Annotated in this window: 200 protein-coding genes, 2 tRNA genes, 2 pseudogenes and 2 riboswitches (2 of these 206 only partly in view); of the genes and pseudogenes, 96 read left to right on the top strand and 108 right to left on the bottom strand. The window is 62.6% G+C overall.

All coding sequences use genetic code 11. The features are described from left to right. The 6 genes from livG to tsaA all read left to right on the top strand — a co-directional run. Positions 1–129 carry the 3' end of a high-affinity branched-chain amino acid ABC transporter ATP-binding protein LivG gene (gene livG, locus FHR27_RS01750; protein WP_042556483.1) on the top strand. It extends 639 nt beyond the left edge of the window, so the window shows 129 of its 768 coding nt (coding positions 640–768); its start codon lies off the left edge, out of view; the stop codon is at positions 127–129. Then, a complete protein-coding gene (locus FHR27_RS01745; RefSeq protein WP_042556484.1) occupies positions 130–831 on the top strand; it encodes an ABC transporter ATP-binding protein in 702 nt (233 codons plus the stop codon). It abuts the gene before it with no gap. Positions 832–894: 63 nt separating this feature from the next. Continuing rightward, positions 895–1065 (top strand): hypothetical protein, encoded by a 171-nt coding sequence (locus tag FHR27_RS01740; protein WP_179537604.1) that lies wholly within the window; start codon positions 895–897, stop codon positions 1063–1065. 107 nt (positions 1066–1172) lie between these two features. Beyond that, positions 1173–1883: an rRNA pseudouridine synthase gene (locus tag FHR27_RS01735; RefSeq protein WP_179537603.1), complete on the top strand. Its 711-nt coding sequence runs from the start codon at positions 1173–1175 to the stop codon at positions 1881–1883. Positions 1884–1982: 99 nt separating this feature from the next. After that, a complete protein-coding gene (locus FHR27_RS01730; RefSeq protein WP_179537602.1) occupies positions 1983–2444 on the top strand; it encodes a YehS family protein in 462 nt (153 codons plus the stop codon). Between the two features lie 6 nt (positions 2445–2450). Further along, entirely contained in the window at positions 2451–3143 is a 693-nt protein-coding gene (gene tsaA, locus FHR27_RS01725; RefSeq protein WP_179537601.1) for a tRNA (N6-threonylcarbamoyladenosine(37)-N6)-methyltransferase TrmO, read from the top strand. Between the two features lie 751 nt (positions 3144–3894). On the opposite strand, the gene grxD is transcribed toward tsaA, so the two are convergent. Together grxD and FHR27_RS01715 are read right to left on the bottom strand one after the other, a co-directional pair. Then, entirely contained in the window at positions 3895–4221 is a 327-nt protein-coding gene (gene grxD / locus FHR27_RS01720; protein WP_042555014.1) for a Grx4 family monothiol glutaredoxin, read from the bottom strand. 112 nt (positions 4222–4333) lie between these two features. Then, entirely contained in the window at positions 4334–6442 is a 2109-nt protein-coding gene (locus FHR27_RS01715; RefSeq protein ID WP_179537600.1) for a molybdopterin-dependent oxidoreductase, read from the bottom strand. 290 nt (positions 6443–6732) lie between these two features. Here FHR27_RS01715 and argF point away from each other — a divergent pair, with 290 nt between their 5' ends. Beyond that, positions 6733–7653 carry an ornithine carbamoyltransferase gene (gene argF / locus FHR27_RS01710; RefSeq protein WP_042555016.1) on the top strand — a complete coding sequence of 307 codons (921 nt, stop codon included), beginning with the start codon at positions 6733–6735 and terminating at the stop codon, positions 7651–7653. After that, complete coding sequence (locus tag FHR27_RS01705) at positions 7650–8726, top strand: ABC transporter ATP-binding protein (RefSeq protein WP_179537599.1); 1077 nt, start codon at positions 7650–7652, stop codon at positions 8724–8726. Before argF ends, FHR27_RS01705 begins: the two co-directional genes overlap by 4 nt. Here the strand turns inward: FHR27_RS01705 and FHR27_RS01700 are convergent. The 3 genes from FHR27_RS01700 to ybaK form a co-directional block, all read right to left on the bottom strand. Continuing rightward, positions 8723–9508, bottom strand: a complete 786-nt coding sequence (locus tag FHR27_RS01700) for a PhzF family phenazine biosynthesis protein (RefSeq protein WP_179537598.1) — start codon at positions 9506–9508, stop codon at positions 8723–8725. The genes FHR27_RS01705 and FHR27_RS01700 overlap by 4 nt on opposite strands. Before the next feature lie 99 nt (positions 9509–9607). Beyond that, entirely contained in the window at positions 9608–10384 is a 777-nt protein-coding gene (locus FHR27_RS01695) for a substrate-binding periplasmic protein (protein WP_179537597.1), read from the bottom strand. A gap of 169 nt (positions 10385–10553) precedes the next feature. Then, positions 10554–11021, bottom strand: a complete 468-nt coding sequence (gene ybaK, locus FHR27_RS01690; RefSeq protein ID WP_042555020.1) for a Cys-tRNA(Pro) deacylase — start codon at positions 11019–11021, stop codon at positions 10554–10556. Between the two features lie 367 nt (positions 11022–11388). Between ybaK and FHR27_RS01685 the strand changes: the two genes are divergently transcribed. From FHR27_RS01685 to glpD, 4 genes are all read left to right on the top strand, one after another. Then, entirely contained in the window at positions 11389–12234 is an 846-nt protein-coding gene (locus FHR27_RS01685; RefSeq protein WP_179537596.1) for an MIP/aquaporin family protein, read from the top strand. 76 nt (positions 12235–12310) lie between these two features. After that, the gene (gene glpK / locus FHR27_RS01680; protein WP_042555022.1) at positions 12311–13813 is read left to right on the top strand and encodes a glycerol kinase GlpK; all 1503 of its coding nucleotides are present in this window, start codon (positions 12311–12313) and stop codon (positions 13811–13813) included. A gap of 95 nt (positions 13814–13908) precedes the next feature. Further along, positions 13909–14664, top strand: a complete 756-nt coding sequence (locus FHR27_RS01675) for a DeoR/GlpR family transcriptional regulator (protein ID WP_042555023.1) — start codon at positions 13909–13911, stop codon at positions 14662–14664. 282 nt (positions 14665–14946) lie between these two features. Beyond that, positions 14947–16548: a glycerol-3-phosphate dehydrogenase gene (glpD, locus tag FHR27_RS01670; RefSeq protein ID WP_179537595.1), complete on the top strand. Its 1602-nt coding sequence runs from the start codon at positions 14947–14949 to the stop codon at positions 16546–16548. On the opposite strand, the gene FHR27_RS01665 is transcribed toward glpD, so the two are convergent. Next, entirely contained in the window at positions 16472–17461 is a 990-nt protein-coding gene (locus FHR27_RS01665; RefSeq protein ID WP_179537594.1) for an alpha/beta fold hydrolase, read from the bottom strand. The two genes, glpD and FHR27_RS01665, sit on opposite strands and share 77 nt — an antisense overlap. A gap of 210 nt (positions 17462–17671) precedes the next feature. Here FHR27_RS01665 and metR point away from each other — a divergent pair, with 210 nt between their 5' ends. Further along, a complete protein-coding gene (gene metR / locus FHR27_RS01660; protein ID WP_042555026.1) occupies positions 17672–18592 on the top strand; it encodes a transcriptional regulator MetR in 921 nt (306 codons plus the stop codon). 4 nt (positions 18593–18596) lie between these two features. Here metR and FHR27_RS01655 read toward each other — a convergent pair whose 3' ends face one another. Further along, a complete protein-coding gene (locus tag FHR27_RS01655) occupies positions 18597–19919 on the bottom strand; it encodes an APC family permease (RefSeq protein WP_042555027.1) in 1323 nt (440 codons plus the stop codon). A gap of 107 nt (positions 19920–20026) precedes the next feature. Next, complete coding sequence (locus tag FHR27_RS01650) at positions 20027–20845, bottom strand: carbon-nitrogen hydrolase family protein (RefSeq protein WP_179537593.1); 819 nt, start codon at positions 20843–20845, stop codon at positions 20027–20029. 164 nt (positions 20846–21009) lie between these two features. On the opposite strand from FHR27_RS01650, the gene FHR27_RS01645 reads away from it, so the two are divergent. From FHR27_RS01645 to cmoB, 5 genes are all read left to right on the top strand, one after another. Then, positions 21010–21795, top strand: a complete 786-nt coding sequence (locus tag FHR27_RS01645) for a helix-turn-helix transcriptional regulator (RefSeq protein ID WP_179537592.1) — start codon at positions 21010–21012, stop codon at positions 21793–21795. Positions 21796–21847: 52 nt separating this feature from the next. Next, positions 21848–22177 (top strand): DHCW motif cupin fold protein, encoded by a 330-nt coding sequence (locus tag FHR27_RS01640; RefSeq protein WP_042555030.1) that lies wholly within the window; start codon positions 21848–21850, stop codon positions 22175–22177. Between the two features lie 82 nt (positions 22178–22259). Continuing rightward, positions 22260–22652 carry a protease inhibitor I42 family protein gene (locus FHR27_RS01635; protein WP_179537591.1) on the top strand — a complete coding sequence of 131 codons (393 nt, stop codon included), beginning with the start codon at positions 22260–22262 and terminating at the stop codon, positions 22650–22652. 150 nt (positions 22653–22802) lie between these two features. After that, positions 22803–23579: a carboxy-S-adenosyl-L-methionine synthase CmoA gene (cmoA, locus tag FHR27_RS01630; protein WP_179537590.1), complete on the top strand. Its 777-nt coding sequence runs from the start codon at positions 22803–22805 to the stop codon at positions 23577–23579. After that, the gene (gene cmoB / locus FHR27_RS01625) at positions 23576–24544 is read left to right on the top strand and encodes a tRNA 5-methoxyuridine(34)/uridine 5-oxyacetic acid(34) synthase CmoB (RefSeq protein ID WP_042555032.1); all 969 of its coding nucleotides are present in this window, start codon (positions 23576–23578) and stop codon (positions 24542–24544) included. The genes cmoA and cmoB overlap by 4 nt, the downstream gene beginning before the upstream one ends. Positions 24545–24552: 8 nt before the next feature. Here cmoB and FHR27_RS01620 read toward each other — a convergent pair whose 3' ends face one another. Continuing rightward, a complete protein-coding gene (locus FHR27_RS01620; RefSeq protein WP_179537589.1) occupies positions 24553–24828 on the bottom strand; it encodes a hypothetical protein in 276 nt (91 codons plus the stop codon). A 127-nt stretch (positions 24829–24955) separates the two neighbouring features. Between FHR27_RS01620 and FHR27_RS01615 the strand changes: the two genes are divergently transcribed. After that, complete coding sequence (locus FHR27_RS01615) at positions 24956–25858, top strand: LysR substrate-binding domain-containing protein (protein ID WP_179537588.1); 903 nt, start codon at positions 24956–24958, stop codon at positions 25856–25858. A gap of 7 nt (positions 25859–25865) precedes the next feature. On the opposite strand, the gene pdxJ is transcribed toward FHR27_RS01615, so the two are convergent. From pdxJ to rpoE, 11 genes are all read right to left on the bottom strand, one after another. Beyond that, positions 25866–26609, bottom strand: a complete 744-nt coding sequence (gene pdxJ, locus FHR27_RS01610) for a pyridoxine 5'-phosphate synthase (protein WP_042555034.1) — start codon at positions 26607–26609, stop codon at positions 25866–25868. After that, positions 26602–27300, bottom strand: coding sequence for a DNA repair protein RecO (gene recO, locus FHR27_RS01605; RefSeq protein ID WP_042555035.1), 699 nt, complete (start codon positions 27298–27300; stop codon positions 26602–26604). The genes pdxJ and recO overlap by 8 nt, the downstream gene beginning before the upstream one ends. 49 nt (positions 27301–27349) lie before the next feature. Beyond that, positions 27350–28252, bottom strand: a complete 903-nt coding sequence (gene era / locus FHR27_RS01600) for a GTPase Era (protein WP_042555036.1) — start codon at positions 28250–28252, stop codon at positions 27350–27352. Next, positions 28245–28934, bottom strand: coding sequence for a ribonuclease III (gene rnc, locus FHR27_RS01595; protein ID WP_042555037.1), 690 nt, complete (start codon positions 28932–28934; stop codon positions 28245–28247). Before rnc ends, era begins: the two co-directional genes overlap by 8 nt. Then, on the bottom strand, positions 28931–29308 hold the full coding sequence (locus FHR27_RS01590) for a DUF4845 domain-containing protein (protein WP_042555038.1): 378 nt from the start codon (positions 29306–29308) through the stop codon (positions 28931–28933). The genes rnc and FHR27_RS01590 overlap by 4 nt, the downstream gene beginning before the upstream one ends. A 107-nt stretch (positions 29309–29415) precedes the next feature. Next, positions 29416–30270: a signal peptidase I gene (gene lepB, locus FHR27_RS01585; protein ID WP_042555039.1), complete on the bottom strand. Its 855-nt coding sequence runs from the start codon at positions 30268–30270 to the stop codon at positions 29416–29418. A 5-nt stretch (positions 30271–30275) separates the two neighbouring features. After that, on the bottom strand, positions 30276–32075 hold the full coding sequence (gene lepA / locus FHR27_RS01580; RefSeq protein ID WP_042555040.1) for a translation elongation factor 4: 1800 nt from the start codon (positions 32073–32075) through the stop codon (positions 30276–30278). Positions 32076–32297: 222 nt separating this feature from the next. After that, positions 32298–33737, bottom strand: coding sequence for a DegQ family serine endoprotease (locus FHR27_RS01575; protein ID WP_444964372.1), 1440 nt, complete (start codon positions 33735–33737; stop codon positions 32298–32300). A gap of 108 nt (positions 33738–33845) precedes the next feature. Next, positions 33846–34799, bottom strand: coding sequence for a MucB/RseB C-terminal domain-containing protein (locus tag FHR27_RS01570; protein WP_042555042.1), 954 nt, complete (start codon positions 34797–34799; stop codon positions 33846–33848). A gap of 11 nt (positions 34800–34810) precedes the next feature. After that, on the bottom strand, positions 34811–35407 hold the full coding sequence (locus FHR27_RS01565) for a sigma-E factor negative regulatory protein (RefSeq protein ID WP_042555043.1): 597 nt from the start codon (positions 35405–35407) through the stop codon (positions 34811–34813). Positions 35408–35438: 31 nt separating this feature from the next. After that, positions 35439–36020, bottom strand: a complete 582-nt coding sequence (gene rpoE, locus FHR27_RS01560; RefSeq protein WP_013792331.1) for an RNA polymerase sigma factor RpoE — start codon at positions 36018–36020, stop codon at positions 35439–35441. 472 nt (positions 36021–36492) lie between these two features. Between rpoE and nadB the strand changes: the two genes are divergently transcribed. Continuing rightward, a complete protein-coding gene (gene nadB / locus FHR27_RS01555) occupies positions 36493–38109 on the top strand; it encodes an L-aspartate oxidase (protein WP_179537587.1) in 1617 nt (538 codons plus the stop codon). On the opposite strand, the gene FHR27_RS01550 is transcribed toward nadB, so the two are convergent. Further along, positions 38078–38530, bottom strand: coding sequence for a protein YgfX (locus FHR27_RS01550; RefSeq protein WP_042555045.1), 453 nt, complete (start codon positions 38528–38530; stop codon positions 38078–38080). The genes nadB and FHR27_RS01550 overlap by 32 nt on opposite strands. After that, entirely contained in the window at positions 38514–38768 is a 255-nt protein-coding gene (locus FHR27_RS01545; protein WP_042555046.1) for an FAD assembly factor SdhE, read from the bottom strand. Before FHR27_RS01545 ends, FHR27_RS01550 begins: the two co-directional genes overlap by 17 nt. Before the next feature lie 197 nt (positions 38769–38965). On the opposite strand from FHR27_RS01545, the gene ygfZ reads away from it, so the two are divergent. Then, positions 38966–39907, top strand: coding sequence for a CAF17-like 4Fe-4S cluster assembly/insertion protein YgfZ (gene ygfZ / locus FHR27_RS01540; RefSeq protein ID WP_042555047.1), 942 nt, complete (start codon positions 38966–38968; stop codon positions 39905–39907). A gap of 48 nt (positions 39908–39955) precedes the next feature. Beyond that, the gene (locus FHR27_RS01535) at positions 39956–40792 is read left to right on the top strand and encodes an HDOD domain-containing protein (protein WP_042555048.1); all 837 of its coding nucleotides are present in this window, start codon (positions 39956–39958) and stop codon (positions 40790–40792) included. 49 nt (positions 40793–40841) lie between these two features. Here the strand turns inward: FHR27_RS01535 and FHR27_RS01530 are convergent, their stop codons facing one another. Both FHR27_RS01530 and FHR27_RS01525 read right to left on the bottom strand, forming a co-directional pair. After that, positions 40842–42233: a sensor histidine kinase gene (locus tag FHR27_RS01530; protein WP_042555049.1), complete on the bottom strand. Its 1392-nt coding sequence runs from the start codon at positions 42231–42233 to the stop codon at positions 40842–40844. After that, the gene (locus FHR27_RS01525; protein WP_179537586.1) at positions 42226–42897 is read right to left on the bottom strand and encodes a response regulator; all 672 of its coding nucleotides are present in this window, start codon (positions 42895–42897) and stop codon (positions 42226–42228) included. Before FHR27_RS01525 ends, FHR27_RS01530 begins: the two co-directional genes overlap by 8 nt. A 235-nt stretch (positions 42898–43132) precedes the next feature. Between FHR27_RS01525 and FHR27_RS01520 the strand changes: the two genes are divergently transcribed. The 6 genes from FHR27_RS01520 (at position 43133) to FHR27_RS01495 (ending at position 49497) form a co-directional block, all read left to right on the top strand. Further along, entirely contained in the window at positions 43133–44398 is a 1266-nt protein-coding gene (locus FHR27_RS01520) for an OprD family porin (protein WP_042555051.1), read from the top strand. Between the two features lie 28 nt (positions 44399–44426). After that, positions 44427–45410 carry a Bug family tripartite tricarboxylate transporter substrate binding protein gene (locus FHR27_RS01515; protein ID WP_042555052.1) on the top strand — a complete coding sequence of 328 codons (984 nt, stop codon included), beginning with the start codon at positions 44427–44429 and terminating at the stop codon, positions 45408–45410. 90 nt (positions 45411–45500) lie between these two features. Continuing rightward, positions 45501–45959, top strand: coding sequence for a tripartite tricarboxylate transporter TctB family protein (locus tag FHR27_RS01510; protein ID WP_042555053.1), 459 nt, complete (start codon positions 45501–45503; stop codon positions 45957–45959). A 3-nt stretch (positions 45960–45962) separates the two neighbouring features. Beyond that, complete coding sequence (locus FHR27_RS01505; protein WP_179537585.1) at positions 45963–47477, top strand: tripartite tricarboxylate transporter permease; 1515 nt, start codon at positions 45963–45965, stop codon at positions 47475–47477. Further along, on the top strand, positions 47470–48525 hold the full coding sequence (locus FHR27_RS01500) for an AbrB family transcriptional regulator (RefSeq protein WP_042555055.1): 1056 nt from the start codon (positions 47470–47472) through the stop codon (positions 48523–48525). Before FHR27_RS01505 ends, FHR27_RS01500 begins: the two co-directional genes overlap by 8 nt. A 117-nt stretch (positions 48526–48642) precedes the next feature. Further along, the gene (locus FHR27_RS01495) at positions 48643–49497 is read left to right on the top strand and encodes a DUF6279 family lipoprotein (RefSeq protein ID WP_179537584.1); all 855 of its coding nucleotides are present in this window, start codon (positions 48643–48645) and stop codon (positions 49495–49497) included. A gap of 58 nt (positions 49498–49555) precedes the next feature. On the opposite strand, the gene ung is transcribed toward FHR27_RS01495, so the two are convergent. Beyond that, entirely contained in the window at positions 49556–50248 is a 693-nt protein-coding gene (ung, locus tag FHR27_RS01490) for a uracil-DNA glycosylase (RefSeq protein WP_042555057.1), read from the bottom strand. A 194-nt stretch (positions 50249–50442) separates the two neighbouring features. Between ung and FHR27_RS01485 the strand changes: the two genes are divergently transcribed. From FHR27_RS01485 to FHR27_RS01475, 3 genes are read left to right on the top strand one after another with little or no spacing between them, the layout of a single operon-like run. Beyond that, complete coding sequence (locus FHR27_RS01485; protein WP_042555058.1) at positions 50443–51690, top strand: ABC transporter substrate-binding protein; 1248 nt, start codon at positions 50443–50445, stop codon at positions 51688–51690. Positions 51691–51715: 25 nt separating this feature from the next. After that, entirely contained in the window at positions 51716–52534 is an 819-nt protein-coding gene (locus FHR27_RS01480) for an enoyl-CoA hydratase (RefSeq protein WP_042555059.1), read from the top strand. Between the two features lie 31 nt (positions 52535–52565). Next, positions 52566–53669 carry an enoyl-CoA hydratase/isomerase family protein gene (locus FHR27_RS01475; protein WP_179537583.1) on the top strand — a complete coding sequence of 368 codons (1104 nt, stop codon included), beginning with the start codon at positions 52566–52568 and terminating at the stop codon, positions 53667–53669. 26 nt (positions 53670–53695) lie between these two features. Here FHR27_RS01475 and FHR27_RS01470 read toward each other — a convergent pair whose 3' ends face one another. Genes FHR27_RS01470 through FHR27_RS01460 form a run of 3 tightly spaced genes read right to left on the bottom strand, consistent with a single transcriptional unit; the run spans position 53696 to position 58595 of the window. Beyond that, entirely contained in the window at positions 53696–55000 is a 1305-nt protein-coding gene (locus tag FHR27_RS01470; protein WP_156152746.1) for an HlyD family type I secretion periplasmic adaptor subunit, read from the bottom strand. A 58-nt stretch (positions 55001–55058) separates the two neighbouring features. Further along, positions 55059–57215: a type I secretion system permease/ATPase gene (locus tag FHR27_RS01465; protein WP_042555062.1), complete on the bottom strand. Its 2157-nt coding sequence runs from the start codon at positions 57213–57215 to the stop codon at positions 55059–55061. Positions 57216–57248: 33 nt separating this feature from the next. After that, positions 57249–58595, bottom strand: a complete 1347-nt coding sequence (locus FHR27_RS01460; protein WP_179537582.1) for a TolC family outer membrane protein — start codon at positions 58593–58595, stop codon at positions 57249–57251. A gap of 311 nt (positions 58596–58906) precedes the next feature. On the opposite strand from FHR27_RS01460, the gene FHR27_RS01455 reads away from it, so the two are divergent. Then, on the top strand, positions 58907–78028 hold the full coding sequence (locus FHR27_RS01455) for an Ig-like domain-containing protein (protein ID WP_179537581.1): 19122 nt from the start codon (positions 58907–58909) through the stop codon (positions 78026–78028). Positions 78029–78101: 73 nt separating this feature from the next. Continuing rightward, positions 78102–78440, top strand: coding sequence for a hypothetical protein (locus FHR27_RS01450; RefSeq protein ID WP_042555337.1), 339 nt, complete (start codon positions 78102–78104; stop codon positions 78438–78440). Here FHR27_RS01450 and lapD read toward each other — a convergent pair whose 3' ends face one another. The 3 genes from lapD to FHR27_RS01435 all read right to left on the bottom strand — a co-directional run bounded on the left by lapD (position 78441) and on the right by FHR27_RS01435 (position 81674). Continuing rightward, a complete protein-coding gene (lapD, locus tag FHR27_RS01445) occupies positions 78441–80372 on the bottom strand; it encodes a cyclic di-GMP receptor LapD (RefSeq protein WP_179537580.1) in 1932 nt (643 codons plus the stop codon). It lies immediately after the preceding gene. Between the two features lie 21 nt (positions 80373–80393). After that, positions 80394–81053, bottom strand: coding sequence for a cysteine protease LapG (gene lapG, locus FHR27_RS01440; protein ID WP_319802003.1), 660 nt, complete (start codon positions 81051–81053; stop codon positions 80394–80396). Positions 81054–81218: 165 nt separating this feature from the next. Then, entirely contained in the window at positions 81219–81674 is a 456-nt protein-coding gene (locus FHR27_RS01435) for a hypothetical protein (protein ID WP_052493835.1), read from the bottom strand. A gap of 334 nt (positions 81675–82008) precedes the next feature. Then, positions 82009–82115, top strand: a riboswitch (guanidine-I (ykkC/yxkD leader). 65 nt (positions 82116–82180) lie between these two features. On the opposite strand from FHR27_RS01435, the gene FHR27_RS01430 reads away from it, so the two are divergent. From FHR27_RS01430 to FHR27_RS01365, 14 genes are all read left to right on the top strand, one after another. Beyond that, positions 82181–83248 carry a putative urea ABC transporter substrate-binding protein gene (locus tag FHR27_RS01430; RefSeq protein WP_042555335.1) on the top strand — a complete coding sequence of 356 codons (1068 nt, stop codon included), beginning with the start codon at positions 82181–82183 and terminating at the stop codon, positions 83246–83248. Between the two features lie 85 nt (positions 83249–83333). Then, positions 83334–84149 (top strand): ABC transporter permease, encoded by an 816-nt coding sequence (locus FHR27_RS01425; protein WP_042555334.1) that lies wholly within the window; start codon positions 83334–83336, stop codon positions 84147–84149. Continuing rightward, positions 84146–84916, top strand: a complete 771-nt coding sequence (locus tag FHR27_RS01420) for an ABC transporter ATP-binding protein (protein ID WP_179537579.1) — start codon at positions 84146–84148, stop codon at positions 84914–84916. The genes FHR27_RS01425 and FHR27_RS01420 overlap by 4 nt, the downstream gene beginning before the upstream one ends. Before the next feature lie 10 nt (positions 84917–84926). After that, complete coding sequence (locus FHR27_RS01415; RefSeq protein ID WP_179537578.1) at positions 84927–85655, top strand: urea amidolyase associated protein UAAP1; 729 nt, start codon at positions 84927–84929, stop codon at positions 85653–85655. A gap of 10 nt (positions 85656–85665) precedes the next feature. Continuing rightward, on the top strand, positions 85666–86301 hold the full coding sequence (locus FHR27_RS01410) for an urea amidolyase associated protein UAAP2 (protein ID WP_042555331.1): 636 nt from the start codon (positions 85666–85668) through the stop codon (positions 86299–86301). A gap of 339 nt (positions 86302–86640) precedes the next feature. Next, entirely contained in the window at positions 86641–90279 is a 3639-nt protein-coding gene (gene uca / locus FHR27_RS01405) for an urea carboxylase (protein ID WP_179537577.1), read from the top strand. Positions 90280–90384: 105 nt separating this feature from the next. Next, positions 90385–91860 carry a sensor domain-containing diguanylate cyclase gene (locus tag FHR27_RS01400; protein ID WP_179537576.1) on the top strand — a complete coding sequence of 492 codons (1476 nt, stop codon included), beginning with the start codon at positions 90385–90387 and terminating at the stop codon, positions 91858–91860. Continuing rightward, positions 91857–92054, top strand: a complete 198-nt coding sequence (locus FHR27_RS01395) for a cysteine-rich CWC family protein (RefSeq protein WP_285400852.1) — start codon at positions 91857–91859, stop codon at positions 92052–92054. Before FHR27_RS01400 ends, FHR27_RS01395 begins: the two co-directional genes overlap by 4 nt. A gap of 7 nt (positions 92055–92061) precedes the next feature. After that, a complete protein-coding gene (locus FHR27_RS01390) occupies positions 92062–92754 on the top strand; it encodes a pseudouridine synthase (protein ID WP_179537575.1) in 693 nt (230 codons plus the stop codon). 344 nt (positions 92755–93098) lie between these two features. After that, complete coding sequence (locus tag FHR27_RS01385; protein WP_179537574.1) at positions 93099–93977, top strand: alpha/beta fold hydrolase; 879 nt, start codon at positions 93099–93101, stop codon at positions 93975–93977. A 98-nt stretch (positions 93978–94075) separates the two neighbouring features. Continuing rightward, positions 94076–94149 (top strand) — tRNA-Gly (locus FHR27_RS01380). 279 nt (positions 94150–94428) lie between these two features. Next, positions 94429–95451 carry an ABC transporter substrate-binding protein gene (locus FHR27_RS01375; protein ID WP_264650087.1) on the top strand — a complete coding sequence of 341 codons (1023 nt, stop codon included), beginning with the start codon at positions 94429–94431 and terminating at the stop codon, positions 95449–95451. Between the two features lie 12 nt (positions 95452–95463). After that, on the top strand, positions 95464–96516 hold the full coding sequence (locus FHR27_RS01370; protein ID WP_179537572.1) for a FecCD family ABC transporter permease: 1053 nt from the start codon (positions 95464–95466) through the stop codon (positions 96514–96516). Continuing rightward, positions 96513–97310 carry an ABC transporter ATP-binding protein gene (locus FHR27_RS01365; protein WP_179537571.1) on the top strand — a complete coding sequence of 266 codons (798 nt, stop codon included), beginning with the start codon at positions 96513–96515 and terminating at the stop codon, positions 97308–97310. Before FHR27_RS01370 ends, FHR27_RS01365 begins: the two co-directional genes overlap by 4 nt. A gap of 12 nt (positions 97311–97322) precedes the next feature. Here the strand turns inward: FHR27_RS01365 and FHR27_RS01360 are convergent, their stop codons facing one another. Continuing rightward, entirely contained in the window at positions 97323–99437 is a 2115-nt protein-coding gene (locus FHR27_RS01360) for a TonB-dependent siderophore receptor (protein WP_179537570.1), read from the bottom strand. A gap of 341 nt (positions 99438–99778) precedes the next feature. Here FHR27_RS01360 and FHR27_RS26790 point away from each other — a divergent pair. Beyond that, a pseudogene (locus FHR27_RS26790) lies at positions 99779–99877 on the top strand (DNA-binding protein); the annotation flags it as partial. 142 nt (positions 99878–100019) lie between these two features. Here the strand turns inward: FHR27_RS26790 and FHR27_RS01355 are convergent. The 6 genes from FHR27_RS01355 to FHR27_RS01330 all read right to left on the bottom strand — a co-directional run bounded on the left by FHR27_RS01355 (position 100020) and on the right by FHR27_RS01330 (position 109149). Continuing rightward, the gene (locus FHR27_RS01355; protein WP_179537569.1) at positions 100020–100832 is read right to left on the bottom strand and encodes a hypothetical protein; all 813 of its coding nucleotides are present in this window, start codon (positions 100830–100832) and stop codon (positions 100020–100022) included. 873 nt (positions 100833–101705) lie between these two features. Continuing rightward, the gene (locus FHR27_RS01350; protein WP_179537568.1) at positions 101706–102944 is read right to left on the bottom strand and encodes a multidrug effflux MFS transporter; all 1239 of its coding nucleotides are present in this window, start codon (positions 102942–102944) and stop codon (positions 101706–101708) included. Further along, positions 102941–104233 carry a beta-ketoacyl-ACP synthase II gene (gene fabF, locus FHR27_RS01345; protein ID WP_179537567.1) on the bottom strand — a complete coding sequence of 431 codons (1293 nt, stop codon included), beginning with the start codon at positions 104231–104233 and terminating at the stop codon, positions 102941–102943. Before fabF ends, FHR27_RS01350 begins: the two co-directional genes overlap by 4 nt. After that, on the bottom strand, positions 104230–107352 hold the full coding sequence (locus tag FHR27_RS01340; protein WP_179537566.1) for an efflux RND transporter permease subunit: 3123 nt from the start codon (positions 107350–107352) through the stop codon (positions 104230–104232). The genes fabF and FHR27_RS01340 overlap by 4 nt, the downstream gene beginning before the upstream one ends. Beyond that, positions 107349–108455: an efflux RND transporter periplasmic adaptor subunit gene (locus FHR27_RS01335; RefSeq protein ID WP_179537565.1), complete on the bottom strand. Its 1107-nt coding sequence runs from the start codon at positions 108453–108455 to the stop codon at positions 107349–107351. Before FHR27_RS01335 ends, FHR27_RS01340 begins: the two co-directional genes overlap by 4 nt. A 79-nt stretch (positions 108456–108534) precedes the next feature. Next, on the bottom strand, positions 108535–109149 hold the full coding sequence (locus FHR27_RS01330) for a TetR/AcrR family transcriptional regulator (protein WP_179537564.1): 615 nt from the start codon (positions 109147–109149) through the stop codon (positions 108535–108537). 91 nt (positions 109150–109240) lie between these two features. Between FHR27_RS01330 and FHR27_RS01325 the strand changes: the two genes are divergently transcribed. Continuing rightward, positions 109241–110710: an efflux transporter outer membrane subunit gene (locus FHR27_RS01325; RefSeq protein WP_179537563.1), complete on the top strand. Its 1470-nt coding sequence runs from the start codon at positions 109241–109243 to the stop codon at positions 110708–110710. A gap of 4 nt (positions 110711–110714) precedes the next feature. Here the strand turns inward: FHR27_RS01325 and FHR27_RS01320 are convergent, their stop codons facing one another. The 3 genes from FHR27_RS01320 to FHR27_RS01310 form a co-directional block, all read right to left on the bottom strand. Next, positions 110715–111341 (bottom strand): glutathione S-transferase family protein, encoded by a 627-nt coding sequence (locus tag FHR27_RS01320; protein WP_179537562.1) that lies wholly within the window; start codon positions 111339–111341, stop codon positions 110715–110717. Positions 111342–111429: 88 nt separating this feature from the next. Further along, positions 111430–112107 carry a type 1 glutamine amidotransferase domain-containing protein gene (locus tag FHR27_RS01315; protein ID WP_042555308.1) on the bottom strand — a complete coding sequence of 226 codons (678 nt, stop codon included), beginning with the start codon at positions 112105–112107 and terminating at the stop codon, positions 111430–111432. Positions 112108–112141: 34 nt separating this feature from the next. Next, positions 112142–113632: a coniferyl aldehyde dehydrogenase gene (locus FHR27_RS01310; protein WP_257027013.1), complete on the bottom strand. Its 1491-nt coding sequence runs from the start codon at positions 113630–113632 to the stop codon at positions 112142–112144. A gap of 40 nt (positions 113633–113672) precedes the next feature. Between FHR27_RS01310 and FHR27_RS01305 the strand changes: the two genes are divergently transcribed. Further along, complete coding sequence (locus FHR27_RS01305) at positions 113673–114572, top strand: LysR family transcriptional regulator (RefSeq protein ID WP_179537560.1); 900 nt, start codon at positions 113673–113675, stop codon at positions 114570–114572. 131 nt (positions 114573–114703) lie between these two features. Here FHR27_RS01305 and der read toward each other — a convergent pair whose 3' ends face one another. The 19 genes from der to trmJ form a co-directional block, all read right to left on the bottom strand. Next, positions 114704–116176, bottom strand: coding sequence for a ribosome biogenesis GTPase Der (gene der, locus FHR27_RS01300; RefSeq protein ID WP_042555305.1), 1473 nt, complete (start codon positions 116174–116176; stop codon positions 114704–114706). A 117-nt stretch (positions 116177–116293) separates the two neighbouring features. Continuing rightward, positions 116294–117445 (bottom strand): outer membrane protein assembly factor BamB, encoded by a 1152-nt coding sequence (bamB, locus tag FHR27_RS01295; RefSeq protein ID WP_042555304.1) that lies wholly within the window; start codon positions 117443–117445, stop codon positions 116294–116296. Continuing rightward, positions 117438–118076, bottom strand: coding sequence for a tetratricopeptide repeat protein (locus FHR27_RS01290; RefSeq protein WP_042555360.1), 639 nt, complete (start codon positions 118074–118076; stop codon positions 117438–117440). Before FHR27_RS01290 ends, bamB begins: the two co-directional genes overlap by 8 nt. 34 nt (positions 118077–118110) lie before the next feature. After that, a complete protein-coding gene (gene hisS / locus FHR27_RS01285) occupies positions 118111–119400 on the bottom strand; it encodes a histidine--tRNA ligase (protein ID WP_179537559.1) in 1290 nt (429 codons plus the stop codon). A 20-nt stretch (positions 119401–119420) separates the two neighbouring features. Continuing rightward, the gene (ispG, locus tag FHR27_RS01280; RefSeq protein ID WP_042555302.1) at positions 119421–120533 is read right to left on the bottom strand and encodes a flavodoxin-dependent (E)-4-hydroxy-3-methylbut-2-enyl-diphosphate synthase; all 1113 of its coding nucleotides are present in this window, start codon (positions 120531–120533) and stop codon (positions 119421–119423) included. A gap of 1 nt (position 120534) precedes the next feature. Next, positions 120535–121572 carry a RodZ domain-containing protein gene (locus FHR27_RS01275; protein ID WP_179537558.1) on the bottom strand — a complete coding sequence of 346 codons (1038 nt, stop codon included), beginning with the start codon at positions 121570–121572 and terminating at the stop codon, positions 120535–120537. Further along, on the bottom strand, positions 121569–122333 hold the full coding sequence (pilW, locus tag FHR27_RS01270; protein WP_042555300.1) for a type IV pilus biogenesis/stability protein PilW: 765 nt from the start codon (positions 122331–122333) through the stop codon (positions 121569–121571). The genes FHR27_RS01275 and pilW overlap by 4 nt, the downstream gene beginning before the upstream one ends. A gap of 10 nt (positions 122334–122343) precedes the next feature. After that, complete coding sequence (gene rlmN, locus FHR27_RS01265) at positions 122344–123492, bottom strand: 23S rRNA (adenine(2503)-C(2))-methyltransferase RlmN (RefSeq protein WP_042555299.1); 1149 nt, start codon at positions 123490–123492, stop codon at positions 122344–122346. A 24-nt stretch (positions 123493–123516) separates the two neighbouring features. Next, complete coding sequence (ndk, locus tag FHR27_RS01260; RefSeq protein WP_042555298.1) at positions 123517–123948, bottom strand: nucleoside-diphosphate kinase; 432 nt, start codon at positions 123946–123948, stop codon at positions 123517–123519. Positions 123949–124088: 140 nt separating this feature from the next. After that, positions 124089–124289, bottom strand: a complete 201-nt coding sequence (gene iscX, locus FHR27_RS01255) for a Fe-S cluster assembly protein IscX (RefSeq protein ID WP_042555297.1) — start codon at positions 124287–124289, stop codon at positions 124089–124091. A gap of 15 nt (positions 124290–124304) precedes the next feature. After that, positions 124305–124646 carry an ISC system 2Fe-2S type ferredoxin gene (fdx, locus tag FHR27_RS01250; protein WP_042555296.1) on the bottom strand — a complete coding sequence of 114 codons (342 nt, stop codon included), beginning with the start codon at positions 124644–124646 and terminating at the stop codon, positions 124305–124307. Positions 124647–124649: 3 nt separating this feature from the next. Further along, entirely contained in the window at positions 124650–126515 is a 1866-nt protein-coding gene (gene hscA / locus FHR27_RS01245) for a Fe-S protein assembly chaperone HscA (protein ID WP_042555295.1), read from the bottom strand. Positions 126516–126569: 54 nt separating this feature from the next. Continuing rightward, a complete protein-coding gene (gene hscB / locus FHR27_RS01240; RefSeq protein WP_042555294.1) occupies positions 126570–127097 on the bottom strand; it encodes a co-chaperone HscB in 528 nt (175 codons plus the stop codon). Then, positions 127097–127420, bottom strand: a complete 324-nt coding sequence (gene iscA, locus FHR27_RS01235) for an iron-sulfur cluster assembly protein IscA (RefSeq protein ID WP_042555293.1) — start codon at positions 127418–127420, stop codon at positions 127097–127099. The genes hscB and iscA overlap by 1 nt, the downstream gene beginning before the upstream one ends. 12 nt (positions 127421–127432) lie before the next feature. Beyond that, positions 127433–127819: a Fe-S cluster assembly scaffold IscU gene (gene iscU, locus FHR27_RS01230; protein WP_002552476.1), complete on the bottom strand. Its 387-nt coding sequence runs from the start codon at positions 127817–127819 to the stop codon at positions 127433–127435. A 42-nt stretch (positions 127820–127861) separates the two neighbouring features. Further along, the gene (locus tag FHR27_RS01225) at positions 127862–129076 is read right to left on the bottom strand and encodes an IscS subfamily cysteine desulfurase (RefSeq protein ID WP_042555292.1); all 1215 of its coding nucleotides are present in this window, start codon (positions 129074–129076) and stop codon (positions 127862–127864) included. Between the two features lie 43 nt (positions 129077–129119). Next, positions 129120–129617 (bottom strand): Fe-S cluster assembly transcriptional regulator IscR, encoded by a 498-nt coding sequence (gene iscR, locus FHR27_RS01220; RefSeq protein ID WP_042555291.1) that lies wholly within the window; start codon positions 129615–129617, stop codon positions 129120–129122. A 148-nt stretch (positions 129618–129765) separates the two neighbouring features. Then, entirely contained in the window at positions 129766–130545 is a 780-nt protein-coding gene (gene cysE / locus FHR27_RS01215) for a serine O-acetyltransferase (protein ID WP_179537557.1), read from the bottom strand. Beyond that, entirely contained in the window at positions 130538–131332 is a 795-nt protein-coding gene (gene trmJ / locus FHR27_RS01210) for a tRNA (cytosine(32)/uridine(32)-2'-O)-methyltransferase TrmJ (protein ID WP_179537556.1), read from the bottom strand. The genes cysE and trmJ overlap by 8 nt, the downstream gene beginning before the upstream one ends. A 128-nt stretch (positions 131333–131460) precedes the next feature. Between trmJ and suhB the strand changes: the two genes are divergently transcribed. Beyond that, positions 131461–132276 carry a type III secretion system regulator SuhB gene (gene suhB, locus FHR27_RS01205; protein WP_042555288.1) on the top strand — a complete coding sequence of 272 codons (816 nt, stop codon included), beginning with the start codon at positions 131461–131463 and terminating at the stop codon, positions 132274–132276. Between the two features lie 97 nt (positions 132277–132373). Here the strand turns inward: suhB and FHR27_RS01200 are convergent, their stop codons facing one another. The 6 genes from FHR27_RS01200 to queA all read right to left on the bottom strand — a co-directional run bounded on the left by FHR27_RS01200 (position 132374) and on the right by queA (position 138611). Continuing rightward, positions 132374–132919: a glycine zipper 2TM domain-containing protein gene (locus FHR27_RS01200; RefSeq protein WP_042555287.1), complete on the bottom strand. Its 546-nt coding sequence runs from the start codon at positions 132917–132919 to the stop codon at positions 132374–132376. A gap of 125 nt (positions 132920–133044) precedes the next feature. Further along, positions 133045–133965 carry a protein translocase subunit SecF gene (gene secF / locus FHR27_RS01195; RefSeq protein WP_042555286.1) on the bottom strand — a complete coding sequence of 307 codons (921 nt, stop codon included), beginning with the start codon at positions 133963–133965 and terminating at the stop codon, positions 133045–133047. A 9-nt stretch (positions 133966–133974) separates the two neighbouring features. After that, entirely contained in the window at positions 133975–135843 is a 1869-nt protein-coding gene (secD, locus tag FHR27_RS01190) for a protein translocase subunit SecD (RefSeq protein ID WP_042555285.1), read from the bottom strand. 213 nt (positions 135844–136056) lie between these two features. Continuing rightward, positions 136057–136392, bottom strand: a complete 336-nt coding sequence (gene yajC, locus FHR27_RS01185) for a preprotein translocase subunit YajC (protein ID WP_042555284.1) — start codon at positions 136390–136392, stop codon at positions 136057–136059. Between the two features lie 39 nt (positions 136393–136431). Beyond that, complete coding sequence (tgt, locus tag FHR27_RS01180) at positions 136432–137547, bottom strand: tRNA guanosine(34) transglycosylase Tgt (protein WP_179540005.1); 1116 nt, start codon at positions 137545–137547, stop codon at positions 136432–136434. Between the two features lie 14 nt (positions 137548–137561). Continuing rightward, a complete protein-coding gene (queA, locus tag FHR27_RS01175) occupies positions 137562–138611 on the bottom strand; it encodes a tRNA preQ1(34) S-adenosylmethionine ribosyltransferase-isomerase QueA (RefSeq protein WP_042555359.1) in 1050 nt (349 codons plus the stop codon). Between the two features lie 113 nt (positions 138612–138724). On the opposite strand from queA, the gene FHR27_RS01170 reads away from it, so the two are divergent. From FHR27_RS01170 to FHR27_RS01160, 3 genes are all read left to right on the top strand, one after another. Next, a tRNA-Leu gene (locus FHR27_RS01170) sits at positions 138725–138809 on the top strand. A gap of 346 nt (positions 138810–139155) precedes the next feature. Beyond that, positions 139156–139368, top strand: a complete 213-nt coding sequence (locus FHR27_RS01165; RefSeq protein ID WP_010486675.1) for a cold-shock protein — start codon at positions 139156–139158, stop codon at positions 139366–139368. Positions 139369–139459: 91 nt separating this feature from the next. Beyond that, the gene (locus tag FHR27_RS01160) at positions 139460–139954 is read left to right on the top strand and encodes an RDD family protein (protein ID WP_042555282.1); all 495 of its coding nucleotides are present in this window, start codon (positions 139460–139462) and stop codon (positions 139952–139954) included. A gap of 111 nt (positions 139955–140065) precedes the next feature. On the opposite strand, the gene lptG is transcribed toward FHR27_RS01160, so the two are convergent. The 3 genes from lptG to FHR27_RS01145 form a co-directional block, all read right to left on the bottom strand. Further along, the gene (lptG, locus tag FHR27_RS01155; protein WP_042555281.1) at positions 140066–141127 is read right to left on the bottom strand and encodes an LPS export ABC transporter permease LptG; all 1062 of its coding nucleotides are present in this window, start codon (positions 141125–141127) and stop codon (positions 140066–140068) included. Beyond that, positions 141120–142232 carry an LPS export ABC transporter permease LptF gene (lptF, locus tag FHR27_RS01150; protein ID WP_042555280.1) on the bottom strand — a complete coding sequence of 371 codons (1113 nt, stop codon included), beginning with the start codon at positions 142230–142232 and terminating at the stop codon, positions 141120–141122. The genes lptG and lptF overlap by 8 nt, the downstream gene beginning before the upstream one ends. 319 nt (positions 142233–142551) lie before the next feature. Continuing rightward, a complete protein-coding gene (locus tag FHR27_RS01145) occupies positions 142552–142986 on the bottom strand; it encodes a GNAT family N-acetyltransferase (RefSeq protein WP_082045842.1) in 435 nt (144 codons plus the stop codon). Between FHR27_RS01145 and FHR27_RS01140 the strand changes: the two genes are divergently transcribed. From FHR27_RS01140 to FHR27_RS01110, 7 genes are all read left to right on the top strand, one after another. Next, a complete protein-coding gene (locus FHR27_RS01140; RefSeq protein ID WP_156152757.1) occupies positions 142985–143149 on the top strand; it encodes a hypothetical protein in 165 nt (54 codons plus the stop codon). The genes FHR27_RS01145 and FHR27_RS01140 overlap by 2 nt on opposite strands. A 280-nt stretch (positions 143150–143429) precedes the next feature. Beyond that, positions 143430–144929 (top strand): leucyl aminopeptidase, encoded by a 1500-nt coding sequence (locus FHR27_RS01135; protein WP_042555277.1) that lies wholly within the window; start codon positions 143430–143432, stop codon positions 144927–144929. A 67-nt stretch (positions 144930–144996) separates the two neighbouring features. After that, positions 144997–145416 carry a DNA polymerase III subunit chi gene (locus FHR27_RS01130; RefSeq protein WP_042555276.1) on the top strand — a complete coding sequence of 140 codons (420 nt, stop codon included), beginning with the start codon at positions 144997–144999 and terminating at the stop codon, positions 145414–145416. A gap of 8 nt (positions 145417–145424) precedes the next feature. Beyond that, on the top strand, positions 145425–145841 hold the full coding sequence (locus FHR27_RS01125) for a hypothetical protein (protein ID WP_042555275.1): 417 nt from the start codon (positions 145425–145427) through the stop codon (positions 145839–145841). A 144-nt stretch (positions 145842–145985) separates the two neighbouring features. Next, positions 145986–148817, top strand: coding sequence for a valine--tRNA ligase (locus FHR27_RS01120; RefSeq protein WP_179537555.1), 2832 nt, complete (start codon positions 145986–145988; stop codon positions 148815–148817). Positions 148818–149093: 276 nt separating this feature from the next. Next, positions 149094–149390, top strand: a complete 297-nt coding sequence (locus FHR27_RS01115) for a winged helix-turn-helix domain-containing protein (protein WP_042555358.1) — start codon at positions 149094–149096, stop codon at positions 149388–149390. Between the two features lie 78 nt (positions 149391–149468). Beyond that, positions 149469–151298, top strand: coding sequence for an SLC13 family permease (locus FHR27_RS01110; RefSeq protein WP_042555273.1), 1830 nt, complete (start codon positions 149469–149471; stop codon positions 151296–151298). A gap of 148 nt (positions 151299–151446) precedes the next feature. Here the strand turns inward: FHR27_RS01110 and FHR27_RS01105 are convergent, their stop codons facing one another. Beyond that, positions 151447–151914 (bottom strand): bacteriohemerythrin, encoded by a 468-nt coding sequence (locus FHR27_RS01105; protein ID WP_042555272.1) that lies wholly within the window; start codon positions 151912–151914, stop codon positions 151447–151449. 196 nt (positions 151915–152110) lie between these two features. Between FHR27_RS01105 and rlmF the strand changes: the two genes are divergently transcribed. Continuing rightward, the gene (gene rlmF / locus FHR27_RS01100) at positions 152111–153088 is read left to right on the top strand and encodes a 23S rRNA (adenine(1618)-N(6))-methyltransferase RlmF (protein ID WP_042555271.1); all 978 of its coding nucleotides are present in this window, start codon (positions 152111–152113) and stop codon (positions 153086–153088) included. Here rlmF and FHR27_RS01095 read toward each other — a convergent pair whose 3' ends face one another. Both FHR27_RS01095 and FHR27_RS01090 read right to left on the bottom strand, forming a co-directional pair. Beyond that, positions 153089–153979, bottom strand: coding sequence for a universal stress protein (locus FHR27_RS01095; protein WP_179537554.1), 891 nt, complete (start codon positions 153977–153979; stop codon positions 153089–153091). It lies immediately after the preceding gene. Between the two features lie 91 nt (positions 153980–154070). Continuing rightward, the gene (locus tag FHR27_RS01090) at positions 154071–154700 is read right to left on the bottom strand and encodes a DUF998 domain-containing protein (protein WP_179537553.1); all 630 of its coding nucleotides are present in this window, start codon (positions 154698–154700) and stop codon (positions 154071–154073) included. Positions 154701–154896: 196 nt separating this feature from the next. Here FHR27_RS01090 and FHR27_RS01085 point away from each other — a divergent pair, with 196 nt between their 5' ends. Beyond that, complete coding sequence (locus FHR27_RS01085) at positions 154897–156507, top strand: NAD(P)/FAD-dependent oxidoreductase (RefSeq protein ID WP_179537552.1); 1611 nt, start codon at positions 154897–154899, stop codon at positions 156505–156507. On the opposite strand, the gene FHR27_RS01080 is transcribed toward FHR27_RS01085, so the two are convergent. From FHR27_RS01080 to dinG, 16 genes and pseudogenes are all read right to left on the bottom strand, one after another. Next, positions 156504–157010 (bottom strand): GNAT family N-acetyltransferase, encoded by a 507-nt coding sequence (locus FHR27_RS01080; protein ID WP_042555268.1) that lies wholly within the window; start codon positions 157008–157010, stop codon positions 156504–156506. The two genes, FHR27_RS01085 and FHR27_RS01080, sit on opposite strands and share 4 nt — an antisense overlap. A 94-nt stretch (positions 157011–157104) precedes the next feature. Next, positions 157105–157437 (bottom strand): Na+/H+ antiporter subunit G, encoded by a 333-nt coding sequence (locus tag FHR27_RS01075; RefSeq protein WP_042555267.1) that lies wholly within the window; start codon positions 157435–157437, stop codon positions 157105–157107. Positions 157438–157450: 13 nt separating this feature from the next. Further along, positions 157451–157720: a K+/H+ antiporter subunit F gene (locus FHR27_RS01070; protein ID WP_042555266.1), complete on the bottom strand. Its 270-nt coding sequence runs from the start codon at positions 157718–157720 to the stop codon at positions 157451–157453. After that, positions 157705–158208: a Na+/H+ antiporter subunit E gene (locus FHR27_RS01065; RefSeq protein WP_179537551.1), complete on the bottom strand. Its 504-nt coding sequence runs from the start codon at positions 158206–158208 to the stop codon at positions 157705–157707. The genes FHR27_RS01070 and FHR27_RS01065 overlap by 16 nt, the downstream gene beginning before the upstream one ends. Continuing rightward, positions 158205–159707 (bottom strand): monovalent cation/H+ antiporter subunit D, encoded by a 1503-nt coding sequence (locus FHR27_RS01060; RefSeq protein ID WP_042555264.1) that lies wholly within the window; start codon positions 159705–159707, stop codon positions 158205–158207. The genes FHR27_RS01065 and FHR27_RS01060 overlap by 4 nt, the downstream gene beginning before the upstream one ends. Beyond that, positions 159707–160033: a Na+/H+ antiporter subunit C gene (locus FHR27_RS01055; protein WP_042555263.1), complete on the bottom strand. Its 327-nt coding sequence runs from the start codon at positions 160031–160033 to the stop codon at positions 159707–159709. The genes FHR27_RS01060 and FHR27_RS01055 overlap by 1 nt, the downstream gene beginning before the upstream one ends. Continuing rightward, on the bottom strand, positions 160033–162825 hold the full coding sequence (locus tag FHR27_RS01050) for a monovalent cation/H+ antiporter subunit A (protein ID WP_179537550.1): 2793 nt from the start codon (positions 162823–162825) through the stop codon (positions 160033–160035). The genes FHR27_RS01055 and FHR27_RS01050 overlap by 1 nt, the downstream gene beginning before the upstream one ends. A 497-nt stretch (positions 162826–163322) precedes the next feature. Beyond that, the gene (locus FHR27_RS01045; RefSeq protein ID WP_042555261.1) at positions 163323–163787 is read right to left on the bottom strand and encodes an outer membrane lipoprotein; all 465 of its coding nucleotides are present in this window, start codon (positions 163785–163787) and stop codon (positions 163323–163325) included. A 197-nt stretch (positions 163788–163984) separates the two neighbouring features. Next, the gene (locus tag FHR27_RS01040) at positions 163985–165127 is read right to left on the bottom strand and encodes a glycerate kinase (RefSeq protein WP_042555260.1); all 1143 of its coding nucleotides are present in this window, start codon (positions 165125–165127) and stop codon (positions 163985–163987) included. A 137-nt stretch (positions 165128–165264) separates the two neighbouring features. After that, on the bottom strand, positions 165265–166623 hold the full coding sequence (locus FHR27_RS01035) for a GntP family permease (RefSeq protein ID WP_042555259.1): 1359 nt from the start codon (positions 166621–166623) through the stop codon (positions 165265–165267). Between the two features lie 147 nt (positions 166624–166770). Beyond that, positions 166771–167877: a sugar diacid recognition domain-containing protein gene (locus FHR27_RS01030; RefSeq protein WP_042555258.1), complete on the bottom strand. Its 1107-nt coding sequence runs from the start codon at positions 167875–167877 to the stop codon at positions 166771–166773. A gap of 95 nt (positions 167878–167972) precedes the next feature. Beyond that, positions 167973–168620: a pyridoxamine 5'-phosphate oxidase gene (pdxH, locus tag FHR27_RS01025; RefSeq protein WP_042555257.1), complete on the bottom strand. Its 648-nt coding sequence runs from the start codon at positions 168618–168620 to the stop codon at positions 167973–167975. A gap of 48 nt (positions 168621–168668) precedes the next feature. Continuing rightward, positions 168669–169433 (bottom strand): annotated as a pseudogene (locus FHR27_RS01020) (OmpA family protein); the annotation flags it as partial. A 171-nt stretch (positions 169434–169604) separates the two neighbouring features. Beyond that, positions 169605–170750: an EstA family serine hydrolase gene (locus tag FHR27_RS01015; RefSeq protein ID WP_042555255.1), complete on the bottom strand. Its 1146-nt coding sequence runs from the start codon at positions 170748–170750 to the stop codon at positions 169605–169607. A 48-nt stretch (positions 170751–170798) separates the two neighbouring features. Next, the gene (locus FHR27_RS01010; RefSeq protein ID WP_179540004.1) at positions 170799–173042 is read right to left on the bottom strand and encodes a beta-agarase; all 2244 of its coding nucleotides are present in this window, start codon (positions 173040–173042) and stop codon (positions 170799–170801) included. Positions 173043–173354: 312 nt separating this feature from the next. After that, on the bottom strand, positions 173355–175499 hold the full coding sequence (gene dinG, locus FHR27_RS01005) for an ATP-dependent DNA helicase DinG (RefSeq protein WP_042555254.1): 2145 nt from the start codon (positions 175497–175499) through the stop codon (positions 173355–173357). 274 nt (positions 175500–175773) lie between these two features. On the opposite strand from dinG, the gene FHR27_RS01000 reads away from it, so the two are divergent. Then, positions 175774–176238: a CopD family protein gene (locus FHR27_RS01000; RefSeq protein ID WP_179537548.1), complete on the top strand. Its 465-nt coding sequence runs from the start codon at positions 175774–175776 to the stop codon at positions 176236–176238. 7 nt (positions 176239–176245) lie between these two features. Here FHR27_RS01000 and FHR27_RS00995 read toward each other — a convergent pair whose 3' ends face one another. The 3 genes from FHR27_RS00995 to FHR27_RS27385 form a co-directional block, all read right to left on the bottom strand. Then, positions 176246–177010 carry a collagen-like protein gene (locus tag FHR27_RS00995; protein WP_179537547.1) on the bottom strand — a complete coding sequence of 255 codons (765 nt, stop codon included), beginning with the start codon at positions 177008–177010 and terminating at the stop codon, positions 176246–176248. After that, entirely contained in the window at positions 177003–177302 is a 300-nt protein-coding gene (locus FHR27_RS00990) for a DUF1145 domain-containing protein (RefSeq protein ID WP_179537546.1), read from the bottom strand. Before FHR27_RS00990 ends, FHR27_RS00995 begins: the two co-directional genes overlap by 8 nt. A 152-nt stretch (positions 177303–177454) precedes the next feature. Then, positions 177455–178090, bottom strand: a complete 636-nt coding sequence (locus tag FHR27_RS27385) for an OmpA family protein (RefSeq protein ID WP_042555250.1) — start codon at positions 178088–178090, stop codon at positions 177455–177457. A gap of 163 nt (positions 178091–178253) precedes the next feature. Here FHR27_RS27385 and FHR27_RS00980 point away from each other — a divergent pair, with 163 nt between their 5' ends. The 3 genes from FHR27_RS00980 (at position 178254) to FHR27_RS26780 (ending at position 179925) form a co-directional block, all read left to right on the top strand. Then, entirely contained in the window at positions 178254–178751 is a 498-nt protein-coding gene (locus FHR27_RS00980) for a DUF6231 family protein (RefSeq protein ID WP_042555249.1), read from the top strand. A 2-nt stretch (positions 178752–178753) separates the two neighbouring features. After that, positions 178754–179239, top strand: a complete 486-nt coding sequence (locus tag FHR27_RS00975; RefSeq protein ID WP_179537545.1) for a YchJ family protein — start codon at positions 178754–178756, stop codon at positions 179237–179239. Positions 179240–179376: 137 nt separating this feature from the next. Then, positions 179377–179925, top strand: coding sequence for a recombinase family protein (locus FHR27_RS26780; RefSeq protein WP_257026778.1), 549 nt, complete (start codon positions 179377–179379; stop codon positions 179923–179925). 7 nt (positions 179926–179932) lie between these two features. Here the strand turns inward: FHR27_RS26780 and FHR27_RS00965 are convergent, their stop codons facing one another. After that, positions 179933–180178 (bottom strand): hypothetical protein, encoded by a 246-nt coding sequence (locus tag FHR27_RS00965; protein WP_179537544.1) that lies wholly within the window; start codon positions 180176–180178, stop codon positions 179933–179935. A gap of 607 nt (positions 180179–180785) precedes the next feature. On the opposite strand from FHR27_RS00965, the gene FHR27_RS00960 reads away from it, so the two are divergent. Beyond that, positions 180786–181319, top strand: a complete 534-nt coding sequence (locus tag FHR27_RS00960) for a hypothetical protein (protein ID WP_179537543.1) — start codon at positions 180786–180788, stop codon at positions 181317–181319. A 149-nt stretch (positions 181320–181468) separates the two neighbouring features. Here the strand turns inward: FHR27_RS00960 and FHR27_RS00955 are convergent, their stop codons facing one another. Further along, positions 181469–182014: a hypothetical protein gene (locus tag FHR27_RS00955; protein ID WP_042555247.1), complete on the bottom strand. Its 546-nt coding sequence runs from the start codon at positions 182012–182014 to the stop codon at positions 181469–181471. Between the two features lie 276 nt (positions 182015–182290). Between FHR27_RS00955 and FHR27_RS00950 the strand changes: the two genes are divergently transcribed. From FHR27_RS00950 to FHR27_RS00895, 12 genes are all read left to right on the top strand, one after another. Then, on the top strand, positions 182291–182788 hold the full coding sequence (locus FHR27_RS00950; protein WP_042555246.1) for an LEA type 2 family protein: 498 nt from the start codon (positions 182291–182293) through the stop codon (positions 182786–182788). Between the two features lie 6 nt (positions 182789–182794). Then, positions 182795–183001, top strand: a complete 207-nt coding sequence (locus tag FHR27_RS00945; RefSeq protein ID WP_042555245.1) for an SEC-C metal-binding domain-containing protein — start codon at positions 182795–182797, stop codon at positions 182999–183001. Next, a complete protein-coding gene (locus FHR27_RS00940; protein ID WP_179537542.1) occupies positions 182991–183443 on the top strand; it encodes a DUF2489 domain-containing protein in 453 nt (150 codons plus the stop codon). Before FHR27_RS00945 ends, FHR27_RS00940 begins: the two co-directional genes overlap by 11 nt. 129 nt (positions 183444–183572) lie before the next feature. After that, complete coding sequence (locus FHR27_RS00935; protein ID WP_179537541.1) at positions 183573–186104, top strand: penicillin acylase family protein; 2532 nt, start codon at positions 183573–183575, stop codon at positions 186102–186104. A gap of 375 nt (positions 186105–186479) precedes the next feature. Next, positions 186480–187745, top strand: coding sequence for an NAD(P)/FAD-dependent oxidoreductase (locus FHR27_RS00930; RefSeq protein ID WP_156152756.1), 1266 nt, complete (start codon positions 186480–186482; stop codon positions 187743–187745). Next, complete coding sequence (locus FHR27_RS00925) at positions 187745–190498, top strand: nitrate reductase (RefSeq protein ID WP_218878438.1); 2754 nt, start codon at positions 187745–187747, stop codon at positions 190496–190498. The genes FHR27_RS00930 and FHR27_RS00925 overlap by 1 nt, the downstream gene beginning before the upstream one ends. Before the next feature lie 97 nt (positions 190499–190595). Next, positions 190596–191342, top strand: a complete 747-nt coding sequence (cobA, locus tag FHR27_RS00920) for a uroporphyrinogen-III C-methyltransferase (RefSeq protein WP_042555241.1) — start codon at positions 190596–190598, stop codon at positions 191340–191342. Positions 191343–191423: 81 nt separating this feature from the next. Next, a complete protein-coding gene (locus tag FHR27_RS00915) occupies positions 191424–192731 on the top strand; it encodes a nitrate regulatory protein (RefSeq protein WP_179537540.1) in 1308 nt (435 codons plus the stop codon). A gap of 228 nt (positions 192732–192959) precedes the next feature. Further along, positions 192960–193193, top strand: coding sequence for a hypothetical protein (locus FHR27_RS00910; RefSeq protein WP_179537539.1), 234 nt, complete (start codon positions 192960–192962; stop codon positions 193191–193193). Positions 193194–193406: 213 nt separating this feature from the next. After that, on the top strand, positions 193407–194738 hold the full coding sequence (locus FHR27_RS00905; protein WP_179537538.1) for a CmpA/NrtA family ABC transporter substrate-binding protein: 1332 nt from the start codon (positions 193407–193409) through the stop codon (positions 194736–194738). 15 nt (positions 194739–194753) lie between these two features. After that, positions 194754–195599, top strand: a complete 846-nt coding sequence (gene ntrB / locus FHR27_RS00900) for a nitrate ABC transporter permease (protein ID WP_042555238.1) — start codon at positions 194754–194756, stop codon at positions 195597–195599. Positions 195600–195610: 11 nt separating this feature from the next. Continuing rightward, positions 195611–196465: an ABC transporter ATP-binding protein gene (locus FHR27_RS00895; RefSeq protein WP_042555237.1), complete on the top strand. Its 855-nt coding sequence runs from the start codon at positions 195611–195613 to the stop codon at positions 196463–196465. A gap of 18 nt (positions 196466–196483) precedes the next feature. Here the strand turns inward: FHR27_RS00895 and FHR27_RS00890 are convergent, their stop codons facing one another. Beyond that, positions 196484–196711 carry a hypothetical protein gene (locus FHR27_RS00890; protein ID WP_042555236.1) on the bottom strand — a complete coding sequence of 76 codons (228 nt, stop codon included), beginning with the start codon at positions 196709–196711 and terminating at the stop codon, positions 196484–196486. A gap of 287 nt (positions 196712–196998) precedes the next feature. Continuing rightward, the gene (gene dcd, locus FHR27_RS00885) at positions 196999–197565 is read right to left on the bottom strand and encodes a dCTP deaminase (protein ID WP_042555235.1); all 567 of its coding nucleotides are present in this window, start codon (positions 197563–197565) and stop codon (positions 196999–197001) included. Between the two features lie 328 nt (positions 197566–197893). Here dcd and FHR27_RS00880 point away from each other — a divergent pair, with 328 nt between their 5' ends. After that, positions 197894–198103 carry a cold-shock protein gene (locus FHR27_RS00880; protein ID WP_042555234.1) on the top strand — a complete coding sequence of 70 codons (210 nt, stop codon included), beginning with the start codon at positions 197894–197896 and terminating at the stop codon, positions 198101–198103. Between the two features lie 91 nt (positions 198104–198194). On the opposite strand, the gene apbC is transcribed toward FHR27_RS00880, so the two are convergent. Together apbC and FHR27_RS00870 are read right to left on the bottom strand one after the other, a co-directional pair. Further along, entirely contained in the window at positions 198195–199289 is a 1095-nt protein-coding gene (apbC, locus tag FHR27_RS00875) for an iron-sulfur cluster carrier protein ApbC (protein WP_042555233.1), read from the bottom strand. A 94-nt stretch (positions 199290–199383) separates the two neighbouring features. Beyond that, entirely contained in the window at positions 199384–200076 is a 693-nt protein-coding gene (locus FHR27_RS00870) for an OmpA family protein (RefSeq protein WP_179537537.1), read from the bottom strand. Positions 200077–200228: 152 nt separating this feature from the next. On the opposite strand from FHR27_RS00870, the gene metG reads away from it, so the two are divergent. The 5 genes from metG to FHR27_RS00845 all read left to right on the top strand — a co-directional run bounded on the left by metG (position 200229) and on the right by FHR27_RS00845 (position 205783). After that, on the top strand, positions 200229–202271 hold the full coding sequence (metG, locus tag FHR27_RS00865) for a methionine--tRNA ligase (protein WP_179537536.1): 2043 nt from the start codon (positions 200229–200231) through the stop codon (positions 202269–202271). A gap of 244 nt (positions 202272–202515) precedes the next feature. Further along, the gene (locus FHR27_RS00860) at positions 202516–203319 is read left to right on the top strand and encodes a DUF4349 domain-containing protein (protein ID WP_179537535.1); all 804 of its coding nucleotides are present in this window, start codon (positions 202516–202518) and stop codon (positions 203317–203319) included. Positions 203320–203485: 166 nt separating this feature from the next. Beyond that, positions 203486–204826 (top strand): RnfABCDGE type electron transport complex subunit B, encoded by a 1341-nt coding sequence (locus FHR27_RS00855; protein ID WP_042555355.1) that lies wholly within the window; start codon positions 203486–203488, stop codon positions 204824–204826. A 31-nt stretch (positions 204827–204857) separates the two neighbouring features. Next, the gene (nth, locus tag FHR27_RS00850; protein WP_042555229.1) at positions 204858–205496 is read left to right on the top strand and encodes an endonuclease III; all 639 of its coding nucleotides are present in this window, start codon (positions 204858–204860) and stop codon (positions 205494–205496) included. A 107-nt stretch (positions 205497–205603) separates the two neighbouring features. Then, complete coding sequence (locus tag FHR27_RS00845; RefSeq protein WP_042555228.1) at positions 205604–205783, top strand: PA3496 family putative envelope integrity protein; 180 nt, start codon at positions 205604–205606, stop codon at positions 205781–205783. Between the two features lie 95 nt (positions 205784–205878). Here FHR27_RS00845 and trxB read toward each other — a convergent pair whose 3' ends face one another. Next, the gene (gene trxB / locus FHR27_RS00840) at positions 205879–206826 is read right to left on the bottom strand and encodes a thioredoxin-disulfide reductase (RefSeq protein WP_179537534.1); all 948 of its coding nucleotides are present in this window, start codon (positions 206824–206826) and stop codon (positions 205879–205881) included. A 243-nt stretch (positions 206827–207069) separates the two neighbouring features. Here trxB and cysZ point away from each other — a divergent pair, with 243 nt between their 5' ends. Both cysZ and FHR27_RS00830 read left to right on the top strand, forming a co-directional pair. Further along, positions 207070–207837 (top strand): sulfate transporter CysZ, encoded by a 768-nt coding sequence (cysZ, locus tag FHR27_RS00835; RefSeq protein WP_179537533.1) that lies wholly within the window; start codon positions 207070–207072, stop codon positions 207835–207837. 39 nt (positions 207838–207876) lie between these two features. Beyond that, positions 207877–209082, top strand: a complete 1206-nt coding sequence (locus FHR27_RS00830; protein WP_179537532.1) for a glycosyltransferase family 4 protein — start codon at positions 207877–207879, stop codon at positions 209080–209082. Between the two features lie 58 nt (positions 209083–209140). Here FHR27_RS00830 and FHR27_RS00825 read toward each other — a convergent pair whose 3' ends face one another. After that, entirely contained in the window at positions 209141–209623 is a 483-nt protein-coding gene (locus tag FHR27_RS00825; RefSeq protein WP_042555225.1) for a glutathione peroxidase, read from the bottom strand. 137 nt (positions 209624–209760) lie between these two features. Further along, positions 209761–210246, bottom strand: a complete 486-nt coding sequence (locus FHR27_RS00820) for an FKBP-type peptidyl-prolyl cis-trans isomerase (RefSeq protein ID WP_042555353.1) — start codon at positions 210244–210246, stop codon at positions 209761–209763. Between FHR27_RS00820 and FHR27_RS00815 the strand changes: the two genes are divergently transcribed. From FHR27_RS00815 to FHR27_RS00800, 4 genes are all read left to right on the top strand, one after another. Continuing rightward, positions 210139–210549: a DUF3565 domain-containing protein gene (locus FHR27_RS00815; protein WP_373565110.1), complete on the top strand. Its 411-nt coding sequence runs from the start codon at positions 210139–210141 to the stop codon at positions 210547–210549. The genes FHR27_RS00820 and FHR27_RS00815 overlap by 108 nt on opposite strands. After that, positions 210550–211734, top strand: coding sequence for an acetate kinase (locus FHR27_RS00810; RefSeq protein WP_042555224.1), 1185 nt, complete (start codon positions 210550–210552; stop codon positions 211732–211734). Between the two features lie 13 nt (positions 211735–211747). Next, positions 211748–213841, top strand: coding sequence for a phosphate acetyltransferase (pta, locus tag FHR27_RS00805; protein WP_042555223.1), 2094 nt, complete (start codon positions 211748–211750; stop codon positions 213839–213841). Between the two features lie 135 nt (positions 213842–213976). Beyond that, a complete protein-coding gene (locus FHR27_RS00800; protein ID WP_179537531.1) occupies positions 213977–214876 on the top strand; it encodes an acyltransferase in 900 nt (299 codons plus the stop codon). 4 nt (positions 214877–214880) lie between these two features. Here the strand turns inward: FHR27_RS00800 and FHR27_RS00795 are convergent, their stop codons facing one another. The 7 genes from FHR27_RS00795 to FHR27_RS00765 form a co-directional block, all read right to left on the bottom strand. Then, the gene (locus FHR27_RS00795) at positions 214881–216203 is read right to left on the bottom strand and encodes a diguanylate cyclase domain-containing protein (RefSeq protein ID WP_264650089.1); all 1323 of its coding nucleotides are present in this window, start codon (positions 216201–216203) and stop codon (positions 214881–214883) included. Between the two features lie 192 nt (positions 216204–216395). Continuing rightward, positions 216396–217052 (bottom strand): OmpA family protein, encoded by a 657-nt coding sequence (locus FHR27_RS00790; RefSeq protein WP_042555221.1) that lies wholly within the window; start codon positions 217050–217052, stop codon positions 216396–216398. 126 nt (positions 217053–217178) lie between these two features. Further along, the gene (locus tag FHR27_RS00785; protein ID WP_042555220.1) at positions 217179–217823 is read right to left on the bottom strand and encodes an MBL fold metallo-hydrolase; all 645 of its coding nucleotides are present in this window, start codon (positions 217821–217823) and stop codon (positions 217179–217181) included. A 78-nt stretch (positions 217824–217901) separates the two neighbouring features. Then, a complete protein-coding gene (locus FHR27_RS00780) occupies positions 217902–220610 on the bottom strand; it encodes a LuxR C-terminal-related transcriptional regulator (RefSeq protein ID WP_179537529.1) in 2709 nt (902 codons plus the stop codon). A gap of 213 nt (positions 220611–220823) precedes the next feature. Continuing rightward, positions 220824–222191: a DUF1329 domain-containing protein gene (locus FHR27_RS00775; RefSeq protein WP_179537528.1), complete on the bottom strand. Its 1368-nt coding sequence runs from the start codon at positions 222189–222191 to the stop codon at positions 220824–220826. 28 nt (positions 222192–222219) lie between these two features. Next, positions 222220–224190 (bottom strand): DUF1302 domain-containing protein, encoded by a 1971-nt coding sequence (locus FHR27_RS00770; protein ID WP_179537527.1) that lies wholly within the window; start codon positions 224188–224190, stop codon positions 222220–222222. 226 nt (positions 224191–224416) lie between these two features. Next, positions 224417–226099, bottom strand: coding sequence for a fatty acid--CoA ligase (locus FHR27_RS00765; RefSeq protein ID WP_179537526.1), 1683 nt, complete (start codon positions 226097–226099; stop codon positions 224417–224419). Positions 226100–226267: 168 nt separating this feature from the next. On the opposite strand from FHR27_RS00765, the gene FHR27_RS00760 reads away from it, so the two are divergent. After that, positions 226268–227443, top strand: a complete 1176-nt coding sequence (locus FHR27_RS00760; protein ID WP_179537525.1) for an acetyl-CoA C-acyltransferase — start codon at positions 226268–226270, stop codon at positions 227441–227443. Between the two features lie 32 nt (positions 227444–227475). On the opposite strand, the gene FHR27_RS00755 is transcribed toward FHR27_RS00760, so the two are convergent. Then, a complete protein-coding gene (locus tag FHR27_RS00755) occupies positions 227476–228105 on the bottom strand; it encodes a LysE family transporter (RefSeq protein WP_042555215.1) in 630 nt (209 codons plus the stop codon). 143 nt (positions 228106–228248) lie between these two features. Here FHR27_RS00755 and FHR27_RS00750 point away from each other — a divergent pair, with 143 nt between their 5' ends. The 3 genes from FHR27_RS00750 to FHR27_RS00740 all read left to right on the top strand — a co-directional run. Then, positions 228249–229214, top strand: a complete 966-nt coding sequence (locus FHR27_RS00750) for a 2-hydroxyacid dehydrogenase (RefSeq protein WP_179537524.1) — start codon at positions 228249–228251, stop codon at positions 229212–229214. A gap of 84 nt (positions 229215–229298) precedes the next feature. Then, positions 229299–230297, top strand: a complete 999-nt coding sequence (locus FHR27_RS00745; protein ID WP_179537523.1) for a class I SAM-dependent methyltransferase — start codon at positions 229299–229301, stop codon at positions 230295–230297. 61 nt (positions 230298–230358) lie between these two features. After that, positions 230359–230513: riboswitch (yybP-ykoY riboswitch) on the top strand. A gap of 87 nt (positions 230514–230600) precedes the next feature. Beyond that, positions 230601–230686, top strand: partial view of a TMEM165/GDT1 family protein gene (locus FHR27_RS00740; protein ID WP_042555212.1) — the 5' end (the start) only. It continues 505 nt past the right edge of the window; only the first 86 of its 591 coding nucleotides appear in the window; its start codon is at positions 230601–230603; its stop codon lies off the right edge, out of view.

Genomic DNA, 230686 nt, shown 5'->3' with positions numbered 1-230686 from the left:
ATGAAGCTGGTCATGAGCATTTCCGACCATATCTTCGTGATCAACCAGGGCACGCCCCTGGCCGACGGCACGCCGGAGCAGATCCGCGACAATCCGGACGTGATCAAAGCCTACCTGGGGGAAGCGTAAATGCTGTATTTCGACAACGTTTCCACCTTCTACGGCAAGATCCAGGCGCTGCACGGGGTCAGCGTGGAAGTGCGTCAGGGTGAGATCGTGACCCTGATCGGTGCCAACGGCGCCGGCAAATCCACCCTGCTGATGACCCTTTGCGGTACTCCCCAGGCCACCAGCGGCAGCATCCGTTATCAGGGTGAAGAACTGGTCGGCATGGAAACCCCGCTGATCATGCGCAAGAGCATCGCCGTGGTGCCGGAAGGCCGCCGCGTGTTCGCGCGCCTGACCGTCGAGGAGAACCTCGCCATGGGCGGCTTCTTCGGCAGCAAGGCGGACAATCAGGAGCAACTGGACAAAGTGCTGCACCTGTTCCCGCGCCTCAAGGAACGCCTTGTACAGCGCGCCGGCACCATGTCCGGTGGCGAACAGCAGATGCTCGCCATCGGCCGTGCGCTGATGAGCAAGCCCAAGCTGCTGCTGCTCGACGAGCCATCTCTGGGCCTGGCACCGATCATCATCCAGCAGATCTTCGACATCATCGAACAGCTGCGCAAGGACGGTGTGACCGTGTTCCTGGTCGAGCAGAACGCCAACCAGGCGCTCAAGCTGGCCGACCGTGGCTACGTACTGGAAAACGGCCGGATCGTCATGCAAGGCAGTGGTCATGATCTGTTGAACGATCCGAAGGTGCGTGACGCCTACCTGGGCGGCTAACAGGCTTTCGGAAACGATCCACGTTTACGACACCCTGTGTCTTGCCGATGCCCTGCGGCCGCAATGGCCGCCGGGCAGATTTACCCTGAACGATGCCGGCGGCACTCCAGTCCCAATACTGAACGGACGAAAACAGGAGTAGCCCCCATGCTGAAGTTCCTCGGCAGCACCATCGGTATCATCTTCCTTATCGGCCTGCTGGTCGTGATCGGCATTTTCTCGCTGATTTTCTGATTGGCAGAACCTGCGAGCCGGGCGCCCTGCCCGGCTTTGTTCATGCCACGCGCATGACACGCCTCACGGCGGTACAATGGGCATCTACTCGCTGACGATGTCCTGCCATGACCGAACCCTTACGCCTCTCCAAGCGCCTGATCGAACTGACCGGCTGCTCGCGCCGCGAGGCCGAACTGTATATCGAAGGCGGCTGGGTCACGGTCGACGGCGAAGTGGTCGACGAACCTCAGCGCAAGGTGACCGACGAAGCGGTGGCGCTGCTCCCGGATGCCGTCGCTGAACCTCTGGTACCGGTGACCCTGCTGCTGCACATCCCCAGCGGGCGCTTTCCCGAACGTGCAGCCGAAGAAATCGGCCCGTACAGCCGCTGGCCGGAAGACCGCTCCGAGCAGCGCACGCTGAAGGGTCACTTCACCAACCTGACGCCCTGTATCCCCCTGCAAGCGGGCGCCGACGGTCTGCATGTGCTGACTCAGGACTGGCGTATCGAGCGCAAGCTCAAGGACGACCTGAGCAAGCTGGAGCAGGAATACGTGGTCGAGGTCAGCGGTGAATTGTCGGATCGAGACCTCAAGCGACTCAATCACGGCCTGGTGTTCAACGGCACGCCGCTGGCGCCCTGCAAGGTCAGCTGGCAAAACGAGACCCGCCTGCGTTTCGCCCTGAAGAACCCACTGCCGGGTCAGTTGGTGTTCATGTGCAACAGCGTTGGCCTCAAGGTACTGGGCATGAAGCGCATCCGCATCGGCGCGGTACCGATGTCCAAGGTGCAACCGGGGCAGTGGCGCTATCTGGGCGCCAAAGAACGTTTCTAGGGACCTGTCGACGCCAGCTAGCGCGGCGTCGCAATCGGCTCCCAACTACTATTTTCCGGCCTCGCCATCTGGCGCGGGCCTCTCCAATCAGGAATCTTCATGCTCAATAATGATGTGCTGCGCAGCCTGCGCTACATGCTCGACGTCAGCGATGCACAACTGGCCGAGATCGTTCAGTTGGGTGGCAAAACGGTAACCGCTGAAGAAATCGCGGCGGTACTGAAGAAGGATGACGAGCCGGGCTATAAGGATTGCAGCGACGATCTGCTGGCCCATGCTCTCGATGGCCTGGTGTACTTCAAACGTGGCAAGGATGACAGCCGCCCGGCTCCGGCTCTGGAGCTGCCAGTCAGCAACAATCAGGTGCTGAAGAAGCTTCGCGTGGCTTTCGAGCTCAAGGAAGACGACGTGCATGCCATCATGCGCAGCGTCGATTTCCCCGTATCGAAACCGGAAATGAGCGCGCTGTTCCGCAAGCAGGGCACCAGTAACTATCGCGTCTGTGGCGATCAGTTCCTGCGCAACTTTCTCAAGGGCCTGACCCAGCGCCTGCGTGACTGACAGCCCATGAGCTACCAGGTTTCGCCCATCGGTCATGTGCGCTCCTGCTTCAAGGAGAAGTTCGCCATACCGCGCCAGCCACAGCTGGCACCCGCTGCACGCGGCGTGCTCGAGCTGTGCCCACCGTTCGATCAGGGCGATGCAGTGCAGGGCCTGGAGCAGGTCAGCCATGTCTGGCTGCTGTTTCTCTTCCACCAGGCGCTGGAAGACAAGCCCAGGCTCAAGGTGCGCCCTCCGCGTTTGGGCGGCAACCGTGCAATCGGCGTGTTCGCGACCCGAGCGACCCATCGCCCCAACGGGATCGGTCAATCGGTGGTGCGCCTGGATCGGGTCGAGAGCGGACGCCTGTGGTTGTCGGGCATCGACCTGCTCGACGGCACCCCGGTGCTCGACGTCAAACCCTACGTGCCCTATGCCGACTGCGTGCCCGATGCCCACAACCATATCGCTGCGCACGCTCCCGTGCGGATCGAGGTGCAATGGCAGGACAGCGCATTGGCCCAGGCCCACGAACACGGCCTGCGCCTCGACGAGCCATTGGTCGAGCTGATCGAACAGTGCCTGGCGCAGGACCCGCGCCCCGCCTACCAGCAACCCCAGCCGGAGCGCCGCTACGGCGTGCGCCTGTGGGATGTCGAGGTCCATTGGCACTACCCACAACCCGGCTGCATTCGCGTGCTGGATGTCACCCTGCCGTAGGCGGGCAGCTCGATCCGGCTGGTGGGCTGAAGCCCACCCTACCCCAGTCCTGTGGTGAGGACACCAAGCGCGCGCGAGCGGTAGGGTGGGCTTTAGCCCACCAAATCGAACGCTGGTTAAGCCACCGCCTGCCGCGTGACCTTCGTGCAGGCAAAAAATCCGCCGCTATCGTCAGGCCGCAGGCGGGCAGCTCGATCCGATTGGTGGGCTGAAGCCCACCCTACCCCAGTCCTGCGGTGAGGACGCCAAGCGCGCGCGAGCGGTAGGGTGGGCTTTAGCCCACCAGATCGAACGCTGGTTACCCCACGGCCTGCCGCCTGACCTTCGTGCAGGCAAAAAATCCGCCGCTATCGTCAGGCCGCAGGCGGGCAGCTCGATCCCGTTGGTGGGCTGAAGCCCACCCTACCCCAGTCCTGCGGCGAGGGCGCCAAGCGCGCGCGAGCGGTAGGGTGGGCTTTAGCCCACCAAATCGAACCCTGGTTAAGCCACCGCCTGCCGCCTGACCTTCGTGCAGGCAAAAAATCCGCCGCTATCGTCAGGCCGCAGGCGGGCAGCTCGATCCCGTTGGTGGGCTGAAGCCCACCCTACCCCAGTCCTGCGGTGAGGACGCCAAGTGCGCGCGCGAGCGGTAGGGTGGGCTTTAGCCCACCAAATCGAACGCTGGTTAAGCCACGGCCTGCCGCGTGACCTTCATGCAGGTAAAAAAAATCCGCAGCCATCGCTGGCTGCGGATTTCGGGATCGTCAGACGATCAGGCGCCGGCTTTCTGCACGGCATCCTTGATCAGGGTCTGCAGCTCACCCTTTTCGTACATCTCGCTGATGATGTCGCTGCCGCCGACCAGTTCACCACCGACCCACAGCTGCGGGAAGGTCGGCCAGTTGGCGTACTTCGGCAGATTGGTGCGAATTTCCGGGTTCTGCAGGATGTCGACGTAGGCGAATTTTTCGCCGCAGCCCATCAGAGCCTGCGCAGCGCGGGCAGAGAAGCCGCACTGTGGCGCGTTCGGAGCGCCTTTCATGTACAGCAGAACGGTGTTGCTGGCGATCTGCTCTTTGATCGTTTCGATGATTTCCATGGGGGCACCTCAGAACTGGACTATCCGACTCACGGGTCGATACGGTGCACGCATTGTAACCAAAAGCCGAGCGCAATGCTCGGCCATGCTGCATACGCGAACCAGGTAGCTCTCAGGCCGCGACCACCTGCACCGGAACCCCATTGAGTACCGCGTTGCCCGACAGCCGATCAAGCTGACGTTCATCGGTCAGGTCATTGGCGCTGGCACCCGGCGTGGCGCTGGCGATGCTCATCTGCACACCGGGCCGCCCATGCCCCCAGCCATGCGGCAAGCTGACCACGCCCGGCATCATCTCTTCACTGCCGAGCACTTCGACCTCGACCACGCCGACCCGCGAGCTGACGCTGACACGCTGGCCATCGCTGAGCCCGCGCTGCTGCATGTCCTGGACGCTCATCAACAATTGGTGACGCGGCTTGCCCTTCACCAGTCGGTGATAGTTGTGCATCCATGAGTTGTTGCTGCGCACATGCCGGCGGCCGATCAGCAGCAACTGCCCGGGATCGACTGCCGCTTGCATGGCGAAACGCTGTACATCGCCGAGCAACAGCGCCGGTGCGGCCTGGACACGGCCATCCGTTGTTTTCAGACGTGCTGCCAGGTTCGGGCCAAGCGGGCCGATATCCAGGCCATGGGGGTGTTGCCGCAAGGTCTGCAGCGAAAGCTTGAGTGGCGACTGGTCACCATAGGCGCCGAAACGCAGCCCCAGGTCGATCATCTGCTGAGGTGTCTGCGTGGGTTTCAGCGCGACGCCGGTCTGCGCGGCGAAGGCCTTGGCCAGGCCGACGAACATCTCCCAGTCGTCCAGCGCGCCTTCCGGCTTCGGCAGCACCGCCTCATTGAAACGGGTGACGTTGCGCACCGCGAACAGATTGAAGGTGGTGTCGTAATGGTCGTGCTCCAGCGGCGCGGTGGATGGCAGGATCAGGTCGGCATGGCGGGTGGTTTCGTTGATGTAAAGATCCACGCTGAGCATGAAGTCCAGGCCTTCGAGCCCCTGCTCCAGCTGCCGCCCATTGGGCGTCGATAGCACCGGATTGCCTGCGACGGTAATCAGTGCGCGCACCTGGCCGTCCCCGGCAGTGAGCATTTCCTCGGCCAGAGCACTGACCGGCAACTCGCCGCCATACTCGGGCAAACCGGAAACCCTGCTTTGCCAGCGATCGAAATGCCCGCCGGACGTCGCACCGACCAGATCGACCGCCGGCTCGGTGCACAGCACCCCACCCACCCGGTCGAGGTTGCCGGTCACCAGATTGATCACCTGCACCAGCCACTGACACAGCGTGCCGAATGCCTGGGTGGATACGCCCATGCGGCCATAGCACACCGCCCTATCCGCTGCCGCGAAATCCCGTGCCAACTGGCGTATGGCCGAAGCCGGAATACCACACCGCGCCGCCATCAACTCGGCGGTGAAGGGCAGCACGGTCCGCTCCACGTCATCGAGGCCGGCAACCTGCAAGTGACTGGCTCGACACAGCCGTTCCTCGAACAGGGTGCTGAGCATCGCCAGCAGCAACGCGGCATCCTGCCCGGGGCGAACGAACAGATGTTGATCGGCGATGGCAGCGGTCTCGCTGCGTCGCGGATCGACCACTACCAGTCGGCCGCCACGCGCCTGGATCGCCTTCAGGCGCTTCTCCACGTCGGGGACGGTCATGATGCTGCCATTGGAGGCCAGCGGGTTGCCGCCGAGGATCAGCATGAAATCGGTGTGGTCGATATCCGGCACGGGGATCAGAAAACCATGGCCGTACATCAGGTGGCTGGTCAGGTGATGCGGCAGTTGGTCCACCGACGTGGCGGAATAACGATTGCGGGTCTTGAGCAGGCCGAGAAAGTAATTGCTGTGGGTCATCAGCCCGTAATTATGCACGCTGGGGTTGCCCTGATAGACGGCTACCGCACTCTGCCCGTATGCAGCCTGCACCGCAGCCAGACGCTCTGCCGCCAGGGTGAAGGCTTCGTCCCAGCCGATCGCCTCCCAGCGATCGCCGATACGCCGCATCGGCTGGCGCAGGCGATCGGGATCGTTCTGGATGTCCTGCAGCGCAACGGCCTTGGGGCAAATATGGCCGCGGCTGAACGGATCATCACGATCCCCCTTGATGGAACGTATCTGCGGCTCACCGTCGGCGCCGCGCTCGACTTCCAGGGTCAGGCCGCAGATGGCCTCGCACAAATGGCACGCACGGTGGTGGAGGGTCGTGGTCATGGCCAGCCTCGTCTTCTTGTTCAGGCGATCATCATGGGCGCCTCGGGGTCAGCACACCAGCTGCCTATTCGTCGTGAATCCCCGACCATCAGGGCCATGCATCCGGCGGCTCTGGCCAGCCTTTCAGGGCGTTACACTTGGCAATCTGGGCGGATTTGCGCGTAGGCGTCATTTACTTATAAGATCGGCGGCTTCCCCGTTTCGTCGCACTGTGCGGCCCCCAGCCGCAGGTTCTCCCGTTTTTCCGTGAAAAAACGAACCTGCGCCCTGTTGTCAAAAGGTAGTTAACGATGAGCGCAAGACACTTTCTCTCGCTGAAGGACTGCACACCGGATGAACTGGTGGGCCTGATCCGACGCGGCATGGAGCTGAAAGGCTTGCGCAACAGCGGCGTGCTGTTCGAACCGCTGAAGAATCGCGTACTGGGCATGATCTTCGAGAAAGCCTCTACCCGTACCCGCCTGTCTTTCGAAGCCGGCATGATCCAGCTCGGCGGCCAGGCCATCTTCCTGTCGCCCCGCGATACCCAACTGGGCCGTGGCGAACCGATCAGCGACTCGGCCATCGTCATGTCGCGCATGCTCGATGCGGTGATGATCCGAACCTTCGCCCACAGCACCCTGACCGAGTTCGCCGCCAACTCCCGGGTACCGGTGATCAACGGCCTGTCGGACGATCTGCACCCGTGTCAGCTGCTGGCCGACATGCAGACCTTCCATGAGCAGCGCGGCAGCATCGTCGGCAAGACCGCAGCCTGGATCGGCGACGGCAACAACATGTGCAACTCCTATATAGAAGCGGCCATCCAGTTCGACTTCAACCTGCACGTCGCCTGCCCGCAAGGGTACGAGCCTGACGCCGCACTGTTGGCCGAAGCCGGCGAGCGCGTGAAGATCTTCCGCGACCCGCGTGAGGCCGTGGCCGGCGTTCACCTGGTGAGCACCGACGTCTGGGCCTCCATGGGCCAGGAAGAGGAAATCGCCGAGCGCCACAAGCTGTTCGCGCCCTATCAGGTGAACCGTGCCCTGCTCGACGCTGCCGACGAGAACGTGCTGTTCCTGCACTGCCTGCCCGCCCACCGTGGCGAGGAAATCAGTGAGGACCTGCTCGACGACCCCCGCTCGGCCGCCTGGGATCAGGCAGAAAACCGCCTGCACGCGCAGAAGGCACTGCTCGAATTCCTGGTCGAGCCGGCGTACCACCACGCATGAGCCAGCCCATGCTGTTGAGCCTGCGTAACCTGGGTTGCGGCTACGGTGAGCAGCGCATCGTGCAGAATCTCAACCTGCACCTGAACCCGGGTGATATCGGCTGCCTGCTCGGCCCGTCCGGCTGCGGCAAGACCACCACCCTGCGGGCCATTGCCGGTTTCGAACCGGTGCTCGAAGGTGAAATCCGCCTGACTGGCGAAGTGATCTCCAGCCCAGGCTTCACCCTCGCACCGGAAAAGCGTCGCATCGGCATGGTGTTTCAGGACTACGCCCTGTTTCCGCACCTGAGCGTGGCGCAGAACGTTGCCTTCGGCATCCGCAAGCAGCCCGACTGCGAGCAGATCACCCGTGAGTTGCTGGAGCTGGTGAAGCTCGATCATCTGGGCAAGCGTCACCCCCATGAGCTGTCCGGGGGGCAGCAACAGCGCGTGGCACTGGCTCGAGCACTCGCCACCAACCCGCAACTGCTGCTGCTCGACGAGCCGTTCTCGAACCTCGATGGCGAGTTGCGCCGGCGCCTCAGCCATGAAGTGCGCGACATCCTCAAGACCCGCGGTACCAGCGCGATTCTGGTGACGCACGATCAGGAAGAAGCCTTCGCCGTCAGTGATCAGGTCGGGGTGTTCAAAGCTGGGCATCTGGAGCAGTGGGACACGCCGTTCAATCTCTACCACGAACCGCAGACCCCGTTCGTCGCCAGCTTCATCGGTCAGGGTTACTTCATTCGCGGCCAGTTGCTGGCGCCGGATGAGGTACAGACCGAACTGGGCACCATCCGCGGCAATCGTGCCTATGCATGGCCACTCGGCAGTGCCGTGGACGTGCTGCTGCGCCCTGACGATATCGTCCATGACCCGGCAAGCTCCCGCAAGGCACTGGTCGTCGGCAAGAGTTTCCTCGGTGCGGCGACGCTATACCGCCTGCAGTTGCCAACCGGTAGCCAGCTCGAAGCCCTGTTCCCCAGCCATGCCGATCACCAGCCCGGCGAGCAGGTGGGGATTCGCATCGCGGCGGATCATCTGGTGGCGTTCGCCGCCGCAGGTAGCGTGGCGGCGCCTTCCTTGCTGGGCTAACCGTCGAAATGCAGTCGGCCGCTGCTCACCAGATGGGCATGGCCGGCGATCTTCACCCGCTCCCCATCCAGACAGCACCAGAGAAAACCACCGCGCTCGCCGCCCTGATAGGCAGTCAGTTCACGCTTGCCCAGTTTCTGTGCCCAGTAAGGGGTGAGGATGCAATGGGCAGAGCCGGTCACCGGATCCTCGTCGATTCCCACTGCCGGTGCGAAGTTGCGTGACACGAAATCCACCGTTTCCCCGGCCGCGCTGATGATCACGGCATCCCAGGGCAGGTTGCCCAATGCGCGCAGATCCGGGCGGCAAGCGCGCACCGCGGCTTCCGAGTCGAGCAGCACCAACAGTTGCGGAGCGTCCAGCACGGCGAGCGGTACCTGCCCAAGCATCTCGGCCAAGCCCTCGGGTACGGCGATCGGTACTGGCCGATGGCAGGGAAAATCGAGCACCAGACGATCCTTTTCCCGGCTCACGGCCAGCTCGCCACCGGCATAGAGGAACTCGATGCGCTCGGCCGGTTCGTCGTAGCACTCGAACAGCACGTGGGCGCTGGCCAGCGTCGCGTGGCCGCACAGGGCCGCCTCGGTGGTCGGCGTGAACCAGCGGATACGCCAGGCAGCGCCCTCCTTCACCACGAACGCGGTTTCAGCCAGGTTGTGCTCGGCAGCGATCTGCTGCATCAGTGAGTCGTCGAGCCACCCGTCCAGGCGATAGACCACTGCAGGATTGCCAGCGAAAGGCTTATCGCTGAACGCATCGACCTGATGAAACTCGAGGGGCATGGGTTATTTCCTGTGAGCGAATGAAAAAGGTCAGCATGCCCGCGTCCTTACCGGGCGCTGCGATACAGCGAGACGCCAAAGCGCCGCAACAGTGAGCGCTCAACGCTCCGAGTGAATCCCGTAACGTTTGAGCAGGGCATCCAGGCGGCCGTCCTGGCGGTAGCGGCGTACGCCGTGATCGAAGATGTCTCGGTAGCGGGTGCTGGAGGGCAGCACCGGGGAAAAGGCGATATAGATAGGTACGTCGGGCATCCGGCAACCGACCTCGATGAGATTGTCGGCATTCTTGTGCTGATCGAGATACAGGGACATCACCCAGGTGTTTTCCAGCGTGGCATCGACCCGGCCCAGCTCGACTTTGCGAATATTCAGCGCCAGCGCCTGCTCGCCTGCAGCCTGCTGCAGACGGTCCAGGTTCCTCTGATTGCGGCGGATGTAGTCGTCCAGCGCCTCACCGTAGCTGTAGCCATTGATCACCCCGAGGCGGATCTGCGCAAGGGACGCCAGGCCACTGTAGCGCCAGGTGCTGTCGGCTCGGGCATAGAAACAGTTACGGGAAATACCCGGGGCGGTATCGCCGAAGATGAAGTCCGGGGCATCGCGACGACCGGCTCCGACCAGCGCATTGACGCGGCCACTGCGCACATCCTGCACCGCACGCGCCCAATTGGTGACGCGGTACTGCACGTCGATGCCCGCCTCGGCGAAGATCTCCCTGGCCAGCTCGACGAAGATGCCAGGCCGCTCGGCGCCCTCGGCACAGTTCACCGGACACCATACGTCCGCCTCCATGACCAGGGTTTCGGCCCTGACGCAGGCACTGCCCAGCAGCGCAGCCGTCAACAAACTGCCCGCCACCCACCGAAACCCTTTCATCACCCGCCAAGCCTCCTGCTCCCGTTTCCGCAGCGCGACCTACCGCCGCTGCTCCCCGTGCCCTGCATCCAGCCCGTACATCAGCGGCATCATGCAAACTGCCTCCGATCATACAGGGACGCGCAATGCTCGCCCACGCATGGCCGCTGACCGATGGCACTGAGCCGGGCTAACGACCGATAGCGGCAAACTGCGCCTGGGTGTGCTGCGCCAGTACCTCGGCACTCAGCTCGACCTCGAGGCCTCGGCGCCCGGCACTGACATGGATGCTGGGGAAGTTCAGGGCACTGCTGTCGATGAAGGTTCGCAGACGCTTCTTCTGCCCCAGCGGGCTGATGCCGCCGACCAGATACCCGGTTGCCCGCTGCGCGGCATCGACTGCCGCCATGTCGACCTTCTTCACCCCGGCGGCCTGGGCCAGGGCCTTCAGGTCCAGGGTGCCGACCACCGGCACCACGGCTACCAGCAATTCGCCCTTTTCACTGCTGGCCAGCAGCGTCTTGAACACCTGTGCGGGATCGAGACCAAGCTTCTCCGCGGCCTCCAGACCGTAGGACGCGGCCTTCGGATCGTGTTCATAACTGTGGATTCGATGTTCGGCGCGAACCTTTTTCAGCAGATCCAGTGCGGGGGTCATGACAGCTCCAGGCAAAAGGTAGCAGCGATGCAGGTTGCAGCGATTCTAGCGCTGCCGCTGGGCAAAAGGCTCTGCTTCAGTCTTGAAAAGCCGCTATCGAATCTTCTCTGGTGAGGGAACCTATCGCGCGCCGCGCTGACCTATTGAACTATGCACACGATTGATATCGAAAAAATGAGCCGCTTCTAACGTTCACTTTTTGACAATACGTGTTCTCCGTATATATTTTTTTCGATTACGAACATTTGCGGTAGCAACAACCGTCACTCACATCAGCCATGGCGACCTTGCAAACGGCGACGCTCTGGAGGCCTCGCCAAGCTGCTTTGCAGCGGCGCCATACAACAACAAAAAATCGAGGTTCATCATGACAGCTGCTCTACGACAACCATCGCTCTCGGGCCAATGCATGGCCGAGTTCCTGGGCACCGCACTGCTCATCTTCTTCGGCACCGGCTGCGTCGCCGCCCTGAAAGTCGCCGGCGCGAGCTTCGGGCTCTGGGAGATCAGCATCATCTGGGGCGTAGGCGTCAGCATGGCGATCTACCTCACCGCCGGTGTTTCCGGTGCGCACCTGAACCCTGCCGTGAGCATCGCGCTGTGGCTGTTCGCCGGCTTCGAGAAAGGCAAGCTGCCGTTCTACATCCTTGCCCAGATCGCCGGTGCCTTCTGTGGCGCCCTGCTGGTCTACACCCTCTACAGTGGTCTGTTCCTGGAATTCGAACAGGCCAACCAGATGGTCCGTGGCTCCCAGGCCAGCCTGGAACTGGCTTCGGTATTCTCCACCTTCCCCAATCCCGTGCTGTCCACCGGCCAGGCGTTCATGGTCGAAGTGGTGATCACCGCCATCCTCATGGGCGTGATCATGTCCCTGACCGATGACAACAACGGCCTGCCGCGTGGTCCGATGGCCCCGCTGCTGATCGGCCTGCTGATCGCCGTGATCGGCAGTGCCATGGGCCCGCTGACCGGGTTCGCGATGAACCCGGCTCGCGACTTCGGCCCCAAGCTGATGACCTTCCTGACCGGCTGGGGCGAGATATCGCTGACCGGCGGCCGTGATATTCCGTACTTCCTGGTCCCGATCTTCGCGCCGATTCTTGGCGCCTGCATCGGCGCAGCGGTTTATCGCGGCATGATCGCTCGGCACCTGCCCAGTGCGATTGAGCCGCAAGTAGAACAGTCGGCAAATCGCGACGTCAAAGCTTCCTGAATTCGACGCCGCATGACTCTGCTCGACCCGAGCGTGCGGCATTTCACTCTCCGTTCATCCGTCCAAGGCAATCGACATGACTGACACCAACAAGAACTACATCATTGCCCTCGATCAGGGTACGACCAGCTCCCGCGCGATCATTTTCGACCGCGACGCCAATGTGGTGTGCATCGCCCAGCGCGAGTTCACCCAGCACTACCCGCAAAGCGGCTGGGTCGAGCACGACCCCATGGAAATTTTCGCCACGCAGAGTGCGGTGATGGTCGAGGCGCTGGCCCAGGCAGGCCTTCATCACGATCAGGTAGCGGCGATCGGCATCACCAACCAGCGTGAGACCACGGTCGTCTGGGACAAGAATACCGGCCGCCCTATCCACAATGCCGTGGTTTGGCAATGCCGTCGCAGTACCGAGATCTGCCAACAGCTCAAGCGCGATGGCCTGGAAGAGTACATCCAGCAGACCACCGGCCTGGTCACCGACCCCTACTTCTCCGGCACCAAACTGAAGTGGATTCTCGACCATGTCGAGGGCAGCCGCGAACGCGCCCGCAACGGCGAGCTGCTGTTCGGTACCATCGATAGCTGGCTGATCTGGAAATTCACCGGCGGCAAGGTCCACATCACCGACTACACCAACGCCGCACGCACCATGCTCTTCAACATCCACACCCTGGAGTGGGATGCGAAGATGCTTGAGGTGCTGGATATCCCACGGGAAATGCTCCCGCAAGTGAAGTCCTCTTCGGAAATCTATGGCCACACCAAGAGCGGCATCGCCATCGCCGGTATCGCGGGCGATCAGCAGGCGGCGCTGTTCGGCCAGATGTGCGTCGAACCCGGGCAGGCCAAGAACACCTACGGCACAGGCTGCTTCCTGCTGATGAACACCGGCGACAAGGCGGTCAAATCCCAGCACGGCATGCTCACCACCATTGCCTGCGGCCCTCGCGGCGAAGTGACGTATGCCCTCGAAGGCGCGATCTTCAACGGCGGCTCCACCATCCAGTGGCTGCGCGACGAGCTCAAGGTCGTCAATGACGCCTATGACACCGAGTACTTCGCCAACAAGGTCAAGGACAGCAATGGCGTGTACCTGGTGCCGGCGTTCACCGGCCTGGGCGCTCCTTACTGGGATCCCTATGCGCGCGGCGCACTGTTCGGCCTCACCCGTGGCGTGCGGGTCGACCACATCATCCGCGCCGCTCTGGAGTCCATCGCCTACCAGACGCGCGATGTGCTCGACGCCATGCAGCAGGATTCCGGGGAACGCCTGAAGTCCCTGCGAGTAGACGGCGGCGCGGTGGCCAACAACTTCCTCATGCAGTTCCAGGCCGACATCCTCGGCACCCAGGTGGAGCGCCCGGAAATGCGCGAGACCACGGCCCTGGGCGCTGCCTACCTGGCGGGCCTGGCATCAGGCTTCTGGAGCAGCCTGGACGAACTGCGTGGCAAGGCGGTGATCGAGCGAGAGTTCGAGCCACAGCTGGCCGAGGCCGAGAAGGAAGCGCTCTATGCAGGCTGGAAGAAAGCCGTCGACCGCACCCGCGACTGGCAGCCCCATGAAGAAGCCAAATAAGCGCTAAGCCGGGGTCGCGCCCGGCTGCAACTGGCAGAGAGCAGATTCGTGCGGCATCATGGGTTAATTCTGCACGGCAGCCCGAAGGATCCCCCATGAATCTGCCTCCCCGTCAGCAGCAAATCCTCGATCTGATCCGCGAACGCGGCTATGTCAGCATCGAGGAGCTGGCCACCCTGTTCGTCGTCACGCCACAAACCATCCGCCGCGACATCAACCAATTGGCCGATGCCAACCTGCTGCGTCGCTACCACGGCGGCGCCGCCTACGACTCCAGTGTCGAGAACACCGCTTACGCCATGCGCGCCGACCAGATGCGCCATGAGAAACAACGCATCGGCGAAGCCGTGGCTGCGCAGATTCCCGATCACGCCTCGCTGTTCATCAACATCGGTACCACCACCGAATCCATTGCTCGCGCCCTGCTCAATCACAATCACCTGAAGATCATCACCAACAACCTCAACGTGGCCTCGATGCTCAGCGCCAAGGATGATTTCGACGTGCTGCTCACCGGCGGCAACGTGCGTCGTGATGGTGGTTTGGTGGGCCAGGCGAGTGTCGACTTCATCAACCAGTTCAAGGTCGACTTCGCCCTGGTAGGCATCAGCGGCATCGATGAAGACGGCAGCCTGCTGGACTTCGACTATCAGGAAGTACGGGTCTCCCAGGCGATCATCGCCAATGCCCGCAAGGTGATCCTCGCTGCCGACTCGAGCAAGTTCGGGCGCAACGCCATGATCCGCCTCGGCCCTATCAGCCTGATCGACTGCCTGGTGACCGACCAGCAACCGGTGCCGGCCCTCGTTCAACTGCTCGACCAGCACAAGATCCGCCTCGAAGTGGTCTGACCCGCATTCGATATCGCGCCTCCCTCCTCCACGCCCGGCCGATGGAATGCCTACCTTCCATCGCCCGCGTGCCCCGGCCTTTTCAGCCTTTCATAGCAACGTAGAGCGAACCTTCCGCCGCTACGGCTATCTGTAGAAATGTTCACGTATTTTCATTCCAGGGTATGACGATGAGTTTTTTCAATCGAATCTCACTGGATACGTGTCTATTCATGCGCTAATATTTTCGAAAGCGAACACAGATGTTCGAATTCAAATACCAAAGCAACACGAGGCCTGACGATGCCAACATCCAGCTTGTCCACCAGCCCGCTGTCCGAGATCTACGATATCGCCGTTGTCGGCGGTGGCATCAACGGTACTGGCATCGCCTGTGATGCGGCCGGTCGTGGCCTGTCCGTGTTCCTTTGCGAGAAAGACGACCTCGCCCGGCATACGTCCTCGGCGAGCAGCAAGCTGATTCATGGAGGGCTGCGCTACCTCGAGCACCATGAATTCCGTCTGGTGCGTGAAGCGCTGGCCGAACGCGAAGTGCTGCTGGCCAAGGCGCCACACATCGTCAGCCCGATGCGCTTCATCCTGCCCCACCGCCCGCACCTGCGCCCTGCCTGGCTGATCCGTGCCGGGCTGTTTCTGTACGACAACCTCGGCAAGCGCAAGGCCCTGCCGCGCTCCCGTGGCGTGAGTTTCGGCGCAGGCAGCCCGCTCAAGGCGGAGATCAGCAAGGGTTTCGAATATTCCGATTGCTGGGTGGACGACGCCCGGCTGGTGGTGCTCAACGCCATGGCGGCACGGGAACATGGCGCCCATGTACACACGCACACGCGCTGCGTCAGCGCACGACGCAGCAAGGGGTTGTGGCATATCCACTTGGAGCGTGCCGATGGCAGCCTGTTCTCGATTCGTGCCAAGGCGCTGGTCAACGCGGCCGGTCCGTGGGTAGCGCGCTTCATTCGTGACGACCTTAAGCAGCAATCGCCCTACGGCATCCGACTGATCCAGGGCAGCCACATCATCGTGCCAAAGCTTTTCGACGGTGAGCAGGCCTACATCCTGCAGAACGAAGATCGCCGTATCGTGTTCGCCATTCCCTACCTCGACCGCTTCACCCTGATCGGCACCACCGACCGTGAATACACCGGCGATCCTGCCACGGTCAGCATCAGCGACGAGGAAACCGATTACCTGCTGCAGGTGGTCAACGCCCATTTCCGCAAGTCGGTCAGCCGTGCAGACATCCTGCACAGCTACGCTGGTGTACGCCCGCTCTGCGATGACGAGTCGGACGAACCTTCGGCCATCACCCGCGACTACACGCTGTCGTTGTCGGCCCAGGGTGACGAACCGCCGCTGCTATCAGTGTTCGGCGGCAAGCTGACCACCTACCGCAAGCTGGCGGAGTCGGCACTGGCGCAACTGGCGCCCTTCTTTCCCAATCTGGGTGCCCGCTGGACCGCCGAGGCACCGCTGCCCGGTGGCGAGCAGATGCAGAGCCGGCAAAGCCTGGTCGACGCACTCTGTGCGCGTCATGGCTGGCTGGATACCGCCTTGGCCCGCCGCTGGGCCGCCAGCTATGGCAGCCGCACCTGGCAACTGCTCGACAAGGTCGAGAGCCTGGAGCAGATGGGCGAAGATTTCGGCCATGGCCTGTATGCCCGCGAGGTGGATTACCTGCGCCAGCACGAGTGGGCCACGGAAGTGGACGACGTTCTCTGGCGTCGCAGCAAGCTCGGCCTGTTCCTGTCCGCGACGCAGCGCAACAGGCTGCAGCGCTACATCACCCCTGAAGTGCATACCGCGGCAGTGGCTACATCTGCACCAGTTGCACATCTTGGCGGTGAGCTTGCAGATGCGGCAGTACGGCCGCCAGCAACGGCGCCTTGAACCGCTCCTGAAAGCGGTGAGCGAGCCCGGGGATCAGCCGCAGCTCGCTACCGCGCACATGCGCCGCCACGTGCACACCGTGCATGACCGGCAGCAGTGGATCGGCGGTGCCGTGCACCACCAGAGTCGGCACCTGCAGCCGATTGAGCAGATCGACTCGGCTGCTTTCGGCGAGAATCGCCAGCAACTGCCGCTCCACCCCGGCGGGATTGAAGGCACGGTCGTAGGCGACCTCGGCCTGGTGCAACAACATCGCGCGATCATCCACGACTGTCGGGCTGCCTAGCGCGGCCAGCAGATCGGCCTGCTGTTCCAGCGCCGCCTCGCGACTGGGTGCATCGCGTCGCGACAACAACCGCAACAGTGCCGGGCTGGGCGCCGGCAATCCCTGGGCGCCGGAGCTGGTCATCACCAGGGTCAGGCTGCGCACCCGCTGCGGCGCCATATCGGCCACATGCTGAGCGATCATGCCGCCCATGCTCGCGCCGAGCAGATGAAACTGACGAATGCCCAACACATCCATCAGGCCCAGCGCATCGCCAGCCATGTCACGCAGTCCGTAAGGCGCGCCGACGGAGAGCCCGAGGCGATAGCGCAACACTTCATAGGCAAGGTTGGCGGTTGGCACCTCGGCGTTCCAGCGGCTCAGGCCCACATCGCGGTTGTCGAAGCGAATGACCCGAAAGCCTTGTTCGCACAACTGCTCGACCACGTCATCCGGCCAGTGGATCAGTTGCCCACCCAGGCCCATGACCAACAGCAGCGCCGGGTCGCCACTGCGCCCGATGCTCTGGTAAGCCAGGCTCACCTCGCCCAGCGATACGCGCTCGATGTCCGAACCGACCTTGCATGCTTCAGTCGCCAGGGACGACAGGCTGCATAGCAAGGCAGCCAGAAAAACCACGACGCGCATCATTCATTCCATAAGCGAGAAACCGGATAGCCGAGAAGTGTCGCAGTGATTGGCGAAAGCGCGCTGCCACACAATGGTGACAGTTTGATGAAATCCGCCAGGCGGGGTGATCGATGAATGACTCGACAGCGAGCCAGCCCTGAGGGACACTGCCTTCATGAAAGTCGCTCATCTTCCCAAGCGATCAGTTGAATATCTCGCAGGCCTGCCATGCTCGAAATCCGCCATTTGAAAACCCTCCACGCGCTGCGCGAGACCGACAGCCTGGTCGAGGCCGCCGAGCGCCTGCACCTGACGCAGTCCGCACTGTCGCACCAGTTCAAGGAGCTGGAGGAGCGCCTGGGCATGCAGCTTTTCGTACGCAAGACCAAACCGGTGCGGTTCACCAGCGCCGGCCTGCGCCTGCTGCAACTGTGCGATAACGTGCTGCCCCTGCTGCGCAGTGCCGAACGCGATCTGGCACGGCTCGCCGGCGGCACTGCGGGTCGTCTGCACATGGCGATCGAATGCCACAGCTGCTTCCAGTGGCTGATGCCGACCATCGATCAGTTTCGCGATGCATGGCCCGAAGTGGAGCTGGATCTGGCTTCGGGGTTCTCCTTCGCGCCACTGCCCGCCCTGGCCCGCGGCGACCTCGACCTGGTAGTGACCTCCGACCCGCTGGAGCTGTCAGGCATCACCTACGTGCCGCTGTTCACCTATGAGGCGATGCTGGCGGTGGCCAACCAGCACGCACTGGCCAACCGGCCTTTCATCCGCCCCGAAGACCTGATCAAGGAAACCCTGATCACCTACCCGGTGGAACGGGATCGACTGGATATCTTCACCCGCTTTCTCGAGCCCGCCGATATCGAGCCCGCCCAGGTGCGCACCTCGGAACTGACGGTGATGATGATGCAACTGGTGGCCAGCGGCCGTGGCGTCTGCGGCCTGCCCAACTGGGCGCTGCACGAGTACAGCTCGCGTGGCTACGTGACCGCCAAGCGCCTGGGCGACAAGGGACTGTTCGCCACGCTTTACGCGGGCATCCGCACGGACATGCTCGACGCCCCCTTCATGCGTGACTTCCTGCTCACCGCCAAGGACACCTCCTTCGCCAACCTCGAAGGGGTGAGCGTCGCTCGGCAGTGATGACTCAGGCAGCGTCGAACTGCATCTCCGGCGGCTGGCGCCGAAAGCCTGCGGTCAGCCAGGCCAGGTAGGCGACGCCCAGTGCCAGCCAGCACAGGCCAAGGGTGATCGCCAGGTGATCCAGGCTGATCATCAGCCACAGCGTGGCGAACATGCCGAGCAGTGGAAACAGCAGGTACTGCAGCAGCGCCCTGGCACCGCGCCGGGCGCCGCCGATCCAGTAGTGAAAGATGACCGACAGGTTGACCAGCGAGAACGCCAGGAAAGCACCGAAGTTGATGAACGAGGTCGAGGTGGTCACGTCCAGTTTCAGCGCCAGCAAGGCCACCACCGCGCACAGCAGGATGCTTCCCAGCGGCGTTCCGAAGCGTTTGCTCAGGGTACCGAACAGGCGCTTGGGCAGCACGCCGTCACGGCCCATGGCGAACAGCAGACGCGAGGCACTGGCCTGAGCCGACAGGCCCGAGGTGAATTGGCCGACGATCAGGCCGATCAGGAATATCGACACGAACAGATCGCCGCCGATGTTGCGGGCGATTTCATAGGCGGCGGAATCGGTACTGGTGAACACGGCGCCAGGGTGAGCGAGCTGCACGAAGTAGGAGGTGACGATGAAGATCAGCCCGCCGAACAGGGTAATCAGCAGAATCGCTCTGGGAATGGTCTTCTGCGGATCGCGGGTTTCCTCGGTCAGCGTGCTGACCGCATCGAAGCCGAGAAACGAATAACAGGCAATGGCAGCGCCGCCCATCACCAGCGGCAGGCTGAAACTGCCGTCGAAGAACGGCTTCAGGCTCCACAGCGGTTTGCTGCCGTCCCCCGCCACGTAATGCACGCACAGGGCAACGAAGGCCACCAGCACCAGAAGCTGCACCACCATCAGCAGGCCGTTGACCGTCTTGGCCAGTTGCAGGCCCACCACGTTGATCAGTGACGTCACCACGATGAAGCCCAGCACCCAGATGGCCTGCGGCACCTCGGGAAACGCCGAACCCAGGTAGGCTGCGCCGATCAGCCAGATGGCCATGGGCAGAAACAGATAATCGAGCAGCACCGCCCAGCCGGCGAGAAAGCCCAGCTTGGCGTTGATCGACTTGCGCACGTAGGTGTAGGCGGAGCCGGCCACGGGAAAGGCCGCGGCCATTTTCGCGTAGCTCAGTGCGGTGAACAGCATGGCCAGTGTCGCGGCCAGGTAGGCGGCGGGCACTTGCCCACTGGTCACGTCGGCAAGAATGCCGAAGGTACCGAGCACGATGATCGGGGTCATGTAGGCGATGCCGAACAGCACCACCGAACCCAGTGACAGGGTACGTTTGAGATTGGCCATTACTGCTACTCCGAGATTATGATTTTTATGGCAGAGCCGAAGTCGGCGAACACAGCAGCGCTCACCGGGCGCAGGGCCCGGCGGCAACGCGGAGGTTGGCCTCCGTCTTAACGTGGAATCAGCAGTTCTCGGCGCCCGTCCGGGTAGTCGATGCGCTCGCCAGGCAGCGTCAGGCGCCGCTCCTCGAGGTAGCGGTAATCGCTGCAGGCAGCCTGCCGCTGATCGAAGTCGAGCTCGACGATCTGCCGGCACTCTTCGCGACCCGCCTCGCACAGCAACTGACCGAACGGATCGACCACACTGCTGCCGCCAGCGAAGACCAGATCGCCATCGCCGCTGCCTACGCGATTGACCATCACCGCGAATGCCTGGTTTTCCATGGCGCGCGCCATGATCGCCGTGCGGTGGGTGGGACCGTAGGGGTCCATGTTGCCGTTGGTGACGATGATCAGGTCGACGCCGAGCTGCGCCAGCGCCCGGGCGCTTTCCGGAAACTCGATGTCGAAACAGATCAGAATGCCGACCCGGATTCCCTGCCAGGGCACCGTCACGTAGCGGTCACCCGGCGTGAAGATGCCACGGTCGGAGGACCACAGGTGGGTCTTGCGGTAGCGCATGGCGATCCCCGCCGGGGTGATCAGCAACGTGGTGTTGTAGAACACCCCCGCATCGTTTTCCGCCATGCCGATGGCCACCGAGACATTGCGCTCGCGAACCGCCTGCTGCACGGCCTGAATCGTCGGGCCATCGACTGGCTCGGCCAGTTCGGCGATGTTCAGCGCTGTCGGAAAGCCCATCAGATGAGTTTCCGAGAAAACCAGCAGATCGGTACCCTCGGCGCTGTCATCGATAGCCTGTAGAGCGCGACTCAGGTTGTAGACGGTGTCGCCATCACGGCCGCGCATTTGTACGAGTTCGATCTTCATCTCGATATCCTGTTGTTTTGTCCCGGGCCGATAAAAAGCGTCAGAATCGGCCTGGTATTTCCTTGCCTGGCAGGTCGGTGAACTGCCAATGCCGTACCCCGAGTATGGCGGCAAGGATCGGCGCCGGTAATCACGCGGGCGGGTTAACCCATTGGGGGTAGGAAGTGGGACTTTCGTTGCAGCACATCGCCTGGCACCAGTCGGTTGGCAAGCTCATCGAGGGGCTGGATCGCCCCGCCTTCTGGACGGCGCTGGTGCGCGTGCTGGAGCAGTACGTCGCGTTCGACAGCTGGGTGGTGCTGATCTTCAGCGAGGCACGCCCCCAGGTTCTCGCCGAGTGCCCCGGGCTGGACGGTGGCCCCGATACGCTGTTCCTGGATTACCTCAAGGGCCTCTACCAGCTCGATCCGTTCTACATCGACAGCCGCGAACGCGCCGTGGGCGGCCTGCTGCACCTGGCTGACGTGGCACCGGAACGCTTCGAACGAACCGACTACTACCAACGCTATTTCCGCCTCAACGTGGTGGTCGACGAAGTGCAGTTCAACGTTCCGCTGCAGGATGGCCGAACCTTGTGCCTGTCGCTGGGTGCGCGCCACCGTTTCAGCCCCGAGAACCTCGCCCTGCTTGGCCTGGTGCAACCCTGGGTAAGCGGCCTGATGCGCCAGCGCCTGGCCTTCGATCAGGACTTGCTGGGCAACAGCACGCCCGGCCCGGCTCGCCCGCGACCTCAGGGCAGCGCCGGGCACTGGATGGAAAACACCCTGACGGCGCGGGAGCTGGATGTCGCCCGGCTGATGCTCAGTGGCTGCTCGGGCAAGGAGATCGCCCGCAAGCTGTCGATTTCGACGGAAACGGTCAAGGTGCACCGCAAGCACATCTACGCCAAACTGGGGATAAAGTCGCAATCCGAGCTGTTCGCCCTGTTCCTCCAGGCCCAGCAGGACTGACGTCATCGCCTCCACAACCGCGCCACGATTCAGTACACGCCAGGAAACGCTCATGAACATCGCCGACATCCCTTTTGGCATTACCGACTGGAGCCAGGTGGACGCCACCGAGCATCCCGGAGAAACCGGCGTGGCCCACTGGCGAACTCGCCAGTTCGGCACGTTGCGGGTGCGTATGGTCGACTACTCGCCCGGTTACCTGGCCGATCACTGGTGCAGCAAGGGCCATATCCTGCTGTGCCTCGAGGGCGAGCTGCACACCGAGCTGGAGGATGGCCGCCGCTTCGTGATGACCGCTGGCATGAGCTATCAAGTCGCCGATCAGGCGGAAGCGCACCGTAGCTCGACGAGCAGCGGCGCGCGGCTGTTCATCGTCGACTGACCCTGTTCGCTCGCCGGCACGGGTTACAGGCCGCGCGGCAGCGGCTATGCTGAAGAGCGTTTCCCAGCCACCGGAGCCCCCGATGACCTTTGCCCACAGCCTGCCGCTCGTTGCGGCAGTCGCCTTGCTGAGTGCCTGCGCGAGCCAGTCCAGAAGCGTTACCGTGCAGGAACAGAGGCAATGCCCGCTCGACCTGCACGCCGGCCAGCAGATGATCCTCACGCTGCCGAGCAACCCCACCACCGGGTATCGCTGGGTGGTCCGCAAGAATGCTGCCAGCGTCCTCAAGAGCCTCGGCCCGGAAGTCTACAGCGCGGCTGAGAACTCCGACCTGGTTGGCGGCGACGGTCACTCCACCTGGCGTTTCCAGGCGACCGAAAGCGGTGAAGCACAACTGCTGCTGACCTATGTGCAGCCCTGGGATGCCAGCGCCGAACCGGCCGACACCTTCGACTGCCGGGTTAGCGTTCGCTAGGAAGCCGCAGCCTGGGGAGCGCGGCGCGATGCCCAGGCTACGAAAATGGCCGTCGCAGTGCTGTAGTCGATCACCGGCGAGCGCGCGCCTACGGCAGCGATCCGACGAATGCCGCCGACAAGGTTTGGCTAATCGCCGGACTTGGCTAAAATGCGCGGCTTTCCAGCGCCGCGCAGACCGACCGTGACCAGACAGCCCGACCAACTTTTCGCCCAGCCACTGGACCAGGTGCCGGACTTCGTCTTCAACGAAGACGTGGCCCGTGTGTTCCCGGACATGATCAAGCGCTCGGTGCCCGGTTACCCGACCATCGTCGAGAACATCGGCGTGCTGGCCGGTCAGTTCGCCCAGCCGCACAGCGTGCTCTACGACCTGGGCAGCTCGCTGGGCGCCGTGACCCAGGCGCTGCGCCGTCACGTTCAGCTGGAAGACTGCCGGGTGGTCGCCGTGGACAACTCCAGCGCCATGGTCGAACGCTGCCGCGAGTACCTGCACGCTCAGGATTCGATGTTTCAGGAGCTTCTGCCGGTCGAGGTCATGGAGGCCGATATTCTCGCCATGGACTTCCAGGCGACCTCACTGGTCGCGCTGAACTTCACCTTGCAGTTCATCGAGCCGGCTCAGCGCCAGCCGCTACTGGCCCGTATCCGACAGGCGTTGCTGCCTGGCGGCGCACTGATCCTGTCGGAAAAGCTGCGCTTCGAAGACGACCAGCAACATGCGCTGCTCACCGACCTGCATATCGCGTTCAAACGCGCCAATGGTTACAGCGAACTGGAAATCGCCCAGAAGCGCAGCGCCATCGAAAACGTCATGCTGCCTGACAGCCTCGAGCAACACCGCGAGCGGCTATTGGCAGCCGGTTTCAGCAAGGTGGTGCCCTGGTTCCAGTGCCTGAACTTCGCCTCCATGGTGGCCTTGCCATGATGCGCCGTATGGATCTCGATGCCCTGCAGGCACAACTCGCCGGCACTCCCTTGCAGGAATGGAGCGCCGACCTGCCGGGGCAGATCGACGCCAAACTGGCCATCGGTCATGGTGACCTGCAGCGTTGGTACGCCGCTGTCGAAGCGCTGCCGGCACTGGACATCGGGCAAATCGACCTGAGCGGGGATTTCAGGCTCGACGGTGCGCGCGACGAGACCACTCGTGTAGCTCTGGATACTGCCCTGCGCGGCCTGATCCCCTGGCGCAAGGGCCCCTTTCACCTGTTCGGCGTGCACGTGGATACCGAATGGCGTTCCGACTGGAAATGGCAGCGGGTATCCCCGCATCTGGACCTGACCGGCAAACGCGTACTCGACGTCGGCTGCGGCAATGGCTATTACATGTGGCGGATGCTCGGCGATGGCGCCCGGAGCGTGGTCGGCATCGACCCCAACTGGCTGTTTCTCTGCCAGTTCCTGGCCATGAAAAATTACCTGCCAGAGATGCCAGCCTGGCATCTGCCCCTGGGCATCGAAGAACTGCCAGCAAAGCTGCAGGGCTTCGACACCGTGTTCTCCATGGGCGTGCTGTACCACCGGCGCTCGCCCATCGATCACCTGCTGGAACTCAAGGATTGCCTGCTCAAGGGTGGCGAACTGGTACTGGAGACGCTGGTGGTGGAAGGCGATGCTTATCAGGTGCTGGTTCCCGAAGACCGTTACGCGCAGATGCGCAACGTATGGTTCCTGCCCTCGGTACCGGCGCTGGAACTGTGGCTGCGCCGCGCCGGCTTCGTCGACGTGCGTTGCGTGGACGTCAGCGTCACCTCGATCGAGGAACAGCGCAGCACCGAGTGGATGCGCTACCAGTCGCTGCCCGAGTTCCTCGACCCGCTGGACCATCGCCGCACCATCGAAGGTCTACCGGCCCCGCGCCGCGCAGTGCTGGTCGCGCGCAAACCCTGACAGCAGCGTCAGCCAGCCACATCACCCTTGCGGCGCCACTCGGCCTGCCGCGCGGCGATCGTCGCGAGGGGCATTTGCGCCCCTGCGCTGACTCGCTCCTGGGCACTCCCCAAGCGCACCTGCCCGACGCTTTCGAGCCTCAGCAGGCGGCGCATCTTGCGCCTCCAGCACCAGGCGAAATACCAGTCGCCCAGCCACTGGATCAGCTCATTGGCGACAAGGCCCGACGACCTTGCCTGGCGGGTGCGCTGGGTATTGGCGACATACCGTTCGTTCGACGTCATGACAACTCTCCTCGACAGCCTGAGGTCGCCGGTTATCGGTGACCGCTTGCTGACAGATTGAGTTGCGCCTAACGTTAAGACAAACGAGTAATACCTAATGACCGATTAAGAAAATATTAACGACCTTATGAACAACACGCTGCTCACCGACCTGCCCGCCGCACTGCCACTACTGGAAAGCGACGTGCTGAAGACGTTCGTCGGCATCGCCGAAAGCGGCAGCTTTACCCGCACCGCCGCCCAGGTATTCCGTACCACGGCGGCTGTCAGTCAGCAGATCAAGCGCCTGGAGGAAACCCTCGGGCGCACGCTGTTTCTCCGCGAAAGCCGCCGCGTGCGGCTGACCGCGGATGGCGAGATTCTGCTCGGCTACGCGCGGCGTCTGCTCAAGCTCAACGAGGAGGCGGTATCGCACTTTCTGGTTCCGAACCTGGCGGGCACCGTGCGTTTCGGCACGCCATTCGACATCGGCGTAGGCGCCCTCCCCGACCTGCTATCGCAGTTCGCCCTCAGCCACCCCGCAGTTCAGGTCGATGTATCGGTAGGTCGCAGCTGCGAGCTGATCGAGCGTCTGGATGGCGGAGAGCTGGACCTTACCTTGCTGAACACCGGCAACGGCGATGCCGACGACTCCCGAGGGGAGATCATCTGCAGCGAATCGCTGGTGTGGGCAGGCCGTGATGGCGGGCTGGCGGTCAAGCGCAACCCTCTACCCCTGGCCGTCGCCAGCCGCGGCTGCGCCTGGCGACGTGCAGCCATGGACGGCCTCGACAGGCTGGGGCGCAGCTACCGCATCGCCTACTCCAGCGAGCAGTGCGCTGGCCAGGAAGCGGCGCTGCTTGCCGACCTGGCCATCGCAGCCTTCCCGGCCAGCCTGGTCAAACCCCCGCTGCGCCGCCTCTCTCAACAGGAGCATGGGCTACCACCGTTGGGCGACTATCACATCAAACTGCTGCGCGGCAGCAACCGTGGCGCGGCTGCCGAAGCACTGGCGGCACAGGTGGCAGTGGCCTACGGAGCAGGCCGCTAACGCGCCACTAGCGTGCTGCGGCACTCTCGATCAGTTGTTTCATTTCCCGCACCGCATCCTTGAAGCCAACGAACAGGGCATGGCTGACCAGAGCATGGCCGATGTTCAGTTCGTTGATCCCTGGGATCGCCGCCACCGGCTCGACATTGTGGTAGTGCAGACCATGACCGGCATTGACGACCAGCCCCAGCGAAACGCCCAGCGCGACACCCTCACGAATACGCTGCAGCTCGGCAGCGGCCTGCTGCGGATCATGCGCATCGGCATAGCGCCCGGTGTGCAGCTCGATGGCCGGAGCGCCGACGCGCTTGCTCGCCTCGATCTGCCGCGGATCGGCGTCGATGAACAGCGAAACTTCACTACCAGCGGCAGCCAGGCGCTGCACCGCTGCGGCGATTCGCGCCTCCTGGCCGGCCACGTCCAGACCACCTTCGGTCGTCAGTTCCTGCCGGGTTTCCGGCACCAGACAGACGTGCTCGGGACGGATTTCTTCAGCGAAATCGAGCATGAAGTCGGTCACGCCCATCTCGAAGTTCATGCGTGTCTGCAACACGTCCTTGAGCAGGCGCACATCGCGCTCCTGAATGTGCCGACGATCCTCGCGCAAGTGCACGGTGATGCCATCGGCACCGGCCTCCTCGGCGTCCAGCGCCGCCTTGACGGGGTCGGGATAGCGCGTACCGCGCGCCTGGCGCAGCGTAGCGACGTGGTCGATATTCACGCCCAGCAAAACACGATTGGCTTCAGTCACGGGTCGGCTCCTTGAGCGTCATGAACAATTCGCGGCTGACCAGAGGTCGACCGCCCAGATGAGGGGCCAGCGCCTGGCGCATCAGGCGCTTGGCAGCCGCCAACGCACCCGGTGCGGTCCAGTCCGCCTCGGCCATGGCCAGCAGCTCGCTGCCGAGGAAGGCGCCAGGCTGCCAATGGCCGATTGGCAGCAGACCACTGTCGGATTGCAGTCGATACAGCCCGGTGGCGACCACGGGATCGCCCTGTATATCGCTGTCGAGGGCGAAACCATAGCCGAGTTCGTCCAGCAGGCGCCATTCGAAGGCGCGCAACAGCGGCTCCAGCGCGCGCCCCTGGGCCAGTGCCAGAACGGTCAGGGCGTACTGCTCGAAAATGATCGGATGGGGGTCCTCGGCCGGCAGCACGCGGATCAGCAGTTCGTTCAGATACAGGCCGCTGAACAGCGCATCCCCCGAGAGCAGATTGGGAATACCCGCCGCCTCCAGACGGCCGACGTTCTTCAGCTCACCGCGGCCACGGGTTTCCAGTTCCAGAGGTATGAACGGCCTGGCCAGACTGCCGGCCTTGCCCCGCGCACCGCGCAATACGGCACGCAAACGCCCCTGGGGCGTGAGGAAGTCGACCAGCGCACTGCTTTCACGGTACGCACGGCTGTGCAGGACATAGGCGGGCTGGCTGAGCGCAAGCATGCTGAATCACTCGCTGTCGGTGCCAGCCGCGAGGCGGCGGGATGCCGGGTCAGATATTGTCGTAGCCCAGGGAACGCAGCGCACGCTCGTCGTCGGACCAGCCGCTTTTGACCTTGACCCAGAGATTGAGCATGACCTTGGTGTCGAACATCGACTCCATGTCCTTGCGTGCTTCCTGGCCGATGCGCTTGATGCGCTCGCCCTTCTCGCCAATGATGATTTTCTTCTGCCCGTCACGCTCGACCAGGATCAGCGCATGGATGTGCATGATCCGTCCCTCGCGCTTGAACTCTTCGATTTCCACGGTGATCTGGTAAGGCAGCTCGGCGCCCAGCTGGCGCATGATCTTCTCGCGTACCAGCTCGGCAGCGAAGAAGCGCCCGGAGCGATCGGTGATCTGGTCTTCCGGAAAGAAGTGCACGCCTTCTGGCAGACGATCACCGACGAGCTTTTCCAGGGAATCCAGGTTGTGCCCCTGCTGCGCGGATACCGGCACGATTTCGGCATTCGGCAACTGCTCGGCCAGCCACTTCAGGTGCGGCATCAGATCGGCCTTGTCGTCCAGACGGTCGGTCTTGTTGACCGCCAGGATCACCGGGCCCTCGACGTACTGGATGCGCTCGAGCACCATCTGGTCTTCATCGGTCCAGCGCGTGCGGTCGACCACGAAGATCACCACGTCGACGTCCTTGAGGGCCGACGAGGCGTTCTTGTTCATGTAGCGGTTGAGCGCTTTCTCGTTGTTCTTGTGCAGGCCGGGCGTGTCGACGTAGATGGCCTGTACGTCACCCTCGGTCTTGATGCCGAGCATGTTGTGGCGAGTGGTCTGCGGCTTGCGCGAGGTAATCGCCAGCTTCTGACCGAGGATGTGATTGAGCAAGGTCGACTTGCCCACGTTGGGCCGGCCGACGATGGCGACGTAGCCACAGCGTGTTACAGGCGAATCAGTCATTGCCGTTCTCCACACCCAGAGCGATCAGCGCTGCCGTCGCCGCTACCTGTTCGGCAATACGGCGGCTGGCACCTTGGCCCAGGGTCTTGTCATTGAGTAGATTGACCTGACATTCGACCACGAATGTCCGGCAATGGGGCTCGCCCTGAATGTCGACCACCTCGTAACGCGGCAGCTCGCAGGCACGTGACTGCAGGAATTCCTGCAGACGCGTCTTGGGGTCCTTGTTGGTGTCGACCAGGGTCAGGCCATCCAGCTCGTTGGTCAACCAGGCCAGTACGCGCTCGCGGGCAACGTCCATGCCGGCATCCAGATAAATGGCACCGATCAGGGCCTCGAGCGCGTCGGCGAGGATGGAGTCGCGGCGGAAGCCACCACTCTTCAGCTCACCGGAGCCCAGACGCAGGTATTCGCCCAGGTCGAAACCACGGGCCAGTATGGCCAGGGTCTCGCCCTTCACCAGACGCGCACGCAGCCGCGAAAGCTGCCCTTCACGGGCCTGGGGGAAACGCTCGTAGAGCGCTTCACCGGCAACGAAATTGAGGATTGCATCACCGAGGAACTCCAGACGCTCGTTATTGCGACCGGCGAAACTACGGTGGGTCAGCGCCAGGATCATCAGATCCTGGTCCTTGAAGCTATGCCCGAGCTGGCGCTCGAGGCGGGTCAACGAAACACTCACGGCATTCGCACACGGAATTCTTTATCGAAATTAACCACCAGATCGATGTTCTCGATCAGCGATTCGCGTTTTTCATACTTCAGGTGGGCGAGAAACTCATTGTTGACGATTGTCACCTTGAGGACGTCCTGCGGGTTCAGGTCACGAATACTGTTGACCGTCATGCCGCGGCTGACGTGGGCATAGAAATCACCCACGGTTCTGACGTCCTGCAACTTGTCGGTTTCCACCGAGGTGATGATCTTTTCCATCGACATGTAGTCGAGGTAGTGCGGAACCACCTTGAACGCAGTGCTGGCGAGAAACGCCACCACAGCGAGCACAACCAGCCAACTCACAATCGACAGACCTTGCTGCGAGCGTGCGAATTTCATGTTCTTCCCCAATATCCAGATAGTTCCAGTCATGCGCGTCAGGCGCATGAGAAGACTATAGATAGCTGGCGGCGCCGTATTGAACGGCGCCGCAAATTTTCATCAGATCAGTGAATGAGCCCAACGCGGGAGAAGTTCGGCAGACTCTTGAACTTCGGATCCGGCCAGCTCATCCAGATGGCGAACGCCTTGCCGACGATGTTGCGATCCGGAACCATGCCCAGTACATCCTTGGGAATGCTCGGGTCGTTCCAGTAGCGGCTGTCGTTGGAGTTGTCGCGGTTGTCGCCCATCATGAAGTAGTGCCCCTCGGGAATCGTCCACTCCTTGCCTGGCTCGGCACGGTAGCGGCTCATTTCCTTGCGGATGCGGTGTTCCACTTCACCCAGATGCTCGCTGTACAGCGTGGCGCTGCCCAGGCTGCCCGGCTCTTCGCCGATCAGTTGCTCGGCGACCGGCTTGCCATTGACGAACAGGCGTTTCTCGCTGCTATAGCGCACATGATCGCCCGGTAGACCGATCACGCGCTTGATGTAGTTGACGTTGGGGTCGCTCGGATAGCGGAACACCATGACGTCGCCGCGCTGCGGGTCACCCACTTCGATCACCTTGGTGTCCAGCACCGGCAGGCGAATGCCGTAGGCGAACTTGTTGACCAGGATGAAATCGCCGACCTCGAGGGTCGGAATCATCGAGCCGGACGGGATCTGAAACGGCTCGACCAAGAAGGAGCGCAGCACCAGCACGATGGCCAGTACCGGAAAGAACGACTTGCCGTATTCGACCAGCAACGGCTCCTTGTTGAGTTTCTCGACCACTGCCTCGTCGGCTTGCTCGACCTTGCCCTGATAGCTGGCGATCGCCGCGCGACGCCGGGGCGCCAGAAAGACCAGATCGAACAGAGCCAGAGCGCCGCACACGGCGACGGCGATGACCAGCAACAGCGGAAAATTAAATGACATAGGCCCTAACTATCCAACTTGAGTACAGCAAGGAAGGCTTCCTGCGGAATTTCCACGTTGCCGACCTGCTTCATGCGCTTCTTACCGGCCTTCTGTTTTTCCAACAGCTTGCGCTTACGACTCACGTCACCGCCGTAGCACTTGGCCAGAACGTTCTTTCTCAATGCCTTGACAGTGGTACGCGCGACGATCTGCCCGCCAATGGCGGCCTGGATGGCAACGTCGAACATCTGCCGAGGGATCAGCTCTTTCATCTTCTCGGTCAACTGACGCCCTTTGTAGTGGGCGTTGTCACGGTGCACGATCAGCGCCAGGGCGTCGACCTTGTCGCCGTTGATCAACACGTCCAGTTTGACCAGATTGGCCGACTGGTAGCGGTCGAAATGGTAATCCAGCGAGGCGTAACCACGGCTGGTGGACTTCAGACGATCGAAGAAATCGAGCACCACTTCGTTCATCGGCAGGTCGTAGCGAACCTGAACCTGGGTGCCGAGGAACTGCATGTCGCGCTGAACGCCACGCTTCTCGATACACAGGGTGATGACGTTACCCAGGTGTTCCTGCGGTACCAGAATGGTCGCAGCAACGATCGGCTCGCGGAAATCCTCCACCGAGGAAACATCCGGCAGCTTGGACGGGTTGTCGACGTAAATCGTTTCACCGGTCTTGAGCACCACCTCGAAAATAACGCTCGGTGCGGTGGTGATCAGGTCCAGGTCGTACTCGCGTTCGAGGCGCTCCTGGATGATTTCCATGTGCAGCATGCCGAGGAAGCCACAACGGAAGCCGAAGCCCAGGGCGTCGGAGCTCTCCGGCAGGTACTGCAATGACGAGTCGTTGAGAGTCAGCTTCTGCAGTGCATCGCGGAAGTCCTCGAAGTCATCTGAGCTGACCGGGAACAGTCCGGCGTAGACCTGTGGCTGGATACGCTTGAAACCCGCCAGCACTTCGACGTCGGGCGTCGAGCTGAGGGTCAGGGTATCGCCCACCGGTGCGCCGTGAATGTCCTTGATGCTGGCGATGATGAAGCCCACTTCACCGGCCTTGAGATCCGCGGTCGCGGTGTGCTTGGGATTGAACACCCCCACGCTGTCGACCAGGTGCACCTTGCCAGTGGACTTGACCAGAATCTTGTCGCCCTTCTTCACCCGGCCGTGACGTACACGCACCAGGGAAACGACGCCCAGGTAGTTGTCGAACCAGGAGTCGATGATCAGCGCTTGCAGCGGCGCGTCGATCTCACCGGTCGGCGCCGGGATGGTGTGCACCAGGCGCTCGAGCACTTCGTCGACGCCCATGCCGCTCTTGGCGCTACAGGCAACGGCGTCGGTGGCGTCGATACCGATGATCTTCTCGATCTCTTCCTTGACGCGATCCGGGTCGGCCTGGGGCAGATCCATCTTGTTCAGCACGGGCATGACTTCCAGCCCCTGCTCGATGGCGGTGTAGCAGTTGGCGACCGACTGCGCCTCGACACCCTGACCCGCATCGACGACCAGCAACGCGCCTTCACAGGCAGCCAGCGAGCGGCTCACCTCATAGGTGAAGTCGACGTGCCCTGGCGTATCGATGAAGTTCAGCTGATAGGTAATGCCGTCCTGCGCCTTGTAGTACAGGGTGACGCTGTGGGCCTTGATGGTGATGCCGCGCTCGCGCTCCAGGTCCATGGAGTCGAGAACCTGAGCCTCCATCTCGCGCGCGGTCAGACCGCCGCACATCTGGATGAACCGGTCAGCCAGTGTCGACTTGCCGTGGTCAATGTGGGCAATGATGGAAAAATTGCGGATATGACTCAGGTCACTCACAGGACAACACTCGAAAAAGGCCGCAGGCGACTGCCCGCCGAAAATAGCCGCGAAGTTTAACCGAGTGCTTGCCCCTACGTCACGTCAGGACAAGCGCATGAAGGCGCTATTTAGCCTCGGCAGCACTCGCGGAAACAAAAAATCGCCGCGCACGGACATGAAAAAGGGGCGATTTTCATCACCCCTTCCTGATCATCAACCAGAGCGGCTGCTCAGCCTGGCCTATTCGGCCAGCTTGAAGGTGATGAAGCTGGCCCGGCCCTGGCGCAACACGCGCATGGAGACCGAACGGTTCTTGGGCAGCGACTGAGCCACCTCGGTGAAGTTCTTCGCCGACCCGATAGCCTGATTGTTCAGGTGCGTGATCACGTCACCAGGACGCAGACCGATCAGCGCTGCAGGACCGTCCTGCACTTCGCGGATGACCACACCGCCTTTCAGATCCAGAGCCTTCTTCTGCTCTTCGGTCAGCTCGGCGACGCTCACGCCCAGGCGGTTGCTGCTGCGCTCCACGCCTGGGGTAGCGCTTTCGGTAGCGTCATCGCCATCATCGGCGGGCATGGTACCGACGGCCAGCTTCAGGGTCTTGCGCGCACCTTCGCGGACGATCTCCAGATTGGCCTTGGTGCCTGGCTTCAATGCACCCACCAGATGAGGCAGATCGGCAGACATGATGATCGGCTTGCCGTCCAGGCTGAGGATCACATCCCCGACCTGCAAACCGCCCTTGGCGGCCGGGCCGTCTTCAAGCACCTGAGCGACCAGCGCACCGGCCGGTTTCTCCAGACCGAAGGACTCGGCGAGATCCTTGTTCACTTCCTGGATGACCACCCCCAGCCAGCCGCGACTGACCTTGCCACTGGCCTTCAGCTGGTCGGCCACATCCATCGCCACGCTCATCGGAATGGCGAAGGACAGCCCCATGAAACCACCGGAGCGGGTAAAGATCTGCGAATTGATACCCACCACCTCGCCATCCAGATTGAACAGCGGGCCACCCGAATTGCCGGGATTGATCGCCACGTCGGTCTGGATGAACGGCACATAGCTCTCGTTGGGCAGGCTGCGGCCCTTGGCACTGACGATACCGGCGGTCACCGAATGATCGAAGCCGAACGGAGAACCGATGGCCAGCACCCACTCACCGACCTTGAGGTTGTCGGAGTTGCCGAGCTTCACGGTAGGCAGGTCGTTGGCCTCCACCTTGAGCAGAGCGACGTCGCTGCGCGGATCGGTACCGATCAGCTTGGCCTCCAGCTCACTGCGGTCGGACAAACGCACGATGATTTCATCGGCATCGGCGACCACATGGTTGTTGGTCAGGATGTAGCCATCCTTGGAAATGATGAAACCCGAGCCCAATGACTGAGCCTCACGCTGACGACCACCGCCACCGGGCGAACGAGGCTGCTGGGGAATGCTGCGCTCGAAGAACTCGCGAAACATTGGCGGCAGACCTTCCAGATCCGGAACGGACAACCCGCCACTGCTGGCAACGGCGTTCGGCACTTTCTGCCGGGTGCTGATATTGACCACGGCGGGCGAAGCGGCTTCGACGAGTGGCGTGAAGTCCGGCAACTGCGCATGCGCAGCAATGGACTGCCCCATCATGAACACCGCGAAAAGCGCGGCCGCATAGGTTTTCAGGCTAGGCATCGACATTACAGATTCTTCCCCATCCAGAACAAACGAGCCCCCTGCGGGGGCCATCGGTAAAACAGAACATGACGATACAGCGGCAAAATCGTCCGAGATCGTTATCACCGACCCTTACGGAGTTGCATGCACATCGTCAGCGCGCATCGACATGGCGACGCGCTCCGCCGTTCCAAGCGGAATTTCTCCCACGACCGTAACCATGACATCTCCATCATCAGTTGTCAGGCGTCGCGAAACGGCCACGGTTGGGCCCAATTGGCTACGCGCATCGGCGACCGTGGCGTCATGCAGAGGTTCGAGGAACACGGAAAAACGCGCCAGCCCGTCATCGTAGATCAGGCAGTCGACGTTATCTGTGGAGGCGGGGCTTCGACGTTGAGTGACAGCGCTGAGGCTGAAACCAGGCGGAACCCAGTCGGAGCGCCAGAGTTCTGGCCGCTTCTTGTCGGCTTTGACGAGGCGTACAGGTGCGCAATCAGCTGAAGGCTGCAGCACCTTGGCGGGTTGCGCTTGCGCGGTATCGAGCTGGGTGAACTGGAAGCGCTCGAGCAACACGCCCTTATCGCTGACCAGCAACGACTTCAGGGGCAGACCCGTTTCACGATCCAGATGCAGCTCCACGCCATATCGGTACTGATCACGCGGCAATAACCCGAGAACCACCGCAGGACGCCCCGCGACACGTGATTCACCCGTCACCCGCATCTCGTACCACTCACCCAGTTGCTCGGTGTTCAGGTCATGGCTCGGCCAGGCCTGGTCATCGACCAGCTCTGCGGATGAAGAGCCACTGGCGCACTGCGCCTGGCCATTGACCCGAAGCACTTCCTCAGGGGCACCATCGAGCTGCAACAGCCGCTCGCGCACACCTCCACCCGGCTCGACCTGACGCCAGATGCTGTGGGTTGAGAGAGTGCCGTTGCGTTCGTAAACGAAGGTGCCCTGAAAGCTTTGGCTGCTTTCGGCCTTGTTAAGCCTTTGCAACCAGTCCTGAGCGTCGGCAGCTATGGCGGGGATTGCCAATAGGCTGCCGAGCACCAGGGAAGTAGCGGGAATGAAGCGCATGCGCGTCCTTCTTAACGCTCTTCTACACTCGCGGACCGGGCGAACGGCAGTGCGTTCTCGGTAGCGCCAGGAGCGGACTGCTGAGCATGCTGACGCAGGTACTCGGGCAGACGCTGCTCATGCCAGCCTTCGCCTTCTGCAGAGACGGTTTCCACGCTCGGCTGTTCATCCGAAGTGTTGAAACCCGCCAGAATCGCCGGCCCTTGAGCCTGCGGCAGAGCTATGGATGGCTGAGTCTGCTGCTGAGCCAGCTGGGCTCCTGCAACATCGTCCTGATTGTAGAAGCGTACACCGGCCAGCACTGCTACGGTTACGGTAGCTGCAACAGCTACACGACCGAGGCTGCGCCAAGGGCCACGTACGACCTTCTTGTCTTCCTGCATCACTGGCGTGACATCGTTTTCCAGGGCAGCGGAAACGGCTGCGGCGATGTCCAGACGTGGCACAAGAAGATCTTTGTGCATCACGGCACGGGCGACCTGGTAACGCGACCAGGTAGCACGCAACTCGGCATCGTCGCTCGCACCGAGCACACGCCGAAGTTCAAGTTCATCCGCTTCGTTATCCATCACCGCGGACAGCGATTCCTGCAGGGCTTCACGACTCATAGCGGTTCCTCTCTTGGCTGTCGCCGCTGTCTCAGGCTTCCTGCAACAGCGGTTGCAGGGACTTGTCGATGGCTTCACGCGCCCGAAAGATTCGCGAACGCACGGTGCCAACAGGACATTGCATGACGCTCGCAATGTCTTCGTAACTCAGACCATCAAATTCACGTAACGTTAGCGCCGTTCGTAAATCTTCTGGCAGTTGCTGGATGCTCCGATGCACGGTTGCCTCGATTTCATCCCTCAACAACGCACGCTCGGGAGACTCGATGTCCTTGAGGGCATGATCGCCGTCGTAGAACTCTGCATCCTCTGCGCTTACATCGTTATCCGGTGGTCGCCGACCGCGAGACACCAGATGATTCTTCGCCGTGTTGATGGCGATGCGGTACAGCCATGTATAGAACGCACTGTCACCGCGAAAGTTTCCCAGCGCCCGATAAGCTTTTACAAAAGCTTCCTGCGCCACATCCTGAGCTTCATGGGTGTCGTGCACGAACCGCACGATCAACCCGAGAATCTTGTGCTGGTACTTCAGCACCAACAGATCAAACGCTCGCTTGTCACCGCGCTGAACGCGCTCGACCAGCTGCTGATCCTCTTCCTGGGTTAGCATGAATACTCCTCGTTGAGCTCGTAGGAGATCTGCGTCTGCCAGAGGATCGATCTGCAAAAATAGACTCGAGCCATGTGCAAAAGTTCTCCCCCTCCGAACAAGCTTCCCGCAAAACATTTTCTGGTTTTGCACGAAACAGCGCACCAGAGCTATGTCCCTGCTGCGCGAATAGTCTTAGATCGCCTGACTGTCGAAACGAACCCCGCTGACGCGACCTTCATTCGCTCGAGCCACCAGACATAATCCCTCTCCGGGGCGACTCCGCTATAGAACCTTGACTACTAAAAAAGTTCATCCTGGCCATAGAGGAGCATATGAAGCTCCAGCACCACTTTACGACAGACAACCTTGGCAGGCACATCGCCAGCTCGCAACGATACACCTTCTGCTCGAGACAACCCACCGGACTGGCTATTGTGCCGCTGCCCCCCTCTATATACTAGTGGGCGGCACCCAGCGGATTACTCGAATAATGAGCCAACATTTCCAGCACGACGTCCTGGTCATCGGCAGCGGCGCCGCAGGCCTGACCCTGGCCCTGACGCTCCCCGAACACCTGAGCATCGCCGTACTGAGCAAGGGTGAGCTGGCCAATGGCTCGACGTACTGGGCGCAAGGTGGCGTGGCAGCGGTGCTGGACGGCAGCGACACGGTCGACTCGCATGTAGACGACACCTTGAATGCCGGCGGCGGCCTGTGCCGTGAAGACGCCGTGCGCTTCACCGTCGAGCACAGCCGCGAGGCCATCCAGTGGCTGATCGATCAGGGCGTGCCCTTCACCCGCGACGATGAACACGATCGCGAGGACGGCGGTTTCGAGTTCCACCTGACCCGCGAAGGTGGCCATAGCCATCGACGGATCATCCATGCGGCCGATGCAACCGGCGCTGCGATCTTCAATACCCTGCTCGAACGTACCCGCCAGCGCAGCAATGTCGAGCTGCTCGAGCAGCGCGTCGCCGTGGACCTGATCACCGAACGCAAGCTCGGGCGCGAGGGCCAGCGCTGCCTGGGCGCTTACGTGCTGGACAGACGCAGCGGCGAAGTGGACACCCATCACGCGCGTTTCGTCATTCTTGCCACGGGCGGCGCAGCCAAGGTCTACCTCTACACCAGCAACCCGGACGGCGCCTGCGGTGACGGCATCGCCATGGCTTGGCGCGCCGGCTGCCGGGTCGGCAATCTAGAATTCAACCAGTTCCACCCAACCTGCCTCTATCACCCCCAGGCCAAAAGCTTTCTGATCACCGAGGCACTGCGCGGCGAAGGCGCCCTGCTGCGCCTGCCCAATGGCGAGCGCTTCATGCCGCGCTTCGACCCACGCGAAGAGCTGGCACCGCGAGATATCGTCGCCCGCGCCATCGACCATGAAATGAAGCGCCTGGGCGTCGACTGCGTTTACCTGGACATCAGCCACAAGCCCGCGGACTTCGTCAAAAGCCACTTCCCGACCGTTCATCAGCGCTGCCTGGAGTTCGGTATCGACATCACCCGGCAGGCGATTCCCGTGGTACCTGCGGCGCACTACACCTGCGGCGGCGTGCTCGTCGATCAGGCTGGACGTAGCGATGTGCCTGGACTGTATGCCATTGGTGAAACCAGCTTCACCGGCCTGCACGGGGCCAATCGCATGGCCAGCAACTCCCTGCTCGAATGCTTCGTCTATGCGCGCTCGGCGGCCGCCGACATCGTCGCCAATCTGGATCAGGTGCAGATGCCTGCGGAGCTGCCCTCCTGGGACGCCAGCCAGGTCACCGACTCGGATGAAGACGTGATCATCGCCCACAACTGGGACGAGCTGCGGCGTTTCATGTGGGACTACGTCGGCATCGTGCGGACCACCAAGCGCCTGCAGCGCGCCCAGCATCGCGTGCGCCTGCTGCTCGACGAAATCGACGAGTTCTACAGCAACTACAAGGTCAGTCGGGATCTGATCGAACTGCGCAACCTGGCACAGGTGGCCGAGTTGATGATTCTCTCGGCCATGGAGCGCAAGGAATCTAGAGGCCTGCACTACACGCTGGACTATCCGGACCTGCTGGCGCAGGCGCGGGACACTATTCTGCGACCCGCCAACGCTGACGGCTGAACTTCAGGTGCACCCGCAAACGCCGGTGGGCGTCGTGGGGCATGCTGTCGGCAAGCAGGCAAAGGCTGCGGACCCGGTACTCGCCAGGCAGGCGGAACCGCACGATCACCAGCCACGGCAGCGCGACACTGTCGGGTAGCAAGGTGACAGGCAGCCAGTCACCCGCCTCGCGGCGAGCCTGCCAGCCCAGATCATCATGACGCAGCCCGCAAAAGACAGCGGGGCTGCTCAGCAATACGTGCCGCGGCAGAACCCAGGCGGCGTGGGCGGCGAGCAGTAGCAGCGCCGAAATTCGCGCCCAGAGCGGGATATCGATCAGTAGAAGGGTCAGCAGCGCCAGCGCCTGGGCGCATAGGTAGACTTCCAGCAACCGCCGCGACGGCTGCCAGTGACACTCGAAGCGCTTACTTGGGCTGGACACGGTCCAGGATCATGCGAACGATGTAGCGCAGATCCGCGTCTTCGGGCTCGCCGCGCTGCATGAACCAGCCGAACATGTCTTGATCCTCGCACTCGAGCAGCTTGCGGTAGCGAGCGCGATCCTCGTCGTTGAGCGTCGCGTACACCTCGCGCACGAAGGGCACCAGCAACACGTCCAGTTCGAGCATCCCGCGTCGGCTGTGCCAGAAGAGGCGATTGAGTTCAGTGGCGTCGACCATGGGGCTGCTCCTGGAAAAGGGCCGGCAGTATAACAAGAGCTGCAAGCGTGCGCGGCCGTCACGGGTGCAGGTCGAGCGCAGTGCCAGACTCATGACCTGCCGTCGGCCAGCGTTTTTTCCCACCGAAGCCTGTAGCTTGAGGCTCGCCGCTGCTCTTATCATGGCAACCTCATTCTCTGCCTGCGATTCTCTCGACCATGGCCGATAGCGCTTTCTTCTGCCCACTCACCCATGAAGGCATCCTTGCCGTGCGCGGCCCCGATGCCGGGAAATTCCTGCAGGGCCAGATCACCTGCAACATCAACTATCTGGGTGCCAGCGGCTCGAGCCTGGGCGCTCGCTGCACGCCAAAAGGGCGCATGCTCTCCAGCTTCCGTATCGTCAGCGTGGCCGAAGGCTTCCTGCTGGCCATGGATCGTGACCTGCTGGAGGCGCAACTCGCCGACCTGCAGAAATACGTGGTGTTTTCCAAGGCCAAGCTCGGCGATGAAAGCGAGGCCTGGGTTCGCTTCGGCCTGAGCGGTGGCGAAGGCGCGCTGCAGGCACTGGGCCTGGAGCTCGCTGCGGAAACCGACAGCGTCGCCAGTACCGAGAGCCTGCTGGCCATCCGCCTGAGCGATGGCCGTGCAGAACTCTGGACGCCGGCCGAGCAGGCTGAAGGCATTCGCCTGCAACTGAGTGAGCGACTGCCTCAGGGGACGCTCAACGACTGGCTGCTGGCGCAGATCCGTGCGGGTATCGGCCAGGTGACCGGCGCGACCCGCGAGCTGTTCATCCCGCAGATGATCAACCTGCAGGCAGTCGGCGGCGTCAGCTTCAAGAAGGGCTGCTACACCGGACAGGAAATCGTTGCCCGCATGCAGTACCTCGGCAAGCTCAAGCGGCGCCTCTATCGCCTGACCCTGAACACCGACCAGGCGCCGCAACCAGGCGCCGAACTGTTCTCCCCCGTACACCGCAGCTCGGTTGGCGAAGTGGTGCTGGCTGCGCCCAGCGCAACGGGCGTGGAATTGCTGGCCGTGCTGCAGGAGGATGCGGCCAACGATGGCAATATCCATCTCGGCACACCGGAAGGCCTGCCGCTCGACCTGCTGGACCTGCCGTACACGCTGGACAGCAACCGCGAGATCCAGCGCTGACGTACACTGCGCTCAGTCCGCCACCACTCTGCCGATAACGAGAATTTCATGAGCAAACTCGCCGAGAAAGTCCAACTGGATCTCACCAGGGCCATCGACAACGATGAGCTGGTTCTCCCGACCCTGCCCGAGGTCGCCCTGAAAGTTCGCGAGGCAGCGGAAGATCCCAACGTAGGCATCCCGGAGCTGAGCAAGGTCATCGGTAACGACGCGGCCCTGACTGCACGCATCATCAAGGTGGTGAACAGCCCGTTGCTGCGCACCAACCGCGAAATCACCGACCTGCAGATGGCGATCGGCCGTCTCGGCATCAACTACACCTGCAACCTGGCCACCGGCCTGGCGATGGAGCAGATGTTCCAGGCCACCACCGACGTGGTCGACCGCAAGATGCGCGAAGTGTGGAACAAGAGCACCGAGATCGCCGGTATCTGCCACGTACTGAGCCGCCACTACACCCGCTTGATGCCGGATCAGGCGACCCTGGCCGGGCTGGTGCATCAGATTGGCGTGCTGCCGATCCTCACCTACGCCGAAGAGCACAGCGAGCTGCTGGCCGACTCGATCAGCCTCAACCATGTGATCGAGCAGATCCATCCGATCATCGGTGACAAGATCCTGCGCACCTGGGAATTCCCGGAAATGATCGCCTGCGTGCCCGGCCAGTACCTGAATTTCAGCCGCGACAGCGCCAAGGTCGACTATGTGGACCTGGTCCAGGTAGCCACCCTGCAAAGCTTCATCGGTACGCCACACCCCTACACGCAACTGGACTGGAATCGGATTCCGGCTTTCGCCAAATTGGGTATCAAGCCTGACATGGACCTTCATTCGGACGAAGATCTGTCCGCAGCCATGGACGCTGCCATGGCCATGCTGCAGTGACAGCCACGGGGCGAGCCAGTGCTCGCCCCTGCCCTGAAACGGCAGCGCTCTAATCCGCCTCGCTGTGAAACGCCACACGCACCAGCAAGCCCTGGGGGCTGGCCTGGTGCAAGCTGATGGCGGCACGATGGGCACGGCAGATTTCGCCAACGATGGCTAACCCGAGGCCAGCACCCAGCCCATGGGCCTGACGCCGATAGAAGCGTTCGAACACCCGCTCCCGATCCTCCTCGGGAATGCCCGGGCCATCATCCTCGACCTCCAGTACGCCCGACTCCAGTACGCGCAGGATCACGTTGCCGCCCGCCTTGGTGTAAGCCATGGCGTTGTCGACCAGATTGCACAGCAACTCGTTGAGCAGCGTCGGCTCGCCGCGGATCCAAACCGGCTGCTCGGCCTCCAGCGCCAGGGCGACCCCACGGGAATGAGCCAATGGCGCCAGGGCCATGCCCAGCTCGCGGGCCAGCTGGCTGAGGTCCAGACGCAGCGCGCCACCCTCGGCGATCGCTCGCGCACCACTTTCGATACGCGCCAGGGACAGTAACTGGTTAGCCAGATGCGTCAGGCGATCGGCATTCAGCGCGGCATCTTCCAGCGTTGCGTGCCAGACCTCGGGCTGCTGGTCACGCAAGCCAAGTTCGACCCGGGCCTTGAGCGCCGCCAACGGTGTTCGCAATTCGTGGGACGCGTCGGCAATGAACTGCGACTGACGCTCGAACAGCCCGCGCAGGCGGTCATTGAACTGGTTCAGCGCATTGACCAGAGGGCGCAGTTCACGGGGCATGTCGCCGTCGGGCAGCGGGCGCAGATCGTCGCTGCTGCGCGCCGCCACCGTACGGCGCAGGCTTTCCAGCGGGCGCAGGCCGGCACTCACGGCAAGCCAGACCAGCAGCAGCGCACTCATCGACAGCAGGCCCATGCGCCACAACGTGCCGAACAACAGATCGCGGGTCATGCGCTCCCGGGCACCCTGGGTCTCCGCCACGCGAATCTCGGCGACGCCGCTATAGCCCGGCTCGCTCACCGGCTGCAGGAAGCTCACCACACGCACGCCCTGGCCGCGGTAATCACCGTCATAGAACTTGGCCAGGGCCGGATAATCATTGGTGCGCGGAGTATCCGGCGGCGCGGCGGGCAGGTCTTCGTAGCCCGACACCAGCTCCCCCTTGGGACCTAGCACCTGATAGTAGATACGTCCGGCACTGTCGTAAGCGAAGGTGTCGAGCGCGATGTAGGGCACGTTGGCACTCAACATCCCTTCCACGGCATAAAGGCCGTCGGAAATCGCCCGGGCAGATGCCAGCAGGGTGCGGTCATAGGCCGTGTCGGCGGCGTGCCGGGCACTCCAGTAGGCAGTCAGGCTACTGACCAGCAGAATCACCGTGAACAACAGAGCCAGGCGCCGGATAAGCCGGCCACGCAGGCTGCCTGGCCTATCCACTCGTGGCTTCCAGCAGGTAGCCGAGCCCACGGAAGGTGACGATGCGTACCGAGCCGCCCTCGAGCTTCTTGCGCAGACGGTGAACGTAGATTTCGATGGAATCGGCGCTGGCGTCCTCATCCAGACCGAAGACCTGCGAGGCCAGCTGCTCCTTGCTCATGACCCGCCCCGGTCGGGAGATCATCGCCTCGAGCACCGCCTGCTCGCGGGACGTCAGATTGAGGCTCTCCTCGAGCAGCGTGAAGCGCCGGGTATCCAGGTCATAGACCAGATCACCGCAGCGCAACTGCTGTTCACCACCCAGCATGCTGCGTCGCAGCAGGGCCTTGACCCTCGCCTCCAGCTCGCTCAATTCGAACGGTTTGGCCAGATAATCGTCGGCCCCCAGATTGAGGCCGTGCACCCGGTCCTTGACCTCACCACGCGCGGTGAGCATCAGCACCGGAACGGTCTTGCCCCGCGCGCGCAGGCGCGCCAGCACCTCGAAACCGTCCATGCGCGGCAGCCCCACGTCGAGGATCGCCAAGGCGTATTCCTCGCTGCTCAGCGCCAAGTCCGCGGCCACGCCATCATGCAGAACATCCACTGTCCAACCGACACTCTTGAGCGCCTGGGTAACGCTCGCCGCCAATTGCGGATGATCTTCGACCAGCAGAATTCGCACTGCAACCTCCACACCGAACCATGACTGACCGCCATGTGTGGCAAGAGTTTACCGTTCGCGCGCGAACTTGGCAGTTACGGCGTGCGACAGCGGCACACAGGCAACAACTTTCACCGCTGAAAGGTTGGTGAAAGGTTGCACTTCTAGGATCACCGCAGAGCGGCCAGATCCGCTCATAGAACGACCTGCACAGTGGTGTGCGGTCGTGACAAAAATAACAATGGAGTTACCACGCATGCCGACCGCCCCCCGTCAGGCTATTTCGTCGTTGAGCCTGCTCAGCCTCGCACTGCCAACCGCCCTGCTCGCCCCCATGGCTCACGCCGCCTTCATCGAAGACAGCTCCGCCAGCCTGACCACTACCAATATCTACCTGAACCGTGATTTCCGCGAAGGCACCGGCCAGAACAAGCGCGAAGAATGGGGTCAGGGTTTCCTGCTCGACCTGCGTTCCGGCTTCACCGAAGGCACCGTCGGTGTCGGTGTCGATGCAATGGGCATGCTCGGCGTCAAGCTGGACTCAGGCGGCGGCCGCACCGGCACCGACCTGCTTCCGGTTCAGGACGACGGCGGCACGCCGGATGAGTTCTCCCGCCTGGGCCTGACCGCCAAGGTCAAGGTCTCCGAAACCGAGCTGCGCTATGGTTCGCACATTCCCGAGCTGCCCGTGGTCAAGGCCAGCGACAGCCGCCTGCTGCCACAGGTGTTCGAAGGTGGCCTGCTCACCTCCTCCGAACTGGACGGCCTGACCTTCACGGGCGGGCGCCTGGACAAGGTCATCGACCGCGCTTCCACCAACTCCGAAGACATCGTGCTCAACAGCAAGAACGGGCGCTATGCAGGCAACATCACGGCCGATCATCTGGATCTGGCCGGTTTCGATTACACCTTCACCAAAGGCGTGACGGGTCGCTACTACTTCGCCGACCTGGACGATATCTATCGCCAGCATTTCTTCGGCCTGCAAACCAGCCACGCGCTGGGCGGCGGTACTCTGTCCTCCGATCTGCGCCTGACGCTGAGCGATGACAGCGGCGCCGCCAAGGCCGGCAAGGTCGACAACCGCGCCCTCAACGGCATGGTCAGCTATGCCATCAGCGGCCACAAGTTCGGCCTGGGCTATCAGGACATGAGCGGCGACACCGGCTTCGCCTACATCGATGGCAGTGACCCGTTCCTGGTCAACTTCGTGCAGATCAACGATTTCGCCAACGCCGACGAGCGCTCCTGGCAGGCGCGCTACGACTTCGACTTCGCCAAGGTCGGCATTCCGGGCCTGAGCTTCATGACCCGCTACATCAGCGGTGACGATGCCAAGATCACTGGCAGCGACCAGACCGGCGGCGAATGGGAGCGCAACACCGAAATCAAGTACGTGGTGCAGAGCGGCGCCCTGAAAGACGTCTATGTACGTCTGCGCAATGCCAGCTTCCGCTCCGATTTCGCCCGGGATGCGGACGAAAATCGAATCATCGTCGGCTACACCATGCCGATTTGGTAACTCAAAATAAAAACCAGAGGGATCTTTCATGAAAACTACGTTCACCCGTATAGCCCTTACAGCCGCCTGCATGGCCTTCGCCGGCCCCTTGCTGGCCGATGAGCCGCGCCGCCCCGAGTGCATCGCACCGGCGGCGCCTGGCGGTGGCTTCGACCTGACCTGCAAACTGGCGCAAAGCGCCCTGGTGGAAAGCAAGCTGCTGAAGTCGCCGATGCGTGTGACCTACATGCCTGGCGGCGTGGGTGCAGTGGCCTACAACGCAGTGGTTGCTCAGCGCCCTGCCGATGCGGGCACCATCACGGCCTTCTCCAGCGGTTCGCTGCTCAACCTGGCTCAAGGCAAGTTCGGCCGCTTCGACGAAAACGCCGTGAAGTGGCTGGCCGGTGTCGGCACCAGCTACGGCGCCCTGGCGGTACGCAAGGACTCGCCGTACAAGACCCTGGACGACCTGGTCAAGGCGCTCAAGGACAACCCGGGCAAGGTCGTCATCGGTTCCGGCGGCACAGTGGGCAGCCAGGACTGGATGCAAACCGCACTGATCGCCCGCGCAGCCGGCATCGACCCACGCGAGCTGCGCTACGTGGCGATGGAAGGCGGTGGCGAGCTGGCCACCGCATTGCTCGGCGGCCACATTCAGGTTGCCAGTACCGACATCTCCGACTCCGTTCCACACATCGAAAGCGGTGACATGCGCATTCTCGCGGTGTTCTCCGAAGAGCGCCTGCCAGGCAGCGTGGTGTCCAGCATCCCGACGGCCAAAGAGCAGGGCTTTGATGTGGTCTGGCCGGTAATCCGTGGTTTCTACCTCGGCCCGAAGGTCAGCGAAGAAGCCTACACCTGGTGGAAGAACGCCTTCGACCAACTGCTGGCCTCCGAAGACTTCGCCAAGCTGCGTGAAGACCGCGAGCTGTACCCATTCGCCATGACTGGCGAAGAGCTGGACGGCTACGTGAAGAAGCAAGTCGCCCAGTACAAGGAACTGGCCCAGGAATTCGGCCTGATCCAGCAGTAACACGCGGCGCCAACCACATACGACTCCTTTCATCCTCTGGGCATTGCCCAGGGGGTGCTTTTGCCATTGCTAAAAAACGAGGATTTCCTCATGTCACAACGCATTTTCGGCGTGGTGCTGCTGCTCGCCTGCGTCGCGCTGGGCATCGTCGCCTGGGGCTATCACGCGCCCTTCTCCTACGAGCCGGTCGGTCCTCGCGCCTACCCGCTGCTGCTGCTGATCCTCATGGGTCTGGGCGCCATCTATCTGCTGGTCAAGAAGCCGTCCGGCAGCACGTCGCACAGCGATGAGCCACCGCTCGACAAGCACGTGATCCGCAAGGTGGTTGGCTGCGTGGTGATCCTCACCATCTACGCCGCGCTGTTCGAGCCGCTGGGCTTCGTGCCGGCCAGCCTGATCTTCGGCATCGCCATGGCCCGCCTGTACGAAGGCACCTGGGTCGCCAGCGTGATTTCCGGTGTGGTGCTGGCGGTCGGCCTGTACCTGCTGTTCGACAAGATTCTCGACGTTCCCCTGCCTCTCGGCATCCTGTCCTCTCTGGAGATCTGATCCGTGGATACCTTTAGCTACCTGGGTCAGGGCTTCGGCGTCGCCCTGAGCCCCTACAACCTGTTCACCGCACTGTGCGGCACCCTGATCGGCACCATCGTCGGCCTGCTACCGGGCCTGGGCCCGATCAACGGCGTGGCACTGCTGATCCCCATCGCCTTCGCCCTCGGCCTGCCACCGGAAACCGCGCTGATCCTGCTCGCAGCCGTGTACCTGGGCTGTGAATACGGTGGCCGTATTTCTTCGATCCTGCTCAACATCCCGGGCGAAGCATCGGCCGTGATGACCACCCTCGACGGCTACCCGCTGGCACGTCAGGGTAAAGCGGGCGTGGCCCTGTCGATCTCCGCCTGGAGTTCGTTCGTCGGTGGCCTGATGGCGACCTGCGGTGTGGTGATCTTCGCGCCCCTGCTGGCCAGTTGGGCGGTCGCCTTCGGCCCCGCCGAGTACTTCGTGCTGATGGTGTTCGCCATCGTCTGTCTGGCAGGCATGGCCGGCAACAAACCGATGAAGACCGCGATTGCCGCCTGCATCGGCTTGTTCCTGTCCTGTGTCGGTATCGACTCCAACAGTGGCGTGTACCGTTTCACCTTCGGCAGCCTCGGCCTGGCCGACGGCATCCAGTTCGTGGTGCTGGTGCTTGGTCTGTTCTCGGTCAGCGAGATCCTCGTTCTGCTCGAGCGCACTCACCATGGCCAGAAAGCAATAGAAGCCAAGGGCCGCATGCTGTTCAATCTCAAGGAAGGCATGTCGGTGCTGGCCACCAACCTGCGCAGCGGCGCAGTCGGCTTCGGTCTGGGCATCCTGCCGGGCGCCGGTGCGACCCTGGCCAGTGCCGTGGCCTACATGAGCGAAAAACGCCTGGCCACCAAGGACAACAAGTTCGGCGAGGGTGACCTGCGTGGCCTGGCCGCACCAGAAACCGCCAACAGCGCCTCGGCATGCGGCTCCATGGTGCCGATGCTGACCCTCGGCGTACCCGGTTCAGGCACCACCGCAGTGATGCTCGGCGCCCTCACGCTGTACAACATCACCCCTGGCCCGCTGCTGTTCCGCGACCAGCCGGACATCGTCTGGGGCCTGATCGCCTCGCTGTTCGTCGCCAACATCATGCTGATCGTGATGAACGTGCCGATGATCAAGATCTTCACCAAGATCCTCGCCGTGCCGTACTGGGCCCTGGTGCCGGCCATCGCCATCATCACCTCGATCGGCGTTTACGCCGTGCACGCCACTGCGTTCGATCTGTTCCTGATGATCGGTATCGGCGTCGCCGGCTACATATTGCGCAAGATGGACTTCCCGCTCTCGGCGATTCTGCTCGGTTTCATCCTCGGTGGCCTGATGGAGCAGAACCTGCGTCGTGCGCTGTCGATCTCCAATGGCGAGCTGGGCATTCTGTTCGCCAGCCCGATCACCTGGGGCGTGTGGACACTGATCGTGGCGATGATCGCCCTGCCCTTCTACCGCAGCTGGCGTCGACGCAGTCTACGCAAGGCCGAAGCGGCCAATGCCTGATAGCGTCGACCCGCACGACAACCCGAAGCACCTGCGCAACTGGTGGCCCACGCCACTGGTTGGCGCACTCGGTGGCTACCTGGCCAGCCTCGTCGGCTGGCCTTTGCCTTGGGTGATCGGTTCGCTGCTGGCGGTGATCGCCCTGCGCTGCTCTGGCGTTCTCAGCCGGGAAATGCCCGGCGGACGGCAGGTCGGTCAATGGCTGGTGGCTGCGGGTATCGGCCTGCATTTCACCGGGGAAGTGCTGGAGCAGGTGGTGGGCAACCTGGCGGTCATTGCCGTCGGTGTGGTCGCCACGCTTGCGCTCAGCGTGATCGGTATCGCCGGGCTGCGCCGCTCGGGTGTCGACCGTGCCACGGCGTTCTTCGCCAGCATGCCGGGCGGCGCCAGTGAAATGGTCAATCTGGCACTGCGCCACGGTGCACAACCGGCCCGCATCGCCGCCGCCCACAGTATGCGCCTGCTGATGGTGATCCTGCTGATTCCGGCTTTGTTCACCTGGGGGCTGCCGAGCATGGAGCCACCGCCTGCAGCAGCGGTGGACTGGTTCTGGCTGGCGATTCTGCTGCCTGCAGGTGCCCTGCTGGCGGTGCTTTGGCGCCGCCTGGGGCAGCCCAACCCGTGGATGCTCGGCCCGCTGACGTTGTGCGCTGCGGCAAGCGTGGCGTTCGATCTGCATATCGGCACGCCGCAATGGCTCGGCCAGCTCGGCCAATGGCTGATCGGCTGCGCTCTGGGTTGTCATTTCGACCGAGCCTTCTTTCGCAGTGCACCCGGTTTTCTGGCTCGCGTGCTGCTGTTCACCTTGCTGGCCATGGCAGGCACTGCGCTGCTCGGTACCGCCCTCGGCTGGCTGGCCGGTATCGAGTCGGTGTCGCTGATGCTCGGCATGATGCCCGGCGGCATCACCGAACTGTGCCTGACCGCAGAAGCCCTGCACCTGTCGGTAGCGCTGGTGACGGCACTGCAGGCGTTGCGCCTGTTCATGGTGATGTTTCTGGCCGAACCCTTGTTCCGCCTGTGGATGAGGCGCCTGCCACTCACCTGAAACAGCAGAGCCCGGTCGATACCGGGCTCTTTTTTAGCCAAATATGTCAGACCGACCGCTGTCCACATCGCTGACGTACTCTCGTCTTCCGGAGTACTCGCGAAGAGGCGTTGATACATGACTGGTTATCTGAAAAGCCTGTCCCTGTTGCTGGCGATCGGCCTGCTGGTGAGCGCCTGCAGCCAGACCAGCCTGGCCTATCGCAATCTCGACTGGGTGATCCCCTGGCGAGTGAATCAGTACCTGGATCTCGACTCGCAGCAAAAAGCCTGGCTCAAGCCGCGCCTGCAGGCGCATCTCGACTGGCATTGCAGTGCCGAGCTGCCGCGTTACGTGGACTGGCTGCAACGCACCCAGGGCCTGCTGCAAGAGCCCGCACCCGACGCAGGACAGCTCGAAGCGCAGATGCTCGACGCCGAGCAGGCATTTCACGCCATCGTGCAAGAGACCAATTCCACTGCGGTTTCGTTGCTGCGTGACCTACGCCCGGAGCAGGTGCAGCGCCTCTATGCGCGCATGGACAAGGACAACCTCGAAGATCGCCAGGAGTTTCTCGAGCCGCCCCTGGAAACCCAGATCAGCGAGCGTGCCGAGCGCCTGGAGAAACGCCTGACGCCCTGGTTCGGAAAACTGAATGATGCACAACGCGCACGAATCGCCGCCTGGGCCAGCGAGCGCCGCGAGCAGAATCGCCAGTGGCTGGAAAATCGTGCGCGCTGGCAGGATGAGTTTCGTAGCGTGCTGGACGCACGCAATGAAGCGGACTTCCCCGAGCGCATGACTCACGTATTGGAGAACCGACGCGGCGCCCATGACGAGCAGGCGAAGCAAGCCTACGCCGCATCACGCCAGGCCATGGCCGCCCTGCTCAGTGACCTGCTGGCCGCCGCCGATGACAAACAGCGAACTCAGGCGGCCAAACGTTTCGCATCCATACAAAGCGATCTGGCAGGCCAGATCTGCACTGGCTGACCAGCCTTTGGGATCTGTTGACGTTGACGCACCGCCGTGCTGAAACGTCAGCAGCCCCCTAGGCAGCCGGCAAGCGCCAGTCGATAGGTGCCAGGCCGTGCTGCTCGAGGAATTTGTTGGTGCGACTGAAGTGACCGTTACCGATGAAGCCGCGATGCGCGGACAGCGGTGACGGATGCGGCGAACGCAGCACCAGATGCTTGCCGGTATCGATCAGCCGCTCCTTGCTCTGTGCATGTGCCCCCCACAGCAGGAACACCAGACGCGGACGTTGCTCGCTGACTACCGAGATGATCCGATCGGTAAATGGCTGCCAGCCCTTGGCGGCGTGGGAGCCGGCATTGGCGCGCTCCACGGTCAGCGATGTGTTGAGCAGCAGCACGCCCTGCTCGGCCCAGGATTGCAGATAGCCGTGGCCGGGAATGTCGATGTTCAGGTCGCGCTTGAGTTCTTTGTAGATGTTCACCAGCGACGGCGGAGTGGCCACGCCCGGCTGCACCGAGAAGCACAGGCCATGCGCCTGGCCTGGGCCGTGATAGGGGTCCTGGCCGATGATCACCACCTTGACCCGATCCAGGGGGGTGGAATCGAGCGCATTGAAAATCAGCGGGCCCGGCGGATAGATCTCCTTGCCAGCGGCCTTCTCCTGACGCAGAAAGTCGCCCAGGGCGCTCATGTAAGGTTTGTCGAACTCCTCGTAAAGCGCCTGTTTCCAGCCGGCTTCCAGCTTGACCTTATCTGCGGCGGACATGCCTGCTCCCGGGTAAATCAATGGAATCGGCACGCTAGAGAAGCGCACAGATCAAGTCAAGGCTGACAGCCCGGCACACCCCCAAGAAAAAGATCGAAGGAAGCCGATTCTTATGCCAAAAGCGAATCACACATCAGGCTGAGAAAAGCGTAAAACGGAGCGGCCAGCACCCCAATAAAAACAAGGAACGCATCATGAGACGATTGCTCGCCTTTCTCGCCCTGTGCGTCGGATTCAATGCCTGTGCGCAGGCCGCCGACCCCATCACCCTGGGTCTCAACTACCCACGCACCGGGAGCTACAAGGAGGAAGGCCTCGCGCAGATGCGTGGTGCCTTGCTGGCCATCGACGAGCTCAACGCTCAAGGTGGCGTGCTGGGTCGAAGCCTGCGCCTGTCCAGCCTGGACGACGCGTCCCGGCCGGAAAAGGCCGAACGCAATGTCGACAAACTGGCCAAGGAAGGTGCGTCGATGCTCTTCGGCGGAGCCTCCAGCGCAGTGGCCATTGCCGCAGGCAAGCGAGCGGCGCAGCACGGGCTGCTGTACTTCGGCACCCTCACCTACTCGAACGACACCACCGGCAAAGATGGGCACCGCTACATGTTCCGCGAGTGCAACAACGCCTGGATGAGTGCCCGGGTATTGGGGCAGTACCTGAACAAACAGTTGCCCGACAAACGCTACTTCTACGTCACCGCCGATTACACCTGGGGCAATACCACCGAGAGCTCGCTGCGCCAGACCACCAAAACCGAAGACTCAGCCAAGCACCCAGGTCTCAAGGTGCCCTTTCCCGGCGCCAATCTGGGCGATTACCAGAACGCACTGACCCAGGCAGCTGCCAGCAATGCCGAGGTACTGGCGCTGGTGTTGTTTGGAGAGGATCTGGTGCGTGCGATGCGCATCGCCAAGGACCTCGGCCTCACCTCACGCATGCAGATCGTCGCCCCCAACCTCACGCAAAGCATCGTCGAACAGGCAGGGCCAGGCTTGATGGAGGGTGTAGTCGGTACCGAACCCTGGACCTGGCGCGTACCGGAGCTGGAAAACTCGGCCCCCGGCAAAGCCTTCGTCAAGGCTTACAGCGAGCGCTACGCCATGTATCCATCCAGCTCGGCGGCGTCGGCCTACAGCATCGTTCAGCAATGGGCGGATGCAGCCAAGCGTGCCGGCAGCCTGGACAGCGAAGCCCTGATCAAGGCGTTGGAAGGCCACAGCTATACGCTGCTCAAGGACCGCCAGCAATGGCGCGGTTTCGACCACCAGAACGTGCAGACGGTGTATGCCGTGAAAGTGAAACACCGCTCCGAAGTGCTCAAGGACCCGCTCAAGCAGGACTACTTCGAAATCGTCGAACGCCTGGATGGCGGCACTGGCCTGCCCGATCTGGCCACCTGGCAGACCGAACGACGCAACGCCGGGCAACCATTGACGCTACAGTAAGTAGAGGCACTGCAGAGGACGCCCCATGAGTACGGCAATCGAACCTTACAAACCCGGTATCTTCGACCTCACCCACAAACTCACCGTGGAGAAGCATGGCCACACGGCCCTGCTGACCATCAACAATCCGCCAGCCAACACCTGGGATCGCGAGTCACTGATCGGCCTCAAGCACCTGATCGAACACCTGGACCGTGACGACGATATTTACGCATTGGTAATCACCGGCCAGGGCGGCAAGTTCTTTTCCGCCGGTGCCGACCTGAAGCTGTTCGCCGACGGCGACAAGGCCCGCGCCCGGGAAATGGCCAGCCGTTTCGGCGAAGCCTTCGAGCGACTTCGTGACTTTCGCGGCGTGTCGATTGCCGCAATCAATGGCTACGCCATGGGCGGTGGGCTGGAGTGCGCGCTAGCCTGCGACATTCGAATCGCCGAACGCCAAGCACAGATGGCGCTGCCGGAGGCCAGCGTCGGCCTGCTGCCCTGCGCAGGTGGCACCCAGCATCTGCCCTGGCTGGTGGGCGAAGGCTGGGCCAAGCGGATGATCCTCTGTGGCGAGCGGGTCGATGCGCAGACGGCCCTGCGCATCGGCCTGGTCGAACAAGTGGTGGACGACGGCGAAGCGCGTGGCCATGCCCTACTGCTGGCCTCCAAGGTGGCCAGCCAGAGCCCGGTGGCGGTGCGCGCCATCAAGCCACTTATCCAGGGCGCCCGTGAACGGGCGCCCAACACCTGGTTACCCGCGGAGCGCGAGCGCTTCGTCGACCTGTTCGATGCTGCCGACACTCGCGAGGGGGTCAACGCCTTCCTGGAGAAGCGCCCGGCGCAGTGGCGCAACACCTGATGTTTACTGGCAACAGCCTCTGGAAATCGACATGAATGTCACCTTTGAAGAACGCTCCAGCCTGCATGGTTATCTGATCGGGATCGCCAGCCTGGACGCTCCCAACAGCCTCAACGCCCTGTCACTGCCGATGATCGACGCCCTGCAGGATCGTCTGCAGGCCTGGGCCGATGACCCGCGCATCGCCTGCGTACTGCTGCGCGGCAATGGCGGCAAGGCGTTCTGCGCCGGGGGAGACGTGGTGCAACTGGCCAAGCGCTGCCTGGCCAACCCGGGTGAAACACCAGACCTGGCGCAGCGTTTCTTCGCCCGTGAATACCGCCTCGACCATTACCTGCACACTTACCGCAAACCCCTGATCTGCTGGGCGCACGGCCACGTGCTGGGCGGCGGCATGGGGTTGCTGCAGGGCGCAGGGATTCGTATCGTCACGCCGAGTAGCCGCCTGGCCATGCCCGAGGTCAGCATCGGCCTGTTCCCGGATGTCGGTGCCAGCCATTTCCTGTCCAGGCTGCCCGGCAAGCTCGGCCTGTTCTTCGGCCTGACGGCCAGCCCGATGAACGCCCGCGACGCTCTCGACCTGAATCTGGCCGATCGTTTCATGCTCGATACCCAGCAGGACGCGTTGATCGACGGGTTGATTCAACTGAACTGGCGTGAGCAGCCGGATCTGCAGCTGCACAGCCTGCTCCAGGCTCTGGAACGCCAGGCACGCAGCGAACTGCCAAGTGCCCAGTGGCTACCGCGCAGGGAGCGTATCGACAGGCTGCTCGACCAGTCCAACCTGCCCCTCAGCTGGAAGGCGCTAGCGGCTCTGGAGAATGACGAGGATGCCCTGCTGGCCAAAGCCGCCAGGACCCTGCTGGGAGGATGTCCGCTGACGGGTCATCTGGTGTGGGAGCAGATCCGGCGAGCACGGCACCTGTCTCTGGCCCAGGTGTTTCGAATGGAATATGGCATGAGCCTGAACTGCTGCCGACTTCCGGAATTCGCTGAAGGAGTGCGGGCCAGGCTGATCGACAAGGACCACACCCCGCACTGGCATTGGCCGGATGTGGCCAGCGTGCCGACGCAGGTGGTCGAGTCACACTTCGCCAAGCTAGACGGCGAGCACCCGCTGGCTCGCCTCGGCTAGGTGTCGCTAGCCGAGTGAGACAGGGTTCAGCGCTCGCGTAAAGCTTCGGCGCGGGCGCGGATGATCGGCTTGAGCAGGTAGCTGAGCACGCTCTTCTTGCCCGTGATGATATCCACCGAGGTAACCATGCCGGGGATGATCAGCAAAGGCCGCTCTTCGGTGCCGAGGTGGCTTTTCTCGGTACGCAGCTTGATCAGGTAGAAGCTGTTGCCTTCCTCGTCGGTCACGGTGTCCGCACCGATCTGCTCCAGCTTGGCCTTGAGGCCGCCGTAGATGGTGTAGTCATAGGCGGTGAACTTGACCACCGCTTCCTGCCCCGGATGCAGGAAGGCGATGTCTTGTGGGCGGATGCGTGCCTCGACCAGCAGGGTGTCATCGATGGGCACGATCTCGACCATGTCGCTACCGGGCTGGATCACCCCGCCAATGGTGTTGACCAGCAACTGCTTGACGATACCGCGCACCGGCGAGGTGACCAGGGTACGGTTGACCCGGTCTTCGAGCGCCTTGCCGGTCGACTGGATCTTGCTCAGGTCGGTACGCGCCTCGTTCAGTTGGGTCAGCGCCTCGCTGCGGAAACGCCCGCGAGTTTCGTCGATCTTGCGCTCCACTTCCTTGATCGCCGCCTCCGCACGGGGGATGGCCAGGCCAGTGGCCTCCAACTGACCGCGGCTTTCCACCTCGGCTCGCTTGAGCCTCAGCACTTCTACTGGCGATACCGCACCATCCGCCACCAACGGCTCGGACATGCGAATTTCCTGGCGCAACAGCTCCAGGCTATTGCGGAACTGGCCTTGCTTGGAGACGAACTCACGCACTTCCTGGCGGCGCTGGGTCAACTGCTCCTGCAAACCCGCCACTTCGTCCAGCAGCTGTTGCTGGCGACTGAGGAACAACTGCCTTTCGCTCTGTGCCAGGCCTGGCGCCTTCTCGGCGATGTCGTCCGGGATCGCCAATTCGCGTCCTTCGACTTCCGCGCTCAGGCGTTCCACGCGCATGGCCAGCGACAGACGGTCAGCCTCGGTTTCACCGACGTTGGAGGCAAAGCGCGTGTCGTCGAGACGCAGCAACGGGGTGCCGGCCTCGACAACCTGCCCCTCGTGAACGAACAGTTCGGAAACGATGCCGCCCTCGAGGTTCTGGATCTTCTGCACCCGCGAGGATGGTATGGCCTTGCCATCGCCCCGGGTGACTTCATCGACCTCGGCGAAGTTGGCCCACAACAGGCAGAACACGACGAAGGCGATGATGCCCCAGAGCGTGAGACGCATGACCCTGGGTGCATCCTCGATAAGGGCCTTGCGAACTTCCGGCAGCGGCTCGTCGCCCACTTCGTCACGGGGACCGAAGTAAGCAGAAACACCGCCCCAAAAGCGCTTGAAAGAGTCCCTAACTGACACTGATCTGCCCCTTCTTCAACGCCTCCATGACGCTCTCTTTCGGGCCATCGGCGATGATGCGGCCACGGTCGACGATGACCAGACGCTCGACCAGGGTAAGCATCGAGGCGCGGTGTGTTACCAGCAGCAAGGTCTTGTTCTTGCTGATCGCGGAAAGGCGCTGCTTGAGGCGTTCCTCACCGGTGTTGTCCATGGCACTGGTGGGTTCGTCGAGAAGCAGAATCGGCGGGTCGAGCAACAATGCACGAGCCAGCGCGACGTTCTGGCGCTGGCCACCGGAGAGGTTCTGACCGCGCTCGCCCACCTGCAACTCGTAACCATTGGGGTGCAGCCGTGCGAATTCGTGCACGCCGGCAAGCTCGGCGGCCTGCAGCACCAGCTCATCCTCGGCGTAACGTGCACCGGATACCAGGTTGTCCCGCAGCGTACCGGCGAACAGCTGAATATCCTGGGGGACGTAGCCGATGTTGTAGCGAACGTCGCTGACATCCAGCTGGCGCACATCGATGCCGTCGACCAGCAAGCTGCCGGCATCGGCCTGGTAGAGGCCCACGATGAGCTTGGCCAGGGAGCTCTTGCCCGAACCGCTACGGCCAATGATGCCGACCTTCTCGCCAGGACGAATCATCAGATTGATGTTCTGCAACGCGGCCTGTTGCTGGTCGGGGTAATGGAAATCCAGCTGGCGGAATTCGATCCCGCCCTGCAGCGTCTGGCGTTTCAGCGGGCGCTCGTCTGCCTGGCGTTCCTGCGGCAGCTCCATCATTTGATTGACGGATTCGAGGGTCACGCGGGCCTGCTGATAACGGATCAGCAGACCGGAAACCTGCGCCAAGGGCCCCAACGCGCGCGAGCTGAGCATGTAACAGGCGATCAACCCGCCCATGCTCAGGTTGCCAGCGATGATCTGATAAACGCCGAGCACGATGACCACCACACCCGCCAGTTGCTGCAGCAGCAGCGTCGAGTTCATCGCCAGGCTCGACAACATGCGTGCCTTCAGCTCGAAGCGACCGAGGGTGCCGATGGTCTGCTCCCACATGTATTGGCGTTCGCTTTCGGCGTTGTTGACCTTCACCGCATCGAGGCCAGCCAGACTTTCGATCAGCCCGGACTGGCGCTCGGCTGCCAGCGCCATGCTGCGCTCCATGGTCTGTGCCAAGGGCCGCTGCAGGGCCCAGCCAATCAGGGCGACCAGCGGAAACGCGAGAATGGGGATCCACACCAGATGCCCGCCAAGGTAAGCGATCACGGCAAGAATCAGGATGGTGAACGGCAGGTCGATGACGCTGGCCAGGGTCAGCGAGGCGAGGAAATCACGCAGGCTCTGAAATTCGTGAATGTTCTGGGCGAAGCTGCCGACCCGCGCCGGTCGATGCTTCATCGCCATGCCGATGATTCGCTCGAACAGCGTGGCCGAGACGATCATGTCGGTCTTCTTGCCCGCCAGATCCAGACACAGGCCCCGCAGTGTCTTGAGCAGCAGATCGAAGATGAACACCCCACAGATACCAACGGCCAGCACCCACAGGGTCGCTTCCGCCTGGTTCGGCACCACACGATCGTAGACGTTCATCACGAACAATGGAGTGACCAGACCGATCAGGTTGATCAACAGACTGGCAGCGACCGCATCGATATACAGCCAGCGCGATCGCATGAGGGTGTCACGGAACCAGGAACCCGCCCGCGGAATCAGCTCGCCGCGGGTGAAATCGAACTTGTGCTGAGGCTGGGCGAAGAACACGCGCCCGCTGTAGTCCTCGGCCAGGGTCTCGACGCTGACCCGAACCTCGCCACCCTCGGTCTCGCTGGGCATGATTCGCGCCTGGCCATCGGCCTCCCAGCCCAGCAACAGAGCACTACGACCATCGCGCAACAGCAACAGCGCAGGCATCGCCAGCTCGGGGATCTTTTGCAGACTGCGGCGCAACCAGCGCCCCTGCAGCCCGGCACGAGCCGCTGCACGCGGCAACAGCTCGGCGCTCAGGCGCTGCTTGGGAAGGGGCAGCCCAGCGGTGAGCATGGCCCTGCTGACGGATTTCTGATGAAGACTGCACAACGACAGCAGACTATCCAGCAGGGGGTCGTCGTAGCGGTCGCGAGGATCGTTACGCGGCTGGGATGGATCAGGTTCTACTGCCACTGAACAATTACCCTTTACCTGAAAAACCTGACTCTAGTTCAACTTGGGCAGTTGCACATCGGCCTTGATGACATCCAGCGGTACCGAGGCGACCGGCGCCGCGATGCCCTGGCTCTTGAGCAGCGTGCCGGCGGTTGCCTTGATGCGGTAGTGGGTGAACAGCTCGGTGAAACGCACTTCTTCCAGGCGACGAGCGGCTGTGAAGTACTCGTTCTCGCTGTCCAGCAGATCGAGCAGGGTGCGCTCGCCCAGGCCGAACTGCTTCTGATAGGAATCACGCACGCGGGAACTGTGATCGACGTACTGCTGGGCGATCGGTAACTGCGCACGGGCATTCTGCAACGCGTTCCAGGCCAGACCGACCTCTTCGTTGAGCACCCGCAATGCGTTGTTGCGGATATCCATCGCCTGGTTGCTCAGGTAGGCCTTGGAACGTATGTTGGCGCTGTCGCTGCCACCGGCGTACAGGTTGTAGCGCATGCGCACCATCGCCTGCCATTCGTTGCTCTGCCCCTCGACGCCATCGACGTTGTGATTGGCCCCGGTGGACAGCTCCGCATCGAAGCGCGGGTAATACGAAGACTTGGCCGTCTGGTACTGCGCCTCGGTCGCCTTCACATCGGCCTCGGCGGAGCTGATGTTGGGGTTGTTGGCCATCAATTCGTCACGGGCGGCAGTCAGGCTTTCGGGCAGATACACACCCATGCTGTCAGGCATGCTCAAATCGGTAGCTTCGCGCCCCACGACACTGAGGTAGGTGACCTGAGCATCGGCCAGATTGGTCTGTTCGGTGAGCAGGTTGTTGCGCGCCTGGGCAAGGCGGGCTTCAGCCTGATCCAGGTCGGCCATGCGCCCTACCCCACGCTCACTGCGCAAGGAGATCTGATCGTAGATGCGTTCATGGCTGCGCAGGTTCTCTTCTGCAAGGCGCAACAGATCCTGACGCTGCAGTACCTCGAGATAGACCTGAGCCACTTCCAGCGCGGTGCGCTCGGAATTCGCCAACAATGCATAGGCGCGGGCGTTGACGGTCGCACGCTGGCGAGCCACTTCGCCTCGGGTGGCGAAACCGTCGAACAGCATCTGCTGGACGGTCAGGCTGGATTCGGAACGGTTGAGCGTGCGATAGCCGCGATCATCGACGCCACGGGTACTGTTGTTGTCGGTGCCTTCGCGACCATATCCGGCCTGCAGTTCGACCCGCGGCAGGTAACCGGCCTTGGCAGCCTTCATTTCCTCTTCGACCGCCATCCGGGCGTTGATGCCCGACTGGATTTCAGGATGCACGTTGAGTGCATTCTGCATGGCCTCGGTGAGCGTCTGCCCCTGGGCAGAAACGGAAATCGCGAGGGCAAGAGGAAGAATGGCAATGAAACGCATGATCTGTGAATTCCCTATAAAAGCCGACAGCTTGTCGGTAAATATCAAGTCGCTGCATGACCAGCCGACAGCCTATCATTGCCGCTTGGTTTACAGTGATTCACGGCGCGTCAAAAATCTGAAAATATCAAAGTGACATCACCGCGTGCGATTGTTTATGATCAGACCCAAAGGGTCAATAGTCTGGCGAAATTGATTCAATTATAAATACCCGCCAATTATATGACGATCCGTTTTTTGCAATATCCGCTATAACCGGTATAGACGTATTTCACAGGATTACCTCGCGCGTGCGCGCATGGAGCTGTTTTATGAGTAATTTCGCCGCTGTCATCAAATCGTTGATTGGCCAGGTATTCGTCATGTCGGTTGACGGGTTCAGACGCCAGGTCTTCGAAGGCGACCGCGTCTTCGCGGGTGAGCAAGTCACCATCGCGGATGGCGGCTCCGTTACTCTTGAGCTGGCAGACGGCGAAGTCGTCAAGCTGGGCGCCAACAGCTCCTGGCAAGCCGGTAACCCTGAAACGCAGGACGTTGCCGATAGCGCAAGCCAGGCGGCGAACAGCGAACTCGAACAGGCGCTGGCTGCCGGCTTCGACCCGACCACCGAGCTGGAACCAACCGCAGCAGGTCCCGGCGCAGGCGGCGGCGGTGGTAGTGCTGGTGGTGGCCATAGCACGGTCATGCTGAGTGAAACCGCGCAGCGCGTCGATCCGACGATCGGTTTCGAGACTGCTGGTCCAGGCACGCCGGGTTCCAATCTCATCGAAGACAACGACCCGGCCATCTTTGCCAACACCGCTGCAACCACGGCGGATGGCTCGGACACCACCGCCCCGGTCGTCACCATCAGCATCGATCCGATCAGCGGTGACGATCTGCTCAACAGCGCGGAACTGGGCGGGGCCACGATCGTGGTGACTGGCACGGTCGGCGGCGAAGCGAACGTCGGTGATTCGATCACTCTGAACGTGGGCGGCAATCTCTACAGCGGTTCCGTCATTGATCTCGGCAACGGCACCCTTGGCTTCAGCATTGCGGTCGGCACAGGCGACCTGCGCGGCTTCAGCAGCATTACCGCCACGCTCAGCAGCGTGGATGCTGCAGGCAATACAGGCACCGCTACAGCCGATCGTCCGTACACCGTGGACACCACCGCGCCTGTGATTACCGTCAATGCACCGGCGGTCACCAGCGATACCACACCGACCATCACCGGCACGACAGATGCACCGGTTGGCAGCAACGTAACGTTGACGATAACCCAAGGCAGCACCGTCATTATCGTGACTACCCCGGTTCTGGCTGGCGGCACTTATACCGTCGATGTACCGCAGGCATTGGCTGAAGGTCCTTACACCGTTGGTGCTCAGGTCACTGATCCGGCTGGCAACACAGGTTCGGCTACCGACTCTGGCGCTATCGATACAACCGCTCCTGCGATTACCGTCGATGCGCCGGCTGTCAGTAATGACACTACGCCGACCATCTCCGGCACCACCGATGCGCCGGTCGGCAGCACCGTGACTCTGACAATCACTCAGGGCACCAATGTCATTACCGTTACTACCCCGGTTCTGGCTGGTGGCACTTATACCGTTGATGTGCCGCAGGCATTGGCTGAGGGCCCGTATACCGTTGGCGCTCAAGTTACCGATCCAGCAGGCAACACAGGTTCAGCTACCGATAGCGGTGCAATAGATACCACTGCTCCTGCGATTACCGTCGATGCGCCTGCTGTCAGTAACGACACCACCCCGACCATCTCCGGCACCACCGATGCGCCGGTTGGCAGCATTGTCACCCTGACGATTACTCAGGGCACTACCGTCATTACCGTGACCACGCCCGTTCTGGCTGGTGGCACTTATACTGTCGATGTACCGCAAGCATTGGCTGAAGGCCCTTACACCGTTGGCGCTCAAGTTACCGATCCGGCTGGCAACACAGGTTCGGCTACCGACTCTGGTGCCATCGACACCACTGCTCCTGCGATTACCGTCGATGCGCCTGCTGTCAGTAACGACACCACCCCGACCATCTCCGGCACCACCGATGCGCCGGCTGGCAGCACTGTCACGCTGACGATCACCCAAGGCAGCACCGTCATCACCGTGACTACCCCGGTTCTGGCTGGTGGCACCTATACCGTTGATGTGCCGCAGGCATTGGCTGAGGGCCCGTATACCGTTGGCGCTCAGGTCACTGATCCGGCTGGCAACACTGGTTCCGCTACCGATAGCGGTGCAATCGATACCACTGCTCCGGCAATTACCGTTGATGCGCCGGCGATTACCAACGACACCACCCCGACCATTACCGGCACAACCGATGCGCCGGTTGGCAGCACTGTCACGCTGACGATCACCCAAGGCAGCACCGTCATTACCGTGACTACCCCGGTTCTGGCTGGTGGCACCTATACCGTTGATGTGCCGCAGGCACTGGCCGAGGGCCCGTACACCGTTGGCGCTCAGGTCACTGATCCAGCAGGCAATACCGGTACCGCGACCGATAGCGGTGCAATCGATACCACTGCTCCGGCAATTACTGTCGATGCGCCGGCTGTCAGCAATGACACTACGCCGACCATATCCGGCACCACCGATGCGCCGGTTGGTAGCACTGTCACACTGACGATTACTCAGGGCACCAATGTCATTACCGTGACTACCCCGGTTCTGGCTGGTGGCACCTATACCGTTGATGTGCCGCAGGCATTGGCTGAGGGCCCGTATACCGTTGGCGCTCAGGTCACTGATCCGGCTGGCAACACTGGTTCCGCTACCGATAGCGGTGCAATCGATACCACTGCTCCGGCAATTACCGTTGATGCGCCGGCGATTACCAACGACACCACCCCGACCATTACCGGCACAACCGATGCGCCGGTTGGCAGCACTGTCACGCTGACGATCACCCAAGGCAGCACCGTCATTACCGTGACTACCCCGGTTCTGGCTGGTGGCACCTATACCGTTGATGTGCCGCAGGCACTGGCCGAGGGCCCGTACACCGTTGGCGCTCAGGTCACTGATCCAGCAGGCAATACCGGTACCGCGACCGATAGCGGTGCCATCGACACCACTGCTCCGGCGATTACCGTCGATGCGCCGGCTGTCAGCAATGACACTACGCCGACCATTACCGGTACAACCGATGCTCCGGTTGGTAGCACTGTCACGCTGACGATCACCCAGGGCACTACCGTCATTACCCTGACCACCCCGGTTCTGGCTGGTGGCACCTATACCGTCGATGTACCGCAAGCGTTGGCTGAAGGCCCTTACACCGTTGGCGCTCAAGTTACCGATCCAGCTGGCAATACTGGTTCGGCTACCGATAGCGGTGCAATCGACACGACGCCGCCGACCATCACCGTTGATGCCCCTGCGATTACCAACGACACAACCCCGACCATCTCCGGCACCACCGATGCGCCGGTTGGCAGCACTGTCACGCTGACCATTACCCAAGGCACCAACGTCATTACCGTGACCACGCCGGTGTTGGCTGGTGGCACCTACACCGTTGATGTGCCGCAGGCACTGGCTGAGGGCCCGTACACCGTTGGTGCTCAAGTTACTGATCCAGCAGGCAATACCGGTACCGCGACCGATAGCGGTGCAATCGACACCACTGCTCCGGCGATTACCGTTGATGCTCCAGCTGTCAGCAATGACACGACGCCGACCATTACCGGTACAACCGATGCTCCGGTTGGTAGCACTGTCACGCTGACGATCACCCAGGGCACCAACGTTATTACCGTGACCACGCCCGTTCTGACTGGTGGCACCTATACCGTTGATGTGCCGCAGGCATTGGCTGAGGGCCCGTATACCGTTGGCGCTCAAGTTACCGATCCGGCTGGCAATACCGGTACCGCTACCGATAGCGGTGCAATCGACACTACCGCTCCTGCGATTACCGTTGATGCGCCGGCTGTCAGCAATGACACCACTCCAACTATCTCTGGCACAACCGATGCGCCAGTGGGTAGCACCGTTACTCTGACCATTACTCAAGGCACCAACGTCATTACCGTGACCACGCCGGTTCTGGCTGGTGGCACTTATACCGTCGATGTGCCGCAGGCATTGGCTGAGGGCCCGTATACCGTTGGCGCTCAGGTCACTGATCCGGCTGGCAATACCGGTACGGCGACCGACACCGGAGCAATCAATACCACTGCCCCGGCAATCACCGTGGATGCACCAGCAACCACCAACGACACGACGCCAACCATCACCGGCACGACCGACGCGCCGGTGGGCAGCACCGTGACTCTGACAATCACTCAGGGTACTACCGTCTTCAACGTGACCACTCCCGTGCTGGCTGGCGGCACTTACAGCGTGGACGTGCCACAAGCGTTGAGTGAAGGCCCTTATAGCGTCGACGCAGAGGTCACGGATGCTGCGGGCAACACCGGCAGCGCTACCGATAGCGGTGCCATCGACACCACAGCCCCGAGCATCACAGTCGATGCCCCTGCAATCACCAACGACACGACACCTACCATCACCGGCACAACCGATGCGCCAGTGGGCAGCACCGTCACCCTGACCATTACACAGGGCAGCACCGTCATTACCGTGACTACGCCGGTTCTGGCTGGCAGCACCTATACCGTCGATGTGCCGCAAGCATTGGCCGAAGGTCCATACACCGTCGTCGCTCAGGTCTCGGATCCGGCTGGCAACATCGGTTCGGCCACTGACAGCGGTGCTATCGACGTTACAGCTCCAGTGCCGACCATCACTCTCGATGCCAACATCACCGCCGATGACGTGATCAACAGCACCGAGGCCGGTCAGCAGATTCCGGTCACCGGCACCGTTGGCGGCGACGCCAAGGTTGGTGACACCGTTACCCTGACCGTCAATGGCAAGACCTTTACCGGTCTGGTCACCAACACCAACGGCACTCTGGGCTTCAGCATCAATGTTCCAGGCGCCGACTTGGTCGCCGACGCTGGCCAGACCATCACTGCCAGCATCAGCACTACAGATGCAGCCGGCAACGTTGGCACCGCCTCCGACACTGAAGGCTATAGCGTCGACACCACTGCTCCAGTGCCAACCATCACTCTCGATGCCAATATCACTGCCGATGACGTGATCAACAGCACCGAAGCCGGTCAGCAGATTCCGGTTACCGGCACCGTCGGCGGCGACGCCAAGGTTGGTGACACCGTCACCTTGACCGTCAATGGCAAGACCTTCACTGGCCTGGTGAGCAACACCAACGGCACTCTGGGCTTCAGTATCAATGTTCCAGGCGCCGACTTGGTTGCCGACGCTGGCCAGACCATTACCGCCAGCATCAGCACCACCGATGCTGCCGGTAACGTCGGCACCGCCTCCGACACCGAAGGCTATAGTGTCGACACCACTGCTCCAGTGCCGACCATCACCCTCGATGCCAATATCACCGCTGATGACGTGATCAACAGCACCGAGGCCGGTCAGCAGATTCCGGTCACCGGCACCGTTGGCGGCGACGCCAAGGGTGGTGACACCGTTACCCTGACCGTCAATGGCAAGACCTTCACTGGGTTGGTTCTGGCTGACAAAACCTTCAGCATCAATGTCCCAGGCGCCGACTTGGTCGCCGACGCTGGCCAGACCATTACCGCCAGCATCAGCACCACCGATGCCGCCGGCAACGTTGGCACCGCCTCCGATACCGAAGGCTATAGCGTCGACACCACTGCTCCAGTGCCAACCATCACCCTCGACGCCAACATCACCGCTGATGACGTGATCAACAGCACCGAAGCCGGTCAGCAGATTCCGGTTACCGGCACCGTTGGCGGCGACGCCAAGGTTGGTGACACCGTTACCCTGACCGTCAATGGCAAGAACTTCACCGGCCTGGTCACCAATACCAACGGCACTCTGGGCTTTAGCATCAATGTTCCAGGCGCCGACCTGGTTGCCGACGCTGGCCAGACCATTACCGCCAGCATCAGCACCACCGATGCAGCCGGTAACGTCGGCACCGCCTCCGACACTGAAGGCTATAGCGTCGACACCACTGCTCCAGTGCCCACCATCACTCTCGATGCCAACATCACTGCCGATGACGTGATCAACAGCACCGAGGCCGGTCAGCAGATTCCGGTTACCGGCACCGTCGGCGGCGACGCCAAGGTTGGTGACACCGTTACCCTGACCGTCAATGGCAAGACCTTTACCGGTCTGGTCACCAACACCAATGGGACCTTGGGCTTCAGCATCAATGTGCCGGGCGCCGACTTGGCGGCTGATAGCGACCGCACCATCGATGCGAGCATCAGCACCACCGATGCTGCCGGCAACGTTGGCACCGCCTCCGACACCGAAGGCTATAGCGTCGACACCACTGCTCCAGTGCCCACCATCACTCTCGATGCCAACATCACCGCCGATGACGTGATCAACAGCACCGAAGCCGGTCAGCAGATCCCGGTTACCGGCACCGTTGGCGGCGACGCCAAGGTTGGTGACACCGTTACCCTGACCGTCAATGGCAAGACCTTTACCGGTCTGGTCACCAACACCAACGGCACTCTGGGCTTCAGCATCAATGTTCCAGGCGCCGACCTGGTGGCCGACGCTGGCCAGACCATCACCGCCAGCATCAGCACCACCGATGCTGCCGGCAACGTCGGCACCGCCTCCGATACCGAAGGCTATAGCGTCGACACCACTGCTCCAGTGCCGACCATCACACTCGATGCCAACATCACCGCCGATGACGTGATCAACAGCACCGAAGCCGGTCAGCAGATCCCGGTTACCGGCACCGTCGGCGGCGACGCCAAGGTTGGTGACACCGTCACCCTGACCGTCAATGGCAAGACCTTCACCGGTCTGGTCACCAACACCAACGGCACTCTGGGCTTCAGCATCAATGTCCCAGGCGCCGAATTGGCGGCTGATAGCGACCGCACCGTCGATGCCAGCATCAGCACCACCGATGCTGCCGGCAACGTCGGCACCGCCTCCGACACCGAAGGCTATAGCGTCGACAACACTGCTCCAGTGCCGACCATCACCCTCGACGCCAACATCACCGCTGATGACGTGATCAACAGCACCGAGGCCGGTCAGTTGATCCCGGTCACCGGCACCGTCGGCGGCGACGCCAAGGTTGGTGACACCGTCACCCTGACCGTCAATGGCAAGACCTTCACTGGCCTGGTGAGCAACACCAACGGCACTCTGGGCTTCAGTATCAATGTTCCAGGCGCCGACCTGGTTGCCGACGCTGGCCAGACCATCACCGCCAGCATCAGCACCACCGATGCTGCCGGTAACGTCGGCACCGCCTCCGATACCGAAGGCTATAGCGTCGACACCACTGCTCCAGTGCCCACCATCACTCTCGATGCCAACATCACTGCCGATGACGTGATCAACAGTACCGAGGCCGGTCAGCAGATTCCGGTTACCGGCACCGTCGGCGGCGACGCCAAGGTTGGCGACACCGTCACCCTGACCGTCAATGGCAAGACCTTCACCGGTCTGGTCACCAACACCAACGGCACTCTGGGCTTCAGCATCAATGTGCCGGGCGCCGACCTGGTCGCCGACGCTGGCCAGACCATTACCGCCAGCATCAGCACTACAGATGCCGCCGGCAACGTTGGCACCGCCTCCGATACCGAAGGCTATAGCGTCGACACCACCGCACCGACCATCAGCGTCGATGCTCCGGCGATTAGCAACGACACCACCCCGACCATTACCGGTACGACCGATGCGCCGGTGGGCAGCATCGTCACCCTGACCGTTACCCAGAACGGCACGAGCTTTACCTTCACCACGCCGGTTCTGGCTGGCGGCGGCTACACCGTCGATGTACCGCAGACACTGGCTGAAGGCCCGTACACCGTTGATGCTCAGGTTACGGATCCAGCTGGCAATACTGGCAGCGCTACCGACAACGGCGCTATCGACACCCTTGCCGGCGACACCGGCGCGGCCCCAGTCGTCACCATCACCGAAGACGCCAACAACGACGGCGTGATCAGCAAGTCCGAGCTCAATGGAGAGATCGACGTACGCGTAGGCCTGCCGGCTGGTGCAGTGGCTGGCGATACGCTGGTGATCACCAACGGCACGACGCCGCAGACCATTACCCTGACTGCAGCGCAAATCACCGCAGGCTTCGTGACAACCACCTTCGCCAACCCGGGCGAAGGCAACAGCATCACCGTCGAAGCTACCCTGCGTGACCAGTTCGGCAACACCTCCGAAAAAGGTACCGACACCGCCAAGGTCGACACCCTGGCCGGCACCACGGGTGCTGCTCCGGTCGTCACCATCACCGAAGACGCCAACAACGACGGCGTGATCAGCAAGGCTGAACTCAACGGAGAGATCGACGTACGCGTAGGCCTGCCAGCTGGTGCGGTGGCTGGCGACACGCTGGTCATCACCAACGGCACCACGCCGCAGACCATTACCCTGACTGCAGCACAAATCACCGCAGGCTTCGTCACAACTACCTTCGCCAACCCGGGCGAAGGCAACAGCATCACCGTCGAAGCTACCCTGCGTGACCAGTTCGGCAACACCTCCGAAAAAGGTACCGACACCGCCAAGGTCGACACCCTGGCCGGCACCACGGGTGCTGCTCCGGTCGTCACCATCACCGAAGACGCCAACAACGACGGCGTGATCAGCAAGGCTGAACTCAACGGAGAGATCGACGTACGCGTAGGCCTGCCAGCTGGTGCGGTGGCTGGCGACACGCTGGTCATCACCAACGGCACCACGCCGCAGACCATTACCCTGACTGCAGCACAAATCACCGCAGGCTTCGTCACAACTACCTTCGCCAACCCGGGTGAAGGCAACACCCTCACCGTCGAAGCTACCCTGCGTGACCAGTTCGGCAACACCTCCGAGAAAGGTACCGACACCGCCAAGGTCGACACCCTGGCCGGCACCACCGGTGCTGCTCCAGTCGTCACCATCACCGAAGACGCCAACAACGACGGCGTGATCAGCAAGGCTGAACTCAACGGAGATATTGACGTACGCGTAGGCCTGCCAGCCGGTGCAGTGGCTGGCGATACGCTGGTGATCACCAACGGCACTACGCCGCAGACCATCACGCTCACGGCTGCGCAAATCACTGCAGGCTTCGTGACAACCACCTTCGCCAACCCGGGCGAAGGCAACACGCTGACCGTCGAGGCCACCCTGCGTGACCAGTTCGGCAACACCTCCGAGAAAGGTACCGACACCGCCAAGGTCGACACCCTGGCCGGCACCACGGGTGCTGCTCCGGTCGTCACCATCACCGAAGACACCAACAACGACGGCGTGATCAGCAAGGCTGAACTCAACGGAGACATCGACGTACGCGTAGGTCTGCCAGCCGGTGCAGTGGCTGGCGATACGCTGGTGATCACCAACGGCACCACCCCGCAAACCATCACGCTCACGGCTGCACAAATCACTGCGGGCTTCGTCACGACTACCTTCGCCAACCCAGGCGAAGGCAACAGCATCACCGTCGAGGCCACCCTGCGCGACCAGTTCGGCAACACCTCCGAAAAAGGTACCGACACCGCCAAGGTCGACACCCTGGCCGGCACCACGGGTGCTGCTCCGGTCGTCACCATCACCGAAGACGCCAACAACGACGGCGTGATCAGCAAGTCCGAGCTCAATGGAGAGATCGACGTACGCGTAGGTCTGCCAGCTGGTGCAGTGACTGGCGATACGCTGGTGATCACCAACGGCACTACGCCGCAGACCATTACTCTGACTGCAGCGCAAATCACTGCAGGCTTCGTCACGACTACCTTCGCCAACCCGGGCGAAGGCAATACCCTCACCGTCGAAGCCACCCTGCGTGACCAGTTCGGCAACACGTCGAACAAGGGAACCGACAGCGCCCGCGTCGATACGCTGGCAGGTGCCACAGGTGCGGCTCCAACCGTAGAAATTCGTGAAGACATCAACAACGACGGGGTGATCGGTCAGAACGAGCTCAGCGGTGCGATCGATGTACGAGTCGGCTTGCCAGCCGGCTCCGTGGCCGGCGATATCATCAGTGTCACCGATGGCACGACCATCAATACCTTCACACTGACTGCGGCGCAAATCACCACGGGTCATGTCGACACCACCTTCGCCAACCCAGGTGAAGGCAAGACCATCACCGTCGAGGCAACGCTGCAGGATCAGTTCGGCAACACGTCCGGCAAGGGCAGCGACCAGGCTCTGGTGAACAGTAATCCAGTGGCCGTCGACGACCCTGTCGGCAGCCCTTACACCGTGACGATCGGTGACCTGGGTGGGGGTTCAGCCACCAACAACTGGGCGCAGAACGACAGTAACAATCAGAAGACGGTAATCCAGGCACGAGATGGCAATGGCGACAACGCCAACCTGCTGCAACTGACCGTCGACGGCAACCAGAACGCTCTGGGCGTCGCAGGCTCGCCACGCGCCGTGGTCAATCAGGTCCCAGACCAGCTGGAATACGACCCGACCACCGGCAAATCCGAATCCATCACCCTGAACTTCAGCGGCAACCTCAACCAGGCCAACTTCAGCGTAAGTCGCCTGATCGCCGCAGAAGAAGGTGGCGAAGTGGGTCGTTGGGTGGCGATGTACGAGGGCGTTGAAGTGGCCAGTGGCACCTTCAAGCTCAGCGGTGGCGGCTCCGGCACCTTCTCGCTCAATACCGGCACGCAAGTGTTCGACAGCATCCGCTTCGAAGCACTGCCTACGGCCAACGGCGCAGGTGATGGGTCCGACTACTTCCTGACCGGTTTTTCCGGGTCCGGCCCGGCCTCTGCCAACAGCGCCTATGTGGTCAATGAAAGCCAGACGCTGGTCATCGACCAGGGCAAAGGTCTGCTCAACAACGACAGCGATGCCCAGGCCAACCAGACGCTCGGGGTCATCAAGATCAATGGCGCTGACGTCCCTGCCGACGGCAAGGTCGCGCTGGCAACGGGTGTACTGACCGTCAATGCCGATGGCAGCTTCAACTTTGCCGCCAATGACAACAACCTCAAATCGGGTGAGGTCAAGACCCAGAGCTTCACCTACACCGTAGGTGATGGTTATGGCGGTACTGCAACCGCCACCGCCACCATCACCATCATCGGTACCGAAGTCGCTCCTGGCATCGGCGCAGTCAGCGCTGCCGTGGACAGCACCGGTGGCCAGGTGGACGAAGGCGACAATGCCGTCTTCACCGTCAACCTCACCAACGCCAGCAGCACGGCATCGACCTTCAACCTGTCCCTCAACCCGGGTACGGCGACTGCCGGTAGCGATTACAACGCAGCCCTGACCAACCAGAGCTTCAGCAACGGGGTCACCTACAACGCCGCTACTGGCCAGGTCACCGTGCCTGCGGGTGTCACCAGCTTCACGGTCACCGTGCCAACCATCAACGATACCGTCAGTGAGCCGAGCGAAAACTTCACGCTGACAGTAGGTGGCCAGACCGGTACCGCGACCATCATCGACAACGATGCGGCGCCGACCGTCAGCACTGTGAGCGCGGCGGTGGACAGCACCGGTGGCCAAGTGGATGAAGGCGACAACGCCGTATTCACCGTCAACCTCACCAACGCCAGCAGCACGCCGACCACCTTCAGTCTTGCACTGAATGCCGGTACCGCGACGGCGGGTAGCGACTACAACGGTACGCTGACCAACCAGAGCTTCAGCAATGGCGTCACCTACAACGCCGCTACAGGCCAGGTCACCGTACCTGCGGGTGTCACCAGCTTCACGGTCACCGTGCCAACCATCAACGACACCGTCAGCGAGCCGACCGAAAACTTCAGCCTGACTGTTGGCGGGAAAACCGGCACTGCGACCATCATCGACAACGATGCGGCGCCGACTGTGAGCACCGTCAGCGCGGCGGTGGACAGCACCGGTGGCCAGGTCGACGAAGGCGACAACGCCATATTCACCGTCAACCTGACCAACGCCAGCAGCACGCCGACCACGTTCAGCCTGGCGCTAAATGCCGGTACCGCGACGGCGGGTAGCGACTACAACGGTACGCTGACCAACCAGAGCTTCAGCAATGGCGTGACCTACAACGCCGCCACCGGCCAGGTCACCGTGCCAGCTGGCGTCACCAGCTTCACCGTCACGGTTCCCACCATCAATGACACCGTCAGCGAGCCTACTGAAACCTTCACGCTCAATGTGGGTGGCAAGATCGGTACCGCGACCATCATCGACAACGATGCCGCGCCGACCGTCAGCACCGTGAGCTCCGCTGTCGATAGCGCGGGTGGCCAGGTCGACGAAGGCGACAACGCCGTATTCACCGTAAACCTGACCAATGCCAGCAGCACGCCGACCACCTTCAGCCTGGCGCTGAATGCCGGTACCGCGACGGCAGGCAGTGATTACAACGGTACGCTGACCAACCAGAGCTTCAGCAATGGCGTGACCTATAACGCAAGCACCGGCGTCGTGATGGTGCCGGCTGGCGTCACCAGCTTCACGGTCACGGTTCCGACCATCAATGACACCGTCAGCGAGCCGGCTGAAACCTTCAGCCTGACCGTGGGCGGCCAGACCGGTACTGCCACCATCATCGACAACGATGCGGCGCCGACCGTCAGCACCGTCAGCGCTGCCGTGGACAGCACTGGTGGCCAAGTGGATGAAGGCGATAACGCCGTCTTCACCGTAAACCTCACCAACGCCAGCAGCACGCCGACCACGCTCAGCATCTCGCTGAATCCAGGTACTGCCACAGCAGGTAGCGATTACAACGGTACGCTGACCAACCAGAGCCTCAGCAATGGCGTGACCTACAACGCCGCTACAGGCCAGGTCACCGTACCTGCGGGTGTCACCAGCTTCACGGTCACGGTTCCGACCATCAACGACACTGTCAGCGAGCCGACCGAAAACTTCAGCCTGACTGTTGGCGGGAAAACCGGCACTGCGACCATCATCGACAACGATGCGGCGCCGACTGTGAGCACCGTCAGCGCGGCGGTGGACAGCACCGGTGGCCAGGTCGACGAAGGCGACAACGCCATATTCACCGTCAACCTGACCAACGCCAGCAGCACCCCGACCACGTTCAGCATCTCGCTGAATCCGGGTACTGCCACAGCAGGTAGCGACTACAACGCGGCCCTGACCAACCAGAGCTTCAGCAATGGCGTCACCTACAACGCCGCTACTGGCCAGGTCACCGTGCCTGCGGGTGTCACCAGCTTCACGGTCACCGTGCCAACCATCAACGACACTGTCAGCGAGCCTACTGAAACCTTCACGCTCAATGTGGGTGGCAAGATCGGTACGGCGACCATCATCGACAACGATGCGGCGCCGACCGTCAGCACCGTCAGCGCTGCCGTGGACAGCACCGGTGGTCAGGTCGACGAAGGCGATAACGCCGTGTTCACCGTCAACCTCACCAACGCCAGCAGCACGCCGACCACCTTCAGCCTGGCGCTGAATGCCGGTACCGCGACGGCAGGCAGTGATTACAACGGCACACTGACCAATCAGAGCTTCAGCAATGGCGTGACCTATAACGCAAGCACCGGCGTCGTGACGGTGCCGGCTGGCGTCACCAGCTTCACGGTTACCGTACCGACCATCAACGACACCGTCAGCGAGCCGACTGAAACCTTCAGCCTGACCGTGGGCGGCCAGACCGGTACTGCCACCATCATCGACAACGATGCGGCGCCTACCGTCAGCACCGTCAGCGCTGCCGTGGACAGCACCGGTGGTCAGGTCGACGAAGGCGACAACGCGGTATTCACCGTCAACCTCACCAACGCCAGTAGCACGCCGACCACCTTCAGTCTCGCACTGAACCCTGGCACTGCGACTGCAGGGAGTGATTACAACGGCACCCTGAGCAATCAGAGCTTCAGCAACGGAGTGACCTACAACGCCACCACTGGCGAGGTCACCGTACCGGCTGGCGTGACCAGCTTCACCGTCACGGTAGCGACCATCAATGACACCGTCAGCGAGCCAACCGAAACCTTTACGCTCAATGTGGGTGGCAAAACCGGTACCGCGACCATCATCGACAACGATGCCGTGCCGACGGTCAGTACTGTCAGTTCGGCTGTCGATAGCGCAGGCGGCCAGGTCGATGAAGGCGATAACGCTGTATTCACGATCAACCTCACCAACGCCAGCAGCACGCCGACCACGTTCAGCCTCGCACTGAATGCCGGTACTGCGACGGCGGGTAGCGATTACAACGGTACGCTGACCAACCAGAGCTTCAGCAATGGGGTCACGTACAACGCCACCACGGGTCAGATCACTGTGCCGGCAGGAGTGACCAGCTTCACGGTCACCGTACCGACCATCAATGACACCGTCAGCGAGCCGACCGAAACCTTCAGCCTGACTGTTGGCGGGAAAACCGGCACGGCGACCATCATCGACAACGATGCCGTGCCGACCGTCAGCACCGTCAGCGCGGCGGTGGACAGCACCGGTGGCCAGGTCGACGAAGGCGACAACGCCGTATTCACCGTCAACCTGACCAACGCCAGCAGCACTGCCACGACCTTCAGCCTGGCACTGAATGCCGGTAGCGCGACGGCGGGTAGCGACTACAACGGCACACTGACCAACCAGAGCTTCAGCAATGGCGTGACCTATAACGCAAGCACCGGTGTCGTGACGGTGCCGGCTGGCGTCACCAGCTTCACGGTCACCGTACCGACCATCAATGACACCGTCAGCGAGCCGACTGAAACCTTCAGCCTGACCGTGGGCGGCCAGACCGGTACCGCGACCATCATCGACAACGATGCCGCGCCGACCGTCAGCACCGTGAGCTCCGCTGTCGATAGCGCAGGCGGCCAGGTCGATGAGGGCGACAACGCCGTCTTCACCGTCAACCTCACCAACGCCAGCAGCACGCCGACCACCTTCAGCCTGGCGTTGAACCCTGGCACGGCCGTGGCGGGTAGCGACTACAACGCGGCGCTGAGCAATCAGAGCTTCAGCAATGGCGTGACCTACAACGCCACGACTGGTCAGGTCACCGTGCCGGCTGGGGTGACCAGCTTCACCGTCACCGTGCCGACCCTCAACGACACCGTCTATGAGCCAACCGAGACGTTCTCCCTGACCGTAGGCGGTCAGACCGGCACCGCGACCATCGTCGACAACGATGCCGTACCGACGATCAGTACCGTCAGCTCCGCGGTGGATAGCACCGGTGGCCAGGTCGACGAAGGCGACAACGCCGTGTTCACCGTCAACCTGACCAATGCCAGCAGTACCGCCACCAGCTTCAGCCTGGCGCTCAACCCTGGCACGGCCGTGGCCGGTCTCGATTACAACGCCACGCTGAACAACCAGAGCTTCAGCAATGGGGTCACTTACAACGCGGCCACCGGCGTCGTCACCGTACCGGCTGGAGTGACCAGCTTCACCGTCACCGTGCCGACCATCAACGACACAGTCGCCGAGCCGACCGAAACCTTCAGCCTGACCGTAGGTGGCAAAACCGGTATCGCGACCATCATCGATAACGACGCCACGCCTACCGTCAGCACCGTGAGCTCGGCTGTCGACAGTGCGGGCGGCCAGGTGGATGAAGGTGACAACGCGGTCTTCACCGTCAACCTGACCAACGCCAGCAGCACGCCGACCACCTTCAGCATCGCGCTGAATCCGGGCAGCGCGACCGCTGGTAGCGACTACAACGCGGCGCTGAACAATCAGAGCTTCAGCAACGGTGTGGTGTACAACGCCATCACCGGTCAGGTCACCGTGCCGGCTGGGGTATCCAGCTTTACCGTCACGGTTCCCACCATCAACGACACCGTCTACGAGCCGACCGAAAACTTCACGCTGACAGTAGGTGGCAAGACGGGTACCGCGACAATCATCGACAACGATGCCGTACCGACCGTCAGCACCGTGAGCTCGGCTGTCGACAGCGCGGGTGGCCAGGTCGATGAAGGCGACAACGCCGTATTCACCGTCAACCTGAGCAATGCCAGCAGTACCGCCACCACCCTCAGCCTGGTGCTGAACCCTGGCACGGCTGTGGCGGGCAGTGACTACAACGCGGCGCTGAGCAACCAGAGCTTCAGCAACGGGGTCACCTACAACGCGGCGAACGGAACCGTCACCGTGCCTGCAGGCGTGACCAGCTTCACCGTCACGGTGCCGACCATCAACGACACCGTCTACGAGCAGACCGAGACCTTCACCCTGACCGTCGGCGGCAAGAGCGGCACGGCGACCATCATCGACAACGATGCGGTACCAACGGTCAGGACCATCGAGGTCGGCCAGGCCGGCACCGCTGATGACAACGTGGTCGAAGGCAACAACCTGGTCTTCAACGTCACCCTGAGCAATGCCAGCTCGACGCCGACTTCGCTGTCCTTCAATGCCACGGGTACCGCGACCGCGAATGTCGATTACAAGCTGACCGCGCAGAGCTTCAGCAATGGCGTGACCTATGACGCCAGCACCGGGAAGATCACCGTGCCGGCCGGGGTTACCAGCTTCTCGGTGACCGTGCAGACGCTCGCCGACAACGTGGTCGCCGAACCGCTGGAAACGGTGCGCCTGGAGATCGGCGGGCAAACTGCAACCGGCGGCATCATCGACGGCACACCCGATGCCAAGGACGACAGCTACACCAAGGTCACGGGCCTGAAAGCCGAGTACTACGGCTACAACGATTCGAGCACCGGAGCGAACAACGACGGCGCCAACCTGACCAACCTCAGCCAGGTTCGTCAGTTCATCGATGGCCACACGCCGGCGGCGACCTTCAACGCCACCACGCTGGATTACGGCAACCTGAGCAATGCGTCCGGTCTGGGCAATGGCACCAACCTGCAGAATTTCCTGGGTGTGAACACCACCACGGGCAATGGCACCAAGGCCAACTCGCTGTCGACTGACCCGGGCAACACCTCCGACGCCATCATCAAGATGAGCGGCTTCATGAACCTGGCGGCCGGCACCTATCAGTTCAGGGTGACGGCGGACGACGGATACAGCATCCGCATCAATGGCCAGGTGGTCGCCGAGTTCAACAACAACCAGTCGACCGGTACGTTAACCGGCAACTCGTTCACCATCACGGCGGCTCAGGCTGGCGCCCAGCAAATCGAGATCATCTACTGGGACCAGGGCAGCGACGCTCGTCTCAAGGTCGAAATCGGCCAGGGCGGCACCTACAAGGTCGTCGACTCGGACATGCTCTACCACGTGCCGACGACCTCGAGCCTGGTGGTGGAGTCCGGCGACAGCCTGACCATCGCCGGCAGCACCCTGCTCGGCAACGACACCGATCCGAACGGCGACGCACTGTCCATTACCAGCGTGCAGAGCGCCACCAATGGCACCGTCAGCCTGAGCAACGGCAACGTCATCTTCACACCGAAGGAAGGCTTCTACGGTGACGCTACCTTCCAGTACACCATCAGTGACGGCAAGGGCGGCTCGGACACCGCCACCGCCACCCTGAAGGTGACCAAACCGGCCGACGTGATCCACCTGGCTGGCGACGGCGCCAACGACAATGGTGACAACACCATTCGCGGCGGCAACGGCAACGACGTGCTGCTTGGCGACACCGGCGGTACGCTGACCACCATCCAACCGGCGACTAACTACAACATCGCCTTGCTGGTCGACACCTCAGGCAGCATGCAGGGCAACCGCATGACGCTGACCAAGGACGCGCTGTCCAAGTTCGTGACGACCCTTGCCGGCCACGATGGGGTGGTCAACATCGCCCTGGTCGGTTTCGCCGGGGAAGTGACCCTGAACTACAAGGTTTCCGAACTCCAGTCCGGTGCCAAGCTCAACGATCTGCTGGCGGAAATCCAGAAACTCACCGCCAGCGGCGGCACCAACTATGAAAGCTCGTTCAAGGAGGCATCCGCCTGGTTCGACGCCCAGAGCACCGCGGGCAAGACTGCCGCTGCGGGCTACGAGAACCTGACGTTCTTCCTCTCCGACGGTGACCCGACCTTCTACTACAACGGCAATACCACGACCGTCAGTGGCAATGGCTCGACCACCAACGATGAAGTGCTGCTCGGCTCCCTCGACACCTACAACGTGCTGGCCAGCAAGACCGCCGTTCACGCCATCGGTATCGGCAACGGTGTCAGCGAGAAGAACCTCGGCCTGTTCGACAACACCGCCGCGAGCATGGGCACCACCCGCCTCGCGTCGTCGGAGACGGTGCTGGCGAACTTCAATGGCGGCTCCACCGGCTGGAACAACCTGAACACCTGGACGACCGAAGGGACGGGTGGCGGCAGCTCGGTCAGCACCCAGACCAGCAACGGTGGCACCCTGAGGATCGTCGATACGTTCAGCGGCAGCGCCACCAGAGCCTACACGCCGAGCGTCACCATCGACGAGGGTGGCTACAGCAGCCTGAAGTTCAACTACACCACCACCAGTACCGGCAACGCCGACACCATGAGCTGGAAGCTGCAACAGCAGGTCAACGGCACCTGGGTCGATGTGCAGACGGGCGGTGGCTTCACCAACAGTAACTGGACGACCGTGGAGACCTCGGCTGTCGGTGCCGGCACCTACCGCCTAGCATTCAGTGTCGAAGACAAGAGCAGTGGCAACAGCAACGCCACCATGTGGATCGACAACATCGCCCAGGTCAACTACACCACGGTGCCGGTCGGCAAGGCGGATATCGTCAATACCGCTGACGGGCTCACCGTGGCCCTGCACGGCGGTTCCAACGCCAACGTTCCGATCTCGGTCGGCAGCGACACCATCTATGGTGGCGAAGGCAACGACATCATCTTCGGTGACGTCATCAATACCGACGCGCTGCCGTGGGGAGTCAATGGCAACCCGGCCAAGCCGACCGAGCTGCATAACGGCGCAGGCACCCATGCCCTGGAAGTTTTCCTGGAGCTGAAGAACGGCATCGCGCCGACCAATGCCGATATGTACGACTACATCCGCGCCAACCACGAGACCTTCAACGTGGCAGGTGACACCCGTGGTGGCTCGGATCACCTGTACGGCGGTGCCGGTAACGACATCCTCTATGGTCAGGGCGGCAATGACTTCCTGATCGGTGGATCGGGTGACGACATCCTGTTCGGCGGCGCCGGTGCCGATACCTTCGTCTGGCAGAAAGGCGACTTCGGCAAGGACGTGATCAAGGACTTCAGCGTGGCCGAGGGCGACACCATCGACCTCAGCTCCCTGCTGCAGGATCACAGCAACAACCTGGACAGCTACCTGAAACTGGTAACGGACAACGGCAGCTCCACCCTGCTGATCAGCACCAAAGGCGAGTTCAGCAACGGCGACACCACCACGCAACAGGTTGCCGCCAAAGCCGATGTGCAGATCGATCTGGGCCACGCCAGCCTGCCGAGCTACGACATCAACACGTTGATCGCCAACCACACGATCAAAGTCGATCCATGATAGGCCCAATGCTCCGCCACACTTTCGTGGCGGGGCGCTAAGCTGTAGGCACAGGTTTATCGGGGGAAGGCGCGTGTTCTATATAAAACGTAATGCCGAGGGCGAGCTGCAACGTGTGCAGCCCGAACCTTTCGAAGGAATGACCGGCGAATTGCCCGCCGATAGCGAGGAAGCGCGCTCCTGGTTTTCCAACCAGAACGTGGAAAGCAGCCTGCTGCAGCTCAAGCAGAGCGACCTGGACATGATCCGCGTGCTGGAAGACTTGATCGATCTGCTGATCAGGAAAGGCGTGGTGCGCATCACCGACCTGCCGGAAGCGGCCCAGAGCAAGCTGATGGGCCGTAGCCGAGCACGCGACGCCTTGGGTGGTGCGAACCGCCTGATCAACGAAGAGGAACGGGGCCTGATCTGATCAGGCCCAGGCCGCAGGCTCGCTGAACAGACGCCCCTGCACGCCGCTGACCCCCATAGCCTGCAACACTTCCCACTCGCCGCGGGTTTCCACCCGCTCGGCGATCAATGGCAGATCGATGCTATTGGCCGCTCGCTGCATGGCTTCGATGAACAAGCGTTTGTCACTTTCCTGATCGATACCGCGAATGAAGCTGCCATCCACCTTGAGGTAGGCCAGGCCCAACTTCGCCAGGTTGCCGATCATGCTGAAACGCCCACCGAAATGCTGCAAACCAAGCTCGACGCCCAGGCTGCGCAGTTTGCGGGTGATCGCTTCGAGCTCTACCGGGCCCGGCAACTGTCCCTCGTCCAGCTCCAGAATCAGCCGGCCACTCACCGCCGGGTTGAGCCGCAAGCGTTCGTAGAGCTGCTGCAGCGCCTGAGGATCGCGCACGGTGATGCCCGACAGGCTGAGCGCCACCTTGCCATCATGGTCAGGCAACTGCGCCAGCAGGGCATCGAGCATCACCAGATCCAGACGTGCGGTCCAGCCGAATCGCTCCAGCCAGGGCAGGAAACGCCCAGCGGCGATGGTTTCGCCCTGCTCGTCCTGCAGACGGGCCAGCACCTTGTTGTGCAGCACCTGGGTGGGATCGGCGGCACTGACCACCGGCTGCACGTACGGCAGGAAGCGCCCCTGCTCGAGGGCATTGTCGAGCAGGCTGTGCCAATCGTTGTGCTCGTCGCTGACTGCGGCCTGCTGACGATGCTCGACGAACGCCCAGTGCTCGCGGTTCTGGCTGATCGCTTCGGCCAGTGCCGCATCCAGCGCGTTGTACAGCTCGCTGCTCGAAGCGCCCGCTGCGAAGGTGGTGATACCGATATGGGCAACCGGGAAACAGTCGCTGGCACCGGTCTGCTGCAACGAAAGCAGGCCATTGCTCAGTTGTTCGGCCAGTTGCTCGGCCTCCTGGCGATCGATGCCCGCGGCCAGCAGCGCGAACTCGCCACCGCGGTTGCGCGCCAGCAGGTAGCGCCCCTGGCTGACATGCTGCAACTGCTCGGCCACGGCCTTGAGCAACTGGTCCGTACGCTGGCCACCGATGCGCTGGTTGAGACCCACCAGGTCATTGACCCGCAACAGGAACAGCACACCGCTGCTGGCTCGCTCTTCGCCCGTCAGCCGGGCCTGCAGGTCGAGGTCGAAATAACGGCGGTTGGCCAGCCCGGTCAGGCTGTCCTGATAGGCCTCGGCGTGCAGCTTCTCGCTGCGCGAAGCCTCTTCGTCGAACAGTGCCTTGAGCTTCTCCACCATCTGGTTCATGGCGTTGACCACCCGGCGAAACTCCGGGGTGCGCGGCAGGTTCGATGCACTGAGGAACTCCCGGCGAGCGATGGCATTGGACTGCTCGACCATGTACTCCAGCGGGCGCAACTGCCGCTTGAGCAGCAGCACGCCCAGGCCGATGCACAGCAGGCTGATCAGCGCCAGCCACAGGAAGGTGGCGTAGGCGGTCTGCCACAGCTTGGCGATGGCGAAATACGGATGGCTGACCACCTCGACGCGGGCCGCCTGGTTCCAGCCGTCACTGACGATAGCGTCGCCCTGGGCCGGCGCCAGATCCACCAGATTGGCGAACCACTGTGGCGCGCCCGCGTCGAGGTTGGCGCCGGAGCGCTCGGTCAGCACCTTCTCGTCCGTGCCGATCACGCGGATGCTCTCGAAGTAGCCACTGTCGAAAATCGAGCTGACCATCAGCTCCAGCATCGCCGGATCGTTCAGATGCGAGCCGAGCGACAGGCCCAGCGCAGTCGCGGCGTCCTGGGCATGGGCGCGCAGCTGGTTGACCTGCTGCTCGCGCGAGCTCTCCACGTTGACCACGACGCTTGCGGTGAAACTCACCAGCATCAGCACGCAGATGGCTACACACAGCTGCTTGAACAGTGACATGAACGACTCCTTCGCTACGCCTCAGGGAAACCCTTCGGCGCGCATCTTCTTCAACAAATCCTGCCAGCGCGAAAGGCGCTTGCTGTCTCCCACCTGCTTGCCGCCTGCTGGCCCTGGCACCCAGAGTCCCTCGGCATTGAAGGCATACACGGGTACCAGGTCACGGCGCTCGGTCGCCGGATCGATGGCATCGATCAGGTTATCCAGCACCAGAGGCACGGAGGTGGGGGTCGGGTAATAGGTCAGTACCATGTGCGCCTGGTTCAGGCGCACCGCCTTGACGTAAGTGATGCGCAGCTTTTCGCTCGGCACACCCAACTCACGCAGGCTGAAATACTTGGCGATGGCGTAATCCTCGCAATCGCCGGCGCCACGCATCAGGGCCTCGACCGGCGTCGCCCAGTAATCCGTGACGCCCCAGATTTCCTGGTCATCGCGAAAGCGCAGCTGCAGATTGAAGAACCGGTTGATGGCCTTGAGCTTGTCGGCCTCGCTGGCATTACGCTGCTCGTCGAGCAGGCGCTGCCAGGCGTCGATGCGTGGCTTGCCGGCGCCCAACGGGCCATAGAGTTGCTCGGCGCGGGCGGCGATCCGCTGGAAATCCCATTGCGCGTGCAATCCGCCAGCCGCCAAGAACAAGGCGAGCAAAAACGCCACCAGCACGGGCCAGCGGTAACGGATTGAGAGAGAGCCAGAACCGCCGATGGCCACGACAATGCTTCCAGACAAGCAACAGCGTCATGGTGCGGCGCACGCGGGTAAAAAACAATTGCCAGATGCCACTACAGGCGACGAACGTGCTGATGCGCTCCGGGAGCGCATCAGGTGAGATTTAGTTTGTGAAGATCAGCGCTCGCGATTCCAGCCGCCACCCTGGATGCGCTGAATGCGTTGAGGCGCTTCACGCTGTTGCCACTGCAAGGGCGCGGAGCGGTGCCGCTGTTGCTGCTGATAGTGATGGCGCTGCCCTTCCCAACCCGGGCGTGGTGACGGGCGGTAATCGCCACGATTGCGGTCGTGACGGTTCTGGTAACGCGGATCGTAGCCACCGGGCTGGTTGAAATAACGAGGCGGTGGAGGCGGCGCATAGTGCCGTGGCGGTGAGTAGCGACGGTCGTAGCGGCGGTCCTCGTAGACATACACACGCGGCGCCCCATAAACCTGGGAGCGCTGTACGTGAGCACCGGGGTAATACTGACGATCATAATCTCGATAACCACCGCCATAGCCGCTGTCGCCATAAACGGCACAACCGGTCAGCGAGAAACCCAACAACGCGACGAGCATGGATTTACGGATCATGGGGCGGCCTCCTTCGACCGCGAAACGCACATCGGCGGCTGCCGATGCCGGGAGTGTTCCCAATCCATCAGACAACCCGGCGCCAGCCGAATCCGCTCCACTCGTCGGTGAGTCGCAACAAATGATTTCAGCAGCGCTCAACGGGCGCACTGAAAGCGCGCGCCGAAACCGCGCAACCAGTTCCCATCGCGCACCATGAAAGCGCAGAGAGTTTCCCAGCAAATCCGCCCACGCTCAGGCTAGACGACGCGCCAGTGCCTGGCACGATCCTCGCTTAAGGCATTGCGTGCAGGAAAATCCCAGGCAGCGGCCCGGGACAGCGGCATCACAATTTGCAATAGCCGACTAGGGTTCCGATTCGCCAATCAGCAGGCGAATGACTGGTCCGAGAGTTGGCGACCTCCTCGAGGGGTTACACGGCGGGACAAAAGCCCGGGAGAACGCGCCCCCAGCGATGGGAGATGCCGCGCACTCCTGCTCCGCCCTTTCTCGAACTGGAGGTCTCCATGCGCAAGCCCCGTCTTTTCTCCGTTCTCGCCGCCGGTCTCGCGGCTGCCATCTCCCTCAACGGCCAGGCTGCCCAGAAGGACAGCTTCAGCGTGTGCTGGACCATCTATGCCGGCTGGATGCCCTGGGAGTACGGTGCCACCCAAGGCATCGTCGACAAGTGGGCGAAGAAGTACGGCATCGACATCGATGTCGTGCAGATCAACGACTACGTCGAATCGATCAACCAGTACAGCGCCGGCCAGTTCGACGGCTGCGCCATGACCAACATGGACGCCCTGACCATCCCTGCCGCTGGCGGTGTCGACAGCACGGCACTGATCGTCGGCGACTTCTCCAACGGCAACGACGGCATCGTGCTCAAGGGTGAAAAGAAGACCCTGGGCGATCTCAAGGGCCAGAACGTCAACCTGGTCGAGCTCTCGGTATCGCACTACCTGCTCGCCCGCGGCCTGGAAAAGGCCGGCCTCAGCGAACGCGACCTGAAGGTGGTGAACACCTCGGACGCCGACATCGTCGCCGCCTTCGCGACCCCGGACGTTACCGCCGTCACCACCTGGAACCCGCTGCTCGCGGAAATCGAAGCCACGCCCGGCGTGACCAAGGTATTCGACTCCAGCCAGATTCCCGGCGAAATCATCGACCTGATGGTGGTCAACAGCGACACCCTCAAGGACAACCCAGCCCTCGGCAAGGCACTGACCGGTGCCTGGTACGAAATCATGGCGACCATGGGTGATGGCGGCGCTGCCGGCCAGGCTGCCCGCGAGCACATGGCCAAGGCCTCCGGCACCGACCTCAAGGGCTACGAGGCGCAGTTGGCGACCACCAAGATGTTCTACAGCGCCAAGGAAGCCGTGGCCTTCACCAAGAGCCCACGGCTGCCGGAAACCATGAGCAAGGTCGCCGCCTTCTCGTTCGATCACGGCCTGCTCGGCGAAGGCGCGCAGAGCGCGGACGCCGTCGGCATGGCCTTCGCCAACGACGTGACCACCGGCGATCAGGGCAACCTCAAGCTGCGCTTCGACCCGACCTACATGCAGATGGCCGCCGACGGCCAGCTCTGAAGGACAAGCGTTCCCTCGCACTGCCTGGGAACACGTGACGAGACGCTCGGCGTCTCGTCTCCGGCCACCGTAACCCGAGATGCCCATGCGCCTGATCAACCGACACCCCGACAGGGCCGGCCGATTGCTGCTGGTGTTGCTGCCCTTCGCACTGCTGCTGTTCGCCTATTTCATGGGCTCGGCGCAGCGCCTGGCGGAGAACCCCAACGACAAGCTGCTGCCCAGCGCCAGCCAGATGATCGCCGCCGTCGACCGCCTGGCCTTCACCGAAGACAAGCGCACCGGTGGCTACGCCTTCTGGCAAGACACCGCATCGAGCCTGACGCGTCTCGGCATGGGCATCGGCATCGCTGCGCTGGTCGGTCTTTGCCTGGGCATCGCCGCCGGCATCCTGCCGCTGCTGCGTGCACCGCTGTCACCGCTGCTCACCGTGCTGTCGATGGTGCCGCCACTGGCGATACTGCCGATCCTGTTCATCGTCTTCGGCCTGGGCGAACTGTCCAAGGTCATGCTGATCGTCATCGGTATCACCCCGATCCTCGCCCGCGACCTGGAGCAGCGCGCCCGGGAAATCCCCCAGGAGCTGCTGATCAAGGCGCAGACCCTCGGCGCCAGCACCTGGACGCTGATCCTGCGGGTCGTGCTGCCACAACTGCTGCCGCGCCTGCTGATCGCCCTGCGCCTGGTACTGGGCTCCGCCTGGCTGTTCCTGATCGCCGCCGAAGCCATCGCCAGTACCGACGGCCTGGGTTACCGCATCTTCCTCGTGCGCCGCTACATGGCGATGGACGTGATCCTGCCTTACGTGGTGTGGATCACCCTGCTCGCCTGGCTGATGGACCTCGGCCTGCGTCAGCTGACGCGGCTGTGCTTTCCCTGGTACGAGGGGGCCAAGGCATGAGCTTCATTGAAGTGAAAAATGTCTGGCAGACCTATGGCGACCAGATCGTTCTGGAACGCTTGAACCTGTCCATCGCCGAGGGCGAGTTCTGCACCCTGGTCGGCGCGTCCGGCTGCGGCAAGTCGACCTTCCTGCGCCTGCTGCTGGGCCAGGAGCGGCCGAGCAAGGGCGAGATCCTGCTGGGTGGCGAGCCACTCGTGGGCGAGCCGGATGCCAGCCGCGGCGTGGTGTTCCAGCGCTATTCGGTGTTCCCGCACCTGAGCGTGCTGAACAACGTCGCCATCGGCCTGGAACTGCCCCGCGCGCCATTGCTCGGTCGCCTGTTCGGCGCGGCCAAGCGTGACGCTCGCGAGCAGGCCGCGGCGATCCTCGGCAAGGTCGGCCTCGGCCATGCCCTGGACAAATACCCCAGCCAGCTTTCCGGCGGCATGCAGCAGCGCCTGGCCATCGCCCAGGCATTGATCATGAAACCCCGGGTGTTGCTGCTCGACGAACCCTTCGGCGCCCTCGACCCCGGCATCCGCAAGGACATGCACGCCCTGCTGCTGGAGCTGTGGCGTGAAACCGGGCTGACGGTGTTCATGGTCACCCACGATCTCGCCGAAGGCTTCAGCCTCGGCACCCGCCTGATGGTGTTCGACAAGACCCGCATTGACCCGCACGCACCGAATGCCTTCGGCGCGCGCATCACCTACGACATCCCCCTGAACAGCGATCGCAAAAACGCCATCGCGGCACTGCCGGCGTATCTTGCCCCGGCCCTGTAAGGAGACTGCCATGACCACTGCCCTGACCCTGCGCCCTACCCTCTACGAAGAAACCCTCCCTGGCGGCGGGCACACCTCGTTCGTCCTCAAGCGCGGCCAGTTGCTGCGCATCACCGACCTCGAAGGCGGCGCCAACGTCAGCCTGCTGCTGTTCAACGCCGTAGAGAAAAGCGAGCGTCTCAACCTGCCGGACACTCTCAAGGGCCAGCACACCGCCAAGCTCACGGCCGGCCATTGCCTGTACTCGGACATGGGCCGCGTGCTCGCGGCGATCACCGCCGACACCTGCGGCTGGCACGACAGTTTCGGTGGCGTGCTCTCCGCCAGTGAGGTGAGCGAGAAATACGGCCAGGGGCGCTATCAGGAACTACGCAACGGGTTCTTCCGCAACGGCGTGGACAACCTGCTGGTGGAAATGGGCAAGTGGAACCTCAACCTGCAAGACCTGCTGATGACCCTCAACCTGTTCAGCAGGGTCAGCGTCGATGCCGACGGCGCCTTTCGCTTTCACGGCGACAACAGCCAGGCCGGTGACTACATCGAGCTGTATGCACCGATGGACACCCTGGTGGTGCTCACCGCCCTGCAGCACCCGATGGACCCCAACCCGCAGTACGCGCCCAAGCCGGTGCAGCTGAGCTGGAGCAAGGTCGAGAGCGACGGCATCAGCGTGCTCTGCCGTACCTCGCGCCCGGAAAACGGCCGCGCCTTCCACAACACCGAACGCCAATACCTCTGAGGGTGCCGACATGAGCCTGACCGAAAGCAACCTGCATCCCGAGACCGCCGTATTTCGCCACACCATCGCAGCGGGTGAGCCCTACCTGTTCGAGGTCAAGGCCGGGCAGACCCTGCGCCTGCACGACCTGGAGGGCAACCAGGCCATCGACACGCTGTTCTACAGCGCCCGCAACCCCCGTGAGCGCTTCGACCCGCAGCGCACCCTGCGCAAGCAGAACAACGTCTACCTGACTGCCGGCACGGTGCTCTATTCCAACCTCGGTAACCCGCTGCTGACCATCGTCGCCGACACCTGCGGCCGCCACGATACCCTCGGTGGCGCCTGCGCCCAGGAGAGCAACACCGTGCGCTACGCCCTGGACAAGCGCTTCATGCACAGCTGCCGCGACAACTTCCTGCGCGCCAGCCTGCACGACGGGCGCCTGGAGAAACGCGACATCGGCGCCAACATCAACTTCTTCATGAACGTGCCGGTCACCCCGGACGGCGGCCTGACCTTCGAAGACGGCATCTCCGCACCCGGCAAGTACGTCGAGCTGCGCGCCGAGACCGACGTGATCGTGCTGATCTCCAACTGCCCGCAGCTCAACAACCCCTGCAACGGCTGGAACCCCACGCCTGCGGAGGTGCTGGTATGGGAATGATCAAACGCTGGTTGTTCGCCCTGTGCCAGAGCAGGAGTGGGCAGGTGCTGCAACCTACGCCCCGAGACAAAACACCGGCCTCCTAACAAACGAAATCCTTTGTGGGAACCGAGTGAGGCCAAAAAGAATTCCCCACCCCGGACGACCGTGGTGCAGACCCAATACCGGCGGGACGGCCCGCCACGTTCAACGAGGCCGGAGCGAAGCGTCGCGAGCGAACATCAGGCAAGGCGGCTGCCAGTGAGAAAGCGGAGTTTGCTGTAGCAAATGAGCATTTCGAACTGGCTGCCAACGCCGCGTGATGGAGCGCAGCAGCTTCGAACGGGCTCGGGAGCCGATATGTTCGAAAAACTTCTGATTGCCAACCGCGGTGCCATCGCCTGCCGCATCCTGCGTACCCTGCACGCGCTCGACGTCAAAGGTGTCGCCGTCTACTCCGAGGCGGACGTGGCCAGCCTGCACATCCAGCAGGCCGACGAAGCCTTTTCCCTCGGCGACGGCCCTGCTGCACACACCTACCTGGTGGTCGACAAGATCCTCGCGGCCGCCAAAGCCAGTGGCGCCAAGGCGATCCATCCCGGCTACGGCTTCCTCTCCGAAAACGCCGCTTTCGCCGAGGCCTGCGAAGCGGCCGGCATCGCCTTCGTCGGCCCCACGCCCGAGCAACTGCGTGTGTTCGGCCTCAAGCACACCGCCCGCGCGCTGGCCAAACAGCACGGCATCCCCATGCTCGAAGGCACCGACCTGCTGGAAAACCTCGACGCCGCGCTGGTCGCTGGCGAGCAGGTCGGCTACCCAGTGATGCTCAAGAGCACCGCTGGCGGCGGCGGCATCGGCATGCGTGTGTGCCGTTCGGCAGAGGAACTGAGCGAGGCCTTCGACGCGGTCAAGCGCCTCGGGCAGAACAACTTCAGCGACAGCGGCGTATTTATCGAGAAGTACATCCAGCGTGCCCGCCACCTGGAAGTGCAGGTGTTCGGCGATGGCCAGGGCGACGTGCTCGCCCTCGGCGTGCGCGACTGCTCGGTGCAGCGGCGCAACCAGAAAGTGCTGGAAGAAACCCCGGCACCCAACCTGCCAGCCGGCATGGCGGACGCGCTCTGCGCAGCAGCCATCGAACTGGCCAGGGCGGTCAGCTACCGCAGTGCCGGCACCGTGGAGTTCGTCTACGACAGCATCGCGGAGCGCTTCTACTTCCTCGAAGTGAATACCCGCCTGCAGGTCGAGCACGGCGTCACCGAACAGGTATGGGGCGTCGACCTGGTGCGCTGGATGATCGAACTGGCAGCCGGCGACCTGGCGCCGCTGCACGAGCTGGCCGAGGGCCTGAGCCCCCGCGGCCATGCCATCCAGGCGCGGCTGTATGCCGAAGATCCCGGTCGCGACTTCCAGCCCAGCCCTGGCCTGCTCACCGCTGTGCAGTTCCCGCCTGCCGACGGCCAGTCGCTGCGCATCGACACCTGGGTCGAAGCGGGCTGCGAGATTCCCCCCTACTTCGACCCGATGATCGCCAAGCTGATCGCCTGGGCACCCACCCGCGATCAGGCCAGCAGCGCACTGAATGCCGCCCTGGGCGAATCGCTGCTGTACGGCGTGGAGTCGAACCGCGACTACTTGCGCCAGATCCTCGCCGACACGCCCTTCGCCAGCGGCTCACCCTGGACCCGCTGCCTGGAGAATCTGGTCTATCAGGCCAGCACCTTCGAGGTACTGGCTGCCGGTACCCAGACCACCGTGCAGGACTTTCCCGGTCGCCTCGGCTACTGGGCAGTCGGCGTACCGCCCTCCGGGCCGATGGACAGCCGCGCCCTGCGCCTGGGCAATCGCCTGCTCGGCAACCCGGAAGGCGCCGCCGGCCTTGAGATCACCATGAGCGGCCCGACTCTGCGCTTCAACACCGACGCGCTGGTGGCGGTCACCGGCGCGCAGATTCCGCTCAGCGTCGACGGCGTGGCCCAGCCCTTGAACACCACCCTGCTGATCCGCGCCGGCAGCACCCTCGCCCTGGGCACCATCGCCGGTGCCGGTGCGCGCAGCTACCTGAGCGTGCGTGGCGGCGTTCAGGTGCCGGACTACCTGGGCAGCAAGAGCACCTTCACCCTCGGCCAGTTCGGCGGCCACGCTGGCCGCGCACTGCGCGCCGGAGACGTGCTGCACCTGCCGCCGCTCGACACCACGCAAGCCGGCGCGCAACTACCAGACGGACTCGGTACGGCCCTGCCCGCCGTGCGCGAGATGCGGGTGATCTACGGCCCTCACGGCGCACCGGAATACTTCACCCCGGCCTATATCGACACCTTCCTCGGCACCGACTGGGAAGTGCACTTCAACTCCAGCCGCACCGGCGTGCGGCTGATCGGCCCCAAGCCGGAATGGATACGCGAGAGTGGCGGCGAAGCGGGCCTGCATCCGTCCAACATCCACGACAACCCCTACGCCATCGGCGCGGTGGATTTCACCGGCGACATGCCCGTGATCCTCGGCCCGGACGGCCCCAGCCTCGGCGGTTTCGTCTGCCCGGTGACGATCATCGAAGCCGACCTCTGGCAGCTCGGCCAACTCAAGGCCGGCGACAAGGTGCGCTTCGTGCCGGTGGATATCGCCACGGCGCGGGAGCTGGCACGGAGCCTCGACGCCACCTTTAGGAGCCCGCTTGCGGGCGATCAGTCGCGCCGGCGGATCGCTGGCAAGCCAGCTCCTACACAGGCGCTTGTTTCACCCATCGTCCTCGACCTCGGCCAGGACGACACCCGCCTGGTCGCACGCCTCTCTGGCGACACCCACCTGCTGCTGGAAATCGGCCAGCCCGAGCTGGATCTGGTATTGCGCTTCCGTGGCCACGCGCTGATGCAGGCGCTGCAAGCCAAGGACATCGCCGGGGTGATCGACCTGACGCCCGGCATCCGTTCCCTGCAGGTGCACTACCAGCCGGAAACCCTGGCGTTGCAGCAGTTGCTCGATATCGTCGCTGGCGAGTGGGACGCCGTGTGCGCCACTGGCGACCTCAAGGTGCCGTCGCGCATCGTCCATCTGCCGCTGTCCTGGGATGACCCGGCCTGCCAGTTGGCCATCGACAAGTACATGACCACCGTACGCAAGGACGCGCCCTGGTGCCCGAGCAACCTGGAGTTCATTCGCCGCATCAACGACCTGCCCAACCTCGACGAGGTGCACCGCACGGTGTTCGATGCCAGCTACCTGGTGATGGGCCTGGGCGACGTCTACCTCGGTGCACCGGTGGCCACGCCGCTCGACCCGCGCCACCGCCTGGTCACCACCAAGTACAACCCGGCACGCACCTGGACGGCCGAGAACTCGGTGGGTATCGGCGGCGCCTACATGTGCGTGTACGGCATGGAGGGCCCCGGCGGCTACCAGTTCGTCGGCCGCACCCTGCAGATGTGGAACCGCTACCGTGAAGTCGCCGCCTTCGACGGCAAGCCCTGGCTGCTGCGCTTCTTCGACCAGATCCGCTTCTACCCGGTCAGCGCGGACGAGCTGCTGCGCATTCGTCGTGACTTCCCGCTGGGCCGCTTCGACCTGCGTATCGAACACAGCGAACTGGCCCTGGCCGACTATCAGCGCTTCCTCACGGACCAAGCAGACGGCATCGCCGCCTTCCGCGACCAGCAACGCAGCGCCTTCGCCGCCGAGCGCCAGCGCTGGATCGACTCTGGCCAGGCGCACTTCGAAAGTGACGAAGGCGTGGCCGAGCCCAGCGAAAACGCGCCCCTGGGCGCCGGCCAGCACAGCGTCGACAGCCACATCGCCGGCAACCTCTGGCAGGTCCAGGTCGCGGAAGGTGCCGAGGTCCAGGCGGGCGATGTGCTGGTGATCCTCGAATCCATGAAAATGGAAATCCCCCTGCTCGCGCCCTTCGCCGGCGTGGTCAGAGACATTCACGTGCAACCCGGCTCCCCGGTGCGGGCCGGTCAGCGTGTGGCGGTCATCGAGCAGGTGCCCATACAGTCTGAGTAAAGACCGTAAGCACAGCAGGGCGAAACCCCGGTCTTCGCTCTGCTCGGCTTGCGCTGAAACGTCAACAGACCCTAGCATTGCGGCATCTACCAAGAAGCCAGCACGATGCCATCACCGTCACCCAAAACCGCCAGCCCACGCTCGCTGGTGTTTCTGCTGCTCGTTCTGCTCGGCTGCGGTTTCATCGCCACCTCGCTGGCCAGCTATTACGCGGCCCTCGACTCGATCCGCGACAACATCGTCAACACCGAGCTGCCGCTCACCTCGGACAACGTCTATTCGGAAATCCAGAAGGACCTGGTGCGCCCCATCCTCATCTCCTCGATGATGTCCCGCGATACCTTCCTGCGTGACTGGGTGCTCGGCGGCGAGCAGGATCTCGAGCCCATGACCCGCTACCTGCAGGAAGTGCAGAGCCACTACGGCACCGTCACCAGCTTCTTCGTCTCCGAGCAGAGCAAGACTTACTACCAGGCCAAGGGCGTGCTGAAGCAGATCGACGAACAGGCCAGCCGTGACGTGTGGTACTACCGCCTGCGCGACATGAAGGAGCCCTACGAGATCAATGTCGACATCGACATGGCCAACCAGGACCGCATGACGGTCTTCATCAACTACAAGGTCTTCGACTACCAGCACCGCTTCATCGGCGCTACCGGCGTCGGGCTGACCGTGGACGCCGTGGTGCAACTGATCGACGAGTACCAAAAGCGCTATGACCGCAGCGTGTACTTCGTCGACACCACCGGCCGCATCGTGCTCACCGGCGCCAGCGGCGGCCCCATGGGCGCACGCATCGGTGACCTGCTGAGCGAGGTGGAAGGCCTCGAGGATCTGCACAGCAAGCTACCGCATCCGCAGAGCGGCGACTTCTTCTATCAGGATCACGGTCGTGGCCACTTCCTCAACGTGCGCTTCATCCCCGAGCTGGACTGGTACCTGCTCGTCGACAAGCACGAGAGCGGCGCGCTGGCGGGCATTCGTCAGTCGCTCTACCTCAACCTGCTGATCTGCGGCGTCGTCACCCTGACCGTCCTGCTGCTGGTCACCCTGGTGCTGCGCCGCTACCAGGCCCGCATCACCGCGCTGGCGACCACCGACTCGCTGACCGAGCTGCCCAACCGCCGCGGTTTCGAACTGCTGGCCAACCAGGCCATTCAGGAAGCGCGGCGTAGCCAGAGCACGCTGTGCGCCCTGCTCTTCGACCTCGACGGCTTCAAGCAGCTCAACGACAGCCACGGCCACCTGGCTGGCGATGCCGTGCTGCGCGGCTTCGCTCGCCACCTGCAGCAGAACCTGCGCCAGTCCGACATCATCTGCCGTTGGGGCGGCGAGGAATTCATCCTGCTGCTCAAGGACACCGCCCTCGACGCCGCCCGCCAGCTCGGCGAAAAGATCCGCCAGCAGACCGCCAGCAGCCACTTCGAATTCGCCGGCCAGCACCTGCACACCTCCACCAGCATCGGCCTGGCGACCCTGCAGGAAGGCGACGACCTGCAGGCGCTGATCGCCCGCGCCGACCGCGCGCTGTATCGAGCCAAGCAGGCCGGGCGTAACCGCATGTGCGAAGAAACCCAGTGAACACCAGCCTCTGCCCCGCCTGTGGCCAGCCCAACCGCTGCGCCCAGGCCGACAGCGACGGCGTGGTGAGCCACTGCTGGTGCTTCGATGTGGAGGTCGAACCGCAGGCCCTCCAAGAGCTGCCACCCGAAGCGCTGGACCGCGCCTGCCTGTGCCCGCGCTGCGCCCAGGCCCTGCCTGTGGAAAACGGCTGAGCGGCCCATGCGCATCGACCGCTTGCTCAGCAACCTGCCGCGTTTCAACCGTCAGGAGGCGCGCCTGCTGCTCGCCGCAGGGCGGGTGCGTATCGACGGTCAGGTCTGCCGCGACAGCCGCGCCGAAGTGCGTGACTTCCACCGCGTGGAGCTCGATGACGAGGTTCTGCAAGCGGGCAAAGCAGCGCGCTACTTCATGCTGCACAAACCGGTCGGCGTGGTCAGCGCCACCAGCCACCCGGAACACCGCACCGTGCTCGACCTGCTGGACGAGCCCGACAAGCACCAGTTGCACCTCGCCGGGCGCCTCGACCTCAACACCAGCGGCCTGCTGCTGATCACCAACGACGGCCTCTGGTCACGCCGCGCCACCGCCCCCGACGGCAGCCACGCCAAGGTCTACCGGGTGGAAACCGAGCAGGTCATCGACCCGGCAGCCATCGAAGTGTTCGCCAACGGCCTGTACTTCGCCTACGAGGACCTGACCACCCGCCCTGCCTTGCTGGAAATCGAAGCACCACAGCGCGCCAGGCTGACCCTGCACGAGGGTCGCTACCACCAGATCAAGCGCATGTTCGGGCACTTCCAGAACAAGGTCATCGGCCTGCACCGCGAGAGCCTTGGCACGATTCTGCTCGACCCCACCCTGCCGCCGGGCGCCTACCGGCCGCTCACCCAGGCGGAAATCGACAGCATCTGAGCAAGTAACGGCACATGCCTTGTCAGTGCCCCGCAGCGCTGCTTAACTCGAACGAGACATCGCAGCGGTGCGTGCCAATGCCCGTGCGCTCTCTGCTGTCGTATTCCGGTTGCTCGCGCCTGCCGCGAAAGGGCTCCTGCCTGGGGAAATGAATGAATTCCGCCGCCGTGCGCGCGCAGGTTCCTTCTACCCAGCCCTAACCATCTGATTTTTCTCATAAATAATAAGATTCTCCTGGCTGACATGCGCTTGTCACGCCGGGGCGCTTTGCTAACCATCCGACTTGCCCGGTTTACGGCCCCGCCCGTCAGCCGTGTTCATCTTTTGCGCCAGGAGGAATACACATGAAGCCAGCAACCGCTGTCGTCGATGTCCACGGGACGTACAAGGTACACACGGAATTCCATACCAACCCCGCGGCCCGCAAGACCATCATCCTGGTCAACGGCTCGCTGTCGACGACCGCCTCCTTCGCGCAAACGGTCAAATACCTCGGCCCCCAGTTCAACGTGGTGCTCTACGACCAGCCCTATGCGGGCCGCTCCAAGCCCCACAACCGCAACGACCACTGCCTCAGCCAGGAAGACGAAGCCGCGATCCTGCTGGACCTCATCGACCACTATCAGGCGCAGTACCTGATGGCCTTCTCCTGGGGCGGCATCGCCAGCATGCAGGCCCTCTGCGAACGCCCGGCCAGCCTGGAAAAAGCGGTATTCGCCTCGTTCTCCCCGGTGCTCAACGCGCCCATGCTCGACTACCTGGGCCGCGCCCTGGCGTGCCTGCAGGACAGCGACAGGGTCGGCCACCTGGTCAACGACACCATCGGCAAATACCTGCCCGCGCTGTTCAAGCGCTACAACCACAAACACATCAGCAGCCTGAGCCACCACGAATACCGGCAGATGAACGCGCACATTCAGCAGGTGCTGCGCATGCAGGCCCACTGCCACATGGACCGCCTGGCAAGCATCGACATCCCCCTGCTGTTCATCAACGGCGAACACGACGAATACACCAGCGCCAGCGACGCCCGCCTGCTCGCCCAACACATCGACGACTGCCAGTTCGCCACCGTCGACAACGCTGGCCACTTCATCGACATGGAACACAAAGGCGCCTGGCTGCAGACCCAGAACGCCCTGCTCGGCTTCCTGCAAGGCAGCACCGCCAGCAGCCGGCGCTACACCAGCTACCCCGGCCTGCCGCACGCCATGGCCGTATGAGCAGCAGAAAACCGGGCCCGTACACCGCTCCAGACACATTTCTGGCCGACGCGGGCTTCATTTCGCAGACGACTTCCGGTATAAAGACGCACGCAAAAGCGGGCTTCGTATAATGGCATTACCTGAGCTTCCCAAGCTCATGACGAGGGTTCGATTCCCTTAGCCCGCTCCAGATCGGAAACACCAAAGCCCTGCTCTCGCAGGGCTTTTTCGTATCTGGGCGGGAGCCGTTCCTCGTTGTGGCACGTGACGCGAAGAGTAGCTGCCACTGCCTGCAACCCTGTGTCATTTCACGCAGCCGGATGACCGCTTGTACCCAGACCGACCGCTGGAATCCGCCACGTATATAAACCGGATGATGAGAAAGATGACCAGGCAACGCGCTTACCTATTGGCAGTAATGCTTCTCGCTTTTCTTTTCTCTAGCTTTTCCCATGCGGAGTCTCGCCAGGTGGTCGATGTGCTGGGCCGCAGCGTTACCGCGCCCTTGCCGGCCAAGCGGGTGATTCTGGGTTTCAACTTCGAAGACTACATAGCCGTAGGTGGTGATTCGGCGTTCGACTCGGTGGTGGGCATTTCGCGGGGCGCCTGGGAAAAGAAGGTGCCCTTGAACTGGCAACTGCATGTGGCTCATCGCCCGGCCCTTGATCGCCTTGCTGATGTGGGCGAGGTGGAAACGCAGAGCTTCTCGGTCGAGAAAGTGTTGAGCCTCAACCCGGATCTGGTGGTGCTGACGGCCTGGCAATTCGAGGGTTTGCCAGATGAAGTGGCACGCCTGCAAAAGGCCGGTGTACCGGTACTGGTCATCGACTACAACGCGCAGACCCTGGAGCGGCACGTCGCCTCCACCCTGCTGCTGGGGGCCGTGACCGGGCAAGAAGCCAGGGCACGGGAGTTGGCCGACCTCTATACAACCGCCGTCAAGGACGTGGAAAAACGTATTGCCGATGCGCACAAACCCAAGCCGCGCATCTACCTCGAATTCGGTAACAAGGGGCCGGCCGAATACTCGTTCACCTACGGCAAGAACATGTGGGGCGCCCTGGCGACAGCCGCGGGTGGCGACAACATTGCGGCTCCCTTCGTGGAGTGGTGGGGGCCGATCAATCCTGAGCAGGTGCTGGTTGCCCGCCCTGAGGTCATTGTCATCTCCGGTCGCGAGGACAACAGCAACCCAACCGCGCTGTCCATGGGCCCCGGTGTAAAAGCCGAGACGGCGCGCCAGCAATTGCAGGCGTTTGCCTCTCGCCCAGGCTGGGCGCAATTGCCTGCCATCCGCGAAGGGCGGCTGTACGGGGTTTACCAGGGAGCGTCTCGCAGCCTGGGCGATTTCGCCATGCTGCAATTCATCGCCAAGCAGCTCTACCCGGAGCTGTTCGCCGATCTCGACCCCGTGGCCAATTACCTGAACTACCACCGCACGTACTTGCCGGTGGCCGCCGAAGGCACGTACGCCATCGGCGTCAATGATTAAGCCCAGCCTCCCATGACCCCATCGACACTCGAAAAAGACGCCATTGCCGAGCACCGCCTGCGTGAGCGCAAGCGTTGGCGCAACTGCCTGTTGTTCGTCCTTCTGTGCGGCGGCTGCCTGGTACTGGATATCGCCACGGGGCCTTCACTGCTGTCGCCCTGGGAAGTGCTGCAATCGCTGCTGAACATTGGCGATCGCCAGCCAATGACCGACACCATCGTCCGTGATCTGCGCCTGCCCGTGGCACTTATGGCCCTGGCGGTAGGCGCCGCTCTGGGCGCCGGTGGCGCACAGATGCAGACTTTGCTGAACAACCCCATGGCCAGCCCCTACACCCTGGGCATGGCAGCTGCAGCGGGGTTTGGTGCAGCGCTTAGCCTGGCCTTCGGCAGCTTCGGGCTGGGCGCCTTGATCGGCGTGCCACTGGGCGCTTTCGCCTGTTCCATGCTGGCGGTTCTGTTCCTGTTCGCGCTGGCCACGCTGCGTCAAGCCGGCAGCCATACGATCATTCTGGGAGGAATCGCCATGCTGTTCCTCTTCCAGTCGCTGCTCTCGCTCGTGCAGTTCCTGTCCTCGCCGGAGCTCTCCCAGCAGATCCTCTTCTGGCTGTTCGGCAACCTCGGCAAAGCCACCTGGACGACCCTGACCATCACCGCGGTGGTGACCCTGGCCTGCTGCCTGATTCTCATGGGTGACGCCTGGAAGCTGGCCGCCCTTAGCCTGGGTGAAGCGCGAGCGGTAAGCCTGGGGGTGAACATCCGCTGGCTGCGCCTGAAGATTCTGATACTCGTCGCCGTGATGACTGCAACGGCGACCAGCTTCGTTGGCGTAATCGGTTTCGTCGGGCTGGTAGCCCCACACATCGCGCGGCTGCTGGTCGGTGAAGATCAGCGCTTCCTGCTGCCGCTCTCCGCACTCTGCGGCGCCTTCATGCTGTCGGCGGCATCGGTGCTGTCCAAGTCCATCCTGCCCGGCGCACTGTTCCCGATTGGTATCGTGACGGCCATCGTCGGCGTGCCATTCCTGCTCTGGTTGATATTCGCACCACAGCGAGGCAGACCATGATCCAGCTCGACGAACTCAGTATCGCCCGCGCTGGGCGAACCATCATCAACGGGCTGAGCACCAATCTTCAGGCGGGCGCCATTCATGTCGTGCTGGGCCCCAACGGCACCGGCAAGACCACCTTGTTACGTGCGCTGATGGGCGACCTGCCGCTGGCAGGCGGGCGTATTACCCAGGGGCAGCAGAGCCTAGCTGGCGGCCGGCATTCGCGACGAGTACTGCAAGCCTGGCGCGAAGACTTCGCCTATATGCCTCAGGACTGCAGCAGCGAGGTGTCGCTGTCGGTGCTCGAGGTCGTGGTGCTGGGCAACCTGGGTCAGATCGGCCTGCGCCTCGATGACGCGCTGTTGCAGCGCGCCATGGAGAAGCTCGGCCAGGTAGGTATCGCGCACCTGGCCGGGCAAGCAATCGGCTCACTCAGCGGCGGCCAGCGGCAGATGGTTTTCTTCGCTCAGGTATTGATGCGCGAACCGAAAGTCATGCTGCTGGATGAACCCGTCAGCGCCCTGGATCTGCGCCATCAGGTCGCCCTGCTCGACCGCGTGCAGCATGAAACACGCGCCAGGAACCTGGTAACGGTGGTCGTTCTTCACGACCTCAATCTGGCCTGTCAGTACGCCGACAATCTGCTGGTGCTGGTCGATGGCAAGCTGGCCGCCAGCGGCCATCCAGGCGAAATCATCACCGCTGAGCTGATCAAGGCAACCTACGGCGTCACGGTCGACATCCTGCGGGATCGGCAGAACCGCCCCGTGGTGCAGCCGCTCTCCGGTCAGGCATGGGTAGATGCCTGACCGGAACAGCCATCAGAAGGTGTAAGCGAACCCTGTCTGAACGGTGCGTGGCTCACCCGGATAGGCATAGGCGTTGAAGGCGCCTTCTTCGTAGCCTTTATTGAAGACGTTACGCACATCCAGATTCAGCCGCAGGTGCTCGTTGACCTGATAGAAGCTCAGCAGGTCGGTAACTGCATAGCTCTCCATGGTGTAGGTCTGCGCCGCCGTCTGGCCGGCACGATCATCCACGTACTTGAAGTTGGCGCCCAGGCCCAAGCCACGCAGCGCGCCATCGCGGAACTCATACACGCTCAGCAGGTTGAAGCTGTTGCGCGGGATGTTGGCTTGGCGGGTGCCACGCGGTAGCGAGTTGTCACGCGTCACTTCGGAGTCCGTGTAGGCATAGCCGCCGATGACTCGCCATTCGGGCGTCAGATCACCCGCCACGTTCACCTCGAAGCCACGGCTGCGCACTTCACCCGCGGCAATCCGAAAGGCTGGGTCGACCGGGTCGACGGTCTGGACGTTTTCCTTGGTGACGTGGAACACCGCCGTATCGATGCTCAGCAAGCCACCCAGCGCTGCCCACTTCATGCCCAGCTCGTAGGCCTTGCCCTCCTCCGGATCAAACCCGCCACCCAGACGCGCCGCGCCGGAGTTGGGCTTGAACGATTTGGAGGCGTTGGCGTAGACGGCAACGCTGTCGGTCAGGTCGTAGATAACGCCGACACGCGGGGTCACGGCGTTGTCGGCCATGTCCCAGTCGGCGTTCACCGGCCTGAGATCATCATAATCATGTTCGAAACGCTCGATGCGCACGCCGCCCAGCACTTTCAGGCGCTCGGTCAGGGCTACCTGATCCTGCACGAAAGCCGCCCAGGTCTTCAGCTTTTCGCGATCATGAGTGGTGATATTGCCCAGCGCTGGGCGTGGCTGGCCGAGAACCGGGTTGAAGATATTGATCGGATACGCAGCGGTGGAGCGATTGATGATCGACTGGTAATCGTAGTTCTCGTACTCCGCGCCAGTGATCAGGGTGTGGCCGAAACCGAAGGTATCGAAGTGACCGGTCAGGTGCAGTTGCACGTCATGGTCGGTCCATTCGAGTTTGCGGTAGTTGAAGTTGCGGTTGAGCGTCACACCATCAACGGCAACACCGTTGGCTTCCACCGCATTGCCCTTGAGCGAGCCGTCGAGGTACTGATAACCGCCACTCAACGCCCAGTCATCATTGAGCTGATGCTCGAAGCGCAGTTGCACCATGGCGTTATCGTTGTGCAGTTTGTTATCGGTGCCCTTCTCCCAGTAATAGGTCGAGTGGCTGGGTTGCCCGCGCTGGGTCGGGTAATGGGTCAGGCCGCGATCCAGCGGGTGATTGTTGCGCATGAAATCACCCTCCAGAACGATGCGCGTGTCGTCCGACACCTGCCAGCTCAACACCGGGGCGATGCCATAGCGCTCGCTTTCCACATCATCACGAAAGCTGTCGCCCCCTTCGGCCATGACATTCAGGCGATAGGCCAGGCGGCCCTCCTCGTCGAGCGGGCCGCTGGTGTCCAGCGTGCCACGACGCAAACCCTGATCGGTGAACTGGCTGCCAACCGTCGTACGCTGCTCGGCCAATGGCTGCTTGGTGATGACGTTGAAGGTGCCACCGGGATCACCGCGACCATAGAGCGTCGCGGCTGGGCCACGCAGCACTTCGACTCGCTCCAGGGTGTTGGCATCCGGCGAGTTGGGATAGCCGCGATTGATCGGGAAGCCGTTGCGGTAGAACTCGCCGGTGGTAAAGCCACGCACCGTGAAGGTGGTCAGCCCCTGGCCGCCAAAGTTGTTGGCACGACCTACGCCACCCGCCTGATCCAGCGCCTGCTGCAAGCGAGTCGCGGAGATGTCCTCGATCACATCACGGGACACCACGCTCACCGACTGCGGCGTCTCGTGCAAGGCGGTATCGGTGCGCGTAGCGCTGGCCGAACGCGTGGCGCCATAACCAAGCACAGGGCCCGTGGCACTCTCGCTGGTGCCAGTGATGACGGAATCCGGAAGCTCGACTGCCGCGCCTTCCGACGCAGCCAACGTTGCGGCATGAACGCCAACGGAACACAGGGACAGCAGGCAGATTGAGGCGTGATTCCAGCGCATGAAAGGCGGTCCTGGTGGGAGGGGCCGCGATTCTAATTCAGTTGATATTCACTAACAATTGCACTGGAGAATCAAATGCAAATCAGCGGATCTGCAAGGCACAAAGGGCAAAGAGGCTGAAGACACAGCCGCTGGGATCACGAGCAGACCCGCCCCATCGGTGCCAGCCACTGAGCCCTGCTCGCACAGCCCCCCATCGCTATCTAGAGAGGCGAGCGGCCCACCGTCGTACCGACGCGAACCCCAGTACCATAGAAAAGGTGAAAGAATTATTTTAGTTCCGACACCGAGCCAGCTGGCGGCTCATAAATAAATCTGTCCCCCTTTTTTACAAATATACTTTTTGGATTGCTAGCGGGCAGATCGCGCCAGAGATAGGCCAGACAAGCCCAGACTACGACGAAGCAAACCGAAACTTGAGCCAACCCAACGCGGGATAGCGATCACCCAGGAAGCTAGACGCTGGATTGCCCGGACACATGGAGCCAAGTGGGACTAAAGCTATTCGAATGGTAACGATTAAGCTAAGGGGCTGGCTTTAGCCAATCCCCAACGAACGGAGCGAGCGATTTGTACCACTTGTTATGCGCTCTTGTTTGCTGAAACTAATAGCTCATTAATATATTTAACAATTTTTTCATTTAGTTCAGTCCATTTACCGCTAAGGACGTGTTTCGGCTGAATTGAATACCTAGCGCGGCCTTCAAAAGCAATTTTTGTTGTGATCGTGCACGTGTGCAACCTTATAATATTATCTGAGGGCATTATTTGCATGCAGCTAATTAGTGTGTTCGGATGATTTCTAGAGACATATAAGGCTCTCCGCATTGCTGTACAGCGTATGTAATCTTCTTCAGGGAGTGAATTTTTATTTATAACTGCGCCAGTTGCAGGGCAGGTTGTGTCATCAAATTTTCGGTAGCCCTCTATGTCGCTCGTGACTTCAGAATATTTGGCTTTTGGGGTAAGACTTAGCCACTGCAGTTGCGCGCCAAGTTCATTCTCAGCGCTGTAAGATATGCGCACAGTGTCGACGTGGCTTCCTATGAGATAATTTTGGCTGGCACCATCTCTTTTTTTGTTTTCGTATATGGTCTCGACTGTTTTGTCGGACACAAATAGGCCTATACCAACATAATCATTATAGTCCCTCCCGACTGGAGGGTATGATATGGCTTGATCTGGCGCCGTTAAATAGAAAGCTATCCTACTTTGGTCGGGTGCACTGCATTTTGTATCTGGAACGGGTTTGGCGCATGGGATTTCTATAAAACCTTCTGTGACACCAATAACTCTATTGTTAGGAATGTTGTATTTTATTTTTATTGCAAATATTAAGAATATAAAAGTGGCAAAAATCATTAAGAGGATCCTTGTTTTTTTGTAACGTGACATGGCGACCTCAAGCAGAGAGCGATAACTATTTATTTTGAAATTATTGCAACTGGGCGCATAACGTTTGGTTAAGGGACGGGCTTTAGCCCGTCCCGAGCGAGCGACATAAACTACTAGTTAGAGCTGTTGGATGTAAATACTTGCCTCGCAAGGCGCACCAAAACCATAGCTGTTCTGACTGTTACTATGATAATAATTGCCAGAGCAGATATGTAAAATGTCAGCATCGAAATTGCTATCGGCCAGAAAGCAGCATCCGCGCCTTCGTTGTAGCATTCCCCCAAAACTCTAGGACATCCTATATATAGGTAATAAATACTGGCACAAAAGCGTACTGACAGTGCCAGGAGCGAAGTAAGTAGCCATAGTTTGATATTCTTAGGGTGCATACTAGCTCAGTAATTAGATAGTCTTCCGCGCTAAGCCAATAGTGAGGAAAGCGGTATAACTACAAAAATGCCTAACTTCAAAAATCAAGGAAGACGTTATTTTTCAATAAATTAGAATGCAGAACATCCACCGAGGCGTGCTCGCTTGACTTGCATATTTCATGCTTTCATTACTACTGGACGTGTATACACAAAGGCGTGGGGAAGGTGCAAGGCCCGCGAGAGGCTGTGTCGAAAAAGTGTCGAAAGCACTGCGGTGCAAAGCTGAGTAAAGCGTGTAAAATCCGCGCGCAAGCGAGCAATGCAGGGGCTTTGCGGAGCCTTGCTGTAGCTGGAAAAGGGTTCGACTCCCTAAGCCCAGATTAGAAACATCAAGCCCTGTTTTTGCAGGGCTTTTTTGTGAGCGATGTTCAAGTGTGTCGATAGCCCATCGAAGCCTCACTAACTCGCAAAGAACATCCAACCGCTCCCTCTCCAGCCATTCCTAACTCGACGCTCTGACCGTCCTACTACTCAACGTGAACAACACCACCGCAACAAGGCAAACCGCAACCTGGGTTGCGCCCAACGTCCTTACCGGCGCGAATTCCAGCACCGACACCAGCCAAGTGGTGATCGCGGCGGCGCCCATGGTCAGGAAGCCGAGCAGTGCGGAGGCCAGGCCCGCCTCCTTGCCGAAGGGGCCCATGGTGATGGCGGTGCCCAGCGGGTTGGCGAGGCCCATGCCCCAGAGAAAGATCACCATCGAGATCGAGTACCAGCCCAAGCCAGGGTTGTTCGGGCCGATTAGCAGCAGGCTGCCGGCCACCAATGCGGTGACCAGGCCCAGGGTGGTGATCGTGCGGCTACCAAAGCGATGGGCCAGGCGTGGCGCGGCCATGCCGGCGGCGAATACGACGAACACGGTAGCGGCGAAGTACAGCCCGGCCTGCAATGACGACAAGCCCATCCCGCTCATCAGGATCGCCGGTGCGGCTGCGAAGGAGGCGAACAGGCCGCTCATCAACAGGCTCACCGAGGCGGCCGGGAGGATGAATTTGCCGTCGCGGAGCAATCTGCCGTAAGCGGCCACCACGCTCGGTGCCGAGAGCGCGACTCGGCGTTCTCGGGGCAGTGTTTCGCCAAGACCCCGGGCGTAGAAGAAGGCGATGACCACGGCGGCGACTCCGACCATCAAGAAGATCGCCCGCCACCCCAGCGCGGTGGTCAACACGCTGCCGAGCAATGGTGAAAATCCGGGTGCTGCCGCAGTGGCGATCATCGTCAGCGACAGCGCACGTCCCAGGGTTTCGCCTTCGAACAGATCACGGGCAATGGCCCGCGCCAGCACGGCGGCGGCGCAGACCCCGAGCGCTTGTATGACGCGCCCGGCAATCAGCACGTCGAGGCTGTTGGCGAAACCTGCGACCAGTGTGCCGATCACGAACAGCGCGAGGCCGCCCAGAACGAGCCGCTTGCGCCCGTACCGATCTGCCAGTGGCCCCACCACCAATTGAGCGAATGCGAAGGTGATGAAGAAACTGGAGAGAGTCAGCCCCAGTTCGCGAGAGGAAACGCCAAGCTGCTGGCCGATTTCCGGGAAGGCAGGAAGGATGATGTTGGTGGAGAGGATGCTGATCGCCGAGAGGCTCGCCAGCAAGGCGACGATTTTACCCGTCAATGCCGGGCTGCCTTCGCGAGTCGTTGCGGCATCGAGTGCTACCGGCTGGCTTTCGGCGCTCATGGCGTGGCCTCCCAGCGGCGGAACAACACGCTGGCATTGACGCCGCCAAACCCGAAGCCATTCGAGAGCGCGTGGGTGATGGGCATCTTGCGGGCCGTCAGCGCGATCAGGTCGAGCCCTGCGGCGCGCTCATCGGGCTCGCCCAGGTTCAAGGTAGGCGGCGCGACCTGATCACGCAGCGCCAGCACCGTGAAGATCGCTTCGATACCGCCAGCCGCGCCCAGCAGATGGCCCGTGGCGGACTTGGTCGAGCTGATGGCGACGGATGAGTCCTGGCCGAACAGCGAGCGGATGGCCGCCAGCTCGCCCTTGTCGCCAACCTGGGTCGAGGTGGCGTGGGCATTGATGTGCTGCACATCGGCGGCGCTCAGGCCTGCCTGGGCGAGCGCTTGCTGCATGGCGCGGCGGGCGCCGCTGCCATCTTCCGGGCCGGCCGTGAGGTGGTAGGCGTCGGCGCTGGTGCCGTAGCCCACCAGTTCGGCCAGCGGCGTGGCGCCGCGTGCCAGGGCGTGCTCCAGCGACTCGATCACCAAAAGCCCGGCGCCTTCGGCCATGACGAAACCGTCGCGGTTTCGGTCGAAGGGCCGCGACGCCTCTTGCGGCCGCTCGGCAAAGCCGGTGGAGAGCGCACGGGCCGCCGCGAAGCAGCCAAGGGTCACGCGGTCGATGGCCGCTTCCGTGCCGCCACAAATGGCGACGTCCGCTTCGCCGCTTCTGATCAGCCGGGCCGCATCGCCAATCGCCTGCACGCCAGCAGCGCAGGCAGTCACTGGCGCGCCGAGCGGGCCTTTGAAACCGTGACGGATCGAGACGTGCCCCGCCGCCATGTTGGCGAGAAACGACGGCGCGGTGAACGGCGAGAGCCGGCGTGGCCCACGCGAATCGGTAATCCGCACGGCTTCGGCCATGGCACCGAAGCCACCCACACCCGAGGCGATGATCGTCGCCGTTCGCTGCTGCTCTGCTTCGCTGGTCGGGTGCCAGCCGGCCTGCTGCAAGGCTTCCTGCGCGGCAACGAGGGCGAACTCGATGAAGCGGTCCATCTTCTTGCGTTCTTTGTCGGGGATGATCAGCTCGGGTCGGTACCCGGCAACGGCATCGTCCTCCAGCATCGGCACTTGCCCGCCCACGGTTACACCGGTGCCTTCGGTGATCGCTGTCGGCAGCGTGGCAATGCCCGAGCGCCCGGCCAGCAGCCGGCGCCACACCTCGTCGACGCCACAACCCAGCGGCCCGACGATACCGGTGCCGGTTACCACGATGCGTTTATGTCTTTGCGAATCGATCATTGCAGGCTCCTCGTGTTCGCTGTGCGCCCGCCTCGTTCGGCGTCAGGTCGCTCGGCGGTGACGGTGCTGGGGCGAATCTTGAACCAGATGGAATACATCGCCGGCAGGAACACCAGGGTCATGATGGTGCCGACGAAAGTCCCGCCGATCAGCGTGTACGCCAGCGTGCCCCAGAACACCGAATGGGTGAGCGGAATGAAGGCGAGGATGGCCGCCAGCGCGGTCAGCAATACCGGCCGGGCTCGTTGTACCGTGGCCTCGACGACCGCATTGAACGGGTCGAGCCCCTCGCTTTCGTTATGGTGGATCTGCCCGATCAGGATCAGCGTGTTGCGCATCAGGATGCCCGATAGGGCGATCAGGCCAACCAGGGCATTGATACCGAACGGCTGCTGGAACAGCAGCAGCACCGGCACCACGCCGATCAACCCCAGCGGCGAGGTGAGGAACACCATGACCATGGCCGAGATCGAGCGCACCTGCAGGATGATGATCAGCAGCGTCAGGGCGATCATGATCGGCAGCAGCGGCAGAATCGCCTGGCTGGCCTTGCCGGATTCCTCGATGGAGCCGGCCATTTCGATACGGTAGCCGGCAGGCAACGTCTCGATGATCGGCTGCAGGTCTTTCCAGACCGCCGCGGAGACGTCGGGCGGTTGCAGCTCTTCGGCAATGTCACCGCGTACGGTGATGGTCGGCGTGCGGTCACGACGGCGCAGGATGGGGTCTTCCATGCGTACATCGACTTCGCCGATCTGCGAGAGCGGAATGCGCTGGCCCGCCGCACCGACCAAGGTGAAGCCCTCGATCTTCGCGGGATCGAGACGAATAGCCCCGGCTGCGCGACCGACCACCTGCACCGAGCGGATGTCTTCGCGCACCGAGGTGATCGGTACGCCGGTGAGCAAGAACTGCAGCTGTTGCGCGACTGTGCTGGAGGTCAGCCCCACGGCCTGCAGGCGATCCTGGTCCAGCGAAAAATGCAGGGTCGGTACCAGTGGGCCCCAGTCGGCGTTCACCGTGCGCATCATCGGGCTGGCCTGCAACACGTCCTGTACGCGAGCAGCGATCTCCCGCAACTGCATGGGGTCGGGGCCCATCACCCGATATGCCACCGGGTATGGCGAGTAAGGGCCGAATACCAGTTGCGTGACGCGCACCTTGGCTTCGGGCGCCAGCCCTTCGGAGGCCGCTTCCCGGATGCGCGCCTTGAGAGCTTCGCGGGCCTCCTGGCTGTCCGTCAGCACCACGATCTTGGCGAACGACGGATCGGGCAGTTCAGGGGCCATGGCCAGGAAGAATCGCGGCGGGCCCTGGCCGATGTAGGAGGTGACGATCTTGGCTTCTTCCTGCTCGCGCAGCCATGACTCGACCTTGATGGCGGTGGCGTTGGTCTGCTCGATGGAGGTGCCGTATGGCATCTGCAGTTCGACCAGCACCTCGGGGCGGTCGGAGGTTGGAAAGAACTGTTTCTTCACCAGCCCCATACCGAGCACGGCCACCACGAACAGGGCGATGACCGCACCTGCCACCAGCCATTTATGGGCGATGACGCGCGCCAGCAGCGTGCGGAAACGGTTGTAGTGGCGGGTGTTGTAGATGGCCGCATGGCCGCCTTCGACCTGTTTGATATTCGGCAACAGCTTCACGCCCAGATAAGGCGTGAACGCCACGGCCACCACCCAGGAGGCGATCAGCGCGATGCCGACGATCCAGAACATGTTGCTGGTGTATTCACCGGCCGTGGACTGCGCGAAACCGTTGGGCATGAAGCCGATGGCGGTTACCAGGGTGCCGGAAAGCATCGGCGCGGCGGTGTGGCTCCAGGCATAGGCCGACACCTTGAAGCGGTCGTAGCCCTCCTCCATTTTCACCACCATCATTTCGATGGCGATGATGGCATCGTCCACCAGCAGGCCCAGGGCGAGAATCAGCGAGCCGAGGGTGATGCGGTCGAAGTTCTTGCCCGTGGCGGCCATCACCACGAAGACGATGGCCAGCGTCAGCGGCACGGCAGCGGCGACCACGACGCCCACACGCCAGCCCATGCTGAGGAAACAGACCAGCATGACCACCAGCAGCGCGACAAAGAACTTGACCATGAACTCGTCGACGGACGAAGTGATGTTGACCGCCTGATCGGTGACTTTACTGAGCGTCATGCCCAGCGGCATGGCGTCGTTGATGCTCGCCGTTTCGGCGTCGAGCGCCGTGCCGAGATCGAGGCCGTTCCAGCCTTCGCGCATCACCACACCGAGCAGCAACGCAGGCTCGCCGCCATGGCGGACCAGAAAGGTGGCCGGGTCTTCATAGCCGCGCTCCACCGTCGCCACATCGGAAAGCTTCAGCGTACGGCCCTGCACGGCAATCGGGGTTTCGCGGATCTTCGCCAGTTTGTCGAAGGCGCCATCCAGGCGCACCACCACCTGCGGCCCGCTGGTTTCGACCGATCCGGCGGGCGTCAGTACGTTCTGGCTATTGAGTGCGGCAAAGATGTCCTGCGGCGTGACGCCCAGGGTGGCCAGCCGGTCATGGGAGAAGGAGACGAAAATCCGCTCGGCCTGTTCGCCGATGATGTTGACCTTCTTGACCCCCGGCACGTGCAACAGCCGCTGACGCAGCGACTCGGCGTCACGCACCAGTTGGCGCTGCGGTTCGCCCTTGGCCTTCAGGGCATACACCGCGAAGGTCACATCCGAGAATTCATCGTTGATCATCGGCCCGACAACGCCAGCCGGTAGCGTCTTGGCTTCATCGCCAAGCTTCTTGCGAGCCTGGTAGAACTCCTCCTGGACCGCCGAGGGCGGCGTGCTGTCGAGCAACGACACCATGGTGATCGCCAGCCCCGCGCGGGTGAAGGTTTCACTGCGGTCGTACCAGCGCAGCTCCTGCATGCGCTTTTCCAGTGGCTCGGCGACCTGATCCTGCATTTCCTGGGCGGTGGCGCCCGGCCAGGCGGTGATGATGGTCATCTGCTTGACGGTAAAGGGTGGGTCTTCCGCCCTGCCCAGCTGGAAGAACGCCAGCGTGCCGGCCACCGCGATCAGCAGGATGAGAAACAGCGTGATGGAGCGCTCGCGGACGGCAAGGGCGGACAGGTTGAAACGCCCCTCGCTCATGGCTGACTCCCGGCGACCGACGCGCCAGCCGCCTGGGCCACCCTCACCTCTTCACCATCACGCAGCAGGTGCGCGCCCAGCGCTACGACCTGCTCGCCCGCGTCCAGCTTGCTGGCGACACGCGCCGCCTCATCACCGATGCCCAGCACCTCAACGGGGCGCCAGGAGACTTTCGCCGGCTCTCCAGCGATGACCCACACGCCGGTGCCATTGCCAGGGTCATGGAGCGCGGCGATGGGCACTTGCAGCACGTTAGCGGCGTTTCTTTCCCTGGCGATGTTCAGGGTGATGGTCGAACCGAGCGGCGCGTTCGCCAGCGCGCCGTCGAGCACGTACCTGGCTTCGAAGGTGCGGGTGGTGGCATCAGCGGCCTCGGAGAGCAAACGCAGTTTGGCGGTAACGGCAGCGCCGCTGTCGCCATACAGGATGGCCTGGGCCGTGGAACCCGGCACCGGGCGCAGGGTTTCGGGGAGGTGCACGATGGCTTCGCGCTGGCCGGCGCGTGCCAGGCGCACCACCGGTTGCCCGGCACTGACCACCTGGCCGGGCTCGGCCAGGGTATCCATCACCACGCCATCGGCATCGGCTAGCAGCGCCGCGTAGCCCGTGGCATTACGCGCCACGTCCGCCTGAGCTTGCGCCGCGCTGAGTTGCGCCTTCGCGGAATCGGCGGCGGCCTTGATCTGATCGTAGGCCGATGCCGACACCGCACCGGCTGCAACCAGGCCGCGATAACGGGCCTCGTCATCAGCCGTCTGCCTGGCTCTTGCACTGGCGGATGCGACCGCCTCCTGCTGGGCGCGCGCCTGCAATTGCAGGTCGACAGGGTCGAGGCGCATCAACGGCTGGCCGCGTTTGACCGTCTGCCCGGTGTCGACCAAGCGCTCGAGTACTTTGCCCGACACGCGGAAACCCAGATCACTCTGGGTGCGTGCGACCACCACACCGGTGAATGAACGAGAAACGTCGACCGCGTTCTCGACCGCTGCCGCCCTGATCAGCGGCGGCTTGTTGCGTGGATCTTTGCTGACGGAAGAATCGCCGCACGCCACCAGGACGACAGGCAATAAGCAAACGACGAAAGTGGCGGGCTTGAGGCGCATGGGTTCCATTACTCAAGAGCAATACGGGAACCACATTCTTTGACCTGTGACCAATATTGTCAATGGTCACAACAATTATCTACGGCGCCAGGCTACGCAATATCAAAGCAGGCAGATGCACGACAGCCTCGGGAGTCCCGTCGAGGTTGTACTGCAACTGTGCCGGATTGATGTAGGGCCGCATGATCAGATAGATCGCGTTGACGGCCTCGTCGAGCGGCGTCTTGCGCTCGAATTCGCCGGCCTCGCGACCGTCGAGAAGGATCTGCTGAATGATCCCGCGAATGCGCGCTTCATGGCCTTTGACCGAGGGCCATTGGTCACGCGAGGCCACGGCGGCGATGTCGTAAAGCTTGCGATCATGGAAGAACAGATCGCTGCCCGCCTCTGAAATGGAGCGGAACAGACGCCTGAAGCGCTCGGATGCCGTCGGCGCATCGGCAATCGCGGCATCGACGACCGCCATGATCATGGCCAGTCGATTCGAGCAGATCACCTCGCCGATGGCCTGCTTGGAATCGAAGAACTTGTAGATGTAGGCCTTGGAAAAACCGATGGCCTTGGCCAGGTCGGACACGGTGGTCTTCTCGTAACCGTAGTGGCCGAAATGCTTGGTCGCCGCACTGATGACCTGATCGCGGACGTCGTGATCCAAAGGCCCACGGGTGGATGGCGTATTCATATTTTCGTTCATGCCTGCAGCTTAACTCCATGGTGAGCCGATTGACAGCAAGTGACCAATATATAATATGGTCACACCCTATATCTCGCTTGAGAGAAACGCCATGCCTCCCTTCCGTATTCTTGCGCTCGTGGTGAGCACCAGCCTGGTCGCAGGTTGCGCGGTCGGCCCGGACTACCAACGAGCGGATGCTCCGCTGGCCGACCGTTATCTCGGCCAGGCCGCCATCGAGCAACGGCCGGCAGCCACGCCCGCCAGCTTTGCACAGTGGTGGGAAGGCTTCGGTGACCCGCTACTGAGCAGTCTGGTCGCCAAGGCACTGGAGCAGAACCTGGATATGGCACAGGCTCGGGCTCGCGTTTCCCAGGCACGTGCCGGCCTCGGCGCAGCGAATGCGGCGCTGCTGCCCTCCGGTAGCGTCAACGGACAAGCCGCGCGCGCCTACCAGTCGGTGGAAACGCCACTGGGCCAGGTGCTCGACTCCACGCCTGGCTATGACCGCTATGGTAATAGCTATGAGGCCAACCTCGAAGCGAGCTGGGAGCTGGATGTGTTCGGAGGCTTGCGCCGTGGTCGCGAGGCCGCAGTCGCCGAGTACCAGGCATCCGAGGCTGGCGTGGTCGCCACCCGATTGGCCATCGCTGCACAGACTGCGGATGTCTATACCGTCATTCGCGGGTTACAGGTCCGCCTGGAGATTGCCGAGCGGCAGGTCAAAACCCAGGAGGACTTGCTGGACAAAGTTCGCCTGCTGCACAGCAGAGGCCTGGCCGCCGAGTATCAGGTCGATCAGACCGAGGGTGAGCTGTCGCAGGTTCGGGCCAGCGTACCGGTGCTCCGGGCCGGGCTGGATGCAGCCATGAACGCGCTGGATGTGGTGCTCGGCGCACCGCCGGGCACGCACCGCGACGAGCTCGCTGCAGCCCGCGCAATTCCTCGGGCACCGCAGATTTCGGAAACCGGCTCGCCGGCCGATCTGCTGCGCCGCCGCCCGGACCTCATCGCCGCCGAGCGTCGCCTCGAGGCGGCCAATGCGCGCATCGGCGTGGCGATCAGCGAGTACTACCCCAAGTTTTCACTCGGTGCGCTGATCGGCAGCGCGACCACCTCGGGCGGCAACCTGTTCAGCAGCGGAGCCAGCCAGTCGGCGGGCGTGCTGGGGTTGCGCTGGAGGCTTTTCGACTTCGGCCGCATCAATGCCCAGATCGATCAGGCCAAGGGCCAGGAGGCCGAGGCGCTCGCCAGCTATCGCCTCTCCGTGCTGCGCGCGACAGAAGACGTCGAGAACGCATTCTCCGCCCTGATCAACCGCGAGAGCCAGGCATCGACCCTCGTGGCCGGAGAGACATCGCTGACGCGGGCCCGACAATCTTCGTTCATCGCTTATCAGAACGGCACGGCCAGCTTGATCGATGTGCTCAATGCCGACGAGACGCTGCTTCAGGCTTCCGACGCGAGGGCGCAGGCGCAGACGGAGTCGGCCCGCGCCGCGATAGCGGCATTCCGTGCGCTGGGCGGCGGCTGGCAGCCACATGCTCACCCGGAAGTAGCCGCCAGCGGCGTTGGCGAATGACGCTTCAGCCCTGCTGGCTTTCCAGTGCAACTGCTCGCTGCCAGCTTGGCAGTGCGGTCAGGCGCTGCAGGTAGGCGGCAAGGTGGGGATATCGCTCGCCCAGGGCCAGCTGTTCGACCACGGTGATCGCCACGAAGGCCAGCATGAAGTCGGCACCGGACAGCGTCTCGCCGAGCACGAAATGCCTGTCGGCGAGAAACTCATCCAGGTAGCCCAGCACCTTGTCGAGCTCGGTCTGGGTGTAGCCGCCGAGGAACGCCAAGGTGGTGCCGGCGTCCTGCTCGAAGCGGGTGAAGATCTTCAGCAGTACCGGCACCATCGCCGAGCTTTCGGAGAAGTGCAGCCACTGCAGGTAGTGCAGATAAGCCGGGGAGCTGAAATCCGGCTCCAGCCGTGGCGCGAAGCGACGGATCAGGTATTCGACGATCGCGCCTGATTCGCTCAGCAGTTGCCCATCGAGTTCGATGACCGGGGATTTGCCCAGCGGGTGGATCTGCTTGAGCGCGTCCGGGGCGAGATGGGTGGTGGGGTTTCGCTGATAGCGAACCAGCTTGTAAGGCTCACCTATTTCTTCCAGTAGCCAGAGGATACGCAGCGAGCGAGAGGCGTTGAGGTGGTGAAGCGTGATCATTGGATGTCCTTGTCGATCGTCGAGCTGACAGGAAAAGGCTGAATCGCCCGCGCAGCATCTGCACGGGCGATTCAGCCTCGTTCAGCGGTTACTTGAGTTGCGCGAGCAGCGCCTTGGCGACGTCTTCCGAACTGGCAGGGTTCTGGCCAGTGATCAGCTTGCCGTCTTCGATCACGAAGGGCGCCCAGTCCGGGCCTTTTTCGTAGAGGCCGCCGAGCTTCTGGAATTCGTCTTCGATCAGGAACGGCACCACGTCGGTCAGCTCCACTGCAGCCTCTTCACCGTTGGTGAAGCCGGTGACGCGGCGGCCCTTGATCAGCGGCGAGCCATCGGCGGCTTTGACGTGACGCAGCACACCTGGGGCGTGGCAGACGAAACCGATGGGCTTGCCGGCGCGCTCGAAGGCCTCGATCAGGCTGATGGACAGCTTCGACTCGGCCAGGTCCCACAGCGGGCCGTGGCCGCCTGGGTAGAACACGGTGTCGAAGTCAGCATCCCGGATGGTGTCCAGCTTGACGGTATTGGCCAGGGCTTTCTGTGCGGCCGGGTCGGCCTTGAAGCGGTGAGTGTGCTCGGTCTGGAAATCCGGCAGGTCGCTTTTCGGGTCCAGCGGTGGCTGGCCACCGGCCGGTGAAGCGAGCACCACCTCGGCGCCGGCATCCTTGAACACGTAGTACGGGGCCGCGAACTCTTCGAGCCAGAAGCCGGTTTTCTCGCCGGTGTTGCCGAGCTGATCGTGGGAAGTCAGCACCATCAATACTTTCATTTCGAATACCTTCTGATAGCGGTGGGAGGTTGAGTTAGTCGTTCAAAAAAGCGTCGAGTGCCTGGGCCTTGGCCGCATACGGCGCACGCAGTCGCAGGTTGGAGGCGCCGTCCTGGCTCTGCACCACCACGGGCTTGGCGTGGGTGAAGCGGCGGAAGCCGTGTACACCGTGGTAAGCGCCCATGCCCGAGGCGCCTACGCCACCGAATGGCAAGCTGTCCACCGAGACGTGGGTCATGACATCGTTGATCACCAGGCCTCCCGATGTGGTTTGCGCGCTGAAGCGCTGCTGCTGCAACGGATCATCACCAAAATAGTAAGCCGCCAGCGGACGCGGATTGGCGTTGATGTAGGCAATGGACTCATCGACATGCGCATAAGTTTTGACGGGCAGCAGCGGGCCGAAAATTTCTTCCTGCATGATGGCCATTTCATCGGTGACATCGAGGACCAGGTGCGGCGCGATCTTGCGCGACCTGACATCCAGCGAAGGCTCACCCTCTGGAGCCAGGCTGATCACCCTGGCGCCCTTGCGCTCGGCATCTTCGAGCAGGCCAGCCAGGCGTTCGAAATGACGCGGGTTGATGATCGAGGTGTATTCGGGGTTGCCGATCAGGCTGGGGAAGCTCTCGGCCACGAAGGCCTTGCCGGCCTGCACCAGGGGCTCCAGTGCGCTCTGCGCGATCATCATGTAGTCGGGCGAGAGGCAGATTTGCCCGGCATTGAACGACTTGATGGTCAGCGTGCGCTGCACGGCAGTGCGAATGTCGAAATCCTCGGCGACCACCACGGGTGACTTGCCACCCAGCTCCAGCGTGACCGGCACGAGGTTTTCCGCCGCCGCACGCATCACGTGTTTGCCCACCGCGGTGCTGCCGGTGAAGATCAGGTGATCGAAGGGCAGCGCGCTGAATGCCTGGCCGACGCCAGCATCGCCCAGCACCACGGTCAGCTCGTTCGGATCGAAATAACGGGCCACCAGTTCGGCGAGCAGTTCGGAGGTGCGGGGCGTCAATTCGGACGGTTTGAGCATCGCGGTATTACCCGCCGCGAACACGCCGGCCAGCGGGCCGAAGGCCAGGTTGATCGGGAAGTTCCAGGGGCTGATGATGCCCACCACGCCCAGCGGCTGCTGCTCGATCCAGGCCTGCATGCCGGGACCGGGGCTCTCTACCTGCTCGGGCTGCATCCACTGCTCTACGTGTACGGCCGAATGCTCGAGCATTTTGATGGTGGTGACCAGATCGGCAACCATCGACTGGTAGATGCTGCGGTTGCCGAAATCCGCACTCATCGCATCGCTGATCGCCTGATGGTTGTCGCGAATCAGCTTGGCGCTGCGTTGCAGTCGATCCTGACGGAGCTGCGCATCGGCAGGCCCTGCGTTCAGGTGCGCGCGCTTCATGCTGCGCAGAATGGCCTGCAGGTCTTGTGTATTGAGCTGGTCGTTCATCGCCCTTCTCCTCGATGTCGTCGGTAAACAATGACGCCATGTTAGGGAGCTGGCCCAGGCAGGAGTAGACAGGGTATTTTACCCGACACATAAATATTTTTATGGATGAGCCATGTCTCTGCTTCGCCTGAGGACCTTCATCGAGGTTTACCGCCAGCGCTCGATCAGTGGCGCGGCGCGCACGCTGAACCTCACACAGCCAGCGGTTTCACAGCATATCTCGGGCCTCGAAACGGCCATTGGCAGGAGCCTGTTCGAGCGCCAGGCGCGTGGCGTGGAGCCGACGTCTGCAGCACGGGAACTGGCGGCCGACATCGGCGACAAGCTGGACTCCGCGGAGGCCGCACTGGCCTCGGCACGCGCCCGCTCGATAGAACTGGCTGGCGCGCTGCAGATCATTGGCCATGCCGACTTCCTCGCCGAGGTGGTTTCCCGACAGCTCAAACCGCTGCTGGAAGAAGGCATCCGTATCCGCATGCAGCACGGCGATCACGAGCTGATCTGCCGCATGCTGCTGGAGGGCAACTGCGACCTGGGCGTGGCGGCGTCGGCACCGAACGACAGCCGCCTGCGCAATGAATTGCTGTACACCGATGACGTTATCGCCGTGGCAGCCCCCGCCGTGGTGCAGCGTTTGACGACAGCGAAGGATTTTCACCGTGCGCTGCAAGCCGAGCCCGTACTGGCCTACAGCCTGGAATTACCCCTGATCGATTCGTGGCTGGCCATCAACAAGATAGAAATGGAGTCGGCCATCCCTGCAATGGTCGGCCAGGATCTGCGTACTCTACGCACGCTGTTGATCGACGGGTTTGGATGGAGCACATTGCCGGCCTACCTGTGCAAGGCCGCTATCGAGCGCGGAGAGCTGCGGGAGATACCTGCGCCGGTCGGCCATGCGAGCCGCGAGTACCACCTGTTGTGGACGCCCAGCGCGCTGCGTCAGCCACGCGTCGCGCATGCCCGCCACGCGCTGCTGTGGCGCCTGCGTGGCAGTCGGCGTGTCGAGTGACTTCACAGGCCAACCTGATCGCCTGCGCCTGAAACGAAAAAGGGATAGCTACGCTTGTAGCTATCCCTTTTCCTGTGGAGCGACCGGCTGAGTTACTGCGGGTCGCTACCCGCTTTCAGCCAGAACACCGATCAGCGCTTGTCCTTGCGCTTCTTGTCGGCCTTCTTGTGGTGGCTCATCAAACGACGCTTCTTGTTCACCTGGCGATCGGTGAGGGTGTTCTTGTTGCCCTCATACGGGTTCTCGCCGCCCTTGAACTCGATGCGGATCGGCGTGCCGACCAGCTTGAGCACCCGCCGATAGGTATTTTCCAGATAGCGGATATAGGACTTGGGTACCGCATCGACCTGGTTGCCGTGAATCACGATCAGCGGCGGGTTGGCACCACCCAGGTGGGCGTAGCGCAGCTTGATGCGACGGTTGTTGACCATGGGCGGCGCGTGCTCACGCACGGCGTCTTCGAGGATCTGCGTCAGGCGGTTGGTCGGCCAGCGGGTGATCGCCGACTGGAACGAGGCCTGTACCGACTTGTACAGATGGCCAACACCGGTGCCATGCAGCGCCGAGATGAAGTGGATATCGGCGAAGTCGACGAAGAACAACCGGCGTTGCAGCTCGGTTTTCACGTAGTCGCGTTCGCTGGGCTCCATGCCGTCCCACTTGTTGAGGGCGATGACTAGGGCACGACCACTCTCGAGCACGAAACCGAGCAGGTTGAGGTCGTGATCGACCACGCCTTCGCGGGCATCCATGACGAACACCACGACGTTGGAATCCTGGATCGCCTGCAGCGTCTTGACCACCGAGAACTTTTCCACCGCCTCGAAGATCTTGCCGCGGCGGCGCACGCCGGCGGTGTCGATCAGGGTGTACTTCTCGTCGTCCCGCTCGAAGGGGATGTAGATGCTGTCACGGGTGGTGCCGGCCTGATCGTAGACGATGACCCGGTCTTCACCGAGCATGCGGTTGACCAGGGTCGACTTGCCGACGTTGGGGCGACCGATGATGGCCAGCTTGATGCCGTCCTTCTCGCTCGGCCCGGGAATGCGCTTGGCTTCCTCGCCTTCGGCAACCACTTCCTCTTCTTCGCCTTCTTCAGGCTCGCCAGCATCCTTGGGAAAGCTGCCCAGTGCCGCTTCGAGCATCTGGGTGATGCCACGGCCATGGGCACCGGCGATGGCCAGAGCCTCGCCCATGCCCAGCGGGGCGAATTCGGCGCGGGCCAGATCCGGGTCGAGGTTGTCGACCTTGTTGACCACCAGGAAGCTGCGCTTGTTGCGCTTGCGCAGGTGCTCGCCAATCATCTGGTCGGAGGCGGACAGCCCGGCACGGGCGTCGACCAGGAACAGCACGGCGTCGGCTTCTTCGATGGCCTGCAGGGACTGCTCGGCCATCTTCGCATCGATGCCTTCTTCGTCACCGGAGATACCACCGGTGTCGATCACGATATAGGTACGCCCCTGCCATTTGGCCTCGCCGTACTGGCGGTCGCGGGTCAGACCCGAAAGGTCACCGACGATCGCGTCGCGGGTGCGGGTCAGGCGGTTGAACAAGGTGGATTTGCCGACGTTCGGCCGACCCACCAGGGCAATTACGGGAACCATTCGGCTCTCCACTTCGTTATTTCAGAAAATACAAAAGCCGCTGCACAGGCAGCGGCCACAAATCTCGCACTATCCGCCCCGCTCGCCCGGCCGTGGCCGGGCGAGCGGAACAGGGGCTCACTTGATGGTCAAGGCCACCAGTTTGCCGCCGTTGCCGAAGGCGTACAGCCAGTCACCGACGACCAGCGGACGGGCACGCAGGCCATCACTGTCGATGCGGATACGACCGACGAAACGGCCGTCGACCTGGCTGATCAGGTGCAGGTAGCCTTCCAGATCGCCGAATGCGACGTAGCTGGAGAACACCTGCGGCGCCGACAGCTGGCGACGAGCCAGGGCATCGTTGCTCCACAGGGCCGAAGCCGAGCGCTCGTCGATGCTTTCCACGGTGCCGCTGGCCAGGGTCACGTAAACGTTACCGAAACCTTGCGCCACGCCCATGGAGCTGGAGGCTTCGCGCTGCCACAGCACACGGCCGCTTTCCAGATCGAGGGAAGCGACGCGGCCCTGGTAGGTCACCACGTACAACTGGCCACCGGAGAGCAGCAGACCACCGTCGATGTCGACGATGCGGTCCAGCTCGGAGCGGCCCTGCGGGATGGCGACGCGCTGTTCCCACACCGGGATGCCACGCTGGGCGTCCAGGGCGATGACCTTGCCGCTGGACAGACCGGCGATGGCCAACTGGTTGGTCAGTACCGGGCTGCCGGTGCCGCGCAGGGTCAGTACCGCCGGGGTGTTTTCGAAGATCCAGCGCTGCTGGCCGCTGTAGGCGTCCAGAGCTACCAGCGTGTCGTCCTGGGTCTGCACCAGCACGGTGTCGCTGCTGATGGCCGGAGCGGAGAGCACTTCGCTCGGCACCTTGGCGCGCCACTTCTCTTCGCCGGTGGACGAGTCCAGAGCGATCACTTCACCCTTGAGGGTGCCGACCACGACCATGCCGTAGCCAGCCGCCACGGCGCCGGAGACCGGTACTTCCAGCTCCTTCTTCCAGGACACCTTGCCGGTGGTGCGCTCCATGGACACGATCAGGCCTTCGACGTCAGCGGCGAAGATCTGCTCACCGTCGACCACGGGCTCGAGCATGTTGTAGATGTCGCCCTGACCGTTACCGATCGAACGGCTCCACTCTTTCTGCAGCGTCACTTCTTCCTTGAAGTCAGGCAGTTCGGCAGGTGGCAGTTCTTTCTTGCTGTTGCTGCTGCAACCGACGACCAGAACGGCCAGGGCCAGCAGTGCGGCATTCTTCCAACGCATCACGTCATGCATCCCCTTTGGCCAGGTCGTCGATCTTCATCTGCAGACCACCAACGGCCGCTTCTTCAGACAGCGCGCCCTTGGCTTTCACATAGGCGGCGTGGGCATCGTCGGTACGGCCCAGCTTCACCAGCAGGTCGCCCTTGAGCTCTTCGCGGCTGGCCAGGTAAGCCTTGTCGGCGTCGCCTTCGAGCAGCTTCAGGCCTTCTTCGGCCTTGTCCTGGGCAGCCAGTACACGGGCCAGACGCTGGCGAGCGAGCTCACCGAGGGTCTCATTGGCCGGCTTGTCGACCACGCTGCGCAGCTCGGCTGCAGCGTCGTCCAGCTTGCCGGACTCGACCGCGACCTTGGCCACGAACAGGCTGCCGTACTGGGCGTACTGGGTGCCGCCGAAATCGCTCTTGAGCTGGCCCGACAGCGCTGCCACTTTGGCTGCATCGGGCTGACCGCTCGGGGTCATGGCCGACTCGAGCAGTTGCTGGTAGATCACCGAAGCGCCCTGAGCCTGATTGCTCTGGTACTTCTGCCAGCCCTGCCAGCCGAATACCGCGATCAGCGCCAGAGCGCCGCCAGCCAGCAGAGGCTTGCCGTTACGCTGCCACCAGTCCTTCAGGCCGGCCAGTTCATCATCATCGCTATTCAACGCCACCCCAGATACTCCTTAATCGCTAAATCGCTCAAACCTGCTTGGTGCAGGACGCCAGATGGCCGGCAAGATCCGACCAGGCAATGCTTTGTTGTTCGCTGTCATCGCGCAAAGGTTTGCAACCTACCACGCGCTTGGCCAGTTCGTCCTCACCCAGAATCAGAGCATACAGGGCTCCGCTCTTGTCGGCTTTCTTGAACTGGCTCTTGAAGCTGCCACCGCCGGCATTCACCAGCAGACGCAGCCCCGGAACTTCGTTGCGCAGATTCTCCGCCAGGGCCAGGGCTGCCAGCTCGGCAGGCTCGCCAAAGGCGCAGATGAAGGCGTCTGCCGGACGGCTCAGCTCGGCGGGCACACGCTGCAGGGTCTCGAGCAGCAGCACCAGACGCTCGACGCCCATGGCGAAGCCGACACCCGGGGTCGGCTTGCCGCCGAACTGGGTGATCAGGCCATCGTAACGGCCACCGGCGCACACGGTGCCCTGGGAGCCGAGCTTGTCGGTGACCCACTCGAACACGGTACGGCCGTAGTAGTCCAGACCACGCACCAGCTTGGGGTTGATCTCGTAGGCGATGCCGACGGCATCGAGACGGGCCTTGAGGCCGGCGAAGTGCAGACGGGACTCTTCGTCCAGGTAGTCGTGCAGGGTCGGCGCGTCGGCAAGCAGCGCCTGGGTAGTGGCCACCTTGCTGTCGAGAATCCGCAGCGGGTTGGTGGTCAGACGGCGCTGGCTGTCTTCGTCGAGCTGGTCGAAACGCTCCTGCAGATAGGCCACCAGCGCATCGCGATACACCGCGCGGGCTTCGCTGGAACCCAGGCTGTTGAGCTGCAGGGTCACTGCATCGCCGAGGCCCAGTTGTTTCCACAGGCGCCAGGTCAGGGTGATCAGCTCGGCATCGATGTCCGGCCCAGGCAGGTTGAAGACTTCAACGCCGATCTGGTGGAACTGGCGATAACGGCCCTTCTGCGGCTTCTCGTAGCGAAACATGGGGCCCGCGTACCAGAGCTTCTGCACCTGGCCGCCACCGGTCATGCCATGCTCGAGCACGGCGCGCACGCAACCAGCGGTGCCTTCGGGGCGCAGGGTCAGGGATTCGTTGTTGCGGTCGAGAAAGGTGTACATCTCCTTGTCGACCACGTCGGTGCCCTCGCCGATGCCGCGGGCGAACAGTTCGGTGAACTCGAGGATCGGCAGACGCATTTCCTGATAGCCGTAGCTGTCCAGCAGCTCTGCCAGGGTGGTTTCCAGGTAACGCCAGGCTGGGGTCTGCTGCGGCAGGATATCGTTCATGCCACGGATGGCTTGCAGGAACTTGCTCAATTGTTTTCCTTAGGCACGGGTCAGCCGCGCACGATCACGGCCGCGTCGGCTGCGACCTTCTCGGCCGCCTTTGTGCGGATCAGCCGTTCCAGCTCATCCACCAGGTTGGTGTTGGTCAGTTTCGAGACGGGCTTGCCGTCGATGTAGACCAGGTTGTTCGGGCTGCCGCCGGTAAGGCCGATGTGGGCCTCCTTGGCTTCGCCCGGGCCGTTGACCACGCAGCCGATCACCGCGACGTCCAGAGGCACCAGCAGGTCCTCGACGCGGGTTTCCAGCTCGTTCATGGTCTTGACCACATCGAAGTTCTGGCGCGAGCAGCTTGGGCAGGCGATGAAGTTGATGCCCCGCGAGCGCAGGCGCAACGACTTGAGAATATCGAAGCCGACCTTGATCTCTTCCACCGGGTCGGCGGCCAGGGAAATGCGGATGGTGTCGCCGATGCCATCGGCCAGCAGCATGCCCAGGCCAACGGAGGACTTCACGGTACCGGAGCGCAGGCCACCGGCTTCGGTGATGCCCAGGTGCAGCGGCTGTTCGATCTGCTTGGCGAGCAGACGATAGGCTTCGACGGCCATGAACACGTCGGAGGCCTTCACGCTGACCTTGAAGTCAGGGAAGTTCAGGCGGTCGAGGTGCTCCACGTGACGCAGTGCGGATTCGACCAGTGCTTCAGGGGTCGGCTCGCCGTATTTCTTCTGCAGGTCCTTTTCCAGCGAACCGGCGTTCACGCCGATGCGGATCGGGATGCCCTTGTCGCGGGCTGCCTCGACCACCGCCTTGACCCGGTCTTCACGACCGATGTTGCCGGGGTTGATGCGCAGACAGTCGACGCCCAGCTCGGCCACACGCAGGGCGATCAGGTAATCGAAGTGAATGTCCGCCACCAGCGGCAGGTTGACCTGCTGCTTGATGCGGCCAAAGGCTTCGGCAGCGTCCATGTCCGGCACCGATACGCGCACGATGTCGGCACCGGCCGCTTCGAGGCGACGGATCTGCTCGACGGTCGCGGCGACATCGTTGGTGTCGGTGTTGGTCATGCTCTGTACGGCGATGGGCGCGTCGCCCCCTACCGGTACAGAACCGACCCAGATCTTGCGGGACAACCGGCGTTTGATCGGCGATTCACCGTGCATATTACTGTCCACCCAACTTCAAGCGTGCGGTTTCACCGGAGATGTGCGGCGTTACGTCGACGGCAGCGCCGTTGTAGGTCACCTGGGCACCACGAGCGAAGCCCAGACGCAGTTCGAGCGGCGCCTGGCCACGGGCATCGAGGCTGTCGCCGGCACGCTTCAGGCCGCTGGCGACGACCTTGCCGTTGGCGTCGGTCACCTGAATCCAGCAGTCGGCGGTGAACTTCAGACTCACCAGGCCTTCACCCGCGGCGACTGGCGCCTGGGGCTGTGCGGCGGCCGGCGCAGGTGCGCTGGCAGCGGGGGCTGTCGGTGCCGCTGGCGCGGCCGGGGCAGCAGGCGTACCGGCCTGGGCAGGTGCCTGCGCGGCATCGGCTGGGACGCTCTGGCCGGCCGGAGGATTCTGTTCCAGCAACTCGCTGGCAGTGGCTTCCGGCGTGGAGTCGGCGGTATCGCCTGGCTGCTCGGCAGGAACGCTCGGCAGCGGCAGCTCGGTGGCACCTTGATTCTGCGCTTCGGCAACGGCTTGATCTTCCGGCTCGTCGAGCGGGTGGATCTGCGTATTGCCATCGGCACCGTCGACTTCGACATGGCCCAGGCCAACGTTCTTCAGGTCATCGAGCTGCCAGCCCTGATCCTGCCACCAGTAGAAGCAGGCACCGCCCACACCGAGCAGCAGCAGGAAGCTGACCAGGCGCAGGATGCTCTGCGAGTAGCGCGTCGGCTCTTCGATACGCCCCAGGGCATGCACACTGCTGCCCGTGGCGTTACTGCCCGTGTATTGGTCGAAATCGGCGACCAGAGGCGCTTGCTCCATGCCCAGCAGTTTCGCGTAGGCGCGGATGTAGCCACGGGCGAAGGTGTTGCCCGGCAACTTGTCGAACTCGCCGGCCTCCAGCTGGGTCAGGCGCATTGGCGTGAGGTTGAGCTGGGTCGCTACTTCGGCGACCGACCAGCCTCTTTTCTCGCGTTCCGCACGCAGGGCTTCACCAGGATTGACGCGATGAGCTGCTGCAACTTCAGGTTGGGCCGCTTTCATCTTTGCTCCGACAGATATTGCTGATATTCCGGCGTACCGGGATAAAGACGTTTCAACTGCAGGCCGAGGCTGGCGGCGCGGTCACGATCCTCGAAGATCGTGGCCAGGCGCGTACCCAACAACAGGCTGCGGGCGTTCTGCTCGGCAATGGCGCTGTAGCCTTCGTAATAGCTGCGCGCCGGGACGTACTGCTTGTCTTCGAACGAGAGGTTCGCCATTTCCAGCAGCGCACGCGGCTGGCGGCTGTTGAGGCGTAGCGAACGCTCGAAATAGGCTTTGGCCTCGTCACGCTGCTTGAGCATCATGGCGGTCATGCCAAGGTTCTCGAACACCCGGGCGCGCTCTGGGTAGAGGCTGTCCTCGGCGGCGAGACTGTAGCGCTGCAGCGCTTCGTCGTAGCGTTTCTGTTCGAACAGGAAGCCGGCGTAATTGTTCAGCAGCCGTGCGTCCTTGGGGTTGTTCGACAGTGATTTGCGGAAATGTTCATCCGCCAGCTTCGGTTCCATCTCACGCTGGAACACCAGGGCCAGTACGGCGTGAGCATCGGGAGCGGACGAATCGATATCCAGGGCGTTCTTCAACGGCACCTTGGCCGGCCCGGTTTCACCCTGCTGCAGATAGCCGATGCCAAGCTGGACGAAAGAATCGTAAGCCTTCTTGCGGCCTTCGGTGGTCTTCATCGGGTCGACGTCACCGGTGGAGACACAGCCGGTGAGCAGACTTGCACTCAGCAGAAACAGCATGGAACGCAGCACGGTCATGGAGATCCTCTCAGGTACGACTGACGGCAGGACGCGGAGTATCCGCATCGCCGTTCAGCTGGCGCACGGCGATGTAACGTTCGCTGCGGCGGGTACGGTCCATTACCTGGCCAACCAGTTGCCCGCACGCCGCGTCGATATCTTCACCACGGGTGGTGCGCACCGTGACGTTGTGACCGGCTTTTTGCAAGAGTTCCTGGAAACGGCGAATGGCGTTGTTGCTCGGACGCTCATAACCCGAATGGGGGAACGGGTTGAACGGAATCAGGTTGATCTTGCAGGGCATGTCGGCCAGCAGCGCGACCATCTGCTCGGCGTGCTCGAGTCTATCGTTCACGTCCTTGAGCAGGGTGTATTCGATTGTCAGCACACGTTTCTCGCCGAGGCGCGAAACATAACGCTTGCAGGCAGCCAGCAGCATCTCCAGCGGGTACTTCTTGTTGATCGGTACCAGTTGGCTGCGCAGTTCGTCGTTCGGCGCGTGCAGCGACAGCGCCAGGGACACGTCGATCACTTCACCGAGCTTGTCGATCATCGGCACCACGCCGGAGGTCGACAGGGTCACCTTGCGCTTGGAAATGCCGTAGCCGAGGTCATCCATCATGATTTTCATGGCGGCGACGACGTTGTCGAAGTTCAGCAGCGGCTCGCCCATGCCCATCATCACCACGTTGGTGACGGCACGGTCGATCTTCGCCGGCACGCTGCCGAACGATTTGCAGGCGATCCACACCTGGCCGATGATCTCGGCCGCGGTGAGGTCGCTGTTGAAACCTTGCTTGCCCGTGGAGCAGAAGCTGCAGTCCAGAGCACAGCCAGCTTGTGAGGAAACGCAAAGCGTGCCACGCCCACCCTGGGGGATGTACACGGTTTCCACGCAGCTGCCCGACGCCACACGCACGACCCACTTGCGGGTGCCATCGGAAGAAATGTCTTCGCTGACCACTTCGGGCCCGCGAATGTAGGCAGCGGCCTCGAGCTTTTCGCGCAAGGCCTTGCCGACGTTGGTCATGGCGGCGAAATCATCGACGCCGAAGTGGTGAATCCACTTCATGACCTGACCGGCACGAAAGCGCTTCTCTCCGATGCTGTCGAAGAACTGCTCCATTTCCGGCTGGGTCAGGCCCAGCAGGTTGATTTTGCCATTCGTGTCGGTCATGACGTCACCTTCGCACGCTTCGCCTTAGCGAATGCGAGCGTTTACCTCGGTAGCGGAGAAGAAGTAAGCAATTTCGCGAGCAGCGGAAGCTTCCGAGTCGGAACCGTGAACGGCGTTCTCGTCGATGGAAACGGCGAAGTCGGCACGGATGGTGCCGGCAGCAGCTTCTTTCGGGTTGGTAGCGCCCATCAGCTCACGGTTCTTGGCGATGGCGTTTTCGCCTTCCAGAACCTGGACGATGACCGGGCCGGAAGTCATGAATGCAACCAGATCCTTGAAGAAACCACGCTCGCTGTGCTCGGCGTAGAAGCCAGCAGCTTCGCGCTCGGACAGTTGCAGTTGCTTGGAAGCGACAATGCGCAGACCGGCTTTTTCGAAACGAGTGGTGATCTCGCCGATGACGTTTTTAGCGACGGCATCAGGCTTGATGATGGAGAACGTGCGTTGAACAGCCATTTGAAACTCCAGAAACAGTGGATTAAAGCCAAAAATTAAACCCGCGAATTATACGCGGGTTCCAGTCAAAAGCATAAGAGCGGAGCCCATACTGCCCCTCCACCCTGCACGCCGGGGTCGACCGAAGCCGCCCTGACGGGTCATTGCGCCTCTTCGATCCAGGCCGCCTGAATGGCTTCGAGCACCTTTTCGCCGCCGCGTTGCGGGTCGTCGGAAAATTCCGGCAGCTCTACCACCCAGCGATGCAGCTGGACGAAATTCACGTAACGGGGATCCACATCCGGCTTGCCGTCGGCGAGCTGGATGGCGATTTCGAGAACATCAACCCATTTCAGGCTCATGCGTGGGCTTCCTGATCAGTGCGGCGCTTCGGCGGCGTGGTTGAGCGAATACTTGGGAATTTCGACGGTGATGTCTTCTTCACCAACGATAGCCTGACAGGCGAGACGCGACTGAGCTTCCAGCCCCCAGGCCTTGTCGAGGTAATCCTCTTCGAGCTCGTCGGCTTCGTTCAGCGAATCGAAACCTTCACGCACGACGCAGTGGCAGGTGGTGCAGGCACACACGCCGCCACAGGCGCTTTCCATCTCGATATGGTGCTCGTGGGCCAGCTCCAGAATGGAAGTACCAGGCTGAGCCTCAACCACCAGCCCTTCCGGACAGAATTTCTCGTGGGGCAGAAAAATTACCTGAGGCATCAGTTATTCCTCGATCTCATTCAGGTTGCGCCCGGCCAGCGCGGCTTTCACCGTCAGGTCCATGCGGCGGGCTGCAAAAGCATCGGTCACTTGCGACAGACGTTTGGTCTGCTGCTCGATGGCCACGCCATCGGTACCGGTCAACAAATCACGTAATTCCTGCATCTGCAGGTCGATCACCATGCGCTCCTCGGCATCCAGCAGACGCTCGCCATCGACCTGCAGGGCAGCCTCGACCGCCTCGATCAGACGCTGGGCGTCAACCTGCTGCTCGCGCAACGCGCGGGCGGCCTTGTCACCACCGGCGTGCTGGAAGGAGTCCTTCAGCATGCGCGCCACCTCACCATCGGTAAGGCCGTAGGACGGCTTGACCTGGATACTGGCTTCGACGCCCGAAGCCAGCTCGCGGGCACTTACACTGAGCAGACCGTCGGCGTCCACCTGGAAGGTCACGCGGATCTTCGCCGCGCCAGCCACCATGGGCGGAATGCCACGCAGCTCGAAACGCGCCAGGGACCGGCAATCGCTGATCAGTTCGCGCTCACCCTGCAGCACGTGGATCATCATGGCGCTCTGGCCATCTTTGTAGGTAGTGAATTCCTGTGCACGGGCCACTGGAATCGTGGTGTTGCGCGGAATCACCTTCTCCATCAGCCCGCCCATGGTTTCCAGCCCCAGGGACAACGGGATGACGTCCAGCAGAAGCAATTCTTCGCCGTCTGCACGGCGATTGCCAGCCAGGGCATCGGCCTGGATCGCCGCACCGATGGCGACCACCTGATCGGGGTCGATATCGGTCAGCGGCTGACGGCCGAACAGCTCGCCAACCGCTTCGCGCACACGCGGCACCCGGGTCGAGCCGCCAACCATGACCACGGCACCGACGTCTTCGACTTCGACACCGGAATCACGCACGGCGCGACGGCAGGCCTTCAGGCTGCGCGCCACCATGGGCTCGATCAGCGCCTGGAAATCGGTACGGGACAGCACGCCGCGCCAATCGCCATGCACGACCTCGACGCTCTCGGCAGCGGTCAGCGCTTCCTTGGCGGCACAGGCGGTCTGCAGCAGGCTGCGCTGGGCACCCGGCTCGATATCGGCGGACAGCCCGGCCTGCTCGACGATCCAGCCGGCGATGGCGTGATCGAAATCGTCACCACCCAGCGCACTGTCGCCACCGGTGGCCAGCACCTCGAACACGCCACCGGTCAGGCGCAGGATGGAGATATCGAAGGTGCCGCCGCCCAGGTCGTAGATCGCCACCACGCCTTCGGCGTTCTGGTCGAGGCCATAGGCGACCGCAGCGGCGGTGGGCTCGTTGAGCAGGCGCAGCACGCTGAGACCGGCCAGACGCGCAGCGTCCTTGGTGGCCTGACGCTGGGAATCGTCGAAATAGGCCGGCACGGTGATCACCGCGCCCACCAGCTCGCCACCCAGGGTCGACTCGGCACGCTGACGCAATACCCGAAGGATGTCGGCGGACACTTCAACCGGGCTTTTCAGCCCTTGCACGGTGTCGATGAAGGGCATGTGCGACTCGCCGGCGACGAAGCGGTAAGGCAGTTGCTCACCCAATTGCTTCACATCGGAAAGGCCGCGGCCCATCAGGCGCTTGACCGACAGGATGCTGTTGAAGGGGTCGCTGGCGGCGTCACGGCGGGCCGTTTCACCGACCTCGACGCGATCGGCGTGATAACGCACGGCCGAGGGCAGAATCAGGCGCCCTTCAGTGTCCGGCAGCGGCTCGCTGACGCCGCTGCGCACGGCAGCGACCAGGGAATTGGTGGTGCCCAGGTCGATCCCTACAGCCAGACGACGCTGGTGTGGTTGTGGGCTCTGTCCGGGCTCAGCAATCTGCAATAAAGCCATAGGTAGTCGGTGCTTATCTGGGTATCAGGCACGGCCACGGCAGCCGTACGAGCATTAATCGTCGAGGCGCTCTTCCAGCTGGCGCACCTCGTGGGAAAGCTTGTCGAGGAACTGCATGCGGCGCATCAGGCGTTCAGCCTCTTCTCGGCGCGCATTGTCCTCCCAAGCCTCGGCGAAACGTTCGTTCAGTTCCTGCTGGGCGATCTTCAGGCGGCCCTTGAAAGCGGCAACACCAGCCAGGTCGGCCTCGTCCTGCAACTCTTCGAGCTCTTCACGCCACTGCATCTGCTGCATCAGGAAATCGGGATCCTGCACGGTGACTTCCAGCGGCAGCTCGGGGCCACGCATCGCCAGCAGATAACGAGCCCGCTGCGAGTCGCTCTTGAGCGTGCGGTAGGCCTCGTTGAGGCTCGCCGAGCGTTCCAGCGCCAGGCGCTGCTCGCGCTCGGAAGCGTCGGCGAAACGATCGGGGTGCACGCTACGAGCCAACTCGCGGTAACGAGCCGCCAACTGATCGAGATCCAGACGAAAGCTCGGCTGCAACTCGAACAGGGCGAAATGGCAGGGACCGGAACTGTTCATCAGATGTTGAAGCTTTCGCCACAGCCACATTCGCCACGGACGTTCGGGTTGTTGAACTTGAAGCCTTCGTTCAACCCTTCCTTGACGAAATCGAGCTCGGTGCCGTCGAGGTAAACCAGGCTTTTGGGATCGATGATCACCTTCACGCCATGGCTCTCGAACACCTGGTCTTCGCCGGCGGTTTCGTCGACGAACTCCAACACGTAAGCCAGACCGGAACAGCCGGTGGTGCGTACACCCAGGCGGATACCCTCACCCTTGCCACGACCGTCGAGCGAACGACGGATATGCTGGGCAGCGGCTTGAGTCATGCTGATGGCCATCGACAAACCTCCTTAGAGCAAACCTTTCTTCTGCTTGTAGTCGCGCACGGCCGCCTTGATGGCGTCCTCGGCGAGCACCGAGCAGTGAATCTTCACGGGTGGCAGAGCCAGCTCTTCGGCGAGCTGGGTATTCTTGATGGTCTCTGCCTCGTCCAGCGTCTTGCCCTTCATCCACTCGGTGGCCAGGGAGCTGGAGGCGATGGCGGAGCCACAGCCGTAGGTCTTGAACTTGGCGTCTTCGATGACGCCCTGCTCGTTGACCTTGATCTGCAGACGCATCACGTCGCCGCAGGCCGGCGCGCCGACCATGCCGGTGCCGACGTCAGGATCTTCCGCGTTCATCTTGCCGACGTTGCGCGGGTTCTCGTAGTGGTCGATGACCTTTTCGCTGTAAGCCATGTTATCAATCCTCTTTCATCAGGCGCCGCTCACCGGCAGCTTTTAGTGTGCTGCCCATTCCACCTTGGAAATGTCGACACCTTCTTTGAACATATCCCAGAGCGGCGACAGTTCGCGCAGCTTGGTGACTGCCTCGCGTACTTTCTCCGCGGCGTAATCGACTTCTTCTTCGGTGGTGAAACGACCGAAGGTGAATCGAATGGAGCTGTGTGCCAATTCGTCGTTACGGCCCAGGGCGCGCAGCACGTAGGAAGGCTCCAGGGAGGCCGAGGTACAGGCCGAACCGGACGATACCGCCAGGTCCTTGAGGGCCATGATCAGCGACTCGCCTTCGACGTAGTTGAAACTGAGATTCAGGTTGTGCGGTACACGGGCAGTCATGCTGCCATTGATGTACAGCTCTTCCAGGCCGTCGACCTGCTTGAAGAAACGGTCGCGCAGGGCCAGCACCTTGGCGTTCTCTGCAGCCATTTCTTCCTTGGCGATACGGAAGGCTTCGCCCATGCCGACGCACTGGTGGGTCGCCAGGGTGCCGGAACGCATGCCGCGTTCGTGGCCGCCACCGTGGGTCTGAGCTTCCAGACGGATGCGTGGCTTGCGGCGTACGTAAAGCGCGCCGACCCCTTTCGGACCGTAGGTCTTGTGCGCCGAGAAGGCCATCAAGTCGACCTTGAGCGTTTGCAGGTCGATTTCCACCTTGCCGGTCGACTGGGCGGCATCGACGTGAAAGAACACGCCACGGGCGCGCAGCAGCTCACCGATCGCTGCGATGTCGTTGACGGTACCGATTTCGTTGTTGACGTGCATGATCGACACCAGAATGGTGTCTTCACGCAGCGCCGCCTCGACCATGGCCGGGGTGATCAGGCCATCTTCGCCGGGCTCGATGTAGGTGACTTCGAAGCCTTCACGCTCGAGCTGACGCATGGTGTCGAGCACCGCTTTGTGCTCGATCTTCGAGGTGATCAGGTGCTTGCCCTTGCTTGCGTAGAAGCTGGCTACGCCCTTGATCGCGAGGTTGTCGGACTCGGTGGCACCGGAGGTCCAGACGATCTCGCGAGGGTCGGCGTTGACCAGTTCGGCAACCTGACGGCGGGCATTCTCTACCGCTTCTTCGGCTTTCCAGCCGAACACGTGGGAACGCGAAGCCGGGTTGCCGAAGTTGCCTTCGTTGGTCAGGCATTCGATCATTTTTTGCGCAACGCGAGGATCGACCGGCGTTGTCGCGGAGTAGTCCATGTAGATCGGCAATTTCATTTCGGTATCTCCTAATCAGGTATAAGGCCGGCGCCTTGCGTGCTCAATCGACGGTGGACGCTTCAATCTTATCCAGAAGGTGTGCCCTGCCATTGTTGTTGCAGCGGCGCTGATCCTGGCGCTGGGCGACTTCCTGCACCTCGCGGCGCGTGACCAGATCGGCCAGGCTGATGCCGCTGAGGAACTCGTGGATCTGCTGGCTCAGATCACACCACAGGTGGTGGGTCAGGCAGATGTCGCCGGAGTGACAACCGCCCTGCCCCTGGCAACGGGTGGCGTCGACGGATTCGTTGACCGCGTCGATCACTTCAGCGACCTGGATACCCTGCATGTTGCGCGACAGCTGATAGCCGCCACCCGGACCACGCACGCTGGATACCAGACTCCCACGGCGAAGCTTGGCGAACAGCTGCTCGAGATAGGAGAGAGAAATACCCTGGCGCTCGGAGATATCGGCGAGGGATACCGGCCCGTTCTGCGCATGCAGCGCGAGATCGAGCATGGCAGTCACGGCGTATCGGCCTTTGGTAGTCAGTCGCATGAAGGGTTACCAAGGAATCACAATGTGGCGCAATTATCCTATTCCCGAGTATTTAAGTCAACTATAAGACCTACCAAAACACTCGGGTTTAGGCGCCTTGCACGCCCGGAATGGCGGCGGATCATAGCAAAGCTACGCCCGCCACGCATCAGGCGGCCGGCTTGTCGCCCTGCCCCTTGCAGACACCGTCGAAGTCCTCGGCACGCAGTTCCGGCAGATCCTTGGCACGGTAGTCACTACCCAGCGCACCGAGCGCCTCGCACATGCCTTCCAGGCGATTGTCGACCGCATGCAGGTGATCGAGCAGCTGCGCGATCGCCCGCGCCACCGGATCGGGCATGTCCTGACTGACGCCGTAGGCATCGAAACCCAGTTTGTCGGCGATGGCCTGGCGCTGCGCCTCGAGCCCGTCATCGTCCTTGACGATGATCTTGGCGGGGATACCCACCGCCGTCGCACCAGCCGGCACCGCCTTGGTGACCACTGCGTTGGAACCGATCTTGGCACCGGCACCGACCGTGAACGGACCGAGCACCTTGGCGCCAGCGCCCACCACCACGCCATCTTCGAGCGTCGGGTGGCGCTTGCCCTTGCTCCAGCTGGTGCCGCCCAGGGTCACGCCCTGATAGAGCGTCACGTCGTCCCCGATCTCCGCGGTTTCACCGATGACGATGCCCATACCGTGGTCGATGAAGAAACGCCGGCCGATCACCGCACCCGGGTGAATCTCGATGCCGGTCAGCCAGCGACTGAAGTTCGACACGCTGCGCGCCAGCCATTTCCAACCGGACACCCACAACCCATGCGCGGCACGATGCAGCCAAACCGCATGCAACCCGGGGTAACAGGTGACCACTTCGAACGCATTGCGCGCCGCCGGATCACGATGAAAAACACCCTGGATATCTTCCCGCATGCGCTCAAACATCAGTCTTTCCCCGCTTATGGTGCTCGCCGCGCGCCGCCTTGAGCGTTTCCGTCAACACGCCGCGCAAGATGTTCATTTCCAGCTTGGTCACGCCACTGCGGCCGTACAGACGACGCAGGCGACTCATCAGATGGCGCGGATTGACCGGGTCCAGAAAACCGATTTCCACCAACGATTTCTCGAGGTGCCCATAGAAGGACTCCATCTCGTCAGCGGTCACCGGTTGCTCACCCTCATCGACAGCAACCTCCTGACGAGGCGCCACAAGGGGCGCATTCTCCAGCGCCAGGGCGGCCATGCGCGCCTCGTAGGTCAGCACCTGCACGGCGGCCGCCAGGTTCAGCGAACTGAACGCGGGGTCGGACGGGATGTGCACATGAAAGTGACAGCGCTGCAGCTCTTCGTTGGTCAGGCCGGCGTGTTCGCGACCGAACACCAGCGCCACCTCGCCGCCGGCACCAGCTTTTTCCACAGCCGCCACGCCACACTCGCGCGGATCGATCAGCGGCCAGGGTATGCGTCGCTCACGGGCACTGGTGCCGAATACCAGGCTGCAACCGACGAGGGCATCTTCGAGACTCGAAACCACCAGGGCAGAATCGAGAATATCGGTAGCCCCGGACGCTCGAGCCACCGCCTCTTCGCTCGGAAACTGCCGCGGCTCGACCAGCACCAGCCGCGACAGCCCCATGTTTTTCATGGCGCGAGCCGCCCCACCGATGTTGCCGGGATGACTGGTGCTGACCAGTACCACTCGAATGTTCTGCAGCAAGGGAGACGCCCGCATCGGATAAATAAGGTGACAAATCTTACAGAAGCCCCCTGCTTTATGCCACGCAGGACACGGACGGCACTTCAAGCGACAGGCTTTTCTGCTAGAATGGCCGGCTTTATTACGACCCCAGGTGAACTTCCATGCAGCCCATGCTGAATATCGCGCTGCGCGCAGCCCGTAGCGCCGGTGAAATGATCTTCCGCTCAATCGAACGCCTGGACGTCATCTCCGTAGATGAAAAGGACGCCAAGGACTACGTGACCGAGATCGATCGCTCTGCCGAGCTGATGATCGTCCAGGCCCTGCGCAAGGCGTACCCGACCCACAGCTTCCTCGGCGAAGAGGGCGGCCTGCTCGAAGGCAGCGGTGACGGCGCCGACTATCAGTGGATCATCGATCCACTCGACGGCACCACCAACTTCATCCGCGGCGTGCCGCACTTCGCCGTGAGCGTGGCCTGCAAATACCGCGGCCGCCTCGAGCACGCCGTGATCATCGATCCGGTACGCCAAGAGGAATTCACCGCGAGCCGTGGCCGTGGCGCCGCCCTGAACGGCCGCCGCCTGCGCGTCAGCAATCGCAAGAGCCTGGACGGCGCCCTGCTGGGCACCGGCTTCCCGTTCCGCGACAGCCAGCTGGACAATCTGGAAAACTACCTGGGCATGTTCCGCAGCCTGGTCGGCCAGACCGCAGGCGTACGCCGCGCCGGCGCTGCCAGCCTGGACCTGGCCTATGTAGCCGCAGGCCGTTTCGACGCCTTCTGGGAATTCGGCCTGTCCGAGTGGGACATGGCAGCTGGCGCCCTGCTGATTCAGGAAGCAGGCGGCCTGGTCAGCGACTTCAGCGGTGGTCATGAATTCCTCGAGAAGGGTCAGATCGTCGCCGGCAACACCAAGTGCTTCAAGGCAGTGCTGACCGCGATCCAGCCGCATCTTTCGGCATCGCTCAAGCGCTAATAGCTGCACCTATGAAAAACCGGCCTGGCGCCGGTTTTTTATTGCCCATGAAAAAGGCGCTCCCGAGAGCGCCTTTCGTGCATCTAGCCAATGCGAATTACTCGTCCGCCTCGGAACCGGCCAGCACCAGCTTGCCGTCGCGCACCGGGATCTTGCTACCGGGCTCTTCATCCATGCGCACTTTGCCGATCTTGCCATCCAGATCGTATTTCACGTCATAGCCAACGATCTTGTCGCTGGAGTCGGTGACGGTCTTGCAGCGCGTCTCGGTGGTGGTATAGGTATCGCGGCTCTGCATACCTTCCTGCACCTTGTTACCTGCGTAACCACCACCCACGGCGCCGGCCACGGTAGCGATCTTCTTGCCATTGCCACCACCCACCTGATTGCCGAGCAGACCGCCGACCACGGCACCGATGGCGGTACCTGCGATCTGATGCTGATCCTGAACGGGGCGCTGGCGAGTAACGGCCACGTCCTTGCACTCTTCACGCGGGGTCTTGATGGTTTCAGTCACCGGCTTGACCGCCAGGACTTCGGCGTACTGAGGGCCGCCGCCGACCAAACTGTAGGTCGCGACAGCGCCACCTGCAGTGACACCAACAGCACCTAACACAGCTCCAACCAACAACGACTTGTTCATGCGAACCTCCTGATCACAACTGCAGCGCCATTGCGCTTTACTCCCTGCCTTGGAAACGCAAAACGGGCGACAAGTTCCCTTGTCGCCCGCCTTTATCCACTGCGAACAGAGCAGTGCATCACACCTCAGGGACGCTCGTCGGCACCCTCTGCAGTGGCCACCGGAGGAATCAGATCCTCGGAGGACAGCTTCAGCCAGATCAGTACCGGAGCACTGATGTAGATCGAGGAGTAGGTACCCACGAACACACCGATCAGCAGCGTCAGGGCGAAGCCTGCGAGGCTGTCACCACCGAACACCAGCAGCGCGACCAGCGCCATGGCAGTCGATGTCGACGTGGCGATGGTACGCAGCAGGGTCTGGGTAACCGACACGTCGATGTTCTCGATGATGTCGGCCTTGCGCAGTACCCGGAAGTTCTCGCGGATACGGTCATAGATGATGATGGTGTCGTTCAGCGAATAACCCAGCATCGCCAGCACGGCCGCCATCACCGTCAGGTCGAACGGCACCTGGAAGAACGCCAGGATGCCCAGGGTAACGATCACGTCATGGGCCAGCGAGGCCACGGCACCCAGGCCGAACTTCCACTGGAAGCGGAAGGCCAGGTACAGCAGGATGCCGCCAAGCGCCAGAAGCATGGCCAGGCCACCCTGGTCACGCAGCTCCTCACCCACCTGCGGGCCGACGAACTCGACGCGCTTGACCTCGAACGAGGTATCGACGTCGATCTTGCGCAGCGCGGCAGCCACTTCGTTGCCAAGATCGGCCGAGTCGCCAGCCATGCGCACCAGCACGTCAGTGGTGGAACCGAAGCTCTGCACCACGGCATCCGGATAACCTGCCTGACCCAGCTCGCGCTTGATCAGTTCCAGGTCGGCCGGCTGCTCGTAGGTCAGCTCGATCAGCGTACCGCCGGTGAAATCCAGGCCAAAGTTGAGGCCATGCTTGAACAGGCTACCAAGACCAATAAGGCTGATGACCACGGTTACGGCGAACGCGATGTTGCGTATCGCCATGAACGGAATGCGGGATGGAAGTCTCATAGCCTCACCTCAGATCCACAGTTTCTTGAAGTTACGGCCACCGAAGATCAGGTTGACCATCCCTCGGGTGAACATGATCGCGGTGAACATCGAGGTGATGATCCCGATCGACAGCGTCACGGCGAAGCCCTTGATCGGCCCGGTACCCAGCGCGAACAGGATGGCACCGACCAGCAGCGTGGTCAGGTTACTGTCGAGAATCGCCGAGTAGGCACGGTCGAAACCTTCGTGGATCGCCCGTTGTACCGACAGGCCGTTGTTCAGCTCCTCACGTATCCGTGAGTAGATCAACACGTTGGCGTCGACCGCCATGCCCAGGGTCAGCACGATACCGGCGATACCCGGCAGGGTCAGGGTCGCGCCGATTACCGACATCAGCCCCACCAGCAGCACCAGGTTGAACGCCAGCGCCACGGTCGCCAGAACACCGAAGAAACGGTAGATGGCGATCATGAACAGCGACACGAAGATCATGGCCCACTCGGTGGACTCGATACCCTTGACGATGTTCTCGGCCCCCAGGCTCGGGCCGATGGTGCGCTCTTCAGCGAAGTACATCGGCGCAGCCAGACCACCGGCGCGCAGCAGCAGCGCCAGCTCGGACGACTCGCCCTGGCCGTTCAGGCCGGTGATGCGGAACTGGCTACCGAGCGGCGACTGGATGGTCGCCAGGCTGATGATCTGCTTCTCTTCCTTGAAGGAATCGACCTGCACTTCCTGCTCGACGCCGTCGACCATCTGCTTCACATAGCGGGTCAGCGGACGCTGCTCGATGAAGATCACCGCCATGCTGCGCCCGACGTTGCTGCGAGTAGCGCGGTTCATCAGGTCGCCGCCGTGACCATCCAGACGGATATTCACCTGCGGGCGGCCGTTTTCGTCGAAGCTGGCCTGGGCGTCGGTGACCTGATCACCGGTGATGATCAGCTCACGCTCGAGCTGCACCGGCGGACGGCCTTCCTCACGGAAGCCGAACTGCTCGGTAGTGCCACGCGGCGCATTCGGATCGGCGGCGAGACGGAACTCGAGGTTGGCGGTCTTGCCGAGAATACGCTTGGCTTCGGCAGTGTCCTGCACGCCTGGCAGCTCGACCACGATGCGGTTGGCACCCTGACGCTGGACCAGCGGCTCGGCGACGCCCAGTTCGTTGACCCGGTTACGCACGGTGGTCAGGTTCTGGCGGATCGAGTATTCGCGAATCTCGGCGATCTTGGCTGCCGTCATGGTTACGCGCAGCACTTGCTGGCCGCCACGTTCCTGGGCATTCAATTCGAAATCGTTGAAATCCTTGCGGATCAGCTGCTGGGCCTTTTCCAGGGTTTCGCTGTCAGCGAAGCCAAGCTGGATGGCGCCACCCTGCTGCGGCATGCTGCGATAGCGCACGCGCTCCTTGCGCAGCAGGCTCTTGAGCTCGCCTTCATAGACCTGGCGACGCACGTCCAGCGCCTTGTCCATGTCGACTTCGAGCAGGAAGTGCACACCACCGGACAGGTCGAGGCCGAGCTTCATCGGGCTCGCGCCCAGATTACGCAGCCAGTCGGGAGTGGTCTGAGCCAGGTTGAGAGCCACTACATAGTTGTCGCCGAGCGTCTTGCGCACGACATCCTTGGCCGGCAGCTGGTCGCTCTGCTTGGTCAGACGCAGCAGGCCGCTACGGCCCTGCTCGGCAACGCTCGATGCCTTGACCTCGATACCGGCATCGGTCAGCGCCTTGCTGACGCGATCCAGATCGGCTTGCTCGATGGTCTGTGCCGAGCTGGCCCCGCTGACCTGAATGGCCGGATCATCGGGGTAGAGATTGGGTGCGGAATAAATCAGGCTGATGCCGAGTACGGCTGCGATCAGCAGGTATTTCCACAGAGGGTATTTGTTGAGCATGAATGACGCCGCCCGCTTATGACGCGGGGCGCAATCTGCGCCCCGCGGGATGGATAAAACTGGAACAGATAGTCAACAAACCGCTGAAAAACGTAGGCGAGGCAGCCAGCGCAAGGCAAAAACCGGCGAGGAAGCGGAGCGTACTTTGGTACATGAGCATTCCGAGCTTGTTTTAACGCAGCGATGGCAACGCAGGTAGTTTTTCAACCGTCATCAGATGGCTTTCAGCGTGCCCTTAGGCAGGGTTGCTGCGATGGCACCTTTCTGGATCTTCAGTTCGACGGTATCGGACACTTCGATCACCACGAAATCGTCGCTGACCTTGGAAACCTTGCCGGCGATGCCACCGGAGGTCACCACCTCGTCGCCCTTCTGCAGATTGCCCAGCAGGTTCTTGTGCTCTTTGGCACGTTTGGCCTGAGGGCGCCAGATCATCAGGTAGAAGATGACCAGGAAGCCGACCAGGAAGATCCACTCGAAACCGGAACCAGCCGGGCCGGCAGCTGCGCCAGCGGCATCAGCGTAGGCAGCGGGAATAAAAAAGCTCATTTGACACTCCTGTTAAAAGTTCTTTTAGCCATCGAATCATCAATCCAGCGGCGGCGTTGGCAGACCGCGCCGGGCGTAGAAGGCATCGACAAAGGCGGCCAATGTACCCTGTTGAATTGCCTCGCGCAAACCAGCCATAAGGCGCTGGTAATGACGCAAGTTGTGGATTGTATTCAACATGCTGCCGAGCATTTCGCCGCACTTATCCAAATGGTGCAGATAGGCGCGCGAGAAGTGTTTGCAGGTGTAACAGTCGCAGGTCGGATCCAGCGGCGAGTCATCGTGACGGTGAAACGCATTGCGGATTTTCAGCACGCCGGTGTCGATGAAAAGGTGGCCGTTGCGCGCATTGCGCGTCGGCATCACGCAGTCGAACATATCCACACCACGGCGCACGCCTTCGACCAGATCTTCCGGCTTGCCGACGCCCATCAGGTAACGTGGCTTGTCGCTGGGCATCTGCCCCGGCAGATAATCCAGCACCTTGATCATCTCTTCCTTCGGCTCGCCGACCGACAACCCGCCGATGGCCAGGCCGTCGAAATCCAGCTCGCTCAAGCCCTCCAGCGAACGCATGCGCAGCGACTCGTGCATGCCCCCCTGAACGATACCGAACAGCGCCGCGGTGCTGTCACCATGGGCGACCTTGGAGCGCTTGGCCCAGCGCAGCGACAGCTCCATTGAGGTCTTGGCCACATCGAACTCGGCGGGATACGGCGTGCACTCGTCGAAGATCATCACGATGTCTGACCCCAGATCGCGCTGCACCTGCATCGACTCTTCCGGGCCCATGAACACCTTGGAACCGTCGACCGGCGAGGCGAAGGTCACGCCCTCCTCCTTGATCTTGCGCATCGCCCCCAGACTGAACACCTGGAAGCCGCCCGAGTCGGTGAGGATCGGCCCCTGCCACTGCATGAAGTCATGCAGGTCGCCATGACGCTTGATGACTTCGGTACCCGGGCGCAGCCACAGGTGAAAGGTATTGCCGAGGATGATCTGCGCACCGATGGCTTCGATATCGCGCGGCAACATGCCTTTTACCGTGCCGTAGGTGCCAACCGGCATGAAGGCCGGGGTCTCGACCACGCCACGGGGGAAAGTCAGGCGACCACGACGGGCCTTGCCATCGGTGGCCAGCAGTTCGAAGGACATGCGGCAGCTGCGCGTCATAGGTGATCCTCGGGCCCGCGTGGCGCGGGATTGCGGGTGATGAACATGGCATCACCGTAACTGAAGAAGCGATACCCCTCGGCCACCGCCTGAGCGTAGGCCGCCATGGTTTCCGCATAGCCGGCGAAAGCCGATACCAGCATCAGCAGGGTCGACTCGGGCAGATGGAAGTTGGTCACCAGGGCATCGACCACGTGGAAGGGCCGACCAGGATAGATGAATATGTCGGTATCACCACTGAAGGGTTTCAGCTCGCCATCGCGGGCTGCGCTTTCCAGCGAGCGGACGCTGGTCGTGCCCACGGCAACGACGCGACCGCCGCGGGCGCGGCACGCCTGGACGGCGTCGACAACGTCCTGACCGACCTCCAGCCACTCGCTGTGCATGTGATGATCTTCGATACGCTCCACACGCACCGGCTGAAAGGTTCCTGCGCCGACGTGCAGCGTGACGAAGGCACTCTCGACGCCCCTCTCGCGCAAGGCCGCCAGCAACTCATCGTCGAAATGCAGGCCTGCGGTAGGCGCCGCCACGGCGCCGGCCTTCTGCGCATAGACGGTCTGATAGCGCTCGCGATCCGCATCTTCATCCGCCCTGTCTATATAAGGAGGCAACGGCATGTGCCCGACCCGCTCGAGCAGCGGCAACACCGCCTCGTCGAAACGCAGTTCGAACAGCGCATCGTGACGCGCGACCATCTGCGCCTGAGCGCCACCCTCGATGACAATCGTCGAGCCCGGCTTGGGCGACTTGCTGGAACGCACATGGGCCAGCACGCGATGCTCGTCGAGCACGCGTTCGATCAGCACCTCGAGCTTGCCACCGGACGCCTTCTGGCCGAACAGCCGCGCCGGAATCACGCGGGTGTTGTTGAACACCATCAGGTCACCCGGGCGCAGGTACTCGAGCAGGTCGGCGAAATGCCGATGCGCGAGCGCGCCACTGGCACCGTCGAGAATCAGCAGGCGGCTGGCACGGCGTTCGGCAAGGGGGTGGCGGGCGATCTGCTCATCTGGCAGTTCGAAATGAAAGTCGGCAACGCGCATGGTGGAAAAGGTGTCGTCTTGCAGGGCGGAGCAGCTTACCGGAATTCCTACACGGTGACCACGCAAGTGCATTGACCAATGGCAACTTGCTCCCTATACTGCGCCGCCATTGTGCCCCGGTGGCGGAACCGGTAGACGCGGCGGATTCAAAATCCGTTTTCGAAAGAAGTGGGAGTTCGAGTCTCCCCCGGGGCACCATATATCCTTCAACTGTTACCTACTTGTGACAGTTCGCACCAAAGCTGTGCTGCGTGACTCCTCTTCGCGCAATCAATTAGCCATTATAAAAAACCAACTCGGAACTCGCCTTAAAGCCTCACGAATCTTGCGTGGGATTATGCGTGCCCGAGGGGTTGGCATTTGCTTCAGAGTTAGCGTAGAGTTCAGTCACTGTGTTTGCATGGGTCGCCGAGAATCGTGACCTGATGCAGTAGATCGCTCAAGATCCGCTACATCCCGTTCGACTTCCAACACTCCTTGCAACCAGTCTTCAGTCCTCTACACATGGAGGCTGTCATCAACTCTAGTTCCAAGGAAAAGAGACATGTCGAATCGTCAGAACGGTACCGTCAAGTGGTTTAACGACGAGAAAGGTTTTGGTTTTATCACTCCAGAAAGCGGTCCGGATCTGTTCGTACACTTCCGCGCTATCGAAGGTAACGGCTTCAAGAGCCTGAAAGAAGGCCAAAAAGTTAGCTTCGTCGCTGTACAAGGTCAAAAAGGCATGCAGGCTGACCAGGTTCAAGTCCAGGAATAAGCCGCTGTCTGAAAAACCCCTGATGCATATCAGGGGTTTTTTTATGCCTGCAATTTAGTATGCCCTGCCCTACCCACATCACGAGCCCTCCATGCCGAAACATGCACTGCGCCCGCAAGGTGACTTCCCCGCAGCCGGCCTGGGCCGCCGCCTGGCTGCGGTGCTTTACGACAGTTTTCTGTGCATTGCCCTGCTGATCGTCGTCACCTTCATCTACAAGCTGATTCAGATGGCCATCTACGGCGAAGCGCAGTTACGCCAATGGTCAGAGGCCGGAGCGCTGGACGGCGATCCCCTGCTATCCACCCTGTTGCTGTTCAGCCTGTTCGGTTTCTTCGCCAAGTTCTGGACGCACAACGGCCAGACGCTGGGCATGCAGGTCTGGGGTATACGTGTACAGAATGCAGACGGCACGGCGATCAGCCTGTGGCAGGCATTGCTGCGCTTTCTGGTCGCCATCGCTTCAGGGCTGACCCTTGGGCTGGGCTACCTGTGGATACTTTTCGACAAACGCAGACTCAGCTGGCACGACCGCTATTCGGACAGCCTTACCGTGCAACTGCCGAAGAACGCGCATCGCGAATAGCGAGAGCAGAACGACCGGCCTCCACCACCGTGAATGCCTGCCTGAAGAGAAGAGCAAACGCCGAGGGTGCTACCGCGCCCTCTCCCGCGAGCCGGGAGAAGACGCGACCGATCAGCCTGCGCGGCGCAGCAGCCAGAAGCCTGCCACCGCGCAGATGCCAGCCGGGATCAGCACCGCGAACAGCGGCGAGAAGCCGAATACCAGGCTCGACGGACCGAGCAGATCCTGTGCGATACGGAACACGAAGCCGACCAGCACACCGGTGAACACACGCTGACCGAGCGTGACCGAGCGCAGCGGCCCGAAGATGAAGGAAATCGCCATCAGCACCAGCGCCGCGGTCACCAGCGGCTGCAGCACCTTGGTCCAGAACGCCAGCCAGTATTGGCCATTGTTCAGCCCCTGCTCTTTCAGGTAGTGAATGTAACGCCACAGGCCGCTGACCGACAGCGCCTCAGGCTCCAGCACCACGGTGCCGAGCAACTGCGGATTGAGTTCGATATCCCAGCGCTCGCTCGGCACGCTGACCACTTCGGTCCTGCGCTCGTGGAACTGGGTGGTCGCCACATCTTCCAGCTGCCAGTAGCTGCCTTCATAGGTTGCGCGACGAGCGAAGCTGGACGACTCCAGGCGACGCTGATCATCGAATCGGTAGCGCGTCACACCGAACAACACGCCATCGGGCTGTACGGCGTTGATATGCACGAACTCCTGGCCCTGGCGATGCCACATGCCACGCTTGGACGTTTGCGCCTCACCACCGCCTTGCGCCATGGCACGACCGGCCTGAGCCTGGTTCTCGCTCCAGGGGGCGACATACTCACCGATCAGGATGCCGACCAGCATCAGCGCCAGCATCGGTTTCATCACGCCCCAGACGATGCGCCCGATGGACACGCCAGCGGCACGCATGATGGTCAGTTCGCTGTTGCTCGCCAGGGTACCCAGACCGATCAGACAGCCCACCAGTGCAGCCATGGGCAGCATGTCGTAGATACGCCGCGGCGCCGTGAGAAAGACGTACCACAGGGCATCGCCAAGGCTGTAGTTACCTTCTATATCGCCCAGCTCGTCGATGAAGGCGAACAGCAGAGCCAAGCCGACGATGATGCCGAGCACAGCCAGAATGGCGAACAGCACCTGCGCGCCAATGTAACGATCCAGCTTAACCACGAGCGATCTCCCGACGACTTACCAGCTTCAGGCGCATCGGTTCCCAATACAGCAGGGCCAGACCGATCACCAGGAACAACAGGTGCACGCCCCACAGACCGACTGCTGGCGGAATGCGCCCTTTGTCCAGCGCACTGCGTGCCGCTACCAGCAAACCGAGGTAGGTCATGTACAACAGAATCGCCGGGAGCAACTTGAGGAAGCGACCCTGACGCGGGTTGACCCGAGACAGCGGCACCGCCATCAGGGTGACGATGAACACCAGCAATGGAATGGATAGGCGCCACTGCAATTCGGACTGCAGACGCGGCTCGTCGCTGCCGAACAGCTGCGAGGTCGGTATGGCTTCGCGCTCGCTGATGTCTGCGGTCACCGAAGGCTTGGGCAGCAGCACACCGTAGGTGTCGTACTGCACGACGCGGTAATCGGCCTGCCCCGGATTGCCGTCATAGCGATAGCCATTTTCCAGAATCAGGTAACGGCTGCCGTCGCTCTGCACTTCCTGACGACCATTCTCGGCCACCAGCACGGTGATGCCGCGCTCCTTGTCACCAGCCCGGGACAAACGCTTGTCGGAGATGAAGATACCACCCAGTTCGGTGCGATCTTCCGACAGTTCCTGGGTGTAGGTGACCCGCGAACCATTGCGCATGGACTGGAAGCGCCCCGGCACCAGCGTATCGAACTCGGTCAGCGCGTCCTGCTCGTTGAAGATCTTGGCCACCTGGGAAACGCCCTGAGGCGCCAGCCCCATGCTCAACCAGGCAACCAGCAGCGCCACCACGGTAGCCGGTGCCAGGCTGTAGACGAACAGCCGCTGCTGGCTCATGCCGGTTGCCGACAGCACGGTCATCTCGCTGTCCAGATACAGACGCCCGTAAGCCAGCAGGAAACCGAGGAATAGCCCCAGCGGCAGAATCAGTTGCAGAAAGCCAGGCAGGCGAAAGCCCATGATCAGGAACAGCACGCTCGGATCGAGTATCCCCTGAGCCGCCTGGGCCAGGTACTTGATGAAGCGGCCACTCATGATGATCACCAGCAGCACGGCGCTGACCGCACTCAAGGTAACCAGAACCTCTCGGGACAAATATCGGAAGACGATCAAACAGACACTCCAGGGTTGTCAGGCTCAGGCGGCGGCGCTCGAACCCGCCGCACTGCATGCCGGTACGCGTATTAGGCGAACCCGCGAAAAAATTGTCGCCATTATCCTGCGATTGGATCGGCGTGTCACTGAGGAACATGGGCGCGCCATTTCTAGACCGCAAGCGGGTGCGATCCGTTCGAATACGCCCATTGCCCAACGCACGAAACGCGGAGCAACGACGCTCACACCCCCATCAACATCGCCGCCAGGCGCGAACGCAGGAGACGGTGCACGCGCAGGTCATGGGCAGCGAGCGAAGAGCGCGAAAGCATTGTCGTCAGGCATTTTCATCCCCTGGCCGGGTAAAGGAGTATCGATCGATGTCACGGCGCAGTTGCCACCCCTGACTGACCCAATAGCCGGCTGCGGCCTCATTGTCCTTCAATACATCCAGATGACACTTGCGTATGCCAAGGCTTTCGAGACCGAGAATGCAGCTTTCCACAAGCCTGCTGGCGATTCCCCGATGACGGTACTCAGGAATTACCAGCAGATGCTGGAGATAACCACGACGCCCGTCGTGTCCGCACATGACACACCCGCAGATGACCGCCCCGTGCTCGGCAACGAAACTCAGGCCGGGGTTTCGCAGCAGATACCTTGCCGTTGCCTCGAGTGAGTCCGCGTCTCGCAACGACACCCCTGGCGTATGTTTCATGAGGTGCATCAATGCCTCATGATCGGCGATTGTCATGGGTCGAATGGCGATCATGGATTTGACCTGGGCAGTGAGCTGGATTCACACGCTATCGAAGGCGATGAAAAAGGTGAAGGCCGGCGCCAGCGATAGCCTCGCGCAGGCACTTTTCACCCTGCCACGGGTACCGGCAACCGTGACCGGGCGGCACGACCGGGTGGCGATCGAGCAGCCCTGAAGGCTGGGCATCCGCCAGCGCCGCCTGTACGATACCTCGACGCATGCAAGCGACTACCTGCCCGGCAAACGAACCTGCCGGGCAACGCCAGAGGTGCCTGGGGCGCCTCGGCTCGATGGATCAATCATGAAGGGGGCTGGTCAGAACTGACTAAGCTGTCGATCGGTACGGCAGGTACAGCTAGTCTGTCGGTCACCAACGCGCCTTTGAACGGAGGCCGTTAGCAGAACCGCCGTAAATCATCCTGCATTCGCGACTCGTTGTCTTGGGGACACCACGCATGGAATTTATTGTCAAAAGCGCTCGCCCGGAAACATTGAAAACCGCCACGCTGGTCATTCCAGTCGGTGAAGGTGCAATCCTCGGTGCCACTGCCAAAGCGGTGGATGCTGCCAGCGGCGGCGCGATCAGTGCCCTGCTCAAGCGCGGCGACCTGGCTGGCAAGCCTGGCCAGACGCTGCTGGCCCACAGCCTGCCGAATCTCAAGGCAGAGCGGGTGCTGCTGGTCGGCACCGGCAAGGACGCCGAGCTCTCCGACCGCCAGTTGCGCAAACTGATCGCGGCCGTCTACGGGGTACTGAAGAACCTCGGTGGCAGCGACGCCCTGTTCGCCCTGCAGGATGTCCAGGTGAAGAGCCGCGACGCCTACGGCAAGGCTCGTCTGCTGGTGGAAAGCCTGGCAGACGCTGGCTACCAGTTCGACCGTTTCAAGAGCCAGAAGGCCACGCCTGGCGCGCTGAAGAAAATCACCCTGATCACCGACAAGGCCAGTGTCGCCGACGTCGAGCGCGCGACCACCGAGGCTCGCGCCATCGCCATCGGCATGGCGCTGACCAAGGACCTGGGCAATCTGCCGCCGAACATCTGCCACCCCAGCTACCTGGCCGAGCAAGCCAAGGCACTGGTCAAGGCGCACAAGAACCTCAAGGTCGACATCCTCGACGAGAAGAAGCTGCAGGCGCTCGGCGCGGGCGCTTTCCTCGCCGTCGCCCAGGGCAGCGATCAGCCACCGCGGATGATCGTGCTCAATTATCAGGGCGCGAAGAAGGGCGACAAGCCCTACGTACTGGTCGGTAAAGGCATCACCTTCGATACCGGCGGCATCAGCATCAAACCCGCCGCCAGCATGGACGAGATGAAATACGACATGTGCGGCGCCGCCAGCGTGTTCGGTACCCTGCGCGCCGTGCTGGAGCTGCAGCTGCCGATCAACCTGGTATGCCTGTTCGCCTGTGCCGAGAACATGCCCAGCGGCGGTGCCACCCGCCCTGGCGATATCGTCACCACCATGAGTGGGCAGACCGTGGAAATCCTCAACACCGACGCCGAAGGCCGTCTGGTGCTGTGCGACACACTGACCTACGCGGAACGCTTCAAGCCGCAGGCGGTGATCGATATCGCCACCCTCACCGGCGCCTGCATCGTCGCCCTGGGCAGCAATGTGTCCGGCCTGATGGGCAACGATGACGACCTGGTTGGCGAGATTCTCGCTGCAGGCCGCCACGCCGATGATCGCGCCTGGCAGTTGCCGTTGTACGACGAATACCAGGAGCAACTGGACAGCCCGTTTGCCGACATCGCCAATATCGGCGGCCCCAAGGCCGGCACCATCACCGCGGGCTGCTTCCTGTCGCGCTTCGCCAAGAGCTACCGCTGGGCCCACCTGGACATCGCCGGTACGGCCTGGATCAGTGGCGGCAAGGACAAGGGCGCCACTGGCCGCCCAGTCCCCCTGCTGACCCAGTACCTGCTCGATCGCGTACCGCAGGAGCAGCGCTGATAGCAGCCTGAGCCGTGCGCCGCTGGCTGGCGGCGCACGGCCTGATGGCTGTCTGCGGATACCTTACATGCCCCGAATAGAATTCTACGTACTGTCGTCGAGCACCACGGCCGAGCGCCTGCGCGCGGCCTGTCAGCTTGCCGGCAAGGCCTGGCGTCATGGCTTGCCGGTGTTCCTGCGTGGCAGCGACGCGGCCCAATGCAGCGAGCTCGACGAGCTGCTCTGGCGGGCTCGCCAGGAAAGCTTCATTCCCCACGATCTGCATCAGGACGACCCGAAATCGCCCATCGTGATCGGTGTCGACGAGGCGCCCGAGGCGACTCAGGGCGTGCTGATCAACCTGGGCAGTACGCTCAGCCCACACATCGAGCATTTCAGTCGAGTGATCGAGATCGTCAACCAGGAACCCGACCTGCTGACCGCCTGCCGGGAGAATTTCCGCAGCTACCGTCAACGGGGCTATGATCCCAAACGTGTCGAACTGTAAATTCCCCCATGGACAACCTGAACCCACCGCACAAGCCCGGCGCCTTGCTGACCGATCTCGAATCGATTCGCGAACTGCTGGATGATGACCTCGATCCGCCCTTGCTGACCGAAAAATTCGATCCCGACGATATTCCGCTGCTCTCCGATGTGGTTCCTGCTGCCGCGCATTCGCCTGCACCCAGCTCGCAGCCAGTGGCAGCCACTGGCAGAACTGCCGGCATGGCCTCGGAAGACGAGCTGCGCCAGACGGTGCAACGCGCCATTGGCCGGGACAACGAGATCAACCGTCTGGACAGCGAACTGCGCGCCGCCGCCCAGTTGCTGCTGCAGGACGTGATCGACGACTTCGTGCCGCAGATCGAAGCCGAGCTCAAACGCCGCCTGCAGGCTCGCCTGCATCGTCTGCTGCCACCGCGCAAATAGCCCGAAAGCTGCGGCAAGCCGCAAGCATCGAAGCGCGAGAGAAAAACTCGCGCTCAACTTGTCGCTAGCCGCTTATGGCTTGCCGCTCATAGGCGTTATACTGTTCGGCTTTTCCGATCAGACGCCAGAAGGGTCCCGCCGCGCATGGACAAGACCTACCAGCCCCACGCCATCGAAACCGCCCTGTACGAAAACTGGGAGGCGAAGGGCTACTTCGCCCCGCAGGGCTCCGGTGAGCCTTACACCATCATGATCCCGCCACCGAACGTGACCGGCAGCCTGCACATGGGCCACGGGTTCAACAACGCGATCATGGATGCCCTGATCCGCTTCCGCCGCATGCAGGGCCGCAACACCCTGTGGCAGCCGGGCACCGATCACGCCGGCATCGCCACGCAAATGGTGGTGGAACGCCAACTGGGCGCCCAGGGTATCGATCGCCATGATCTGGGCCGCGAGAAATTCCTCGACAAGGTCTGGGAGTGGAAAGCCGAGTCCGGTGGCAACATCACCCGGCAGATTCGTCGTCTGGGCTCGTCCGTGGACTGGTCGCGCGAGCGTTTCACCATGGACGACGGCCTGTCCGAGGCGGTCAAGGAAGCCTTCGTGCGCCTGCACGAGGATGGCCTGATCTACCGCGGCAAGCGCCTGGTCAACTGGGACACCAAGTTCCACACCGCCATTTCCGACCTGGAAGTGGAAAGCCACGACGAGAAAGGCCACCTGTGGAACCTGCGCTATCCGCTGGCTGACGGCAACAAGACCGCCGAAGGCGCCGACTACCTGATCGTCGCCACCACGCGCCCGGAAACCATGCTGGGTGACGCCGCCGTCGCCGTGAACCCGGAAGACGAACGCTACAAGGCTCTGATCGGCCAGTACGTCGAACTGCCGCTGCTTGGCCGCCGCATCCCGATCATCGCGGACGACTACTGCGACCCGGAATTCGGCACCGGCTGCGTGAAGATCACTCCGGCCCATGACTTCAACGACTATGAAGTCGGCAAGCGCCACAACCTGCCGCTGATCAACATCTTCGACCAGGACGCAGCCGTGCTGCCGGGTGCGCAGATCTTCAACATCGACGGCAGCGTCAACGCCCTGCTCGATGCCAGCCTGCCTGCCGAGTACGCTGGCCTGGACCGTTTCGAAGCACGCAAGCGGATCGTCGCCGCGTTCGATACCCTCGGCCTGTTGGAAAAGATCGACGACCACGCCCTGAAAGTGCCGAAGGGCGACCGCTCCGGCACCATCATCGAGCCGTGGCTGACCGATCAGTGGTACGTGTCCACCAAGCCGCTGGCCGAGAAGGCCATCGAAGTGGTCGAGAACGGTGAAATCCAGTTCGTGCCCAAGCAGTACGAGAACATGTACTTCAGCTGGATGCGCGACATCCAGGACTGGTGCATCAGCCGTCAGCTGTGGTGGGGCCACCGCATTCCGGCCTGGTACGACCAGGCAGGCAATGTCTTTGTGGGTCGTGACGAAGCGGAAGTACGCGCCAAGCACAACCTGGGCGACATCCCGCTGCGCCAGGACGACGACGTACTGGATACCTGGTTCAGCTCCGGCCTGTGGACCTTCTCCACCCTCGGCTGGCCGGAAGAGACCGACTTCCTGAAGACCTTCCACCCGACCGACGTGCTGGTTACCGGTTTCGACATCATCTTCTTCTGGGTTGCCCGGATGATCATGCTGTCCACCCACCTGACCAAGCAGATCCCGTTCAAGACCGTCTACGTTCACGGTCTGGTGCGCGACGGCCTGGGCCAGAAGATGTCCAAGTCCAAGGGCAACGTCCTCGATCCGCTGGATATCGTCGACGGCATCGATCTGGAAACCCTGCTGGCCAAACGCACCAGCGGCATGATGCAGCCCAAGCTCGCCGAGAAGATCGCCAAGCAGACCAAGGCAGAATTCCCGGAAGGCATCGCCAGCTACGGCACCGACGCCCTGCGTTTCACCTTCTGCTCGCTGGCCACCACCGGCCGCGACGTGAAGTTCGACATGGGCCGCGTCGAGGGCTATCGCAACTTCTGCAACAAACTGTGGAACGCTGCCAACTTCGTCATCGAGAACACCGATGGCCAGGACACCGGCATCAATGATGAAGCCGTGGATCTGTCGCCGGTCGATCGCTGGATCATCTCCGCCCTGCAGCGTTGCGAGCAGGACGTGACCCGCCACCTCGACGCCTTCCGCTTCGACCTGGCCACCCAGGCCCTGTACGAATTCGTCTGGGACGAGTACTGCGCCTGGTACCTGGAACTGGTCAAGCCGGTGCTGTGGGACGAGAACGCCCCCATCGAGCGCCAGCGCGGTACCCGCCGCACGCTGGTGCGTGTGCTGGAAGTGATCCTGCGCCTGGCTCACCCGTTCATGCCGTTCATCACCGAAGAAATCTGGCAGCGCATCAAGGGCCAAGCCGGCGTCAGCGGCGAAACGCTGATGCTGCAACCCTGGCCGGTGGCCAACGAAAGCCGCATCGACGCGGCCGCCGAGGGCGACATCGAGTGGGTCAAGCAACTGATGCTCGGCGTGCGGCAGATCCGTGGCGAGATGAAGATCTCCATGGCCAAACGCATCGACGTCATCCTCGCCAACGCCAATGCCGAAGACTTGCGCCGCCTGAACGACAACGCCCCGCTGCTCAACAAGCTGGCCAAGTTCGAGTCGGTGAAGGTACTGGCAGCCGGCGAAGAGGCACCGATGTCCGCCACTGCCCTGGTCGGCGACATGCAGGTCCTGGTGCCGATGGCCGGGCTGATCGACAAGGAAGCCGAACTGGCGCGTCTGGACAAGGAAATCCAGCGCCTGGAAGGTGAAGCCAAGCGGGTCGGCGGCAAGCTGGCCAACGAGGGCTTCGTCGCCAAGGCGCCGGCTGAAGTACTGGAGAAGGAACGCGCCAAGCTGGCCGAAGCCGAGCAGGCGCTGGCCAATCTGGTGGAGCAGCGCGGCAAGATCGCCAGCCTGTAACCAGGCGGCTGAAAAACTACCTGCGTTGCCTTCGCAGCGTTGAAGGCAGGCAAAAAATGCTCATGTACAACTCGTACACTGCGCTTTTTTGCCTACCTTCGCCTTGCGCTGGCTACCTCGCCTACGTTTTTCAACATCCTGTATCCAGTGCGCAACTGACAACGGCCTGCCGTGGCTAAAGCCCGGCAGGCCGTTGTCGTTTGTGGTCAGGCGGTTTGTTATCCCGGCCCGGCACGCAGTATCCTCGAAACTCCCCACATGATCGGGCCCCTGCAAATGGAAGTGAGCAAGACCAAGACCAGTTTCTACCGCCGTCTCTACGTCGCCTGGTTGATCGACAGCGGCGCGGCCGACAGCGTGCCGGCGCTGATGGCCGCCACGGGCATGCCCAGGCGTACCGCACAGGACACCCTGAGCGCGCTGGAAGAGCTGGATATCGATTGCCAGTTCCAGCAACAGGACGGCGAACGCAACAATGCAGGCCACTACGTGATCCGCGACTGGGGCGCCATCGACAAAGGCTGGATCGCCGCCAATCTGCAGCAGGTCAAGGCCGTTCTCGGCTACCCCTGAAACACTGCAGCAAACTCAGACGATCTCGCGCCAAGGCCTGAGTAACGGCCAGAGCAAGAGATCGGGCAAGGAGCCAGAATGACCCTCGACCTCTTCATGGTGCTGGGCCTGCTGTTCACCGCAGTGGTGCTGTTCGTCCTCGACAAGCCACGCATGGACGTGGTCGCACTGATGATCATCGTCGCCCTGCCGATGACCGGCGTGCTCAGCATCCAGGAAACCCTGGCCGGCTTCAGCGACCCCAGCGTGATCCTGATTGCCGCGCTGTTCGTGATCGGTGAAGGCCTGGTGCGCACCGGTATCGCCTACCGTCTCGGCGACTGGCTGGTGGCCAAAGCCGGCAGCAGCGAAACCCGCCTGCTGGTCCTGCTGATGGTGGCAGTGGCCGGGCTCGGCTCGGTGATGAGTTCGACCGGCGTGGTGGCGATCTTCATTCCGGTGGTGCTGGGTGTGGCGGCGCGCCTGAAGATCGCACCGGGCCGGCTGATGATGCCACTGGCGTTCGCCGGCCTGATCAGCGGCATGCTGACCCTGGTGGCCACGCCGCCGAACATGGTGGTGCACAGCGAGCTGCTTCGCGCTGGCCTGCCGGGCTTCGACTTCTTCAGTTTCACCCCAATCGGGCTCGCCGTGCTGGTACTGGGCGTGCTCTACATGCTTGCCACACGTCGCTGGTTGCAGCGTGATGCCGACGGTGACGCCTCTGTACCGCCGCGACTGACCCTGAGCGATCTGGCCAACAGCTACCGCCTCAACGAGCGCGAACGACGTCTGCGCGTGCGCGCCGATTCGCCGCTTGCCAACCAGGCGCTGGACGAGCTGCACCTGCGCTCGCAGTACGGCATCAACGTGATCGCCGTGGAGCGTCAGCGGCAGTTCCGCACTCTACTGCTGATGGCGACCGGCAATACTCAACTTCAGGCCGGTGACGTGCTGCTGGTCGACCTGGCCAGCCCGGCCATCGCCCTGCTCGGCGCCTATCAGGAGCTGGGCCTGGAAGCGTTGCCGCTGCGCAATTCCTACTACAGCGTGCACTCCCATGAACTGGGGCTGGCCGAAGTGGCGTTGCCGCCGGAATCGCACCTGCCGGGCAAAAGCATTCAGGAGCTCGGTCTGCGCAGCCGTTACAAGCTCAACGTGGTCGGCCTGCGCCGTCATGGTCAGGCGCTCGAAGGCCTGCTGGTGGACGAGAAGCTGACCCACGCCGACACCCTGCTGGTGGCTGGCAGCTGGAAGCGGATCCATCACCTGCAAAGCCTCAATCGCGACTTTCTGGTACTCAGCCTGCCCGCCGAAGTCGATGAAGTGGCTCCCGCCGCGCGCCAGGCACCCTATGCCCTGCTGAGCCTGGCGGTGATGGTCGGCCTGATGATCAGCGGCCTGGTGCCCAATGTCATGGCCGCACTGATCGGTTGCCTGCTGATGGGCGCCTTCCGCTGCGTCGACATGCCCAGCGCTTACCGGTCGATCCACTGGCCGAGCCTGATTCTTATCGTCGGCATGCTGCCGTTCGCCCTGGCCCTGCAGAAAACCGGAGGAATCGATCTGGCGGTCAACGGGCTGGTCGGTGCGCTCGGCGAAGCCGGGCCGCGGGTGATCCTCGCCAGCCTGTTCGCTGTCACCGCCCTCATCGGCCTGTTCATCTCCAATACCGCCACGGCGGTGCTGATGGCTCCGGTGGCGATCGCCACGGCCCAGGCACTGGGAGCGTCACCCGTGCCCTTCGCCATGACGGTCGCCCTGGCCGCCTCGGCTGCCTTCATGACACCGATCTCGTCGCCGGTGAATACCCTGGTGCTTGGGCCGGGGCAGTACCGTTTCGGGGATTTCGTGCGTATCGGCGTGCCGTTCACCATCCTGGTGATGATCGTCAGCGTGGTAATGGTGCCGTGGATCTTCCCGCTCTAGCGGGCGGTCCTTCGATTTGGTGGGCTGAAGCCCACCCTACAGCCCGCACAGGATCGTAGGGTGAGCCGGGCGGCGATCCGCTTCAGCCCACCCATCGGCCGCATCCAAGGCGGAGCGTGAGGAACGATCACGACCATGGAACAGCCCGCTACGCCGCGTGGAAGAAGCGGCGCTTGGCGCGGCTCAACCACCCCTCTTCGGTCTTGTCGGCGGCCAGGCGGCGGAGGTTTTCGGTGACCGCGGCCACGTAGTTCTGGTCGTCGTTGCGGATATGCCCGAACAGCCAGCGGCCGAGCAGGCTGCGCAATTCGTCGGAGACGTCTTCGCCCTGCTTGAATCGCGTGCGGTAGTCGTCGACCCGCTTGATGAAAATGTCGTGCACCCGCTTATGGGCCTTGGTGAAGACGTAGCCGGCCTCCTCGAGCATCGCCTCTTCGAAGGCGAAGTGCGAGGTGGTGTAATCCAACAGCTCCTCGATCACCAGGGCCACGCCCTCGCGCGCACCCTCCTGCTGAGCGACGTACAGCTCATTGATCATGTCGACGATACGCCGGTGCTGGCCGTCGATCACCGCGATTCCGGTATTCAGGTCATCGCTCCATCTGAGATAGGCCATGTCCGGCCTCCCTGTCATTCCCCTAGATGGAGCCAGTCTAGGGCTGCGCAGGCAGTAGCCCCTTGACCTGAGTCAGTACGCATCCCGACAACCGAGGGCAGCTCGCTGCGGTTTTCCAGGGATCGGCGAAAGCCGGCAAGCACACCACTATCACCTGTGGGAAAATGCGCCCCCACCCCTGCCGTGATCCATCAGCATGTCCGCCAAACGCCCACCGAAACCATCCGCCCCGTCAGCCGACAAGGGCCAGTTGCATCCGCGCAACCGCCATCAGGGGCGTTATGACTTTCCGGCGCTGATCAAGACCAGCCCGGAGCTGGCGGCGTTCGTGATCATCAATCCATATGGCAAGGAGAGCATCGATTTCGCCAACCCGGCGGCGGTGAAGGTGTTCAACCGCGCGCTGCTCCGGCAGTTCTATGGCATCACGCACTGGGACATTCCGGCGGACTACCTGTGCCCGCCCATTCCCGGGCGTGCGGATTACCTGCATTACCTGGCCGATCTACTGGCGACCGACAACACCGGCGAGATCCCCAGAGGCGCGACGATACGGGCGCTGGATATCGGCGTAGGCGCCAACTGCATCTACCCGCTACTCGGCAACCGCGAGTACGGCTGGCATTTTCTGGGTGCCGATATCGCCTCTCAGGCCATCGCCTCGGCGAAGGCCATCGTGCAGTCGAATCAAGGCCTTAGCGAACAGATCGACCTGCGCCTGCAACCCGATGCCGGGCATGTGTTCAGCGGCCTGCTAAAGCCTGAGGAGCGCTTCGAACTGACCCTGTGCAACCCGCCCTTCCACGCCTCGGCGGACGAAGCCGCCAGCGGCAGCAAGCGCAAATGGCGCAACCTCGGCAAGCTCGACCCCAAGCGCAAGCTGCCGGTGCTGAACTTCGGCGGCCAGGCTGCCGAGCTGTGGTGTCCGGGCGGCGAAGCGGCATTCGTCGCCCGGCTGATTCGTGAAAGCGCCGATCACCGCGAGCAGGTGCTGTGGTTCAGCACGCTGATCTCCAAATCCGGCAACCTGCCTGGCGTGTACGCCACACTGAAGAAAGTCGGCGCCGTGGAAACGCGGACCGTGGAAATGAGCCAGGGCCAGAAGCAGAGCCGCTTCGTGGCCTGGACGTTCCACGATGCCGAGCAGCGTCGGCGCTGGCTGCAAGCGCGCTAACTACTCGCCGGCGCGGGGCTCGCGCACGACCAGCGTGTCGCACGGCACCCACTGCAGCAGTTCGCTGGCCGCACTGCCCAACAACACGTTCATCAGCCCGCTGCGGCCGTGGGTGCCCATCACCACCAGATCCACCGCATGCTCACGCACGTAGTGGCTCAGTGAAGCTCCCAACGAACCCTGTTCGATGACGATGCGGATACGCGTGCCCGCCCCCTCCGGCAGATCGCTGGCCGCAAGAAAGGCCGCGTAATCGCCCTCTTCGATATGCTGACGCGTCTGCCCGTCGATCACTCGCTCCAGACGGTCGGACATCGGCGCTTCGGTGGCGTGATAGAGCACCAGCTCGCGGTCCGGAAAGTAGCGGGCAGCGGCATGCAATGCATGGCGCGACGAATCGGAAAAGTCGGTGGCGACCAGAATGCGCTGGTAGCGGCCGCGCGGCCGCTGGCGAACCACCAGCAAGGGCTGTGGCAGTTGCCGGATCAGTGACTCGACGGTTGAGCCGAGCAACAGCCGGCCCCATAGCTCGTTGCTGGCAACGCCGGTCACCACCAGTGCGCTGCCGGTTTCCCGCGCAGCCTTGGCGATGGCCTGCACCGGTTCGCCACGCTCGATACGCAGCCGCACAGGCACGTCGAGGCCGGCGAGATCCTCCTGCAACCGCTGCTCGGCGAAGCGCGCCAGGCTCGCGTCGTCCCGAGCGCTGGCCCAACCGAGTACCAGATCCGGCGCCTGGCCTGTTTCCAGCACGTTGACGCCTACCAGCATGGCCTGCCATTCACCGGCCAGTTGCGCGGCCCGATCCAGTGCGCGATCGCAACGCACGCTCAGGTCGGTGGCCAGCAGAACGCTGACCGGAGCTGCGTCGCTCCTGGGTTGCTCGCTCATGTTATCCCCTTGATATCCCTATGAAAGGTGAGTCAAGACCCTAACAACTCCCTGCGCCGGGCAACACCGGCAAATCGTAAGTAAACGCGAACTATCCCCGGGAGCGGCGCATCAGCACCAATGCCAGCGTGGCCACCCACAGCAGCGACACCCCGTAGTTGATGCGCTGATAGAAACCAAAGCCCTGTCCACTTTGCACGGCGGCCGCCATCAACGGCAGGGTGCCGAGTGCCAATAGCGTGCACACGAGTGAGAACCAGGAAAACCGCCGGGAGCCGAGCAGGCGGCGGCCCAGATAAACCCACAGTGCACTGGCGAGCAACAGACTGAGCGCCATGACCAGCCCCCCCAGGTTATGCACGTTCTGGCTGGTCGACGGGCTTTGCGGTGCACAACCTGCGTCACAGGGGAAGTAGCCGGTGCCGAAGCTGCCCAGGCCGTGGAGGATGATCAGCAGGCCGCTGAACCGCGCCCAACAATTATCGAAGCTCAGCAGCACGGCGACACCGAACAGCATGAACAGCGCACCCAGCGGGAAGTTGTTGATCATCGGCGAGATGAGGCGAGTCGGTGCCCCTTCGGCGCCAAGCAGACTCATGGCCTGATCAAAGTGACTGTAACCGGGGTAAAGCGCCCCAGCCAGAGCCACGCCGAACGCCAGCCAGAGAGGCGTGATCAGACCGGCCAGATAACCAAGGGTCAATGTCCTGTACGACTGCATGCGAATGTCCTTTTGCACCAGTGAAGTCCTGAGATTGACGCACCTGACCCTCGAATGGACACACCGAACACCGACCCTGCTTCGGCTGCCCGTCGACTGCGACGCGCGAACTGCAGCCTGACTGGCTTTTTTCGTCCATAATCGCCGCCCTCGAAAAGCTGCCGGGTGACCTCCGGCCCTGATAGGTGGACTCCACATGCTGCGCATCACCGAACTGAAACTGCCCCTCGACCATGCCGACGACGCACTGCGCCCAGCCCTGGTCGAGCGACTGGGTATCGAAGACAGCGAACTGCTCGAGTTCAGCGTGTTCAAGCGCAGCTACGATGCGCGCAAGAAGTCCGGCGACATGCCGTTCATCTACACCCTCGATTTCAGCGTGCGCGACGAAGCGGCGCTGCTGGCGCGCCTTAGCAACGACCGCAATCTCGGCGTCGCCCCGGACGTGCGTTACAAACCGCTGAGCATTCCTGCCGAGCAGCAACCGCAACAGCGCCCGCTGGTGATCGGCTTCGGCCCTTGCGGTATCTTCGCAGCCCTGCTGCTGGCACAGATGGGCCTCAAGCCGATCGTCCTCGAACGTGGCAAGGAAGTGCGTCAGCGCACCAAGGACACCTGGGGCCTGTGGCGCAAGAAGGTCCTCGACCCGGAGTCCAACGTGCAGTTCGGCGAAGGCGGCGCAGGGACCTTTTCCGACGGCAAGCTGTACAGCCAGATCAAGGACCCGAACCACTACGGCCGCAAGGTGCTGGAGGAATTCGTCAAGGCCGGTGCGCCGGAGGAGATCCTCTATGTCAGCAAGCCGCATATCGGTACCTTCCGCCTGACCGGCGTGGTCGCCACCATGCGCGAAGAGATCAAGGCGCTGGGCGGCGAAGTACGCTTCCAGCAACGTGTCAGTGATGTGCTGATCGAAGACGGTCAACTGGTCGGCGTGGAACTGGAGAACGGCGAACAGGTGCACAGCCGCCACGTCATCCTGGCCCTCGGCCACAGTTCTCGGGACACCTTCCGCGCGCTGCACAAGCGCGGCGTGTTCATGGAAGCCAAGCCCTTCTCGGTGGGTTTCCGTATCGAACACCCCCAGTCGCTGATCGACCGCGCCCGCCTCGGCAAGTACGCCGGTCACCCGAAACTCGGCGCTGCCGATTACAAGCTGGTGCACCACGCCAAGAACGGCCGCTCGGTGTACAGCTTCTGCATGTGCCCGGGCGGCACCGTGGTGGCCGCCACCAGCGAGCCGCATCGCGTGGTGACCAACGGCATGAGCCAGTACTCGCGCAATGAACGCAATGCCAACGCCGGCATCGTGGTGGGCATCACCCCGGAGCAGGATTACCCCGGTGGCCCGCTGGCCGGGGTCGAGCTGCAGGAGCGTCTGGAGTCCCATGCCTACGTGCTGGGCGGCAGCAACTACGAAGCACCGGGTCAGCTGGTGGGCGACTTCATCGCTGGCAAGCCGAGCGAAGCCCTGGGCAGCGTCGAGCCGTCCTACAAGCCGGCGATCAAGCTGGGCGATCTGGCAGCGGCCCTGCCGGACTTCGCCATCGAGGCGATCCGCGAGGCCCTGCCGGCCTTCGGCAAGCAGATCAGGGGCTTCGACCTGCACGATGCGGTGCTTACCGGCATCGAAACCCGTACCTCGTCGCCGCTGCGCATCACCCGCGGTGAAGACCTGCAGAGCCTCAACGTGCGCGGCCTGTTCCCGGCTGGCGAAGGTGCCGGTTACGCCGGCGGCATTCTCTCCGCCGGTGTCGACGGTATCCGCGTTGCCGAGGGCGTGGCACGGGCGCTACTGGCCGGCTAATCCGGCTGCCAGCGGCACAAGCTGGTACGCCGCGAGCCATTGGGCCGGCGCTCGGGATCATCGTAACGGGTGATCTCGACGAATCCGGCCTTGCGCATCATGCCCGCCGAAGCGGCGTTCTCCTCATGGCGGTCGATATAGATATCGCTGATGCCCTCGCTGCGGATATCCGTCACCACCTGGCGCAGTAACGCCGAACCCAGCCCGCGCCCTGCCATGTCACGGTGGGTCACCGCCTCGCAGATATAAGCGTGCTCGTCATCGCCTCTGCCCAGGGGCTGATACTCGTGGAACCAGGTGGTACGCACGTGGCTGACGAACCCCAGCAACCCACCCTCGCCCTCCGCCAGCAGCGCGCGCGTGCTGCCATCGGCGATGCCATGCAAATGGGCAGTCACCTCGGCGCGCGGTAGGTGATTCCACGGGTTAGGGCCGTGTTCGAAGATCAGCGCACAAAGCGCTTGGATGTCAGCGGCGGTCGCCGCGCGTATTTGCCACTGCATCTGCCAGGCCTCGTTCGGGATCAGGACTGACGCAGTGTAGAAGTGATGCAGAGCCGCCGACAGGCACAGTCAGGCGGCAAACCGGCAGCCCAGTTCAGGACTCCCAGGGCCGCCCACGGGTGCGACGTACCAGTTTGACCTTCTGCTGCATCGCCGCCTTGGCGAGCATGTGCGCACTGACCGGGGCGGTGATGAACAGGAACAGGGTGATCAGCAGCTCATGGAAGCTCAGCCCCTCTTCATGGCTACCGAAGAAGATCATCGACGCCACCACCATGCTGCCGACGCCCAGCGTGGTGGCTTTGGTCGGGCCGTGCAGGCGAGTGAAGAAGTCCGGCAGGCGGTACAGGCCAATGGCGCCGATCAGCGCAAACGAGCAGCCGACCAGCAGAAAAAACGCCACCAATGCTTCGATCCAGAATGGCATGACAATACGCTCCTCAGTCGATGATCTCGCCGTGCAGCAGGTGTTTCCCCACCGCGACGGTACCGACGAAACCCATGACGGCGATCAGCAGCGCCGCCTCGAAAAACAGATCCGACTTCAGCCAGATACCGAATACCACGATCAATGCCAGGGCATTGATGTACAGCGTATCCAGAGCAAGCACACGATCCGGCATATCCGGGCCGCGCACCAGGCGAATCACGTTGAGCGTCACGGCAACGCCCATCAGGGTCATGCAAAAGGGAATTACATACGCGAGCATTCGAAAATCTCCATCAGCGGGGCTTCGTAGCGCGACTTGAGCTCGGTAATCAGCTCCTGCTCGTCGGGTACATCAAGACCATGCAGCAGCAGGGTCTTGTGATCGTTGCTCAGGCCCGAGGAAACGGTTCCCGGCGTCAGCGACAGGATGCAAGCGAGCACCGACAGCATGAATTCGTTTTCGATGGCCATCGGCACCTCGACGAATGCCGGTCGCAACTTGCGTGTTGGGCCCAGCACCAGCCGCGCGACGTGCAGGTTGGCGACCACGATGTCCCAGAGCACCATCAGCAGGTAGCGGCACAGCAGCAGCGGGCGGCGCAAGCGCGGCACGTCGAGCATGAAGCCCTGGCACAGAAAAGCGATGCCCCAGCCAAGAAAGGCGCCAAGCAGCAAGTGACCGAAGCTGGGGGCGTTGACCATCAACAACCAGATGATCGTCAGCAGCACAGTCAGCATGGGATGGGGCAACCATCGGGATCGGCTCATGCATCACCTCCGCGGACGATCTGCAGGTAGCTATCGACATCCAGCAACTGCTGGGCGACGGCCAGGACATACTCATGGATCGGCTGCGCGGCGATCACCAGCAGCGGGCCGCCAGCCAGAAGGCCGATGGCCGCCAGGGCGCGAATCCGGTCGAACTCGGCGGCCGGTGCCGTCTCGCCGGTGCAGCGCCAGAACAGCGTGCTGCCTGCACGTACCAGAGCGATCACCATACCCAAGCCACCGACCAGCACGACCGGCCAGAGCACCAGCGTCTGCATACCGGTTTCTACCGAGCGCAACAGCATCAGCTTACCGAGGAACCCGGAGAAAGGCGGCAGGCCGGCGACGGAAATGGCACCGATGAAGAACAGCCCGCCGAGCAGTTTCGGCTGCAGCAACTGCGGACCTTTGCGTAGCCGCAAGCCGATCTCGCCGCGTTGGCGGGCCAGCAGGTCGGCGAGCAGGAACAAACCGCCACACACCCAGGTGCTGTGTATCAGGTAGTAGAGCGCGGCACCGATGCTCTGCACCGTACCCATGGCGACACCCGCCAGCAGAGTGCCGACCGACACGATCACCAGGTAGCCGATCAAGCGGCCGAGGCTGCGTGCGGCCAGGGCGCCGACAACGCCGGCCAGTAGGGTCAGGGCCGCCAGCGGCCAGAGCAGGTAGTCGATCAGGTGGGCCAGCTCGCCCGCCTCGCTGCCGAACACCAGGGTAAAGACGCGGATCACCGCATACAGACCGACCTTGGTCATGATCGCGAACAGAGCGGCCACCGGCGCCGTAGCCGCGGCATAGGCGTTGGGCAACCAGAAATACAGCGGCAGGATGGCGCCCTTGAGGCCGAACACGATCAACAGCAGGTAACCGGCAGCAGCGAGCAGTGGCTGGCGGTCGGCATCGGCTTCGGACACCTTGAGTGCCAGGTCGGCGATGTTCAGCGTGCCGAGCAGGCCATAGAGCATGCCCACGCCGATCAGGAAGAACGACGAGGCCACCAGGTTGAGCACCACGTAGTGCATGCCGGCTTTGATCCGCTTCGGGCCACCGCCGTAGACCAGCAGCGAGTAGGACGCGATCAGCAGGATCTCGAAGAACACGAACAGGTTGAACAGATCGCCGGTAAGAAACGCACCATTGATACCCAGCAACTGGAATTGCATCAGGGCGTGGAAGTTCGACCCGCGCTCGTCATCGCCGCGCACCGCATAGAGCATGGCGAAGCTGGCCAGCACGGCGGTGACCAGCAGCATCATTGCCGCCAGCCGGTCGAGCAGCAGCACGATGCCGAATGGCGGCTGCCAGTTGCCCAAGGCATAGATCTGCAAGGCACCGGAGTCAGCCTGCAGTACCAGCCAGGCGCTCAGTGGCACCAGGGCCCAGGTGGCCAGCAGGGAAATCCAGCGCTTGGCGGTCAGCGACAGCTGCGAGCGAATCAGCAGCAGGCTACCGGTGAACAGCGGGATGAGGATGGGCAGGATCAACGCATGATTCATCAGCGCGGCTCCTCACCATCGACATGGTCGGTACGCAGCTCGCCCAGCGCACGCAGCGACAGCACCACGACGAAGGCGGTCATGGCGAAGCCGATGACGATGGCGGTGAGCACCAGCGCCTGGGGAATCGGGTCGCCGTGTTCGCTGCTCTTGCCGATCACCGCAGGCACGCCGGTGCCGAGACGGCCCATGGCGAACAGGAACAGGTTGACCGCGTAGGAGATCAGGGTAAGGCCCATGACCACCGGATAAATACGTGCGCGCATCAGCAGGTACACACCGCTGGCAGCCAGCACGCCCAGAGTAATGGCGAATAGCGCTTCCATCAGAGTACCTCCTTGCTCGATTCGTCCTGACTAACGTGACCGATGTTGGACAGGATCAGCAACGTCGAGCCGACCACGGCCAGGTACACACCAAGGTCGAACAGCAGCGCGGTCGCCAACTCGAACTCACCGATCACCGGCAGATGGAAATGGTCGAAAGCCGAAGTCAGGAACGGCGCGCCGAAAGCCAGGCTGCCGAGGCCGGTGAGCGCGGCGATCATCACACCAAGACCGGCGATACTGTGGTAACTCCAGGGCATGCGCCTCTGCGTCCATTCAACGCCGTGGGCCACGTACTGCAGGATCAGGGCGATCGCGGTGATCAGACCGGCGATGAAGCCACCACCCGGCAGGTTGTGCCCGCGCACGAAGATGAACGCCGACACCAGCAGGGCCATGGGCAGCAGCACCCGGGCGATGCTGTCGAGGATCATCGGGTGGCTGTCGCGCGACCAGGGCTTGCCATTCGGGTCGGTGAGCGGATGAGGCAGGTGCAGCCCGGCGAGCAGGCCATAGATGCCGATCGCGGCGATGGCCAGCACGCTGATCTCGCCCAAGGTATCGAAACCGCGGAAGTCGACCAGGATCACGTTGACCACGTTGGTACCGCCCCCCCCACTGACGCTGTTCTCGAGGAAGAAAGAGGCAATGCTGTCGTAGGGGCGCGTCATCACCGCGTAAGCCAGCAGCGCGACGGCGATCCCGCTACCACCGGCCAGCAGCACGTCACGCAGGCCACGCAGGCTGCTGGACTCCATCGGCGTGCGATCGGGCATGAAGAACAGCGCCAGCACCAGCAGGATGATGGTCACCACCTCTACGGATAGCTGGGTCAGCGCCAGGTCCGGCGCGGAATAACGGGCGAACGCCAGGGCCACCATCAGCCCGGCACAGCTCAGGGTCATCAGCGCCTTGAGGCGGTTGCGGTGGAACACCACGGTGAGCACGGCCATCACGCACAGCACCAGCATGCCAAGCACGGTGATGCCGTCGAGGGGCGATAAGGGTACCTCGCCGCTCAGCGAATCCATCGACGACAGCGCGACGGTGATCAGCACCAGGGCACTGATCAGCAGCAGCGCCACGTAACGCTGCTGGGAACCGCTCTCGAGCAGCCTGGTGATCCAGCGCGCACTCTTCACCAGACGGCTGTTGAGCAGCTCGAACATCTCCTTGGCGTCCACCTCCGGCATGCCGTTGTACCAACGGAACAGCGGCTCGCGGCAGGCGTAGACGATGATCCCGCCCACCAGGGCGATCACGCTCATGCCCAGCGGCAGGTTGAAGCCATGCCAGATCGACAGGCTGTAATAAGGTACTTCGCCCCCCAGAGTCGCCGAGGCCGCCGAGGCCAGCAGCGGCGCCACGGTATAGGCCGGCAGCATGCCCACCAGCAGACAGAGGAAGACCAGCACTTCCACCGGGATCTTCATGTAGCGCGGCGGCTCGTGGGGCGGATACTTGGGCAGGTCCTTCGGCTCGCCGTTGAAGAACACGTCGTGAATGAAACGCAACGAGTAAGCGACCGAGAACACCCCGGCGAGCGTAGCCGCGGCGGGAATCATCCAGCTGAAGATGCCGAGCAGATCCTGATTGAGCGTCTCGGTGAAGAACATTTCCTTGCTCAGGAAGCCGTTCAGCAGTGGCACCCCGGCCATTGCCGAGGCCGCGACCATGGCCAGCACGGCGGTGTGCGGCATGTATTTCCAGAGCCCGGCGATACGCCGCATGTCGCGGCTTCCGGTTTCATGGTCGATGATACCGGCGGCCATGAACAGCGAAGCCTTGAAGGTGGCGTGGTTGATAATGTGGAACACCGCCGCGACCGAGGACAGATCAGAGTTGAAGCCGAACAGCAGGGTGATCAGGCCCAGGTGGCTGATGGTCGAATAGGCCAGCAGCCCCTTGAGATCGTGCTGGAACAATGCCATGCCAGCGCCGAACAGCAGCGTCGCCATGCCGGTCACGCTGACCAGATAGAACCACCACTCCGTGCCTGCCAGCACCGGGTAAAAGCGCGCCAGCAGGAACACGCCAGCCTTGACCATGGTCGCCGAGTGCAGATAGGCCGACACCGGCGTGGGTGCCGACATGGCCTGCGGCAGCCAGAAATGGAAGGGAAATTGCGCGGACTTGGTGAAGACGCCCAGCAGAATCAGGATCAGGGTAATCGGGTACAGGGCGTGATTGCGGATCACATCGCCAGCTGCCAGCACCTGGGTCAGCTCGAAGCTGCCAGCGATATTGCCAAGCAGCAGGATGCCTGCCAGCAGGGCCAGGCCACCGCCGCCGGTGACGGTCAGGGCCATGCGCGAGCCGCGACGTGCGTCCGAACTGCCACTCCAGAAGCCGATCAGCAGGAACGACGACAGGCTGGTCAGTTCCCAGAACACCATCATCAGCAGCATGTTTTCCGAGAACACCACGCCCAGCATGGCGCCCATGAACAGCAGCAGATAGGCGAAGAAGCGCCCCATCGGCTCCTGCTTGCCCAGGTAATAACGGGCGTAGAGGATCACCAGCAAACCGATGCCGAGAATCATCAGGGCGAACAGGAAACCCAGGCCGTCGAGGCGCAGGCTCAGGTCCAGGCCGAGGTCCGACAGCCACGGATAGCGGACGATCCGTACCTCGCCAGCGAACACCGCCGGCTGCTGTAGCCAGAGCAGCACGAGCGCCGCTGCAGGCCCGATCGCGGCTGCCAGCGCACAGAGCGAGCGCCCCATGCGGTCAGCCAGCAACGGTAGAAAGATGCCTAAAAATGGTAAGGCGATGATCAGCGCAAGCGCCATACACTAAACCCCTTGTACAAGCCCGTCATGCAGCCAGACGGCCAGTTAGTGTGTGCCAGAATACCGGGCGCCTGGCGTCCGGCCGATCCCTGCGATGGTGTGCGTGATGCCAACCCGGCAGGCGGAGAAACCGCCTGTAGCAGTCCAACTCGGAGCATGCCAAGTCAGTTTCGATCAAGTCTGCGCATAATGCGCGGTCGCTCTAACTGACTGGCGAAACACCCATGGCGTTCGACTTGTTTTTCCAGTCGTGAGCTGCGAGCGCGCTAACCAGGAAAGCGAGCTCGATTATGCTTAACTATCGACTCAAGGTCATGGATAGAATTATTACTAAAACTATCCTCGGAGAGATTTCGGCGTGGCCCGACTGACTCTCTTGCGAACGCTCTAAATGGCGGTTTTTAGCGAATAACGCCCATGAAAAAAGCCGGATCGGCATGCCGGTCCGGCTTTCGTGCAATGGTACCGACGGCGCACATGGCGCCGTCAGACGAACATCAGTTGGTCACACGGCTGGTGCCGTTGACGGTCATGATGCGGACACGCTCACCAACGCGGAAAATCTGGTTTTCCTCAACGGCCTGCACGTAGGCGCGCATGCTGCCGTCGTCTTCACGCACGGTGATTTCAACGCCTTGCGTACGGGTGATGCCTTCTTCGGCAGCTGCACCCAGCAGACCACCAGCTACAGCACCGATCACCGCCGCCACGGCCGAACCACGACCACCGCCAACGCCGCTGCCTGCCACGCCACCGATGACGGCGCCGGCACCACCACCGATTGGCGTTTTGGTGCCTTCGATCTTCACCGGACGCAGGGATTCGATGGTACCCATGCGCACGGTCTGCACGGCACGCGCTTCATCGCGGGAATAGCTGTCGCCGGTCAGGCTCGATGCGCAGCCGCCAAGGGTGAGAGTCGCTGCGGCAAACAGGACAACGAAAATACCAGGTTTATGCATGACGATTCTCCAGACTGGACTGATAACGCTATGACAGCACGGCCGCCAGGACGGTCACTGTGAATGCCCATAAATTGCATCACCCGTTCAGCAGCGGTACAGGATGGGCGACGCAACAGGGCCTCTCCCCTGACAGGAGTATAGACAGCAGCCGGCTACGTTCGTCACCGTGCCATTACGCAATCATCGGTTCCCGATCAGCGTCGCGCAGCCTGAGCCAGGCGCCAGAACCTGGCTAAATCGGCAGCCCGGGCTTGCAGCTCCTGCGCGGCATTGGCGCAGGCGTGCTCCAGGGTGATAGGCCCTGGCGCCAGGCTGAAGGCGGCTTCGATACCGGCTTCGCGCACCTGTTGATACCCCTCCCCCAGGCTGCCGGCCAGGGCGATCACCGGAACTCCCTGAGCCTGCGCCACCCGCGCGACGCCGACCGGCGTCTTGCCATGCAGGCTCTGGGCGTCGAGACGCCCCTCTCCGGTGATCACCAGGTCGGCCCCCTTCACCGCCTCGGCAAGGCCTGACAGCTCGGCAACCAGTTCGATACCCGGACGAAAGCGCGCACCGAAAAACGCCTTGGCAGCGAAACCGAGGCCACCGGCAGCACCGACACCGGGGAAAGCGCTGAAGTCTTCGCCAAGCGCTTCACCGACCACTTCGGCCAGACGCGCCAGGGCGGCATCCAGTTCCTTGACCTGCTCCGGGCTGGCGCCCTTCTGCGGACCGAACACAGCCGACGCGCCATGAGGCCCGCACAGAGGATTGTCGACGTCTGCGGCAACATCGACCTGAACATCCTGCAGACGGGGATCCAGTGCGCTGAGGTCGACGCGCTGCAGCGTGGCCAGTGCCGCCCCGCCCGGCCGCAATTCGTTGCCACCTGCATCGAGAAAGCGCGCACCCAATGCACGCAGCAGTCCGCTGCCACCGTCGTTGGTGGCACTGCCACCGAGGCCGAGAATGATCCGCGTGGCACCGGCGTCCAGCGCCGCACGAATCAGCTCCCCGGTGCCGTAGCTGCTGGTCACTCGGGCATCACGTTGCGCACTCGGCACCCAGTGCAGGCCGCTGGCAGCGGCCATCTCGATTACCGCCGTACCATCGCCCAGCCAGCCCCAATGGGCCTGCACCGGTGTGGCCAGGGGGCCCTGAACGCGCAGCTCACGACGCTCGCCGCCAGTGGCGGCGAGCACGGCATCCACCGTTCCTTCGCCGCCGTCGGCCATGGGGCACAACGCGATCTCGGCATCCGGGTAAACGGCGAGCCAGCCGCGGGCGATGGCCTGGGCCACGTCGGGCGCACTCAGGCTCTCCTTGAACGAATCAGGAGCGATGACGATTTTCATGGCAAGACCTCGATGCAGCGGGACGCCGCGGGGCGTCCCGTATGAAAACGGCTGAGAACCTTCTCTAGGCCTGGCGAGCTAGGGCAATGCCTTTTTTACAGCGCAGTACCGACGCACAGCAGACATGGAGCAGGTTCTTAGAGAAGTACCAGGCTCAGCAGCCAAACCGTGGTGATACCGACCACACCTTGAATCAGCGTAGCCATGGTTTGCGCGCGGTAGGCAACGGCTACCGGCATGCGGCTGAACTGGGTCACTACCCAGAAGTAGCTGTCGTTGGCGTGGGAAACGGTCATGCCGCCAGCACCGATCGCCAGTACGGTGAGCACCCGGCCCATCTCGCTATCCAGGCCGATCTGCCCGAGCAGTGGCGCGACCATCGCCGACGTGGTGACCATGGCCACGGTGGTGGAACCCTGTGCTGTCTTCAGCGCTGCAGCGACCAGAAATGGCATGAACAGGCCGATACCCAATGCGGACAAGGTGCTGCCCAGATAAGCGCCCAGCGGCGAAGCGCTGAGCACCGCACCGAAAGCGCCACCAGCACCGGTGATGAGGATGATCGGCGCGGCGGAGAGAATGCCGTCGGTCACCCGGTCATGCAGTTGCTGGCGCTTGCCGTTGCCCCTGAGCAAGGTACAAGCCAGCACCAGACCGACCAGCAATGCCACCACCGGCTGACCGAGGAAGCTCAGCACGGCCTGCAGCGTGCCATCGCCCAGCGGGCGACTGGGGAATACCGACACCGATCCCAGACAGATCAACACGATGGGCACCAGGATCGGCGCGAAGGCCTGGGTGGCGCTCGGCAGTTTTCCGTACTGCGCCTTCAGCGCCTCGAAATCCTCGGCGCCCGGCATTGGCGTGCCGTCGTCCTCGAGAGCGATGTCCTTGCCGATGAAGCGGTTAGCCCAGAGCAGGCCGGCCAGCGCGGACACCATGGCGACGAACAGACCGACGGCGATCACCAGACCCAGGCTCGATTCGAGACCAAGGTTGCCGGCAGCTGCGATCGGCCCGGGGGTCGGTGGCACGAAGGTATGCGTGGCGTACAAGCCGGTGGCCAGAGCGACGCTCATCGCCACCATGGAGACCTTCATGCGTGCGGCCAGGGCGTTCTTCAGCGAGTTGAGGATGATGTAGCCGGAGTCGCAGAACACGGGGATCGACACGATGTAACCGATGATCGACATAGTCAGCGTGGGGAAGCGTTCGCCGAGCAGCTTGATCACGGTTTCCGCCAGGGTGATGGCGGCGCCGCTGCGCTCGAGAATCACACCGATGATGGTCCCCAGCACGATCACCACACCGATGTTGCCGAGGATGCCGCCAAAGCCGGTGGCGACAGTCTTGAGAATGTCCTGATGGGGCAGTTGATAAGCGAAGCCGGCGACTATCGCGGCGATCAGCAGGGCAAGAAAGGGATGCAGCTTGAGACGTGTAGTCGACACCACGATAAACGCGATGAGCGCGACCAGGATCAGAACCAGAGCCATGCCGGTTTCCTCATTGTTGTTATGTGATTTGCCAGGTGCCGTGCATTGTCACCCAGCAACAGCGGGCGACACCCTGTTCACCCGCACAACGAGAAAGGCAAAGCGCAGGTCAGTTACTGTGCAGATGCATCATTTGCGTGCGGAACTTCAGCCTGGCTCGATAAGGCCCAGGCCCAGTGACAGCTGCAGGCGACGATCCAGGCGGGTCAGCTCGACACCGCTGAGTTCGGCGATGCGTTCGAGGCGATAACGCAGGGTATTGCGATGAATCCCCAGGGCAGCGGCACAACTCTGCACCTGGCCGTCATGGGCACACCAGGCCTCGAGCGTCTCACGAAGAGCGCCGCTGCCATCCTGGGCCAGCACCTGCTTCAACGGCGCCAGCCAGCCTTGCAGCAACCAGCTGTTGCGCTGTGCGTAGAGCAGTGTCGGCAGGCGATGCTCCTCCAGGCAGATCAGGCGCTGCGACGGATAACGTGCCCGGGCGAAAGCCTGCAGATCGCGCAAGGCCAGACAGGCCTGGCGCAATTGCCCGAGGGACTGCACCGGGTCGCTGACCAACAGGCGAGCCACGCCCCAGTCACGCTCGTCGGCGCTTGCCAGCCAATGGCTGTCGGTACGGCCCGCCGCCAACGGGCGGCACCAGAGCAATTCGCGCATTCCCAATGGTGCGCACAGGTGCTCGCTCTTGCCGCTCAGCGCACCGAGCAGGCGGGCCTGCTGCGCCAGGGGCTCGCCCTGCTCCTGCAACTCCAGCAGACACACCTGACGCGGCCAGCCGAGTGCCAGGCCCTGACGCTCGGCATCAGCCGCCAAAGTACCCAGGGCAACCGACGGATCGAACAGCTGACGCAGCCAGGCATCCAGCTGATGCCGCTGCCAGTGGCGCTCGGCCTGTACCTGGCGTTGCTCGACCAGCATCTCCGCGGCCATGCGCACCAGCTCGGCATAGGGCCTCACCACCTCGGGCGCTCCGGTGATACCCAATACGCCGATCAGCGCGTCGGCGTGCAGCAAGGGCAGATTGACGCCGGGCCGCACGCCACGCAGGCAGGTTGCGGCCTGCTCGTCGATCTCCACGACGCGACGGTTGGCCAGCACCAGCTGTGCCCCCTCATGCCGGGTATGCAGGCGCAGCGGATCACCGCTGCCGATGATCATGCCCTGAGCATCCATCACGTTGATGTTGTACGGCAGGATGGCCATGGCTCGATCAACGATGTGCTGGGCCAGGGTGGAGTCGAGTTCGAGCATCGTGCGGCCTCCGGGAAGGAAGCCGCCATTGTAGGCAGAATGAAAGACCCGGCGACATGCCATGCGCCGCAGCGATGGCGAGGCATGGGGCTACGTCAGGGTGCCAGGCGCCGACGCAACCAGGCGTCGCCCTCGCGGCGATAGTCGAGGCGATCGTGCAGACGGCTGGCACGGCCCTGCCAGAACTCGATGCGCTCCGGCAGCAGGCGGTATCCGCCCCAGTGCGGCGGGCACTCGGGAGCCTGGTCGGCGAAGCGGCGTTCGGTCTGCGCCAGCAGCCCCTCCAGCTCGGCACGATCATGGATCACCCGGCTCTGTGGCGACGCCCAGGCACCCAGGCGGCTGCCCAGCGGACGCACCTGAAAGTAGGCATCGGACTCGGCAGGCGAAACCCGCTCTACCCGACCTTCGATACGCACCTGACGCTCCAGGGTCGGCCAGAAGAAAGTCATCGCCGCGAAGGGGTTGGCCTGCAACTGCTCGCCTTTGGCGCTCTGGTAATTGCTGAAGAAGGTGAAACCCTGCTCGTCGAGCCCCTTGAGCAGCAGCACACGGCAGTGCGGACGACCATCGGCATCGACGGTCGCCAGGGACATGGCATTGGGTTCTACAGGAAGTTGCTCGGTCTTCACCGCGTCGGCGAACCAGCTTCTGAACAGCGAGAAGGGCTCCAGTGGAGCCTGTTCCTCGCTCAAGCCGTCACGGGTGTAGTCACGGCGCATGTCGGCCAGGGTCTGTGTCATGAGCGTATTCTCGGAAGCGACAGAGACCCTAGTCTAAAGGCGTAACGCCTATTTGGCTTGATCTGAAGCAACCACTTTCTTGGCGTCGGCCAACTTGGTGGTGTTCTTGGCCGCAGGCTTGTCGGCTGCCTTGGCTACTGCCTTCGCGGCAGGCTTGGCCGCCGGCTTGGCTGCAGGTTTGGCCGATGACTTGGCCACCGCCTTGGCTGCAGGCTTGCTCGCCGCCTTGGCTGCAGGTTTTGCGTCAGCCTTGGCTGCCGGCTTGTCGGCCACGGCCACAGCGGTGGCATCGGTAGCCGCCGGGGCCGGAGCTGGCCGGCTGTACTGGGCGATCAATGCGCGCAGGGTGTCCTGACGGGTCAACAGGATTTCCACGCGGCGGTTCAACTCACGACCATTGGCGCTGTCGTTGGCTGCACGCGGCATGTCCGGGCCCATGCCCTGAACCATCAGGCGATCCTGCTTGAGGCCGCTGAGGCGGAAGATGGCGGTGAAGGCACGTGCACGCTCATGGCTGAGCTCACGGTTGGTTTCCAGCGCGCCGCTGCTATCGGCATGCCCCAATACCAGCACGCCGACCTTGTTGTCCTTCTCCAGCACCTTGGCTACGCGGGTGATCGGCCCGAGGGTGACCGGCAGCAGCATGCCTGGACGGTCAGGGTTGAACGAACCCTTGACCGGGGCGGTGACCACCAGCAGGTTCTCGCGACGTTCGATTTCGAAGTTGCTGCCCTTGATCGCTTCGCGCACCAGCGGCTCGTACTCATCGAGCCAGGCCTGGGTAACCTCGGGCGGCGGCATCGGCGCCGGCTTGGGGTCTTCCTTCTTCTCGAACAGGGAGCAACCTGTCAACAGTACGCAAAGCGCCAGCGCGCAAGTCTTATAGGAAAGCATCGGTCATCCACATCTAATCGGTCGAAGTCACCCGGCCAAACCGGAGTCAGCAGCTAAAAGCCATATTACGCAAGAGTTTAGCCGCGATTGTTAAAAACACTTGCATAAGATACCTGCAAGTTTCTGTGCCCGCGGATCCATTAAGACGAACGGCCCCAGGTTATTCGTAACGAAACCCACGGCCACATCGCGCTGCGGGTCCGCGAAACCGGTCGAACCTCCCGCGCCGGGATGGCCGAATGCGCCCGGCCCCATGCCGTAGGTGGCATTGGCCAGGGCGGGCTGATCGAGCATGCAACCAAGGCCGAAACGGGTCGACGTCAGCAAGGTCCTGTCCTCACCGACACTGTGCTCACGGGTGAGTTCGGCCAGCAGCTCGCTGTCGAGCAGGCTGCCATCGAGCAGACCGCTGTAGAAACCAGCGAGGCTACGGGCATTGCCGTGGCCATTGGCGGCGGGCTGCTGCATGCGCCGCCACTCCGGCTTGTTGGTGCTGGTCATGATCGAGGGAGGGTTGGCGAACGCCCGGGTGGTCAGGGCCTGGGCATCGCTCATCATGGTCTTGAGCAGGCGCTGGGCCGCGGCATCGCCGACATTGCCCTTGCCACGGCTGATCGTCGCCACCCGGTGGAATTCCTCATCGGCCAGGCCGACATGAAAGTCCAAGCCCAACGGCTTGGCGGTGCGTGCAACGATCGACTCGCCCGGGCCACGCCCTTCAATACGCCGTAACAATTCTCCGACCAGCCAGCCATAGGTGATCGGCGCATAGCCGTGGCCTTCGCCCAGGGCCCACCAGGGTGCCTCGGCCGCCAGCGCGCGGGTCATGGTCTGCCAGTCGTAAAGGGCTTCGGCTGGCAAGCTCTCACGTATCGCCGGCAACCCGGCCTGATGGCTGAGCAGATGGCGCAGGGTGATGCGCTCTTTGCCTGCTGCCGCGAACTCCGGCCAATAGCGGGCTACCGGTGCGTCCAGTTCCAGCTTGCCTTCGCCGACCAACTGCAGCGCGGTAACCGCCGTGAAGGGCTTGGTGCAGGAAAACAGGTTGAGGATGGTATCGCTGTGCCAGGCCTGCTGGCCGTCCTTGTCGGCGACCCCGGCCCAGATATCCACCACGGTTTCACCGCCCACCTGAACGCAGAGCGCTGCACCGCGTTCCTGCGGATCGTCGAAGAAATCGGCGAAGGCGTCTTTCACTGCTTCGAACTTGAGGTCGAAGTAACCCTGAATCTGCACTGCTTGCTCCTGCGAGGGAGGCGCCAGGCTCACCCGGCGCCCCGGTGATTAAGGCGTGGTCGCTTCGCTCGGCTTGGCTTCAGGCTCGGCCGCCGCGTCCTTGGCCGGAGCGGCTGCGGCTGGCGGCTCCTTGGCTGCCTCCTCGAGCACCTTGGACGGCACGGCCAGGTTGGCCTTGCGAACAGCCTGGACGAAACCGTCCCACGGCCTGTCGGTGATCGCCACCAGCCCCAGGTGCCCGTTCTCGCCATCGAGCAGGCGCCCGGTTACCGGCTGATCGAGGTACTGGAACCAGTGCACACCGACGATCTGCGGTTCTTCGAGGGCCTTCTCGAGGAAATGCGCATAGGCCGGGCCGCGCTCCTCCTCCTTGTAGACCTCGGATACGCCGCCCCAGAACGGGCCGCGGTCGCGAGAGCCGAAATGGAACTCGGTGACCAGCATCGGCTTGTCCAGCTTGCGCAGTGCCTCGAAGTCGTAACCGTGCTGCGGCTCGCGGGTGTAGAAATTGAAGCTCAGCACGTCACAGTATTGAGCACAGGCTTCCACGGCCTCGGGAATGCTCGCCGAGAAACGACCACCGAGCAGTAGATGATTCGGCGTGTGCCAGTCGAGCGAGTCGGCGATGGTCTTGAAATAGGTGTCGGCGAACAGACGCAGAAAACGCTTCATGTCGTTTTCAATGGCCGGGTAGGCCGGGTTGATCGGCGGCGCCTTGAAGCCAGGGTCTTCCATCAGTTCCCAGGCCTGCAGCTCGATACCCCAGGCCTTGGACAGCCCTTCCTGGTTGCGGTACTTGTCGCGCAGCTGTTTCAGAAACGCACGCTTGGCCGGCACGTCGGTGGTCAGGCGCAGGGTCGCGTATGCCAGGGCGTAGCGCGATAGCGGATCGTCCGCCGGACCGGCCCAGGCCAGTTCGTTGTCGGCGTAATAGCCCATCACCCAGGGGTCGTCACGATGGTCACGGGTGGCGATGGCGATGGCGCGCTCGGCGGCCATGGCGAATCGTGGATCGAACGGGTCAGGCATGCCGCCCCACCAATCGATACCGGTGCTGATGGTCGCGTAGTCGCCATGGATCGACAGCGGGATGCTGTAGGGCATGCGTTTGTCGACGGCGAAATCGTTCTCGCTCCAGTTACCCAGGGTGTTGAAGCCCCAGGCCTGCAGACGATTCTGTGCCCGCTCGCGCCAGACCTTGGGGTCCTGAGCGCCGTATGTGCGCTGCAGGTTGGCGCTGTAGAAATCGTACCAACGACCACTGTCGAAGGCACGGCCGCGGTTGGCGCCGGTATCGGACTGGTTGTCGCTGCTGCCGTAGAACGCGGCCAGCGGCTCGCCCTCGGCGGGCAGCGCGCTGAACATCTTTTCACGGCCTTCGATATAGGTCTGGCTCTCGCTGCCGATGACCGTGTTCACCCCCAGGGAATAGAAGGGGTTGCCCTCGGGCGTGATCAGGAACCAGCGCCCTGCCCGCTTCTCGGTGCGGAAAAAGCCAGTGGCCTCGAAGGACGGGCCGCCGATCCAGCCACCGTAGTTGTCCTGCCGGGGGCGATCGGCCTGCCAGGCCTGCAGTTGCTTGTCTTCCTGAGCGACACCCTGGCGCAGTTGATCGTCGTTCTTGATCTTGCCCGGCCAATCGCGGCGAGTGAACTGACCATAGGTATCGACGATACCGCGGTAGGCGTCTTCCAGATCGGCGCTGTCGCGCACACCGAAACGTCCCAGCAACAGATGCTGGGCAGCCTGAGGATTGGGGATGGAGAGCGTCACCGCAGTGACCTTCGCCGGGTCGATCTCACCATTGACGGTCTCCGCCAACAGCAGCAGACGACCATCGTAACGCCACGGCATCACGGCCCCGGCACGCATACCCTGAGCACGCGGCGAGGTAGCCCCCAGCGGCACCAGCAATGTCTGCGCGGGCCCGGCTGGCAGGGCGATCTGGGTGGTCAGGCGCTTGCCGTCGGCACTTTCGATGGTGACATCGACAGTCAGCGCCCAATCCATGGCGTTCTGCACACGCAAACTCATGGCACTGAACTCGGACCAGTCCCAGTTGCCACTCTGCGGAGTCAGCCGCAGCGTCGGGCGTTCGCTTGGGTTGAAGGTAGCGCGGCGCAGGATTTCGCCCTGGGCAGCGCTTTCCGCAGTAACGCTGGGCAGGTAGGCGTTTTCGCCACCGATCTGTACCGCGTCCATCGGCCGGACGAAGTTGAACAGCTCCTGTTGATCTGCGGCATGGCCCATGGTCGGCAGGCCGAGCAGCGCGACCAGAACCAGACGTCCCATCGTCAGGGGTTGTCGAGGACGGGCTGCAGCGATGCACAGTGACCGTACTTTGGAAACCAGACCCTCGGTGGGCACGTGCGCGTCGCACTGCACCGAACGATCGGCCGACAGCAGCCAGGTGTTGACCTTCAAGACCCCTTCTCCCCGCAACTCGACAGATAAAAATGACCCGCGACAGTCCCGCCACGAGCCCTATGCCGCGCTTCACGCGCGGAGCGGCAATAGTGCGCCAGATGGGGGCCTGACCGCAAAGCCCGCATGTCGATTAAGGACGATTTTGGTGCCTGTTTTTTCGCCGTCCCCGGGATGGAGTCAGGAGATCTCTCGGCGAAACGGCGGCAACGCATTGAGAATCGCCTTGCCGTAACGCTGGGTGACCACCCGTCGATCCAACAGGGTGATGGTGCCACGATCCGCCTCGGTACGTAGCAGGCGCCCGCAGGCCTGAACCAGGCGCAGCGATGCATCGGGCACGGAGATCTCCATGAACGGGTTGCCGCCACGGGCTTCGATCCACTCCGCCAGCGCGGCCTCGACAGGATCATCCGGTACCGCGAAAGGAATCTTGGCGATCACCACGTGCTCGCAATAGGCGCCAGGCAAGTCGACACCTTCGGCGAAGCTGGCGAGACCGAACAGCACGCTCTCCTCGCCACTGTCGACCCGAGCCTTGTGCTTGTTGAGGGTTTCCTGCTTGGACAGGTTGCCCTGGATGAACACACGCTTGCGCCAGTCGCGCTCCAGGCCGTCGAACACGTCCTGCATCTGTCGACGCGAGGAAAACAGCACCAGGGTTCCCCGCGAACCCTGCACCAGCCCAGGCAAATCGCGGATGATCGCGGCCGTGTGCTCGGCGGCATTGCGCGGGTCGGCCTTCAGATCCGGGACCCGCAACACGCCTGCATCGGCATGGTGGAACGGACTCGGCACCACCGCCGTGACGGCCACCTTCGGCAGCCCGGCGCGCATGCGATAGCGGTCGAAGGTTCCCAGTGCGGTGAGTGTCGCCGAGGTCACGAGGGCCCCATAGGCCACATTCCACAGGTTGCGCCGCAGGGTCTCGGCGGCCAGGATCGGGCTGGCATTGACCTCGATATCGAACAACGCACCACTTTCGGCCAGGGTCAGCCAGCGCGCCATCGGTGGGCTGTCTTCCGGGTCTTCACTGGTGAACGCCAGCCACAGCTCCCAGGTGCCCTTGGCCCGCGCCAGCAGACTGCCGAACAGCGGGTACCACTCTTCGGCCTGGTGGCTGGCGATGCCGTTGCCGGTCTCACCATCCATGGCTTCCTTGAGTTTTTCGGTGACGCCAGTGAACAGATCGGTGAGTTTGGAAAAACCCTTCTTGAGTTCCAGGCCCAGCTCGATCAGGTGTTCGGGCACCACGCCGCCGATGAAGCGATGGCGCGGCCGCTCACGCCCCTCCATGTCTTCGCCCGGCTTGAAATCAGCGAGCTGCTCACAGGCGCTGAACATGAACTGCTGATGGGTCTTGAGCTCGCGAGCCAGCTCCGGGACCTGCTCGATCAGCCGACCGAGGTCACCCGGCAGGGGATGCTGAGCCAGCAGCTTGGCGAGGTTCTTGGCGATTTGCTCGAGCCAGTCGGCGGTGGAGCGCAGCCGGGTGAAGTGCGCGAAATGGCCGATGGCCTTGTCCGGCAGGTGATGGCCTTCGTCGAACACATACAGAGTGTCACGCGGATCGGGCAGCACCGCCCCGCCGCCGAGGGCGAGATCCGCCAGCACCATGTCGTGGTTGGTGACGATCACATCGACCTTGCCCATGCCTTCGCGGGCCTTGTAGAAGGCGCATTGTCCGAAGTTGGGGCAGTGCCGGCTGGTGCACTGGCTGTGATCGGTGGTCAGTTGCGCCCAACGGCTGTCTTCCAGCTCCTCGGGCCAGCTGTCACGGTCACCATCCCACTTATTGCCAGCGAGCTTCTCGATCATGGAGGTGAAGAGCTTCTGCCCTGCCTCGTCCACGTCGATACGAAAGCCTTCTTCCTCGAACAACTGCGCGGTGGAGCTCTGCGCCTGGCCTTCCTGCAGCAATACGTCGAGTTTCGACAGGCACAGATAGCGCCCACGGCCCTTGGCCAGCGCGAAGCTGAAACTGAGGCCGCTGTTACGCATCAGATCCGGAAGATCCTTGTGCACGATCTGCTCTTGCAGGGCCACGGTGGCCGTGGCGATCACCAGCCGCTTGCCGGCCGCCTTGGCAATAGGGATGGCCGCCATGCTGTAGGCCACGGTCTTGCCGGTACCGGTGCCAGCCTCCACCGCGACCACGGCAGGCTCGCCCAGGCGACGCTCCTCGTCGTCGGTCTTGATGGTCCCGAGTACCTTGGCTATTTCAGCGATCATCAGACGCTGCCCATAGCGCGGCTTGAGCCCCTTGGACTCGAGAAAACGGGAATAGGCGCCCTGGATCTGGGACTTGAGTTCGGTACTGAGCATGAAGAACTTAGGCTAAAAAGGCTGGATATATTTTCAGTGTTTGCAAACGGCCGCTATCATAGCGCGCCAATCGCCTGCGCGCTGACTCGCTTGCCAAAACCGGATGAAGAGCAGCGCGCGGCAAGACTTTCTGAAACCCGATCAGCGCATTGCTGCTGGCGATCGAGCCGTCCCGAGCGACGGCGAGGAAATGGACTTCGGCAACGTCGGCCAGGCATGGCTGCGATCGCATCGGCCAATGCTGCCTGATCCGGGCTGTAACCGGAGTACATGAATGCAACCTTATTCCTTGATCTACACCCTGCACCTGCTCGCTGCGCTGGTCTGGGTCGGCGGCATGTTCTTCGCCTGGATGGTGCTGCGCCCCGCGACAGGCGCCACGCTGCAGCCCGCCGAGCGGCTGACGCTATGGCTGGACGTGTTCCGGCGCTTCTTCGTCTGGGTGTGGGTCGCGGTGCTGCTGTTGCCGATCAGCGGAGTCGGCATGCTGCACATGGGCTTCAGCGGCTTCGATGGCGCCCCCCGCTACGTGAACGTGATGATGGGCCTTTATCTGGCGATGCTGGCGCTGTTCCTGCGTATCCAGGCCTTGCAACTGCCGGCATTGCGCCGCGCGGTGCAAGCCCAGGACTGGCCGGCAGGTGGCGTCGTACTGGGGCGTATCCGCCGACTGGTCGCGATCAACCTGTCATTGGGGCTGGTCGTGGTCGCGATCGCGGCAGCCCGCCCCAGTCTTTAAGCGCTGATCAGAAACGCACCACGTCAAGGCGCCCGTCCTGCCCGGCTGCACCGGGTTGGCCGGCCATGCCGGGCCGCCCATCGCGAGCACCGCTGGTGCTGTAGATCCAGCAGCCCTTGCTCGCACCACCCGTACCGGCAATGCCCGCACTACCGGCAGGGCCACCGGCGCCACCTTCCAGCCGGGCCTGCAAACGCTCGACAGGGAAGTCCGCCGGGACCTCCAGACGCACCTGCCCACCCGGCGCACCGGGATGCCCATCGGTGCCGTTCTGGCCATCGTGGCCTTCACTGGCCTGTCCCCAGGCACAACCACCGGCCTTGCCATCGGCGCCATCCAGCCCGGCATAACCGGGGGCGCCACGACCGCCACGGGCATCGAGCAGCCACTGATCGGTGTTCACCGCCTGCAGGCGGATGACCAGCGTACGCCCCGGTACTGCTGCACGCTGGGCAGTACCCGGAGCACCCGGCGCACTGATCTGCGCGCCCGAGGCGATCTCGCCGGAGCCGATATCCAGATGCAGACTTTCGTTGGACGGCGCGATGGCGATCTGCGCGTTATGACCTAGATATAGCTCGTCGATACGCAACTCGCTGACCCCGACCGGCACCAGCAAGGTACCGTTGTCTGCGATCGTCAGGCGCTGCAATTGCAGCACGCTGCCCTGCGCGGGCAGGCGCATGAAGTTGTGGGAGTCGACCTCGATGACGGCCTCGCCCAGTGCCAGCAACGGGCAACACAGTGCCGCCAGCAGAATCAGCTTACGCATGGGCGGTTTCCTCGGGGCTCACCTGCAGAGCCGTGCTGGCAAAAGCCGGAAGCGTCCACAGATGGAAGATGCCGAAAGCCAGCACCTGAGCCCGCGCCACCGCGACGCGCGGCTGACCGCGAAGCAGACCATTGAACAACGCCAGTTCGATGACATGCAGTGCCAGCACGGCAGCGCCAGCGAGCGTCAGCAACTGAGCGAAAGGTTGAGCGTATGGGTCGATCAGATTGGCAAGCACGACGCACCAGAACAGTGTCGCCAAGAGTTTGCCCAGCCCCGCGATAGTCTTCATTGCCCGCCCCGACCGCTTATGATTTTGCGGCACATTACTGTGTTTGCGGGTAAGGAAACCAGAGGGTCGAACGAAAACGATGCCCGTTGCGTGGCATCGTGCTCCTGACCGGCATGAAGCCGGTCAGGATTCTCGCGAATGTCGAGGCTGGCTTATGGCCGTGCTTCGACTTCCGCTTCCACGCGACGGTTGATCGCACGGCCTTCTTCGGTGGCGTTATCGGCAACCGGACGGCTTTCACCATAGCCGACTGCATTCACGCGGGTACCACCCACACCGTACTGATTGACCAGTACTTCACGCACGGCATTTGCACGGCGCTCGGACAGGGCCTGGTTGTAGGCGTCGGTACCGACGGAGTCGGTATGGCCTTCAACCACAGTGGTGGTTTGCGGATATTGCTTGAGGAAGTCAGCCAGGCTCTGAATATCGCCAAGGCTTTCCTGCTTCACTTGAGACTTGTCAAAATCGAACTTCACGTCCAGCTCGACACGTACCGCTTCAGCAACCGGCTCAGCGACCACCGGCTCTTCGACGATGGTTTCTTCGACCAACACCAGCTCTTCCTGACCATCAGCGCCGTGCACCCAGCAATAGGCGGCAGCGAAGCCAGCACCGATCACTGCACCACCACCAGCCCAGGCCGAGCTTTCGATGGCGCCCAACGCTGCGCCACTGACGCCGCCTACCGCAGCACAGGTTGGCCAGTCGGATTTCTGAACGCCAGCGCACCCCGTCAGAAAGGTGGACGCAATGATCAGGGGTACCGCTTTCCTTGTAATACTCATATGCAAGTCTCCTAATGGGAATCGGTGCAAAAACCGACACTCTGGATTAAAGACGCCCGTTTTAAAATCTGCCAGACAGCGTTACGACAGCCGAGCAGAACGAACAGTTCTAGTTGATTGCATCCGCGCGGGGTAGTCTTTTGTGATTCCTTCGAGGTTTTCGATGAGCCACATCATTTCTACACGCACGCCGCAACAATCGCTGGCAGCTCTACTTCAACGTTATGCGCCCGAACGCCTGCTGCTGATCGGTGCCAGCGAGCAACCTGCCGTGAATGCCTTTCGACAAGCGCATCCCCAGAGCCTGATCGCCCATTCCGCCACCGGCGCCCTGCCAGCGGAGCTGGCCGGACAGCGTTTCGATCTCGCCGTCATCGTCGATTGCCTTGAGCACATGCCCAAACGCGATGGCCTACAACTGCTCGGTGGCATACGCAATTTGAATGCCAGCCGCATGGCGGTGCTGGTCGACCTGCAGGCCAGCGGCTGGAAAGACACCGACTTCTTCGCCCTCGCCCTGCATGTCAGCGAGCGCTTCGCGAGGGAAGAGCAGGTTCTCAGTCTGTTCACCTATGACCTGCTCGAGTACAAACAGGCACCCGACTGGCTGAACGCCAAGTTCTGGGCCAACCCGGAGAATTTCGGCAAGTACTGGTGGTAAGTATGGAAACCGGAGCCCCGCAAACTGGCTGCCCCTGCGGTAGCGGCGACTCTCTGCTGGATTGCTGCGGCCGTTATCACGACGGCGTGCCTGCTCCCTGCGCGCAGAGCCTGATGCGCTCGCGTTACAGCGCTTACGTGCTTGGCAATATCGATTATCTGGTGGCGACTTCGCTGCCCGCCCAGCAGGCGAAACTCGACGTCGAAGGCATCCGCGCCTGGAGCCTGCAAAGCACCTGGCTGGGCCTGGAGGTCGAGCACTCGGAGTTGCTGGGTGGTCAGCCCGAACATGCCAGGGTGACCTTCATCGCCCGCTGGCACGACGCAGCCGGCGAGCACAGCCACCGTGAACGCTCCGCTTTCGTGCAGAATCAGGGCCGCTGGTACTTCATCGACCCGACCGTAGGCCTGCAGGCCGGGCGCAACGACCCCTGCCCATGCGCCAGTGGGCAGAAGTTCAAGAAGTGCTGCCACAATTACCTAAATTGATCACAGGGACGGTAGCACCACGAATGAGCAAGGTTTTCAACTACATCAGATTTAGTAGTGCAAAACAGTCAGCAGGCGACAGCTACGCCCGATAGGTGAAGGCAGCTAAGGCGTTCTGCGACGAATACAGCCTAGAAATGGCTGACCAACGCGACTACCTGTTCTTTGACAAAGGCCGTAGTGCGTACAAAGGAAGGCACCTTGACGATACAGGCGAGCTGGCCCGATTCCTCGCCTATGTCGAAGACGGCACCATCCCAACGGGCAGCTATCTAGTGATTGAATCACTGGACAGACTATCCAGAGAGAAAGTGCGTGATGCTCTTCCCCGCTTCCTAGACCTACTAGCGAAAGGAATCAACGTTTACACCAGCACAGACAAACTCCTAAAGAGGGTCTGGCCCGTCAGATATTTTTCTGTGCAGAAACCAGAGAACGGGGCACATAGCACCCCGCTTCTGGCGGAACGTATATCAGTTAAGACGTGTGACAGAGCGTTGAGCAAAACAAGCAGCCATTCGCTCTCGAATACCACAACCGAGCCTGGAGCACAGCTCCATGGCAACTGGCGTGAAATCCGAGGTCACGACGGTTATGCAACAAGGGGAGAAAAGTACACCCCTCTTTGTGCACTTCATTGTCACCATTTGGTTGAGCATTGGTATTTACGCAGTAACGATCCATAACCCCTCCTCAACGCTTCTTGTTGGATTGGGCCAGGATCGAGCCGGCAAAGGCTTTGGTGCTCTCGCTGTACTTCTCGGACTGAAGAACTTGAGAAGCTTTGGCCTCCATTGCCTTCCCTGTCTCCTTACCGGTAGACGTTTGGGCCAGCGCTGAAGCGGCTAAGCTTTTGGCGATAGCCGAGGCGTTAGGATCGCGAAGGGTTGCCGATGCTTGCTTGGCGATTTCGCTTGAAGTCTGTTTGTCATTACTCATGGCGTGGGGTCTCCGTAGCCAAAAAAGAAGGAGACCAAGCCCACAAAAGGGCACCGTTAAGCACCGTGCCGATTGACGTTCTGACGTCTGTTTGGCTCAATGCAAAACCCAATCAGGGCTTGGTAGTTCTACTGCGTATGGCTTCTGGAGAGGAGCGGGAGAATGTGTGTAAGTTTGCCGACCCAACACATTCTCTCGCTAGTTTTCCTTCCGCACATGCTCGCAACGAGCAGAAACACACAACACCAGATGTAGTGCTTTAATACCGCAGAACCACTACATGCTGGGCTTTGCTCTGTCGTGGCACAAAGATAGTGCGATGGCGAACCTAAGGCAAGCCCTTCGGCCTGTGGATAAGTCTGTGGGTTAATGCGGGGTAAGTGGCGCAAATTCCCATGAATAATGGCGATGCAAGTGGAAGCGGCCTAATTGCCGCAGAAAGTTTTTTTTCATCCTCGTGAAAAAGTTAGCTGTACGACATAAACCACTAATACTAAAGATAGTGTCAGTTAGTAGTAATCGAACTAGCCCCTACCCCAGACAACCCCTGTCACTTCAAACACTGATAGCATTCAGCCATCACATATTAAGGACAGGATGAGGCTCAATGGATTGGCTTAGGAAACACTGGAAGGGGACGTTAGGTTGGACTGCCGGTATCGTCGGTTCGGTGGTGGTCAGCAAGATTGCTGATCATTATTTGGATGGAAGCATCATCAGCCAGTTTTGGCAGATTTTGGTCAGTATCTGGACGTCTATCAACACAACCATACCCGTCCCTGCATGGCTGGCATTCATCATCCTCGCAATCGGCATTGCCCTGGGCTGGAAGCTCTACAGATTGCAGCGGTCTGATGTGGCGAACAAAGGTCTCAGCGACCAACAAAAAGCTGTCCTGCAATCCATTGCTTGGTTCCATGAGCAAGGGATAAACCCAGCCTTTCACAACCTTAAGTACGGCACAGATCTCCAAACTCTTGAGTTGCAGGTAGCGCTAGATGAGCTTACTAGTGCGGGACTGGTCACCTGTGAAATCGATATGAATCATTCTATCGAGCAAAGAGAAGTCATAACCCTCGCATCTCTGACGCCTAAAGGCCGCGCTTGCGCATTGGAAATCCAGCGACAATCAGCACAGTGAAATCTTCCAGCGAGGTGCCTGCCTTTGTTGGTGCCCGAGAAAGCCTGCCAGACCACACAACAGTCTGGCGACCGAGCCACGCTAAAAATTAGTAGTGTTTTGTTGCACAACATGAAGAAGTGCTGCGCGGGCTATCTATAGCTACGACTTCACACCAGCTTGAGGTGCGAGGTATCCGGCGCCGCTGCTGCGGGCTGAGCCTTCGCCTGGCCCATGTCGCTGCCCACCGGGGCGAGGCTGAATTGTGACAAGTCCAGCACGGGCTCGGCCACCTCGACTGGCGCATCCTGTAGATCCGCACCCAACGCGGCAACGCCGAAATCCGGCGCATCGACATCGGCAAAGGCCGCCATGTATTCATCACGCGGCGCCACCTGCAGGCGCCCCGGCTGCGGCTGACTGGCTGGCGCAGTGATCGGCTGCGCCGGTGGAGGCGGCGCCAGTTCGATCTCTTCGATGATTTCCGGCTCGGTATCGATCACTTCGACACGCGCCCCGGCGCGCTCCAGGGTACTGCGGTACTTCTCGGCAGCGGCTTCATCCAGATTGTTCTTGATCACCACCCGCCGCCCGGAAAACAGCTGAGCGATACGCTGGGCATCGGCCTGGAACAGCTTGGCCAGGTTGGCCTGTACGGTTTCCAGCTGGGCACCGGGCACCAGCTCACCGGAAAATGCGACTTCGTATCGCGCCATCACCACGCTCCTTTTTGTCATTTCGTGTGCTGCTTTGGCCACAGCAATAAAACCTAAATGCATGCAGGCCAGTATGACGCAGCTTTTTGCGAGCACACGAGAGTCCGTCGGCATTTCCTCGCTGCGCTCCTGGCAAAGCGCTCGAAATGCGATGACGGCGGCGAGCGTCTGCTTGGCGCTTCGGCCTGGGGCCACCCAGGTTGCGCGGAAATGTTAACAGCCCCTAGGGCAGCCAAGCCGTCTCTTGTTACACTGAGGCCTCGAACGGAGTATGAAATGTTTTCTCAGGCGCAAATGATAAGAATTCTTAGCCTACTGGTGTTTCTTGGTCTGTGCTCGGTCTTGAGCGGTTGCTCGACCTGGCTTTCGGACGATTTCGAAGATCCCGACGTTCGTCTCGTGAATGTCGACGTGGTAAGGGCCAAGCTGCTGGAGCAGCGCTTCGTCCTGCGCTTCCGGATCGACAACCCCAACGACGTCAGCCTGCCAGTGCGTGGCCTCAACTACGTGGTGCACCTCAACGACGTGAAGCTCGCCGAGGGTGAATCGGAAGTCTGGTTCACCGTGCCCGCCAATGGTCATACCGAATTCGACGTTCCCGTACGTACCAACCTGTGGCGCCACGTGCGTCAGGTGGTCAAGTTGCTCGAACAGCCGGACCAGCCCATCAGCTATCGCCTGCAGGGTGAAGTGAAAACCGGATTATTCTTCGGGCGCCGCGTGCACATGGCACGCAATGGCGAGATAATTCCCGGTGAATATCTTCCGGAGTAACCTCGCATGACCCAGCAACCCCACGTCCACGGCCCTGACTGCAACCACGATCACGACCATGATCATGGCCACGATCATCACGGCCATGTGCACGGCCCGCACTGCAACCACGCACCTCAGGAGCCGGTACGCAACACCCTGAAGGACGTTGGTCGCAACGATCCCTGCCCGTGCGGCAGCGAAAAGAAATTCAAGAAGTGCCATGGGGCCTGATCACCTGCTGATCCTGTTCGCGACGCTGATCGTCGTCGCCCTGACGCTGTACGCCGCCCATCTGTGGCGTCGGGTCTGGGCCAGGCAACGCCTGCAGAGCGATGCTCGCCACGCCCAGCGCCAGCGTCTGCACGATGATTTACGGGTGCTGGCCAGCTGTCTGCTCGATGGGCAGGTGCCGCTGATAGAAGGCGCGATTCGCATCAAGGTGCTGCTCGACAATTACGACTCCACACTGAGCCTGACGCCCCAGACCCAAGTCTTTCAGCAGCTTTACCAGGCGACTGCACACGTGCCCACCCACGCCGACTGGAAAGCCCTGAGTCGGGCCGAACGGCGCCAGCACGAGAGCCGTTTCGCCGAGCTGGCCCAGGCTCACGACCAGCAAGCCCGAGAGGCTGCCCGCTGGCTGCTCGACGACGGACTGAGCACGCGCCCATAACCCATGGGGCGACGACCGTCGCTCCGATCACGGCGCCACTTGCCAGGCGCCATGCCGCTCTCTACCTTTAGCGCCATTCGCATCCGGGCACCCGCCCACCACCGCCATTTTCCGCCAGGAGTCCGCCGCATGCTGCCGCGCGCTTTCCGTCCTCTCGCCACCTTTGGCCTCGCCGGCCTCGTTACCGGCCTGGTCGCGCTGAGCGGCTGCCAGTCTCTGCTCGATAGCCGCTACCGCAACAGCGTGCACCCGGATCAGGGTTCCTTCCGTGTCCAGGGGCTGGCGCAAACCGCCTCGGTACGCCGCAACCCGCTGGGCATGCCATTGATCGAGACCCATACCTTTCACGACGCCCTGTTCACCCTCGGCTACGTGCACGCCAGCGATCGCCTTAGCCAGATGGTCAGTCTGCGTCTGATGGCCGAGGGTCGCCTGGCGGAAATGGCCGGCCCTGGCGTGCTGGAAATGGACCGTTTCATGCGCGCGGTGAACCTCAAGAAGAGCGCCGAGGTGCTCTACAAGAATGCCTCGCCGCGGATGAAGGCGTTCTTCGAAGTCTATGCCCGTGGCGTCAACGCCTACCTGTTCCGCTATCGTGACAAGCTGCCGATGGACCTGGCCGAAGCCGGCTACCGGCCGCCTTACTGGAAGCCCGAAGATTCGGTGATGATCTTCTGCCTGCTCAACTTCGGCCTCTCGGTGAACCTGCAGGAAGAGATCGCGGCCCTGACCCTGACCCAGAAAGTCGGCGCGGACAAACTGGCCTGGCTGCTGCCGACCTACCCGGACGAGCCATTACCGTTCGAGGAAGCCGAAAAACTCAAGGGCCTGGCTCTCGGCGGCAACATTCCCGGCCTTCAGGCGGTGAAGAGCGCTGCCGCTCAGGTGTCCGAGCGGCACATGCTCGGCGTCGCCGCCTCAAACAACTGGGCCATCGCGCCCTCGCGCAGTCGCAGCGGCAAGAGCCTGCTGGCCAACGACACCCATCTGCCGATCGAGCTGCCCTCGGTATGGAGCTTCGTGCAGATTCGTGCGCCGAAATTCCAGGCATCGGGCGTGACGGTCGCGGGCATACCCGCCGTGGTTGCCGGTTTCAACGGCAAGCTCGCCTGGGGCATGACCATGGTGATGGGCGACAATCAGGACCTGTTCCTCGAACAGGTCAAGCGTGAAGGCAATCGCCTTCTGTATCTCGCCGATGGCAAATGGCAGCCAGCTCAGGAGCGCCAGGAAACCTTCTTCATCAAGGGTCAGAAACCGATTCGCGAAACACTCTACGAAACCCGTCACGGCGCGCTGCTCAACAGCGTGCTGGGCGAGCGCAAGCATCCGCTGCAACCCCTGCAGTTGCAGAGTGGTTACGGCCTGGCGCTGCAGACCACCCAGTTCGAAGACGACGCCAGCCTCGACGCCTTCTTCGATCTGTCGCGCGCGCAGTCGGTGGAACAGGCCTTCGAGGCAGCCCGGGAAATCCGTGCCATGCCACTGAACCTGGTGTTCGCCGATGCCGAGCATATCGGCTGGCAGGTCACCGGGCGCTTCCCCAACCGCCGCGGCGGCCAGGGCCTGGTGCCATCGCCGGGCTGGGACAGCCGCTACGAGTGGGATGGCTTCGCCGACCCGATGCTCCATCCTTACGACCAGGACCCGCAGCAAGGCTGGCTGGGTAGCGCCAATCAGCGCAGCGTGCCTCGCGGTTATGGCATGCAGCTTTCCAACTCCTGGTACGCCCCGGAGCGCTACGAGCGCATCGCGCAGTTGGCCGGCAGCGGTCGCCATGACACGCAAAGCATGATTGCCATGCAATACGATCAGACCTCGCCTTTCGTCGCCAAGCTGCAGAACATGTTCGAAGCGCAGAACATGGCCGCACCACTGCGCCAGGCCATCGACCGCCTGCCGGAGGCACAGCGTGGCAAGGCCCGTGAAGCCCTGAGCCGCTTGATGGCCTTCGACGGCAAGCTCTCCGCGACCTCCGCGGACGCAGCCGTGTATGGCGCCTTCCTGCACGAAAGCGCGCGGCAGATCTTCCTCGACGAACTCGGCCCGGAAACCTCGAAGACCTGGAAGGCGCTGGTCGATACCGCCAACCTCTCCTATTCGGCCCAGGCCGATCACCTGCTCGGCCGTGAAGACAGCCCGTTCTGGGACGACGTGCGTACCCCGCAGAAGGAAGACAAACCGGCGATTCTCGCCCGCAGCCTGGCGGCCAGCATCGAGCTGCTCGAGCAGCGCCTGGGCGCTGAACGCACCGCCTGGCAATGGGGCAAGCTGCACACTTACGAGTGGCTGAGCGGTAGCACGCAGATGGCGCCCTACCTCGGCGCCGGTCAGCGCGCCAGCATCGGCTCCCTGAAGGGCTATCTGGACCGCGGCCCCTACCCGGCCGGCGGTGATCACAGCACGTTGAACGTCTCGGCCTACAACTGGGGTCAGGACTTCGATACCTGGCTGATCCCGAGCATGCGGATGATCGTCGACTTCGGTCGCGAGGAACCGATGATCGGCCTGAACAGCTCCGGGCAATCGGGCAACCCGGCCAGCCCGCACTATGCCGACGGCATCGATGCCTGGCGGCGGGCCAAGTACCTGAGTTTCCCCGTGCAGCAGCAGAATCTGGAGAAGACCTACGGCAGCAAACGCCTGCTGCTGACGCCTTGACGCACAAACCAGGTGCGCAACGCACCAACAACGCGCAGAGATAGCCCTCACCATAGGGTCGATCAGGCGTAGCCAGCGGCACAGGATGCTGGCTGCGCCCTGCCCCGCCCAATCACGGCCAGGAACTGGGCGACGCGGGGTTGCGGCTTCGCGCCGCTGACTCTCGGAGCCATTTTCTGCTTGCGGTACGACTCTGCCGCGCCGTTCCCGGGCAATTGGCACACTCCCTGCTCATGTCCCTGCAGACATAGAGCACGCCGGTAGCCGGCAGGGCTCCCCGAAACGAATCGGGATCGGACAAAGGCGTCCTTGCACTACGGTGCAGGACGCCTTTTTTTGTTTGCCGCGATTCACTCAGGGCCACGGAGGTAGCGGATGAAACGATTGAAACTGGTGATGATCGGCAATGGCATGGCCGGCGTACGCACGCTGGAGGAACTGCTCAAGATCGCTCCCGACCTCTACGACATCACCGTGTTCGGCGCCGAGCCGCACCCCAACTACAACCGCATCCTGCTCTCACCGGTGCTGGCGGGCGAACAGACCTTCGATGACATCGTGCTCAACGAATTGAGCTGGTACACCGAGCACGGCATCCATCTGCTGCTGGGCCGCAAGGTGGTGGAAATCGACCGGGTGCACCGCCGGGTGATCGCCGATGATGGCAGCAGTGCCGATTATGACCGACTGTTGATCGCCACCGGCTCGCGGCCATTCATCCTGCCGATACCGGGCAATGGTCTGGCAGGCGTGATCGGCTACCGGGATATCGCCGACACCCGCTGCATGCTCGACAGCGCCAACCTGCACCGTCGTGCGGTGGTCATCGGCGGCGGCCTGCTCGGTCTGGAGGCGGCACATGGCCTCAAGCTGCGTGGCATGGATGTGAGCGTGGTACACAACGGCGCCACCCTGCTGGAACGCCAGCTCGACGAGCGTGCTGGCAGGCTGCTGCAGAGCGCCTTGGAACGACGCGGCCTGCACTTCGCCCTGGGCAAGCAGACCGCCGAGCTGATCGGCACCGACAGCGGCCGGGTCAGCGCCGTGCGCTTCAGCGATGGTGAACAACTGCCCGCCGACCTGGTGGTGATGGCCGCCGGTATTCGCCCCAACATCGAACTGGCCCAGCACGCAGGCCTGCCCTGCGCGCGCGGTATTCTGGTCAACGATACGCTGCAGAGCTTCGACCCCCGGGTCTACGCCGTCGGCGAGTGCGTCAGCCACCGTGGCGTCGCCTACGGCCTGGTGGCACCATTGTTCGAACAGGCGCGGGTATGTGCCAGCCACCTGGCCATGCAGGGCTTTCGCCGCTATCTCGGCTCGCTGACCGCCACCAAGCTAAAGGTCACCGGTATCGACCTGTTCTCCGCAGGTGACTTCGCTGGCGGCCCAGGGACGCAGAGTATCGTTCTCGACGACCCGATCACTGGCAGCTATCGCAAACTGGTGCTGAAGAACGACGTGCTGGTCGGCGCCTGCCTGTATGGCGATACCGCCGATGGCGCCTGGTATCTGCAACTGATCCGCGAAGGTCGCCAGGTGGCGGATATCCGCGACATGCTGATGTTCGGCGAGGATGCGGTGAGCAGCCTGTCATCCACCTGCAGCACCGATCCGATTCTCCTGCAGGGAGCGGCCTGATGGGTGTTCAGGAACTCAGCGGCGTGACACGCACCAGCGCGTCGACCTGCTGTTATTGCGGCGTCGGCTGCGGCGTGCTGATCGAGCACGACGGCAAGCGCATTCTTGGCGTCAGCGGCGATCCCGCGCACCCGGCGAACTTCGGCAAGCTGTGCAGCAAGGGCGCATCGCTGCACCTGACCGGCGATCTCGCCGCCCGCGCCCTGTACCCCGAACTGCGCCTCGGCAAAGGGCTGGGTCGTGTTCGTACCGACTGGGACAGCGCCCTCGATCATGCTGCCGATGTGTTCGCCGAAACGATTCGCCAGCACGGCCCGGACAGCGTCGCGTTCTATATCTCCGGGCAGTTGCTGACCGAGGACTACTACGCCTTCAACAAGCTGGCCCGCGCGCTGGTCGGCACCAACAATATCGACAGCAATTCACGCCTGTGCATGTCGTCGGCCGTGGTCGGCTACAAGCGCAGCCTGGGTGCCGATGCGCCGCCCTGCTCGTACGAAGACATCGAGCAGGCCGACACGCTACTGATCATCGGCAGCAACATGGCCTATGCCCACCCGATCCTGTTTCGCCGTCTGGAGGCGGCCAAGGCAGCAAACCCGCAGATGAAGGTGATCGTCGTCGACCCGCGGCGCACCGACACCTGCGACCTCGCCGACCTGCACCTGGCCATCGCGCCCGGCAGCGATGTGGCGCTCCTGCACGGCGTGCTGCACCTGCTGCTGGAACAGGGGCGTATCGACCACGCTTTCATCGAGGCGCACACCGAAGGCTTCGAGGCGCTACACGCGTTGGTCGCCGACTACGAGCCTGCGCGCGTCGCCCAGCTCTGCGCAATCAGCGAAGCGGATTTGCGCCGCTGTGCGGACTGGATCGGCAGCTCGCCGCGTTTTCTGTCGCTGTGGTGCATGGGCGTCAATCAGTCCACCGCCGGCACCGCAAAGAACGCCGCGATCATCAACCTGCACCTGGCCACCGGGCAGATCGGCAAGATCGGCAGCGGGCCCTTTTCCCTTACCGGCCAGCCCAATGCCATGGGCGGTCGGGAAACCGGTAGCCTGTCCAATCTGCTGCCCGGTCACCGTGAAGCCGCCAACCCGGAACACCGCGCCGAAGTGGCCGCTTACTGGGGCGTCGACGCTCTGCCGGAAACCCCTGGCCTCAGCGCCATCGAGCTGTTCGAGGCAGTGGGCAGCGGCAAGATCAAGGCGCTGTGGATCGCCTGCACCAACCCGGCCCAGTCCATGCCGGACCAGCACAGCATTCACAAGGCCCTGAGCGACTGCCCTTTCGTGGTCGTGCAGGAGGCTTTCTTCACCACCGAAACCTGCCGCTACGCCGACCTGCTGTTGCCGGCCGCCAGCTGGGGCGAGAAGGAGGGCACGGTGACCAACTCCGAGCGCCGCGTCAGTCGCGTGCGCCGTGCCGTACCGGCACCTGGTGAGGCGCGGGCCGACTGGTCGATCACCTGCGACTTCGCCAGGCGCCTGGAAACCCGCCTGCCGGGCGTGCCGTCCGGGCATTTCGCCTTCGAGAAGTGCGAGCAGCTGTTCGAGGAATACAAGGTCCTGACACGCGGTCGAGATCTGGATCTCTGCGGCCTCGACTACGCGCTGCTGGAAGCACGTGGCCCGCAGCAATGGCCCTTTCCCGAAGGTGCGCAGAGCGGCACGCCGCGCCTCTATGGCGACGGCCGTTTTCCGAGCGCCAACGGCCGCGCACGTTTCATCGCCGAGGCCTACCAGCCGGCCAAAGAGCAACGCGACAGGCACTACCCGCTGACGCTCAACACCGGGCGCCTGCGCGATCAGTGGCATGGCATGAGCCGTACCGGCACCGCGGCACGGCTATTCGCCCATGTCGAGGAACCGTTGCTCGATCTGCACCCGCACGACATGGCGCAACGGCACCTGCAGAACGGCCAACTGGTCGAAGTGCGCAGCCGCCGCGGCACACTGGTGGTGCGCGTACAGACCGACGCCAGTCTGCAACAGGGCCAGGCGTTCCTGCCCATGCACTGGGGAGATCGCTTTCTCAAGGGCCTGGGCGTCAATGTCCTGACCCTGCCGGCGTTCGATCCGCTATCGAAGCAGCCGGAGCTGAAACACGCCGGCATCGACGTGCAGCCCATCGACCTGCCCTGGAGCTTCCACGCGCTGATCGAAGGTGATGTTCAGCAACGCCTGCAAGCCCTGCGCCCGCTGTGCGAAACCTTCGCCTACGCCAGCTTCGGCCTGGCCGGCCGCGAGACCTCGGCACTGGTGATGCGCGTCGCCCACCATCATGCGCCCGATGCCGGGCTGCTCGAGCTGCTTCAGGAACAACTGGGCCTGGCCGAAGGACCGGTGATCCGCTACGACGACCCTCGTGGCGACCCTGGCCGCCAGCCCATTCACAAGCGCGTGCGTATCGACGGCGGTCGCCTGACAGGCTTCTCCCTGAGCGGTGAAACCCTGGCTCGTGGCTGGCTGCGCGACCTCTGGCAAAATCAGACCTCGCTCGATGACGACAGCGGCCTGGGGCTGCGCCGCTGGCTGCTGGCGCCAATGCAGAGCCCGCCCGGCCAGACTCGCCCGCAGACCGGCAAGACCCTGTGCACCTGCATGAACGTCAGCGAGGCGGCAGTGCGCGAGGGCATCGAGCGCGGCTGCGACCTGATCGCGCTCAAACAGAATCTCGGCTGCGGCACCCAGTGCGGCTCCTGCGTACCTGAAATCAAGCGTCTGCTGGCGCTACAGACCATCGAAGCCTAGCGAAGACTGGGTTGAACCTAGGGTCTGTTGACGTTTCAGCGCGAGCCGCGTTGCCGTGCGGAAACGTCAACAGCCCCTACAGAGAAGGATTACCGTGATGAACCCAAGCGTTTGGCTGATCGGCGCCGGCCCAGGCGACCCGGAACTGCTCACCCTCAAGGCGGTGCGTGCCCTCGGCCTGGCCGACGTGGTGCTGATCGATGACCTGGTCAACCCGCAGGTGCTGGAGCACTGCCCCGGTGCCCGGGTGATCCGCGTGGGCAAGCGCGGAGGCTGCCGCTCAACGCCCCAGGCCTTCATCCATCGCCTGATGCTGCGCTATGCCCGCCAGGGCAAGGTGGTCGCACGCCTCAAGGGGGGTGACCCGTGCATCTTCGGTCGTGGTGGCGAAGAGGCCGACTGGCTGGCCGCCCGCGGCGTGCACTGCGAGATCGTCAACGGCATCACCGCCGGCCTGGCCGCGGCGACCCGCTGCGGTATCTCCCTGACGCTGCGCGGTGTCGCCCGCGGCGTCACCCTGGTGACCGCACACACTCAGGATGGCAGCTCGCCCAACTGGCAGGCGCTGGCCGACAGCGGCACGACGCTGGTGGTGTACATGGGCATCGCCACCCTGGCCGATACCCGCCAGCATCTGCTCGAGGCAGGCATGGCGGCGCATACCGCCGTGGCGATGATCGAGAACGCCTCGCTGCCGGATCAACGCGAATGCCGCAGCACCCTGCTGGAGATGGCCGACGCCGCCTTGGCGTTCAGGCTGAAAAGCCCGGCCATTCTGGTGATTGGCGACGTGGTCGGCGCCGCCATGGACGCCGCCAGAGAACTGGAGATGCGCAGCGCCTGAGCCAAAAGCAGTCCGGCAAAGGCAACTGGACTGCTATTTGCACTGTTTTAGTTCAACCGTACTGCCTGAAAGACTGCCCTCATGCCTGACACCACCATGCCTGCCGCCCTGCGTTTCATGCTCGCCGCCCGCCGTTGCGAGCTGCAGGGCCTGGAAAGCCTGTCCTTCACCTGCCAACTGGTGACCCATATCAGCCAGTTGGTGCACCACCTGCAGAAGGAACGGGGCTACTCCAACATCTATCTCGGCAACCAGTCGAGCCATTACCTGCACCAACTTGATGCACACAGTGCCGAATCAGCCGCCGTAGAGCGCCAGGTACACGAATGCTTCATGGCCATGGATACCGCCCAGGCCAATGCCGCGGACCGTGCCCGTCTGTTCAACCGCATCGCCTATGTATTGCATGGCCTGGACGAACTGCCCGGATTGCGGCGTCGTATCCGTGAACTGGAGCCCACGCCACGCCTGGCCACCCAGGCCTTCACACGGCTGATCGGCGGCTTGCTGGCCGTGGTCTTCGAAGCCGCCGATACCGCTGTCGATCCAGGCATCACCCGGCTGCTGGTGGCCATGTTCAACTTCATGCAGGGCAAGGAGCTGGCCGGCCAGGAGCGCGCTGCCGGCGTGGAAGGCTTCTCGCGCGGGCATTTCGATGCCGAGTTGCAGGAGCGCCTGCAGCATCTCGAAGACGGCCAGGAGCGCTGCTTCGATGTGTTCGGCGAGTTCGCCGATAACGAAGCAGTGGCGCTCTGGCAGCAGATTCACGGTGGCGACACCGTCGCTCAGGTGATCAGCCTGCGCGGCATCGCCAAGCGTACCTCGGCCAATGCCACCGTGGATCCAAGCCTCTGTGAGCTGTGGTTCGAACTCAATACCCGGCGCATCGATGCCATGAAGGAGGTGGAAAACCACCTCGCCAATCGCCTGCTGGAGCATTGCCGTAGCAGTATCGCCGAGGCCCATGCAGACCTGGACAACCATCGCACGCTGCTCAAGCGCCTGGCGCAGATGGATGTCGGCAGCGATCAGGCGCTGCTGTTCAGCGTGCACAGCAGCACGCTGGACAGTGCGCCTCAGGATTCGGTGGGCAACCACCTGGCGCGCTCGGTGCTCGACCTGCTGCACGAGCAGAACCAGCGTCTGCAGCGGGTCAGCGACGAGCTCAAGGAAACCCGCGAGACCCTCAACGAACGCAAGCTGATCGAGCGAGCCAAGAAGCTGCTGATGAACGATTACCGGCTCAGTGAAGAAGATGCCTACGCACGCCTGCGCCAATCCGCCATGGAACGCAGCATGCGGCTGGTCGACGTGGCCCAGAGCCTGCTCGCCTTCGCCGCCCGCAAGGCCCAGGAAAATCCGCGCGCAGACAAGGGCAAGCGCGGCTGAGTGGAGCGCTTGCCTGCCAGGCATCGCTCGCCATCCCTGCTCGAATCTATTCACGATCTTTCGACGCTGCAGCCATGTGCAATGGCTGCAGCGATCATCGGTGCAGTCTCTGTGGGAGCGGGCGGGGACGCCCGTTCCCACAGGTAAGGCAACAATGTCTGCTTTTGATGTCGACCCATCGAAACAAGCGTTTTTTGATACACGGAGATAGCGCAGCGATTCCCGCCCGTGAAAGCAGTTTTCGCTGAACCGCCAGCACCCAGTTCGAACTCCACCCTCAGTATCGCCTCGCTCGACCGCATTCTCCCGATGCCCAAAAACGAACTCGCCATGCACCTGCTGCGCGCACTGAAGGGACATCGCGCCCTGCTGCTGTGCGGCGGCAAATGTCGCCCGCTTGGCTCGCGGATGGTCGACGCGTGTCGGACGCGCTTCGAAAAGCCTTCCTTCTCAAGCAGTTAACGCATCGATGTATGCTGCACGGCGGCGATCGCCTCGCCGTCGAATCAGGCGACAGGATGTCTGGCATGCAACCTGCTAAGTCCATCATGAGTGAGGCAGGCACTGCCCCTCCACAATCCGAATTCTGGACAACGGCGTCCACCCTCGTTGCAGCCCGAGCGCTGCCATGAGAGTGACGCCGTTTTTTTATGCGTGCCTTTTGGGGAAAACGATATGGACGACAAGCCACGTACATTGCCGAGCATCGACGACAGCACCAGCCAGCCGCGCCGTACCTTTCTCAAGCAGTCCATGGGTCTGCTTGGTGGCGGTGCGCTGATGAGCCTGCTGCCGGCGGGGCTGAGCAGCGCGGTATGGGCTGCCGGCAGCGATGGTCTGGAGACCACCAAGGCCAAGCTCGGCTTCATCGCCCTGACCGACGCCGCACCGCTGTTCGTGGCCGATGAACTGGGCCTGTTCGCCAAGCACGGGATGACCGGCGTGGAAGTGCTCAAGCAATCGTCGTGGGGCACCACTCGCGACAATCTGGTGCTTGGCGCCGGCAGTGGCGGCATCGATGGTGCCCATATCCTCACGCCGATGCCCTATCTGATGGCCGCCGGCAAGGTCACCACCAACAACACCCCATTGCCGATGTATGTGCTGGCGCGCCTGAACCTCAACGGTCAGGGCATTTCCATCAGCAAGGAATACCAGGACCTCAAACTCGGCACCGACGCCAGCGCCTTCAAGCAGGCCGTCGCCGCCAAACTTGCCAAGGGCCAGAAAATCGCCGCGGCCATGACCTTTCCCGGCGGCACCCACGACCTGTGGTTGCGCTACTGGATGGCAGCCGGCGGCATCGAGCCCAACAAGGATCTGCCGACGGTGGTGATCCCGCCACCGCAAATGGTCGCCAACATGAAGGTCGGCAGCATGGACGCCTTCTGCGTCGGTGAGCCTTGGAACGCGCAGCTGATCAACCAGGGCATCGGCTACAGCGCGGTCACCACTGGCGAACTGTGGGCCAATCACCCGGAAAAGGCCCTGTCGCTGCGCGCCGATTACGTCGACGCCAACCCCAACGCTACCCGTGCGCTGCTCAAGGCGGTGATGGAAGCGCAGATGTTCTGCGAAGCGGCGGAGAACAAGGAGCAGGTCGCCGAGATCTGTGCCAAGCGCCGCTGGATCGGCGCTCCTGCCAAGGATCTGCTGGCACGCCTGCAAGGCAACATCGACTACGGCAACGGCCGCGTGGTGGAAAACAGCCCGCACGTGATGCGCTTCTGGAGCGAGTTCGCCTCCTATCCTTTCCAGAGCCACGACCTGTGGTTCCTGACCGAAAACAAACGCTGGGGCTACCTGCCGAAGGATTTCGACAGCCAGGCACTGATCGACACCGTCAATCGCGAAGACATCTGGCGCCAGGCCGCCGCCGAGCTCGCGGTGCCTGCCGAGCAGATTCCGCCATCCAAATCGCGCGGCGTCGAGACCTTCTTCGACGGCAAGACCTTCGACCCGCAGAACCCGCAAGCCTATCTCGACAGCCTGTCCCTGAAGGCCTAACCGGAGAACCGCCCCATGAATGCGCCCGTAAAATCGCTGGCCCTGCCGGCTGGTGTCATCGCTCCAAGCTGGCTGAAACGGCTGTCGACCACGCTGATGCAATCGGTGCTGCCGCCTCTGGTGATCACCGCGGCACTGCTGCTGATCTGGCAATTGCTATGCAGCGGCGCCAATGCTTCGCTGCCGCCGCCCAGCCAAGTCATCGAAGACACCTGGGAGCTGATCGTCAATCCGTTCTATGACAATGGCGGCACCGACGTCGGCATGGCCTGGCAGTTGCTCGCCAGCCTCGAGCGCGTAGCCTACGGCTATGCCCTGGCGGTGGTCGTCGGCGTCGCCCTGGGGGTGCTGGTCGGCCAGTCGACCTGGGCCATGCGCGGCCTCGATCCGCTGTTCCAGATCCTGCGTACCGTCCCGCCGCTGGCCTGGTTGCCGCTTTCGCTGGCCGGTTTCAAGGACAGTCACCCGTCGGCCCTGTTCGTGATTTTCATCACCGCCATCTGGCCGATCATCATCAACACCTCGGTGGGCATCCGCAATATCCCCGAGGACTACCGCAACGTCGCCAAGGTGCTGCGCCTCAATGGCGTGGAGTACTTCCAGAAGATCATGTTGCCCGCCGCCGCGCCCTACATCTTCTCCGGGCTGCGCATCGGCGTGGGGCTGTCCTGGCTGGCGATCATCGCTGCAGAGATGCTGATCGGGGGCGTGGGTATCGGCTTCTTCATCTGGGACGCGTGGAACGCCTCGCGCATCAGCGACATCATTCTCGCCCTGGTCTACGTCGGCGTGGTCGGCTTCCTGCTCGATCGCCTGGTGCTGTTCGTCGGCAATCGCATCACCCGCGGCACATCGGCCTGAGGAATACGGATATGAGCAAGCACTACCTGAGCATCGAAAACGTGGAAAAGTACTTCGAGCGTGACGGCGTCACGTCCCATGTGCTGAACCAGATCAACCTCAACGTCGAGCGCGGCGAGTACATCTCCATCATCGGCCACTCCGGTTGCGGCAAGTCGACGGTGCTGAACATCGTCGCCGGCCTGACCGACTCCAGCAGCGGTGCGGTGATTCTGGATGGCAGAGAAGTTCGCGGCCCCGGCCCGGATCGTAGCCTGGTGTTCCAGAACCACTCGCTGCTGCCCTGGCTGACGGTGCAGGAAAACGTCGCCCTGGCCGTCGACAAGGTCTTCAAGCGCACCAAGAGCAAGGCCGAGCGCCGTGACTGGACGCTGCATCATCTGGAACTGGTAAGCATGGGCCACGCCCTGCACAAGCGGCCCAACGAAATTTCCGGTGGCATGAAACAGCGCGTCGGCATCGCCCGCGCGCTGGCCATGGAACCCAAGGTGTTGCTGCTCGATGAACCCTTCGGCGCACTCGATGCGTTGACCCGCGCCCATCTGCAGGACGAGGTGATGCGTATCCAGAGCGAGTTGCACAATACGGTGATGATGATCACCCACGACGTCGACGAGGCGGTGCTGCTCTCCGATCGCATCGTGATGATGACCAACGGCCCGTCGGCGACCATCGGCGAGATCCTCACCATCGATCTGCCGCGGCCCCGTGATCGCATCGCACTGGCGGACGATCCGCGTTACAACGCCTATCGCCATGCGGTGCTGAGTTTCCTGCACGAGAAGCAGCGCAAGGTCGAACCCATGAATGCACGCCGCTCCGCCTCCGTTGCAGAGCCGGCGAGCAAGGAGCGCGCTCGCGCCTGAGCCCGAGCCGCATGGTCGTCAGTCTCGGGCGATGCCGGTGATGGTGATGCCGAAGCGCTCCTCCAGGCGAACTGCGGGAGTCTGCTCCTCACGGGGCTGCTCCTTCGGTTCGAGGCGCTCCAGATTCTCTTCGGCCCACTCCAGCAGCCAGATCACGGCTTGTTCCAGACTGGGTTTGTCTTTCGATTTGACCTTGAGGACTTCTGCCGCCTCATCTCTGCTGTAGGCGATATTCCATTGACTCATAGTGTGTCTCCAGCGGTGGCATTGTTGCTGGCACGCGAAGTCGCGCGCCTTGATAACCATGTAGACCTGCCACCCGTGAACAGTTCGCCCTATAAATCCTTTGGAACTTCATGGGGCGCATCCACTCAGAAACTAGGCATCGATTGATTTCTCCGGGCGCATGAAGCGCCCATTTTTTTGCCTGCGATTTGACCCCACGCCGTCAAGATCTTGAGCATCGGGTAACCGCTGCGCACAAAAAAACCGGGAAAATCCCGGTTTCTTGGCAGCGCGCCGCAGAGGCCGTATCAGGCCCTGGGCAGGGTGACCCCGCGCTGCCCCTGATACTTGCCGCCACGGTCCTTGTACGACACCTCACAGGCCTCGTCGGACTCGAGGAACAGCATCTGCGCAACGCCCTCGTTGGCATAGATCTTCGCGGGCAGTGTGGTGGTGTTGGAAAACTCCAGGGTCACGTGCCCTTCCCATTCCGGCTCCAGCGGCGTGACGTTGACGATGATGCCGCAGCGCGCGTAGGTGCTCTTGCCCAGGCAGATGGTCAGCACGTTGCGAGGAATACGGAAGAACTCCACGGTACGAGCCAGGGCGAACGAGTTCGGCGGGATGATGCACACGTCACTCTTGATATCGACGAAGCTTTTCTCATCGAAATTCTTCGGGTCGACGGTGGCGGAGTTGATATTCGTGAAGACCTTGAATTCATCGGCGCAGCGCACGTCGTAGCCGTAGCTCGACACACCGTAGGAGATCAGTTGCTGACCGCCTTCGCTACGCACCTGGCGCTCGACGAACGGCTCGATCATGCCGTGTTCCTGGGCCATGCGGCGAATCCACTTGTCTGATTTGATGCTCATGGCGGGGCCGTCCTGAAGGTCTGTTCGGTGAAAAAGTGAGCGCATCTTACCGGGCTGAAGGTTCGGGTTCAAAGCCTCTTGACACAGCGTTTCGGCTATAAGCCAACGAGGAGAATGCAAGGAAATCGCAGAAAGACTTACAGACCATTCGCACTTCCCGAAAAAAGCGGGTATGGTGACCCCACTGTGCTGCATGTGTCACCGCGAATCGCTACATGATGCCTAGATTTCGATCCAAACATCGTCCGACTCCTAGTACTCGTTGCACTCAGTCCCGGCCTGGTCCTATTCCAGGGCTGTTATTTATTTAGATATTAGGAGACATCACATGTCCAATCGTCAGAATGGCACCGTTAAGTGGTTCAACGATGAGAAAGGCTACGGCTTCATCACTCCGCAATCCGGTGACGACCTGTTCGTACACTTCAAAGCTATCCAGAGCGATGGCTTCAAGAGCCTGAAAGAAGGCCAGCAAGTTTCCTTCGTGGCCACCCGTGGTCAGAAAGGCATGCAAGCTGAGGAAGTTCAGGTTATCTAACCTGCTCTTTCTATAAAAAACCCCGCTTCGGCGGGGTTTTTTTATGCCTGCGATTTACCTGCGCGCCCGCCAGGCGGGCGCGCAGCGGTTTTCAATCGTCAGCGATGACGATGGTCGGCATAACCTGCGCCGTCGCCGCACTCGAGGCGATACGCGCACCGACCTGACGGGCTACCTGCTGATAGAGCATGGCGATCTGGCTTTCCGGATCGGCGATGGTCGTCGGTTTGCCGCCGTCGGCCTGCATGCGAATGGCCATGGACAGTGGCATGGAGGCCAGCAGATCGACGCCGAACTGGGCAGCCAGCTTCTCGCCCCCCCCTTCACCGAATAGATGCTCGGCATGGCCGCAGCTGGAACAGATGTGCACGGCCATGTTCTCCACGACGCCCAGCACCGGAATGTTCACCTTGCGGAACATCTCGACGCCCTTGCGGGCGTCGAGCAGGGCCAGATCCTGCGGCGTGGTGACGATGACCGCCCCCGCCACCGGGACTTTCTGCGCCAGGGTCAGGTGGATATCTCCAGTGCCGGGCGGCATGTCGATGATCAGATAATCGAGGTCATCCCAGGCCGTCTGGGTGACCAACTGCAGCAACGCGCCAGAGACCATCGGCCCGCGCCACACCACCGGGGTGTTGTCGTCGGTGAGAAAAGCCATGGACATCACCTGCACGCCATGGGCTTCGAGCGGCACGAACCACTTCTGCTCACGGACCTGAGGCCGCGTGCCTTCGGCAATGCCGAACATGATGCCCTGGCTGGGCCCATAGATATCCGCATCGAGAATGCCCACCCGTGCGCCCTCGCGGGCCAATGCCAGGGCCAGGTTGGCAGCGGTGGTGGACTTGCCCACCCCACCCTTGCCGGACGCCACGGCGATGACGTTCTTGACGTTGGCCAGGGCCGGCACCTGAGCCTGCGCCTTGTGGGCGGCGATCACGCAGTTCACCGTTACGCTGGCGCTGCGTACACCTTCGATATTCTCGATGGCGAGTTGCAGCAACTGCGCCCAGCCCTGCTTGAACAGCGCAGCAGCGTAGCCCAGTTCGAGCTTCACGCTGACCTGGTCGCCCATGACGTCGATGGCGCGCACGCAACCGGCGCTGAGCGGATCCTGATCGAGATGGGGATCGGTGTACTGGCGCAACACGGCTTCGACCGCGGCGCGGATATCAGCGCTCATGCTTGGCTCCGGAGATGGCAGGAAAGACGCCTATCCTACCCGAGCTACAAGCCAGATGCAGACCGGAGACCCGCAGGCCCCCAGCCTGCGATGCTCATTGCACGGGCTGACTGGGCAGCGGCTTGAGATTCACCTCGACGCGACGGTTTTGCGCACGCCCATCGGCAGTGGCGTTGTCGGCGATCGGCTGGTCCGGGCCGGCACCGCGGCTGGACAGGCGGCTGCCGTCGATGCCCTGGGCGGTCAGGTAGCTGGTCACGCTCTGCGCACGACGCTGGGACAGCGCCATGTTGTGCTGACGTGAACCGGTGCTGTCGGTGTAACCGACGATCTCGATGCTGTTGTTCTGGAACTGCTGGAACGAGGTCGCCAGGTTGTTCAGCGGTGCATAGAAGCTGGGCGCGATATCCGCGGAGTCGGTGGCGAAGGTGATATTGCCGGGCATGATCAGCTTGATGTCATCCCCCTGACGCTGCACCTCGACACCAGTGCCCTCCATGCTGCGGCGCAGCTCGGCCTCCTGACGGTCGGCGTAGTAGCCGTAGCCGGCACCCGCAGCGCCGGCGAGCACGGCACCAATGGCCGCGCCCTTGCCGCGGTCATCGTGGCTGATTGCAGCGCCGACCGCCGCACCGGCAAGCGCCGCCAGGCCGCCGTAGGTGGCAGTACGGTGGCCACCGCCGCTGGCTGCGCCACCACCGGCGTTGTCGTAGGGGTTGTTCGAGGCACAGCCAACCAACAGAGCCAGAGCGGTGGCACAGGCGAGCGGACGTAAAACTGCAGGCATGGTTCATCTCCTTGCTGGGAGCGGAAGGTTCCCGTTGGAACCCGCTTACGCCTCTAAATTCAAGTCGATGTCAGCGCTATTTGCCCGCTGGCCGGAACGCGCCCGGTTACTTTATAGTGACCGACCTCCCTTCACCCGATGACAGCCTGACAATGTCCCAAGCTCGCCAGATTCTCGTTACCAGCGCCCTGCCCTACGCCAACGGTTCGATCCACCTTGGCCACATGCTCGAGTACATCCAGACCGACATGTGGGTGCGCTACCAGAAACTGCGCGGCAACCAGTGCATCTACGTCTGCGCGGACGATGCCCACGGCTCGGCCATCATGCTGCGTGCAGAAAAGGAAGGCATCACCGCCGAACAGCTGATCGACGGCGTCAAGGCCGAGCACAGCGGTGACTTCGCCGACTTCCTGGTGGAGTTCGACAACTTCCACTCCACCCACTCGCCGGAAAACCGCGAGCTGTCGGAGTCGATCTACAAGGCGCTGCGTGACAATGGCCACATTGCCACTCGCTCGGTGACCCAGTATTTCGACCCGGAAAAAGGCATGTTCCTGGCCGATCGCTTCATCAAGGGCACCTGCCCGAAATGCGCGACACCCGACCAGTACGGCGACAACTGCGAAAAATGCGGTGCCACCTACGAGCCCACCGAACTGAAAGACCCGCGTTCGGCTATTTCCGGTGCGGTGCCGGTGCTCAAGGACTCCAAGCATTTCTTCTTCAAGCTGCCGCAGTTCCAGGACATGCTGCAGAAATGGACGCGTAGCGGCACGCTGCAGGACTCGGTCGCCAACAAGCTCGCCGAATGGCTCGATGGCGGCCTGCACGAGTGGGACATCAGCCGTGATGCACCCTACTTCGGCTTCGAGATTCCCGACGAGCCGGGCAAGTATTTCTACGTCTGGCTGGATGCGCCGATCGGCTACATGGCCAGCTTCAAGAACCTCTGCGCACGTCGCCCGGAACTGGATTTCGACGCGTTCTGGAAGAAGGATTCCAGCGCCGAGGTGTATCACTTCATCGGCAAGGACATCGTCAACTTCCACGCCCTGTTCTGGCCTGCCATGCTCGAAGGTGCCGGCTACCGCAAACCGACCGCCATCAACGTGCACGGCTACCTGACCGTGAACGGACAGAAGATGTCCAAGTCGCGCGGCACCTTCATCAAGGCGCGCACCTATCTGGATCACCTCAACCCGGAATATCTGCGCTACTACTACGCGGCCAAGCTCGGGCGTGGCGTCGATGATCTCGACCTGAACCTCGAGGACTTCATCCAGAAGGTCAATTCGGACCTGGTCGGCAAGGTGGTCAACATCGCCAGCCGTTGCGCCGGCTTCATCCACAAGGGCAATGCCGGCGTGCTGGTAGCGGCCAACCCCGAACCTGAGCTGTGGAATGCTTTCCAGAGCGCCGCACCGAGCATCGCCGAAGCCTACGAGAGCCGCGACTTCGCTCGCGCCATGCGTGAAATCATGGCCCTGGCCGACCGGGCCAATGCCTGGATCGCCGACAAGGCGCCATGGTCGCTGGCCAAGCAGGAAGGCAAGGCCGACGAGGTGCAGGCGGTCTGTTCTTTGGGCGTCAACCTGTTCCGTCAACTGGTGATCTTCCTCAAGCCGGTGCTGCCGCATCTGGCGCGCGATGCCGAAGCCTTCCTCAACGTCGCACCGCTGGCCTGGGATGACCTGGCCACGCCGCTGGCCGATCATCAGTTGAATCCGTTCACCCCACTGCTCAGCCGCATCGAAGCGGCCAAGGTCGACGCCATGGTCGAAGCCTCCAAGGAAGACCTGGCCGCCGCCGCCCAGCAGGACGCTCCCCGAGGCAATGGCGAACTGACGAAGGATCCGCTGGCCGCCGAAATCGCCTTCGACGCCTTCGCGGCGGTCGACCTGCGTATCGCGCTGATCGAGAAGTGCGAGTTCGTGGAAGGTGCCGACAAGCTGCTGCGCCTCACCCTGGATATCGGTGACGAGAAGCGCAACGTGTTTTCCGGCATCAAGAGCGCTTATCCGGACCCAAGCAAGCTCGAAGGTCGCCTGACGCTGTACGTGGCCAACCTGGCCGCACGCAAGATGAAGTTCGGCGTGTCGGAAGGCATGGTGCTGGCTGCAGGCCCTGGCGGCGAAGAAATCTACTTGCTCAGCCCGGACAGCGGCGCCAAGCCGGGTCAGCGCGTCAAGTAAGCGCGTTAGTGGCCATAGGGTGGATGACGCGCTTTTCATCCACCGCTTTGACCGCGAGATTGTGGCTGGGTAAAGCCTCAGCTACGCGCCACGATCCACCTTATGTACTGAGTATCGGACATAGTGCATCCGAGAGGCATTGCCACGCAGAGCGTGAGCAACGATCGGACTGCGCCCCACCTCCGCCTTGATGCTGCCCTGGCAGGCGCGGAGCAACACCGTCAACAGCTCTCGAGGTACAAGGATGTTTCTCAATCGTCCCCCACTGCTCGCCCTCTTCGCCTCGCTGCTGTTGTTCGGCGGTTGCTCGCCGTCCGGCGACAGCCGCTCGCCCGATGGCGCGGCCCTATTGGGTGAAACCGCGCAGCCGGGCGCGTTCCTCGCATACGAGCACAGCGTGGGCATTCGCCTCCCCGTCGAGCAGGTCGAACCGCGCCTGGCGGCCGTGCGTGAAGCGTGCAGCAGCCAGCGCTTCGGCCAGTGCGACCTGCTGGCCATCGAGCAGAGCCAGGGCCACTACCAGGCAGCCAGCATTACCGTGCGCATCGCTCCGGCGGGCGTCGAGCCGCTGGTTGGCTTTGCCGGCGAAGGCGGCGAGCTGCAGAGCCGTCACACCCGGGCCGAGGACCTCGCCCAGGCCGTCAACGATACCGAGCAGCAACGCCAGCGCCTGGAACGCCAGCAGAAAACCCTGCTGCAGTATCAGGCCCGTGGAGACCTCAGCGTCAGCGACATGCTCGCCCTGGCCCGGGAACTGGCCGAGGTGGAGGTGCAGCTGGCGGGCGCGGCCCAGCAGTCTGCCCAGCAGCAGCGCCGTCTTACCACCAACCTGCTGACCCTGAGTTTCAGTACCGAGGGCGAACCGATCGGCCGCCTGGCACGTATTGGCGAAGCCGCTGGCGGTATGCTCGACAACGCCACCGAAGGCGCTACGGAAGCCCTCAAGCTGCTCGGCTACGGCATTCCCTTCGTGATCATCCTGTTCCCGCTGGCCCTGCTGGTCCGTTGGCTGTGGCGCAAGGCCAGCCGCGCCCGCAACAAGCCCTGAGTCAGCCCAGGCGACGCCGTGCTGCTGTACCGGGCGCGGCGCATGCCGGATAATGCACGGCCAACGTTTCAGCCAGACCAGCAACACCCATGATCGAATCTCGCGACCTTTCCTGCATGCGCTCCCACGGGCAGACCCCGTGCGAGCGACGCCGCGTGCCTCGACCATGAGCAACGCCCTGCGCATCGCGGCCATAGACGCCCTGCTACCGCAGACGCAATGCGGTAAATGCGGCCACCCGGGCTGCCAGCCTTATGCCGAGGGCATCGCTGCAGGCGAAGCGATCAACAAGTGTCCGCCAGGTGGCACCGCCACCATCCACGCACTGGCCAACCTGCTGCAGGTTCCGGAATTGCCACTGGCGCTACCGGCGACACCCGCGCAGATCGCGGTGATCCGCGAAGCCGAGTGCATCGGCTGCACCAAATGCATCCAGGCCTGCCCGGTGGATGCCATCGTCGGCGCCGCCAAGCTGATGCATACGGTGATCAGCGACGAATGCACGGGTTGCGAACTGTGCATCGCGCCCTGCCCGGTGGACTGCATCGACCTGATCACCCTGACTGCGCCGCAGGCGAGCATTCAGCGCGAACGTGCCGACCAGTTTCGTGCTCGCCATCAGGCACGCCTGGCCCGCCAGGCCCGCGACGATGCCCGCCGCCGCGCGGCACGCAGCACACCGGTCGCGCGCGCCCAGGCGGAAACTGCGGTTAGCCGTGCCACCAGCGATGACGATCAGGCCGCACGCCTCAAGCGTCTGAAAATCGAAGCGTCGATGGCCAAGGTCGCCTACGAGAAGATCCGCAAGCAGGTGGCCATGCACCCCGACTCACCGTTCACGGCGCAGCTCGATGCCCTGCAACATGCCAGCGAGCAAGCCGCAGCGGCACTCCAGGTCGCTCAGCACGCCGTGCCATCAGCGCTCACAGTCGCGGCAGCCAGCGACGATGGCGCGTTGAAACGGGCGAAGATCGATGCGGCGATGAGCCGTGCGCAGTTGCAGAAAGCACTCAAGGCCTTTGGCGAAGCGCCCGATGCCCACCAGCGACGACAGCTCGATACACTGCGCCAGGCAGCCGAGAAGGCACAACGGCAGTTGGACGAGCGACTGCCCACCCCCTCCGACAAGACATCCGATGCCGGGGAGCAGGCGCTGAAACAGGCCAAGATCGAAGTCGCCAACCGCCGCGCAGCGCTGCAGTCCGGCGAACGTCGAGGCGTCGATGACGCCCTGCTGAGTACCTTGCGGGCAGACTACGCCGCGGCGCAACAGGCGCTGCACGATGCCGAGCAGCGCTGTGGCAAACCCGCGCCCCAGCGCGTACTGGTCGACAAGGCCGGCGTGAGCGCCGAACTGCGCCAGCTGAAAACCGACCTGGCCTACGCCCGTGCCGACCTGAGCAGACTGCAACGCAGCGCTGACACCGAAAGCGACACCCTGAATGCAGCACTCGAACGCCTTGCCGTCGCCGAACGCCGGCTGCAAGCGCATATCAGCGCCACCTAGAGCGCGCCGACTACCGTGAACCGCCCTGACGATGAACGCCGCCAAACGCCTTGAAATCTTCCGCCGCCTGCACGAAGACAACCCGGAGCCGAAGACCGAGCTGGCCTACAGCACACCCTTCGAACTGCTGATCGCGGTGATTCTGTCCGCTCAGGCCACCGATGTCGGGGTCAACAAGGCCACCGCCAAACTCTATCCGGTGGCCAATACCCCGGAAGCGATTCTGGCCCTGGGCGTCGAAGGGCTCAGCGAATACATCAAGACCATCGGCCTGTACAACAGCAAGGCCAAAAACGTCATCGAGACCTGCCGCATGCTCGTCGAGCTGCACGGCAGCCAGGTTCCGCAATCCCGTGAAGCGCTGGAGGCGCTGCCAGGCGTCGGTCGCAAGACCGCCAACGTGGTGCTCAATACCGCTTTTCGGCAGTTGACCATGGCGGTGGACACGCACATTTTCCGGGTCAGCAATCGTACCGGCATCGCTCCAGGCAAGAATGTGGTGGAGGTGGAGAAGAAACTGCTGAAGTTCGTACCCAGGGATTTCCTCCTCGATGCCCACCACTGGTTGATCCTGCACGGACGCTACGTTTGCCAGGCGCGCAAGCCGCGCTGCGGCAGTTGCCGGATCGAGGACCTGTGCGAATACAAACTGAAAACCTCCGACGATTGAGGCTTCATACAGTTCTTGTATGAGTCGATTGAAAAAATCTTTTTTACTCGCTTCACGTTTGCCCTTATAAGGTCGGCAAATGGCCCCTGTAGCCGGGAGTGAAGCGCATGAGCAACGGCAAAGAAGACCTGGAACTGGAAGACGACTTCGTCAGTGACGAAACGGACAACAGCGAAGCGCCCGTGGAAGTGGCGAAAACCAACCTGACCAAGCGACGCATCATCGACAACTTTCTCGAGGAGCGACGCCTGCACAAGCAGTTGGCCGAATACGATTTCGATCTGTAAACCCGTATCGGAGCCGGATAAAAGATGCCCGTATCGATCGATACGGGCATTTTCGTTCAGCGCTCGTCCGGAGCGATGCGGCCTAGTTTCGACGATCAGAGCCCATCCAGATAGCGTTCCACGTCCAGAGCCGCCATGCAACCAGCCCCCGCCGAGGTAATGGCCTGCCGGTAAACGCTGTCCGCTACGTCACCGGCGGCGAATACCCCAGCGATGCTGGTGGCGGTGACATTGCCGTCACGGCCGCCATTGACCTGCAGATACCCCTCTCGGAGCGCCAACTGACCGTCGAAGAGTGCGGTGTTCGGCGTGTGCCCTATGGCCACGAACAGCCCGTCCACCTGCAAGTCCCGGGTGCCACCTTCGCGCTCGCGCAAGCGCACCCCGGTAACGCCCGACGCATCACCGAGCACCTCATCCACCTCGGCATTCAGTGCCAGCACGATGCGCCCCTCGGCAACCCGAGCCTGCAGTTTGTCCTGCAGGATCTTTTCCGCCCGGAAGCCGTCGCGCCGGTGAATCAGCGTCACCCGACTGGCGATATTGGCCAGGTACAACGCTTCCTCCACGGCCGTATTGCCACCGCCGACCACCGCGACCTCGCGATTGCGGTAGAAGAAACCGTCGCACGTGGCACAGGCGGATACGCCCTTGCCCATGAACGCCTGCTCGCTGGCCAGCCCCAGATAACGGGCGCTCGCTCCCGTAGCGATGATCAGTGCATCGCACGTGTAGGACACGCTGTCGCCAACCAGGGTGAAAGGTCGCGCAGCCAGATCAACCGCCTGGATATGGTCGTAGACGACTTCGGTCTCGAACCGCTCGGCGTGGATCCGCATGCGCTGCATCAGATCCGGACCGGTCAGGCCATGGGCATCGCCGGGCCAGTTGTCCACTTCCGTGGTAGTGGTCAGTTGGCCGCCGGCCTGCAACCCGGTGATCAGCAGTGGCCTGAGATTGGCACGGGCGGCATACACCGCCGCGCTGTAACCGGCAGGGCCGGACCCGAGAATGATCACACGCGCATGGCGCACACTGGACATCGCAAACTCCTCACGGCACATCTGCCGGGAAAGGGAGCCTTCGGCAACGGGCAGGAATCTGCCAGAAGTGGCTCCGCAAAGGGATGCGAGAAGACTACGGGCCACCTGGACAGGGACGGAAATGTCCTTTGCCAATCCCGCGCATAGCCGTGGCCTATGACGCCGGTGGTAACGCCGTCGCGCTTTCCCAGGGGCGGCAAAATGGGTAAGGTCGCGCGACGTTCATTTTCTGGAGACATTGTCATGCGCGCCCCCGTGCTGTCCGGCCCGCAATACCTCAGCGAGGGCCTGAAGCTGGTATTGAGCCCCGGCCTGCGACTGTTCGTGCTGCTGCCCCTGGCGATCAACCTGCTCCTGTTCAGCCTGATGATCGGCTTCGCCATTCAGCAGTTCAGCGGCTGGGTAGACGCCTTCATGCCGAGCCTGCCCAACTGGCTGAGCTTCCTGCAGTACATTCTCTGGCCGCTGTTCGTGGTTCTGGTGGTGCTGATGGTGTTCTTCACCTTCACCATGCTGGCCAATATCGTCGCGGCACCGTTCAATGGCTTTCTCGCCGAGAAGGTCGAGGTGGTGGTACGTGGCGAGGACAATTTCCCGCCGTTCAGTTGGGCCGAGCTGGTTGCCATGGTACCGCGCACCCTGGGCCGCGAGGCGCGCAAGCTGGCGTACTTCCTGCCCCGGGCGCTGGGCCTGCTGGTCCTCTCCTTCATCCCGGTGGTCAACCTGGTGGCCGCGCCGCTGTGGCTGCTGTTCGGCGTGTGGATGATGGCCATCCAGTACATCGATTACCCGGCGGACAACAACAAGGTGAGCTGGCAGGACATGCTCGCCTGGCTGCGTGAAAAACGCTGGCAGTCACTGGGTTTCGGTGGCATCACCTATGCCGCGCTGCTGATTCCCTTCGTCAATATCCTGATGATGCCCGCCGCCGTTGCAGGCGCGACCCTGTTCTGGGTGCGCGAGGGCGGCGTCAGCGATGGCGCGCGGGCTGTCACGAAAACGCCACACTGATGTCACAAACGCTACATGACAGCGGCCCAGACTGCTGTCATGAGCACTCCCCCGCTATTCATCGCCCTGGTCAGCGAAACCTTCAGCCCGGAAATCAATGGGGTGGCCAATACCCTCGGCCATCTGGTCACCGGGCTGCGCGCGCGCGGTCATCGCCTGCAACTGATCCGGCCCCGACAGGCCGCCGATGCAACCGCGATCAACGATGACGACCTGCTGCTCACCCGCGGCTGGCCGCTACCCGGCTACCGGGGCCTGCAATGGGGCCAGTCGGCACGTCACAAGCTGCTGCGCCTGTGGCGCAGGCAGCGCCCGGATGTGCTCTACATCGCCACCGAAGGGCCGCTGGGCCTGTCCGCCCTGAGAGCCGCTCGGCGCCTGCGCATCCCGGTGATCAGCGGCTTTCACACCAACTTTCAGCAATACACCGGGCATTACGGCATCACCTTGCTGACCCGGCTGCTGACCAACTACCTGCGCTGGTTTCACAACGCCTCACGCATGACCCTGGTGCCTAGCCTCAGCCAGCGCTGCGAACTGCAGCGTCGCGGTTTCGAGCGCCTGGAGCTGCTTGCCCGTGGCGTCGATGCCAACCTGTTCAACCCGGCCCGGCGCAGTGACGAATTACGCCGCAGCTGGGGCCTCGATGAGCAGGATATCGCCGTGCTGCACGTCGGCCGGCTGGCTGCGGAAAAGAATCTGGATCTGCTGGTGAGCACCTTCCAGGCCCTGCAGCGACAACGTGCAGGGCAGCGGCTCAAGCTGATCGTGGTGGGTGACGGCCCGCAGCGCGACAGCCTGCAGCGGCAACTGCCGGATGCGCTGTTCTGCGGCATACAGCGTGGCGAAACCCTGGCCGAGCACTACGCCAGCGGCGATCTGTTCCTGTTTCCCAGCCTCTCCGAGACGTTCGGCAATGTGTTGCTCGAGGCCATGGCAGCAGGGCTGGGGGTAGTCGCCTTCGATCAAGCGGCAGCCGCTCAACACGTCGAGCACGGCCACTCCGGCATGCTGGCCAGCGCCGATGACCAGCGTACCTTCATCGAAGCCGCCAATTGGTTGATCGAAGACAGGGAGAACCTGCGCCGGGTGCGTCTCAATGCGCGCCGGCACGCGGCCAGACAGAGCTGGGCATCGATCATCGAAGAGTTCGAAAACCACCTGCACGGCGCGATCCATGGCAACGACAGGCAAAGCGCTGCGCGTACCGCCGCGGTAGCGATCGAGACGAAGCGGGCGCATTAAGCCAGCCCAAGCTGGGGCCGCATACGAGACAGGCCGCCTGATCGGCGGCCTGTGTCATTCAGGCCAGCGCTTTCTCGATGGCCTGGATCAGGGCAGGATCATCCGGAGCGGTGCGCGGCGAGAAGCGCGCCAGCACGCGACCATCCTGGCCGACCAGAAACTTCTCGAAGTTCCAGGTGATGTCACCGGGAAACTCGGCGCCCTCGCCGGCCAGCAGTCGATACAGGGGATGGCGGCTACTGCCGTTGACTTCGAGCTTGCTGCTCAGCGGGAAGGTGACCCCGTAGTTCAGGCTGCAGAACTGCGCGATCGCCGACTCACTGTCCGGCTCCTGGCCCGCGAACTGATTGCACGGCACACCCAGTACACTGAAACCCTGGGCTGCATACGCCTGCTGCAAGCGCTCCAGCCCCGCATACTGCGGCGTAAGCCCGCACTTCGAGGCCACATTGACCACCAGCACGACTTTGCCCTTGAGCGGAGCCAAAGGCAGCTCCTGGCCATCCAGTGCGTGCAGTGTCAGGTCGTGAAAGGCGCTCATGGTGTGCTCCGGGTAACGCTAATACGGATGAAGAAGAGACGAAAAAGGCGCCGAAAAAGGCGCCTTTTCGTGACTGCAGCTTAGCAGTCAGGGGTGACCAGCGGCCAGCAGCGAAAGATCGACTGCCGACATACGGATCAGTGGTGGTGACCACCTTCGCCGTGCACGTGACCGTGGGCGACTTCTTCGGCGCTGGCATCACGCACGTCGACGACCTTGACCGCGAAGGTCAGGCGCTGGCCGGCCAGCGGGTGGTTGCCGTCGACGATCACGTCGTCGCCGTCCAGCTCACGGATGGTGACGATCTGCATGCCGCCGTCCGGGCCGGATGCGTGGAACTGCATGCCGACCTCCAGTTCGTCGACGCCTTCGAACATCGAGCGGTTCAGGGTGGCGACCAGCTCAGCGCTGTATTCGCCGTAGGCTTCTTCAGGCTCGACGGAGACATTGACTTCGTCACCGGCCTGCTTGCCGACCAGTGCCTTCTCGAGACCGACGATGATGTTGCCAGCGCCGTGCAGGTAAACCAGCGGCGCGCCGCCAGCGGAACTATCGATTACCTCACCGGCATCGTTGGTCAGGGTATAGTCGATGGAAACGGCCTTGTTGGCGGCGATCTGCATGGGGCGAACCTTTTGCTCGAGGAAAATGAACGTGAGATTGTAACCAAGGGACGATGCGAAAGCGACCCAACCCCAGACGGGCGGGCCGCATCGGGCATTACCCTGGTCGGTTTTGAGCAGGATCATGACGGTCACTGGGTGGCTGTCTTATCTTGTGGCCATACTCAACACCTGCGCCATCAGCCTCCCTGGCAAAATCGCGCCTGGGTGCTCGATGCCGTGCAACGGCGCACACGTATCGGCACGAACTTCACCTGTGGCTGGTGTGTCGCAGCGCTAGCCGAAACGCCTAAGGACTTCTGAATGCCCGCACGCAATATTCTGGTGATCAACTGCGGTAGCTCCTCCATCAAGTTCGCGCTGGTCGATCCCGACCAGACCCAGTTCGCCATCAGCGGCCTGGCCGAACGTCTCGGTAGCGCAGATGCCGTTCTGCACTGGCAGCGCGATGGCATCAAGCACAGTCAGGCGATTGCCGGTGACGATCACCGTGCAGCCCTCGCCCACCTGCTTGCGCGGGTGCAGGAAGCCACCGGCGGCCATCTGCATGGCATCGGCCACCGGGTGGTGCATGGTGGCGAACACTTCACCAGCGCCCAGCGCTTGGACGATGAAGTGATCGCGGCGATCCGTGCGGTGGCACCCCTGGCGCCACTGCACAACCCTGCGGGCCTGCTAGGCATCGAAGCCGCGCTGGCGCTGTACCCACAACTGCCTCAGGTCGCGGTGTTCGACACCGCCTTTCACCAGAGCCTGCCCGAGCATGCCTACCGCTACGCCGTGCCGGAACATCTGTACCGCGACCACGGCGTACGCCGCTACGGTTTCCACGGCACCAGCCACCGCTTCGTCAGCGCCCGCGCTGCCGAGCTGACCGGCCTGCCCATCGACGACAGCGCATGGCTGGTCGCCCACCTGGGCAATGGCTGTTCGACCTGCGCCGTGGTCAACGGCCAGAGCCGCGATACCAGCATGGGGCTGACCCCACTGGAGGGGCTGGTGATGGGCACCCGCAGCGGTGACGTTGACCCCAACCTGCACAGCCACCTCTCGCGCACCCTGGGCTGGAGCCTGGAGCAGATCGATCGCATGCTCAACCACGACAGCGGCCTGCTCGGTCTGTCCGGCCTCTCCAACGACATGCGCAGCCTCGAACAGGCCCGTGAAGAAGGGCATGCCGGCGCGACCCTGGCCATCGAGGTGTTCTGCTACCGGCTGGCCAAATCCCTGGCGGCCATGAGCTGCGCCCTGCCGCGTCTGGACGGGCTGATCTTCACCGGCGGCATCGGCGAAAACTCGCCACTGATCCGCAGCAAGACGGTCGCCCACCTGAGCCTGCTCGGCCTGAAACTGGACGCCACGGCCAACGCGCGCTGCCTGCGTGGCGTCAGCGGGCCTATCCATGCGCAAGACCATATTCGGGTGCTGGTGGTGCCCACCAACGAAGAGCGACAGATCGCCCTCGACACACTGGCGCTGCTCGACTGACACGGAGAACCCCATGCACACCTTCTTCATTTCCCCGACCGGCTTCGGGGTCGGCCTCACCTCCATCAGCCTGGGCCTGGTAGGCGCCCTTGAAAGGGCCGGTCTCAAGGTCGGTTTCTTCAAGCCGATCGCCCAGCCACACCAGGGCGACGCCGGTCCCGAGCGCTCCAGCGAACTGGTCGCTCGCACCCATGGCCTGCACTCGCCCAAGCCGCTGGCGCTCGCTCACGTCGAGCGCCGCCTGGGCGATGGCGACCTGGACGAGTTGCTCGAGGAAATCATCAGCCTCTATCAGGAGGCCGCCAAGGACAAGGACGTGGTGATCGTCGAAGGCATGGTGCCAACCCGCCAGGCCAGCTACGCGGCACGGGTCAACTTCCATCTGGCCAAGAGCCTGGATGCCGACGTGATTCTGGTCTCCGCCCCAGAGCAGGAAAGCCTCAGCGAGCTGTGCGACCGCGTGGAAATCCAGGCCCAGCAGTTCGGCGGGCCGAAAGACCCCAAAGTACTCGGGGTGATCCTCAACAAGATCCGCAGTGACGACGGTCTGGAAGCGTTCGCTGCACGCCTGCGCGAGCACTCCTCGCTGCTGCGTCATCCGGAATTCCGCCTGCTCGGCTGCATTCCCTGGCTCGACGAATTGAATGCACCGCGCACCCGCGATATCGCCGAACTGCTCGGCGCCCGTGTGCTGAACGCCGGTGACTACGAACAGCGCCGCATGCTGAAAATCGTGCTCTGCGCCCGCGCCGTGGCCAACACCGTACAGTTGCTCAAGCCCGGCACGCTGGTGGTGACGCCAGGCGATCGCGACGACATCATTCTCGCGGCCAGCCTGGCGGCCATGAACGGCATGCCACTGGCCGGCCTGTTGCTGTGCAGTGACTTCGCCCCTGACCCGCGCATCATGGAGCTATGCCGTGGCGCGCTGCAGAGCGGCCTGCCGGTGATGACCGTAAGTACCGGCTCCTACGATACCGCCACCAACCTCAACCGGCTGAACAAGGAAATTCCGGTCGACGACAAGGAGCGTGCCGAGAAGGTCGCCGACTTCGTAGCCAGCCACCTCGACCACGACTGGCTTGCCGCCCGCTGCGGCAGCCCCCGTGAACTGCGCCTGTCGCCCCCCGCGTTTCGCTACCAGCTGGTGCAACAGGCCAAGGCAGCCAACAAGCGCATCGTCCTGCCCGAAGGCGCCGAGCCGCGCACCGTGCAGGCCGCGGCCATCTGTCAGGCACGCGGCATCGCCCGCTGCGTGCTGCTGGCCAAACCCGAAGAAGTGCATGCAGTGGCGCAGGCTCAGGGCATCGAGCTGCCACCGGGCCTGGAGATTCTCGACCCGGATCTGATCCGCGAGCGTTATGTTGAGCCGATGGTCGAGCTGCGTAAGGGCAAGGGCCTCAACGCCCCCATGGCCAGCGCTCAGCTCGAAGACACCGTGGTGCTGGGTACCATGATGCTGGCCCTGGACGAGGTCGACGGCCTGGTGTCCGGCGCGGTGCACACAACGGCCAATACCATCCGCCCGGCGCTGCAGTTGATCAAGACCGCACCGGGCTACAACTTGGTGTCTTCGGTGTTCTTCATGCTGCTGCCTGATCAGGTTCTGGTCTACGGTGATTGCGCGGTCAATCCGGACCCCAACGCAGAACAACTGGCCGAAATCGCCCTGCAGAGCGCCAGTTCGGCACAGGCCTTCGGTATTCCACCGCGCGTGGCCATGCTCAGCTACTCCACCGGCGACTCCGGCAGCGGTGAGGAAGTGGAGAAGGTCCGCGAGGCGACCCGTCTGGCGCGCAAGGCCAACCCGGATCTGCTCCTCGATGGCCCCTTGCAGTACGACGCCGCCGCCATCGAAAGCGTGGGCCGGCAGAAGGCGCCCAACAGCCCGGTGGCCGGCCGCGCCACGGTGTTCATATTCCCGGACCTGAATACCGGCAACACCACTTACAAGGCCGTTCAACGCAGCGCCGACTGCATCAGCGTCGGCCCCATGCTGCAGGGCCTGCGCAAGCCGGTGAACGACCTGTCCCGCGGAGCGCTGGTCGACGATATCGTCTTCACCATCGCGCTCACCGCGATTCAGGCCGCCAACATGCGCCAGTGAGGCTCCGCCAGTTCGAGCGCAGCCAATGCGGTTCGCGCTCGGATCGGCTTGCAGTTCCATCACCAATCGTTAACCTGTGCGGCAATTGCCGCCGAGCCATGGCCGCGGCTCAACCTGCACGAGGTCCGCGCATCCATGCTGCATTTTCTGCCTGCCCCCCTGCTCGGTCTGCTGGGCAGTGTCCTGCTAGCCGTCAACACGCTGTTCTGGTGCTGGCCTTTGTTTGCCGTCACCCTGCTGCGCATCCTCCTGCCATTGGCTGTCGTACAGCGGGCCTGCGACCGGTCGATGGCCTTCATCCAGGAAGGCTGGATCAGCTGCAACAAGGTCTGGATGCAGGTGCTGGGCAACACCCGCTGGCACGTCGAGGGGGCACAGGGCTTCGACTATCAGCACTCCTACCTGGTGACCAGCAACCATCAGAGCTGGGTAGATATTCTGGTGCTGCAGTACCTGTTCAACAGACGAATCCGCCCGCTGAAGTTCTTCCTCAAGCAGGAGTTGATCTGGGTACCGGTAATCGGGCTGTGCTGGTGGGCGCTGGGTTTCCCGTTCATGAAGCGCTACTCCAAGGAATACCTGGCCAGGCACCCGGAGAAGAAAGGCAAGGACCTGCAGACCACCCGGCGTACCTGCACCAAATTCCGACACAACCCTGTCGGCATCTTCAACTTCGTCGAAGGCACGCGGCTGACGCCGGCCAAGCACCGAGAACAGCAGTCCCCCTACCGTTATCTGTTGAAGCCCAAGGCGGGTGGCCTGGCCTTCGTACTCGATGCCATGGGCGAGCAATTGCACGGCATCATCAACGTCACCCTGCATTATCCCAAGGGCAGCCCAGGATTCTGGGCGCTGCTGAGTGGCCAGCTGGAAGACGTGGTGGTACTCATCGAGCAGCTACCGATCCCCACGCACTTCATCGGTCGCGCCTATGATCAGGACGAAGCCTATCGCAAGGAATTCCAGCAATGGATCAACGCGCTCTGGCACGACAAGGACGTCCAGCTGGAACGGCTGCACCAGCAGCATCCCTGAGCCGTCAGCTCAGCGGCTGCAGCTCGGCACCGTAAAAGCAGAACTGCCGCCGCCCGCCGCGCTTGGCCGCGTACATCGCGGTATCGGCGGCGCGCAGCACCTCTTCGATGGTATTGCCATCGGCGGGCAGCAAGGCGATACCGATGCTGACGCCCAGACTGAACGACTCGCCCTGGAAACGCTGCTCACTGGATACCTGCTCGATCAGTTTCTCCGCCACTGACGCGGCATCGGCCGGACTGCCCAGGCTGTCGATGATCACCGTGAACTCGTCGCCCCCGATGCGCGCCAGATGGTCGTAGGGCCTCAGGCAGGTCTTGAGCTGCACACTGACCCAGCGCAGTACCTGATCGCCCATCTCGTGCCCCAGGGTGTCGTTGATGTGCTTGAAGCCATCCAGATCGAGGTAGAGCAACGCGGCCTTCTGACCGGTGCGCTCGTTGCGCGAGATCGCAGCCTGCAGCTCCTGAAGAAAACCGCGCCGGTTGAGTAATCCCGTCAGCGCATCCGTGATGGCCAGCGACTCGAGCTGTTGATGCAGGTCGCGAACCACCGACATGTCCAGCGCAAGCAGAATCATCGCGTTCTGCTCATCGGGCAGCGGCGAGCAAGACAGCGCTACCGGCACACGCTGTCCATCCCGGGTACGCAGGTTGGCATCGTGCAGACGCAGGTTCTCCCGACGCAGCCAATGCTGGTAGAAGCTCGACGCTTGCCAGCGTTCCTCGCGGGGCGTATCGATCCAGGTCAGCAGCTCGCTGCCGGCCAGCTCGGCGTCCTGACAACCGAGCATTCTGGCGATCGCCGGGTTAGCGAAGCGCACGCGCCCATCGTCGCCCACCACCATGATGCCTTCGGCGGTGTTGTCGAGAATCGAAGCATTGAAGGCGCGCTCGCGCTCCAGTTGCTGGCTGAGGCGCAACAGGCCGCTGCGATACTGCTCACGCTCGAGCAGCGCGCGCACCTTGTGCAGCAGGATCGCCGGCTGCACCGGCTTGGAAATGAAATCCACCGCACCGGCGCCGTAGCCCTGACTGAGGACGTCATCGGTCTGGATCATCCCGGAGATGAAGATGATCGGTGTGAAGCGCGTACGCGGATCATCGCGCATGCGTCGCGCCACCTCGAAACCGTCCATGCGTGGCATCTGCACATCGAGCAGCACCAGCCCCACCTGCCCCTGTGCCAGAAATTCCAGGGCCTTGGCGCCGGAGTCGAGGCAGTGCACCGGCCGGCCAATATCCTCCAGCAGCTCCTGCATGTCCTCCAGGTTGTCCCAGCGGTCATCGACGACGAGGATTCCCAGCGTCTTATCCTGATCCTGCACACCTACCTCCATGCCCATGACTGCGTCCCGCAGCGAGCTTCGACGCCTGACGGCATCGACAAGCTCGCGCCGGGTTCGACCATTCCTCTCACCAGTCTAGCCTTGCCCGGCCACATAGCCACGTGCCAGCCTGCAGAATCACAGGCATCAAAAAACCCCGCCGGGGCGGGGTTTCTGATGAGCCTTGGGTTCTTACAGCGGACGCAGATTGATCTCCACCCGGCGATTCTGCGCGCGGCCAGCTTCATTGGCATTGCTGGCGATAGGCTGGTTGGGGCCGGCTCCGTAAGAGGAGATGCGCGACGAGTCGACACCATTGGCCGACAGGTACGAGGCAACGCTCTGGGCACGGCGGGTAGACAGGTTCTGGTTGAGATCGGCAGAACCGGTGCTATCGGTATGACCGACGATATTCACGCCGTTCTTGTTGAATTCCTTGAAGGTCAGCACCAGCGAATTCAGCGTCGGGTAGAAGCTGCTGGAAATGTCCGCCGAGTTGCTGGCGAACGTGATATTGCCCGGCATGATCAGCGTCAGGTCGTTGCCGTTGCGCTGCACCTGAACGCCTGTGCCTTGCAACTGCTGACGCAGCTTGGCTTCCTGAGTATCGACGTAGTAACCGTAGCCACCGCCCGCCGCGCCACCGACGGCAGCTCCGATCAGCGCACCTTTCTTGCGATCCTTCTTGCTCGAGGTCGCGGCACCGACAGCAGCGCCTGCCAGGGCACCAACGCCGCCATAGATCCCAGCCTTGCCGGCCTGGCTTTCGCCGGTATAGGGGTTGGCCGTACAGCCGGAGAGAATGGCCAATACAGCGATAGCAGCCATCAGAGAGCGGCAGTTGTTCATGATGATTCCCTTGTGTCGTTGCGTGTAGATGTCAGGCTTGGCCCGCGGCTTCGAACCACGGAAAAGCGCCAAGTTCCTGACGCAGCCTAACAACTGCAAAGGGAAAAATCTGTAACGACTTGTTTTTCAAGCCCGCACGAAGGGGTTCTCGCGCATCTCGTCGCCCAGCCGGGTGTCCGCGCCATGGCCGGTGACCACGGTCGCCTCCTCGTCCAGGCGATACAATCGCTGCTTGATCGAGCGTTCGATGGTGGCATAGTCACCGCCCCACAGATCGGTCCGCCCGATGCCCCGGCGAAACAGCGTATCGCCGGCAATCAGCAACTTGGCCTCCGGAAACCAGAAGCTCATCGAACCCGGTGTATGACCCGGCGTATGCAGCGCCACGCCACAGCCGCAGGCGAGCGCCTCGTCATCGGCCAGCCACTGGTCAGGCGCAGGTACGGGCGTGTAGGGCACGCCGAACATCTGGCACTGCATCTCCAGGTTGTCCCAGAGAAACTGATCGTCCTTGTGCAGGTGCAGGGTTGCACCGGTCTTTTCTTTCATCTGTCCGGAGGCGAGAAAGTGATCGAGGTGCGCATGGGTATGGATGATGCTCACCACTTTCAGGCCCAGCACTTCCAGGCGCGCCATGATCAACTCCGGATTGCCGCCCGGATCGACGACTATGGCCTTGCCGGTCAAAGGATCACCGATGATCGTGCAGTTGCACTGCAACGGGCCGACGGGGAAGGTTTCGCGGATCAGGCTAGGTCGTGAAGCTTGCATGGGCGTTCCTGTAAAGCGGGTGGCGGGCCAAGGGCGGATTCTAGCCGTAAAGCGGGGCTTCACGCTTGCAGCCGGTGGTCAGGAATTCAGCAGCCCCAGCACCTGTGCTCGGGCCACGGCCTCGGTGCGGCGCTGCACGTTGAGCTTGCCATTGATATGGCGTGCGTGGGTTTTCACCGTGTGCAGGGAAATGAACAGCCGCTCGCTGATCTGCTGGTTGGAACACCCCTGCGCGATCAGTTGCAGTACCGCCAGCTCGCGAGTGCTCAGCCCTTCGCAACACGCGGTGGGCAGAACCACCGCAGCGGGCAACTGCTCCAGCAGCGACAGGCACAGCGGGCAGTTCGGGTACTCGCGCAGGCGCTCGCCAAGCCATTGCGGTTCCTGTTCCAGCAGTTGCCGAAACGGCAGCAGCGCACCACCTGCCAATGCCTGCACACAACCTCGCAGTTGCATGCGTGCCTCATGCTCGCGGCCGGCACGCCGCAACAGCAGGATCATCTGCACCCGTGCCGTCGTCCCTGGCAGGCTATCGATGCCGGTTTTCGCCAGCCCGGAAAAGAATCGCTCGGCCGCCTCTGCACGGCCCTGGGTGGTCGCCAGAACGCCTTGCAGCAAGGCGATGTGCAGGTGCAACTGAGGCTGGAACTCCGGCGCTGCCGCAGCCTGTTCTCCACCGTAGGTTTCGGCCAGGCGCTGCAGCCAGACCGCAGCCAGCTCGGTCTGGCCCTGAAGCAGCCAGAGTTCGCATTTGCTCAGGGTGATGATCGCCAGGTAATACACCGCCGGCACATCCCACATGTGCATCAGCCGCTCGGCCTCGGCCAGTTCGGCGAATGCTTCGGCGAAGCGGCCTTCTCGGCCGTCCAGCGCGGCCAGGCAGCAATGCCCGAGCAGCACGCCCAGGTCACGACAGGCACGCGCCTCGCTGACACCGGCGCGCAACTGCTCACGGGCATCCTGTGGCTGCAGGCGCACGGTCAGCAGATACCCGCCATAAAGCCGTAAACGTGCCCGGGTGGCGTACGCGTCCCCCGGCAAGCCGCGCAACCTGGCAAGGCCGATCTCGACTTCGCCAAGCGCCCGGGACACTTCGCCGCGGGCCTGCAGGCTGCGCGCCCGGTCGTGATGCACCAGGGCCTCGAACAATGGATTGCCGACCCGCTGCGCCAGCTCCAGGGCGTTGCGGTTGATCGCTCGAGCCTGCCAGATGTCGTTCTGACTAATGGCCAGATTGCCCAGCGTGGACAGGCACAGCAGCCGCTGCCCATAACGTTCCAGGGGCAGATCCTGCAAAGCCGCCTCGCAGTGACGTCGGGCCCTGTCACTGTCACCCCGCCCACGCGCGATGACCCCGCTGAGCGCCAGCCATTGCGCGATCAGGTTGCGCTGCTGTTCGGCATCTGGCGCTGGCAGAAAGCGCTGCAGTTGCCCGATCAGATCTTCGGCGGCATCCAGCTGGCAGGCCAGCACCAGTGCCCAGCCGTACAGGGCTATCAACCGTGGCGTACTGACCAGCAGGCTGTCCGGCAGGTTGGCTTTCCAGCGCAGCAAGGCGGCGAAGTCCTGCTCACCGAGCAGTTGTTCCTCGGAGAGGTTCTGAACCAGTTGTGCGGCAACGCCTGGCTGCCCGGCACGCAGGGCATGCTCGACCGCCTCGCCGATCAAACCCTGGGCAGCGAACCAGTTGCTGGCACGCAGATGTCGACCATTGGCCAGGGCCGGCTCAGAGCGGGCACGCAACAGATCGGAGAAAAGATGGTGATAACGAAACCAGCGGCCCTGGCTGTCGAGGGGCACCAGAAAGACCTGATGGGCCTGCAGGTGACGGAGAATTTCGCTGCTGTCCCGTGCATCGCGCAGGGCATCGCACAGCTCTGCACAGATACGTTCCTGGCCTGCCGTCTCGTAGAGAAATGCCTGTACCGCTTGTGGCTGGCGGCCGATCACCTCTTCGAGCAGATAGTCGCGAATCAACCCCTGAGCGCCCTGCAGACCTGCCTGCCCACGCACCGCCCCACCCTCTTCGGCCGCCAGTAGCCAGAGACGCAGACCGGCCACCCAGCCCTCGCTGCGCAGGCGCAATTCCGCCAGCTCGGCGGCAGTCAGCCTCACACCCCGCTCACGCAGCAGCGTCTCGACCTCTCGCTCGTCGAGACGCAAGTCCTGCTCCTGCAGTTCCAGCAGTTGCCGTGACAAACGAAGACGCGCGAGATGCCAGTCAGGGCGCTGACGGCTGGTGACCAGAAGTATCAACCCAGCAGGCAAGTGATTGAGCAGGAACTGCAGGCAACCGTCGAGTACCGCGCCCTGCGCCAAGTGGTAGTCGTCGAGGACGACGAGTAACGGCCTGGCGGTATCCAGGCGCTCACCCAGTTCGTCGAGCAGCTCGCCCAGCCAGGCTTCGAAGGCGAACGGTTGGTGACGTTGGCGCAGCTTGAGCACGCCGGCAGCCTCGCTCGCCAGGCCGGGATAACAGGATTGCAGCCCGGCCAGAAGCCGCTCCAGAAAGCGGCCAGGATCGCTGTCGCGGCTGGCCAACCCCAGCCACAGGCTCTGCCAGCCTGCCGGCAGGCCTTCGCAGAACTCGATGGCCAAGGAGCTCTTGCCGAAACCGGCAGGTGCGCCGATGAACAGCAGACGCCCGCCCAGGCCGTGCAGCAGCCGCTCACAGAGACGTGGCCGTTTTATGTAGCCCTGCGGCAGAGGTGGCCGAAAGAAATGCCCGCAGCCCTCGCCCGATACGACGATGGGAGCGGCACGCAGTGAAGGAGAAGGGTCGATCATCAGCAGAATCTTGAACGGCGCAGCGAAGTGGGCAGAGTGACTGGTGAGCCTAGTCGGTAACCCGGCGCTTTAGAAGCCTCCATAACCGCTCTGGATGATTCAGGATGCGTCCGGCATGCACAGGCTCGCAGGTCTCCCCCGAATACGATCGAGCGTTTCTACAGGCAAGAAAAAACCGGCCCTGAGGCCGGTTCTCTCTCCTCCATGCGCTGATCAGCGAACGCCGGACTGACGCAGGGCTGCCGGGGTGTAATCGCTTTCCTTGGCCGGATAGTCGAACTCGTAAGCACGCTTCTCTTCGTTCTTCAGACCCAGAGCGAGGTAACGACCGGACAGCAGGTCGTGGATGACTTCCACCGCGTACCAAGGTACCTGCTTGTCGTAGTAGTACTGCGCGTGGGCTTCGGCTACACGCCACAGGGTACCGCGACCGTCGTAGTGGTCGATGGCAGAGGCCTGCCAGGTATCCTCGTCGAGATAGAAGTCACGCTTGGCATAGATGTGACGCTCGCCCTGCTTGAGGGTAGCGGTCACGTGCCAGACGCGGTGCAGCTCATAACGGGTCAGATCCGGGTTCAAGTGCCCAGCCTTGACGATATCGCTGTACTTCAGTTTCGGCGAATCGATGCGGTAGCTGTTGTAGGGGATGTAGATTTCCTTCTTGCCCAGCAACTGCCAGTCATAGCGATCCGGCGAACCGTTGTACATGTCCAGGTTATCCGAGGTACGCAGGCCATCGGCTGCGGTACCCGGGCCATCGTAGGACACCTGCGGCGCACGACGCACGCGGCGCTGACCGGCGTTGTACAACCACGCCATGCGCGGCTCCTTCACCTGATCGATCGTCTCATGCACCAGCAGCACGTTGCCGGCCAGGCGCGAAGGCGCCGTTACCCGCTGCTTGAAGTAGAACAGGATATTGCTGGGTTTGCTGGTATCGACGTCCTTCATCATCCCGCGGAAGGCGAACTCCTCTTCCAGGCTGACCGGGCTGAACGAGCCATTGGCCTGCGGCGTCACCTGTACGACGTGGCGTCGAACGCTGGCGCCACGGTAGCGGGTGATGTGGTTCCAGATCGCTTCCAGACCGTCCTTGGGAATCGGGAAGGGGTTGGCCAGCTGGAAATTCTCCAGGCCTTCACCACCCTGAATCAGCTTGGTGTTGGTGGCATTGAGTTTGGCTGCCGCAATGATGTTATCCGGCAGATTCGCCGTACGGTGGGTTGGGAATACCGGCATCCGGTAGGTTTCCGGGTAACGCTTGAACATCGCGTACTGGCCCGGCGTGAGCTTGTCCTTGTACTGCTCGACGTTCTGCGCGGTGATGGTGAACAGCGGCTTCTCGTTGGGGAATGGATCGGCCAGGAAACCACCACCATCCACAGCCCCGGCATTGATCGGCAAACCACCGGTCCATGCTGGAATGCTGCCATCGGCATTGCCTGCTTTCTCCGCACCAATCGGCGTCAGGGTATTACCCAGCTTGGCGGCCTCATCCGAAGATACCGCCGCCATCACGCTGCAGGCCAGCAGCGACAAGGTCAGAGCGCCGGTCTGCAACAGTCTTTTCGTTGTGTTCATAAATGCATTTTCCTATGAATACGGGCGCTTAGAAGTTCATGCCGAAGCTGAGGGCGACGAAGTCGCGATCGTCCTGCACGCTATAGTCACCACCGAAGAAGTTGGTGTAGGCGAGGCTGGCCGTGTAGGTGTTCTGGTACTCGGCATCGACGCCCAGGCTGACGGCCTTGCGGCCTTCTTCGAAGTTGGCACCTGGGCCTGGGGAATAACCCTTCACGTCATGGGACCAGGCCACGTTGGGCTTGAGGTTCACGCCGGCGAATGCATCGTTGTAATCCCAGATGGCCCGCATGCGATAGCCCCACGAATCGGAGGTGGTGAAACCATCGTTTTCGCAGTAGCGGCTGACGTTCCGCGCATCGCCTGCACCGATGGTGCTAGCGTTGAGCGACTGGCAACGCCCGCCCGCCAATGGGCCTGGGCCGAATACGGGATCGCGGCCGTAGCGGATTTCCGAAACACTCTCCAGGCCGCCGACGTGCGTCCAGCCGACTTCACCGACGACGGTCATACGGGCTGCACCCATGACCTGGTCGAAGAAGTGAGTGAACGTGGTTTGCAGCTGGGTGATTTCCTTGCGGCGGTAACCGTGACTGTCCTGCCCCGCGACTGCCTGGATCGGCGATACGGATGGGTCGATAAGGGTCAAACCACCAAAGAGAATGTCGGTCGAGTTGATTTGTACGGGGGCATTCGGCCGGTAACTGATTTCACCACTCCAAGCGGTGCCTGTCGGCAACGTGGTGGAGAAGCTCAACCCATAAAGACGGATATCTTCAGGGTATTCGATAAAGTAACGGCTATTGCCCGCAATCGCAGCAGACGCCAGACCTGTAGCGGCAGTCTGGAATTGGGCGCTGGAAAGCACGGCATTCCTGACCGCGGCCAACCCTCCTGGCGTGGCGCATGTAGCCCCGAGCGTCGCACAGCGGGCCGATATCAATGAAGTAGCCAGCCCGGTAGGCGCTGACCGTGCAGCAGCTACTGTTGCCGCGGAAGCTGCCTGTCCGCTGAAGATCGGCGCACGGCTGTGATAATTCATGAAATAGGCACCGAACTCGGTATCCAGCTCCTGCGCGTACCAACGCAGCGCGAGGCCGAACTGACCATCGTCACGGGCATCTCTGTCGGCACCGCGAGGAACGATCACCCCTTCGGAGGTGGTGCGATAGCCTGCGCCAGCCGCGGCACCGAACCCTGACAGCGACCCGAGGGCAGGACTGAGAACGGCCAGGTTGTCGCTACAGCCATCCGCGTAAACGTCAGGCTGCGAGAAGAAGGTGCCGCAGTTGTCGACGACGGTCTGGTCCCACTCCAGCTGATAGAAGAACTCCGCAGACAGATTATCGGTCAGGCTTTGCGACACGTAGAACATGTTGACCGGAATCAGCCCCTCCTTGACCTCGGCACCGGGACGGCGGAACGCAGCGACGTCTACCGGGTTGATCGCATTGATGCTGTTCTGGATGAAGGTACTTTCGCCCCAGCTGACTACCTGCTTGCCCAGACGCACGGTACCGGGCTGATCGGCGATGCTGTAATTGTGGTAGACGAATGCATCGAGCAGCTCGCCGCCAGAAGACTTGGCGCCTTCCTTGCGGTTGGAATCACTGATGTCCTTGAACTCGCGACCCTCGTCCTTGAGTTCGAAGTCGTACCAATACTTGCCACGTACGAAAACACCAGTATCCCCATACTTGAGTTCGAGATCGTGGATACCTTTGAAGATCTTCGAGAAGGTCTCGCCACGCTTGAAGTTCAACCGGCCATCGTCAGTGGTTTGCGAAAGCCCGTAACCACCGTTGTTGACACCGATCAGATTCTTGTCAGCTTTGGACGTCGACCAACTGGCCCCTACCGACAGCGACGAATCGAATTGCCCTTCGATCTCCCCGATATTGAAATTGACGGCGAATGCCGGGCTGGCGAGAGCTGATGCGAGGCTGACGGCCAGCGGCAGTTTTGCCAGACGCCAGAACGGCCTTGTTGTGTTGGTCATCGACGCTACTCCATTTGTTTTTGTTATGGCTGATTGACTATAGCCAGCGAGCCTTGCCGGGTGATCACCCGAAAGAGTGATTTACAGTGCTCGAGACACTCTGGCTCGCAGGTTTCGACGGATCAGTCCCATCCGTGACAAGCCAAGAATGGCTCGAATCCAGCAATTAGCAAGCCAAACGCTTGTTTGACTGATCAGTCACATTTTCGCCGTTGAAATTCGTGCCTTACAGGGTCGACAGAAACCCACTTCCTGCCGCCTGCCACTGCACGATGTCGACGCGAATGCGCTTTTTGTCCAGCTTGCCCACACTGGTCTTGGGAACTTCGGTAACAAGGGCGATCTGAGTGGGAATCGCCCACTTGTTGATGTGGCCCTGCTCGACGAAAGGCTTGAGGTGCTCCTTGAGAATCCTCGCGTCCATCTCCTGCCCCTCCTTCGCCACCACCAATGCGAACGGGCGCTCGCCCCACTGCGGATCGGCCACGCCAACCACCGCGACTTCACGCACTGCGGGATGACGGCTGATCAGGTCTTCCAGTTCCAGGGAAGATATCCACTCGCCACCGGTCTTGATCACATCCTTGATGCGGTCACGAATCTCGATGAAGCCCATGGCGTCCAGAGTCGCCACATCGCCGGTGTGCAGCCAGCCATGAGCCCACAGCTCCTCGCTCTTGTCCGGTTCGCGGTAATAGCCCTGGGTCAGCCAGGGGGAGCGCAACACCAGTTCACCCTGGGTTTCGCCATCGGCTGGTAACTGCTGGCCGTCGGCGTCCATGATCGCCGCCTCGACCAGTGGGACTGGAATACCCGCCTTGATGCGGTAGGTGATGCGCTCGTCCTCACTGCCCGCCAGCAACTCCTCGTTGAGGTAACCACAGGAAATCAGCGGGCAGGTTTCCGACATGCCATAGGCTGCCGTGAGCTGAATGCCGCTGGCCTTGGCCGCATCGTAGAGGGTGCGATTCAGGGCGCTGCCCCCGATGATGATCTTCAACCCCTTGAAATCGTATCCCTGGGCGCCCGGGGCGCCGAGCAGCATCTGCAGGATGGTCGGCACGCAGTGGGAGAAGGTCACCCGCTCGCCCTTGATCAGCTTGCAGAGCATTTCCGGCTCGTAACGCCCCGGATAGACCTGCTTGACCCCCAGCAGGGTGGCGACATAGGGCACGCCCCAGGCATGCACGTGGAACATCGGCGTGATCGGCATGTAGACATCGTCGCTGCCCATCAGGCGGATGCTGTCCAGGCTGCCGACCGTGCAGGCCATGGACAGGGTGTGCAGCACCAGTTGCCGATGGGTGAAGTACACGCCCTTGGGGTTGCCGGTGGTCCCCGTGGTGTAGAAGGTGGTGGCCACGGAGTTCTCGTCGAAGTCGACGAACTCGTATACCGGGCTGGCTGCCGCGAGCAGGCTCTCGTACTCGCCGAGCAGGTTGGGAAGCGCTGCACGGCAATCGTCAGCGTCGGTCAGCAGCAGCGTACCGGTGACACCGGTGAGCTGATCGGCAATGCCCTGATAAAGCGCCACGAAATCACTGTTGACCAGCACGAAACGGTCATCGGCGTGGTTCATGGTGTAAAGGATCTGCTCGGGTGACAGACGGATGTTGATGGTATGCAGCACCGCACCGATCATCGGCACCGCGAACATGCACTCCAGATAACGATGGCTGTCCCAGTCCATGACCGCTACCGTGTCCCCGGCCTTGACCCCTGCCTGAGCAAGCACGTTGGCCAGGCGAGCCACCCGCTCGGCGAAGGTCGCGTAGCTGTAGCGCAGGGTGTCCCGGTAGACGATCTCGCGGGTTTTCTCGTAGCGACAGCCGGAGAGCAGCAGGTGCTTGATCAGCAGTGGGTATTGATGGGCATTGGCAGCGGGAGGAATGATGCGGGTCTGCAGCATGGGCTCACCTGTTCTGGACTATTGTTGGTAGCGAAGCCTGAGTGTCTTGGCACTCTGGCCGACGGTAGCGCGGGCGCGCGCCCGTTCAATCAGCCGAAAGGATGATTCTGCCGTCATGCTGGAACCGCCATGCAGGTTTCGCCATAACCAACTAGAACGAGGTAGAGCATGTCAGAGATCGTCATCGTCAGCGGCGCTCGTACGCCCATGGGTGGTTTTCAGGGCAGCCTGTCGACACTCAGCGCCGTTGAACTGGGGGCTGCGGCGATTCGCGCCGCGGTAGCCAAGGCAGGTATAGCGCCGGCCGATGTGCAGGAAGTGATCATGGGCTGCGTTCTGCCCGCGGGGCTCAAGCAGGGGCCGGCCCGCCAGGCATCCCTGGCCGCCGGGCTGCCCAGTGCCACAGGCTGCACCACCCTCAACAAGCTTTGTGGCTCGGGCATGAAAGCCGTGATGCTGGCCCACGATCTGATCAAGGCTGGCAGCAACGAGGTGATGATCGCCGGCGGCATGGAAAGCATGTCCAACGCCCCGTACCTCCTGCCGAAGGCCCGTGGAGGCCTGCGCATGGGCCATGGCGAGGTCAAGGACCACATGTTCTTCGATGGCCTGGAGGATGCCCGCACGGGCCGTCTGATGGGCTCTTTCGCTCAGGAAACCGCTGATAGCCATGGCATCACCCGCGAAGCCATGGATGCCTATGCCATCGAATCGCTGCGCCGCGCGCAGCATGCCATGGCCACAGGGCTGCTGGCCGACGAGATCGTGCCCGTCACCCTGAGCACCCGCCAGGGCGACGTACGGGTGAGTGAAGACGAGCAGCCCCTGAGTGCCAGGATCGAGCGTATTCCTGCTCTCAAGCCAGCCTTTGGCAAGGACGGCAGCATTACCGCGGCCAACGCCAGTTCGATCTCCGATGGTGCCAGCGCGCTGCTGCTGATGAGTGCCGAACAGGCCACGGCGCGCGGCCTCAAACCGCTGGCACGAATCGTCGCGCACGCCACGCAGAGCCAGGATCCCAGCGAGTTCACCCTTGCCCCGATCGGCGCCATCGGCAACCTGCTGCGCAAGGTCGGCTGGCACAAGGATGAGGTCGATCTGTTCGAAATCAACGAAGCCTTCGCCATGGTCAGCCTGCTGGCCATCCGCGAACACGGCCTCGATCACGACAAGGTGAACATATACGGCGGCGCCTGCGCCCAGGGTCACCCGGTGGGTTCGACCGGCTCGCGGATCATCATCACGCTGATCAACGCGCTGCGCCAGACCGGCGGCACGCGTGGCATCGCCTCGCTGTGCATTGGCGGTGGCGAGGCGACGGCAATCGCCGTGGAAATCATCTGACGCTCAGTGAAGCAGGAGCACTCCCGTGCTCCTCACTTCAGCTCGGTGAAGGCCAGCTTGATACCCAGACCGACCAGCACCGCGCCCATCAGGCGATCGAACCAGTGCCCCATGCGGGCAAAACCATCACGCACCCGCTGATGGCTGAAGAGCATGGCCACCAGGCAGAACCACGATGCGGTTGCCACTGCCAGGTAAACGCCGTAACCGCCCTGAACCAGCAGCGGCGTGTGGGGGTTGATCACCACGGTGAACAGCGACAGGAAGAACAGCGTTGCCTTGGGGTTCAGGCCATTGGTGACGAAGCCCGTGACGAAGGCCCCGCGGCGCGTGCGCGCAAGCGCTGGAGCCTGGTTCCGGGCGGCAGCCGCAGTGGCCGGCCTGGCGCGCAGTGCCTTGAAGCCGATGTACAGCAGATAGGCGGCTGCCAGCCACTTCAAGGCATTGAACAGTACGATGGACTGGGAAACGATCAGGCCGATACCCAGCAGCGAATATGCCACGTGAACGAAGATCCCCATGCCCACGCCCAGCGCGCAGAACACACCCGTGCGGCGTCCGTGCGCGACGCTCTCTCGCACCACGATGGCGAAGTCCGGCCCGGGGCTGGCCACTGCCAGCAGGTGGATCAGGGCAACGGTGAAGAATTCCATCCAGTACATAACGGCTCCGCATCGGCTTCAAACGGTGTTCGGCACTCGGCGGTCCAGTCGTGGCCCTCGCGGGTCAAGCCGCCGCCAGTGGCGTAGAGGTTCTGATAGGCTGCACTTTACCTCCCGACAAGAACGCCAGAAAGGTACAGCTGATGAGTAAAACCGGCCGCGCAGTATTTCTCGACTATCGCTCCCTCGATCTGGGCGATCTGGACATGACTCCACTGCACGAGCAGTTCGCCGAGCTGGTGCTCCACGAGCGGAGTACCTCGGAACAGGTCATCGAACGACTGCAGGGCGCCCGCGTGGCCATCGTCAACAAGGCAGTGATCGACGCCTCGGTGCTCGGCGCCTGCCCGGATCTCCAACTGGTACTGGTAAGCGCCACCGGCACCAACAATGTCGACCTGGATGCCGCCCGCAGCCGTGGCGTCGCCGTCTGCAACTGCCAGGGCTACGGCACCCCCTCGGTCGCGCAGCACACCCTCACCCTGCTACTCGCCCTGGCCACCAGCCTGGCGGAGTACCAGCGTGACATCCGCGCCGGTCGCTGGCAGCAATCGCCGATGTTCTGCCTGCTCGACCACCCGATCGTCGAGCTCGAAGGCAAGACCCTGGGTATGCTCGGCCACGGTGAACTGGGGGGCGCCGTCGCCCGGCTGGCCGAAGCCTTCGGCATGCGCGTGCTCTACGGGCAACTGCCAGGCCGCCCACCGCGGGCGGATCGCCTGCCGCTCGATGAGCTGCTGCCCCAGGTCGACGCACTGACCCTGCATTGCCCGCTGACCGAGCAGACCCGCAACCTGATCACCGCCCGCGAACTGGGCCTGCTCAAGCCCGGCGCTTTCGTGATCAATACCGCGCGTGGGGGCCTCATCGACGAGCAGGCCCTGGCCGATGCCCTGCGTGCCGGCAAGCTCGGCGGCGCAGCCACCGATGTGCTGACCCAGGAACCACCGCGCGATGGCAACCCGCTGCTGGCTGCCGACATTCCTCGCCTGATCGTCACCCCGCACAGCGCCTGGGGCAGTCGCGAGGCGCGCCAGCGGATCGTCGGGCAACTGGCAGAAAATGCCGCAGGCTTTCTGTCAGGCCAGGCAATACGTCAGGTGAACTGAGGGCTCTTCCGTTCTCCGTCGGCTTTGGGCTTGCAGCTTGAAGCTGGCGCCCCTACCCTTCGCGCTTTTGCCGGGGGAGATCTCATGGATCCGCGAAGTGAAGTGCTGCTGCGTCAGGCCGAGCTGTTCAACGGCCCGATGCTGCTCGCAGGGCTCCCGGCCGATGACCTACTCGGACAACTGCCACACGCCCTTGGCTGGAGTTGGCACGCCGGCGACCACGGCCGACTCGAAGCGCGCTTCGCCGAACGCAGCTCGTTTGGCGTGGCCCCGCCGCAGGCCAGCTTCGACTCTGCCGTGCTGTTTCTGCCCAAGTCCCGCGAGCTGACCGGTTACCTGCTCGACGCTCTGGCGGCCCGCCTGCCAGGCGGCGTGCTCTATCTGGTCGGTGAGAAGCGCGCAGGTGTCGAGCGTGCGGCCAAACAGATGGCCGCTTATGGCACGCCGCGCAAGCTCGACAGCGCACGTCATTGCCAGCTCTGGCAAGTGCGCGTGGATCAGGCCCCTGCCACCCCGGACCTCTGCGCACTGGCGCAGCGCTACACACTGCCGCTCGATGACGGCCCGCTGGAGGTGATCACCCTTCCAGGCGTGTTCAGTCACGGCCGGCTGGATATCGGCAGCGCCCTGCTGCTCGACCATCTGGAGGAGCTGCCGAGCGGTCATCTGCTGGACTTCGGCTGTGGCGCCGGCGTACTCGGCGCGGTGCTCAAACGTCGCTATCCGCACAGCCACGTCACCCTGCTGGACGTCGATGCGTTCGCCGTCGCCAGCAGCCGCCTGACCCTTGCCGCGAACGGCCTGGAAGCCGACGTCATCAGCGGTGATGGCATCGCCGCGGCGCCCTCGGAGTTGAGCGCGATCCTCAGCAACCCGCCCTTCCACCAGGGCGTGCACACCCACTATCAGGCCAGCGAGGACTTGTTGCGCCAGGCCGGCAAGCATCTGCGCAAGGGTGGGCAGATTCGCCTGGTGGCCAACCGTTTCCTCAAATACCAGCCCCTGATCGAACAGCATATCGGCACCTGCCACACCCTGGCCGATGCCGAGGGCTTCCGCATCTACCAGGCGCTCAGCCGCTGACGCATCGGGCCTGCGGCACAACGGCGCAGGCCTTGCCCAAAGCGCCCCACTTGGGCAGAATGCGCGCGTCCTAGGGGAGTAGTCTCCCGCGAGCGCCAGCTCGCCCGGCATGCATCAACATACTTGGTCGGTTGACCATGGTGCGTGCGACCCAAGACCCGCCAAGACGGGTCTGCGCAACTCGGCCACAGCAAGCACGAGTGCCGCGCAGGGTTTGACAAGACCTATGACACGAACACCTTACCCGGGGCGGGAAGGTTGTACGTGTCATAGCCGTGTCTACCCGCCCCTTTAGGAAACCTGATGCTGGAATCTCTTTTCGTTCCCACCCTGATCGTCGCCCTGGCGGAAATCGGCGATAAGACGCAGCTGCTCGCGTTGCTGCTGGC

This window comes from Pseudomonas flavescens (assembly GCF_013408425.1).
GTDB classification, from domain to species: domain Bacteria; phylum Pseudomonadota; class Gammaproteobacteria; order Pseudomonadales; family Pseudomonadaceae; genus Aquipseudomonas; species Aquipseudomonas fulva_A.
Note: the sequence above shows the minus strand (reverse complement) of the source record. Positions and strands in the feature narration are given on the sequence as shown.

Bases quoted from the DNA above. Each gene is read 5' to 3' on its own strand.
- FHR27_RS00750 (WP_179537524.1), top strand. From the start codon at position 228,249: ATGAGTAAAACCGGCCGCGCAGTATTTCTCGACTATCGCTCCCTCGAT.
- metR (WP_042555026.1), top strand. From the start codon at position 17,672: ATGCTCGAAATCCGCCATTTGAAAACCCTCCACGCGCTGCGCGAGACC.
- FHR27_RS01715 (WP_179537600.1), bottom strand. From the start codon at position 6,442: ATGACCACGACCCTCCACCACCGTGCGTGCCATTTGTGCGAGGCCATC.
- FHR27_RS00845 (WP_042555228.1), top strand. From the start codon at position 205,604: ATGAGCAACGGCAAAGAAGACCTGGAACTGGAAGACGACTTCGTCAGT.
- FHR27_RS01325 (WP_179537563.1), top strand. From the start codon at position 109,241: ATGCCTCCCTTCCGTATTCTTGCGCTCGTGGTGAGCACCAGCCTGGTC.
- FHR27_RS01095 (WP_179537554.1), bottom strand. From the start codon at position 153,979: ATGAGCGAGCAACCCAGGAGCGACGCAGCTCCGGTCAGCGTTCTGCTG.
- FHR27_RS00880 (WP_042555234.1), top strand. From the start codon at position 197,894: ATGTCCAATCGTCAGAATGGCACCGTTAAGTGGTTCAACGATGAGAAA.
- FHR27_RS01035 (WP_042555259.1), bottom strand. From the start codon at position 166,623: ATGGCTCTGGTTCTGATCCTGGTCGCGCTCATCGCGTTTATCGTGGTG.
- suhB (WP_042555288.1), top strand. From the start codon at position 131,461: ATGCAGCCCATGCTGAATATCGCGCTGCGCGCAGCCCGTAGCGCCGGT.
- FHR27_RS01385 (WP_179537574.1), top strand. From the start codon at position 93,099: ATGAAGCCAGCAACCGCTGTCGTCGATGTCCACGGGACGTACAAGGTA.
- FHR27_RS01650 (WP_179537593.1), bottom strand. From the start codon at position 20,845: ATGAAGATCGAACTCGTACAAATGCGCGGCCGTGATGGCGACACCGTC.
- FHR27_RS01225 (WP_042555292.1), bottom strand. From the start codon at position 129,076: ATGAAATTGCCGATCTACATGGACTACTCCGCGACAACGCCGGTCGAT.
- cmoA (WP_179537590.1), top strand. From the start codon at position 22,803: ATGCGCGGCTTTCCAGCGCCGCGCAGACCGACCGTGACCAGACAGCCC.
- FHR27_RS01510 (WP_042555053.1), top strand. From the start codon at position 45,501: ATGTCACAACGCATTTTCGGCGTGGTGCTGCTGCTCGCCTGCGTCGCG.
- FHR27_RS00905 (WP_179537538.1), top strand. From the start codon at position 193,407: ATGGACGACAAGCCACGTACATTGCCGAGCATCGACGACAGCACCAGC.
- glpD (WP_179537595.1), top strand. From the start codon at position 14,947: ATGCCAACATCCAGCTTGTCCACCAGCCCGCTGTCCGAGATCTACGAT.
- hscA (WP_042555295.1), bottom strand. From the start codon at position 126,515: ATGGCTTTATTGCAGATTGCTGAGCCCGGACAGAGCCCACAACCACAC.
- FHR27_RS01355 (WP_179537569.1), bottom strand. From the start codon at position 100,832: ATGTCACGTTACAAAAAAACAAGGATCCTCTTAATGATTTTTGCCACT.
- FHR27_RS01160 (WP_042555282.1), top strand. From the start codon at position 139,460: ATGCCGAAACATGCACTGCGCCCGCAAGGTGACTTCCCCGCAGCCGGC.
- queA (WP_042555359.1), bottom strand. From the start codon at position 138,611: ATGCGCGTTGCCGACTTTCATTTCGAACTGCCAGATGAGCAGATCGCC.
- FHR27_RS01420 (WP_179537579.1), top strand. From the start codon at position 84,146: ATGAGCTTCATTGAAGTGAAAAATGTCTGGCAGACCTATGGCGACCAG.
- FHR27_RS01485 (WP_042555058.1), top strand. From the start codon at position 50,443: ATGAGACGATTGCTCGCCTTTCTCGCCCTGTGCGTCGGATTCAATGCC.
- FHR27_RS01620 (WP_179537589.1), bottom strand. From the start codon at position 24,828: ATGACGTCGAACGAACGGTATGTCGCCAATACCCAGCGCACCCGCCAG.
- FHR27_RS01090 (WP_179537553.1), bottom strand. From the start codon at position 154,700: ATGCAGTCGTACAGGACATTGACCCTTGGTTATCTGGCCGGTCTGATC.
- FHR27_RS01745 (WP_042556484.1), top strand. From the start codon at position 130: ATGCTGTATTTCGACAACGTTTCCACCTTCTACGGCAAGATCCAGGCG.
- FHR27_RS01040 (WP_042555260.1), bottom strand. From the start codon at position 165,127: ATGAAAATCGTCATCGCTCCTGATTCGTTCAAGGAGAGCCTGAGTGCG.
- nth (WP_042555229.1), top strand. From the start codon at position 204,858: ATGAACGCCGCCAAACGCCTTGAAATCTTCCGCCGCCTGCACGAAGAC.
- FHR27_RS01105 (WP_042555272.1), bottom strand. From the start codon at position 151,914: ATGGCCTATCTCAGATGGAGCGATGACCTGAATACCGGAATCGCGGTG.
- secF (WP_042555286.1), bottom strand. From the start codon at position 133,965: ATGAGACTTCCATCCCGCATTCCGTTCATGGCGATACGCAACATCGCG.
- FHR27_RS00980 (WP_042555249.1), top strand. From the start codon at position 178,254: ATGAGCCACATCATTTCTACACGCACGCCGCAACAATCGCTGGCAGCT.
- FHR27_RS01695 (WP_179537597.1), bottom strand. From the start codon at position 10,384: ATGAAAGGGTTTCGGTGGGTGGCGGGCAGTTTGTTGACGGCTGCGCTG.
- FHR27_RS01315 (WP_042555308.1), bottom strand. From the start codon at position 112,107: ATGAAAGTATTGATGGTGCTGACTTCCCACGATCAGCTCGGCAACACC.
- fabF (WP_179537567.1), bottom strand. From the start codon at position 104,233: ATGATCGATTCGCAAAGACATAAACGCATCGTGGTAACCGGCACCGGT.
- FHR27_RS01070 (WP_042555266.1), bottom strand. From the start codon at position 157,720: ATGCTCGCGTATGTAATTCCCTTTTGCATGACCCTGATGGGCGTTGCC.
- FHR27_RS26780 (WP_257026778.1), top strand. From the start codon at position 179,377: ATGGCTGACCAACGCGACTACCTGTTCTTTGACAAAGGCCGTAGTGCG.
- FHR27_RS01010 (WP_179540004.1), bottom strand. From the start codon at position 173,042: ATGGGACGTCTGGTTCTGGTCGCGCTGCTCGGCCTGCCGACCATGGGC.
- FHR27_RS01360 (WP_179537570.1), bottom strand. From the start codon at position 99,437: ATGCGCTGGAATCACGCCTCAATCTGCCTGCTGTCCCTGTGTTCCGTT.
- FHR27_RS00995 (WP_179537547.1), bottom strand. From the start codon at position 177,010: ATGCGTAAGCTGATTCTGCTGGCGGCACTGTGTTGCCCGTTGCTGGCA.
- FHR27_RS01735 (WP_179537603.1), top strand. From the start codon at position 1,173: ATGACCGAACCCTTACGCCTCTCCAAGCGCCTGATCGAACTGACCGGC.
- FHR27_RS01475 (WP_179537583.1), top strand. From the start codon at position 52,566: ATGAATGTCACCTTTGAAGAACGCTCCAGCCTGCATGGTTATCTGATC.
- FHR27_RS01545 (WP_042555046.1), bottom strand. From the start codon at position 38,768: ATGGTCGACGCCACTGAACTCAATCGCCTCTTCTGGCACAGCCGACGC.
- FHR27_RS00790 (WP_042555221.1), bottom strand. From the start codon at position 217,052: ATGAACAACTGCCGCTCTCTGATGGCTGCTATCGCTGTATTGGCCATT.
- FHR27_RS01535 (WP_042555048.1), top strand. From the start codon at position 39,956: ATGAGCAAACTCGCCGAGAAAGTCCAACTGGATCTCACCAGGGCCATC.
- FHR27_RS01000 (WP_179537548.1), top strand. From the start codon at position 175,774: ATGCAACCTTATTCCTTGATCTACACCCTGCACCTGCTCGCTGCGCTG.
- FHR27_RS00780 (WP_179537529.1), bottom strand. From the start codon at position 220,610: ATGATCGACCCTTCTCCTTCACTGCGTGCCGCTCCCATCGTCGTATCG.
- FHR27_RS01135 (WP_042555277.1), top strand. From the start codon at position 143,430: ATGGAATTTATTGTCAAAAGCGCTCGCCCGGAAACATTGAAAACCGCC.
- FHR27_RS01635 (WP_179537591.1), top strand. From the start codon at position 22,260: ATGACCTTTGCCCACAGCCTGCCGCTCGTTGCGGCAGTCGCCTTGCTG.
- FHR27_RS01740 (WP_179537604.1), top strand. From the start codon at position 895: ATGGCCGCCGGGCAGATTTACCCTGAACGATGCCGGCGGCACTCCAGT.
- cysE (WP_179537557.1), bottom strand. From the start codon at position 130,545: ATGTTTGAGCGCATGCGGGAAGATATCCAGGGTGTTTTTCATCGTGAT.
- FHR27_RS01065 (WP_179537551.1), bottom strand. From the start codon at position 158,208: ATGAGCCGATCCCGATGGTTGCCCCATCCCATGCTGACTGTGCTGCTG.
- FHR27_RS01480 (WP_042555059.1), top strand. From the start codon at position 51,716: ATGAGTACGGCAATCGAACCTTACAAACCCGGTATCTTCGACCTCACC.
- FHR27_RS00965 (WP_179537544.1), bottom strand. From the start codon at position 180,178: ATGAGTAATGACAAACAGACTTCAAGCGAAATCGCCAAGCAAGCATCG.
- FHR27_RS01335 (WP_179537565.1), bottom strand. From the start codon at position 108,455: ATGCGCCTCAAGCCCGCCACTTTCGTCGTTTGCTTATTGCCTGTCGTC.
- FHR27_RS01305 (WP_179537560.1), top strand. From the start codon at position 113,673: ATGTCTCTGCTTCGCCTGAGGACCTTCATCGAGGTTTACCGCCAGCGC.
- pilW (WP_042555300.1), bottom strand. From the start codon at position 122,333: ATGACCGTGCTGCGTTCCATGCTGTTTCTGCTGAGTGCAAGTCTGCTC.
- FHR27_RS01350 (WP_179537568.1), bottom strand. From the start codon at position 102,944: ATGAGCGCCGAAAGCCAGCCGGTAGCACTCGATGCCGCAACGACTCGC.
- cmoB (WP_042555032.1), top strand. From the start codon at position 23,576: ATGATGCGCCGTATGGATCTCGATGCCCTGCAGGCACAACTCGCCGGC.
- FHR27_RS00770 (WP_179537527.1), bottom strand. From the start codon at position 224,190: ATGACCAACACAACAAGGCCGTTCTGGCGTCTGGCAAAACTGCCGCTG.
- ygfZ (WP_042555047.1), top strand. From the start codon at position 38,966: ATGGCCGATAGCGCTTTCTTCTGCCCACTCACCCATGAAGGCATCCTT.
- FHR27_RS00810 (WP_042555224.1), top strand. From the start codon at position 210,550: ATGCCCGCACGCAATATTCTGGTGATCAACTGCGGTAGCTCCTCCATC.
- rlmF (WP_042555271.1), top strand. From the start codon at position 152,111: ATGTCCGCCAAACGCCCACCGAAACCATCCGCCCCGTCAGCCGACAAG.
- trxB (WP_179537534.1), bottom strand. From the start codon at position 206,826: ATGTCCAGTGTGCGCCATGCGCGTGTGATCATTCTCGGGTCCGGCCCT.
- FHR27_RS01590 (WP_042555038.1), bottom strand. From the start codon at position 29,308: ATGAAATTCGCACGCTCGCAGCAAGGTCTGTCGATTGTGAGTTGGCTG.
- FHR27_RS00830 (WP_179537532.1), top strand. From the start codon at position 207,877: ATGAGCACTCCCCCGCTATTCATCGCCCTGGTCAGCGAAACCTTCAGC.
- FHR27_RS01370 (WP_179537572.1), top strand. From the start codon at position 95,464: ATGACCCCATCGACACTCGAAAAAGACGCCATTGCCGAGCACCGCCTG.
- FHR27_RS01115 (WP_042555358.1), top strand. From the start codon at position 149,094: ATGGAAGTGAGCAAGACCAAGACCAGTTTCTACCGCCGTCTCTACGTC.
- uca (WP_179537577.1), top strand. From the start codon at position 86,641: ATGTTCGAAAAACTTCTGATTGCCAACCGCGGTGCCATCGCCTGCCGC.
- FHR27_RS00775 (WP_179537528.1), bottom strand. From the start codon at position 222,191: ATGAACACAACGAAAAGACTGTTGCAGACCGGCGCTCTGACCTTGTCG.
- FHR27_RS01515 (WP_042555052.1), top strand. From the start codon at position 44,427: ATGAAAACTACGTTCACCCGTATAGCCCTTACAGCCGCCTGCATGGCC.
- FHR27_RS01085 (WP_179537552.1), top strand. From the start codon at position 154,897: ATGCTGCGCATCACCGAACTGAAACTGCCCCTCGACCATGCCGACGAC.
- ntrB (WP_042555238.1), top strand. From the start codon at position 194,754: ATGAATGCGCCCGTAAAATCGCTGGCCCTGCCGGCTGGTGTCATCGCT.
- FHR27_RS00990 (WP_179537546.1), bottom strand. From the start codon at position 177,302: ATGAAGACTATCGCGGGGCTGGGCAAACTCTTGGCGACACTGTTCTGG.
- ung (WP_042555057.1), bottom strand. From the start codon at position 50,248: ATGTCCGCCGCAGATAAGGTCAAGCTGGAAGCCGGCTGGAAACAGGCG.
- FHR27_RS01415 (WP_179537578.1), top strand. From the start codon at position 84,927: ATGACCACTGCCCTGACCCTGCGCCCTACCCTCTACGAAGAAACCCTC.
- nadB (WP_179537587.1), top strand. From the start codon at position 36,493: ATGAGCCAACATTTCCAGCACGACGTCCTGGTCATCGGCAGCGGCGCC.
- FHR27_RS00935 (WP_179537541.1), top strand. From the start codon at position 183,573: ATGCTGCCGCGCGCTTTCCGTCCTCTCGCCACCTTTGGCCTCGCCGGC.
- FHR27_RS01615 (WP_179537588.1), top strand. From the start codon at position 24,956: ATGAACAACACGCTGCTCACCGACCTGCCCGCCGCACTGCCACTACTG.
- iscR (WP_042555291.1), bottom strand. From the start codon at position 129,617: ATGCGACTGACTACCAAAGGCCGATACGCCGTGACTGCCATGCTCGAT.
- FHR27_RS01030 (WP_042555258.1), bottom strand. From the start codon at position 167,877: ATGCTCGAACTCGACTCCACCCTGGCCCAGCACATCGTTGATCGAGCC.
- FHR27_RS01500 (WP_042555055.1), top strand. From the start codon at position 47,470: ATGCCTGATAGCGTCGACCCGCACGACAACCCGAAGCACCTGCGCAAC.
- FHR27_RS01455 (WP_179537581.1), top strand. From the start codon at position 58,907: ATGAGTAATTTCGCCGCTGTCATCAAATCGTTGATTGGCCAGGTATTC.
- FHR27_RS00825 (WP_042555225.1), bottom strand. From the start codon at position 209,623: ATGAGCGCCTTTCACGACCTGACACTGCACGCACTGGATGGCCAGGAG.
- FHR27_RS01060 (WP_042555264.1), bottom strand. From the start codon at position 159,707: ATGAATCATGCGTTGATCCTGCCCATCCTCATCCCGCTGTTCACCGGT.
- FHR27_RS00760 (WP_179537525.1), top strand. From the start codon at position 226,268: ATGTCAGAGATCGTCATCGTCAGCGGCGCTCGTACGCCCATGGGTGGT.
- FHR27_RS00895 (WP_042555237.1), top strand. From the start codon at position 195,611: ATGAGCAAGCACTACCTGAGCATCGAAAACGTGGAAAAGTACTTCGAG.
- FHR27_RS01425 (WP_042555334.1), top strand. From the start codon at position 83,334: ATGCGCCTGATCAACCGACACCCCGACAGGGCCGGCCGATTGCTGCTG.
- fdx (WP_042555296.1), bottom strand. From the start codon at position 124,646: ATGCCTCAGGTAATTTTTCTGCCCCACGAGAAATTCTGTCCGGAAGGG.
- FHR27_RS01390 (WP_179537575.1), top strand. From the start codon at position 92,062: ATGCGCATCGACCGCTTGCTCAGCAACCTGCCGCGTTTCAACCGTCAG.
- FHR27_RS00925 (WP_218878438.1), top strand. From the start codon at position 187,745: ATGGGTGTTCAGGAACTCAGCGGCGTGACACGCACCAGCGCGTCGACC.
- FHR27_RS01570 (WP_042555042.1), bottom strand. From the start codon at position 34,799: ATGCGCTTCATTCCCGCTACTTCCCTGGTGCTCGGCAGCCTATTGGCA.
- lapD (WP_179537580.1), bottom strand. From the start codon at position 80,372: ATGTCACTGTTCAAGCAGCTGTGTGTAGCCATCTGCGTGCTGATGCTG.
- FHR27_RS01705 (WP_179537599.1), top strand. From the start codon at position 7,650: ATGAGCCAGCCCATGCTGTTGAGCCTGCGTAACCTGGGTTGCGGCTAC.
- FHR27_RS01730 (WP_179537602.1), top strand. From the start codon at position 1,983: ATGCTCAATAATGATGTGCTGCGCAGCCTGCGCTACATGCTCGACGTC.
- FHR27_RS01460 (WP_179537582.1), bottom strand. From the start codon at position 58,595: ATGCGTTTCATTGCCATTCTTCCTCTTGCCCTCGCGATTTCCGTTTCT.
- FHR27_RS01050 (WP_179537550.1), bottom strand. From the start codon at position 162,825: ATGGCGCTTGCGCTGATCATCGCCTTACCATTTTTAGGCATCTTTCTA.
- dinG (WP_042555254.1), bottom strand. From the start codon at position 175,499: ATGCTCAGTACCGAACTCAAGTCCCAGATCCAGGGCGCCTATTCCCGT.
- FHR27_RS00755 (WP_042555215.1), bottom strand. From the start codon at position 228,105: ATGTACTGGATGGAATTCTTCACCGTTGCCCTGATCCACCTGCTGGCA.
- FHR27_RS01125 (WP_042555275.1), top strand. From the start codon at position 145,425: ATGGACAACCTGAACCCACCGCACAAGCCCGGCGCCTTGCTGACCGAT.
- iscU (WP_002552476.1), bottom strand. From the start codon at position 127,819: ATGGCTTACAGCGAAAAGGTCATCGACCACTACGAGAACCCGCGCAAC.
- iscA (WP_042555293.1), bottom strand. From the start codon at position 127,420: ATGGCCATCAGCATGACTCAAGCCGCTGCCCAGCATATCCGTCGTTCG.
- cobA (WP_042555241.1), top strand. From the start codon at position 190,596: ATGAACCCAAGCGTTTGGCTGATCGGCGCCGGCCCAGGCGACCCGGAA.
- FHR27_RS01130 (WP_042555276.1), top strand. From the start codon at position 144,997: ATGCCCCGAATAGAATTCTACGTACTGTCGTCGAGCACCACGGCCGAG.
- FHR27_RS01165 (WP_010486675.1), top strand. From the start codon at position 139,156: ATGTCGAATCGTCAGAACGGTACCGTCAAGTGGTTTAACGACGAGAAA.
- iscX (WP_042555297.1), bottom strand. From the start codon at position 124,289: ATGAGCCTGAAATGGGTTGATGTTCTCGAAATCGCCATCCAGCTCGCC.
- FHR27_RS00945 (WP_042555245.1), top strand. From the start codon at position 182,795: ATGACCCAGCAACCCCACGTCCACGGCCCTGACTGCAACCACGATCAC.
- metG (WP_179537536.1), top strand. From the start codon at position 200,229: ATGTCCCAAGCTCGCCAGATTCTCGTTACCAGCGCCCTGCCCTACGCC.
- rlmN (WP_042555299.1), bottom strand. From the start codon at position 123,492: ATGACCGACACGAATGGCAAAATCAACCTGCTGGGCCTGACCCAGCCG.
- FHR27_RS01275 (WP_179537558.1), bottom strand. From the start codon at position 121,572: ATGAAAGCGGCCCAACCTGAAGTTGCAGCAGCTCATCGCGTCAATCCT.
- FHR27_RS01685 (WP_179537596.1), top strand. From the start codon at position 11,389: ATGACAGCTGCTCTACGACAACCATCGCTCTCGGGCCAATGCATGGCC.
- FHR27_RS00860 (WP_179537535.1), top strand. From the start codon at position 202,516: ATGTTTCTCAATCGTCCCCCACTGCTCGCCCTCTTCGCCTCGCTGCTG.
- tsaA (WP_179537601.1), top strand. From the start codon at position 2,451: ATGAGCTACCAGGTTTCGCCCATCGGTCATGTGCGCTCCTGCTTCAAG.
- pta (WP_042555223.1), top strand. From the start codon at position 211,748: ATGCACACCTTCTTCATTTCCCCGACCGGCTTCGGGGTCGGCCTCACC.
- FHR27_RS01655 (WP_042555027.1), bottom strand. From the start codon at position 19,919: ATGGCCAATCTCAAACGTACCCTGTCACTGGGTTCGGTGGTGCTGTTC.
- FHR27_RS01075 (WP_042555267.1), bottom strand. From the start codon at position 157,437: ATGCCATTCTGGATCGAAGCATTGGTGGCGTTTTTTCTGCTGGTCGGC.
- FHR27_RS00745 (WP_179537523.1), top strand. From the start codon at position 229,299: ATGGATCCGCGAAGTGAAGTGCTGCTGCGTCAGGCCGAGCTGTTCAAC.
- hscB (WP_042555294.1), bottom strand. From the start codon at position 127,097: ATGAACAGTTCCGGTCCCTGCCATTTCGCCCTGTTCGAGTTGCAGCCG.
- argF (WP_042555016.1), top strand. From the start codon at position 6,733: ATGAGCGCAAGACACTTTCTCTCGCTGAAGGACTGCACACCGGATGAA.
- pdxH (WP_042555257.1), bottom strand. From the start codon at position 168,620: ATGACACAGACCCTGGCCGACATGCGCCGTGACTACACCCGTGACGGC.
- lepB (WP_042555039.1), bottom strand. From the start codon at position 30,270: ATGTCATTTAATTTTCCGCTGTTGCTGGTCATCGCCGTCGCCGTGTGC.
- cysZ (WP_179537533.1), top strand. From the start codon at position 207,070: ATGCGCGCCCCCGTGCTGTCCGGCCCGCAATACCTCAGCGAGGGCCTG.
- FHR27_RS01400 (WP_179537576.1), top strand. From the start codon at position 90,385: ATGCCATCACCGTCACCCAAAACCGCCAGCCCACGCTCGCTGGTGTTT.
- rpoE (WP_013792331.1), bottom strand. From the start codon at position 36,020: ATGCTAACCCAGGAAGAGGATCAGCAGCTGGTCGAGCGCGTTCAGCGC.
- bamB (WP_042555304.1), bottom strand. From the start codon at position 117,445: ATGCATGACGTGATGCGTTGGAAGAATGCCGCACTGCTGGCCCTGGCC.
- FHR27_RS00950 (WP_042555246.1), top strand. From the start codon at position 182,291: ATGTTTTCTCAGGCGCAAATGATAAGAATTCTTAGCCTACTGGTGTTT.
- FHR27_RS01665 (WP_179537594.1), bottom strand. From the start codon at position 17,461: ATGCGCGTCGTGGTTTTTCTGGCTGCCTTGCTATGCAGCCTGTCGTCC.
- FHR27_RS00785 (WP_042555220.1), bottom strand. From the start codon at position 217,823: ATGCAAGCTTCACGACCTAGCCTGATCCGCGAAACCTTCCCCGTCGGC.
- ndk (WP_042555298.1), bottom strand. From the start codon at position 123,948: ATGGCTGTTCAACGCACGTTCTCCATCATCAAGCCTGATGCCGTCGCT.
- apbC (WP_042555233.1), bottom strand. From the start codon at position 199,289: ATGAGCGCTGATATCCGCGCCGCGGTCGAAGCCGTGTTGCGCCAGTAC.
- FHR27_RS01145 (WP_082045842.1), bottom strand. From the start codon at position 142,986: ATGATCGCCATTCGACCCATGACAATCGCCGATCATGAGGCATTGATG.
- FHR27_RS01520 (WP_042555051.1), top strand. From the start codon at position 43,133: ATGCCGACCGCCCCCCGTCAGGCTATTTCGTCGTTGAGCCTGCTCAGC.
- FHR27_RS00930 (WP_156152756.1), top strand. From the start codon at position 186,480: ATGAAACGATTGAAACTGGTGATGATCGGCAATGGCATGGCCGGCGTA.
- FHR27_RS01365 (WP_179537571.1), top strand. From the start codon at position 96,513: ATGATCCAGCTCGACGAACTCAGTATCGCCCGCGCTGGGCGAACCATC.
- secD (WP_042555285.1), bottom strand. From the start codon at position 135,843: ATGCTCAACAAATACCCTCTGTGGAAATACCTGCTGATCGCAGCCGTA.
- FHR27_RS01140 (WP_156152757.1), top strand. From the start codon at position 142,985: ATGGATTTGACCTGGGCAGTGAGCTGGATTCACACGCTATCGAAGGCG.
- FHR27_RS01110 (WP_042555273.1), top strand. From the start codon at position 149,469: ATGACCCTCGACCTCTTCATGGTGCTGGGCCTGCTGTTCACCGCAGTG.
- FHR27_RS00890 (WP_042555236.1), bottom strand. From the start codon at position 196,711: ATGAGTCAATGGAATATCGCCTACAGCAGAGATGAGGCGGCAGAAGTC.
- FHR27_RS01045 (WP_042555261.1), bottom strand. From the start codon at position 163,787: ATGCATAAACCTGGTATTTTCGTTGTCCTGTTTGCCGCAGCGACTCTC.
- yajC (WP_042555284.1), bottom strand. From the start codon at position 136,392: ATGAGCTTTTTTATTCCCGCTGCCTACGCTGATGCCGCTGGCGCAGCT.
- FHR27_RS01565 (WP_042555043.1), bottom strand. From the start codon at position 35,407: ATGAGTCGTGAAGCCCTGCAGGAATCGCTGTCCGCGGTGATGGATAAC.
- FHR27_RS27385 (WP_042555250.1), bottom strand. From the start codon at position 178,090: ATGAGTATTACAAGGAAAGCGGTACCCCTGATCATTGCGTCCACCTTT.
- FHR27_RS00915 (WP_179537540.1), top strand. From the start codon at position 191,424: ATGCCTGACACCACCATGCCTGCCGCCCTGCGTTTCATGCTCGCCGCC.
- FHR27_RS01430 (WP_042555335.1), top strand. From the start codon at position 82,181: ATGCGCAAGCCCCGTCTTTTCTCCGTTCTCGCCGCCGGTCTCGCGGCT.
- FHR27_RS01120 (WP_179537555.1), top strand. From the start codon at position 145,986: ATGGACAAGACCTACCAGCCCCACGCCATCGAAACCGCCCTGTACGAA.
- FHR27_RS01675 (WP_042555023.1), top strand. From the start codon at position 13,909: ATGAATCTGCCTCCCCGTCAGCAGCAAATCCTCGATCTGATCCGCGAA.
- FHR27_RS01410 (WP_042555331.1), top strand. From the start codon at position 85,666: ATGAGCCTGACCGAAAGCAACCTGCATCCCGAGACCGCCGTATTTCGC.
- FHR27_RS00765 (WP_179537526.1), bottom strand. From the start codon at position 226,099: ATGCTGCAGACCCGCATCATTCCTCCCGCTGCCAATGCCCATCAATAC.
- der (WP_042555305.1), bottom strand. From the start codon at position 116,176: ATGGTTCCCGTAATTGCCCTGGTGGGTCGGCCGAACGTCGGCAAATCC.
- FHR27_RS01495 (WP_179537584.1), top strand. From the start codon at position 48,643: ATGACTGGTTATCTGAAAAGCCTGTCCCTGTTGCTGGCGATCGGCCTG.
- ispG (WP_042555302.1), bottom strand. From the start codon at position 120,533: ATGCACGGTGAATCGCCGATCAAACGCCGGTTGTCCCGCAAGATCTGG.
- FHR27_RS01575 (WP_444964372.1), bottom strand. From the start codon at position 33,737: ATGTCGATGCCTAGCCTGAAAACCTATGCGGCCGCGCTTTTCGCGGTG.
- FHR27_RS00820 (WP_042555353.1), bottom strand. From the start codon at position 210,246: ATGCAGATCGCCGCCAACAAGGCCGTTTCCATCGACTATACCCTGACC.
- FHR27_RS01320 (WP_179537562.1), bottom strand. From the start codon at position 111,341: ATGATCACGCTTCACCACCTCAACGCCTCTCGCTCGCTGCGTATCCTC.
- FHR27_RS00855 (WP_042555355.1), top strand. From the start codon at position 203,486: ATGAGCAACGCCCTGCGCATCGCGGCCATAGACGCCCTGCTACCGCAG.
- FHR27_RS00960 (WP_179537543.1), top strand. From the start codon at position 180,786: ATGGATTGGCTTAGGAAACACTGGAAGGGGACGTTAGGTTGGACTGCC.
- FHR27_RS01200 (WP_042555287.1), bottom strand. From the start codon at position 132,919: ATGAACAAGTCGTTGTTGGTTGGAGCTGTGTTAGGTGCTGTTGGTGTC.
- FHR27_RS00975 (WP_179537545.1), top strand. From the start codon at position 178,754: ATGGAAACCGGAGCCCCGCAAACTGGCTGCCCCTGCGGTAGCGGCGAC.
- FHR27_RS00870 (WP_179537537.1), bottom strand. From the start codon at position 200,076: ATGCCTGCAGTTTTACGTCCGCTCGCCTGTGCCACCGCTCTGGCTCTG.
- glpK (WP_042555022.1), top strand. From the start codon at position 12,311: ATGACTGACACCAACAAGAACTACATCATTGCCCTCGATCAGGGTACG.
- recO (WP_042555035.1), bottom strand. From the start codon at position 27,300: ATGCTTGCGCTCAGCCAGCCCGCCTATGTCCTGCACAGCCGTGCGTAC.
- FHR27_RS01640 (WP_042555030.1), top strand. From the start codon at position 21,848: ATGAACATCGCCGACATCCCTTTTGGCATTACCGACTGGAGCCAGGTG.
- FHR27_RS01330 (WP_179537564.1), bottom strand. From the start codon at position 109,149: ATGAACGAAAATATGAATACGCCATCCACCCGTGGGCCTTTGGATCAC.
- FHR27_RS01700 (WP_179537598.1), bottom strand. From the start codon at position 9,508: ATGCCCCTCGAGTTTCATCAGGTCGATGCGTTCAGCGATAAGCCTTTC.
- FHR27_RS00800 (WP_179537531.1), top strand. From the start codon at position 213,977: ATGCTGCATTTTCTGCCTGCCCCCCTGCTCGGTCTGCTGGGCAGTGTC.
- grxD (WP_042555014.1), bottom strand. From the start codon at position 4,221: ATGGAAATCATCGAAACGATCAAAGAGCAGATCGCCAGCAACACCGTT.
- FHR27_RS00955 (WP_042555247.1), bottom strand. From the start codon at position 182,014: ATGGCGCGATACGAAGTCGCATTTTCCGGTGAGCTGGTGCCCGGTGCC.
- ybaK (WP_042555020.1), bottom strand. From the start codon at position 11,021: ATGACCCCCGCACTGGATCTGCTGAAAAAGGTTCGCGCCGAACATCGA.
- dcd (WP_042555235.1), bottom strand. From the start codon at position 197,565: ATGAGCATCAAATCAGACAAGTGGATTCGCCGCATGGCCCAGGAACAC.
- tgt (WP_179540005.1), bottom strand. From the start codon at position 137,547: ATGTCCTTCGAACTGCTGGCCACCGATGGCAAGGCCCGTCGTGGTCGC.
- FHR27_RS01080 (WP_042555268.1), bottom strand. From the start codon at position 157,010: ATGCAGTGGCAAATACGCGCGGCGACCGCCGCTGACATCCAAGCGCTT.
- FHR27_RS01340 (WP_179537566.1), bottom strand. From the start codon at position 107,352: ATGAGCGAGGGGCGTTTCAACCTGTCCGCCCTTGCCGTCCGCGAGCGC.
- era (WP_042555036.1), bottom strand. From the start codon at position 28,252: ATGACTGATTCGCCTGTAACACGCTGTGGCTACGTCGCCATCGTCGGC.
- FHR27_RS01055 (WP_042555263.1), bottom strand. From the start codon at position 160,033: ATGGAAGCGCTATTCGCCATTACTCTGGGCGTGCTGGCTGCCAGCGGT.
- trmJ (WP_179537556.1), bottom strand. From the start codon at position 131,332: ATGCGGGCGTCTCCCTTGCTGCAGAACATTCGAGTGGTACTGGTCAGC.
- FHR27_RS01435 (WP_052493835.1), bottom strand. From the start codon at position 81,674: ATGATCCGTAAATCCATGCTCGTCGCGTTGTTGGGTTTCTCGCTGACC.
- FHR27_RS00940 (WP_179537542.1), top strand. From the start codon at position 182,991: ATGGGGCCTGATCACCTGCTGATCCTGTTCGCGACGCTGATCGTCGTC.